Origin of the sequence: Synechococcus sp. PCC 7335 (assembly GCF_000155595.1) — a bacterium.
Classification (GTDB): Bacteria; Cyanobacteriota; Cyanobacteriia; order Phormidesmidales; family Phormidesmidaceae; genus Phormidesmis.
Genome location: NZ_DS989904.1, coordinates 1,849,204 through 2,043,154, shown reverse-complemented (window position 1 = coordinate 2,043,154; position 193,951 = coordinate 1,849,204). Strand labels below are relative to the sequence as shown.

Below are 193,951 nucleotides of genomic sequence, written 5' to 3'. Positions count from 1 at the left end.
GGCTTTCTGTTGCAACTGCGATGGGGCCAATGATGACAACCCTCTCCAACCACCCAGAAAAAGGAATGCTAGGCTCACACATGTTCTTTCGAATGTGGCCGTTAGAAACCTGTATGGTTTCCTACTGGCGTTCGTTCGAAGATTTGACGCGCTTTGCCCGCAATGATAGCGATCCACACTGGCAGTCTTGGCAGCAATTCAGGAAGGAAGTGGGTGATGACGGCAGCGTCGGCATTTGGCACGAAACCTACAAAATAGATCCTGCCGATTGTGAATGCATCTACGGCAATATGCCTGCTTATGGACTTGCCGCCGCAACAGAGCATATTCCAATTTCCGAAAAGACTCGCAGCGCCGCGCAGCGGATAGCAACTTCTACCTAACGTATCCAAACAATAGTACGCCTTGGAGGACAGTGATATGAGTACTAAAAACGAGCTGAGAACATTCTCCTCAGAAGATGTACAGCAGATCCTAACAATTGCAATGAGACGAGATATGTCTTCAGAAGCACAGTTAAATGAGATGGCTAAAGAGCTATCTATCGATGAAGCAACGCTGAATTATGCCGTCGAATCTTGGACCGTGCAAAAAGCGCAGCAGCAGAAAAAGCAGCAGCGCCGTCAGCGATTCTATCGGTTCGAGCTATTGCCGTATTTGTCTACCAACACCTTCCTACTGATCTTGAACGTTTGGATAGCAGGAGCTGTTACCTGGGCTATCTACCCGTTGCTAGGCTGGGGGCTGGCTCTGGCAATAAGGATGACGGGTACGACAATGTGCGGCGGCTGCAGAAACAAAGAGGACAAGCGTAGTACTAGAGTATAAAGCTCGCAGGCAATAACACTTACAGTGTATTCATGTCGTTGCTAGCTATCTACGGCTTAACTATTCAATGACATCAGCCTTCGAGGTCATGAGGATTTGCTGCGCGCAACTGAATGGACAAGACTTGAAGATAGATAAAACAGCGAGAAGCCGACTAAAGGATGAAGCACTTCTAGATGGAAAGGTGTTCTGAGGTGAATGCTACAGAACTGTAGCCCAAGTAAGACAACTAAGCCCATTGAAAGCGAGCGAATTTTGCTAGGAAGTGGAACAAACCACGTTCCTGCCCAGAGCAGCAGAGGCAGTCCGCTGTATCCACGTACTAGCCAGACATGAACATTCCACCAAACCGGATTGTTAAAGTAGGCAACACCAACTGTCATCACCTGAGCTACTAGGCATAGATTAAAGGCAATTGTCATTCCATAGAAAACGTGCTGCTTCCACCCAGTGGGGTCATCACCTGAGTGAAGTAACATCGTTGTGGAATCAATTTCTGTGGTGGTTTTCATATCTCAACTCCCTTCGCTTTCACTTGATCAAAGCTACCTGATACAAAAGAAATCGCCTTCTCGACTACCGCAGGACCCGCTTTCTCAGGAGAACCTGCATCAAAAGGAGGGGCTGGATCGTACTCCATGAGGAGCTGCGCAATCTTTGCAGTATCCTCATCGTAGAGCGCCGCGGCGACAGTAAGGCCAAAGTCGATGCCTGCAGTTACACCACCGCCAGTCATACGGTTGCGGTCTACCACAACTCGCTCTGTGCCAACGGCAACGCCTAGGCTGGCTAATTTCTCTCGTGCCGCCCAGTGAGTTGCCGCGCGATAGCCGTTTAGTAATCCTGCTCTCGCTAGAAATTCGGACCCACCGCACACCGAGGTCACAAACTTAGCGTCTTTGCCCTGCCTCGATAGAAAGTCTAGTATCTCTGCATCATCTACGACTGCGTTTTGGCCCAAGCCACCGCCGATGCAGATAACGTCTAGAGGCGGGCTTTCTGCGAAGGTCGTATCGGGTGTGATGACCATACCGTCATCTGTAGTAATTGGGTTTAGTGTCTTCCAAAGGCGATGAATCTGAACGCCGGGAAGCGAGCTGAACACGGTCTGTGGCCCGATAACGTCGAGGGCGGTCATGCCAGGGTAGAAAACAAGACCGATCGCGTAGCTGGGCATTTCTGGCATGTGCATATATTGCTCCTTGCTGATAATCGTGTTTAGGAACGGTGTAATAGGACTTTTGTCCTGTCCCTATACTAGAAAGAGCAGTTGGCTGGGCAAAGACCTCGATCGAGTACTCTTTGACCAGAGCAAAGGCCAGCGCAATGGCCAGCAGAACAGCTAGAGTAATGGGTAGAGCAATGACCTCCTTGCAGCTTCTATTTGAAGCAATTCAACAGGTTAATGATAGGGCCGAGATGCGATCGCACCTCACACCTGCACTAATGGAGTACTTTGAAGCTAGTCGCGCTGGTATCTTTTTCTTTGACCAGTGGAAGCAGGCCAGTCCTAAACTGCGCAGGGTGCTAGATGTAGCTCTTTCTGTTGATCGCAATCCGCTGGCTGGATACATGACAGAACACCACACGCCAGTCCACGAGGAAATGGTGACTACACCAAAAGCCTGGAAGATTATTTGTCCTCGTCCGGATCATTGGCACGTCATGGTAGGCCCCCTTATTCAAGCAGGACAGATAGTCGGCTCAGTAGGCTGCACTCGCAACAAGACTATGCCTGCCTTCAACGCTCAAGATGTCACGGATCTAAGCGCTATCTGTTTGCATCTATCGGAGCGTACGGCCGTATTACGCTACACGCTACCCCTAAACTCCAAGACCTCCATCCTAGTGAGCGATCAGCTGACGCCGCGTGAGCTAGAGATTGCTAACCTAGTGGCTTTGGGTAGAACTAATGCGGAGATCGGTAGTGAGCTATGGATTACGGAGAATTCTGTTAAGCAGGCGCTAAAGCGAATGTATCGCAAGCTTAAGGTACGATCTCGAACGCAGATGGTGACACAGATCTCTAGAGCACAAAGGAACTCGTAGGAGAATGTTTACGAACCCATCTCTTCTCTACGTCTTAGAACTAGAGCTTCCGTGACATATTACTCCGTGACATATTAGTTAGTGAAGGGTGTCACGCAACGGGGCTAGTTTAGCTGTTCTAGCAGCGTAGGAATCAGCTCGCTCTTCGTCAAAAACAAATGAGAAAATCTCGATTAGCAAAAGCCTACAAAGTTATCACGCTTTAGTAGAAACGGTTCTAGGTCGTGACGTTGTTCTTTCCAGAAGCCACCTTTCTCTATAATTCTCTGACTTTTGAATCTGAGCAAAAGCTATAGTGAGAGCTAAGCGCAAATTGCTGTAGTTTGAAGCTTTAGTCACTATTTCTGATGCGAGATTTTCAACTACCTGGGCGCTCTCCTGCCTATGCTCAAAAGGGGATGGCCGCAACTTCTCATTCACTGGCGACACTAACGGCAGTTGATATGCTGCGATCTGGTGGGAATGCGGTGGATGCAGCGATCACAGCTTCAGCCGTCTTATGTATTGTCGAGCCTCAAGCCACAGGCATCGGTGGCGACTGCTTTGTGCTCTACGCCCCAGCTGATTCTAATCAAGTGATCGCACTCAATGGCTCGGGCAAAGCACCTGCTGCGGCTGAGTTGAGCTGGTTTCTAAATCAGGGGATGAAACAGATATCTCTACAGAGCCCGCATTCGGTGACGGTGCCAGGCGCGGTAGATGCCTGGTGCAAGCTACACAGTGACTATGGCCGCATAGACTTTCCTCAACTGCTTGCGCCTGCGATTAGGCTAGCGACAGAAGGATACACGGTTCATCCTAGAGTGGCCTATGACTGGGCCCATCTGAAGAAAAAGCTACGGGCAACAGATAATGCAGCGCGAATGCTGTTGGTAAACGGAGAAGCCCCTAAAGCAGGCGATCACCATCAGCAGCCAGAACTTGGTCACACTTTGCAGCTAATTGCTGACAATGGGCGAGAGGCCTTCTACACAGGAGAAGTGGCCGAAGATATCGTCGCCTATCTGCAATCGCTAGGCGGACTCCACACCTTAGAAGATTTTGCCGCAGCCCAGGCTGAATACGTCACGCCGATCTCCACGCAGTACAGGGGATACGACGTATTCGAGTGTCCGCCGAATGGCCAGGGACTGACCGCGCTGATTATGTTGAATATTCTCTCGGACTGTTCTTTGACAGACTACGCACCGATGAGCGCTGAGCGACTGCATTTGGAATGCGAGGCAGCAAAACTGGCTTATGGGGTGCGCGATCGCTACGTAGCCGATCCAGCTCAAGCCGATATTCCTCTAGAGTGGCTCCTATCTAAAGAGTATGCCGCTGAGCTACGAGCCAAGATCAGTATAGATAGCGTCATGCCGCCGTTAGAAGAGTCAGATTTTCCAACGCATCCCGACACAGTTTATCTGTGCGTTGTAGATGAGGACGGGAACGCGGTGAGCTTTATCAACTCTGTTTTTCACGGGTTTGGCAGTGGGCTGGTGAGTCCAAAGACAGGAGTGGTGTTGCAGAACCGAGGGGCAGGGTTTGTACTAGAAGAAGGTCACCGAAATGCGATCGCGCCCTACAAACGCCCGCTGCACACCATTATCCCTGGCATGCTCAAAAAAGCAGGTCGCACTATCATGCCCTTTGGCGTCATGGGCGGAGCGTATCAACCCACTGGTCATGCCCACTTCCTGACCAACCTGTTGGACTATCGCATGGATATACAGTCAGCACTAGACTTCCCGCGAGTCTTCCACGATGGCAAAACGTGTGAAATTGAACGTGGCATTCCAACTATAGTCACAGACAAACTTACCCAGCTTGGACACAAAGTTGTTCCCACCGTTCTACCTCACGGCGGCGGACAAGCCATCTGGATCGACGAATCGGGTGGTCTAGTCGGCGGATCTGACCCACGCAAAGACGGCTGTGCGCTGGGCTATGAGTAATTCAGGCTGCCTTTGCCTAGGCGAGTACTGCACTTCGCAGTATCAACTATGATTCAAGAAACAACGATACAAATTGTCTGCAATGGAATTTCTGCTTGCTTCCGCACTACTTATCGTAACGCCCGTTAATATCTCTCAAGAAGATTCGCCGCCATCACTTCCACCCGTTCAGGTACCGATAGACGTTCTAGAGCAAGGAACTGATACTGATCAAATGCCTGTGACTTGCGCGCCTGGGCAGTTTCCGTCTGCTTTTGCTGATGTCTTTCCTACGGATTGGGCGTACCAGGCCGTGATTCGGCTGTCTAGTTGGCCTGTCGAATGCTTTGACTTTCCTACTGAGCGCCTTGAGCCTGAAACAGTCGGCTAGTATTACAGACTGCTGAAGCAGTCGGATATTATCAGTGCAGAAAATCATGATTAGTCAGCCTAGACTAGGCTAATACGATTCAGCCTAGTCCCAGTATCTTCGTTGCTAGGCAACTACTGGAAACCTATTTTTACGATCATCAAAGATCGAGCACGTCGATGCCTTGCTTGCGGTAGTAGATACGCAGCTTAATACCTAGCGTTATCTGTTTCATAATCCAGTAGAGCACCGTCAGAATCACAAAAGTAACAAATACCACAGCCGCCGGGCGCCTGGTTGTCAGCGTGTTGAGTGTGATCATCAGTACGCTGGTTGGGTCGGTAGCAATATCCCAGCTATTGAGACGTACAAACCGACCTAGATAGATACCAATAGCGCTTAGTGCATGGATTAAAAGCTCAGAAGGCAGGATGAACCGCTCATTTCCTCTTTTCTTGAGATAGTAGGCTTGGTTGAGAATAGAAAGGACATAAGCCTCGAAGCCTAAGAGAATAGCTACCGTATGCAGAGGAATAAAAACTAAAGCAATCAGCCAGACCTGAATACCGCTACCCCTAGTGCCCTTGATCAGGTGAATGATATCGGTTAGTACGTAGGGTGCATTGGGTAAAAACGCAATAAAGCCAACTAGCCCAAGCCACCACAAAAAAGTCCGAGCGCTCCTAGGTCGATTGAATAGGAAATAGCTCATGCCTATAGAAATAAGCAATAGCGCAATCCACCAAACTACCTTGAGCTGCGCTGAGGTCTCACCAGCCATCAGCGCACTCATCAGCCGCATCTGGGCCCTTACTATTCTAGGTAGCCGAGGTTGAACGCCAACAATACCGACCAAGCTAATTAGGACAACCGAGCCCCAAAGCTTAGCCCTTGATAGCGCTTCTCGCCGAAACAGCACGAAGCTAAGAAACAAGGGAACGAGTGCTAAGAACAAATTCCATAGAATCCAGCCGCTGTAGACGCTTGAAAAGGCAGCGGAGATATCTGTGAAGAGCGATCGCAAAGACATAGAGGAAAAGCATGACTTGTCAGCACCAATCTAACCTGACAAAACTGAACTGCTGCTGAGAAGAGCCAATCCAACATACCTTCTATGGCTTTTCCTGACTTGTACGCCTGCAGTCAGTAGTTCCAAGTATGAACTCGAAGTGATAGGACTATCAAAGCAAAGGAGAGCTTGGAGCAAAAGACATAAAGCTATCACGCCCCAAGCTCTCTGGACAAAGGCTTCTAGTATATCCATTCTCTCAACTAAAAAAAACAACATGTGCTCTCTGGTTTTGTCAGAGTACCGTCGACGCAAGGCCTAAATGCAAAAGCGTTACCCAAAGATGTGAACAAGACTTTCAGTTCAAGTGACTTTCACTCGGTTAAAGCGTTAATCAATTAGCTGGGTTACAAGTTTGCTAGCTAAGAGCTTGGTAAAGCATGGGGTAAGTGTCATGTTCTTCTTGGGCGTAGCCTTTCCTGTAAGTATGCATCCGAGAAACGCTACACTGCTCTTCAATGCCTCACGAGGAAAAGAAGACTGGTAAGAAGCTGTGCCCTATGTCAGCGATGGTATCACTGCAAACTGCTAGCCCTACAGTCAGATTCATCAATGAGTATTACGAAAGCTAACAAGACCTGGCGTCGAAGTCAGAAGCTACGAGATGGCTGAAAGTCTTTTCAGTTCCCACGTTGGAGCAAGGCTTTGAAACGCTCTTCTCACTAATGAACCTGCTTCAAAATGCTACTTTTCAGTTTTCTTCTGCCTAAATTCATTGAAGAGTAATATATCTAGGACAACCATTATCCTGACACGAGTGTCCTAAAGTCGGTGAGTTTATCCCAAATCTGCTGAGGAAATAGCTTAGACTTTGATGCAATAGCCTGATTTCCAGCCCTAACGGAACTGCTTCTTAGACTTGACAGGCTGAGGCCGCATACTTTCCCTACACCGCCCAGTCAAAACCCAAAGATATATAAACAGAATACCGGAAATAACAGCACCCACCGACCATTTCAAAGCATCCGAAAGTAAATCTCGATGTCGCTGGGCCTTGGCTGATTCAAACTGGCTCTTCGCCTGCTGCCTATCCAATGCAAGTTCGCTCAAAACAGTCTCTTTGACCTCGTTTGGCGTTCTGCCCTCAGTCGGCTGACCTTGACTTGCCAAAAAACTGGCGAGTTCGCTAGGCTCAGCCTCATTGAGCCGCTGCTCTATGACAGCAGCTTGTTCCTGTTGCTGAGCGTACTGAGCAGTGGCCTGCTCTACATTGGCGATATTAATTCGATTGGCATTGCTCACCGCAATAGGAATGAGTAATATGAACCCAATTCCCGTGATCAAGGTAGTCCAAGAAAGTACCTTCAGAAAACGTCGTTCGAGGGCTGAGCGCAACATATTTTCTTCATAAAAGATCATTGCTAGCCCGATTAGAGGAACAGCTGACCTTTCGACCAGTTCTCCAAAGCGCTGAAACTCCCAAACGGGGTTTTTGAAGTCAAAAGGGAAGATCATAGCCACCAGGTCTAGCAAAAATAGCAGCAGTAAGCCATACCCAACCAGTCGAATGATTTTAATAGTGGCCGTATGTGGCGCGCTAAGAGATGAATAGCCTATCTGATTATCGCTAGGTGTTACGTGAGAGAATGTTCTAGGATGGCTCATAAGATTAGTTGGCTAGTTATTTCAGTTGGGCTCGCCTTCAGCAGATGGGTATTGAATCAACAACCACACAACACCCATCAGCAGCACGATGCTAGCAATGGAAAAGAGCTGAGAAGTGCTGCCTCCATGCAATGAGTCGAAGGCGGCTGGGCGATTGGTCGCCTTTAGAATTGCTAACAAAGCCACCCTTATGCTGTTTGATAAAAAGGCAATAACGATGCTAATAACAGGCAGCATTACAACCTGACCCAAAGTCCAGCGTCGAGGTAAGCACAGCAGCGCTAACACGGCCATACCTAGTAACCGCGTCATCGCCCGTAGCCCAGAGCATGCCTGGTTTACTTCGACACTTCCACCCGGAAGATGCAGCCAAACGCCATCTAGAACAACATCATACCCTGTATACCAAAGGATGATGTCGGCAAAGCGAGCCGTTAGCGGCGCAGGATTAATCAAAGCAAACATCAAAATCTCAGGAACCCCCAAGACAAATAGAAGCGTCAAAGGTTTCCAATACTTACCAGAACCAGACAGGCCTGCAAGCGTTATCACCGAGCCTATCCCTACCAAGAAGGGGTACAGATAAAGAAAGTCTCCTTTCACTAGTACTCCACTTACTAGAGTGGTCAATAGTATTCCCACACCCAGATACACCCACCCACTTGACGGAGCTCGAGGCGGATCTACTTCCTTACATAGCACGAATGCGGCGGGCCAAAAGATCAGGCTGTTAAACAGTAGATTGGTATCATCAGCTGCCCATGCTAGGCTGACGTGAACAAACGCTAGGCTAGCAGCGATAGACAATATCAAGAACTGACGGCTTTTTGTGAGGGAGATGAATGCTCGCATAGAAATATTATTCCCCTAATTATTCCCCGGAAACATGGTGATATAAGAAAAGCCGTTCAATACACTTACTGAGCGGCTTCCTAGGGTTTGTGGCAGCTTCGACAGTGCATTAGCTATTAGCAGAACTATCAGAGGGTGATAGCTTCTTCCGCATGCCTAGTACTGCACTACCGCCTATTACTGTTGCAAGGATTGTTAGAGGTTCAGGAACCGCAGTACCGTCTGCATAGTTGTAAACCTCAACGCCTCTTAGACGAAAGTTATCGTTGTAGTCCGTTGCTCCAAAATCGAAGCTAATACCGTCGTTGTCCGCGAATGAAACCAGTCCATTTAGTGGCAAGTTGCTGTTAAATAGGGTAGTTCCGTCTACTCGAATAACGGCTTCATCTCGCCTATCTACTAATGTGAAGAAGGCCGAAGAAAGCTGAACGGACCTAGAAAATGCAAGATTCAAGACATCCCGACCGAATGCCCCATCAATCTTACCACCGTCGAAAAGGCCAAAATCTACGCCTAGCCCTTTTTGGGTCTGCGAAACGTAGGCATCTATAGTCCCAAATATGCCAGCATCTGTACTTGCTGTCGCGGTCACAGAGACGTTTCCCTTAGTGAAAACGTAGGACGGTTGATTGCCCCCATTACCTGAGAAATCAAACTTAAAAGAATTGATAGTCGCAGCTTCGGAAGAACTCGCTGCTATTACTGAAAGTGTGACAGCACCAACAGCGGCGGTGGCGGCACGATACAATAATGAACCTAATGAACCAAAAGCCATCTATATATTGCTCCGTGTAACTAATGACTGAGTTTTGAGATATGCACCTTTATCGATCGTTCAGAAGCCCAAGCGGCTCATATGGAACCCATCTTGTTATCTATGTAACCAATACTAAGGCAGATCACACGGTTTCTTTCTAAAGACACGTAGCTTCTTCCTAAAGAATCGGTGAAGGGAACTGTATAATAAAAGGCTATGTGAGCATCCTCGAACTGTTGGTTCCTCGGTCTATAACCTCCGGCTAAACTTAGCTGTATTTTACGGGCTTAACTGACTGTGGTGGTTATCTTTTCTTGTTGCACACCCGCTTCTACGCTATCGGCCTCAGACGGTGGCACCACCTGCCAGAATTTCGATAGATAGGTCTGCCAATTGGCCAAAATCCGCTGAGCTTTCTCACTGTTAGTTCGCTCTGCATGTGCTTCGATTAGCGACTTGAGCTGCTGCTCACCTGCTTTGCTTTGCACTCGCTGAACCTGAACAATCTCGGGATTCACTCGCGTTTGAAAATCACCGGATTCGTCCAGGAAGTAGCCAAGTCCCCCAGTCATTCCCGCACCGACATTGCGTCCAACACCACCCAGCACCACGACCACACCACCAGTCATATATTCGCAGCAGTGATCGCCTGCACCTTCTAATACGGCCACGCCTTTAGAGTTACGAACAGCAAATCGCTCGCCGGCAATTCCGTTAACGTAGAGCGTTCCACCACTAGCACCATATATACAGGTGTTACCGACGATGACGTTCTCTTCTGCCTTATAGGTAGCTTTCTCAAACGGTTTAATGACGATCTCGCCGCCGTTCATGCCTTTACCGACATAGTCGTTAGCCTCGCCAGTAAGGGTCATGGTCATACCTGTAATATTAAAGGCACCAAAGCTTTGACCAACACTACCGTTGAAGTTGAGATTAAGCTTGCCTTTGAATCCAGTGTTGCCATATTGTTTGGCGATCGCACCTGACACTCTTGCGCCTACCGCTCGGTCAGTATTGACCACATCCCAAGCTTTGGTGATTGAAGTATGATTTGCGATTGCATTCGCCACTGCCGCATCCGCTAAGATCTCATCATCGAGCACGTTACCGTTACTATTTACACCACCGTGATCAAGCCAGCCGCGATCGCTCTTCACATCCGGCAGTTTTACTATTGCAGAGAGATCTAGCGCCTTAGTCTTTGCGAGGAAAACATCGTCACGAGGCACAAGTAAATCAGCGCGTCCGATAATCTCGTTAAGCGAGCGGTAGCCTAGCTTAGCCAATAAAGATCGCACTTCTTCAGCAATGAAGTAGAAAAAGTTCACTACTTTGCCTGGAGTTCCAGAAAAGCGCTTTCTCAACGCCTCTTGTTGAGTCGCCACACCGACTGGGCACTGATTGGTATGACAAACGCGAGCCATAATGCAGCCTTCGGCAATCATCGCAATTGAGCCAAAGCCGTATTCTTCTGCGCCCATCAGCGCCCCCATAATCACATCCCAGCCTGTTTTTAGGCCACCGTCTACACGGAGTAAGACGCGATCGCGCAAACCATTTTCCATCAGAGACCGATGCACCTCAGTCAGTCCTAGCTCCCACGGCATCCCCGCGTGCTTAATCGAACTGAGCGGCGACGCTCCTGTGCCACCATCATGGCCAGAAATCTGAATCACATCGGCATTTGCTTTAGCCACACCCGCCGCAATCGTGCCGATACCCACTTCTGCCACCAGCTTCACCGAGACGCCCGCTTTGGGATTGATCTGATGCAAATCAAAAATTAGCTGAGCGAGATCCTCAATCGAATAGATATCGTGATGCGGCGGCGGAGAAATCAGGGTTACACCTGGCTTTGACTTCCGCAGTGAGGCGATATATTCGCTCACCTTCTTGCCCGGTAGCTGCCCGCCTTCACCCGGCTTAGCGCCCTGAGCCATCTTGATTTCGATCTGCTTAGCGCTCATCAGGTACTCAGGCGTGACGCCAAAGCGCCCCGAGGCAACCTGCTTGATGGCAGAAGAAGCCGTATCGCCGTTTTCTAAACCCTTGAGATGAGGCAGCGTGTCAGAAAATCCTTCGCCGTCCACGTCATCTAATATCTTGAATCGAACTGCGTCTTCGCCGCCTTCGCCTGAGTTAGACTTGCCACCGATTCTATTCATAGCGATGCCCAACGTCTCGTGAGCTTCGCGGGATAAAGAGCCTAGTGACATGCCGCCTGTGCAGAACCGCTGCATAATTGATTCAACGGGTTCGACTTCGCTAAGGTCAATCGAGTCGCGATCGCCCGTAAAGTCCAACAGGTCGCGCAGCGCCGCAATCGGTCTACCTTTTAGCTGTTCGCGGTAGATCTCGTAGTGGTCGTACTGCTTCGTCTCCACCGCCTTGTGCAGCAGCTTCGTCATCGCCGGGTTGTTCATGTGATATTCACCCGATGGCCGCGACTGAATGAAGCCCATATTCTCCAGACGTTTGCGCGTCAGCTCAGGAAATGCCTTCTCATGGAACGACATCGTCTCTTGCGCTAGCTCTTCAATTCTCAATCCGCCCAAGCGAGATACACTGCCTCTAAAAGCCAACTCTTTTAGATCTGCACCAATGCCGACGGCCTCAAAGATTTGAGCGCCGCGATAGCTACTCAGCAACGAGATTCCCATCTTCGAGAGAATCTTCAGCAGGCCGTTATCGACCGCTTTTCGATAATTGGCCTGCGCGCCGTTAAGCGTAGAAACCGGCAGCTTGCCGCTCTCCATCTGCTTTTGCGTCTTCTTATCCGCCCACCAGTGACGAACGCTTTCCAAGGTTAGATAAGGACAAATTGCCGTTGCGCCGTAGCCCAGCAGACAGGCGAAATGGTGGGTACTCCAGCACTGTGCGGTGTCCACAATAAGGGAGGTTCTCATCCGCAGGCCGCTAGCAATCAGCGAATGATGCACTGCGCCGACGGCAACCAAAGGCGGAATGTAGGTCTGTTCTGGAGAAAGGGTGGTTTCGTTTTGATCGTTTTGGCTGTCGATGCGATCGCTCAAGATCAACACCTGACTACCCGACTTCACCGCCTCAGCCGCCCGGTCACACAGCACTTTCACAGCCGCTTCTAGTCCAGTAGGGCCACCCTCAATCCGGTAAAGCGTTGAAAGCGAACTCACCTCAAAGCCTGATTCTTTGATTATGGTCAGTTCAGTATCATTGATGACCGGTGACTCCAGCTTCAGAATATTGGCCAGCTCAGGATGCTCCTCTAGCAGATTACCTTGAGCGCCCAACTGCGTCGTCAAAGACATCACCAGCCGCTCGCGTAGCGGGTCAATCGGTGGATTGGTTACTTGAGCAAACCGCTGTTTGAAATAGTCATAGAGCAAATGGGGCTTATCGGAGAGCACCGCTAACGGCGTATCGTTTCCCATACAGAACGTAGGCTCTTTGGCCTGAGCCGCCATATCCTGAATGATCATATCCACATCTTCAGCAGTAAAGCCAAAGGCAGTCTGCTGCGTCAGCAAAGTCTGCGGATCCAACCGCATCTCTTCACTAAATAGCTGAGGAGACACTTCTTGGCGTCGCTCTGCTAACCACTGACCATAAGGTTGAGCCTTAGCAATTCGCTGCTTGATCTCCCAGTTGTGCAGAATCTCGTGACCATCTTCAAAGTTCACAGCCAGCATCTGACCGGGGCCCAGCCTGCCTTTCTCGACAATGTCTTCCACAGGCAGATCGACGACGCCCGCTTCAGATGAAACGACGACATAGCCGTTTTTAGTCACAACATATCTAGCAGGTCTTAGGCCGTTCCTGTCTAGCGTTGCGCCTATCTGCTTACCGTCGCAAAAAACAATCAGCGCTGGGCCATCCCAAGGCTCTTGAATGCTGCTGTAGTACTCGTAGTAGTCAACAATCTCTGGATAGTCGGCCAGCTCAGGCTGGTTCTGATAGGCTTCTGGAACCAGGATAGTCAGCGCTTGAGCCGGCTCCCGGCCCGATCTCACCAACAGCTCCATGGCGTTATCTAGGTTTGCAGAATCACTGTTTTCCGCATTTACCACTGGCTTTAGCAGCGCTAGCTCTTCTCCCCAGATCGGATGAGAAAGCTCTGCCTGCCTAGCGGTCATCCAGTTGATATTGCCAATCAGCGTGTTGATTTCGCCATTGTGACCCAGCAGCCTCATCGGGTGGGCCAGTGGCCACTTGGGTAAGGTGTTAGTGCTAAATCTTCTGTGGTAAACCGCGAAAGCACTTTCGTAGCTTGGGTCTTGTAGGTCTTTGTAGAATTGGCCTAGTACTTCAGAGCGCACCATGCCCTTGTAAACAATGGTGCGCGTAGAGATAGAGCAGACATAGGTTTCTAACAGCGATTGGGCATCAGCCTCGTTCTTTTCTTTAGCAAGCTGAACAATGGCCTTTTCAAAACGGCGGCGGACAAGGAACAGCGATCGCTCTAAGTCATCCCATTCCTGATCGTTAGAGGTCACTACCGCCTGGGCGATCTTCGGCTGAAATTCTTTCGCCAAAGGGCCTAGCTTCTCTGGCTCAACAGGGACTTCTCGCCAGCCGACAAAGGCTAAGCCGGTTGCTTCGACGGCTTCTTGAAATTGTGATCGCGCTACCTCTTCTTCTGCTGTCTGCTGCGGCAAAAACACCATTGCTACCCCAGTTTTTCCAGGCACCAGGGACTCTGTAGCATTTCCTTTGGCCCAACCTTGCAACAACTGCCAAGGAATTGCTGTCATTACGCCAGCACCGTCACCAGAATACTTATCCGCACAGCAACCACCTCTGTGCTCCATACAAGTTAGTGCAGCGAGCGTATCTTCAATCAGCTGATGACTAGCTCTTCCCTGCTGATCGGCAATGAACCCAACCCCGCAGGCATCTCGCTCTTCCACAAGCCAGCTTGGGCCCAAAGGTTCTAATACATCGGTCTGAAAAGTGGTTGGATTAACGATCACGCGCGTACTACCTGCTGATGAAATGAAGAACTGACGGAATGAAGAAGAGTGATAAAAACTAGACAGGAAACGAATAAACCAATGTAGGTATGACGTACGGAGCAGTCACGCGGCTTAGCCAAGTTCTATCTAGCTTTCAAAGCAAAAACTTCCAGGCCAGTTTTGTAATGCTTAAAAGGCCTCATACCGAATTATATAGAAGCATTAAGCGATAGTGAAGTTCACAGGTAACTCTTTTGTCTCCAAAACCTTTGTGCTCTATATAGCAGGAATAACCGCCTGAGCCATCTTGATATCTGTGGAATAATCCCAAGCATCATTGCGCTTCTTGTGTACTTCTACCTTCACAGGGTTTCAATCAGGTGCGAGCTAGACAGTCCGAACACTGGCAAACTAAGCATGTTGTCTAGATCGTCCTCTCGCTAGACTTTTCTGTGTAGGGACACTTATCAGCAGCTTACCAAGATCTTTAGGAGCAGCAGAAGTTCAGTTAAGGTTCAAGTAACTTTCTGAAAAGTTCCTTTTGTTCAGTCTCGGTTTTAGGTAACCCTAAAGAACAGCTTAGATGCTAATGCTTAAACCGCGGTTAGCTCTAGTTACTGAATTTCCGAGCACACCACTAACAGATCGCCTGCGATCGCCCATTGAGCTGATGCACCCAAAGCCATCTAAATTCAACGCTATCTACCGATTTTCGGCCCGGTTTCCGCCCAGCCACAGGCTGCGGTGCTCCGCGAAGCGGGTAGTTTCATTTGGCTTTCTAACGGCAATGGGCTGGGCCGTTGTTACTTCCTTTGGCACTGAGTTTCCTCTCTCTGTGTCTTCTCTATCCGGTCTTTTTGAAGCTAAAACCGTTGGACCACAAGCTACAGAATCGGGTAGGCAGCTATCTCATCTCACTCCTTTTAAGTCTTTTCAACTGTCATCGTTTAGTCCAACTGCCCAAGCCAACATTACTAGAGGACGCTCAGGTAGAAGGCTATCCGGAAACCGGATTAGATTGAATGGCCATACGCTAACCGGTTTTTGGCAGCAAAAAGACGGGCGTATCGGAATTTCTAGCCAGACGATGGCTAGTCTGCTTGGGGTAGAGCTGATGAGTACAACGGTGGCATCACAACAGCCGATCCGCTGGTTTCCCATCGCCCAAGATAGCGTCATCAATCTACCCGCCTGGTGGGACACCACCGATCGCTATCTGGACATCACTAACTTGGCCGTCGCAGGGGGTTGGACCCAGCAAATAGCAGGCAATACCCTACAGCTATCTATGCCGCAGAGCCAAACCACGGGCATCCGGCAAGGGAAACAGCCCTGGGGCGATCGCATCGTTGTCGATCTCTCCGGTCCTGCCAGCTGGCGTGTGGATGCTTCTAGCGGCTATACCATCACTGTTGCGGGCAATCTCTCACAAGATTTGGTCAAATCTTTCAAAGCAAGCCCTGGCAACCTAGTTACCCAACTAGATTTGGCTCCGCTCAACGGCCAAACTGTTCTGAAAATCAAAACTAAGGACGGTGCGTCTCCTCAAATTTGGACGACTGGCAACCCAGCTAGGGTCGTGATTGATATTCGTCGTGATTCTTTAATCGAGCGTGATGTTGCTTGGGCACCAGGGCTTCGCTGGCGGCAGCAATACATCAACGTAAACCAGCACCGCTTTCCGGTGTACATGTTTATCGTTCGACCCAATCCCGACGCGCTCACGCTTAGACCTATTCATGCGGCTTCTAATACAGCTATCGGGATTGAACCGATTGTGACAACTGCAAAACGCGCTCAGGCAATTGGCGCAGTCAATGCTGGCTTTTTTAACCGCAATAATCAGTTGCCTCTAGGGGCAGTCCGCAGCGCTGGGCAGTGGATATCAGGGCCAATCTTAGGCAGAGGTGCAATGGCCTGGAATGATAGCGGCGAGCTAGTGATAGATCGATTTGCGCTGTCTGAATCTGTGACAACAGGTGTGGGTGAAGCTTTCCCTATCCTGGCGGTTAACAGCGGCTATGTAAAAGCGGGTATTGGCCGGTATACCGAAGGCTGGGGCTCAACCTACACGCCGATTGTGGATAACGAAATCATTGTCACCGTTCAGAATCACGAAGTGATTGCTCAAAAGAGCATGGGCAAGGCAGGTTCGAGCAGCGTACCTATTCCTAGAGACGGCGGCTATCTGTTAGCCCTGAGAAGCTATCGGAGCGCTGGGCAAAGCTTTCAGCCGGGTACACCTGTTTTGCTTAGTAGCCAAAGTCAGCCTGCAGTTTTTGAGCAGTATCCCAACATGATCGGCGGTGGGCCCTTATTAGTGCGCGATCGCAATATTGTTCTTAATCCACAGCTTGAAGGGTTTAGCACCAACTTCATACAAGGGGCGGCGCCACGCACAGCCGTCGGTAAAACCTCAGATGGAACTTGGATCATCGCCACTATGCATGATCGAGTAGGTGGAAGAGGTCCTACCCTTACTGAAACCGCTTATATCATGAAGCAGCTCGGCGCAGTCGATGCTCTAAATCTAGACGGCGGTAGTTCTTCTAGCCTATATCTAGGCGGGCAACTCCTTAATCGGCATCCGCGCACCGCGGCAAGAGTCAACAACGGTATTGGGTTATTTCTCTTAGGAGAAAACTAAGCCAAGGAAGGGAGCGGCCAAGAAATGAGCTTTGAGACTAGCTAGATTGGTAGGCTACGGCACGGTTAGTCAAATCAACATTAGTTAACCTCAGCCAAGAAGCGAACTTCAATATCAGTTAATAAGGATAAAGACTTGATAGAGAAGGGGCAATTGTGCCGCCTATCACTTTACGAACCAGGGGAGAGCATTGTTAGAATCAGCGCAAAGCTATGAAACTTTGCGGGATGGCTTCCATGTGCTTTCTAGACCTTTTGTTCGCAGCTTGCATGTAAAAGGTCTGGAGTATTTCGGAGCTCGTCCAGTTAATCTCCAATAGACACCCTGTTCGCAGGACACAGGTCAAGCTCGCAGTTCATAGATGCCTATTCGCAGACGTTCCATTCATACAGATATTAGGAGACCGACAAGATGGTGCAGGTTCAAGAGATTCCACAGATAGACAACTCTTCTAAAGCAAATAGTTTTGAAGGCGTCGCCGCCACCGAGCTACGGCCATGGGGCTCCTTTACTGTGCTAGAAGAAGCGACCGGATACAAAATCAAGCGCATTGAAGTTAAGCCTGGTCACCGCCTAAGCTTACAAATGCACCACCACCGCAGCGAGCATTGGATCGTTGTCTCTGGGACTGCCAAAGTCACTTGCGGCGACAAAGAGACCATGCTCTCAACTAATCAATCTACTTATGTACCGGCTTGCACTACCCACAGACTTGAAAACTCAGGGGTTATCCCTTTGATCTTAATTGAAGTTCAAAACGGTGAGTATTTAGGAGAAGATGACATCACTCGCTATGAAGACGACTATGCTCGTCAGAGCAAATGAAGGTAGTCGTAGAAGATGAACGAAGAACAGCCCTCTACCTCTAACGGATGAGCGAAAGGCTTTCAAAGCTTGTCTTCTAAAACCTAGTAGCACCTAACACTAGGCAACAAAAAAGTAGGGAACCTGTAGGTTCCCTACTTTTTTTGTTCATCAGTTTCTTTGAGTTCTAGCTAGCATCAGTCAGACATAGGGCCGTACAATGATCCTAACGACTCCAGCACCTAAGACCAAAGCTACATGATTCAGCTCACGGCGGCCGCCTGCCAAGAAATAGACCGATTGCGTCGAAGACAGAATCAGCCTGATGCAATTTGCAGATTGGACTTGCAGCCCAGCAGCTGTGCCAAGTGGGCCTATGCATTGAGTTTGGAATCAGCAATAGGTGCACAAGATAATGTCTATAATTTCTCAGGGATACAGTTAGTGGTAGAACGCAGTCTTTTGAGCCATATTCAGGGGCTAGTCATCGACTTCGCCGAAGATCTAATTGGCGGCGCATTCCGCTTCGACAATCCTTGTGCTACCGAGAGCTGTCGCTGTGGCGCTGCGTTTGCGATTCGGCAACGTTCCAGCTAGGCGCTATACAACGCTATACAAACTAACTATCAAATATCGACATAAAATCAGCTAGAATAGTAGGCCCTGATTGACAAGGTGAAAATTTCCTTGATACTATCGGACTCTATGAAAACTTTTTTGCGGAGTTACAACCCCCCGCCTTATGCCTACGATTCAGCAGCTCATTCGCACTGAGCGTTCAAAAGCAACCAAAAAAACCAAATCTCCTGCGCTAAAGAGTTGCCCTCAGCGTCGTGGTGTTTGTACTCGCGTCTATACAACTACGCCGAAGAAGCCTAACTCAGCTTTGAGAAAAGTTGCTAGGGTTCGTCTGACGTCTGGTTTTGAAGTAACGGCTTATATTCCAGGTATTGGCCATAACTTGCAAGAGCACTCTGTAGTTATGATTCGCGGCGGTCGTGTCAAGGACCTTCCTGGCGTTCGCTATCACATCATCCGTGGCACTCTAGATACAGCCGGTGTCAAAGACCGTCGCCAGAGTCGTTCCAAGTATGGTGCTAAGAAACCAAAAGAATAAGCTTTCCTCTTGATGGAGTGTCTCACTATTTACTGTGGGCCTCTTAGGTGTAGTCGGGCTGGATAATGCTGAGATCCGCTTGTATTGATCCTGAAAGGTTCGTTGCGTTCCGCATTAAGTTGATGAGGCTCCATTTGTTCGCAGTCGATACTTAAAATAGCCAAGAATACTCATTCCTCTTTTCGTTAGCTAGGATTAAAACTTCATGTCTCGTCGTTCAGCAGCTCAAAAACGCACCGTTCCTCCAGATTCTGTTTACAACAGTCGCCTTGTTAGCATGATGTCTCGTCGAATCATGCTCAGTGGAAAAAAGTCTGTGGCTAACAAGATCCTCTATGGAGCCTTTAAAATTATTGAAGAGCGTACTGGAAACGACCCACTAGAGACGTTCGAGCAGGCAGTCCGTAATACAACGCCTCTAGTAGAAGTCAAGGCTCGCCGAGTCGGTGGTGCTACTTACCAGGTACCCATGGAAGTTCGTTCTGAGCGAGGTACCGCACTTTCCCTGCGTTGGATTACCCAATTCTCTCGATCCCGTGGCGGTCGGACGATGGCAATGAAGCTGGCAAATGAGCTGATTGATGCGGCTAATGAGACTGGCGGTGCCGTTCGTAAGCGTGAAGAGACTCACCGGATGGCAGAAGCGAATAAAGCGTTTGCCCACTACCGTTATTAAACGCTTTCTATTTTCTATATCTAGGTCTAAAGGTCTAGGTCCCTCTAGCTGTGCCCTATAGGTCGAGGAGGCATAGCTACGAACAGCTGCTGAACCACTAATAACCATTTCGCTGTTCTATAATTATCTAGCTATGGATTTAGCTAGTGATAGACCTGTGGTATTGCATATCTATAGTGAGTATTCACAGCTATTCATAGCAGATCGATCGGAGGTTCGGTGTGGCACGCACTATTTCGCTAAAAGACGTTAGAAACATCGGCATCGCTGCACATATTGACGCAGGTAAGACGACAACGACTGAGAGAATTTTGTTTTACTCAGGTGTGGTCCATAAGATCGGTGAGGTTCACGACGGTAACGCAGTTACTGACTGGATGGAGCAGGAAAAGGAGCGTGGTATCACTATCACCGCCGCGGCTATCTCTACGACCTGGCGCGAGCATCAAATCAACATTATTGACACCCCTGGTCACGTCGATTTCACGATTGAAGTTGAACGTTCTATGCGGGTCTTAGATGGCGTTGTAGCCGTATTTTGTTCAGTTGGTGGCGTACAACCCCAGTCAGAGACGGTTTGGCGACAGGCAGATCGCTATAAAGTCCCCCGAATTGCCTTTGTCAACAAAATGGACCGAACAGGTGCTGATTTCTTCAAGGTTTACGAGCAGGTCAAAGACCGCCTGAAAGCTAAAGCAATCCCTATTCAAATTCCTATTGGTGCTGAGGACCAGTTTAGAGGCGTTGTCGATCTAGTCCAGATGAAGGCTCATATTTATGAGAATGATTTAGGCACTGACATTCAGGTGACAGATATTCCTGAAGAGATGCGATCGCAAGCGGAAGAATACCGTACCCTGCTCGTCGAAGCGATCGCTGAAACAAATGACGATCTGATGGAGCGCTATCTAGAAGGTGAAGAGTTCTCTGCAGACGTGCTAATGAAGGGCATTCGACAGGCCACTATCAAAGATAATCTGGTACCGATGCTTTGTGGATCTGCCTTTAAAAATAAAGGCGTTCAGCTACTGCTTGATGGCGTTGTAGACTATCTACCCTCACCCCCCGAGGTGCCTGCTATCGAAGGCATCTTACCCAATGGTGAAACAGGGGTTAGACCCGCTAGCGATGAAACGCCAGCAGCTGCTTTGGCATTCAAGATCATGGCCGATCCCTATGGTCGGTTGACCTTCATTAGAGTTTACTCAGGTGTACTTAAAAAAGGCAGCTATGTTTACAACGCTACGAAGGATAAAAAGGAGCGAATTTCACGTTTAATTATCCTCAAGGCCGATGAGCGGACCGAGGTAGAAGAGATGAGAGCAGGCGATTTGGGCGCTGCGCTAGGGCTCAAAGATACGTTTACAGGAGATACAATCTGTGATCCTGATGCTCCAATTGTTTTAGAGTCTCTCTATATTCCCGAACCGGTAATCTCAGTTGCAGTAGAGCCGAAAACCAAGCAAGATATGGAAAAGCTCTCAAAGGCACTTCAGTCTTTATCAGAAGAAGATCCTACCTTCAAAGTAAGTATCGATTCTGAAACTAACCAGACTGTGATTGCCGGCATGGGCGAGCTTCACCTAGATATTCTGGTCAATCGGATGCTTAGAGAGTTCAAGGTAGAGGCCAACATCGGCGCACCGCAGGTAGCCTACCGAGAAACTGTGCTAAAGCCTTCGACAGCCGAGTCAAAGTTTATTCGTCAAAGTGGAGGGAAGGGGCAGTACGGTCATGTCGTGATTGAGCTTGAACCTGGAGAGCAAGGCTCTGGGTTTGAGTTTATTAGTAAAATTGTCGGAGGAACCATTCCGCGAGAATTTATCGGACCTGCTGAGCAAGGGATGAAAGAGGCTTGCGGATCTGGTATTCTAGCCGGATATCCATTAATCGATGTCAAGGTCACTTTGGTGGATGGTTCTTATCACGACGTTGACTCCTCGGAGATGGCATTTAAGATTGCTGGCTCCATGGCAGTCAAAGAGGCAGTGATGAAGGCTTCTCCGGTTCTTTTGGAACCCATGATGAAGGTCGAAGTGGAAGCTCCAGAAGATTTCCTTGGAGACGTGATGGGAGATTTAAACTCTCGTCGTGGTCAGATTGAGGGAATGGGCTCGGAGAGCGGCGTGACGAAGGTTACCTCTCGGGTGCCTTTGGCTGAGATGTTCGGTTATGCGACCGATATTCGCTCCAAGACCCAGGGAAGAGGCTCCTTTTCTATGGAGTTCAGCCAGTACGAGGAAGTTCCGCGTAATGTGGCTGAAGCGATCATCGCTAGAAACAAAGGGAACGCATAGTTAGTTTTAGGAACACACAGAGAAATTCATGGCACGCGCAAAATTTGAAAGAAGTAAACCCCACGTTAATATTGGCACAATTGGCCACGTTGACCACGGCAAGACCACGCTAACTGCAGCAATCACAATGGCACTGGCAGCTGGCGGTGGTGCCAAAGCTCAGAAGTATGATGAAATTGACGCGGCTCCTGAAGAGAAAGCGCGTGGTATCACTATCAATACTGCTCACGTTGAGTACGAGACTGAAAATCGTCACTACGCTCACGTAGACTGCCCTGGCCACGCTGACTATGTGAAGAACATGATCACTGGCGCGGCGCAAATGGACGGCGCAATCTTGGTAGTGTCCGCAGCTGATGGCCCTATGCCTCAAACTCGGGAGCACATCCTGCTAGCAGGTCAAGTTGGCGTGCCCAACATTGTTGTATTTTTGAATAAGCAAGACCAGGTAGACGACGAAGAACTACTTGAGCTAGTTGAGCTAGAGGTGCGTGAGCTACTCAGTTCCTACGATTTTCCTGGCGATGATATCCCCATCGCCACCGGTTCCGCGCTGAAAGCCGTTGAGAAGCTGATTGCTGATCCAACGACTGCTCGTGGTTCTGATGAGTGGGTAGATAAGATTCACACTCTAATGGACGAAGTGGATGCCTATATTCCTACCCCGGAGCGCGAGGTTGATAAGCCCTTCTTGATGGCGGTTGAGGACGTTTTCTCGATTACAGGTCGTGGTACGGTGGCCACCGGTCGGATCGAGCGCGGCGTGGTCAAAGTCGGTGAGACTGTCGAGCTAGTGGGTATTCGTGATACGCGCAACACTACTGTGACTGGCGTAGAGATGTTCCAGAAGACGTTGGATTCTGGCATGGCAGGCGACAACGTAGGCGTTCTACTGCGTGGTGTGCAAAAAGAAGACATCGAACGGGGCATGGTGCTAGCTAAGCCAGGTTCGATTACACCTCATACTGAGTTCGAGTCTGAGGTCTATGTATTGAACAAAGAAGAGGGCGGTCGCCATACACCGTTCTTCCCAGGTTATAAGCCGCAGTTCTACGTGCGGACAACTGATGTAACAGGTTCTATTGAAAGCTTTACTGCTGACGATGGCAGTGCTGCTGAAATGGTAATGCCTGGTGATCGCATCAAAATGAATGTAAAGCTCATCAACCCAATCGCGATTGAGCAAGGCATGCGGTTCGCGATTCGTGAAGGTGGCCGAACTGTCGGTGCAGGCGTCGTTTCTAAAATCACCAAGTAACCTAGTCAGCGCATCGCTGTAATATGACTATAGGGACATAGCACGCTATGTCCCTACGATTGTCGTGGGTCAGAATACAATTTTGACCCACGAAAAATAGACTAACTGAACCTAGAAAACTAAACACTAGCGCACACTTCGGCGCTCAATTATCTATGGCCGCTACTATTCAACAGCAGAAGATCCGTATCCGTCTGAAAGCTTTCGACCGCCGACTGCTAGATACTTCTTGTGAAAAGATTGTCGAGACCGCTAACCGCACCAATGCAACCGCTGTTGGCCCTATCCCACTACCAACAAAGCGCAAGATCTACTGCGTTTTAAGATCTCCTCACGTAGATAAGGACTCTCGGGAGCACTTCGAAACCCGTACTCATCGGCGTATTATTGATATCTATCAACCCTCTTCTAGAACGATTGATGCCCTAATGAAGCTAGACTTACCTGCGGGTGTGGATATTGAGGTGAAGCTGTAGCTTCGATAATATTGAAAATATCGAGACGTCGAGTAATTCTCAATTCTGCCTTTTGAGGGCATCTGCATAAGATGCCCTTCTTTTATAGGACACCTACCTCTGCGTGGCGTGCTGTTTGAGCCTACGTTAAACTAGCTGTTAGCCGCACTCAATTTAGTATCCTAGCGGCGCTGTTCTCATTTATACACAATGGATTTTTCCTCCTCAGTTGCCGTCCGAGAATTACCGCTCTTTCCGTTACCTGAGATGGTTCTATTTCCCGGTAGGCGGTTGCCCTTACATATTTTTGAGTTTCGCTATCGGATGCTGATGAACACCATTCTCCAAGGCGATCGCCGTTTTGGTGTACTGATGGTCGATCCGGCGACTGGAGAGATCGCCAAGGTAGGCTGTTGCGCAGAGGTAATTCATTATCAGCGCATGCCAGATGATCGTATGAAGATTATGACCCTAGGGCAACAGCGGTTTCGAGTGCTTGACTATGTACGAGAAACCCCCTATAGAGTTGGTCTGGTTGAATGGATAGAAGATGAGCCAGTAGAAGAGAATTTAGAGCCTTTAGCAGAACAAGTAGATCGACTTCTGCGAGACGTTGTTCACCTATCAGCAAAACTAACCAGCCAAGATATTGATTTTCCAGAAGATGTTCCAGACTTACCCTTAGAGCTTTCCTATTGGGTGGCAAGCACGCTCTATGGCGTCTCTCTAGAGCAGCAGTCTCTGTTAGAGATGCAAAATACGTTAGCTCGCTTAGAGCGTGAAGCTGAGATCCTAACCTCAACTCGCAATAACTTAGCGGCGCGCACAGCACTAAAGGACGTTCTAGAATAGCGACCCATTAAGACTTCTACTACGTCTATCGCACCCCTTATGGCATCTCACGTATGGCATTTCACCAAGTGTGTGTTTGCTCCGACAAAGCTACTTGGGCTGTGCTAACTTTTTTAGATTGTAACTACCAAAGACCTTTAGCTGAGCGGTGTGCAGCTTTAGAACTTCTAAGGCCGTTTGCATCGTCTGAGCTTTAGCATTAGCTTCTACGTCGACAAAGAATATGTAATCACCAAGTGAGCGCTTGGTTGGACGCGATTCAATTCGGCTCATGTTGATATTGAGCGCTGAGAAAAGCTGTAAAGGCTTGAGTAAAGCGCCAGGTTCATTGCTAAGTAAGCTGAAAGCCAGTGAAGTGAACTCTCCTCCAGTCCAAGGCTGTCTGCCTAAAATCCAGAAACGGGTGTAGTTGTCAGTGAAGTCGTTGATCGGATGAGCTAGGACAGGTAGATTGTAGATCTTCGCGCCCCAAGGGGATGCGATCGCGCCCACACTCGGGTCTTCCTTTAGTTTTGGTAAAGGCTCAGCCGTCGAGCTTGCTCTGACCAGATTCACCTTCGGTAAATGCTTTGCTAGCCAATCACGGCATTGTGCCAATGCTTGAGGGTGTGAGTAAACTGTTTGAATATTATCGACGCTGCTTGCCTCTGATATCAGTGCATGTTGTACGGGTAATGTAAACGCCTGTTGTACATGAATATCGTCAACTTCCCAAAGGGTATCAAGCGTAATGGTGACACCACCGCCGATAGAGTTCTCGATCGGTACTACACAGTACTGAGTTTCACCTGCAACCGTGGCATAAATAGCCTGTGCGATAGTGGAATAGGCCTTCAAGGTGGCAGTCTCAGGGGCAAAGTCGTTGGCAAAGGCCATCGCCGCCATCTCCGAGAAAGTACCCGCTGGTCCAAGGTGTGCAATGAAAATCATCTGAAGGAAGTATCGTGGGTAAGTGTGTAAATGTTAGTGTTGACTTGCAGGCTTTTTCGGGCTTCTGTGATTTTTGTCTCATTACTGATAAACCACTAATAAACCATGGTTCGCTTCACTGCTTGTCAGGCAGTTACTATTTCAGTACCGGAGCAGCCGCTTCCTATAGAGACCTATCTAAGTGAACCACAGCGACTAGTCACAGCGCTGGTTGATAAGACACAGGTAGAAGTACTAGGTCCCAACTTGTTCCGGCTCAAGATCCGTCCGTTGAAGTTTGTTGGACTTACCATACAACCTGTGTGTGACATCGAAATTTGGCTAGAAGAACAAACCGTGCGGCTACGCTCAAATCAGTGTCATATTGAAGGATACGAATCATTCAACCAAAAGTTTTCAATGGATATGCAGGGCTACTTAGTCAGCCAATCGACAAGCACAGGTAAAAAGCTGCGCGGTCAGGCTAACCTGCGTGTGAGTGTTGATCTTCCTTCTGTGGCCACGCTGATGCCCCGTCCTATTCTTGTAAGAACAGGTAACGGTCTACTCAACAGTATCTTGATTACACTTAAACAGCGTCTAATGCGTCAGCTGATAACAGACTACTGCAACTGGGCAACGGCTGATGTGACTTCACAGTCGCCAGGCTCTCCCAAACATAGTTTTTCTTGATACTACTTTTAGATCTATCTTTTCCTGGCATTTCTATTTGCTGTTTGGGCAAAATCATCTATTTGCTATGCGGGCAAAATCATTAGAACTCAGCTATTGAAACTCAGTTCTTCAAGCTGGATTCTAAGGACCGACTCCTTAGTGCCCTATCTCCTGATGCCCTATCTTCAAACGCTTTCTGTCGGATGCCTTATGCTGACAGCCTTTAAATGATTGGCGGTGCTGTCTACATATCCCATACCGAGCAATGCCTGCTCGGTGGTTAGCGCTACCGTATCCTTTATTAGATACAAGATCGTAACCAGGATAATGTCGATCCAATCGACTGACTAGATCATCTCTCCAAACTTTTGCCAAGATACTGGCCGCTGCGATCGCCAGCACAGACTGATCGCCTCTGACAATAGTTTCTTGCTCTATTGGTAAATCAAAGATTCGCTGATTACCATCGATGAGGCACTTATCAGGCATCCACGGTAGCTGGAAAATAGCGCGACGCATTGCTAAGAGTGAGGCCTGTAGAATATTTATCCGATCGATTTCGTAGACAGTGGATAGACCAATACCAAAAGCTGTCAGGGATCTAATTTCGACAGCAAGCTGAGTTCTTCTCTTAGCAGAGAGGGCTTTACTATCAGTGACACCCGCTGATACCAAAGAAGCGATCGCACTATCTGGAACAATCACCGCTGCAGCAACTACCGGGCCAAACAAAGCGCCTCTACCCACTTCGTCCACCCCTGCATATCTACCTGAAAAGGCCTCATTCACTAGCAGAAGATCGTCGTCGCCGTCGACGGCGAACTACTTTTACCGGTTCATCTTCTCCCAAGGCTTCTTCCTCTGTCCTTCCTCCATCAGTCGAGTCTCCATCTGCCGCCAGTTGATCAGAGTAGTCCACCTCTAGGCTCTCTTCATCAGCCAAGTGATCAGAAGATTTTAAAACGGGCAGTTCTTTCGTAGTCTCTTCTTTGATAACAGGCTTAGCTGAACGACGACGTTTCCTGACGGATGTACTTTTATCAGATGGGTTGTCATTAGCATCATCGTCGAAAGACTGTCCGCCACCAGAGGTTGCGCTATCGTCTAGCTCATCTCCTATGGTAGCTTGTTCATCAGGTTGTACGATCTCGTCTTGGGCTGAATTGCTCGCACTTATATGGTTTGGCGTTTCAATGACTCGCTTATTAGATCTCGCTGTTTCTGCAGCAGCCTTGGCTTTAGCCAAAAAATCTTCAGCTTCCCCAGGAAGAACGACAGAGACTACTGAATTTTGCTGATTTTCGATTACCTGTTGGCTGTACACCAATGGCGAAAGGCCCATGACAGCGTATACCCTCTGCTCTTCTAGCGGCATTTCTACTGCAACAATTTCCGGTAGGTCCTCCGACTTGCGGCGATCGTTACGAACGCGCTTGTTTCTGCTACCAACCTCTGCATTGGCCGGCTTACCGTTTTGCTCTTCTCGCTGGTCACTTAGCTGAGCTTCTTGTGATCTATCCTGCTGAGCTTCCCGCCCAGTCCGTTCAAGCTCAACTCTTTCTGATCCTCGGCTACTGCCACGTCGTCGTCGGCGTTCATCGCCGTTCCTATCAGCGCCTTTATCAACCGTCACTGGCAGCGGTGAGCCTGAACGACTGAGCCGATTTGAGGAAGCTCCTTCCGCCCCACGACGACGGCGACGACGTCCCCCTCGACCATTCTTATCGTTGTAGCTAGGGTGATTTAAGAGCTCTAGCTCCTGGAATTCAGACTGGGGTGAAGATGAGCTGCTTGATCTAAGCTCGCGCGCAGTGGGGCGATTAGAGAAGCTCTGTGATGGCGAGCTATATCCAGCTGATCTAGGAGAAGAAACACTCTCCAACTGACTACTCTTTTCAGGGTCTTCACCAGGAAGATGAGCTAAATGGCCCAGGCCACCACAGGTGCTACATGGCTGACCAAACAGCTCGTAGATGTTCTGTCCTTGTCGCTTACGAGTAAGTTCGACTAAGCCTAACTCAGTTAGCTGAGAAATTTGCGGACGAGATTTGTCTGCTCTAATGGCCTTACCAAACTGCTCCAACACCTGCATTTTGTCTTTGAGAGAGTCCATGTCGATAAAGTCGACAACGATGACGCCCGCTATATTGCGCAATCTGAGCTGCCGGGCAATTTCAACAGCTGCCTCACAGTTAGTCCACAAGACTGTTTCTCTAGAGGTTGCAGAACGCGTAAAAGAGCCAGAGTTAACATCGATAACAGTCAATGCTTCGGTAGGCTCAATGATGATGTATCCTCCCGAAGGCAGATCGACCCTGGGTTTGAGGGCCTCGCGAATGGCTGCGTTGACTCTGAAGTATTCAAGAACGTGAGTTGGTTCGTTGTGATAGTCAACCAGGACGTTGCTTGGGATGCGTCCATTATTCCAGCTAGTCAGATGCTTCTTAGTTCTTTGCAGACCGCTTTCTGTATCGGTAACGATTCGATTAACATCGTCGTTGTAGCCATCGCGCAATACTTTTTGGATAAAATCATCATCGCGGTTAAGTAAAGAAGGAGGGCGTGTTGCCATCGCTTCTTGCTGAATGTCTTCCCAGCTTCGCTGTAAAGACTCTAAATCTTCGATGATGGCATCTTCTGGAACACCTTCTGCTTCTGTTCTAATTAGCAGTCCCATCCCCGCAGGCTTCACCAAAATGCCTAGGGCTCGCAGGCGATTACGTTCAGCCTCATTACGGATACGACGAGAAAGATTCACTCCTTTTCCATAAGGCATTAGAACCAGATAGCGTCCCGGTAGGGTGACTTTTCCCGTAAGTCTTGGACCTTTGTTTCCCGTCGGCTCCTTCATGATCTGGACAAGCACTTTTTGCTGAGGCGCTAGCAGTTCAGTAATAGAACCTGCCATTCGTTTAAGCTTCAAAGGACCCAAATCAGAAACGTGCATGAAGCCGTTCTTATCACTATCGCCAATATTAATAAAGGCTGCATCAATACTAGGTAGAATATTTTCTACCGTTCCAAGATAAATATCTCCGACCTGATGGCTACCAGTCGCTACGATAATTTCTTGAATTTGATCTTCTGAGAAAACAGCAGCAATACGATGCTGTTCGGCAATCACGATTTGCTTGGACATTCAATATTCCTTTGAAACCTATCAGCGTGTCCTATGGCTTGAGGACTCACACCTGATGGCTGCTTGAGTTGTAAAAAAATAGATCTCTAGAAAGACACGGGTCTTCTAGATTTAGACATGTTTGAAGGCGTGAATAAGACTGTGATACTTGCTTAACTGCGCTCTAGGCTGAAGCAACACTGTCGATATTCAATAAGATACAATGAGAGCTTCCTCTTTCTACAGAAGCGAGCAACTCGGCTGATGGCAGGCCTCTTTAGACTTTATTATAGAGAAGTGTCTGCAACTACGAAAAAGGATGTTTTCAAGGTTATCTCAATGTCTGAACAACGTAATCTCGCTCTAACAAGATATGTGCCCAAACAATGACTACCGACTCGGCCGTAACCTAAAGCATTTTGCTAGCTACAAGCCTGCCCACTATTGAAACTACCCTTTGTCTGCAGCTATTGTGGCTGTATTATAGCGCTCGCGATGCTTTTGTAAGCTTTTGCTATACAAAAAATTAATGTAATTTCGTGAGATAAAAATACGAACTGATGAAAGGCTATGGCGAGAGCTATCCAGGCCACTTGTTTTTTGATAACTTTATACGAAACTTAGCTATCGTAGTTAGCCTATATGATTCGCTACAGTAGCTGTTCACAAATATAGAGCATCTGCTTTCGTAGAGTGACTCTCTACCGCTAAGGTGTGACCTGCCATAGCATTCTGATTCCACTCTACGAAGCCTGCCTGGGGCGGGAAAGCTGTATTTATGAATTTCCAGCAGCTCTAGGCCCCATCAGCAGAGTCAATAGAAGCTTTAATACTTAGCCAGTGATAAGCTCTATGTTCTATAGCTAATCACCCAGGCTACTTCCAAGTGATTAGCGACTACTTCTAGCGACTAAGCAGAGGCAGTGGATAAAGAGCGGCGACGTCTGCCCGGCTGCGCAGAACCATTATCATCGTCAGAACCAGCGCTGATAGTGGGATTACTCGCCACATCAAAGTGCTGAAGCATAAGCACGGTTACTGGGTATTGTTTGGGAAGTTCGCGACGAACAAATCGACGAGTATCTTCTTCTATACGCGATCGCAATCCATCCCAGTTCACCCGAGGACGTTCACCGTTTGAATCGTCTAGAACTTCCTTCCACCGAGTCCGAACTGATTTAGTGACCACCGGAATGATGATGCTTTCCCACTGCGCTTGCGATCGCGTCGTGACAACCCCGCGTAAGTTAATAGTCGGCTCGCCCAGCAGCTTGCCAGTGCCATCTACCGTGGCTGAAACTGTGATGATGCCATCTTCAGCCAACTGCTGACGCTCTTTTAGAACAGTGCGCTCTACAATACCTGTTCGAGAAGCATCTACCAGCTCAATACCAGCAGTGACTTTGCCATCTACACGGATGTTTTCAGGTGTAACTTTAACCACATCGCCGTTGTTCACAATGGCGATATTCTGCGGCTCAACGCCTAGCTGCTGTGCCATCTCAGCGTGCTTAACTAGCATTCTGTGCTCACCATGCACCGGAATGAAAAACTTAGGTCGAGTCAGCGCCAGCATCAGCTTGTGATCTTCCTGGTAACCATGCCCTGATACGTGTAACCCTTTGCCTTTTCCATAGATAACACGCGCCCCTTGCTGCATCAGCTTGTCGATAGTACCGACCACGCTGATAGTATTACCTGGAATAGGATTAGACGAAAAAATAACCGTATCGCCTTGCTCTATGCGGATTTGTCGATGAGAACGATTAGCGATTCTAGTCAAGGCTGCCATCGGTTCGCCCTGTGAGCCAGTGGTAAGAATCATGGTCTGGTCATTTGGACATTGCTTCAGCTGATTCAAAGGCTTGAACAAGCTATCAGGACATTTAATGTAGCCCAAGTTACGAGCATGTGAAATGACGTTTAGCATAGAGCGGCCTACGACAAAGACTGAACGCTTATGCTTTTGAGCAAGTTCTAGCAGCATGCTTACGCGATGCACAGAAGAAGCAAAAGTGGTAACGAACAGACGGCCTTTGGCATCGCTAAATTCCCTATCTAGATTAGGGAATACAGACCGTTCTGAAGGTGTATTACCAGGAATCTCTGCATTGGTAGAGTCGCTAATAAGGCACAGCACGCCTTCTTCGCCGTATTCAGCAATCTTTTGAAAATCAAAGAATTCGCCATCCACAGGCGTATGGTCAACTTTGAAGTCACCGCTGTGAATAATAGTCCCTACTGGCGTCTTGATCGCCATTGTGAAACTATCCGCCATAGAGTGGGTGTTGCGGATGTACTGGGCGCTAAAGTGTTTGCCAAACTGGACAGTATCTCTCGGTCCGACCGTATGAAGTTCGGTGCTATTCAGAACGCCTGCTTCTTCAAGCTTCCCTTGCAAAAGAGCCATTGCTAAACGCGGGCCATGAATAACCGGAATGTTGAACTGCTTGAGATGAAAAGCAATCCCACCGATATGATCCTCATGACCGTGAGTGACAATCATGCCTTTAATTTTGTGTTGGTTCTCCTTTAGATAGGTAATATCTGGAAGCACAATATTGACGCCATGCATGCCCTCTGTCGGAAAAGACAAGCCAGCATCTAGCAAAACAATCTCGTCACCATACTCAAAAACGCAGGTGTTCTTTCCAATCTCGTGTAGTCCACCGAGAGGAATAATCTTCAAGGCGCCGGCACCCTGTCTTTTGCCGGTCTCTTTCGAGCCATTTGACAATCGTGTGTTGGACTTTTGACTACTGATGGTTCTTCTACTCATGTAGTTTCCTTAGGGTGTAATGATAATTTGAATTTCTGAAAGGTTAGCCGTCGGTTTCGTGCTGGGTTGGAGCGAGGTGGCGAAGTTGCTAGCTGATGAAGGGCGATACTAGCTTCTTTGGATAAGTGATTACTTACTAACACCTTGCCGGGTTTGTTCGCATCGACGAGTCTGTTCGCATAGTCAATGTCAATGAAGGTGCCTAGGATTTTTGCTAGGCCAACTAAGCTGTCGTCTGTGTTTGGTTTACTGATTTTGCCTCTTATGGATTTTGCCTATGGGTTAGTTTTACCTGTGGTGAACGTCTTGGATTTCAATTAGCGCTTCAAGACTGATTAGCTTCGGTTTAGGTCTGGCTCGAGTAGTAGTAGTAGTAGTAGTAGTAGTAAAGCATCTGTAGCAAGAGACTGTCGCTGCATAACGTTAGACTCAACAGCCTTGTACAGACATGACTAGGGCAAACTGCCTTCGATAGAAATAGTTTTGATCTGACAATTTTGTTTTCTAGAGTTATCTAGTTTTTCTAATCTCTTGAGAGTCTCAAACTATAGTCTTTGAACCTAACTCACTTCTTCCCCAACTCACTTCTTCATCGACAGCATTACTTTTTGAGTTGTTACATTCAGCTTATTTCGCTATCTACTTCGCTTCTGATAGTTAGACCTATGCAATGGGCTGTAGTAAGCTCATTTGGGTCAAAGTGTCTGCGAGATCTCGACGCAGTTCGGCTGAGCCTGACGAAAGCGGTAAACGACAGTTCCCAATTGCCCAACCTTGCAAATCTAGAGCTACTTTCAATGGAATTGGGCTAGTGGTCGCAAACAACGCCTTGAACAGCGGAAAGAGCTTTAGATGAATAGCAGCTGCTTGACTAACCTGTCCCGATTCAAATGCCTTAACCATTTCTTGCAAGGCATCTCCAACAAGATGACTTGCAACACTCACCACGCCCACAGCACCTACAGAGAGCATTGGCAACGTTAGAGAGTCATCTCCAGAGTAGATTTCAAATTCAGCGGAACTCAGTCGACTGAGCTGACTGACTTGATCAAGGTTCCCACTAGCTTCTTTGATCGCGATGATGTTGGGAAGCTTTGACAGTTTGATAGCTGTTTCGGGGAGCAAATTGCAGCTTGTGCGTCCAGGCACATTGTAGAGCATGATCGGCAGATCAGGGGCCGCTTGGGCGATCGCTTCGAAGTGGCCATACAGGCCCTCCTGTGGTGGCTTGTTGTAGTAGGGAACCACTTGCAATGAACCATCTAGTCCCAGCTTTTCGGCCTTTCGAGTGGCTTCTATCGCTTCTTGCGTACTATTCGAGCCCGTACCTGCTAGTACTTTAGCTCTACTACCCACAGCTTGCTTAACCGTTTGAAACAGAGCGTATTCCTCATCCCAAGTCAGTGAGGGCGACTCGCCAGTTGTTCCACAGACTAAAACCGTATCTGTGCCATGATCTACCAGATGGTTGGCCAGCTTTTCCGTGAGCGGATAGTTGACTTCACCACTGTCATGAAAGGGCGTTACCATCGCGGTTACGACTCTTCCAAAAAAAGGAACTCTTTTGGATGAAGAGGCTAGTGTATCAACTGAGGTATCAGCCATACTTATCATCATTCAATTTACGTACATGTTCACTTAATACCCTAGCTATCTGCTCATCTACTACCTCCAGTCAGATGCAGTCTTTCTTCAAGCTCTACTTAGACTGTACATAGGCAATTCAAACCACTACAGGTGATCGCATCCATTGCTTTGCAACGACTAGCTCTGCTATTTGAACAGCATTTAGCGCCGCTCCTTTGCGAATTTGATCACCACTTAGCCAAAGCTCCAAACCCTGTGGATTAGAAATATCTTGACGGATACGACCGACTAACACATCGTCTACGCCACTAGCATCGATCGGCATAGGAAAGTAGTTAGCCTGCCAGTCTTCTACTAACTTTACCCCGGATGAGGACTGAATAGCTTTTCTAGCCCTTTCAAGATCAAATGGCTGTTCAAACTCTAAGTTAACAGCTTCTGAGTGAGCTCTAAGGACGGGTACCCGAATACAGGTAGCTGAAACTCTAAGTTCAGGCATACTGAAGATCTTGCGTGTTTCATTGACCATCTTCATCTCTTCTTCACAATATCCCTGCTCATTGAGCGGTGTATTGTGCGGAAAAAGATTAAAAGCAAGTGGATAAGGAAAGCTCTCAGTAGGTGGGGTGTCTCCAGCTAGAATCGCCTTGGCTTGCTGCTTTACCTCTTCCATGGCTCTAGCACCTGCACCACTGGCTGATTGGTAGGTAGCAACTACAATACGCCGGATAGCTTGAATTTGGTGGAGAGGCCAGATAGCTACACTCATCAAAATCGTAGTGCAGTTAGGATTAGCAATAATACCCTGATGGGCTGCTGCAGCCTCTGGATTAACTTCTGGAACAACTAACGGAACAGTATCGTCCATCCGAAAGGCACTAGAATTATCAATCATCAATGCACCTGCGTTGACGATATCTTTGGCCCAACGCTTTGAGATAGCACCACCCGCAGAAGCAAGCACAATATCTACACCATCAAAAGCTTCTTTGCTAACCGCTTCGACAGTGATAGCCTCACCTTTAAAGATAACTTGGCGACCTGCTGAACGTGCTGAAGCTAATAGCTTCAATGATTTGATTGGGAAACTACGTTCTTCTAGCAGCTGAAGTAGCTCGCTTCCAACTGCGCCAGTGGCGCCCAGAATAGCAACGTTATAAGAATCAAACAAACCAGGTATTCTCCATTTTCAACTAAGCACATACATATAAGGCCGAATGAGCTTTTTCTAAGGAGTAGTGAGGTGGGCATCCATCAAAAAAGCATACGTATAATACATACATAGGGATAGGGAATATATAGGGAAGCGTAACTGAGCTATATATTTTTAACCCAACTAAAAAACTTACTGCCGGAACTCCGCATACCGAAGACTTAGTAAATCCCTTTCTGACCACTGCCTAGATAGACCAGACTAAACAGACCAAAGCTAAATATCTTTACGATGCAGTTGCATGTGCGGACAGACCTAATAGGCTTAATCTCAAGTCCACTATGAAGCAATGTTCTAACAATATACCTTGAAGGGAAGTGCCTCAGTAGAAATGGTCTGAAGTGCCTCAGTAGAAATGGTCTTCTATTCTGCTAGTCGATTACTATGCCACTTGTTTCAACCCTGCAAAAAAGTTAAGGCCGATAGGTTAGAGAACTGACCGGTCATAAAATCTATTCAAAAAATAAATAAAGTAAATCAGGTTATGATGTCTAACTGCGATGAATAGCCTGCATCTTACCCTGTTCACGTACGTCAGCTATATTGCACCAGTTACATCGCACCAGCTATTTCCATTATCCCCACCCAACGTATTTGTAAATGAAAGTTACCCAGGAAAATCTGCCCGATAGCCAAGTCGGACTAGAAATAGAAGTCCCCGCTGAGCTATCTAAGCAGGGATATGAAAAAGTGCTGCGCGACTATATGAAGTCAGCCAATATTCCTGGGTTTCGAAAAGGCAAAGTCCCTCGTCAAATTTTGATTCAACGAATTGGCGCTGTGCAGCTAAAAGCAGCTGCGCTAGAAGACATGCTCCAGACAGTCATTGAAAAAGCCATTAAGCAAGAAGAAATAGAGGCCTTAGGCAACTATCAACTGCAATCGGATTTTGAATCTCTAGTCAGTAGCTACACCCCTGGTGAGCCTTTTGTTATCAAAGCCTCTGTCGATGTACCGCCGCGAGTGGCTCTAAGTAAATACAAAGATCTTTCTGTGAAAGCCGAAGAAGTTAAACCGAAAGATAGTCGGGTCGATGAAACTATAGAGGGCTACCGTGAAAATCTGGCGACATTAGTTCCTGTCGAAGATAGAACTGCTAAAGAAGGGGATGTAACGGTCGTTGATTTTGTGGGAAAAGCTGCAAATGAATCAGGTGAACTAGAAGAATTTGAGGGGGGAAGCGCTCAAGATTTTCAAGTTGAGATCAAGGAAGGCCGCTTTATTCCTGGCTTTGTAGAGGGCATTGTCGGGATGAAACTAGAGGAGTCTAAGGAAGTAGAAGTCACCTTCCCAGAAGACTATCCTCAAGCAGAGCTGGCGGGCAAACCTGCAACCTTTGAAATCACACTTAAAGAACTCAAGGAAAAGGAGCTGCCTGATTTAGACGATGATTTCGCAGAGGAGGTCAGTGAATTTGAAACGCTCGAAGAATTACGTCAGTCTCTTGAAGAGCGCTATCAGGAAGAGGCGATCGCCACTACTGACAGGAATATTGAGGAAGCCCTTCTAAACGAGCTAGTTAAGCACGTTGAGGCCGAAATCCCTAAGTCTTTGGTCATGCGGGAGGTAGATTTCATTGTTACCCAAACCGTTATGCAGCTTAGCCGTCAGGGCATTGACATCAATCAGTTCTTAACGAAAGAGCTGGTTGATAACATGCGCGAGAGTTCCAAGCCAGAGGCAATCGAGCGCTTACGTCGAACCCTTGCACTCGGTGAGATTGCCAAGCAAGAATCAATTGCGGTGACTGACGAAGAAGTCACTGAGCGGACCGAAGAGATGATGGCTGAAGTAGATGATCCTAGTCAGGTTGATCCAGAGCGGTTGAATCAGGTTGTCAACGAAGATTTGCTAAAAGAAAAAATTCTAGCCTGGTTAAAGGAAAACTCAGAGATTGAATTGGTTCCTGAAGGTTCGCTAGCTCCGGAAGAAACGCCTGAAGACCCTTCAGAATCGGCTGATACTGATGCCGAAAGCGCCTCAGTATCAGCACCAGAAACAGAAGAAATAGATACAGAACCAATCGAAGCTCAAGCTGTAGAGGTTGAGGTAGTAGATGATTAGCTAGGTCAATTATGCTTTAGAGGTAAGATGCTATCCATGTCGAATGTACGATGACTTCGCTAGAGTGTTACCGCGTCTTAACTTCAGTTCTAGTTTAGATGCGGTACATTAGGCCTGTATGCAGGCAGCTGCTCACTTAAAATTTATATGGACAAATCGACTCAATTGTACGGGCTATCAAAACCTCAAGATCTCTACTGGGGAAGCCTCGTAAATAAGACGCCTAGTAAGAAGGCGATCACGGATCAAAGCATCGACCAAATGAAAAGTAACTATAGTCAATCGGCTAACTGTCAACCGGCTAACTTAGGAGCAGGGTTTTCTGGTTTTCATGCGTCCACCCGGAGCATGCTACCGATGGTGGTTGAGCAATCGGGGCGGGGCGAGCGTGCCTTCGATATTTACTCACGATTGCTCAGAGAACGGATCGTTTTTCTCGGAACGCCGGTCATGGATGATATTGCTGATTCGATTGTGGCTCAACTGTTGTTTTTGGACGCTGAAGATCCAGAAAAAGATGTACAGCTCTATATCAACTCTCCGGGTGGTTCGGTAACAGCAGGCATGGCTATCTACGACACCATGCAGCAGATTCGCCCAGATGTTGTAACGATTTGCTTTGGCTTAGCAGCTAGCATGGGTGCGTTTTTACTCTCAGGCGGAGCTAAAGGCAAGCGAATGTCCTTGCCAAGCGCCCGAATCATGATTCACCAGCCTTCAGGTGGCGCCCAGGGGCAATCGGCTGATATTGAAATTCAGGCGCGTGAGATCTTATATCTCAAAAAGCGTTTGAATGAGATGCTAGCTGACCATACAGGTCAAGATATTAGTCGAATTGAGGCAGATACTGAACGTGATTTCTTTATGTCTGCAGAAGAAGCAAAGGAATACGGTTTGATTGATCAAGTCGTTAGTAGGCAAATGCTCTCCGATACTAAGCTGAGCGCAGTAGGATAACGGTTATGTCAAAGTACGACTCCCATTTAAAGTGCTCCTTTTGTGGCAAATCGCAAGAGCAAGTACGTAAGCTGATTGCAGGCCCCGGGGTTTACGTTTGCGATGAGTGCGTAGACCTTTGCAATGAGATTTTGGATGAGGAGTTGTTTGACTCTAATTCGTCTGTTGCTTCGCCCGCTCCTCGCCGGGATCAGTCTCCTGAAAAGCGGCGAAAGTCATCTTCTAGGCTGTCTTTAGGCCAAATTCCGAAACCGCGGGAGATCAAGTCGTATCTAGATGAGCATGTCATCGGTCAAGACGAAGCCAAAAAAGTTCTCTCCGTTGCGGTTTATAACCACTACAAACGTCTAAGCGTTCAGGCGGAAGGGGAAGAAGCTGAAGATGATATTGAACTGCAAAAATCGAATATCTTGCTGATCGGTCCGACTGGGTGCGGTAAAACACTCTTGGCCCAAACGCTAGCAGCCATATTAGAAGTGCCGTTTGCGGTGGCTGATGCGACTACGCTTACCGAAGCGGGCTATGTAGGAGAAGATGTAGAGAACATCTTGCTAAGACTACTGCAGGTCGCAAATCTCGATGTAGAAGAAGCTCAGCGCGGCATCATCTACATTGATGAGATTGATAAGATTGCGCGTAAGAGTGAGAACCCTTCAATCACCCGCGATGTATCGGGAGAGGGGGTTCAACAGGCATTGCTCAAGATGTTGGAAGGTACGGTGGCGAATGTGCCGCCTCAGGGGGGGCGCAAGCATCCTTATCAGGACTGTATTCAGATCGACACGCGCAATATCTTGTTTGTGTGCGGCGGTGCGTTTGTAGGGCTCGACAAGATCGTAGAGCAGCGAATTGGGAAGAAGTCGATGGGCTTCGTGCAACCGGGCAGAGAAATTAACAGTGACGCAAAGTCTTCTTTGACACTGCAAGATCTAGAGCCGGACGATATTGTCAAGTTTGGGATAATTCCTGAGTTTATTGGACGAATTCCAGCGGTTTCGATTGTAGAGCCGCTAGATGAAAAGACGCTAGTGGCTATTTTGACAGAGCCCAAGAATGCGTTGGTAAAGCAGTTTAAAAAACTGATGCGGATGGATGATGTGGAGCTAGAGTTTGAGCCGGACGCGATTCGGGCGATCGCCAAAGAAGCCTTCAACCGCAAAACGGGTGCGCGGGCGCTGCGCAGCATTATTGAAGAAATTATGCTGGATGTGATGTACGAACTGCCCTCACGAGATGACGTCAAGACCTGCACAATCACCCGCGAAATGGTTGAGAATCGCTCCACGGCCGATTTACTGATGCATCCCTCTTCCTTACCAGAACCAGAATCTGCATAGTTATGTCTACATAGTGGGCTTGTCAGAGGTTGTGGCTATTAACTGGTGATTCTTGAAACAGAAAAGGCGAACATTAGCAGGTGAACAGTAGCGATGTCCTACGTCAGCGTCAACGGCGTCGATCATTATTACGAATGGATTTCTACTCAAGACCATCCTGGTAATCACGAAAAGCCAGTGATGGTCTTTTTGCATGGGTGGGCAGGGTCCGCCCGCTATTGGCACTCTACGGCTGAGGCCATCAAAGATAGGTTTGATTGTTTGCTATATGACCAGAGGGGGTTCGGGCGATCACAAGCCCCCTCGCCAGAACACCTGATTGCCAACCCAGAACTAACCACACTAGAAAGCTTTGCCGAAGACCTCAATGCTTTGCTAGACAAATTGAACCTCACAGCGCCTATCTACATAAATGCGCATTCGATGGGCGGCTCCATTGGTCTTTATTTCCTCGATCGATATCCAGAGCGCGTCAGAAAAGCCATCCTCACTTGTAATGGCAGTTTTCCCTATCAAAAATGGGCATTTGAAGCCTTCTATCTATTCGGCGGCTACGTGGTTGCCTTTCGTCCCAAATGGCTTGGCAAAGTTCCTTTTGCGCCCCAAATGTTCATGCAGCGCTTTCTAAAAGGCTCAATTCCGCTAGCGGAAAAGAAAGCTTTTCTAGAAGATTTCATCATGGCCGACGGCCCAACCTCGCTCGGTACGCTAAAAGCTGCCGTCAGCAAGCACGCAACGGAATCGATGCCCCTTGCCTTTTCCTCACTCAAAGTCCCCACGTTAATGGTTTCGGGGGAGTATGACAAAATTACCCCAGCGAAGCTAGGTAAAGAAGCTGCTGAAATGAGCGATCAAATCACATACGTGATGATGCCAAACACAGCTCACTTTCCCATGCTGGAAGATCCAGAAAGCTATCTACAGATCACAAATTCGTTTTTGACCGACACCGAACTTCCCTAAATTGGACTAACTGCTTAGATCCAAGTGCGGCTCGCTACAAGTGCCACTTGCTATAGGTTAGAGAGCCAAATGCTCAATCCAGGCCTAGTTCTCGCTTCAATAGCTCGATTGACTTCTCACCAATATAATTTTCGCAGCGGATGATCTCTGGAGGTCGAATAATATCGTTGCGAGCAGCGAGGAGGGCGTCTTTGATAGCCGGGTAGCTAGCGGTGTCAAGCGCAACGATAGTCTGGGTACTTCGGACGACAGCGCTAAGCTTTTGCTCGTCTTGGGTCTGAGCAGTCATTACGAGGATGTCGTCGCCGCGTAGGCTGTAAGAGAGCACTTCGGCAATACGGATGATACCAGTGCTAAGACTAACAAGACCCAGACAGGTGTCCTTAGGCAGTTTTTTGAGCATCTCGCGTTCTTTAGCGTAGTCGTAGATGTCGATAGGAATGACACGGACGGATTTGGGCGCGGCGATCGCCTCGGCCTCACTAATAAAGTATCGACTGGTCACCACCGTTCCAGACCGAGTCTGAGACAACACTTGGTCAAGCTCTTCTAAGGGCACAAGCTGTACCGGAATCTTCAGCGCTTGTTCTAGCTCTCGCACCATCAATTCGCCGGCACCGTCTTCTTTTTGAATCGTAACCAACACCCTGGCACTACAGCGAAGCCGCCAATCGACCTCGGTCATAAACAGTTCACGGGCCTGGTGCAAAGAACAGCCCTGACGCAAAAGTTCATCTAAGCTATTTTCTACTAGTTCTTGAGCCTTTGGAAACTTTTCAAGTAGCGGTGAACCAGGTTTGACAATTTCGGTAGTCCCTTCAGCGCGAACGTATATGCCCGAACCTGGCATGGCTTCGACAACACCCGCCTCTTCTAGCTGGCGATAAACCTTGCTGATGGTATTACGATGAAGCCCGGTTTGCATAGCCAGTTGGCGGGTGCTAGGTAGGCGATATTCAGGTGGATATTGTCGAGAGGCAATCGCAAACCAAATCTGATCGTAGAGCTGGGTGGATGCAGGTATTTCGCTATCGGTTTGAATATGGAACTGGACCACTATAACGCGCTCCCATGACGGCATCTGTTATTTGTAGCATCTGTCACTTTGGCAGAAACACATGTATCAGCTAAACCTAATTTAGAGCATCAGGCAAAGTGACACGCAAGTGACACGCAGCAGTGCGTTCCTATCTAGCTTTGCGCCGCTAGGGAACACCTACTAAGACAACCTAATGTATCAGGACATCTCTCTATCGACATCTACTCTAGCTTAGAGATTAATCAAGAATTTGCCCTTCACTGCGGACGATGCGACTTTGCAAGGGTATGCTCAACAATTCTTGACGATAGCAAGATAGACCAAGACCTGCGATATATTTGGAAAACCTATTTAATTTGACCTGGGAGATTTCTCCGTTGTTTTCAGCCGAAGATTTCGCAAAAGCTCTAGAGCAGCAAGACTATCAGTTTTCGCGGGGCAGCGTAATTACTGGTAAAGTTGAGACCCACGAATCTGATGGAGCTTATGTGGACATCGGTGGTAAGTCTGCAGCTTTTTTACCGACTAAAGAAGCCTCGATAGACTCTGATATTCTTCTTGAAGAGATTTTACCCATTGGAACAGAGCGAAAATTCTTGATCATTCGAGATCAAGATGCCAATGGACAACTGGTAATTTCTATTCGTGCAATGGAGATAAAAGAGCTATGGGAGCGTCTGCGCGAGCGCCAAGAGAACGGCGATGTGCTAGAGGTCACTATTTCTGGAAGTAATAAAGGCGGCGTTACTGCCGATGTCAGCGGATTGCGTGCATTTATTCCAAGATCTCACTTAGCACGCCGCGTCGAAGATCTCGATACCCTAATGGGCGCAACCATCAATGCCGCTTTCTTAGAGGTCGACGAAGAGAAAAACAAACTATTACTCTCTGAGCGAATAGCTGCTAGAGCAACTGCAATGAGCAGTTTGACAAAAGGCGAGCTAATCGAAGGAACGATTGCATCACTCAAGCCGTTTGGCGCATTTGTCGATTTTGGTGGAGCCTCCGGCTTGCTACATATCAAGCAGATTAGTAAAAGCTATATCTCTGCCTTAGGTGATGTGTTCAAGGTAGGCGATCCGATTAAGGCAGTCGTGCTGAACATCGATGAGCAGAGAGGGCGAATTGCGCTATCGACTCAGGTATTAGAGAAGTATCCAGGAGAGATACTAAAAGATCTATCAACGATGATGGCCGAGGCTGAGGAGCGAGCCAAGAACGCTGCTAAGGTGGTAGCTGATAGTGATCATTAGCTGAGGTGATCATTAAAACAGTAATTGGCTTTAGATACCTATGGGTACTGTTTGGGAGCTGGATTTTTATTCCAGACCAGTTTTAGACGAGCAAAATAAGAAACGTTGGGAGATCTTAATCTGCGAAGGGTTACAGTCGGTGGAGGACGACCCTGCAAACCTGTTTCGCTATAGCAAGTACGTGTCGAATAGCGAGGTGAATTCGGAGACGCTGCAGGCCGCGATTGAAGAGGCGATCGCCCAGTCTGCTTCAGAATCTGCTGACTCGCCTACTAAAGTGCGGTACTTTCGCTATCAGATGCAAAACATGATCAAAAGAGCTTGCGAAGAAGCGGGGTTGCTATCTTATCCCAGCCGCCGAACGCTAGCCTTGCAGCAGTGGCTAGAAGACCGTAAAGTCAACGTCTATCCAAATGAACCCAGATACAAGCCAAGTGCTTCTGCTTCAGTGGCTAAGCCAATCGATGTGGTGAATCCTTTGCCAGATGCCTTGATTGGCCAGCAGTGGGCGCTAGTTACCTTACCTGCGAAAGAGTTTGCTGATATGGGCGATTGGGATGTCGCCTTCAAAGAAGCTTTTCCGCTAGAGATTGCTGGCGTAGAACCTGATACGCCAATCCCAGGATTCATTATCTACTCGAACCGGGCCACGCCCCTAGCAGCCTGGATGTCTGGGTTAGAAATTGCCGGTGTTAGAGCCGGTAAAGAAGAATCCTCGAACTACGTTTCTAAAAATACGGACACTGCTCGGTTGCTGATGGATACCGGGACAATCGAGACTTGGCTGCTAGCAGATTTGGTAACACCAGAGACGCAGGCAGAAGGACTGCGGTTCGAGAACGCAAAAGCAGCAGCAAACAACGTACACTTCATTGCGGTGCAAGATAGCCCAGAATCTGAAACGTTTGCGGGGATGTGGCTGATGCAGACCAAAGCATTTGGGTAGAGGTACCCAGAAGGGATTTAGGTAAATGGCATAGGTTGATTAAATGGCACAGGTAGATACTAAGGGCTGGGGAAGCGCTGTTTTGATGTATGGGATTTTGGGTGCGATCGCCCTACTCATGCTTCTCCCGCTGCTTTGGCTAGTCAGTACCGCTTTCAAAGGTCCCACTGAAAACCTTTTCCAGTTTCCTCCACAGTTCCTCCCAACCTCTCCTACAGTCGACAACTTTATTAGAGTTTGGCAATCCAATCCCTTTGGCCGCTACTTCTTCAACAGCACTCTTATTGCTGTTGTCACCGTTGCTCTCAACCTCCTATTGTGTTCGCTAGCAGCCTATCCACTGGCTCGGTTGAACTTCAAGGGAAGAGAAGTTCTATTTTCCTTAGTCGTTTCCACGATTTTGATCCCCTTTCAAATCGTGATGATTCCGCTCTACATCCTTACCGTGCAGCTAGGACTGACTAATAGCTATATTGGCGCTATCTTTCCTTCAATTGCATCAGCTTTCGGTATCTTCCTAATGCGCCAGGCATTTCAGTCCGTACCCAAAGAGCTAGAAGAAGCCGCTCGTATCGATGGCTGCACTGAGCTTGGCATCTGGTGGCACATCATGATTCCATCTGTGCGACCGGCCTTAGTGACACTCGCAATCTTTGTCTTTATCGGTTCATGGAGTGATTTTCTTTGGCCACTGCTGATTTTGGATCGGCCAGAATATTACACCTTGCCGCTGGGTGTGGCTCGGCTAGCCGGAAGTTTCTCGCTAGACTGGCGATTAATCGCAGCGGGCTCAGTTATCTCGATCGCGCCGATTATCTTGTTCTTCGTTGCGGCGCAGCGCTACATTGTGCCTTCAGAGGCTGGTAGTGGTGTTAAAGGATAATGGTGGTGTCATCAGACAGGCAAGGCACGATGATGTCTCTTACCTTGCCTACCTTTTTTAGAAGAGTCGCTCTACACAATGATAAGGCTCACAAAGGTGGGATCTGTAAAATCGCTAATACTGGTATTCATTACCCTTGCAAGCTCATCGTTGCCGACTGAGATCAATACGTCGTGGCCTTTAGTGGTGAAAGAAAGCTGACCAAACGTCAAAGACCCGATCAGTGCAATCGAGTCTTCGCTAGAGAAATCCATAATCACGTCTGCTGCTCTACCAGTTTCTACCGCAAAAATGTCGTTGCCTGCCCCGCCAAAGAGCGTATCTATGCTCTTGCCACCGACTAATAGATCATCGCCATCACCACCTACGAGCATATCTCGACCCGCATTTCCATAAATTCTGTCGCTGCCTAAGCCACCGTCTAGTAGGTCGTCGCCGAGTCCACCAGATAACAGATCGTCACCGTCACCACCCAAAACTATGTCCATACCTGGGTTGCCGTAGAGTATGTCATCTCCTGCACCACCCACTACCTCGTCTGCGCCACCGCCTGCGAAGATAGCGTCGTTACCACCGCCATTAGCTGTACTCGAATCATCAAAATCGCCAAAGATCTGATCATCGCCAACCTCACCTCTGATGACATCATCGCCCAGACTACCTGTGAGCTGGTCATCTAAGCGATCGCCGGCGAGCGTATCATTGCCGACAGTACCGACAATAGTTTGACCTGTTGCCACAAATTGGCCGAGCCCATCAACCCCTAAGCGAGCATCAAGCACTAGGGGCTGATCGAGTTTGATCTGAATGATTTCGTTGTTGTCTATGATTTCGCCGTTGCGATCGCGTCCAATCGAAAACGGATAATTGTTGTCGTTGGCGACCAAAATGGTATCTTCATCGAGGACCAGAACATCCTCAATCGTGACAAAAGGAAAGTCAAAAGTCGTCTGACCATCGTCATTGAGATCATTCGGATCGGCAATGTTTAATAGATCAACAACAGCTTCTTTTTGAACAAAACCATCTTCATCTAGCGCCGATAAGTTGACCTTGAAAATCTGCTTGAACTCAGCATCATCTCCTTGTTCACCATCTCGCTCAATCACCAAGAACTCAGTAGCGTTGATCGGCGTGAAATCACCGATGGCATGGCTCGGCGCTTCCATCTGATACAAGCCTACCAACCCTTCAAATGTGCTGCTCTCGACATCGAATTCATAGATCCGCACAGAACTATCAGGATCGCCTAGCACAGTGCCTTCTAGCATAGGATAGAGCGTCGTGCGATCAGGGCTAAAGGCCATCCCTTCATACCCACGAGAGCGAGGCAGATTAGACTCCACGTCACCCACTAGTACATCAGGGTGGTCAGGAGAATAGACCAGGTCCGCAGTTAGCTGAGCAACGATATCAGCGCCCGTCTCAGGGAAATCAGTAAAAAAGCCGTCTACACCAATCTGAGTCAGCTGAACAAACTCCTGTTCTGGTGTTTGGGGTGTGCCGTCCGCGTTGAGCGTGAGAAAGCGCTCTTCATTGCGTAGCGTATAGGGATGAACCTGCAAGCCTGCTGCGTGAGCATCGTCTACAAAAGAGCCAATTTCACCCGTGAGCTGAGTCGTAATTTCAGCAACGCCATCACCGTTACCATCAACAGGCGTATCTAACGCTTCGCGCAGAACAAAGTTGTTTTTCCAAGGCCCAGCGCCTTCCGCATACTTTTCGCTGATCAGCTTAAGAAAATCAGCATCATCTAAGTCGCTGTAAACAGTGCTCTCGGATAGCTCATTCTCGACGGCATCCAGAAAGTCTTGACCATAGATAGCTTCTAAATCATTGCCTTCAGCTATGTTGTAGCGAATGTCGAATGGCGCAGAAAACCCATCCTCGACAGGTGCATCAGCCTGTGTGTTGCCATAGAGCTGTACTAGCGGTAGAGCACCAAGACCCTCGGCATCTAGCATGCCCTGAAGTTCGATCAGGTTTTGGAACTCAAAAGACTGGATGAAAATGCGGTTTGGGTCGGTAAATCCAGCTTCTTGTAGCGTCCCAACCAGGGGCTCTTCGAGTGAAAGACCCTGTAAGTCAAAGAAAGTAGGATGTTTAGTTTCTGGGTAGATACCAACCCGTTTACCAGTATCGGCCTCGAACTGCTGCACTAGCTCGATAACTTCTTGGAAAGTCGGAATCTCGAACTGACCGTCAAAAGCAGGATCGCGGAAGTCAAGGGACTGCACCGCCCGCAGTTGCTTGATTTCTTCTAGCGTGAAGTCTTCTGCGAAGTAAGCTGTTAGCTCAACGCCATCCAGAGTCTTGGTGGACATCCGGTCCTCACCAAAGACCTCAGCTACGTTGGTAGTGTCATCAAGAACGGGCTCATGTCGAGCGATCAGCACCCCATCGCTAGTCGTGACTAAATCAGGCTCAACAAAATCAGCTCCCTGCGCCATCGCTAGCTGATAGGCCTCTAGCGTGTGCTCGGGCAGTTCACTGCTCGCACCTCGGTGACCAATTACAATCGGCGCTTGGCCATCAAGCGTGTTGAAGCTAGTGATGTTTGGTGTGGGAATCGGCGCTTCTAGCAGTTTGCCTTCTGCATCAAAATGCAAAACGTAGGGACCAAACTCTTCACCAATCCAAATCTCACCGTTTGCATCAATGACAAAAGATTCAATGTCAAAATCAGCACCTGTTAAGTTGCGCTTAGCTGTATCGCCTTGCTCAATATCAAAAGGAATTAGACCGTTGGGATCGCTCAACTGCACGAAGCTCTGAACGTCTACAGTGCCATCGCCCTCTTCAGACCCTGCAAAGTTTGGATCGACTTGATACAGTCTTTGCAAGTAGTCAGCGCTATTTGTTTTAGACCCAAAGCCATTGTCGGAAAGAAACCAGTACGTGGACCCATCACTGCCTGGAGCAAACTGTACTCCGCTAAATCCTTGTACTGGCGGACCCAGGAAAGGACCAGTACGTCCATTAGCACTAATTCCTTCACCTGTCGGCGGACCTTCCGCAAACGTATCAGCAGGTAGAGACGCAAAGCCCTCTAATTCAGCAACAGAAGCGGCTGAATTAGCTTGTGCAAGGTTTGCCATTATTCACAGAACTCCCAATGTCTATATCTACGGCGTTTCGCCTTTAACGATGGGAGAGTCTCATTTGGAGATTAAGAGGAGGCGATCGCCTCTTTAAGCGAAAACACTTGTTACATTGTGCAAGTCACTCTTAGCAATCGCTCTCAGGCAGATAGTCAGAAATACCAGTTGCTGGTTGCTCCGATCCAGGCGATATACCCTACATCATTCACAGCAAGCCATAGAATGCGCTTGAGCAGATAAGCGTCAGAACAGCGGCACTTACATAAAAGCAAAGGTTGCCTACACCTTGAACCAACGCAGGCAACCTTTGATTATTTAATGATTATTTAACTTCAGCTTATCTAACTACGTATGTGGCTAGTCAGTTATGCTTCATCCAAAGCTGCAATACCAGGCAGTGTCTTACCTTCGAGCAGTTCCAAGCTAGCGCCGCCACCTGTAGAGATGTGACTCATTTTGTCCGCAAGACCTGCTTGCTCAACGGCTGCTACGGAGTCGCCGCCGCCAATGATAGTGATACAGCCCTTGTCAGTAAGGCCAGCTAGCGTAGTGGCAATACCCGTTGTGCCTTTGGCAAATGCTTCCATCTCAAACACGCCCATTGGCCCGTTCCAAATGACGCTTTTGCAGTCAGCCAGCGCGTCCTGGAAAGTCTTTACCGAATCGGGACCGATATCTAGCCCCATCCAGCCGTCGGGAATGTTCTCAACGCTCACGGTCTGAGTATTAGCGTCTGCAGCAAACTTATCAGCCACGATTACGTCGGTTGGCAGTAAGAACTCAACGCCTTTTTCTTTTGCTTTTGCTTCTAGCTTTTTGGCTAGATCTAGCTTGTCTTCTTCTACTAGGGAGCTTCCAACCCCAATACCCCGCGCCTTGAAAAAGGTAAAGATCATACCGCCACCGATAAAGAGCTTATCGACCTTGTCCAATAACGTTTCAATGACACCGATTTTAGAAGAGACCTTAGAGCCCCCTACAATCGCCGCTAAAGGGCGCTGAGGATTATCGACAGTTTCTTGCAAAAACTTCAGCTCTTTTTCGATCAACGAACCAGCTACTGCTGGACTGAGATACTCAGTCACCCCTGCTGTAGACGCATGAGCGCGGTGAGCGGTTCCGAACGCATCATTCACATAAAGATCAGCATTCGCAGCTAACTGCTTCGCAAACTCAGGCTCGTTATTCGTCTCGCCATCATAGAAACGGACATTCTCCAACAGGGCAACATCCCCATCTTTCATCTCGGCAATCTTGGCAGCAACTTCGTCGCCGATGCAGTCGTCACATTTGATCACATCTTGGCCTAGCTTTTCAGAAAGACGCGCAGCTACAGGCGTTAAGCGCATGCTCTCAACGACCTTACCCTTGGGGCGACCGAAGTGGCTGGCCAAGATAACTTTTGCACCCTTGGAAGTAAGGTCTTGGATGGTTGGAAGGGCAGCCCTGATGCGAGTATCGTCAGTAATATTGCCCGCATCATCAAGAGGAACGTTGAAGTCGGCGCGTACTAGCACTCGCTTTCCAGAAACGTCAGATGCAGATAGATCAGCTAGCGCTTTCTTGGCCACAGAAAATACTCTCCTAAAAAATATGTAACGTTTATGTGCATCAACGCTGAAAGCGGGGCAAAGCTTGTCTACTGTTGATACAGTGCGCTTTTGGCGGATGCGTAAGGCTGTAATAAGTGTCTGTTAAGACGGTTTTACGCTTGCTATCTTCATATCGCAGTTAGGGTTCTATGAGCCTTATGCGCTACGAGCGAGTGCGTAAAATTGCCTATGTGTCTATTAGTTTACAGAAGTCTGTGATCTCTTTTGGAAACAAACCTGTAGAAACTTTAGATCCACCCTCCCAGCTTCAATCTCTATGTACAAAACGCTCCTTCTTTCAATCGACTCTAGTCCAAGTGCTAAAAAGGTCTTGCAGACTGCGCTCGATATGGCGCAGCTTTGCGGTTCTAAAGTGGTGGTGCTCTCTGTCGTTGAGCCCCAAGAGCAGAGCGATCCGGCTCATCCTGAGCAGACCTCTACTGAAGCGGTAGCCTCACTGTTAGCTCAAAGCAAAACCGTTTTTGAACAGCGAGGCTTCACCGCTCAAACGGTTGAGCGCGAGGGAAATCCGGCCTTTATTATCTGCGACGTCGCTGACGAGGTCTCTGCTGATCTGATTGTGATGGGCTGTCGAGGGACCGGATTGATCGAAGATGGCGCTGAAGAAAGCGTCAGCAACCGGGTTATCAATCTATCGCCTTGCCCTGTACTAGTCGTTCCATAAACAGTATCGTTGAAGCCTTAAGCTATCTAATCTAGCGATTCTGACAACTCAGCTCTACTATGGCGACTCCGGCAATTCAGTGGTACCCAGGACATATTGCAAAGGCCGAGAAGGCACTGCAAGAGCAGATTAAGCGAGTTGATGTAGTACTAGAAGTGCGCGATGCCAGAATTCCCTTAGCAACGCTGCATCCAGATTTAGATAGGTGGCTGGGGGATAAAAAGCGAGTACTGGTGGTCAATCGGGTAGATATGATTGCGCCTCAGATGCGCGATCGCTGGCAAGCCTGGTTCAAAGCCAATGGGCAGACCGCCTACTACACCAATGCTAATCAGGGAAAAGGCGTTGGACAGATCGCAAAGGCCGCTCAGCAGGCAGGAGCGGCAATGAATCAGCGACGAAAAGATCGAGGTATGCGATCGCGCCCAGTCCGCGCCGTTGTTATTGGCTTTCCTAATGTTGGAAAATCTGCCTTAATCAACCGACTACTCAAGCGCAAAATTGTCGAGAGCGCTCGTAAAGCAGGGATTACCCGGCAGCTTCGCTGGGTCAGGATTTCAGACGAGATCGAACTGCTAGATGCTCCTGGGATCATTCCTGCCCAGCTAACAGACCAAAAAGCCGCCCTCAAGCTTGCTATCTGTGACGATATTGGCGAAGCTGCTTACGATACACAAAGGGTTGCCGCTGCTTTTGTCGAGCTTCTCAAAGAATTAGACCAAGATGAAATCGGTGCAGGGACTGCCAAACTTCCCCTTCGAATGCAGGCGCTTCAGTCTCGTTATGAGCTAGACCCAGCCAACTGCACAGGCGAAACCTACTTGTTCCGACTAGCTGAGCACAAATTTCAAAACAGCCAAGAACGGGCCGCCAGAAAACTATTAACCGAATTTCGCAAAGGCGTACTGGGCAATTTGAGCTTGGAATTACCTCCAGGTACGCAGGCGTAGCCTTCTTTTTGAGTATGCATCCGCGCTTGCTATACACGCTCTAATCCTCTAACAAGCGAGCGTAGTGACACAACTAGCAGCAGGACTAATAACTATATGCTGTACGGCTAGGATACTGATGCAGTAAAGCATATAGCCGAGTGGGGTCATAGGATCTCGGATCGCTACGTGAGCCAGATCGATCGACTGCTTTATGAGTCGTGATTCGGTAGTCTGGGACAGTTGTCCTAGCTAGTAGCCATGCCAAAGATTGATACTGCGCCTCAGTATAGCCGCTGTGTTTGCTGTAACTATTGTTCTGGCCGTCTGGCGGTGTCTCTAAAGAGATATGGTAGGCAAAATTGTTGACAGAGCTCGGAAACCCAGGATTAGTAGTAACTGTCTCCTCGCCAGCGGTTGTCCGAAAGCTAGAATTCCCTGCACCAAAAGCTCGCTGTTCTGGCGGAACAACATAGTAGATTGTGCCATCTAAGCTAATTAGACTGTGATAGCTAACTTGGTCTTCATCACGAGGGTGGTGCCTTGCGAAGAGATTAAGTGCGCTAGATGCAGAGCCCACTGTTTCATGTAGCACTACGATGAAGTCATTGCTAACTGGAGTACCGTTGACATCAACCGTAAAGCGCTCCCCATAGTTACTCGGATCGGCTAGCTGCAAGACTTCCTTTGGTTGATAGCTTGTAGCTGCACTGGTGCTAAGTGAAGCTTGACTAGATGAATTGTCACCTGGAGCCGTCTGCGTGGGCGTCTTTTGAGCATGATTGCTTCGGGAGCGACTACCTGTAGTCGGTTGCCTTACAAGCTTGTTAGCGGCAATCTCGTATTTGGATCCCTCCTCTGTTATCGTATTTTCTGCCCTCGCAGAAAACATAGAAGGATTGTGCGATTGGCTGCTCACTGAACTCGTATCGCTAAGCGATCCAGTCGATACAACTATTAGGACCGTTAGAACAAAAGCCACGGTGCTAGCAGCCCAAACTAACCAAGAACGACGCATAGGGGACTCGCTAGAAAGCAATAATTAAGAAATATTATTCCCCATACTAGCGTCCGGTCAAATGCTCAAGGAGACGGTCTTATCAATTTTGTTTGAAGATCGGCTGATCTTACTTTGGGGCTAGCTAACATCGCTCTGACGAGCTATCGGCTATCGGCAATGTTGCAAGCAGGGAAACTCTAGTCTGTCGCTGCCTGTCATTGTCGTCGAGTTACTCAATTCGGTACTACATACCAGGGAAGTGCTCAATCTCCGCATAGCCATTGAACAGTAGCTGTTTGCCTTTTACATCTAGCTGGTTTACCCGCAAAGACACGCCATCGAGATCAAAGCGCTCTAGATCAACCATCTGATTTAGAACACCGATAAAACCAGGGATCATTGCTTCTGATAGCCATTGAACATCCTCAGGGACATCATCTGGCTCGAACGCTAAGTCTGTAAAAACCACTCGTCTACGGCGCTCTACGGTAACCTTCGCTGACAAACTAATAGGCAGATCGTCACGATTAGGTAGATCTGTTTTGGCAGTGATCTTTACTCGCTGATTCGGCAACAGCTTCATCTGTACATCTCTAAAAGACACCGGATCGCCGCCAGACATACTGGTTGCCTCTTCTGATGTGACATCTCTCAAGTGCTTCTCAACAAGATCTGCCGTAAAGGCTTTATTGATGCCTGCCTCGGTCATAGTGACTGTGGCGATCGCATGCGTAGCCTGCTTCAGTCGAATTTTGCCACCAATCAGCCCAGACATATCAAGCGAGACTGCATCCGTCTCAAACTCCATTGCCTCGGCTTCAAACATTTTTTTGATAACCAACCCTCGGCCCTTCATCTGAAAGCTATCGACAATGCCTTGCAGAATTTTGCTCGCCGGAGCACACCGAATAGAAACATCAACCGATTCACTACGGGTGAACAACTGCTGAATGGCTTGACGAGCCACAGAACTTAGCATGTTCTCGCCAAAGTCCTTGGATGAAGATTGAGAGCCTAGCAGACCGCCTAACATGCTTAAGGTGAGTACCTGCAGAGAAACTTCAGATCTATTTGTAACAAAATATGAACAAGCCTGCCATGGAAATTCAAAGCACTTATCCATATAGAATCTCAAGAATGAGATCGGAGTAGAGAATCTATACTGCAGCGCCACTAAATAGTCTAACAGTCGAGGCAGCTTTAATTTGTCGTCAGTACAGGTAGCTTTTCAGACTTTACGATCACTCTGCTAGTCCAACAGATAGTGACCTTCAATACCTTCTTGAGATTGGACACCTTCTATGGTCCTAGAAGCATCCATAACGAGTATCTATTCGCTATCCGATTCCTTGAGAAGAGATTAAAATCCGCTAGTTTTCTCCGCACATAAAAAAAGTGACTGTATCATATATGTATATGTCAATAACTAGGTTCTCAAGCTGCTAATTAACTCAAGCTGTCAATTAAGTATTTACGCTTTGATGGTTAGCTATCCTACCTAATCAGGTGCAACTTCATTCGCTGAAGATCAATCCGATGAAGATTAATTTATTGAAGCAAAACTAGTTCCAAACAGTATCGAGCATACTATCTCAATCCATCAAAGTGACTGGATCTACAAACGTGAGCGATATTAATAGCTATTAAGAGAAATAGCTAAAGCGAGAGAAATAGTTAAAAAGTCGCAGCTTTGTGGGTTGCATGCGTCAGCATGTTTATAGAGTGTTTTCGTAGGCTACTTTCGTTAGCAATGACATTCGCTAATGATACAGATAGAGCAACTATAGAACTGATTAGAATCATTTCCATAGCTCGATTCTAGCTAGCTTCCTGATTGAGGAATACTATTTAGCACCGATAGCGCAGAGAGATAGACACTATTGGATTTTCTTTTACCAAGCATAAACAGGCCCACCTAGAACAGTACACCAAAGCTAGTAACTTGATCATTCGTCAGGAAATGTGCGTCAGACATGTCAATTGGTCTCTATTTCGCTCTACAAAAGTTGTCATAGAGATTTCTTCACACATGTCGTTCAAATCCATAGAGCTTAACCAAAGCTTGAGCGAGAAATTTATCTGCTAGGTCTAGCCTAAAACGTAATCTCCATAACGCCTATTTATCTCCGCTGTTGTTCTCTATACATTTGCGTTTCTACCACCTATCTACCCGAACAAACATCTGAGTTTACTTCAACTTCAGATAGCTTTAGTTCTAAAGCTTACAGTTTAGTAATCAACCTCACCAAATTAGTAATCATCCTCATCAAAACTATCCGTCCTTATTTCTGGAAAGTAGTACATGTTAAACAGCCATCAAATTCTGGGCCACGATTCCGTATTCACGCCTGAGCAGGTTCTGGAAAATCGAGGCCGCGTTGCTATCTTTATCGATGGCTCGAATCTTTTCTATGCAGCTTTACAGCTAGGTATCGAGATCGACTACACCAAGTTACTGAGCCGGTTAACCTCTGGGTCTCGCTTGTTTCGTTCGTTCTTTTACACAGGCGTGGATCGCTCTAATGAAAAGCAGCAAGGTTTTTTACTTTGGATGCGTCGGAACGGCTATCGAGTCATCGCCAAAGACCTAGTTCAGCTACCTGATGGATCAAAGAAGGCGAACTTAGATGTAGAAATTGCCGTTGATATGATGGCCCTAGTCGGCTGCTATGATACGGCAGTTTTAGTCAGTGGAGACGGAGATTTAGCGTACGCTGTAGATGCTGCTAGCTACAAAGGTGTGCGTGTAGAGGTCGTTAGCCTGAGGGCCATGACAAGTGATAGCTTGATCAATGTCTCTGATCGCTATATCGATTTAGACAGTATCAAGGAAGACATTTGCAAAACGTCTCGCGCAAACAGCAGTAGTAGCAACTATACCTACCGGCCTCTTTCTAGCCTGTCCGTACTTGATGAGGCAGAATCGCGACGTTCTTAAGTTCTATTCCCATAGAGTCAATCATTCGTTGACCTGTAATTGTTGACTGTGTAAGTAGTTTTGAAAAAACTCTGGTATAGAGGGACGCTCGTCATAGCAATAGGCGCTGTCGTACTTTTTGGTTTGCACTCCTATGTGTCTAGAAGCAGCTTGGTAGAGCCTACTTCAAACGAGGCTATTGACGCCGAGCTATCCCTACAAGCAGTGACGTTAGAGCAACCTGACGTAGACGGCAATTTGCTTTGGCGATTAGAAGCTGAGTCGGTTACGTATGTCCCAGAAACTCAAAGAGCGGAACTGCGAACGCTAGAAGGCGAATTTTACGAAGAAGGTCAAAAGGTCTACACCGTAGTTGCTGATGAAGGTGAGGTCCAGCAAAACGGTGATACGCTTTTTCTTCGAGGTAACTTGGTAGCTACTCGCGTAGCAGACAACCTGACACTAGCAGGAGAGCTACTAAAGTGGCAACCAACGCTAGGACTGCTACAGATGGGTAACTTTGAGGATGCAAATTTGTCAGAGGAAACGCGATCGCCTGTCACAGTTTCTGATTCTCAGATTCAGGTGATCGCTCAGTCTTTAGTGGTCAACAATAAAGAAGATCGCGTCACCATGAGCGGCGATGTCGTTGCCAAAAGCAAAGTAGAGCCTTGGTTCACCTTCGCCTCTGAAGCGCTGATCTGGCTGACCGAACAGTCGCTAGTTAAAGCGGAGCAGCCATTGACTGTAGAGCGCTTTGCTACGGGTGATTATAAGACGCTGACAGAACGGCTTGTGGGTCGCTCTGGCATTGCCCAGCTCGATAAAAATATAGTCACAATAGAGCAATCAGCACAGCTAGAGTCTTTGGCTGAAGGGCTAAAGGTTCAAAGTAATCGCGCTGTATGGAATGTACCTGCGCAAACTGTAAACATGGATCAGCCCGTCAATATTGCTCAGCCAGCCCGTCAGCTTACGGCTTCAGCTAATCGGGCGAGCGTAGATCTTGCTGAACAAATTATCTATTTGATCGGCAATGTACGAGCGAACGGCAAAAAGAACGATACTCGTCTGACGGCTGAGCGAGCTACCTGGGTGGTGCCGACACAGCAGGTAGAAGCAGAAGGCAATGTTCGCTATCAGCAAGCCGCTAACCCCAACGCAATGCTGTCTGGGCCTAGAGCCGTTGGCAATATAGAAGATGGGACACTGACCATTATTAGCGATGCTTCAGGTGATGTGATTACAGAGATTGTCCCAGAAGGCTTTTAATCGCTGCAGCTTTAAACTTCTAAAGCGCGTGCTTGTGACTAGAGAAGGCTGTGGCTTACGCTCTCGCGATCGACCGGGTGATTTCGAGAGTGATCGCCAAACTGGTAGGGTGCTTGACCAATCACAATAGAGCTGCGGAGTTCTGGCGGCAAGGTCTGCGCTTTTCCCCACTGCTGTTCAAGCGCAGAGAGAACTTGATCCTGTCTTGATCGCAAAGTATCTAGACCAGATCCGTAATTCATAATTGAAAACCAGACCACGCCTTTAGTTTCAGTCGGAAAAGCACCAGCTAAAGAACTCACCACCGCAAGGCTGCCTGTTTTTACGACTGCGTTTGTCGGCAATTGCCGATCTAGAACCGTGCCACCGTCCGCGCCTGCTATCGGAAAGATATCAGATAGCGTAAATCCACTATCTACCAGCTGCAATTGAATGGACTGTAACATCAGCACCGCGGCTCTAGGCGAAATTCGATTCTCCTCTCCTAGTCCAGAGCCATTGATCAGCTTGACTTCGCCCGGCGGGATCCCTGCTATCGCTTCTACTTTGCGGACTACAGCGCTAGAGCCACCAACCGCATTAGCCATTTGCTCGGCCATCGGATTGTTGCTATATATGTTCATTGCCTTTAGCACTGCCACCATCGGTAACGAATCGTGGCGTAGGAACCAGCCATCGACTGATTCTTTTTGATGAATAGGCGCGACCTCAATACCGCCGCTAATTGCAATAGTCGGTTTAAGTGCTTCTATTGCAGACTTTTTTGCTACCGCAGCTAACTTTTGATAGGCAGTCTCTACCTCGTAGTCCCATTCATCAGCATTTAGCGCCTGTTTTAGCAAAGCCCCTGATGTGCCAGGATCAGTTTCAAAGTTCATATGGAAGGGACCTACGATGATCAGATCGCCTTTAACTTGGCGAATGCCTTGCTGCTGCAGAGCTTTGCCTAGTGCGATCGCCTCTTCCCATACAAAAAGGGGATCGTCATCGCCGACTACCACCAAATCACCGAACAATACTCCATTCTCGACATCGCCGCGCCAGCCAACCCACGTCTCAAACTGGTGGGTCGGTTCCCAAGTTGCCAGCGCAGCCAACGTCGTTGCGATTTTTGTCAGCGAAGCAGCAGGCATAGGAACCGTTCCCAGATTTTCTGCCACCGGATAGTCACCTACCGAGACCCAGATACCTTGCTCTCTAGGCCAGTATCCAGCCGCCGTCAGTCCAGACAGGTAGTTAGCCACAATTGACTTAGCTGCTGGGTCATTGGCGATCGCCGATTTTGCCCAAGTCGATTCCCAGCGAGGGCGGATATCGACAGCACTCAAATTCAAGGGCCTGGCCAGTTTTTGGCCACCCAACAGTCCGCTTAGCAGTCCAGCTAGCACTGCTAAAACTATCATAGGACTCATGTTTGCGTACCCGTTCAGCAAGACAACCCAAAGTTTCTTCAGCAAGCTCTTAGCGCTAGCCACATCTTCAAATCAGCTTCTGCCAAAGATACACTATACCTAATGCCTTTGTGTGCGTTAGAAACCCCTATCTTCGACTCTGATGACTTCAGTCCTGAACACTTCAGTCGCGATCAACCGTCTCATCACTTTTCACTTAGCGCTTGCGTTCTATGGCTAGATCTGAACAAGACCAGATACTTAGACTACTGCCTATCGTAGTCGGGTCAATGGGTGGTACGCTCCTATTTCTTAACCGAGTGACAACGCCTAGTCTAAGCGCTGCCCAATCTCGAGCTGATGCGCTTGGCGTTATTTTGAGTGCAGTGTTGATATTGACCGGGTTATTGTGGCAGCGTATCCAGCCAAAGCCACCTGAGTCCGTCAAACTAGTTGGCCACCAGGGGTTTGAGCTAGTAGAAAATTTGCCAGAGCAGGTCAAAACAGAGCTGGCTTGGGCCTCTCATCTACTGCTGACAAATACTGCCACTCGTAGTGTGCTGGTTTACTACGATGGCCAGGTGCTATTGCGGCGAGGTGTCTTAGGTCCAAAATCGTCAGTCATACCAGGCGCAATTGTAAAGCGAGTACTACAAAAAGGCTCGCCAGTCTATCTAGTGAATTTGGCACTCTATCCAGGACGAGTAGAGTTTGACTATTTACCAGAAAATACTCAGGGATTGATTTGTCAGCCCTTAGAGAATAAGGGCGTTTTGATATTGGGAGCCGATGCGCCTCGAAGCTACACAAAGCAAGACGAGAACTGGATTGAAGGAATCGCTGAAAAGCTAGCCGACACCCTCTTGGATTTACCACAACCAGAGACAGTTTGAGAGGGCTGTCAGAGTGCGAATAAACAGAACTTCAGCCCAAAGTCTTGTCTGATAGAGTCTTATCTGAATCTTGTAAACCCTTTTTTCGAAAGGCCACTTGACAGGCATCTATCTTGACGGGCATCTATTCTGTCGCATCATCGTCTAGGATTCGGACGGCTACTGTTGCGACTCTGAAGTTGTAGTTTGGGCCGTCAATCTCTATAGGTGTACCGACCTTGACAGGTACGGCTAGCACAGGGCCATCCTCAGTAATTTGGGCTTCACCGCCAAGCGTGATCAGCATATCGACTGTGTAATCTAACTCGGGGCGAGGATCTGGAAAAGACTTGACTGTACCATCTGGCTGGGGAACCGCAACACTCCGAGGTAAAGGCTGAACCTGCTTGATGTCAATGCTGCCGTAGGGCTGGTTTCGCACAATAATTTTGGTCGAGGTTGTTTGAGACAAATCAGCTAAAAATTGTTCAGGATTCAGCACAGTCAACCCTCTGACAATGACATCGACCTCAATCTCTTCGGTAACGCTACCGACTTGTGCGACAGATCCACCGGTGCCTGGATAGAAAAATATACCGAAGATGACCATGACGATTGCCAAAGCCGCCCCTAGATCTAAGAGACTTAGTTTGCCGAAAAGTCGCCCTTTGGAATCTAATATTGCCATTGCCTTTCCGCTTACTCCTGCCTACGATTACTTGCTTGACCCATGCACTTGAACCCATTCTTTCGCAGCAGCTTCTCAGCTGTAGCTTTCGTAGAATTGCCAAGAACATGCTCATCGGCTAGCACCGTTACAGAGCAGCAGGCAACTCTTTTTACAGTGGTGAGACCCTGCCTCGTCGCACAGCGCTAGGGAATGATCACCAAGACAAAGGTAATAAAGCATCCTTACTTTGCCATACCGAAGTGGACAAACGCAGAGGTGATATCATCTTTTTTTGAAGTGTCACAGAACACATCCATACCTAGGAGAGAAGTCGTTAAGGTGATTGGGTAAGGATACTAGACAAAATTCACATTTGGAAGTGTTCATTTTCATCGACGGCTATTCTCCATGTTTGAACGATTACACTTGGCACCCTCTCACCTGAGTAGAGCAATCGTAGGAAAGGGTAGAGCAACTGTAGGAAAGACGCTTTATCGACGGGTAGCACTCGGCTTAGCGGGTCTGATGATGGCTATTGGTCTCAATGTGGCCACAGCGCAACCTTCTCAGGCTGGCTGGCTAGACTTGTTCTTCAGTGGGATAAGAGTACTTCAGCTATCAAATCTCTCGGATGCTCAAGAGGTTGATTTAGGTTCAGGTATCAACGCTCAGCTCATCAATGGAAGACAAATCAGGCTACATAAAGATTCATCACTTAATACCTACGTCAACGACATAGGACAGCGTCTAGCAGAAGTGAGCGATCGCCCCAACATTCCCTACACCTTTCAAATTGTTTCAGACAACGCAGTCAACGCGTTTGCAACGATGGGAGGATATGTCTACGTCACCACAGGGCTGATGGCTGAGGCTGATACTGAAGCTGAGCTAGCCAGTGTTATCGGTCACGAGATTGGTCATATTGCCGGTAAGCATGCTGTAAAGCAGATGCGACAGGCCGCCATCACTCAGGGTATTACTGGAGCGCTAGGGGTGAACCGCGATCGCTTAGTCAATATCGGGACACAAATCGCCTTACAGCTACCAGCGAGTCGTAGTGATGAGTATGAGGCCGACAGACATGGTTTCTTCGCGATGGGTAGAGCAGGATACGACCAGTCAGATATGGTTAGCTTCATGCAAAAGCTCATTCGTCAAGGGTCGCCTCCAGAGTTTCTAAGCACTCATCCTAATGCTGCAAATAGAGTCGCTGAACTGCAAGAGTTAGACGAAACGGAAGCCTATGCCGACGCTACTTTTGGAACAAACGAATCTGACTATAGCTACGTTGTCAGCTCTCTTCGATAGGCCTGCATACCCTTAAACGCTAAATCGTCGTCGATTAGAACCCTAGAGGCTATCTCTGGGGTTCTTTGCTTTAGGTATTGATATAGCAAAGGACCGTCGCCACCAGTAATGACGACGACGCCGCTCGGAAACGCTCGCCACCAGTCTTGGATGTAGTCAATACAGGTACTCGTAAGGCTATAGATGATGCCGCTGGCGATCGCACCTTCACTATTGCGCGCCCATCGCTCTGGCAGTTGACGCTCAACAGTGACCTTTGCCGATATCGTCGGCAACAGCGAGCCTAGATCGGCTGTCTGCTGTCCTAAAGCCTTGAGTTGGAGTCCTAGGCCAGGCAAGATTGCACCACCATACACCGAGCCGTCATACGATTTGCTCTGATCTAAGCTACTTACACCAGCAGTCAACGTTAGCGCACTGCCACTATCAATTACCAAAATTGGCCAGTCGAAAGCGTGATTTGCGCCCAGTAGGTTGATAGCTCTGTCGATACCAAGCGTAGGGTAGATGTCGTTTAGAGGAATGCGCGAACGTGATACAAGCTCTAAATTAGGAACTACCTGTTGCCAAAGTTGCGTTTGGCTAGGCACTACAGACCCAACCCACAAATCTATCGGCAGCGTCAGGTCTTGAAGAAGAGAGGGTATCTTCGATTCGCTTACTAAACTATCAATTAGCAGCCGGGCAGCTTGCAGATATGACTTAGCATCTACACGTTCAACCGCTTGCTTGGAAAGATGATGGGTATGCCAGGTTGCTGCTATTGATCCTCTTTCAAAATATGCCCAGTGCAAACGGGTGTTGCCAACTACCAGCGCTAGCCAAGATGAAAGCATGGTTGCAAACCCATATAGCGAGAAGGGTATAGCGAAAAGGACAATTTAAAAAACTAAAGGCCGACCAGCGGGGTCAGCCTTAAATACAACTAGTTAGTACGTTCAACTCAAATCAATAGTCGATCGTTAATATCGTCTCCAAATTGACAACAACAAATCTAGTTCAATGACAAAGAAAATCAAATGGTTACAGTGCTTGTCTGTTCCTAAAATAGGATATCCACTTGGATTTGGCTTGGCTTACAAAAAGTAAGGCTCAACGCCCAGGTTTAATTATGGAACAACACAGCTATTTTGTACTTAATGCGGGTGGAGTTTGGTGGCTTTCTAACTCAATCTAAAAAGAAGTCTTGGTCTTACTCGCTGTCAACAGTACTACTTTTCAAGAGTTAAAATCTTCCTCAAATCCGGACTTAATTTAGTTGTCTTTCTTGTGTCATATACTAGCACCGACCTATAAGCACGCTACCCTATGAATCACAAGTTTACACGGCGATACATAAGTTTTCATTTGGCTAATCATTCGTTTCATTAAGCCGCTGCTGTATCTGCTTTACGGTGTCTACTAGTTTTGGCAGCCGCTTGATAATTGCAGATGACTTGAGAAATGTTTTGTGGGGCATAGCCGGCGATCCCGATACAATCTCGCCAGGCGCAACGTTACTAACGATGCCTGATTGAGCGGATGCTACAGCGCCATCTCCCAGCTTGGCTTTGTTCGCAATCCCTACTTGACCTGCTAGGATGACTCGGCTGCCAATGGTCGTGCCACCTGCCATCCCTACCTGGGCTGCCATTGCGACTGCTTCGCCTACCTGACAGCTATGGGCGATATGGACCATATTGTCGATCTTGGTATTTCTGCCGATTCGGGTCTCGCCTACAGCAGGGCGATCAACCGTAGAGTTACAGCCAATTTCCACGCCTGCTTCTATGACAGTGATACCTGACTGATGCATCTTCTCCCAACCCGTAGCGGTCGGGACAAAACCAAAGCCTTCTGAACCGATGACTGCGCCGCTATGAATCACACAGTTATCACCAATTTGTGTGCGCTCATGCACAACGCAGTTGGCATGCAACACAGTGTCGCGGCCGATCATGGCCCCAGGATAAACAACAGCGCCAGCATGAATGCAGGTGCGATCGCCTAGCTTCACCCCTTCATGAACAACGGCTAAAGGCCCCACTGCCACATCTTCACCCATCTCTACGCCTGGTTCTATAACGGCGCTAGGATGAATGCCCGCGCTTCGACGATAGGGTTGATAGAAGTAGCTAATCGCTCTAGCAAAGACTAGCCGAGGATCTTTGACACTAATCCAGAGAATGTTGCGAGTAGAAGCTTGCGCCTGCATCGTGGGGTCGTTAGGTAAAATCAGTGCCCCTGCTTGAGTTGTACTGAGGCGAGACGCAAACTTTGCGCTTTCCACATAGCTAAGCTTGTCGGCGCCCGCTTCTTCGATGGCAGCTAGTCCGGTGAGGGTGCGCTCACCCGCGCTAGGATCACTATCTAAGCTTGACGTCGTCACCTGATCGCCTAGCGCTGCAACAATCTGACTAAATTTCATGGCTCACTCCTCGCACGCAACGTAGTCTAAATAAACTAACAGGCTAGGCTTCCAAAAAGACGGCGCATTCTACGTGAGCAGTTTGAGGAAAAAAGTCTGCAGGCTGAACTCTCGTCACTCGATAGCCTCCAGTTTCAGACAATACTCGCAAATCGCGCGCTAATGTTGCGGGATTACAGCTCACATACACAATGCGCTTAGGCTTGATCGCCACAATCGATTCTAGAACCGCTAGCTCACATCCTTTACGAGGCGGATCTAGCAACAGAATATCTGGTTTGACATCTAGATCAGGCAGTAGCGCTGCTACATCACCAATTCTGAACCCTACATTTTCAATGCCGTTTAGAGCAGCATTCTCTTGTGCCTGTACCACTGATTCAGTAGACGACTCTAGACCGATACACTGTTTTACCTGTCGCGCTAAAGGTAGCGTAAAGGTACCAACACCGCAGTAAGCATCGACAATAACTTCATCTCCAGTTAGAGCTAGCTCAGTCTGAATCTCATCTAGCAGTCGCTCCGCTTGAGTAGTATTGACCTGGAAGAAGGTTGCAGGTTGAATATGAAACGTTAGGTTGGCAAATTTCTCTTCTAGATAGGATGATCCGGCAATCAAAAATGTTTCTGGGCCAAAAATAGCGTTTGTTTTCTTCCAGTTTAAGTTCACCAGTACACCGACTACCTCTGGATATCTCTCCATCCACTGCTGAGCCTGTTCGTGAATACCTTTGAGCTTGGTCGAGCGGCTAACCAATGTAACCAAGATCTGACCGGTACGGCGACCTATCCTTAACGCTAAGTGCTTGATATGTCCCTTGTGCGATCGCTCGTCGTAGATTTTCCATTCACGAGCCTGAATATCCTTTTTCACTGCCGCTAAGAGCGGATCAAGCCGCTCATCTTGAACCGGACACTGATTTAGGTTGACCAGTCGATGAGATCCTTTCTGATAGTAGCCAGCCTTAACATCCTTCGTCGGTGACAAACCTAGGGGATACGTTGCCTTGTTTCGATACCCCAGCTGCTCCTCGGCAGCAAGAACCGGATCAACGCGCACATTCGAGAGTTTGCCAATTCGAGCTAGCGCATCTACCACTAGGCGGTGCTTCGCGGCTAGTTGCTCTTCATAGTTCACCTGCTGCCACTGACAGCCACCACATTTATCCGCAACGATACAAGCCGGACGGACCCGTTTAGGCGAAGGACTAACTATACCCGCTGGTTTACCAAAACCATGAGTGGGTTTAGCTTTAGTCAGCTTAACGAGCATCTCGTCCCCTGGGGCTGTGTTGGGCACAAACACAACTCGGTCTTCCCATCGACCTACACCATCCCCACTATTACTTAAATCGGTGATAGTAACCTTCAAAGTTTCACCCTGCCGCCACTTTGGCTTCTCGCCAGCGGCTTCCCAGGGATTAGGCGCGGATACTTTGCCTCCAGCACTAGGTTGGGCATTGGGTTTAGATTCGAAAGGAGAGGTTGGAGACATAGCAATTACTTTGGCAACAAATACATTGACAGCGAAAAACTCAAAAGGGTTGGGACGCTCACAGGAGTCGAAAGCTGAAATTGTCAGCCCACTAGTATCGCTTATTGGCAACCTTTAGTAGGCACTACTTGACCACGCCTTAGTTCTAGAGCGCTTGCTTGAGGCCAAATTAAACTTATTCAAACGCCAACGTAATATTTCTTAAACCTATTCTCAGGGAGCTAATAGCGGTGTTTCGCTTTATTTTCAGCGAAAAAAATACCTAAGAAGAGACTATCAATGCTTTTCTTGTTCGCCTAAGAGTCGTTAAACTGTCAATATAAATACAGAGTTATCGCACCCCTAAAAACTATGTCTGTTGTCAGCCAAGTAATCCTTAATGCAGATGACGAGCTGCGCTACCCGACGAGCGGCGAGCTCAAAGGTATTGAAAATTTCTTGAAGACCGGCGATCAGCGGATGCGGATTGCTCAGATCCTAGCGGATAATGAGAAGAAAATCGTGGAGCAAGCTAGCGGAGCTCTTTGGAAGCTACGCCCTGACTTCATTGCTAAAGGTGGCAATGCCTATGGCCAAAAGCAGCGTGCCCTGTGTCTACGTGACTATGGTTGGTATCTGCGGCTAATCACTTACAGCGTTCTCGCTGGCGATAAGGAACCGATTGAAAGTATAGGTTTAATCGGCGTTCGTGAGATGTATAACGCCCTAGATGTGCCTGTACCTGGAATGGTAGAAGCAATCCGTTGCCTGAAGAATGCATCGCTATCATTGATGAATGAGGAAGATGCTGCTGAAGCGACTCCTTACTTCGACTACATCATTCAAGCAATGTCCGCATAGACTTATCAGAAAAAGCAGCCTATCAAAAAGTAGGAACAGGCAACTAATCCTGTTCCTACTTTTTTATTACTTTCACCTCCGAATACACTCCTCTTCGAATACACCCATCGTGTTCGCCGCTTAGCTCTACGCCTTCGCGATAGATAGAACCGTTAATGCATATAGAGCTAAAACGAATCCTTTTGTGAAGTTGATACACTCGTACGCCTACTTAAGCTAGTCTTAGCCCATCAGCTATGTACTGTTTGAGCACCGCTAGCTATGCTTTCTCCCACTTCCCCTTCCTCCGAATTCACCGACTGTCAGCTTGGCAAAGTCGTTAAGTCTAACTCCCACTGCGACTATGTTGTTCAACTCGACACATCTAACGATGTCGATAGTCCGCCACAGATTGAAGACTATGGATTTGGGCAATTTGTAAAGTTTGAGAGTTCGCGCCACTGGGCAGTAGGAATTATCTACGACTCTCAGCTGTTCAACTCGTCTTTTCTAAGCAGCGGACCTAGACTAACGAGTGCCCCAGACCCTGTTTTCACTCCTGATCTGATTCAAGATACCTGTATCCTCCTGAATGTCGCCTTAGTAGGCAGTCTTCAAAAAGGCACTACCAGGACAAACTATGGACTACACGGCATACCACGGGTTGTCATTCCGGCGAACACACCCGTTTCACAAATGAGCATTGATGAGATCCACAATTTCCACCGTTCAGCCGATGGTAGACCTCAGTTCTCTTACTACGGTCACCTGCTACGTTCCGGTGGAGCATTTGCGCCTCAGCTTACCCAGCAAGTACTTAGTGAGCTGATTGCTACAGAACTTTTCTCGGGCGCAGAACAAAAAGCTTTGCAGGTATTACGTAAAGAGATGGCTTGGAAGAGCGCCATGAGTGCTATGCGATCATCCTAAGTAAATGGCCACAACAATAGCTGAGTATTTCTGTAGAAGAGCTGAAGGACTTGTAATATTTTGTTACATCGGTTATGATAGTTATATCGGTTGAGAACACCGCTTTCTTTTTGAAGCGCTCAGCCCATACGTACCTAACTACTCGGAATAATAATGACTACTACTCTACAACAGCGCCAAAGCGCTAGCTTGTGGGAGCAGTTCTGTCAGTGGGTTACCAGCACCGAGAACCGCCTCTATGTAGGTTGGTTCGGCGTGTTGATGATCCCGACTTTGCTTGCTGCCACTGCCTGTTTCGTAATTGCGTTCATCGCAGCCCCTCCCGTCGATATCGACGGTATCCGTGAGCCGGTGGCTGGTTCACTGATGTACGGCAACAACATCATCTCTGGTGCGGTTGTGCCTTCATCTAACGCGATCGGTCTGCACTTCTACCCTATCTGGGAAGCAGCTTCTCTAGATGAGTGGCTCTACAACGGCGGTCCTTACCAGTTGGTTATCTTCCACTTCCTCATCGGCGTCTTCTGCTACATGGGTCGTGAGTGGGAGCTATCCTACCGGTTGGGTATGCGTCCGTGGATCTGTGTTGCTTATTCTGCGCCCGTCGCAGCGGCAACTGCAGTATTCTTAATCTACCCCTTGGGTCAGGGTTCGTTCTCTGACGGCATGCCGTTGGGTATCTCTGGTACCTTCAACTTCATGTTGGTGTTCCAAGCAGAGCACAACATCTTGATGCATCCCTTCCACATGTTGGGTGTAGCGGGTGTATTCGGTGGTTCTTTGTTCAGTGCAATGCACGGTTCCTTGGTAACTTCTTCCTTGGTACGTGAGACTACAGAAACTGAGTCACAGAACTACGGCTACAAGTTCGGACAGGAAGAAGAGACGTACAACATCGTTGCAGCGCACGGCTACTTCGGTCGTCTTATCTTCCAATACGCAAGTTTCAACAACAGCCGTAGCCTCCACTTCCTATTGGGTGCATGGCCAGTCGTTGGCATCTGGTTCACAGCGCTAGGTATTTCTACTATGGCGTTCAACCTGAACGGGTTCAACTTCAACCAGTCGATCATTGACTCACAGGGTCGTGTGATTGGTAGCTGGGCGGATGTATTGAACCGAGCTAACTTGGGTATGGAAGTAATGCACGAGCGCAATGCTCACAACTTCCCGCTCGATTTGGCCGCTGGTGAAGCAGCTCCTGTTGCTTTGACTGCTCCTTCTATCAACGCATAGTCATTTGATTATTCTTTGATAAAGCAACTTCATAGTTGATGAAAAGCCCCCGGTACGGTGTACCGGGGGCTTTTTGGTGTGAGTTGTAGCTACTCTTTCTAAGTATTCATGAAGCGCTCAAAGATACCTATTACAGACTGTTTTACCTGTTGGCGTCGTTGCCAGCTTTTGAAGTCCTTCTGGTAACGATAACCGGACGATTGATACGCCCGTAAGCCATGCAAAGCTAGTCCTATTCCCCATGTCAGGATAAAGAAGGCTGCGAATCCAATGCCACCTGATACTGAAATGTTGAGGAGCAATAAGAAGCTATTGACGACGCCATAACGGATGAGGTGATGTTGAAAGTTTTGCCGTCGCTGCTGGTTGAATATCAGCTGCTGAGCAGAGTCACTCTTAAGAGCTAACCATTCTTTTTCCGCTGACCATAGCGTTTCCGGAGCAATGTTGAGTTCTGCAGCAATTTCAGAAAGCTGTAGGCGAGTAAGTTCGCCAGATTCAGTTTCTTTAGCGATCGCAATTTGCAAGATCTGCTGAGCTTCCTCGCTAGCGTAAAGGTCGGCCATAGTATGAATAGAGACTACTACTGTTCTTTTAGTTATAGACAACTTTATGCCAGTTGCGTAGTAGAGAAAACCAGATGTCAATGGAGCTAGACCATAGAAATCTGGGCCATAGAGGTGATAGCAAGAGCAACCTACACCAGATCCTGGGCTTCTCTGTAGTTTGAGGGTTGTTTAGAGTTTGCGCTCTAGCGTTTCGGTTAGATGCTGTATGGTGATGTCTAACTTCTCGGTGGGCGTAGGTGTAGGTTCAATCGCGGCTTCTTCAGTGCGGCTAAAGCGTGCAAACGTACGGACTACTAAAAAGAGTACAAGGCCAACAACGATAAAATTTATGACTGCGGCCAGAAAAACGCCGTATTTAACTCCGCCTGCGGACAAAAGCGCAATATCATCAACGCCTGCAGATCTTAGTGCAGGTTGCAAGAGTACAGGGGTAATAATGTCTTGCACAAGAGAAGTCACAATAGCGTTGAATGCTGCTCCCAAAACGACCGCAACAGCAAGCTCAACGACATTACCGCGTAGTAGAAATTGCTTAAAATCGTTTGCAAACCTATTAACAGAACTGGTCACTCTCACTCGAGTTTGTCGATTAGCCATACATAAACTCCCAACCCCAATTGACCCCAGTCGTTTTCGATCGTCCCCTCCGCTTGGAGTATATTGATTGTTAAGACGATTATCAGTGCTTTCTCTAAATTCTAAGCACATCATTCTAAGCACATATACAACAAATTTGGGAGAACGCAGTGACCAGGTATGTCTAAGCCGGTGTGTCTAAGCTAGCTAAGTCACTGGAGCTAAAAGATCTTATGACTACTGTTGTCGTTGCCACAGGAAATCCAGGTAAGCTAGCTGAGCTAAAAGACTATCTAAAAGAATTGGATTGGACGCTAGCACTAAAGCCTGAAGAAATTGAAGTGCAAGAAACTGGAGCAACCTTTATTGAGAATGCCAGGTTGAAAGCGTCGGAAGTGGCGATCGCCACCAGTAGCTGGGCAATTGCCGATGATTCTGGGCTATGTGTCGCGGCCTTAGGTGGTGCGCCGGGTGTGTACTCCTCTCGCTATGGAGATAGTGATGCCAGTCGAATCAATCGGGTGCTAAAAGAGCTAGGAGACGAGACCGATAGAAGCGCTGAGTTCGTTTGTGCGATCGCGCTCTCTAAGCCTGATGGCACCATTGTGCTAGAAACACAGGGCCGTTGCCCAGGCTCAATACTAACAGCTGGACAAGGAGCAGCCGGATTTGGATACGATCCGATCTTCTTTGTTACGACTCGAGGCAAAACATTCGCACAGATGAGCGATGCAGAAAAGGAACGATTCAGCCATCGCGGCATTGCATTCGACCAGCTCATGCCCGCATTGAAGCAGCTGAGATTTGAAGAGTACGAGAGCGTCTAGACGCACTTCCAAACGCATAGCTGATAGCAGAAACGACAAAAATCATCCGCCAAAAGAAAACCAACCTCTTCAGTGAGGTTGGCTTTTTGGTCGGACTTTTCCGAAATTGAGCTGCTAGAAGGTATGGCTAGAGCAATGTGGCTAAAGCTAACTAGTACTTAAGATATAGAGATCTAAGACTAGAGGCCTAAGACCAGCAACTCAAATCAGATAATTGAAACTTGATGACTCGAACTTAACTAATGACAAAGAACTCGCTAACAAAATTTTACACGGCGTTGTTTTTGTTCAGTAGGTCTTGAACCTGCCCTAGAGCAGCACGAAAGATGTTAAAGCCAGCCCAGCCTGCGGCGATGAGCAAGGGTGATAGTACAAGCGCGATGCGGATATCCATTTTGCCCTCTCCAAAAAAAAGTTGCTTAAAAGGTTGTAATAATCTTCTCATATAATTTAGCACTTCCTTCCGTCTCACGATGATAAAAACTCAGCAAAGACCGGTTGCCGTTGTCACTGGCGCATCTAGCGGCATTGGGCTAGCGATCGCACAGCATCTGTCAAAAGCAGGGTATGACCTCGCCTTGTGTGCCCGTCGCCATGAGCGCCTTGTCACTCTAGCCAAGAGCCTAGAAGCCAATGGCAGCAAGGTGCTCATCCAAGCAGTTGATCTACGAGACGAAGCTCAAATACTCAGCTTCTTCACTACTATCGACGAGCAATTTGGACGGTTAGATGCCTTGATAAACAATGCTGGACTAGGTCACAAAGAATCTTTGATGACAGGTCGCACCGATGCCTGGAGAGAGATGCTAGAAGTGAATGTGCTAGCACTGTGTATCTGTACTCGTGAGGCGGTGCAGCGGATGAAAGCTGCAGACTCTGGGCATATCGTAAATATCAGCTCTATGTCTGGGCATCGGGTACCTGCGATTACCGGAATCTATTCCGCGACCAAATTTGCTGTTCGATCTTTGAGCGAAACCCTTAGACGAGAGCTGCGGGCCGCGCAAAGCAATATCCGCATCTCCTCGGTGAGTCCTGGTATCGTAGAGACCGAATTTGCCGAGAAGTATCATCAAAGTGCAGAAAAAGCACAGGAGACCTACGGCCAGTTTTCTGTGCTACAGGCAGCCGATATCGCGAAATCGGTCATCTATATCCTTCAGCAGCCCCAGCACGTTGAGGTGAACGATATCCTAATTCGACCTAGCCAGCAGTCTTCATAGACTAAGCTACTTACGCTATTCGATGACTTCTAGCTCATCCTCGTGCAGATGAGCTTTGAATGGGCGCTTGGCACCTTCGACTTCAAAAGAGGCGACGATCTTGTAGTTCGCGCTGATAGGTCGGCCTTCCCAATCAGTCAAGATAGCCGAGATCACACCCTCCATACCTTCTACATTGTGAGGTTGGTTGCGGAACTTAGGATGGTTGAACAGCGTTAGAGGAGCTTTAACGCGAACGCGATCGCCTACTTTCATAAATCGAGAGAATATAAAACGAATCAATCCCCCTATTCTCTCACAACAAGGTTCTAGGCTTCTTGGCATTGACGTCTGTGCAAACGATGCCCTGTGGCTTGTACTTTTGATGGCTTATAGCGGTGGTGCTTATAGCAGATTGGCTTATTCTTCCAGATTGATACCCGGAATGACTTCATCAGGGATAGCATCTTGCTGAGAAAGCGGATCGACAGTGCGCCATAGCAACCAGCCCAGCCCACCTACGACAGCCAAAATAATCAGAGCCAAGAGCCCAGTAATCCAACTGCGAGTCTTAGGCGTCAATGACTCACTTTTGGACACGATAGCTGCCTCGTCATATAAAGGCAAGGGCGTATCGTCGTCATCATCTTCGCCGTATAACAGTGCGCGAGAACCACTCGTCATGCCCGCAGGCGGAATAGGCTTAGTGGTGTGAACCGATTGGCTAGCGTTTGATGGGCTAATACCTGAACTTGGCCCTGAACTAGACAGTGTGTGCGTATGCCCATCGACTAATGCTTTATTTTGTCCCTCTGCTTCATTTTTGGCCTTTTCTTCTACATCAATGCCCTTCTGCTCACGAGTTCCAATTTCTTCTTCAGATTGACTGCTAATAACTTTTACGTTCATCAGTACCACAGCCACGTTGTCATGCCCATTACGCTGATTGGCCAATTCTATCCACGAATCGACTGCTGAATGTAGCGGCACAATTCGCTGCATACTTAGCCCCACGTAATTCGACCACGATTTTTCTACTTGGTCGTTGTCACTTAAACCGTCAGAGCAGAGCAGTAGCACGCCGCTCGATTCAAACAAGAACCGCTGGGTATGAGGCTTTAGCTGTTCGTATTCGCGCATGCCAACAGCTTGACTGAGCGCGTGAGCATCAGGTCGTTGCAGCGCTTCTGTATAAAAGCTATTGCCGGAACTGACTTCTCGACCGGCAATGTCATCATCTACCGTAAGCTGATAGCAGGCGTCAGCAGTCATCCAATAGGCGCGGCTATCACCAATATGAGTGAGATACAGCTCATTGACTTCGGTAGGTCCGTCTGATGTCTCAACCTTCTGCGGTAGCACAAGCGCCATCACCAATGTGGTACCCATTCGCTGACGATCGGCGCACCCCTGCTGGTCGTTTTGACTAACAACTAGGTTATTAGCAACTCTAAGCGCCGCTTCAATCTGGTCAATAACAAGCTGTGGCTCGAGTGGCTTGGTCTGGTTCATCGCTTCTACGAGCAGGCTGCGAAGTTGGAGCTGAAGCGATCGCATCACCTGCTTACTAGCGACTTCTCCACCCTCATGACCCCCTACTCCATCACAGACGATCGCTAGCCGAGGCAATAGTGGTAGATCGGCGGTGTTAGCTCTTTGTAACTCGTTGCGGCTAGGATAACAGGCGTCTTCGTTGTGTCGTCTGGTTGGCCCAGTGCTAGTTGCACCTGCTACCTGAAGCTCTACTGTCTTACCTATCGATTCCTTTAGCAGCTGAGAATTTATTTGCGCCTTGATATCAGTAATATCTGCGTTAGGGGTTCGCAAATCTCTGCAAACGGATTGAAGCAGCGCTCTGACTGAGGGCTTAGCTTCAGGCAAGTAGGTGCTTTCCCAGGCATCTGCAAGCTCTGAAAAGCTGGGCTCAGCTGGATTAGTAGAGAGTCCGATTAGCCGAACGCGCCAAGTTTCAACGCGGATATTCGTTTTTTTGAGTAAGCTAGCGGCTGCGCCAAACTCGCTGAGTGGCTCCCATAGGGAAATCATTTGCCAAAGCCAATAAACTTGACGAAAGCCTGTCGACGTCGGCCAAGCTTTGGCGATCGCAGGCATCAGTTGCCCCTGATGGTTTACTGGCACATTGCTCAATAGCAATACCGCTTCTCCAGACTCCTGATGACAGATACCGTAAATTCCTGGCAAATTCAGCTGATATGGATAAGCCTTTAAGTAGGGCTGCACGAAATTTGGGATTGGATCAGGCACCTTGGGCGGCTGTCCGGGCCTGGTATCTAGCCAAATTGACGGAGCAACAACTTGATATCGACCATCAACTATCTCCCCAATTGGAACTTTGTTGGTGCCATGACCCAACGCCCAGACATACTGTCTGAACTGGGACTTACCGGCTTCGCCATTCGTAGATGCTGGGATTTTTGGTCGGGCTGTTTGAATCACGCTTGCAAAGGGGATTGCCGTTAAATTAGGTACATGGTAGGGGAAAAGGGATTTAGTGAAAATAAATTTGATAGATTACGCTAAAGCTGCCCACTTATGCTTAATTATTGACACGTGCTCAATTAAATATGTGCTCAATTAGTAGAATCTCCTTCCGACTACCTACGCTTAGTCCAACTCCAAGCTAGGCTGTAGAAAATATCCGAACGCACCGCTTAGTAATGACAACTGCGCAAAGTACATGAATCCTGCACTGGTATGGATAGTGATCGGCGTGCTCTTCTGTCTGATGGAAGTTTGGATTCCGTCAGCTTTCCTAGAATCAACCTTTGGCATCAGCGCCTTTGGCGTAGCACTACTATCGCTAGTAGTTACTAGCTTGAACTATCAGATAGTGCTGTGGATGCGTTGAGAAAGGTTACAAACCACACTACTAACGTCATCATGCGAACTTATTAGAGTCTCTGCGCATGCTGTCCTGATCCAGTACCTAGGGTTTGCATTCCGCCAATCCTTTGGCGCGTCGTCTGAGAGAAAAGGCTTGGTATCGTCAACTTGTTTAACGACGGTGATCTGTACCGATTCGCCTGGCTGAAAGGGTAGGTCTTTCAACAGTACGGTGCCATCTGGTGCTAGTTCTGTTTCTAATATGTGACGCTCCATCTGACTTCTTCCATACGCTTCCTACAGTCTATCCGCTATAAACGAACTAATCAGGCAATGAATTAGCGGATGTGGTGGAGGCGGTGATTGCGAATTTGGACGACGGGATAATTAAGCGATCGCACCATCAGTTCATTGTGGGTCGCAACGACAACTGTAATACCACTTTCATTGAGGTCACGCAAAATGTTGAATACCTGACGAGCATTGTCCTCATCTAGATTGCCTGTCGGTTCATCCGCCAATAGCAGCGGCGGTGTGCTCACAACTGCGCGAGCGATGCTAGCTCTCTGTTGCTCTCCACCAGAAAGCTGTGAGGGAAAGCGATCTTCTTTACCCTGAAGCCCAACCATCTGAAGCGTCAACGGTAGGCGACGCTCAATCTCTTTTCGAGAGTAGCCTTGAGCATGAAGTACGAAGGCGACATTTTCAGCAACAGTACGGCGAGAAATCAGCTTGTAGTCTTGAAAAATAACACCGATGCGGCGACGAAGCATCGCTACCTGATTACCTTTGAGCAAACTAACGTTTTGACCATTGATGAGGATCTGGCCAGCAGTCGGACGCTCTTGACCATAAAGAAGTTTTAGCAAGGTTGATTTTCCAGCACCGGATGGACCCGTGATGAATAGAAAACCACCTTTTTGCAACCTTAGATTGATATCAGCTAGAGCGGGGACGCCATTTTCGTAAGCTTTGTAAACCTGTTGTAACGCAATTGCAGCCGGTGGCGGCGGCAGAGTTGCTGCTGGGGCCTGTGGAGTGTGGCGCTGGGCTTGAGGGGTAAGAAGCGAAGTCATGAAGGAATGCCAACAAGGTCAAGGCGGCGAGCCTCAAAAAGACTACGCCAATGCACTAGGCTAAGGGTTCCCCTCGAATCATTAATTGTTGATAGAACCTAAGAGACACAAATCTACATAGGCAATCTAAGCGCCTAAAGGCTAGGTTCTGATACTGCGATCGCCAAACCAGCGAGCGATCAGCTGATCCATTTCGCCGCTAGCTTTGATATCTGAAAGGGCAGTGTTGATATCACGGCGCAAAGGAGAGTTTTGAGGCAAGGCGATCGCACTACCCGTAGGACCTTCTACTGGCATAACTCTCGCTTGAATGTCGGCATAGCGCTTTAGATAATTGTCGGCAAGATTAGCTTCGACAATAGCGCCTGAAATCTCACCGACATCTACGGCGTCGAAAAGTTGGGTAAGGCTGTCGTAATATTCAATGTACAGTCCGGGCAGTTCATCAGTAAGGCGTTGAGCAAAGCGAGCCTGAACGCTACCGTTGTGAACACCGATGGCTTGGTAGCCAAGGTCACGCGATCGCAGATACCCATCAATGGAGACTAGCGTATGCCTAGAGCGATAGTAGATATTGGAAAAATCAACGATTTGCTTGCGGCTACGACTAGGCGCTAACGCAGCCATGGCGATATCTGCTTTGCCTTCAGTTAGCGCTAGCAGCAACTCGTCAAAGGGCAGATCAATCACACTTAGCTGCTTGCCTAGTCTCGCTGCAATCAGTCTTGCTAGGTCGATATCAAACCCAACGATATTAGGTTCTGCTTGAGCGCTGTCGCCTGCATTCTGTTTGCTCACGATCAGCTCGTAGGGCGGATAGTTAGGCGTAGTAGCCATCACGAGTGTGTCGGTATCTATATCAGGGCTTCCCTTCTGAGAACCTTCTGTAACGACTTCTGCAGCCGGATTGGACTGCTCAGCGCTTCGACAGCCAGCACTAACAAACGGTAGAGTAAGGCCAACCAAAAACCAACGTCGCTTCATAGCGCTTTTTCTATCCTAAAGATCTACGCTTTAAAACTGGGAGCTTAGAACTAGGGGCTTAGAGATTTTGTCTTAATGACTTTTGCTCTTTGATTCCGTACCAGAAAGATGACCAGGCAAACTGAGGAAGGGCCACCATACGCCGCCATCGCCATGGCTCTTGATACAATCGATACAGCCACTCTAAATGAATTTTACGCATCCATAGCGGGGCTCTAACTTTGCTTCCAGACCAGATATCATAGCTACCACCGACTCCAATCCAGACCGCATTAGGGCACAAATACCGATGGTCAGCTATCCAAAATTCCTGTCTAGGTACGCCCAATCCCACAAAGATTACATCAGGCTTAACGTCTGCTAGCTGTTGTAAAAAATCTTCATACGCTACGCCTTTGACATAGCCGTGTTGGACGATGGCTATATCTAGCTGTGGGTTGCGCGATCGCCAATACGCTGCTGCCGCTTCTACAACCGCTGGCTTTCCACCATAGAAAGCTACCTTCTGGTGGCTATCTAAGCTGTCAAGCAAATCCGCCGATAGTTCAATCCCTGGATAGCGATAGAGTTCTTGTCTTTTAAACAATCGAAAATACAGCTCGATACCTGAGCCATCTGGCACTACAAGATCGGCTTGCTCTATAAACTTTCTTAAGGACTGATCTTGCTGCGCCTGCATACACATCTCAGCGTTGATCGTAATCACGTGAGCGCCCTTGTTTGCCTGTATCCGATGGCTGAGCCAGCTAACGTATTCTTGACTTTGATGGACAGGTAGGCCCATCACTGAAAGGGCTTTGAGATCTACTTGCTTAGCGCTCACCTAATTAGTTCCCTCTTGGTTCCTAGTAGTCTTAGTTCCTAGTAGTCCGATTCCTCTTCGTATTCCATAACCTTCTTCTTTGGAAGATTAAGCGGTTTGGCTTCGATTAGCTCTTCTTCTTTCTCAGGGCCAGCTGGTTCATCCCACACGTCGCCTGTGATATCAATATCGGCTGGTGGTACGTCTACAATATCTGGTTGAGCTGGGCGCTGCTGCGATCGCATCTCTGGTTGAGCTTCCCTCTGGACCTCTCTTTGAGTTTCTCTTCGAGGAGACGCTTCTTCTTGCCAACGTTGTTCTTCAGGCGGCCTTTCCATCTGCCTTTCAGCTGGCCGCTCTCGCTGCATCTCTCTACGCACTTCGTTTCTCATTCCAGAAGGCAATTGATTAGACGCTGAAGTCGGCATCACATAACCATCACTTAGCCCTCTATCCCAAGCGGGGCTGGCCAAACCTAACCGTTCTAATAAGCCCACACTCAGCTGTACAAGCTTCTCCTCACTTCCCTCAAAAACAATAATCCGATCGGGCCCAGTACTGACAATTTCCTCAACCGGAAGTTCGTAGGTGCTGACCACTTGGTCTGGGATTTGAGGTAGTCCTAAAGAAGCCACCACAACCGTCTCTAGCTTGCCGGTGATCACATCAAATTTGAAACCACGCACTCGGCCCAATACTTCACCCGATTCGGTAATCACCTCGCTGTTGACCATGCTGCTAAAAGAGGCAACGTTAATATCACCATCTAGCACAGTGTCGTCATCGACTAGGATCACATCACCCATCTGCCGAATTTCGCTTAGCAGCATCACCTTCTCGTTATTGGCAATCACCTTCGAGAGTGCATTTTCCTGCAGGCCAACCGCCAAGACTTCTAGCCGATCCATATCGACCCAAAGCTGACTGACAACGCCAAGGCGACGGCCTGTACTTCGAGTGATTACCTGTGTGCCTACGATGTCAGAGCGGAGTCTACTTTGTTCGAAAGTCATGACGTAATCAAAAATGCCTCAAAACGGCAGCGCGGAGCTTGAGGGACTATACCTTATTAGGTGTCTATTGTATCTGACTGATTTCCGTTTGCTGTGGAGGGAATGCCGAATGGAGTTTAGGTTGCCTTGGCTAGGTTGATTCCTAATACCTGAGTATAGGCGCCACGTGCTTGGGTAACCCCAATGGTACGTTCGGCTGATTCGATCATCGGGCGACGTAGACTCACGACAATAAATTGAGCGAGTTTGGCTTGCTGCTGAATCATCTTAGATAGTCGCTCTACGTTGGCACCATCTAGAAACATATCGACTTCGTCGAAGGCGTAGAAAGGGGAAGGACGATAGCGCTGAAGGGCAAAGATAAAGCTAAGGGCGGTTAGGGATTTTTCACCACCGGACATAGAAGCGAGCCGACGAACTTGTTTGCCCTTTGGATGGGCAACGAGCGTAAGACCACCGTTAAAAGGATTGACAGCATCATCTAGCTGAAGGTAACCATCGCCATCGGAAAGTTCGGCAAAGATGGACTGGAAGTTGAGATTGACAGCGTCGAAGGCCTCTTTAAAGGCTTGCTTACGTAATGTGGTAAAGTTTTCGATTCTTAGCAGCAGCTCGGTGCGCTCTTCCTCAAGGGTCGTCAATTTGGCGGTGAGTGCTTCTAGACGCTCTAAGGTTCTCTCGTATTCTTCAAGGGCCAGCATGTTGACGGGCTCTAAGCTTTCTAGCCGACGCTGCAAAGACTTCAGGGATTTGTTCAGCTCTTCTAGAGTGAGTTCTTCGGGGATCTCAGGAAGCGGCTCGGGCAGTTCTAACGCCTGCTGCTCGATTGACTGGTGCAGATCGCGCAGCTGTTGCTGACGTAGGCTCTGGGTTTCTTGAAGTTTTTGTAACTGCCAGTGGTTTTGCTGCTGTTCGTTTTGCTCAATTTTAGATTGACGCTCGATTGTGTCACGGGCCGTCTTCTCTTGCTTGAGTTTGTCATCGAGAATAGCGATCGCACCTTGCGTCTGAGCAATGGTTCCTTGCAAAGTCTGCTGCTGCCGAGCAATTTCCGACTGCTGGTTGATCTGAGCCTGCTGCTGAGTGCGTAAGGCAGCAATTTGGTCTCTGCAGGACTGCAACTTCTCTTGTAGCCTTTGCTGTTGAGTGAGCAAATCTTGCTGTCGTTTCTCTGCGGATCTCAGTCTTTGCTGCTGCTCGTTTAACTGCGTTTCTAAGGCGCGCACCACGCCTTGAGCAGCTTGCCACTCGCCATGCGTTTCGGATTCTTCTAGCGCAGCTAGCGCCTGACGCTTTTCAACTAGCCCCTGTTCTTGAACTGCCAAGGTTTGCTCTAACGCTGCTAATTGGACGTGCGCTTGCGCATAGTCACTCTCGGTTTTTTCTAGCTGAGCTTTAGCCTGAGCGACTCGTTCTGTGATCGCTTGTCGCTGACGCTCTGCTTGAGTCGCCTTGAGCTCATTCTCGCGATACTGCTGACGAGCTTCGATTAGCTCCTTTGATTTTTCTTTAGCTTTAAGCGTGAGCTGGTTCACCTTTTGCTCACAGCGGATCAAGATAGCGTTGATTTCAAAAAGGCGATCACGCAGTGTCTGAGCCTCTTCAGACTCACCCGCCGAGACCGTACCAAAATGCAGCCGCCCGCGTTGACGCAAGCTTCCCCCAGTCATGGCACCGCTAGACTCTAATACTTCACCGCCTAGCGTCACAATCCGATACTTACCCATATTGCGGCGAGCTTCGGCCAGCGTTTCAAACACCACCGTGCTGCCGAACACAAACGCAAACACATCTGCATACTTATCGTCGCAGCAAATCAAATTAACTGCATAGTCCACAAAGCCGTCAGGCCGGTTCCACGGATCTATCGGCTTAAAGTGTGGCACCCGAATCTTATTTAACGGGAGAAAAGTCGCTCGTCCCGCCCGGCGCTGCTTTAACAGATCAATTGCCTTGGCCCCTACTCGGTCATCCTCGACCACCATAAAGCCCATTCGTCCACCCGCTGCAATCTCTAGCGCTAGCTGATAGGTGGCATCTACTTGACCTAGCTCAGCGACAATGCCACACAGCCCTTGCAGGCCACTGCGCTTTAATACCTCAGTTGCCTGCGTTCCTTGAGACTCCTTAATTGCCTGCTCTTGAGCCTCTAACTTATCTAATTCTCGCTGCTTTTCTCTCTGCTCATGCAACAGTCGATTCAACGTCTGTGTCTGCGTTTGCAAATCAGCCTCGATATCCACTACCGCCTGCGCTAGCTGCTGAATGACTGCCTGACTATCTGAAAGCTGACGCTTCTGCCCATTTTCCGATTCCTCTTCCTTACCCGCTTCTTCATTAGCAATCTGCGCTGTTAGCGCCGTCAATGCCTCTCGCTGCTCTGTTCGCTGCGGCTCTAGCCGACTAAGGCGCTCTTGCAGCCGCACCCGCTCTGTTCGCTGCGGCTCTAGCTGATCGAGCAGAGATTCTAGCTGGCGACGCAGATCCCTTTGCTGCTGCATCCAGGCTTGAGATTTACCGGCGATCGCAGCTGTCTCTTCCCGCTTAGCTTCTAGCTGAGTGATCGCTCTATCTCTTTCTGCTTTAATTTGCGCTAGCTCTTCGTCCGTGAGCGATCGCGCTCGCCGGCTCACATCAGTCAGTTCACCTTCTTGGTCTTGAATGGCAGCTTGAGTCGCAGCTAGCTGAGCTGATATATCGCCAGTAGACTTGCCTAACAATTCTGATTGTCTAACAAGCTGTCGAAGCTCTGCCTCTTGTGTAGCAAGCTGAGCTTGCAAAGCCAGATATTCTTCTTCACCTAACGCTTTGACTTTGACATTGAGTGCTGCTAGCTCAGTCGCAGTCGCTTCCATCTTCTCAGTCAAGGCAGCGATCTTCTGCTCAATCGCTTCGCCTGCTCGATGACCCTGATCAATCTGACTCGCTAGCTGTTCGGCCTGCTTTTGGCGCGATCGCCACTGCATTACCCCTTCCCACGTCTGTCTCTCTTGCAGTGTTGCTTTGATTTGCTTGTACTTTTCCGCCTTCTTGCGGTCCTGGTCTAGTCGATCTAGCTGAGCAATCAGCTCCACCTCTACAATCCGAAAGCGCTCTTCTCGTTCCTTAACCACATCTAGCTTTGACTTAGCTTGATTGATCTTGCGATCAAAAGAAGCCACGCCTGCCATCTCATCGATTATCTCCCTGCGCTCGCGGGCATTCATCGAAATGATGCTGGTCACATCGCCTTGGAGCACGACGTTATAGCCTTCCGGGTAGATGCGAAAGCGCTGCAGCTGCTCGTGCAGCTCATTCAGCGTACAAGGATCGCCATTGATGTAATAGTTCGAGGTATAGGTGCCCTGCGCAGTTACTCGCAGCCGCCGGGTAACCTTCCATTCTTGAGGCAGCAAACCTTGAGAGCGACCGTTGCGATCGCCGTTTGCATCCTCTGCGCCGTTACCGCGATGACCATTTGCGGTAGCACCGTTTTTAACAGCACCGTTAGTCCCGCCATTCGTATCGCTAGCTACCACAGCATCTAGCGCTGACTCGCTGGCGGATAAGTCTAGTAGCTGAAAGTCTCCGGCCGTATCAGAGGAATCGGCGTAGTTGGCTACTACATCGACTATCGTTACCTCTGTTGAGGCTGCTTCTATGGCGATGCCTTCTCGATTTTCAGCAGGTGCAGCCTTAGTCACCTCTGAAGTCATTAGCCTGTCAGCAACATCGCTAATATCAAAAGTAACGGTAACAATTGTCTCTACTGTAGAGCGCCGCTTAGCCTGGTTTTGATTCACCAGATCAGGCAACCGCTCCGCTCGCATGCCTCGAGAACTCGCCAATCCCAGACAAAACAGGAGCGAATCTAGGATGTTTGATTTACCAGAGCCATTAGGCCCGGAAATAACTGTAAATCCCGGTAACAGTGGAACATCTGTTGCTCCACCGAAGGACTTGAAATTTGAGAGCTCAACTCTTTTTACGTGCACTCAAGCGGCGCACCAAGCAGTGCGTACGTATGTACCATCAAAAATAGCATTGAATAAGTCGTATTCTTAGCAGAGAATGGCGAAAAGATCATCTCTTTTTACACAATGTCTCAAACAGGGACAGTTATCCTTAGTCGAACAAAACACGTTATACCAGCAGCTATTTCTAGCTAAGTCGTTTGATTTGAACTCTTTTTCAATACCTCAATAGCCTAGGCTATTGAAGATGTTAAGTTGCTTTTTGCATCTTTAGCTTAGGCATCCTTGTAGGGTGTGCTTTTGACGTGTCTTTTCCCAAATTGATTGTGCCAACGCTGCTAACGCCAACTCTACTAGGATTTGATCCAGGACGCGATAAATGTGGAGTGGCTGTAGTGGGGCTAGACAAGGCGCTACACTATCACCAGGTAATTTCGTCACCAAATGTATCGGCGACAATCCAAAATCTGCGAGAGACCTATCCGATTTCCTCAATTGTGATGGGCGATCAGACTAGATCTAAGCAATGGAAAAAGCAGCTCGGCAATCTGCCAAATGCACCGAGGATTGTGCTGATAGACGAGCGGTATAGTTCCTTAGAAGCACGCGATCGCTACTGGGAGATGTATCCCCCAAAAGGCATCACTAAGCTACTGCCTCGAAGCCTACGTAGCATTCCTCGCCCGATTGACGATATCGTTGCCATCCTGCTAGTAGAGCGGTACTTGAATAGACTTTCAGGCGAAGACTAAACTCTCTCCTTACTATCGCTTTGGTCCTGTCGCTGTGGTCACTTAGCTTACGACATAGTGCTTACGACATAGTCGTTGGCGATAACCCTTGTGTTTCGACAAGCTAAGTGACTCGCCATGCACGAATGCATCCGCACATGGCTATACATTTTCAAAGCTCCGCTCGAATTGTAAATGAATAATCTCCACCCGGCTCTAACTGGTAGTCAAACTGCTCTAAAAAGCGGCCTAAAGGCTCTTGGATCAAAGCCCTTCCCAAAGAAGGCTCGACAATTAGCTGGCCCATGCGAAAGCGCCATCGGAAATGCCATTCAAACTCATTTGCACTCACTTCGCCCTCAATCCTGCCGTTCTGCCAAGACTGATGGGTGATTCGGACGTAAGCGGTGGTAGCAGGTAAATGTTGACTCGAACTCACGCGGCTTAGCAATCCTCCATACGGCAAAACCCAACCTTATATAGGTCTAAGACCTTTTCTAGATACTACAGCGCTTCACCTATCAAGCATTTGTACTTACCTTTAATTTCTCTTTCCCTTAATAACTATCAAAAAAAGATTTTGCAAGCGTTCACTGCTGATATCTGCCTTCTCTCTATTCAAGAGATCGCTAAAGACGGTAGCCTATAGGCTGGCCCCTTCGCTCTTTGTGTGAACTTATCGTGCCTAAAGTTGGCATCATCTACAACGACATAAAGCCGATAGCTGCAACAGCCGCCAGAAAGCTTGCTCAGCGCTTGAAACAGCGTAGCTACAAGGTTTGCTTAACGACTGGCATCGCTGGTATCTTGGGCTATTCTCAGCCGGGTAAGCCGGTTTGTCATACCCCCATCGAGAGCCTAGTCCCGCTAGGATTCGACCAAGAGATGGATTTTGCTGTGGTGTTTGGCGGAGATGGGACTGTCCTCTCAGCTTTTCGTCAGATTGCACCCAAAGGCATTCCACTGCTTGCTGTGAACACTGGTCACATGGGTTTTTTGACAGAGATCTATCTCAACCAGCTAAACGATGCGGTTGATCAAGTGATTGCAGGTAATTGCCATCTAGAAGAGCGGGCAATGGTGCTAGTGAATCTATATAGCCAGGGAAATCTGAGCTGGGAAGCACTGTGTCTGAACGAGACAGTCATGCAGCGTCAGCCGCTGACAAGCATGTGCCACTTTGAGGTGCAAGTAGGCCATCATGCCCCTGTCGATGTAGCGGCAGATGGAATCATTATCTCTACACCAACGGGGTCTACAGCCTATTCTCTATCTGCTGGAGGACCGGTAATTGCCCCAGGCGTGTCTGTATTACAGCTCATCCCGATTTGTCCTCATTCGCTGGCCTCTCGGGGGTTAGTTTTTCCAGATCATGAGCCAGTCACAATCACATCGGCAAATCCAGAGACGCTAGTGATGGTTGTCGATGGCAATGCTGGCTGTTATGTAGGACCGTCTGATCAGGTAATTTTGGTGCGATCGCCCTACACTGCTAAGTTTATTCGTTTAAAGCCGCCTGAGTTCTTCCGAGTGCTCAGAGAAAAGCTAGGCTGGGGACTGCCTCATATCGCTAAGCCAACTTCGGTAGAGCTACCCTAAGTGCTAGCCGGATTAACCCTCTTTTCCTTCCTTGCCACTACCACGCTTTTGCTAGCTACCTTCTGTTCTATCTAGCTATTTTTGTCCTATGAGTCTGCCGCCTGCTCTACCTAACTTACCTTCAGATACTTCGACACCTCCGTCCTATCCGTACACAGTGCTAGTGCTCGAAAGCGATGAAACCCTAGCGCATAGAATTAGCGTAGATCTGCATGAGGCAGGCTATACGCCCATTGAGGTCTATAGCATCCGAGCCGGATTAGCCCAGGCGCGAACGGCAAGGCCTGCCCTGATTGTGGTCGCAAGACGACTCAAAGACGAGTCTGGACTTGATTTGTGTCGCCAGTTGCGCAATGAGCAAAACCGCGTGCCAATCTTGCTGATGATGACCCACAACGAGCTAAGCGATCGCGTTGCCTGTCTAGAATCGGGCGCGGATGATTACTTTCTATCGCCGTATCGTAGCGATGATTTTATCAATCTCGTCAATACTTACCTAAAACCAGAAACCACCAGCAGCGAGCAACTTAGATTCGCTGATATGGTTCTAGACGTTAGCCAACGGCAGGTTCTTCGTGGCAATCGCATAATCGAACTGACGATGAAAGAATTTGAGCTGTTGAAATATCTCATGGAACATCCGCGTGAGGTGCTCACTCGCAAGCAGATATTAGAAAGCGTATGGGGCTACGACTTTATCGGTGAGTCAAACGTTATCGAGGTTTACATTCGCTATTTGCGGCTCAAGATGGATGAGGAGGGTGAGAAGCGCCTGATCCAGACGGTGCGTGGTGTAGGTTATGTTTTGAGAGAGACCTAAGGGGTAGTTAGAAGGAGTCGTTAGTAGAGCTAATTAATATGAGTCAAAACGATGGGTACCGAAATCTTCAGCGATCCCAGATTTCACTCAGGCAGCCATATACTCGATGGGCTGTTATCGTTGCCGCGTTTGTCTTGTGTCAAACAGTCTTGGTTAGTTGCTCTATGTCCGATCCAACCCCAAATCAGATAGCTAACGAGACCTCTAGTCCACCCTCGGACGAGCCAGTCATCACACTCAACGGCCCAGGGCAGCTGCTACCGGTCACTGCGATCGCCCAGATACAGGAAGAAACTTTCGAGATAGAAGTGGCTAGAACCTCTGCCGAGCAGTCTTTGGGACTAATGTTTCGATCGGCTTTACCCGACAATAGGGGGATGCTCTTTCCCTTTGATCCCCCCAGGCGAGTGAGCTTTTGGATGAAGGACGTACCAGTAGCGCTGGATATGGTGTTTTTGAAAGAAGGAGAGGTAGTGGCGATCGCACCAGAAGTTCCTCCTTGTCCTGCTTTGCCTTGCCCTTCGTATGGGCCTAATGACCAAATCGTCGATCAAGTATTAGAACTACGTAGCGGTCGTGCTGCCGAAATCGGTCTGCAAGTTGGCGATACCGTTTATATCGAAGCGTTACCGGGCTACAGCCTCTAATAGACCTCGAAGGTAGGCAGAAAAATGTGGACTCGGCATCGGCCAGCTTTCCTTTGCTGGCAGCGACATCCTCTTCACCGATATCAATGAGATACTAGCTACCCTCACGGGTGTAAATACAACCAGCTTAAGCAACACTTAGTTCGTGCTGGTCTAGATAAAGCGCAGGTGCGGAAAGTCTAGAAGGTGCTTTGGCCTCTGAAGAAGGTACGCAAGTGCTGGGTAAAAACTAGGCAAAAGCTAGAAAGTGCGAGCGCAAAATTCTACATCTGCGTAGGAACGCGCTCAGTATCGCTTGCGAGAGTGTTTATTAGAATCTTCTTGACTTCTGGCAATTACGTATAGCAATGCGCGGATGCATACTCAAAGAGAAGGCCGCGCCTACGGCAATCGCTATGCACCCTGCATTGTGCAACAAGGGCTGTAGCCTTTCGTGGTGCAGTAAGCAAAGTGCGCAAGGCTATAGTGATCGAATAGCACGCCGTTCCATACGAAAAACGACACTGGTAGGTTTGCAACAAATAGCCCCTTTTTACCCAACCACTAGCAGGCTACTGTTCAAGAAGCTTTCCTACGTATATCAGTAAAGGCTGTATATCAATAAAGGCGCTGAACTCAATCGAGCCGCCATTTTAACGGCTGAGCGCTAAAGACGACTATTTAGCTACTTCAGGGCCAGCGGTTAGAGCGGTCCGCCTCTAATTCCTCTTTAATTGTCCGTACATATTTCTAAAGAAAATCTTAAGACGTGCTTTAGAGAGAGGTGTTTTTTGTTCGATCTACCGTAGGATTACTGAACTAAACACAAAATCTTTTTTTCTTAATCGAATCTAGGGATCAAGGAAAAGGGATTAATAAACCTTGAATAACCCCGCTTCTACCGATTTATGGTTTCGAGAGACGACACGAAATTAGTTCAGTTCTTGCACGAAGAGCTTGCAATTCCTTCTACCTCTATCAAGCAGGCACTACAGCAGTCCAAACAAGATTCTGCGCCGCTACCAATGGTGCTTTGGCAACAAGGCGTACTTACGCTGCAACAGTTAGAAAGGATATTTGACTGGATGGAGATAGCGTAGGCTAGAGTGAGGTGCTCGCTCTTTGTCTAGATAAACGTTAGTTAAAATCACATTTCTGGATTCAATAAACTAATTGACTTTTCCAAAACGGCGTTCGCGTCGCTGAAAGGCTTTCATTGCTTGGTGAAACTCTGATGTATCGAAATCGGGCCAGAGCGTATCAGTAATGTAAAATTCCGAATAGGCGAGCTGCCATAATAGGAAGTTGCTAATTCGCATCTCACCACTGGTACGAATCAGCAAGTCAGGATCGCTGATATCAGATGTATACAAATGACGGCTAAATAGCGACTCGTCAATATCTTCAGGGTTGAGATGGCCTTGTTTCACTTGGGTCGCGATCGCCCGACAAGCCTGTAAAATTTCCTGCCTCCCGCCGTAGTTTGTCGCCACTGAAAAGCGAATACCATAGTTTTCCTTCGTCAGTGTTACCGCACGGTCAATCTCCTTTTGAAGCGTTTCAGGCAACGCTAGCAAATCGCCGACAAACTCAATGCGAACATTTTCCTCCATCATTTCCTGTAGCTCCTGACGAAGCACTCGCTCGAATAGCGTCATCAGGAAATCGACTTCCTTGGTAGGGCGTCCCCAGTTCTCAGTAGAAAATGCATACGCCGTCAGTGCCTCTACTCCCCAGTCCCGGCAGCAGCGCAACAGCTTTTTGAGCGTATCAACTCCTTTTCGATGGCCCATGATCCTAGGGAGCCCTCTACTTTTAGCCCAGCGACCGTTGCCATCCATGATCACCGCCACATGAGAGGGCATCTGGCCCTGCGCTAAGTCTGTGGGCAGTCGTGAAGAATCTAAGGCTTTAGCCGTCATTTCTTTTCCTGAGGGGTAGGGCTAGGAAGTTTTCGCCTGATCTTGCGCTTAAGAGTATTCAAAAAGCGGATAGCTTTCATACTCAACCGCTTACCGAGGCTGCGAAGCTGCGGTGCAACCGTATCGGCATCAGCAGAGGGAGAAAACTTCTCCATCAACAATTCTTTCAGTTTACTGCTGGTCAGGGGCCGATTTAGCGTTCCTTTCTCAGCGACAGAGATGGAACCCGTTTCTTCAGAAACTACCACACACAGGCACTGCTCCACCCGTTCGGTGATTCCCATTGCTGCACGATGTCGGGTACCTAGCTGTCTAGAGGCATCCCGTTCAGAAATAGGCAAAATCACGCCTGCTGCTAGTATGCGCGAGCCTCGAATCAAGACGGCCCCATCGTGCAACAACGTCGTTGTCTGAAAAATAGTTTGCAGCAGCTCTCTTGAAAGTTCGGCATTAAGTCTGACACCCGGCACTGAAAAGTCGCTTTCTTCAATCGGCTCATCGGTTTCTAGAATCATCAGCGCACCTGTGCGATTTTGAGAAAGCCCTTTCACTGCCTCTACTAGCTCATCAATCACGCTGTTTGCGGTAGAAAGATGGCTTTCTTGTCCGATAAAAAGCTGCGCGACTTCCCCTTTGCCGATGGACTCTAGTAGCCGCCGAAAGTCAGCCACTAACATCACAGCTAGCGAAACAGAGGCGCCTAACAAAATCTTGTCCATGAGGAAGCTCAGCACCCTAAGGCCCACCACTCGGCTGAGTAGTGTGGCTGCCATCAGGAGCATTAGTCCTTGTACCATCCACATCGTACGGCGATCGCGAATCACCGATAGAACCGTGTAGACCAGCACAAAGACTAAAACAATATCAATAAAGGTGATATACAAGAGTCAGACCGATTTCACCGGGTTGTGCTGTTCAATCCTCGTATACTACTGCGCCAGGGGGGTTACTGTGCGGCAGGTCTAAGCATATCTGGTAAACAGTCATGACTCATCAAATCGGCGTAAGTTTCTCGGCGTAAAATTAGATCCGCCTTACCCTGATTGACGAGCACAGCCGCCGGACGAGGCACCCGGTTGTAGTTAGAGGACATGCTGTAGTTATAGGCGCCCGTTGCAGGGATCACTAGAACCTCGCCCGATTCGAGCGTAGGTAGATAAGCCGAGTGAATGACCACATCTCCAGATTCACAGTGTTTTCCGGCTAGCGTGACTGTTTCACTCAAAGGTGCAGACATTTTACTAGCTGCAAGAACACGATACACCGACTGATAGGTAATCGGCCGGGGATTATCAGACATCCCACCATCGACAGAAACATAGCTACGGATGCCTGGGACGCACTTCTGCCCGCCCACTGTATAGGCGGTCACACAGGCCGAGCCAATCAGCGATCGCCCTGGCTCACACAGCAGCTTGGGATAGGGCAAGCCACTAGCTGTACAGGCCGCCGTCATACTTTCACAGACGGTCTTAGCCCACTCGTCGATACTCGGGGGATCATCAGACTCTGTATAGCGAATACCCAGACCGCCACCAATATCAATTTCTTCAATTGAAAGACCGTATTGACGAGCGCTTTGAAACCAGCGCATCATCACATTAGCCAAGTCACGATGGGGCTGCAGCTCAAAGATCTGTGAGCCAATATGAGCATGCAAGCCAATGCAGTTAATGTGCTCTGTTTTGTTCGCGATGAACTCAAAGACTTCTTCTAGCTGATCTGGGTCAAAGCCAAACTTGCTGTCAATATGGCCAGTCTGAATATATTCATGGGTGTGACATTCAATACCTGGGGTCAGACGAACTAAAATTGTGGCTGTTGTCCTAGCGTCTTTGGCGATCTGCTCAAGCGTCTTGAGTTCGTGCCAGTTATCAACCACAATCCGGGCATCGGCATCGAGTCCGAGCTGAAGCTCCTCAATAGATTTGTTGTTGCCATGAAAGTAGAGCATCTTCCCAGTAGCCCCCGCGGCGATCGCAGTGCTAATCTCTCCACCAGAGACCACATCAATAGCAATTCCTTCTTGAAGCGCGATCGCACACACTGCCAAGCAGTTCCAAGCTTTGGAGGCATAGACAATCAGGGACTCGCCCGGATAGTGCTCTTCAAAAGATTGTTTGTACTGCCGGCAGGCCGTCCGTAGCGTTTGTTCATCTAATATATAGAGAGGCGATCCGAACGTTTCGAGCAGCTCTACCACATCGCAGCTACCCACTGTCAGATGGTCTTTATCATTAACGTCTGCAGTTAGAGGTAAGAGGGTTTGATTAGGCGATGTATCAGCAGCAACCTCTAACAGGTATTGCCGGCTAGAAACAGGAAGGTTTGAAGGGGTGGGCACTGCTGAAATCGTGGAGACCATGAGAGAGCAAGAGAAAGTAGAGGCTATCTAATTCAGTGTACAGTTGACGGCTAGGTAGACAAACATTGATTTGGGAAGCGCAATCGCGATTGCTTCACTCCTCAAGCGTGATCCGCTCAAGCACGCTTATTTTTTAGCTTAATTTCTTAGCTTGTATTTTTTAATTGTGGGCTTTAGCGTAGAACATGATCGTAATCGCGGATGAAAGCTTCGTCTATCTCTTTTAACTCAAGGCCTAAATTAGACCCTGTCTTGAGCTGCCTACCTATGGTTGCAGCTGATATCTCAGCTGTCCTTGCCCTTGACCAGCGGTGTCTGGGAGGATTATGGACCCGATCAGGATACGAGCGCGAGCTAGATAGCGAGCACAGCGATTTACTGGTGCTAGTGAAAGCAAGCAGCGTCGAGCCGATCAATTCTCGACTGACTCAAACATCTCCAAAGCTAGTTTCTACAACAGAGCCTGACGATGCTCACACGCCTCAGACGAGTATCCAATCTAACGTCGATGCCCAAATTAGTGCCCAGAGCAATACCTTAATCAATACCCAGATTACTCCTAGCAATCCTAGTAGAAAGGGGCAGCAAGTAGAGCTTTTGGGAGTAGGCTGCCTATGGGCAATTCTTGAAGAAGCACATATTACAACACTGGCTATTGACCCAAAATATCAAGGACAGAAACTAGGACTATGGTTGCTAGCCCAGCTATTACAAAAAGCATATAAACGTGGCTTGACCCGGGCAACCCTAGAAGTTCGAGCAACAAACAAACGGGCTCTATCGCTCTATCAAAAGTTTGACTTCAAAGAAGCAGGTATACGCAAACGCTATTACGCTGATGGAGAGGACGCTTCGATTCTGTGGCGAACTGGACTACAAACTAAAGACTGCTTGGCACAAATAAACCGCTATCAAATGCAGGCAACGGCACAGCTAAGAAAGCAAAACTATCGCTTCTACACAGAAGATTTTCAACTCATCTAAGCTCAGGCTACGTACACCAGTTATCTACTTAGCTCTATAGCCATCCGGTATAAAAAGCGAAAAGCTGCACTAGCGGTCGAACTAACCCGAACAAGGAGAAATAGAATAGGGTTAGCAATGCTCTAATGCGTGGTTACAGCGATGGATAAGGCGTTTGTTCGAGAGACTGCGGCTGTTGATAAAGTTGAGCAGATAGCCGAGCTCAAAGCGTTCATCCGTAAGGAACGAGATGCGCGTCAGGTGAAGAAGGCGCTGGCGGTCAAACTGTTGTACGAAGGGCACGGCTATCAAGGCGTCGTCGATGTTCTGAATGTATCGCTCGGCGCTATCAGCGAATGGAAGCAGTTGTACGAAGCGTCCGGGCTAGCTGGGTTTGTTCCCCAGCACAAGGGCAAGAAGAGCTTTCTAAGTGGTGCTGAGAAAGCAGCGGTGCTGGCTTGGCTAGGTAGCAAACGTATCTGGACGCTCGGCGAGCTAGAGAGTCATCTGGCAGAAGACTACGATGTGGTCTATGCCTCGAAACAGAGCTACTACGACCTGTTCGAGTCAGCGGGTATCACCTGGAAGAAGACAAGCAAAGTCAACCCGAAGGGCGATGCTGAGGCGGTGGCGGCAAAAAAGCCGACATCGAGCGCTGCTTGGCGCACTACCGAGACGAGATAGGGCGTGGGCAGCTCAGAGTGCTGTTCATGGATGAATGTCACCTGATGAGTGCTGACCTGGAAGGCTACGTTTGGGGTACTAGAGGTCAGCGCGTCGAGGTGCCGATTGTGAACGAACGCGACCGGCAAACTTACTACGGTGCGCTCGACTTGCTGAGCAAGCGCGTGTTGTTTGGGGCTTACGGCGCTGGCAACACGGCTAACACCATCGCCTACTTGCGGTACTTACAAGTGCAGTTCCCACAGCAAAGACTACTGTTGCTATGGGATGGGGCGAGCTACCATAGAGCTCATGAGATTCGAGACTTCCTAGCACGGACCAACGACGGCCTACCAGCGTCGCAGTGGCCGATTCACTGCATTCAGTTTGCGCCCAACGACCCGACTCAGAATCCGATTGAAGATGTTTGGCTACAGGCAAAGAACAGTGTGCGACGATTGGCAGGACTGAAGCCATCATTCAAAGGCGTCAAGTTCTTGTTCGAGCAATTCTTGTCGCTGGAAGTCTTCGACTTTCCCAAGATGCACATGTACGGCTCGTTTTCACAAATCATCTAGGATGGCTATATCTAGCGCTGTATGTATCTGTATCACCATGCATCAACGGTTTCACCTATTGAGAATGTCCAAAGCTAAGTGACCGAAGCTATAGATAGGTATTAGCACCTATTAACACGTAGAACTTGCTAGATAGACTCAGCAATCTTCATTGAACCAGCTAGCAGAAATGTCAAATATTTTCTGCTGCATTTGCATCTTTATGTTCAGACAAAAGACACTTCTATTGTTAAGTTTTGAAAACCCCTATTTTCTTTTACGAAAAGAGAGAAATTTTGTACCGAAGTAGTGAACACCGCCCACTCTCTACGATTTTTTGCTGTGCTAGAATCTCCATAACCAGCCCGTAGCAGGTGATGGAAAACCGCCATGTTTGAACGCTTTACAGAAAAGGCCATAAAGGTCATCATGCTCGCTCAAGAAGAGGCCCGTCGCCTCGGTCACAATTTCGTGGGTACTGAGCAAATACTTTTGGGACTCATCGGAGAAGGTACCGGTGTGGCTGCAAAAGTTCTTAAATCCATGGGGGTTAATCTCAAAGACGCTCGCATTGAAGTTGAAAAGATTATTGGCCGCGGCTCTGGATTTGTCGCTGTTGAGATTCCGTTTACGCCTAGAGCTAAGCGTGTTCTCGAGCTATCGCTTGAGGAGGCTAGACAGCTGGGCCACAACTACATAGGAACAGAGCACTTGTTGCTTGGCCTTATTCGTGAAGGGGAAGGCGTTGCTGCTCGCGTTTTGGAAAACCTTGGTGTTGATCTTTCTAAGGTTCGCACTCAAGTCATTCGAATGTTAGGTGAAACCGCTGAAGTCTCTGGTAGCACTAGCAGTCAAGGCAGAACCAAGACACCGACACTAGACGAGTTCGGCGCTAATTTGACTCAGATGGCGGCTGACGGCAAGCTCGATCCAGTTGTAGGACGTCAGAAAGAGATTGAACGCGTTATCCAAATTTTGGGACGTAGAACTAAGAATAATCCTGTGTTAATTGGTGAGCCAGGTGTAGGAAAAACTGCGATCGCAGAGGGTCTTGCCCAGCGCATTGGCAATAATGACATTCCAGACATCCTAGAAGACAAGCGCGTCGTTACGCTCGATATCGGTTTGCTCGTAGCCGGAACGAAGTATCGAGGTGAATTTGAAGAAAGACTTAAGAAGATTATGGAAGAGATTCGCGCCGCTGCGAATGTGATTCTAGTGATCGATGAAGTTCATACCCTAATTGGTGCCGGTGCGGCAGAAGGCGCTATTGATGCGGCCAACATCCTTAAGCCAGCGCTAGCTAGAGGCGAGCTGCAGTGTATTGGCGCTACTACGCTCGATGAATACCGTAAGCATATTGAGCGAGATGCCGCGTTAGAGCGTCGCTTCCAGCCAGTGATGGTCGGTGAACCTAGCGTAGATGAGACCATTGAGATCTTGCATGGATTACGTGATCGCTATGAGCAGCACCACAAGCTAAAGATTCTAGACGATGCGCTAGACGCTGCTGCTAAGCTATCTGATCGCTACATTTCTGATCGTTATTTGCCAGATAAGGCCATCGACTTGATCGACGAGGCGGGCTCTCGCGTTCGCCTATTAAATTCGCAACTGCCACCAGCAGCGAAAGAACTAGACAAAGAGCTACGTCAGGTGCTTAAGGACAAGGACAACGCGGTTCGTTCTCAAGACTTTGATAAAGCTGGCGAATTGCGCGATCGCGAAATGGAAATTAAAACCGAAATTCGCACTATTGCCCAAACCAAAAAGGCTGAAGACGCCGAAGATGCCAAAGCAGACTCTCCAAAAGTCACTGAAGAGGATATCGCTCATATTGTGGCTTCCTGGACTGGCGTTCCAGTCAATAAGCTAACCGAAAGCGAATCTGAAAAGCTGCTGCATATGGAGGATGTTCTACACCAGCGCTTGATTGGTCAAGACGAAGCGGTTAGAGCTATCTCTAGGGCTATTCGCCGGGCCCGCGTCGGTCTAAAGAGTCCAAACCGTCCGATTGCGAGCTTTGTCTTCTCCGGGCCGACTGGAGTGGGTAAAACTGAATTAGCAAAATCACTGGCGACTTACTTCTTCGGTGCAGAAGAGGCAATGATTCGTCTTGATATGTCTGAGTTTATGGAACGTCACACCGTTTCTAAGCTAATTGGTTCGCCGCCGGGCTATGTCGGCTATAACGAAGGGGGTCAGCTTACCGAAGCCGTTCGTCGTCGTCCTTATACTGTTGTGCTCTTTGATGAGATCGAGAAAGCGCACCCAGATGTCTTCAACATGCTGCTGCAGATCTTAGAAGACGGTCGACTGACTGATGCTAAAGGTCGCACAGTAGACTTCAAGAATACGTTACTGATCTTGACCAGTAATATCGGTTCTAAAGTAATCGAGAAAGGGGGGGGTGGTCTCGGTTTTGAGCTGGAAGCTGACCAGGCCGAATCTCAGTACAATCGGATTCGCTCTCTAGTCAACGAGGAACTAAAGCAGTACTTCCGTCCTGAATTCTTGAACCGTCTAGATGAGATCATTGTCTTCCGTCAGCTGACTAAAGACGAGGTCAAAGAGATCTCGGTTATCTTGCTCAAAGAGGTCTTCAGTCGTCTAGAAGAACAGGGCATCACTTTAGAGGTGACCGACAAGTTCAAAGACAGGCTGGTAGAGGAGGGCTACAACCCCAGCTACGGAGCTAGGCCGCTGCGTCGAGCCATTATGAGATTACTAGAAGATAGTTTGGCAGAAGAGATTTTGTCTGGACGCATTCAAGATGGTGATACTGCTGTGGTTGATGTCGGAGAAGACGGTAAGATCGTAGTCAATTCTTCTAAAACAGAGACTCGCGAGCTGATTTCTGCAGCTGACTAAGCGAATTGTTTGAGCCAATTGTTTGGTAGCTAGCTTCGCTAATAGCTAAAGGGGATGCCTAGAAGATATTTTTAGGCATCCTTTTTTTGTCTTCAAGCAGATTATCTTCATAGCGATCGCCCGGTGCATTTGACGATTGCTAAACACTTAGGTCTATATGCACCAACCGTTCCAGCTATTGCGCGTGTGTAGCGCTAGGTAGCGAACGCCATAGTAGTCTATAGATGTAGCTTTGGAAGTACCTACAGCGGCGCTATCGGATCAAAGAAGTCGAATGATATTGAAGAATATCAGAATCAATTCTGAGATCTTCTAAGAAGTTTTGTAAATAGACGTAACGCTGTCTTGCGTTACTCAACAATCGAAATCGATAATCAAAGAAAGCCTTGGAGCGAGCATTTGTTTTGTGGCTTGGCTTAGGAATTTGTAAGACGTAACTGGTGGAGTTGCCATGATTGGTGGGATATTTGAGACGATTGGTAAAACTCTAGGAGTTGGGAAAGAAAAGTATTTTTTAGAGCTCGACGACGCGGCTGAAGAAACGGCAAAAGGTCTCAAGCAGTCTGCGGCCGCAGCAACCAAGACGGCTAAATCTGCTTTGGAGACAGCAAAAGATGCCACTGTAGAAGTTGCAGAAAAAGCGCAGGAGCTAGTGTCTGATACAGTTTCTGATACAGCAGACGAAGCGGTAGATCAGGCGAAGTCTACAGCTAATACCGTCGCTAAAGAAACGGCTGAAGTAGCCGATAAGGCGACAGACCAAGGTAAGAAGGCTGTAGCTAAGGTGAAGCAGACAGCGAACAAGACAGCGGATCAAGGTAAAGCCGCAGCCAAAGATACGGCTGAGACTGCCAAAGCAACTGTTCAGTCAGCGCCATCAGCGGAAGATTTGATTGTCAATGCGATCGCATCGACCATGCCTAAGAAACAAACGGATAATGACGGCAACATTCTAGAAGCGGTTACAAACTTCTCTACCGACTATCTAATGACCCCAAGCCGCGCTAGACGTCGTCGTCCCGGTCCTAGCCTCTCACCCTTTAAAGGCATGGCAAAAGAGGTCAATCCTAGACTCAAAAGCTAACTTAGCGCCAGACTAGCTCAACATCTAGTTCAGCATCAGGTTTGATTAGATTAGCCGCAGGGAGAAAGCTCTTCCTGCGGCCTTTATTTTTCCCGGTCGCTTCGCTGCCTATCGAGTAGCGTATGCCGAGAATGGTTCTCTGATAAATCGGATATAGAGATGCTTGAAAGTAGAGCGTAAGACTCTAGGCGCACCAAAGTCGATTGGCATCATCTTGTCTGGAAGCTTCCAATCATCAATGCTTAGCTCACTGGGTTGATTAGCAAGGAAGTCTATTTCTGAGAGCCGTGGACACAAGCCCAACCGGGTCGATTCTACGATAGTAGGTAGCTGGCTTGGATCGACCCCTAAGACATCAACCATAGCCCGGTCCAACGCAAACACATCATCAGAAGCACCCAAGACGCCTAGTTCTCTAGGTTCGCCCCCGCTTGGCCCATTACCTTCATGTCCGACGATGCCGTCGATGATAGTTAGTTGCGGTGAGATGGCTCGAGCTGTTTCGACCAGCATCGTACCAAATCGCTGGCGGTCTTTCCCAGCTTCCATATGCCACCAGGCTTTCATTTTACCGGGGACGCAACCAAATAAATTTTTCACCCCTAGCGTTACGGTGAGCTGGACATGAGATTTAACTTTAGGTAAGTTGATCACCACATCGGCTTCCATCGCCTCTTTGGAGAGCAAGAAGTTGTCGAAGTCCTGGTTTTCGATAGCGTAGCGCTTGCCGTGCATCTCTACGATGGGCAGGTCGATTTTGTTGGCCCATTCCAGCAGACCGTTGGCTTCGGCCACGCCGCGAGCGCTGCCAAACGCTGGGCTATCGCCGATGAAGGGGTTGCCGCCGACTGCCTGCACCATCTTGGCTACGCAGTACACTATTTCAGGGCGGGTTGTGCATTCTTTGGTAGGACGTGAGCCTGTGAGCATATTGGGCTTGAGCAAAACGCGATCGCCTGGCTTCACGTAGCGTGCCATGCCGCCCATCGGGGCAAGCAACGCCTCTAGCCGCTCAGATAAGGCTTCGACTTCGTAACCCTTGGCGCGAATAAGACTCACTGATGGCATAAGGCTTCCTTTTTTCTGGGCGATCGCATTGAATCAATTGCAGTAATTCTCACATATATCTCTTAATGCTAACCTTTTGGGCCAAGACAAGTGGCACCTGGATCAACGTAGCGCTAGTCCTTCTAGGCACCGGTAGCGGTCTGCTAGTACGCAACCAGCTATCACCAAAGATGAGAGTCGTCATCACTCAAGCAATGGGTCTGACCACTATCTTTATTGGTATCTCTATGGCTCAAGATCTGTCTAAGGCCGAGGTCAGCAGCATCGCAGGCGTCATTCTGGCGCTGATATCACTAGCTATCGGCGGACTATTGGGCGAATGGTGGCAAATAGAGAATCGGCTCACAGGATTAGGAGACTGGCTGAAAACTCGATTCAAAGGAGGTAGCCGCTTTACCGAAGGCTTTGTTGCCTCTAGCCTATTGTTTTGCATTGGGCCGATGACCATTCTAGGTAGTCTAAATAACGGTCTGCTAGGAGACAGCACAATTCTAGTGGTCAAAAGCACTATGGATGGTCTTGTCTCTATTGCCCTTACAGGAACTTACGGCATCGGCGTTGGCTTCTCGATACTACCAATCATTATTTACCAGGGAAGCCTTTCTCTGCTTGCCAGCGCACTAGGACAGCTGATTCCTGATCCGACTACAGCGCCTAGTATCTTCTTACTCACTGGCATCGGCGGCATTATGCTCTTAGGGCTAGGGCTTAACCTACTGGAGTTTAGAAAAATTCATGTGGCTTCTTTTCTACCAGCGCTAGCAGTAGGACCGCTAATTAGCTGGATACTCGTTCGCCTTATGTAGCTTTTTTCGTGGTTGCCGCTGAATATAGCGATGTGAGTCAGTACCAAACTTTGGACCGTAGGCTTGAGTACCGTTCCGCGTAGTGTAGTCTTGAAGCAGCAGATTAAGGGCAAGATTGTCAATAAAAACTAAAAGCTCGGCACCTGATAAGCACCGAGCTTTTACACCTAATTGGTGGCGGGGCATGGATTTGAACCATGGACCTTCGGGTTATGAGCCCGACGAGCTACCAGACTGCTCTACCCCGCGATGGGAACGCTCCCTTGAGCGCTTAACAAGTATAGCTGGTTACTTCCAAAAATTGTGGCACTTTCTCAAAAAGTATTTCAAGTAGTGATCTAGGAAGCATTTTAGAAAGCGGCTGGAACTGTCTAAATCATGGACATTTCGCCGACAACTTCGATGCGGGTGTACTTACCTGGCATCATAAATTTGTCGGAGAGCGTTTCAGAAACGTCGGGTGTAATCCAGCCAAACTGCTTTAGTAGGTAAACAGCAGTAGCGTACTTCGCTCGTTTAGAGCCATCTACGGCTTTGACGGCAATGCCCATGCCTTCCCCAACGCGGCCAATGCACTGAACGCCTTCTGCGCCCGCTTTACTAACTAGCTCGCCTTCTGTGAGCTGCATCAGCTGCGTATCGAAGCCTTCTGGGCCGGCGATCATCTCTGGGTAGCTAGTCATAGCGCGGACGATGCGCTCCATCTCTAAACTATCGCCAGAGGTAAGCTTGGCAAAGAGGGTAGCCATCTGGCTGAGCTGCATCAAATAAGTAGGAACCCCGCAGCTGTCATGAGCGCAGATAAACTCGTCAGCCGGCATGCCTAGAAGTTCAGCAATGCGAGAGGCTACTAGCTTTTGGACAGGATGCGATCGCTGCATATACCCATCCAAAGACCAACCTTTCTGCTTGCATACTGCTAGCATGCCAGCATGCTTACCCGAACAGTTATGGGCTAAAGGGGTTGTCTTATCAGAAGGAACAGGACACTGCAGAGCTGTTGGATCAGCATCACAGCGCCACAGAATATTAAAGACCTGGCGAGTCTGCTCGATGCTGCCGTGGTGCGAGCTACAGATAATCGCTAGATCTTTGTCAGTCAAGTTGAAGTGATCTAGGGTGCCTGTACCCGTCACAGACATGGCCTGAAATGGCTTGAGCGAAGAGCGAATGAACGTACCTAGCTCTGGATCGCCGGCGCTCGCCAGGACGCGGCCCTTAGCATCACAAGCGACTGCATGAACCTTGTGCGTAGATTCGACAATTCCTTCTCTTAGGAGCTGGACTGTTAATAGTGAGGAAGAATGGCGATTCGTCCTATTCATAGGATCTTGTTTCCGTATGTAGACGTTAGGTAGACGGTCGGGGAAAGGAGGATGACGAGTCGTCGCATTCAGGTCATCACAGTCAAGTAATCGCGGTCAAGTGATCCAGTCCAATCAGCCGGGTCAATCACCCAATCCAATCACCCAGTCAAATAAACTGCCAGGTGACGAAACTAAAGGCAAGGATGCCGCACAACGCAGCAAAGGTTTTCTGCAAACGCAGCAAAATCGGCTTGACCTGGTAGTCAGCAATCAGGCGATCGCGGTTAAATATCTCTTCTGGTTTTTCCCATACTTGACCGTCATACCAACCAGATTCTTCGTAGAAAACGGACTGCCCAGAGAGGCGATCGCATACATGATTCCAGCCAATGTATAGCTGGACTAGAGCCAGCACAGGCAAAATCAGCGCCCCTAGAGAAGCGCTAATCATAAATTGAAGCGGCAGCTTAGCAGGTACAAAGCTCACAGCCGCCATCGGGCCAACGACTAACCAGCTCAGTAGCCAAAGGCTGATAATAGGCACTAGATATCCTTGTAGCGATCGCGCTCCCCAACGATAAAACCAGGATTGGCTCATGCTTTCGTACTCCTTGATCGGAATTTGATCAACAGGAACCGGACACCGAGCACTGATGGAACTCTTTTTAATATCGCCGTTCATCGGTTTTACACAAAAGCTCCTTTGAAAGTGTCTTATTTTACTTTTTTGATGACGGTAAGATTCAGCTACTTTCAAAACTAGCAAGGACCTAGCGAAGACTGACTGACACAAATTAACCAATAGGGCTCACTCGTAGAGCCTACTTACTAAGTCAAGCAGCACTAAGTCAAACAACCAAACCTGCCGAATCTAACTACTCACCAAATCTCCACCAACCTAGCTAAGACTATCTGCTTTAGGCTGTCTCACGATCAAGCGCTGAAGTCGGCTGAAACTCAATTCGTTCGGCATGACCCCAAAATGCCTCTAGATCGTAATATTCGCGGTCGCTTGGCATAAAGATATGAACAATGACATCACCGTAGTCTTTAAGAACCCAGCGACCTTCGCTCATGCCTTCAGTGCGAAGCGGCTGTCTGCCAAAGTTATCTTCGATGACCCCTTCTATCGTGTTTGCGATCGCCCGCACCTGCACATTAGAAAAACCTGTAACAATCACGAAGTAATCAGCCAAATAAGAAATGTCACCCGTTTGTAGAATCGTGATATTGCCCGCTTTGCGATCATCTGCTGCTTCTGCGATCATCAGTGCCAACGCTTTCGCATCTTCATCAACCGGCGTCTTAAATTCGCTATCTACACTGGGCAAAACTTCAGTCTCGGGTGTGGCATCGACTGAGGCTGCTAACTCAGGAGCGTCACTGACTATCTTATCGGCCATAACTTTTGGGGAATCACTCAAAAGGTCTTATCCTTCCTTACGATCTGTCTACGCTTCTATTCTACTAAACACCCTATCTATCTATGTCAGGTGCCTTAGCATTAGTTACAAATGCCTAACTGCATAGTTCAAGGCAGGTCTGGGTATTGGGCGGTATTCCACCCGAAAGTAGCCCTTTTTACAAAGGCAATGCACTATAAAATATTCAAGACTATAGACCCGCTACAGAGAAAGACCGTATGACTCGCGCAATCATGGAAACAGACAAAGGGACTATTAACCTTGAGCTGTTCGAGCAGGATGCTCCCAACACCGTTGCTAATTTTGTGAAGCTTTCTAAAGATGGCTTCTATGACGGACTTAATTTTCACCGGGTGATTCCAAATTTCATGATCCAAGGGGGATGCCCCAACGGGACTGGTACAGGCGGTCCTGGCTACAAAATTGACTGTGAGATCAACCCTAACAAGCATGAGGCTGGTAGTCTTTCTATGGCTCATGCTGGCAAGAATACCGGCGGCAGTCAGTTCTTCATTTGCCATGAAGCGCAGGGCCACCTAGATGGCATCCATACCGTCTTTGGCAAGACCGAAGATATGGATGTAGTCAACGCGATCAAAAAAGGCGACAAAATCAAGTCGGTCACTATCGAAGAGTAATCTACGTAGAAAAAAATAGCTCAATCCTTCTTATCCGCCTGGAGAGGTGTACATGCTACATCTCCAGGCGGATTCAGTTTAAAATGATTAGCCCGAACTGATGTTTAATATCAATTTCGATATCAGCTATCTACCATCAATCCATGATTCTTACACCAACCCAGAGCGCTCAGTCTAGCGCAGATAGCTTTTATCACTCACCGGTTGGGAAAAAGATTCTAACTGGCATCACAGGATTGGGCTTAGTCGCCTTCGTGATCGGACATCTGCTTGGCAACCTGACCTTATTTTTTGGCTCATCAGCTTACAATCGGCTCGCTCACTCCATCGAGAGTTTGGGGCCGCTGATTTATCTAGCTGAGTTCGGGCTGCTAGCGTTAGTCAGTGTACATGCTGCGATTGGCATCAGTATCTACCTTGGTAGGCGACGAGCTAGGCAGGTGCACTACGCTGAATATCACAGCGCGGGAGAGCCTAGCCGTCAGACGATAGCTTCTCGAACGATGATTTATTCTGGGCTGTTGCTGGCTGTCTTTCTGGTCTGGCACTTGGCGACATTCAAGTTCGGGCCGGTATACAAGCTACCAGGTTCAACCGATCGCGATTTGGCTCGGCTGGTGTTTGAAACGTTCCACCAGCCGATTTATACAGCCAGCTATGTCGTAATCTTGAGTCTTTTGGGATTGCACTTACGTCACGGCTGTTGGAGCGCACTGCAATCAATTGGTGTAGCAACCAGAACGTGGGTGGTTGTGGCGAGTGGCCTATTAGGAAGTGCGATCGCGCTAGGATTTATCGGCTTGCCGCTCGCCATCTACTTTAGGTGGCTGTAATGCTTCTTGACGCACGAATCCCGTCAGGTCCTCTAGCAGAAAAATGGAACCGTTTCAAAGACCATTCTCGGCTAGTTAATCCGTCGAACAAAGCTAGACATACCATCCTAGTTGTCGGGACCGGACTAGCGGGTGCATCAGCGGCGGCAACCCTAGCAGAACAGGGCTATCAGATTAAAAGCTTTTGCATTCAAGATTCGCCCCGCCGTGCTCATAGCATTGCTGCCCAAGGAGGAATTAACGCCGCCAAGAACTATCCGAATGATGGTGATAGCGTCTGGCGGCTATTCTACGACACGATCAAGGGCGGAGACTATCGGTCACGAGAGGCGAACGTTTATCGGCTGGCGCAAATTAGCAACCAGATTATCGATCAGTGTGCGGCCCAGGGGGTGCCATTTGCAAGGGAATACAGTGGCCTACTAGCTAATCGTTCTTTTGGAGGGGCACAGGTATCTAGAACATTTTATGCTCGCGGACAAACTGGGCAGCAGCTGTTACTTGGCGCCTACAGCGCAATGATGCGGCAGGTAGCAGCCGGACAAATTTCACTATTTCCTCGGCGAGAGCTGTTGGATCTAGTGGTGATCGAAGGTCAAGCCAGAGGAATTGTAGTTCGCAATCTGCTCACAGGTGAGTTTGAGCGCTATGTCGGTGATGCAGTGATACTCGCTACAGGCGGCTATAGCAATGTGTATTACCTATCCACAAATGGCAAAAATTCTAATGTGACAGCGGCCTGGCGATCGCACAAAAGAGGCGCTCTGTTTGCCAACCCCTGCTTTACTCAGATTCACCCAACCTGCATTCCAGTAGCCAGTGAGTTTCAATCCAAACTGACACTAATGAGCGAAAGCTTACGCAACGATGGTCGGATATGGGTGCCGAAGCAGGCAAACGATCAGCGAGCGGCGAAAGCTATTCCAGAGGATGAACGCGACTACTACCTAGAAACGCGCTATCCCACCTTTGGCAACCTAGTGCCTAGAGATGTGGCCTCTCGCAATGCCAAACAAGTAATCGATGAAGGCCGCGGCGTCGGCGCAACCGGTTTGGCTGTGTATCTAGACTTTCGCGATGCGATCGCTCGTGAGGGGAAAGAAGCGATCGCCGCTCGCTATGGCAACCTATTTGAGATGTATCAGCGGATCACCGGTGAAGATCCCTATGACGTACCCATGCGAATCTACCCAGCTGTGCATTACACCATGGGCGGACTGTGGGTGGATTATCACCTGATGACGACAGTTCCAGGCTTGTTTGCTATCGGTGAGGCGAACTTCTCAGATCACGGTGCGAATCGTCTAGGAGCAAGTGCCCTGATGCAGGGACTGGCCGATGGCTACTTCATCATTCCGTACACGCTCAGCGACTACATTGCGACTAATTCTATCGATCCGGTTGAAACTTCTCACGATGCCTTTGCAGAGGCAGAAGCGTCGGCTTATGCTAGGACGCTGAAGCTATTGAGTATTAAGGGCGATAAGACGGTACTGGCGTTTCACCAGGAGCTAGGTCAGCTCTTATGGAACGGGGTAGGGATGAGCCGAAGCCGGGAGGGGTTGAAAGAGACAATTGAGAAAGTGCGATCGCTTAAGGACGAATTCTGGCAAAACCTTCGAGTTCCAGGCAATGCTGATACTTTAAACAAAAATCTTGAATTTGCCGGGCGAGTAGCAGACTTTATAGAACTCGGTGAGCTGATGGCCCACGATGCGCTTGCAAGAGAAGAATCTTGTGGCAGTCATTTTCGAGTTGAGTATCAAACTGCTCAAGGAGAGGCTCAAAGACAAGACCAGCAGTATTCAACCGTCGCTGCCTGGCAATACGAAGGCGATAGGCAGGCCCATACCCTTGTGAGCGAAGATCTAAGCTTTGAGAATGTAAGGCTGATTCAGCGCTCCTACAAGTGAAAACATCTAATTGAAAATAACCCAAACAAAATTGAGCAAACAATCAATCTAAAGACGATGAAAATCAACTTAAAAGTATGGCGCCAAAGCGACCCGCTGGCGGTCGGCGGCTTTGTCAATTACAGCGTAGAAGCGGTTGAGCCGGATCTGTCTTTTTTAGAAATGCTCGATATGCTCAACGAGCAGTTGATAACGCAAGGAGAAGTCCCCATCGAGTTTGACCATGACTGTAGAGAAGGAATCTGTGGTACCTGCGGTATGATGATCAACGGTCGAGCGCATGGGCCTCAAAAGCGAACAGCAGCTTGCCAGCTATACATGCGCCACTTTGACGAGGGTGAAACGGTAACACTAGAACCTTGGAGAGCGACCGCCTTTCCAGTGATCAAAGATTTAGTCGTCGACCGATCGGCTTTTGATCGAATTATGATGGCCGGAGGATACGTCTCTATCAAGACCGGCGCTGCGCCCGATGCCAACGCGGTGCTAGTTGACAAACCCAACGCTGACAAAGCCTTTGACTATGCTACCTGTATCGGCTGTGGCGCCTGTGTGGCAGCCTGTCCAAATGCGTCGGCATCTCTATTTACAGCCGCAAAAATTTCTCATCTAGCGTTACTCGCTCAAGGGAAACCAGAGCGAAAGCAGCGAGTCGTCAAGATGACAAAGCAGATGACGGCAGAGGGCTTTGGGGACTGCTCGAATCATGGTGAGTGTCAGTCGGTATGTCCGCAAGGAATTTCGATTGATGCGATCGCCCAAATGCGCCGAGAATACATTCGCGCTAAGCTACCGTTTGGTTAACGAAAGGACTTTTCTATGCCTAACGAAGTCAAAGAGATCTATACCGACGGTGCCTGCTCAGGAAACCCTGGACCAGGCGGCTGGGGAACACTGATAGAATTCGCTGACGGTCAAAGGCACGAGCTGGGTGGGCGAGATGCCAAGACTACGAACAATCGGATGGAAATGCAGGCGGCGATCGCGGCCCTAGAATTCCTCTCATCTAACAGTATCGATAGTGGCGCCGTCACCCTGCACACTGATAGCGAATATCTCAAAAACGGCATTACCAAATGGATTAAAGGCTGGAAGCGCAAAGGCTGGAAAACCTCCTCAGGCAAGCCTGTTCTCAACAAAGATCTTTGGCAGCAGCTCGATCAGCTCAGTCAAACTTTAACCACCGAACAAATCAACATCGACTGGCGTTACGTACGAGGCCATACAGGTAATCTAGGCAACGAACGCTGTGATGAGATAGCCAGAGCCTACGCCCACTCTCAGCCCATTTCACTAAAACAGGTCAAAAGCGTAGCCACCTCATCAAAATCTCCATCAGCTAGTCAGTCGGTCGGTGTAACGGATGGTGAAAGTGTGACATCTGATACCTCCACTCAGATTTTTCTCACTGAGAAAGATCCATATGGCGCACCAACGCTAACATTTGACGAGAACAATCAGGAAGAACTAGGTGCTATGGCAGTTACAGCCTCCTCCAAAAAGCAAGTTGCTGAAGATCTTTCAGAAACGTCTAGAGTCAACAGAATCAGGAATACATTAGAAACGCTTCAAGTCACCGATGAGCTAGCGAAACAAGGCTATCTTATTACCAGCGCTGAGCTTGCTGATTTGATGGATGTCAATGCTAGCGCTGTTACTAGCCGAGGCGACTATTGGGCTTGGCGAAACTGGAGCGTCTCTCGGATTCGCCGTGAAGGAAACCAAATTCTTTGGCAGCTAGAGCGCATTGACGAATAGTGATTAAACGCACCAGGCAGTCGGTTTGATCACTGCCGGTTTGGTCACTAGGGGATAATCGCGGAATAGTCACCAGTAGATAATTATCAGCCGTCAATAGCAACACCGGTTTGCGCTCAGCTAGCCTGGTGGCCAGCCTAAAGCTCGTCCGCCCAATAGATGTAAATGTAGGTGAAACACGGTCTGTCCACCTTCTTCACCTGTATTGATCACCACCCGATAGCCATTCTCTAGCTTCTGCTCTCTAGCAATATCGCTCACTACAAGCAACAAATGTCCTAACAACGATTTATCTTCTTCTTGGGCTTCTGATAGCTTAGGAATTGGCTTTTTGGGGATAACTAGAATGTGCGTTGGCGCCTGGGGTGCAATATCTCGGAATGCCAAACACTGATCGTCTTCGTAGACGATATCAGCCGGAATCTCTTTGCGAATAATCTTACTGAAGAGAGTATCTTCTGGCATAGGACTAGCTTTCTATTACAGCTAAAGGGTTCTTTAAAATAGCAGCCCTAGCTTATAATACCTGCCGCTTCGCTTCAGATATCTTTAGAAATCAGCATTCATCACTACGCCATAGGAACCCAGCACGCTACCCACACTAAAGGACATTGGCGAGTTGCTACCAGCGCTCAGTTTGCCGCCGTTTTCTAGTAAAGGACCAATCAGCGGCAAGTCAGCAAAATCGAGCGTGCCCTCTTTGGCGGCATCTTCTGCCTGCTGCCGACGGACTTCGACAACCGTATTGATATCTTGGGCGATCGCACTTAGACCGATCTCCAAGCGCTGCGCTTCAAAGTGACTAGACTCTGCCGGTGATAGAGAAACTGCCTCCACGAGTATCGGTTCTGCATGTACCGTCTCTACATCAGCAAATAGTCCAACTAATCCGGTGCTAAAAACACTCAAAGTCAAACGGCCAACAAACGATTGGAAGCGCATAAGAATGAGGAATTGATAAGTAAGTATAGACTACCCCCGCAAGAACACGGAATGTAATGCGGAATTCACCGATTAGTTACCTGAATTCTGTCAAAACTACTGATTGCTACTAAGAAGTCGCCGATAAAATAATCAATGCTCTGTAGAACCGCTCTAAGATCTAGCTGTAGCACCGTAATCGATAGTAGAGAAACACCACCTAACTATAGCCAGATAGACAAGCGAGATATCTGAAAAGCACCCGATGTTTCTAGTTCTCCTACTCGAGCCATTAGCGAGGAAACGGACTCTTCTAGCGGCATAATGAAGGCACCCAAGAACGCTAGTGCTCAAGGCTTCAATTGCCATAGCTTAAGCGGTAGTGAATAAGGTAGCATAGCGAAGCCCGGACCCCTGCGAGCATACTATAGATATCACAAGCCGTCCCATCCAGCTATGGCCAACTCAATCAAAAAGGGTTTTATCCACTGTGCGTTTTTTGCTATGAAGCAAAGCTGGCTAAAAGGTTTGGCAATGCGATTTTTAGAGCGATCGCCCGTTTTAAGATACCAGCTCAGACAGTTGGTACACACGGGGCAGCTTCCTAGCTTGAAGCGGACAAAAACTGAGCTATCACCCCGCGCGTCGAAAGTGTTTCACGATATTCAGCAAGCTATGGAAAAGCACTAGGCTGCCCATGCGCATACTCATCGACTTACAGTCCTGCCAGTCTAAGAGCAAATCTCTAGACATTGGTCGTTATTCCATGTCTTTAGCACTTGCGATCGCCCGCAACGCCGCTAGTCATGAAGTTTGGATTCTACTAAACGACAGATTTCCTCGGTCAGTGCCTGCTATCCGGCAGTGGTTTAACCCTCTAGTACCAAGAGAGCATATTGTTGTTTTCTCAATTCCTCCAGACACCCGTGAAAACAATCCTAAGAAAAACGCCCTCACTAGAGTAAGCGAGCAAGTAAGAGAACTTTTTATTTCTACCCTTCAGCCTGACATTGTTCACATTTCCAATCTATTTGAAGGTTGGGAAGACGATGTTGTTGTCTCTATCAGCAGTTCGGCCAATAGTCTAGTCAATGCACGTACGCCAACGTCTATCACCCTTTACGATCTGCGCCCCCTTACCCAGCCTGAAGTTTATTCACCTAACGAAGCCATTAGGCGCTATTACCGCCGCAAAGTTGAATCCCTAAGAAGAAGTCAACTGCTGCTGACCGTCTCTGAAAGCTTGCGCCGCGAAGCCATCGAGCTGCTGGACATTGCACCGACAAGCGTCATCAATCTTTCAACAGCAGAGGGGCCACAGTTTCATTCACAGATCAAACTACAGACGCCATCCAAAAACATAGATGATTATTGTTATCCAAACGAATACTCTTTATCCACCTGGGATCAGGCCGCAAGGCAAGCTATAGCCGCCTTTGAAAGGGTATCAACCGAAGCTAATACCTATGCCACTAGCGAACAGCTATACGCCCACTTCATAGCAAAACTATCAGATGAGACAGCGCTACAGAATCAAAAAGAAAGTGACCTCAGAATATTAGCAACCTGCATCTCAACAAACTTGGGTATATATGAAAAACAGCTGCTTGTAGATATTTCCCAGCTAGTACTACTCGACGAAAAATCGGGCATTCAAAGGGTCGTTCGCAGCATCTTAGTCCATCTCTTACAGGCTCCGCCGAATGACTACCGTGTCATACCGGTTTATTGGGACGGGTGGCAATATCGCCAAGCAAGAGAATTCATTTCGCAAATGCTACCTAAGTTGGGTTCTAAGCAAACCTCTATACAAATGAATGAAACGACGTCAGATCCTGTCGTTGATGTCAACTGTAATGATATTTTTTTAGGTCTTGACCACAGCGCCCACCTAGCACCAAATACGCAAGAAACGCTACAGCACTTTAGAGACTTAGGCGCAGAGATCTACTTCGTCATTTACGATATTTTGCTGGTACGCCATCCCGAATGGTGGGCTAGAGAATTTAGTACCACCTTTCACCGTTGGTTAAAGATTATCGCTGAAATATCGACCGGCCTAGTATGTATTTCAGAGGCAACTGCTCATGACATCAAAGACTGGCTGCTCCACACGCCACCCCAGCGAGTTGACGCCCTTAGAATAATTTCATTTCATTTGGGTGCAGACATTAGTCAAAGCCTCCCCTCCAAGGGACTCCCTCAAGATGCTGAATTCATACTACAAACCCTACAGTCCGCCCCTAGCCTATTGATCGTGTCTACCCTCGAACCCCGAAAAGGTCATAGCCAGGCCCTAGAAGCGTTCAACTTACTTTGGCAATCCGGATTAAAGATCAATTTAGTGATTGTTGGTAGAGAGGGTTGGCAGGTCAAGCCGTTAATCGCGCAGCTAAACCATCATCCTGAGAAAGATAAACAGCTATTTTGGCTGCAGGGCATCAGTGATGAATACTTAAGCCAAATCTACTTGGCTAGCACTGCGCTGCTTTCGCCGTCAGAAGGAGAAGGGTTCGGCCTGCCGCTCATCGAAGCAGCTCAGCACCATCTACCGATTATCGCGCGTAGCCTACCAGTCTATAAAGAAGTCGCTGGCGACTATGCATTTTACTTTGAAGGCAATCAGCCCGAGCCGCTTGCTGAAGCCATCAAAACATGGCTGAGCCTTTATGACGCAGGGAAAGCGCCTAGTTCCAAAAACATGCCTTATCTTACTTGGGCAGAAAGCACACAGCAGCTAGTAGATGCTATCTTACCGAGCTAGTATTCACCAAGCTAGTAGAAGTTCGACGACGCGGTAGTCTCATGGCCTCTTCGTACGCCTCATGAACAACAGAAGCGGTTGTTGCCCAGTCAAATTTTTTTGCCTGCTGCACGCACTGTACTTGCAGCGATCGTCGATAATAGTCATTATCCATCAAGAGCAGTGCTGAGGTAATACTTGTCTTATCTAACGGCTCAATATAAACCACCGCATCGCCACCAACTTCCGGCAGGCTGGTCGTATTAGACGTAATCGTCGCCGCGCCAGCAGCCATTGCTTCTAACACAGGTAGCCCAAAGCCTTCATAAAGAGAAGGATAGACAAATGCCCAGCAGTGCTTATACAGCCATCTGAGTGCTGCATCGCTAGCATAGCCCAGAATGTGAACCTGATGAGTTAGCCCTAGCTTACTAATGTACTGATCGAGATCAGACTCAAGCCATCCTTGAGGTCCTACCAGGGCTAAGTCTTTCGGGTTCTCACTTGTTGCGAGATATTCTTTGTAAGCGAGCAACAAACGGCGCAAATTCTTTCGAGGCTCTAGGGTACCGACCGCTAATAGAAAAGGACGATCTTCTAGCATGGTTGAAGGAGCCTCTTCTGGCCCGCTCACAGGCAGCCGATTACCTAGATGGCTCACCACCACTCTCTCCGCAGGAACATGAGGAAAGTTCTCTAAAAAACGCTTCTTTGTATAGTGGGAAATCGCAATCACCATATCTGCCATCACTGATGCCAGAAAGGTGCCATTGAAGCACAAATAGCGATTTTCCTCTGTTGTGCATTCTGGCACGTCCACAAAGCTGAGGTCGTAAACAGTGCAAACGAGCCTAGCGTAACGCAGATGTGGGCTCGAAAAGTTGTTGGAATGGACAACATCAGGAGTACCAATCACCTGTTCATCCACGCCTTTCGGACTACGCCAGTAGTTAAAAGAAGCGTCTTTGCTATCTATAAGAAATGGATAATCGGTATTATGGAGACTTATCCTTTCAGCACTGGCTACATGGGTGGGATCCCAATAGGTATCGCCGAAGGCCGGGTATAATAAAAAAGCATCCTGTGTATACTGAGCTAGCAGCTGACGAACTAGCGCATCCGCATAGTAGCCACAGCCTGTTTTTTTTCCACCGGTTTGGCTAATGTCAAATCCAATTTTCATTGCTCAAAATTTTGCTTTCTTAAGTAGATGCGTATTAACGTAGCGATAGGCAGCTAACGCTATCATCCGTAAAATCACTAGTAGTGTAGGCCACGAGACACGCAAGCTACGCCAGCGTAGATAGCCGCGAAACGATTCTGCCAAGAAAGTATTGACTTGCTTAGATTGGAGTATCGGTAGAGGAGAATCTTTACGCACGGACTCAACCTGCTCTGCTGCAACGATCGATGCGTAGGCAAGTACCCATTTCTCTGGTGAGATTGAAAATTTCTCTTTGAGCATCTCGTTGATTTCGTAATGAACGGCCGCTCGCTGTCCTAGCGTTTTGGTATCTCCATAAATACGTGAGCCCGCTAGCATGTCGGAAAGATAGTAGAAGTTGGTATGCTGACCATATCGCAACCACAGCTCATAATCCATACAAAATTGTAGGCTGGCGTTAAGGTTCCCTAACCTTTCTACTAAACGGCGTCTAAAAAAAGTCGCAGGCTGAGAAATAAAACAGGTCTCTTTTAGTCGCTTGTAGTTCCATTTTTCAGTAGGGTATGGCTCGATCACACTGTCTGCCAAATCAATATTATTCGCATTGCCGTAAACCACCTGAATATCAGGATAGGTAGCAAACAACTGGCTTACTTTTTGGAATGCATTCGCGTAGTAGATATCATCGGAATTAATCCAGGCGATGATTTCACCGTTAGTTGCTGCTATGCCTTTGTTAACGGCGTCGGCCTGTCCATCATCGGCCTCACTTACCCATCGTAGTTTGTCCTGATATTGCTTCAGAATATCTACTGTGCTATCGGTACTGCCACCATCACACACCATATAATCTATCGTCACTGCTTCTTGCGCCAAAACACTTTGGATAGTTCGCTCAATAAACTGGCCTTGATTGTATGAAGGCGTAATTACACTAAACGTAAGACTCATAAGTTAGGCATCATAAGTTAGAAGTACGCAACGTGGCAGCTCAAGGCTGATTATTCTACCAGCCATTATTTCTTAGCAATTACGGCTTCGAAAACAGACAAATACTCAGATGTCATCCGCTGCTTCTTAAAGTGCTGAAGCCGGTCTTTCGCCAAAACCTGTAGCCGAGAACAGGCATCCTGATCATGCGCTAACTGGCCCATTGCCTTAGCCACCGCCTCAGGTTTGCGAGGATTAAAGTAGATTACCGCATCGCCACCTACTTCCGGTAGGCTACCGATGTTACTACAGGCTACCGGCTTGTCAAACCAAAAAGCTTCTAGTACTGGAATGCCGAATCCTTCGTATAGAGACGGGAAAATCAACCCTTTTGTCCCCTGCCAAATTGCAATCAGTTCGTCTTGGTTTAAGAACCCCAGAAAATGAATGCGGCCCGAGAGGCCCATCTTATGGACTAGCGATTCCAATGTTTCTTGTGATGACTGCAAGGCCCCAGTAAAGACCAAATCTAGCGCCTGATCTGTAAATTTTTGCTGATAGATTGAGTAGGCCGCAAGCAGTAGTGAATGATTTTTGTGTGGCCAGAAGTTAGCTGGGAAGAACAGATAGCAATCGCGCTGCAGGCCCTGTGAGGCTAAAACTGATTCTACATAGGCATCCGATTTCTTCTCTAACCGCTCATGGATGCAAATAGGAATAGCGGTCAACTTATCAAGGGGTGTATTGAGATGCTTGATGAACGACTGACGCGTGAAGTCAGAAATGCAGATTATTTTTTGAGATTGATAGTTCAGTGCATTGAGAAACCGGGTGCGGTGGGCACGTTCGATGTCGTCAAAAAAGAAGGGCAAATCAAAATGCTGAAAGTCGTAGCCAATCGCGACTAAAGGCAGCCCATGTTCAGCTAGCGTAGGCGCAGAAAACGGACAGAACAAAAGATCTACACGGTGCTTTCCCTGCAATATTCCAGATCTAGTTCGTGCGCTGGTCGTGCGTACTAGCCTATCGAACAGATTGCTCACTGGGTTTTGGGTGTTCAGCACCTTACTAGCCACCTTATCTATAAAGTAAGCCAGCTTAGCTATCACTCTTTTTGCGAAGCGGACAACTCGGCCCTTGAGCTTTGCCGTGGACAACGCAGCACCTGGCTTTGTCTTTCCTCGGAGCGTTGACGATGGCAAAGCCCCTTTCGAGGAAGATTGTGTCCCCCCCCCATAAATCTCACTTTTAAGTTGGCAAACAATATTATCGGACTGATAGTTCTTCAGCTCCTCATAATTCCAAGGCTCAGCAATTAGCAGATACTCAAAATCATCCGTACGATAGCGAGCAAATTCTTGGAGCAGCGTTATTACCAATGTTTTCGCGCCACCGTTCTCTCCACCTCCTCTCAGCGGCGTTAGATCAACTGCAACTCTTATCCTACGCGAGGCACCTATCATGATTTTCCTACTAGCCGCTTCACTACCTTCTTTACCCTGTTAAAAAAAGTCTTTTGTTGCTCTAGTCTTTGCTGCTCTAGCCTTTGGTCTAACCTCTGTTGCACCAACCTTTGTTGCGCTAAGCTTTGCTCTAGCTTTTGTTGTTCTAGTCTTTGCTGCTCTAGCCTTTGGTCTAACCTTTGGTCTAGCCATTGCTGCTGTAGCTTTTGCTGCTGTTGCCTTTGCTGCTCTAGCTTCTGCTGCTGTTGCCTCTGCTGCTCTAGCTTCTGCTGCTGCAGCTTCTGCTGCTGCAGCTTCTGCTGCTCTAGCCATTGCTGCTGTAGCTTTTGCTGCTGTAACTTTTGCTGCTCTAACCATTGCTGCTGTAGCTGCTGCTGCTGTAACTTTTGCTGCTGTAACTTCTGCTGCTGCTCTAGCCGTTGCTGCTCTAGCCGTTGCTCTACCTTCTGCTCCAGCCGTTGCTGCTGTAGCTGTTGTTGCTCTAGCCGCTGCTCTACCTTCTGCTCTAGCCGCTGCTGCTCTAGCCTTTGCTGTTGTAGCTTTTGCTGCTCTAGCTGCTGCTGCTCTAGCCGTTGCGCTAGCTCTTGTTGCGCTAGCCGTTGCTGCTCTAGCTGGTCAGTTAAAATATGAACTTGCTTCAAACGTGCGGTCCTATCCGCATCAGCAATCTCGAGCTTACGCTGGCATTCGAGCTGAATGTCTCGCAAATCTATCATGGACAGCGCCATGCGACCTCCGACAGTCTTTTGTAGGGCAGCAGATCCAGTCTCAACGCTATGTATCACCAGTGGCGTTTTAGCAGCTACCAAAAACATATCGTAATGACTAAAAATAGCAGGCTCAAAATAGAGATGTTTGACATCCAACTGATGCAAAAGCTGTGTCACAGACTGACGACTAAAAAGATACAGGTGCTCTCTGGGCTCTAATAGGCTCAAGAACGGATCGCCTTGGGCGACTAAGGCTTCGTAGCGCATCGTCGATTGAAATTCGGGAGTTTGTATAAGCAAGAATCCACTAGGCTTGAGTAGGGGCAAGCAGCGCTCTATAGTAGCAAGCGGATTACTGAGATGTTCTAGAACATCCATGAGTACAATCACATCCAAGCTCTGAGGCGCAATCTCTAAATCTTCCACCGGCCCCACTAAAATGGGCACCTCAAACGTTTTCCGACCGAATTCTACCACCCAAGGGCTCATTTCTACCCCAGCCACGTCATATCCGGCCTGACTCATCAGAGCCACAAAACTGCCATGACCACAGCCCAGCTCCAGAATTTTATCCGGTGGCAAACTATACTTCAACAGCGCCTTTAGCCAGTGAATATTTCGTTCTTTTAGGTCGCTGCGCGCGCGCGCGTAGATATCGGGATAGCCCAACTCTTGCTGCTGGTGACCTAGCCAGTACTGCTTACCATAAAAGTCTGTCTCATCATCACTCACCGTTTCTTGTGCCATCGGTGGGTCCAAACGCGAGACTAATGTTTCACAGGCAGAGCACTTTGCGTAGTCATCACTAAACACAGATAAATCAGTATTGCCGCACCAACAGTTGAGCATCGGTATTGAGTGATTTTTCCTACGGTTGACTTCAAATAATAGGGCTTTATCGAGCTTTTCAGACGAGCTTTTCAGACCGGCTTTCTGAACTGGAAAACCGCACCGCTACAGTCTTCCCAATCGGTCTCCATGGCGAGCAAACCATCTAGCACCTTACGAAACGCTGCTGGAAACTTAGGATTCTTTGAAAGAAATGGAAAAATCTTGTTACCAATTTCACCTCCGTCTGGACGCTCCACATGCCAGAGCTGATCCATCAACATGAAGATGCCACTGTTGTATTTCGGCACAATTGGAATATGCACATCTAGCTGAAATCCAGCTTGTAAGAACTGCTCTTCCCAAGCCGTGACCGAGAGCGGATTAACCACGTGGTGAAAGTCTAAGAACTTTCGCTTCAAATCTGCTGCGGCTTGATCAAAGCCGGCCATTACCACCAAATTTTCCAGTAGCGCCCACTGCAAGTACCGATCTGTCACTACGCTACACAGAATCTTTCCTCCTGGCTTTAAGCATCGATAAGACTCAGCCAAAACCAGCTGAATATCATCCATATGCTCTAAAGAACAGTTGGCAAAAACATAATCAAAGGTCGCATCAGCCTCAGGAATCTTATGAGCAAGGGTGACATGAACAGCCTGGTAAATGCCACTCTCTTTCCCTCGAGCTGCCGCCCCAGCATCAATATCTACCCCTACAGCATCTTTCACCTTCGGCCACAAAAGATTGAAATATCGACCATTACCACAGCCTAAGTCCAGTACCTTACCCTCGAGTTTAAATCCCCTATATGCGGCATATTCCCACGCTCGCCAGTGGCTTAGCGGCGGAATGTAGGCATAGAGCTGACAAACAGCATCATAGCCAGCTAGTACATCCGACGGTTCTAAGGGCTTCAGTTTGTTTCCTATCATGGCTTCATCATGATCTTTTAGATAGACCACGCTGACGTGGACTCATACTCTAATAACAATAAAGTATCATTGGCAACGGACTTAAACCCGTCGACATGGTGATGATTAAAGTGATTAACCCAGTCACCTGCAATACCCTTGCGCACGAACGTATTGTGTTTAAACGTTTTATCAAAAGATGCTGAGAAGTTTTTTTTACTAAATTTAGCAACGCAGGCTTCTAGCGTGACCAAAGGACGTTCTTCATACCCCATCTGGGCCAACAAATTTCCTAAGCTTTGAACCGGCGCAGCCAAGAAGTCCTCGTACCGAACCGTAATCACCGACTGTTGAAGCCAGGAATTGACATAGCTTGACCACTCAGCAGCCGTCTTTATCACATACTCGTAAAAGTTTGTAGGTAAAGCCGTCCTAATGCCATTGTCTACACAAAACTTCTGATCAAAAAACCATTTAGAGACCGCCACATCTCGACCATCTCGGATCAAATGGATATACGTTGCATCGAAGTTGATAAGGGATGAGTGGGGTAGCTCATGACTTTTCACTACACACTGTGGCGGAATATCTAGTGCATCAGCCTGGCTATACCAGGGGTGAGATGCAATATCAAACAAATCAAACCCTGGCTGAACATAAATATCTCTGTTAGGTAGAGACAGCACCTCACCTAGCATTGACGAAATCCAGGAGCCACCAGATTTGGGAAACTCAGTGACAACGATGGGTTGGTCGGAGTGGTTTGTCAGGTGGGCTGCAGCGGATGAATTCATAAGGTTATTCTCTCATATCCCATTGTTGTCAAAAGCTTGCCATAGCGAGATTCAAACCTTTCTGTTACTAGAGAAGTAAAGTGATTTTTCCAGTCGCCGGCAACGCCCTTGCGCCGATGAGATAGCAGATCTTCTTCTCCATTTTTTCGACCTGCGCTCAGCCGTTTAAATCTGTTTTTTTCTACCACACACTTAATATTCTCGGTAGATATGTTCAAGCCACAATGATCGATTAAAAGACTTTCTAAAATGGTCAGGTCCTGACTCAGCAGATCTTCATACCGAATAATTTGTTCTTCAGAATTTACCCAGGAAGATTGAATATTGGCAGACTTTGGTAGCCATTCATCCATCAAAAATAAAAGGCCCTCTTCTACAGTCAGTGTATTCAACTTGGCGCGCCAAAGCGCTAGCGTACCATCAAGCAGCGGATGGCTATAGCGAATACTAAAATATCCTGAGACTAGGGTATCTCTCAAGTCTCTAACGATTACAAACCTACGACTATTTTTAGGCGTCTCTATAGACAAAAACTGATCTCTAGTTAGATACAGTGTCGGATAAACGCCGCCCGGGCTAAGCGGTTTTTTAAAAAAATGGCTGACGTATAGTTCTGGGGTGACTACTCGCTCAGGGACTAGTGCTCGTAGCATGCCATATATCCACTGAGAGCCAGCTTTCCAATGCGTAATGTGAAATACCGTGGGTTCTGGCGGTTCACCTTTCAAGATACGTTTTGAAGCTCTCACAATTCTCTTCCAGTGGATGATTTTGCAGCCAGTGACTGAGGGAAGTGACTCAAAGCAAGCGTACCAGGTAAATTAGCTACACCATAGTGCGTTAACCGCTCAACCTGATCATGCAGCGCCAGGGTGATCGAAAAAGTACTCACGTCTGTTAGATGACACAGCCGGGTTCGACTCACCGATACCTGCTGGTGAGAAACTTGATCTCTGTTTTGCCAAATATCTATCGGAACTGAGGCTAAGCCTAGATCAAAAGTATAGTCACCGGGCTCCAGATTGAGATCAATTTCCTGTTGGCAGAGTAACTCGTCCCCAGCAGCTAGTTGAGTGGGCACCTCACTATCTAGACGCTGCCAGCTGTTTTTCCCATGCACAATGATTCCGCGCTCGTTTTTTAGCACAAGACCAAAGATGGGGACGTCAAGCGGGCTGTTGAGCACAAATGTGTAGCAGATGATAGCGCGATCGCCCTGTCGAAAAATATTGCAGGGCTGGCCGTCTGCTCGGCACAACGCCACTCCCAAACAGGTCGCTTGCCCATTGCTCGTTTGAGGCGTTTGTGAAATATCTAGCCAGGCCGCTGCTGATATCTTGTGGGCGTAGCGTTTTTTTAAGGGCAAAGGTTCTGCGCTCTTTTCTGGCGATTCATCCGCCTTTGGTTTATTTGCCCCTGCTCCATTTGCCTCTGCTCTATCCACCTTAGCTCCATTCGCTTCTGAAGCCGTCTGAAGGGCAGTGCCATCGGACTGATGCAGCAAGTAGTAAAGCTTAACCGCTTCAGAGGAAGATCCTAAAAACGTCTGAACGCCTTTGTTCAATAAAATTGCCCGCTGACAAAGTTGCTGGACATCACCCATTGAATGTGACACCAACAAGATAGCAGCGCCCTGGCTTCTCAAATATTCGAGCCGAGCGTAGCACTTTTGTCGAAAAAAAACGTCGCCCACAGAGAGCGCTTCGTCAATAATGACAATGTCGGCATCGATATTAGCCTGCACCGCAAAGGCCAGCCGGACAAACATGCCGCTGGAGTAGGTTCTTACAGGCTTGTGAATAAAGTCACCAATGTCCGCGAACGCTAGTATTTTGTCGTAGCGTGATTCTATATCGGCCTGGGTAAGACCTAAAATTCGCCCATTGAAAAAAATATTTTGATGCCCGGTAAAATTAGGGTTGAACCCGCTGCCTAGCTCTAGCAAAGCAGCCACTCTACTGCTAACCATTGTCTCCCCAGTCGTGGGCTGCAGCGTACCAGCAATAATTTGCAGCAGCGTACTTTTTCCGGCCCCATTGCGGCCAATAATGCCAAACGTTTCCCCTTTAAAGACATCTACATTGATATCTTGCAGAGCCCAGAATTCGGGTGTTTTTTGTCGCCCTGGTAAGAAAACCTCTTTCAGGCGATCTACCGGCCTGGGATATTGCTTAAAGACCTTGGAGACGTTCTTTAATGAAATGACAATATCGTCAGCCATAAGGAAAAGAAAACAGCAAGGAAAAAAACAGCCTGTCTACTCTATCGCTACCTACAGCACATCTGCAAACGCAGGACGCAGCTTTTTGTAGCAGCTAAAGCCAGTGACAGATATGATCACAGAGATAGCGGTGGCTACGCCCCATTCAGCCCAGTGGGTGACGCTACCTACTAAAATCGTATCCCGATACATTTGGCTAATAGCCGTAAGCGGGTTAAGCCAAAATACCCACGGGCGCAAGGCGGCTGGCACCATATCCACTGGATAGATCAATGGGGTGGCATAAAACCATAGATTAAGCAGTACGCCCAGCGTTTGCGGAATATCGCGAATAAACACAGTCAGCCCAGCTGCGAAATAGCTCAATCCGGCGGTGATCAAGAGTTGAGGAATCCACGCCAAAGGCAGTAGCAAAACCGTTGGGTGTAGCGTATGACTGACGAAAAAACCCGAGAAGGTAATTAACGCCACCAAGCCAAAGGTACTTTCCAAAAAACTAGACAGCACAGGGACTAGTGGAAGTAAGCTCAAGGGAAATACGACTTTCTTGATCAGGTTAGGCTGCCGCACCAACGAGGTAGAAGCCTGAATCAACCCTCCACTAAAGGCCAACCAAGGGAGGAGTCCTGCAAAGAGCCATAGGCCAAAGACAAAAGAATTATCTGAGGAAATACCTTTCATACTTAGCTTTACTTGAAGCACGATGGCGAAGACATAGGTGTAAATGAGCAGTTGAGCTATCTGCTTGGTCAGCGGCCACAAGTTACCGAGAATAGAACCTTTGTAGCGGGCATTCATATCTCGCTGAACCAGCGTTTTAAGCAAATCTAAGTGAGCCCACTGCTTGCTGGTTAAAGGCAATAAGAATTTCAACTTAGCCAACGGTTGCCAAAACTGACGAGTCGTTTTCATTAGCAGTGTCCTAACGAACCACAGGGCTAAAGCCATAGAAAGCTGAGGCCACAGAAGACAATTATGTTATCGCGCTAGGACCAAAGTCACGAAGTATTTAGGCCAATAAAAATTAAGCCTATGAATCTTGGGCACAGCAAAATTAGATACTATCCTCAAATTCATCTAACCTACTACATTCAGCTGATAAGGCAAAAGAAAACTGGTGTCTGCACTATTAGTCAATCTATCAGTCTTGCTAGCTCGGCCCACCGGGATAAGCGTCTATGCTCGAAATCTGCTGCCGGCATTAAAAGCTTTAGACCCGGTGCTCTTAGCCAGCCGTGCTATCTCAGAGTTTGAGTGCCAAACTATTCCCTATGGAATATCGCCTGGGTTTGGCAACTGGGGACATCTCAAACGCTTGTTTTGGCTACAAAAAGACATTCCTCCCTATGCGCGAGAGTTGGGCGCTCAGCAGGGTGGCAGCTTATTATGGTCACCTTCACCAGAGGCACCGTTGTACACGGACTGTCGCTTCGTGGTTACGGCCCACGACACCATTCCACTCAGATTTTCAAAGGACTTTTCGGCCCCGTTGGTAGGCTATTTTCGACATTACGTTCGCCGTGTGCTAGCCCAGGCAGAGCACGTCTTTTGCAATTCTGTATCAACCGCTCGTGACGTTGCAGAGTTCTATGGCGTGCCTGAGCGTAAGCTCACCTCCATTCCGCTGGCTTATGACAAGAAAAGGTTTCGACCCTATCAAGCGGCCGCTAGGATGCCAGCCAGCCACTATTTTATATATGTAGGTCGGCAGAACACCTACAAAAACCTAGCTAGATTGATATCGGCATTTCACCGGGTGCATCAGGTTCATCCTGACCTCGAGCTATGGCTGGTAGGGCCTAAAGACCGGCGCTATACTCCTGCCCTAGTCGCGCAGACCCAGTTCCTAGCAATAGCCCATCAGGTCCATTTCTTAGACTACGTTGCCGACGATCAGTTGCCAAAGCTTTTGAGCGAGGCGATCGCACTTACCTTTCCCAGCCTGTGGGAAGGCTTTGGACTTCCAGTCTTAGAAGCTATGGCCTGCGGTACCCCGGTCATCACCTCCAACCTGTCCTCCTTGCCTGAAGTTGTTGGCGACGCCGCTCTGTTGATCGATCCGTATAATGTCGATGAGCTGGCCGATGCGATGAAGATCGTGGCCACCGATACTCAGCTCAGACAAAAGCTCAGCCAAGCTGGCTTAGATAGGGCTAAGCACTTTAGCTGGGAAGCCACTGGCCAACAAACTGTCGAAGTGCTGCAACAATTCCTGTAGCTGGTATGGTGGGTTATGCAGTTTTCACGACCTCGTAGGGCCTATGGTAAAAAGAGCGCTGATTACAGGACTTACCGGACAAGATGGTTCCTATCTCGCAGAGCTTCTGTTGGACAAAGGCTATGAGGTTTACGGAATGGTTCGCCGTTCTAGCTCCAGTAGCTTAGAACGCATTAGCCATTTTGCCGATAACGTTCGGATTATTTCCGGCGATCTGCTCGATCAGTTTTCGCTAATGGATGCCATCGATCAAGCTCAGCCCGACGAAGTTTACAATCTGGCCTCTCAGAGCTACGTACCGCTCTCTTGGAGTCAACCCGCTCTCACTGCGGAGTACACCGCTATCGGAGTCTCGAGACTCTTAGAGGCTATCCGTCGAGAGAAGCCTGATACCCGACTCTATCAGGCCTCTAGTAGTGAAGTGTTTGGCCAACCTGACGAATCTCCCCAAACTGAACGTACCGCCTTTCGGCCGCGCAACCCCTATGGTGTGGCTAAAGGCTACGCCCATTGGATGACAATCAACTACCGGCAAAAGTATGACCTGTATGCTTGCTGCGGTATCACCTACACCCACGAATCGCCCAGACGCGGCACAGAATTTGTGTTTCGCAAAATTACACACGGAGCAGCCATGATCAAACTAGGCCTATCCAAAGAACTTAAGCTCGGCAACTTAGATGCTCGTCGGGACTGGTGCCATGCTAAAGATGCTGTTGCGGCTATGTGGCTTATGCTTCAGCAAGAAACCCCGGATGACTACATCATTGCCAGCGGACAGACTCATTCTGTCAAGGATTTAGTCGATTGCGCTTTCTCCTATGTTGGACTCAACTGGAAAGACTATGTCTCTGTCGATCCCACCTTCTATCGGCCCGATGAGCCTGTGCAACTGGTAGGCTCTATCGACGCCATCAGACAAGCGCTTAGATGGCAGCCTCAATACTCTTTTGCTCAACTAGTCGAGTCGATGGTAGAGCACGATCTACAAGAGCTTACCCAGCAACAATCTTAGCTGATAACAAACCGAGACAGAGGAATAGACTACTCTGTAGCCTAGCACCTAGGATGTGTCCCGATTTAGGCAGAGCTACAAACTGTCCCGTAACGTTTTGACGATAAACCGGCTAGTCTCCGGAGAAAGCTCTGGCCACATCGGCAGGCTTAGAACTTGCCTACCTAGCTCATCACTCACTGGGTTTGCTGGATATTGCTTGGCATAGATTGGTAAGCGGTCTTGGGGGAAAGGATAGTAAATCATGCTACCTACGCCTGCATCTGCCAAGGACCGCTGTACGTGATCGCGTTTATCCTCCAGGACTCGAATGGTGTATTGATGGAACACATGACCATCGGTCAACTCTGGAGTGATCACGTTAGCTACGTCCTCTAACAACTGGCTGTACGTTTTGGCAACCTGCCTACGCTGCTGATTCCAGAGGTCAATATAGTTGAGCTTGACTTGTAAGATAGCGGCTTGAATAGCGTCGAGACGCGAGTTGTAGCCCAGCATTTCGTTGCAGTACTTTTGCTTAGATCCATGCATTCTAAGCATCACGGCGAGTTCTGCAAGCCGATCATCATCAGTTGTAATTAGCCCCCCATCACCATAGGCTCCTAAATTCTTAGTTGGAAAGAACGAAAAGGCACCGATGTTGCCAAGACTACCCGTGTGTTTTCCCATCAGTGGCTGACGGATCGTATTATTACAAGTCCCCTCACAGCCGCTGCAATTACCTTTATAAACCGCGCCAAACGACTGAGCACAATCCTCGATGATTTTGAGATTGTGCTTGGCTGCGATCGCCTTGATTTGCGCCATTGCCGCAGGATTGCCATACAAATGCACCGGCATAATTGCCTTGGTCTTTGGCGTGATTGCCGCTTCAATCAGAACAGGATCGATATTGAAGCTACTGGCTTGGATATCAACGAACACTGGTTTGGCCCCAACGTTACTAATCGATTCTGCGGTAGCAAAAAAGCTAAAGCACGTTGTGATCACCTCATCACCGGGCCCAATACCTAAGGCTCTTAGACCAATGATCAAAGCATCCGTACCTGAGTTCACGCCAATGGCATGCTTAACCCCTAGGTATTGGGCAATCTTAGATTCAAAGTTTGCAACTGTCGGTCCGAGGACAAACTGACCCGATTCAAGCACCGCATCGATAGCGGATTGGATTTCTGATTTGATCGCTTGATACTGAGGCTTAAGATCTAAGATTGGAATCTTAATTGAGCTCACGTTGGCTTTTTCTCTCTCGTAGGCAGTCAGATTAGATAGGCGTCAGGGTAATCGCACTACACAAACGACCCGACACAATCGTCAATCATTCGTCTCAAACTCTATCACGCCCACTTGCACTCATCTAAATCGACAACACCCAAATGCATCGCTTACTTCTGAGGCTCGTAAACTTCTGGCAAGACGACTTCTTTCGGTCTAAATCTAACTTGTGAATGCAGCCAGTCTGCAATCATACGAGGACAGTTCTTACGACTCCAGCGCAGCATAAATGGGCGAAATACTGGCTTAGAGTGGCGAGCAATCAGCTTCATGATTCGGTTTAGTGGGCGCGACCGCACCCGTCGATTCACTAGATTCATCGAACCGACATCATACAGACAGTCCACAATCAGCCGCAGCGTCACTTCCTCTCTTAAAAAAAGACTTTCTAACAAGAGCTCTACATCTCGCATGCGATCATCTTCTATCTGCTGTTCACGAACCACAGCAGAAGTTTTTTGCGATTTGAAGAGACTTAGCATAGTCAATTTGCTAAAAGTAATGAAAACCTTATTGCTACCAACTTACCGCCTGAACTCTTAGTCTGGGTCTATCTAAAGAAAAATTCTTGGTGCTTAGGATGCGGTGACCTTGCTAGCGCCACGAAAACAGCTTGAGTAGAATGGAGCGGTGAAGGCCATCTGGCTAAGGGTTGAACACCGGCAACATAAGATAACGCACATTTTCAACGGAACCGTTTTAGGGACGCTGAATAGTTTGCTCCATTTACTTATCTCGCTAAACGCTTTAAAAAATAGATAAAAATTGACTTACCATGTACAATTCTGCTGGAGCATCAGTTTCTTGCACCAATAACAACTTCTCAAAAACATCACAAATGCACAACCCAGCTATTGAGTGAGTTTGAGATAGGCTCTTTTCCACCTCAAACTGATGAATTTTTGTCAGCCACCCAGTTAGCGATGGTTAGGTCTTTATAAGAAATGTCAATGTCAAATCCATCCTTGGAAATTTCCCAGCTTTTCTCTACGCTGCCGGCTCCACATCCAAATTTTTCAAAGGCCTTTGCATTCTCGATACACAAAGCGGGCAGCAGCCTGATGATGAGCTTGCTGACTCAATATTGCAAAGCAATCAACTTTCCGAGTATCAATATCTCCGAAGTGATGTTTAATGAAGGAATTTTTGATCGAGACTGGTTCCAACTGACTGAGTTGAGAGAAGTTATCAATGAAGGCTATTTACATCTAGGATTTCGGGCCCTGCCGGAGATCCTCAATCCCAACTCTGAGCACATGGTAGTGAATCCTCGTGATTACCGTGCTTGTTTGCTGGTAAGAGATCCTCGCGACTGTCTTGTCTCCCAGTATTACTCCATGGGTAGGTCTGAGGATTCAAGTCATGTATCACCTAAGAAAAATACTGAAGCATGGCTTGAATTCTGTCGCAAGCAAGCAACGAATACTATAGATGACTATGCATTAGTCAATTGTGAGTGGCTTTTTACTAAATTCGAAAACTATCTTGCTGTAGTTATTAATAATCCGAATATCCGAGTTTTTAGGTACGAGGATATCTACTTTGACAAGCTAAGCTTTCTAATCGATATGCTGGAATGGTTCTCAATTCCTATTGATCAAACAGTAGTAGAAGCTGTTGCTAAGCAAAATGATATTCGACCTGATGAAGAAGATTGGAGTAAGCATATCCGTAAAGGAACGCCTGGAGATTATAGAGAAAAGCTATCTGCTGAGACGACTTCAAAACTCACAACATATTTTGCAGAGCTGATGGCAAACTATGGCTACTCTTTGGTCAGCTAGCAGAAGAAGCTAGTAGTTCTTCTGCTACGGTTAAGCTAGAAAATGTGGACGTGCTAGCGGAAAAGACTACTAACGCAGTAGCTGTTGGGACAAGATATACACAGGTAAGTCATTCAGCTAAACGGGGTGCTGCGCTTGGCTAGTTAAGTCTCCTTACAAAGACCCACCTGCTTTCGAAATTGCGCTTGAGAGAGGGTAGACGACCAGCGAGTTGCCCTGTAGGAATTTTCCAATTGCCCTTATAAACCACACATGACCACATAAACCAACACATGACCACGTAAACCACGCATGACCGCTTTCCGTATCATGCAATGGTGCGATTGTTGTGATAACTGACTTGTTCTAAATCAGCTACCAACTGTAAGTGTATCGCTTAGGGAGCGCTTTAGGGCAGGAGGAAAGGGCAGGTGTTTACCTCTTCCTTTCCGACGAACTTCAATTGTGACGATCTCTTGGAATTGTAGGGCAAAATAAACCGACAGCGCTCACTGATGAGGAGTTGACACACCATGTTAGCAAGAGTTTGGAGTGCTTCACTCATTGGAATTGATGCGCTTAAAGTGGGTGTGGAAGTCGATCTCTCAGGTGGCTTGCCAGGTGTGGTAGTAGTGGGACTGCCCGATACGGCGGTGCAGGAGTCTCGAGAGCGAGTACGAGCAGCGCTCAAGAATGCTGGCTTCGCGTTTCCAATGCGGAAGGTGGTGATCAACCTAACACCAGCAGATGTCCGCAAAGAAGGCCCGATCTACGATCTACCAATCGCGATTGGAATTTTGGCAGCTTCCGAAACGCTCAAGCAGACCCGCCTAGATGACTATCTGTTTTTAGGTGAAATGTCTTTGGATGGAACCCTTAGGCCAGTAGCAGGTGTGGTAGCGATCGCTGCAGCGGCGAAAAAGGTTGGACTAAAAGGGATTGTTCTTCCTGAAGACAATGCCTATGAAGCGGCCGTTGTTCCTGACTTAGAAGTCTATGGCTTCAAGCACTTAAGTGAAGTGGTGGACTTTCTTAATGGCCCAGAAAATTATCAGCCCATGCGAGTAAGTGAACCTAAGGCGGTGCTGCAATCGCCTATCCCCGCCCTAGATCTCTGTGACATCAAAGGCCAAGCCCAGGCCCGGCGCGCCTTAGAAATCGCTGCTGCCGGAGGCCACAATATTATACTGATTGGTCCCCCTGGAAGCGGCAAGACCATGCTTGCTCAAAGGCTTCCTGGCATTTTGCCACCGCTTACTTTTCCCGAGGCACTCGAAGTCACGCAAATTCATTCTGTTGCAGGCTTACTCAAAGAAAAAGGCCATCTAGTCAACCAGCGACCTTTTCGAACCCCGCATCATTCCGCTTCTGGTCCTTCCTTAGTCGGTGGCGGCAGCTTTCCAAAACCAGGCGAAATTTCTCTAGCTCATCGCGGGGTTCTTTTTCTAGATGAACTCACGGAATTCAAGCGCAGCGTCCTCGAATTTCTACGGCAGCCACTTGAAGACGGCAAAGTCACCATTACTCGTACGCGTCAATCCGTTGAATTCCCCGCTCAGTTTACCCTCGTTTCTAGCACCAACCCTTGCCCCTGTGGCTACTTTGGCGATACAGTTCAGCCCTGCACCTGCACACCTCGCCACCGAGAACAGTATTGGGCCAAGCTGTCAGGTCCGCTGATGGATCGAATTGACTTGCAAGTCATCGTTGGACGCTTGAAGCCAAAGGAGGTCACCAGTCAACCCGAAGGTGAAGATTCGGCAGCCGTCAGAACTCGAGTTGAAGCAGCTCGCAAACAGGCACAAGCTAGGTTCAAAGACTCACCCACGCTGCAGTGTAACGCTGATATGGAAAGTCGCCATATTCGTCAATGGTGTCAGTTCGACGATGCGACTCGTCTGTTAATCGAAGGAGCCGTTCGTAAACTAGGACTTTCTGCTAGAGCGACAGATCGCATTCTCAAAGTAGCTAGAACCATAGCCGACTTGGGAAATGTACCCAAAATAGAATCGCACCACGTAGCAGAGGCCATTCAGTATAGAACTATCGATAGAATGCAGTAATATCTACAGCTTGGTTTCTAATAGCTTGGACCCTCTATATCGAAGGTGCACTTTTCACTTGCTAGAGCCTCATTCTATCAGCCAGAAGTGATGGATCTCGGAACATACTTATCCTCTATCATAGGTAGTCATAGCCTATGGCTATACACAATTTAGAGTTTCAACTTCTGAAGCTCGTAGAGGAGTTATTAACATGTTCGTTAGAAAAGGCATTTTTGGAACGCTCGGCATGCTAGCACTATTTGCGGCTGCTCAGTCACCTGCACAGGCTCAAGCTAATGTTGAAGGTCTGACCGTTGAAAATCTGGCAGTTGAAGATATAGCTGAAAACATCCTGGTCATTGAAGAAACTCAATTTACTGAAGAGACTCAGGCTACTGAAGAGACTCAAGTCACTGAAGATATCCAAGCGACTGAAGAAATTCAAATCACTGAAGAGACCCAATCTGAAGCCGTAGCTCTTCAGTCCACACTAGTAGAAACGGCTCCTGTTGAAACCCAAGCTGCTGCGTTGACCTCCTCTACAGAAGAACCTTTAGAAGCGGAGGAGCCGCTAATAGCCCAGTTTTCTCGTCGCCGTACCAGTGGCGCAGCTAACTCTAGCTTTGTTGGTATTGGTTTAGATATTGGCTATGTGGACGATATCTCTTTTGCAGTTATTAGCAAAATCGCTTTCGCTGACAGGATAGCTGTTCGTCCGTCCGTCTTGATTGGCGATGATGTAGCTTTGCTTGTTCCAGTAACTTACGACTTTAGGCAATACGCACCTGAGGCTGGTGGGTTCCAGTTCATTCCATACGGCGGACTAGGCGCAGCTTATAGCTTTGATGACGACTCTGAGTTAAATCTGCTGCTCTCGGCAGGTGTAGACGTCCCTGTTGCTCGTCAGATCACAGTCAACGCTCAAGCCAACTTGGGGGTCTTTAATGATACTGATTTTGGTGTAACTATTGGTGCTGCCTACAACATCGGTAATCTCTTCTAATACACGAACAGAAATACACACAAGCAGAAATACACACAAGCAGAAACTATCAGCAAGACTAAGTTCGATAGTCTGACTGTTTACCATAGTGACGGAATAGTACCGAAGGATTCTATAGTGTGGTTCCTTCGGTACTTTTGGTTGGCAAGTGATTGGCAAAAGTCCACTTCTTTAGCTATTGGGGAAATTATAAATAGAGTTTCACCTAACAATGACAGGAGCACTGCAGCTATCGAAAATAACGATACATCATCGGATGATCTAGCTAGATTACGCCAAGCCTTTCGAGATATCTGGGGCTATTCGGATTTTCGAGCCCCTCAAGGAGAGATTGCACAGGCGATTTTAGACAAGCAGGACATCATCGTCGTAATACCCACAGGTAGCGGAAAATCAGTCTGTTTCCAACTACCCGCATTAATGCAGTCTGGGGTGACTTTGGTGGTGTCTCCTTTAGTGGCACTGATGGAGAACCAAGTACAAGAGCTTAGAGAGAAGCGACTATCAGCAGCGGCATTGCACAGTGAGTTGGGTAAAAGGGAGCGATCACGCACCCTACAGCTCCTCGCCCAAAATCGACTTCGTCTTCTCTATCTATCGCCTGAAACCCTCTTAAGTAAGCCTGTCTGGGAAATCCTCGTTCAGCCTTTAGTCAAGATTAATGCTTTGGTCCTAGATGAGGCACACTGTCTGACTCAATGGGGAGATAGTTTTCGTCCTGCCTATCGACGTCTGGGTGCAGTTCGTTCAGCGCTACTAGCAGCTAAGCCTAAAGGAGATCAAATCGCGATCGCGACTTTCACTGCCACTGCTGATCCCACTACTCAACAAGCACTACACACCGTTCTTGAGCTACGAAAGCCAAGACTGGTTTGCCTTAATCCCTACCGCAGCAATCTTCAGCTTGGGGTCCAGATAGTTTGGACCCCAAAAGGTCGCAGGCAAGCCTTGCTCAAGTTCGTTCAGCAGCAAAAAAGACAATCAGGATTAATCTATGCGCGCACCAGACGAGGCACTGAGGCGTTAGCTAAGTGGCTGGCGTCAAAAAGATACTCAGTCAAGGCCTATCACGGCGGACTTTCTGCTACGCGGCGCCGGCAAATAGAATCGGAGTGGATTAAAGGGAGTTGTGAGCTCGTAGTCTGTACGTCGGCATTTGGCATGGGTATCAATAAGCCAGACTGTCGGTTTGTTGTTCACTACGAAGTCCCTAGCCTCATCTCTGAATATGTACAGGAAATCGGACGCGGCGGTCGTGATGGTCAGCCAGCTGTCGCCCTTTCACTAGTCAGCGAGCCTTCTGGCTTGTTTGCACCAGAAGATCAGCGGCGGTGGAAATTCTTTGAGCAGAAGGCTCAGCAGATGCGGCAATCCGCACGGCAGATAGTCAAGCAGATACCTAGCTCAGGGAATATTGATAGTGTCCGCAGCCAGTTCAAAGACTGCGATCAAGCACTTGCGCTTCTACATCGGGCGGGGCAGCTACAGTGGAAAGATCCGTTTAACTATCAGATCCTAACGAGTCCCCGAAGACAGATAGAACAAGCTCCCTCACCAACGGCAATCATGCGGCGCTATCTGTTTACGAAACGCTGCCGCTGGCAGATCTTATTAGAAGCATTTGGATTCGCAGACGAGGCCAAGTCTATGCAGTGTGGAAAATGCGATCGCTGTCTAACTAAGAAGTAGCATTAGATAGGTCTCAAAAGAGAAATGCTCACGACATCGCTGGAAGCTGACAAATCTCTTGTTAACCGCGCTTATCAACCACCTTATTAACCCCACTAGGGAGCGACTAGACTGCTTCCGACTACTGGTCTTTATTAGTAAGCAGTAGCGTATCTACATCATTGGTAAGCAGTAACGTATCTGCTACTTCTTCTTCATCAGCAACTGCGCTAGAAAGATCAGGAATGGCGACTGAGATTTCTGATTTAGCAATAGTGGGCATAGAGACTCTTTCGGAAAATCCCCAGGCAAAGAGGCCAAAGATAAGGCTAACCATTACCCATTCTGGAGGAACCCACTCAGGGTTGATAACGCGGACGATTAGACGCAAACCGACAATGGCAACCGTAACAAATCCAGCGTCTTCTAGGTGGACATAAATAGATAGCCAGCGAATGAAAAGCCCAGCCATGAAGCGAAGAGCAATAATACCAATCGTGCCGCCTAGTAGAACAATAAGAACATCTTTAGAGAGGGCGATCGCAGTCGTCACACTATCTAGAGAAAAAGCCAGGTCAGTAAGCGCAATCGTAGGAATCGCTTTCCACAGCGAACTGAATCTTGGCCCAGTATGTTCATCAGCATCATCATCGTCTGCAAGAAAGTGCTGATAGACCAGCCAAAGTAAGTAAACCGCCCCCGCAATCTCAAACTGCCAATATTTAAGTACCCAGCTAGCCGCTAAAATCAGGGATATTCTCAGGATAAAAGCAACGATAAGACCGATGTTGAGTGCTTTTTTTTGAAGGGCAGGCGTCTCAAGCCCTTTGGCGATCGCAGCAAGAGCAATCGCATTATCAGCAGAGAGCACCAGTTCTAAAAGAATTAGGACAGGCAGCAGCAGCAGCGTATCTCCTCCTAAAGTGGGAGACATTTCAAGTAGGCGATCTAACATGTATTTGCTGAAGGAGTCAGTCCTTCAAAAGGCTAAGGACATAAGATTAAGGGCTTATGTCCTTTTTATCAGAGTAAGCGCGATCACTCACCCCTCTTTAGAATAGATCGAAAGCCAAAGTCATGCTGCTTCGGATTGCCGTCTATCATTTAGTTAGAAATAGTTAGAAAGCTTTAGTTAAAAGCGTAGAAGAATTCGTGACTACACTCTTCCAAGCGTTTAGAACTCAATATCCCCAAGGCTCACTGATTGCAGATCTTATCTCTATCTATGACAATCAGTTTGTGGTTCGTGCGAGCGTTTTAATCGAAGGCAAACCCATTGCAACCGGGCTAGCGATGGGACAGTCAGTAGAGGCGGCTGAGGATGGCGCCCGTCAGCGCGCGCTAGCCGTTCTGGGTCTATCAGCAAATGGCCAACGCTCTAACCAATTGAAACCTAATCCTTTTGAGACGACTCAAGAGAAGACGCATAAAAGAGAAACTGCAAAGAACGGCGTGATTGAGTCGTCAGCACCTACGCCGATACCTACGCCAACAAGTCACGAGCAAGAAGGCTTAGCTCTAGAGGTAGAGCCAGAGGCAGCATCGCCTCTAGCAGAGCTAGAAGAAGACCTTGGACCGCCCATCCTGGAGGTTGCAGAAGAACCACTTGCCTCTAGTCAAGAGACGTCTACGCAGACGGTGTCTGCCGCCGCAGTTGCCTTAGAAAACTTTAATACCAGTTCGCTACCAGTCGATCTTTCTGACGTGATTGCTCAGACTGATGTAGAGCTAAGACGATTAGGTTGGACAAGTGCTCAAGGCCGCGATTATCTAGAGAAAACCTATGGTAAGCGATCGCGCCAGCAGCTCACAGACGATGAACTTATGAGCTTTCTGCTATATCTAGAGGAGCAATAAACGCCCCTTAGCCCCGGCAGTTAATCTTGCACAAAACCTAGAAAACTAGCCAATCGCCCGCTTCCCTGAGAAGATATAGCGTTACCAGAACTACGTTTTAGCAACGCTAGTTACTTTATCTAGCTTGTAAGCATTCCCTAGCGCCGATCAGGAAACGCAGTTTTTCGCTGCTATATAAAGCGTTGAGTGAATGCGCTGCATATAGCAAAGTAAGGATAGGATGCATTCTTACTTTATGAGTAGAGTTGCCCGTTGCCCAGTAACGGTATTTAGCCGATGAGCATGACCCAAGCAACGCTACGAAAGCTATAGCAAAGTAACCGACGCTGTTACCGATAGAGTAATCGACGCCACTGCTCATAGACCACAGACTAGACAACAAACTATGAAGATTCCTCCTTCTACTGATTCCACTCCTCGTATAAGACTAAACGCATTGCTTTCCGCTGCAGAAGCTGATGCCTTGCAGAATCTACTAGACAAGCTCACAACAGATGACTTTCATCGATTAGCCGAAGGCGACGAAGAAATTACCATCTACGTAGAAGCAACCAATAAAATTCGTCGCCAGCTCAATGCAGCCGAAGAAATTCCGGTGCTACCGGCCTACGATGATTGAAAGCCCACTAGGCGTTCTTCTCGATCTATCCAACTTCGATCTATCTGACGGCAGACACGCCATTCGGCAGCAGAGAATAGACAGTAAACGCTAGAGAGTAGATTGGGCACGAACTGCAGCTATCTTAGATTTAATCTCGTCCATCTTTTTAACTAGTTCTGCTTGGGTGAGCTCTGACTGCTCGTTAGAGCCTAACCATTTAAGCTGCACTTTTTGAGCGTCGACCTCGGCATCGCCCAGGATTAGACCTAGCACCGCACCGCTACGATCGGCTCGTTTGAACTGCTTACCAAAGGCACTACCACTTAGGTCAACTTCGACCGAATAACCGTTCTGCCGAAGTTGATGAGCAAGTTTTACCGATTGCAGCTCTGCTTTCTTACCCCGTGAGATCAGATAAATATCTAGCAGAGGCTCGGTGGTGTACTGCCCCATCTGCTCTAGTAAGATAACGAGCCGCTCCATACCCATGCCAAAGCCAATAGCCGGAGTGTCTGGGCCACCTAGCTGAGCGACCAATCCGTCGTAGCGGCCGCCTCCACAGACAGTCGCTTGTGCGCCTAGATCAGAAGATTGAATCTCAAAGGCCGTATGGGTGTAGTAGTCTAGGCCGCGGACAAGCCGGGGATTGATTGTAAAGTCAATGCCGATGTTAGTCAGGTGCTGTTGAACGGCATCGAAGTGGCGCCGGGAATCATCAGAGAGAAAGTCGAGCAGACTAGGCGCATCGGTAACGATCTCCTGGGTGCGCTTGTCTTTGCTATCTAGAATGCGAAGGGGATTACGATCCAGGCGATCGCGCGAGTCGGTATCAAGCTCTAGCTTGTAAGGTGTGAAATAGGCGACTAAGGCATCTCTATAGTTGCGGCGATCTTCCCCACTGCCGACAGAGTTTAGATCCAGACTGAGCGCCTTCAAACCAAGGGTGTTGAGAATTTGGGTAGCGATCGCGATAATCTCTACATCCGCCCGCGCATCTCTGCTGCCTAGAATCTCTACATCAAGCTGGTGAAACTGCCGCTGCCGTCCTGCTTGAGGCCGCTCATATCGAAACGCTGGCCCAAGGTGCCACAACCGCTGCACACCACCTTGAGCAAACAGCTTATTTTGAATGAAGGCTCGCACCAATCCAGCAGTGATTTCAGGCCGCAGAGCAATCGAACGGCCACCGCGATCTTCAAAGCTGTACATCTCCTTACCAACCGCATCTGTCGCCTCTCCAATCCCACGAGCAAACAGCTCACTCATCTCAAAGATAGGCGTCCGAATCTCTCTATAGGCCGACTGAGAGAGTACCTGGCGAGCAATACCTTCTATCACCACCCACAAAGGAGATTCTGACGGCAGAATATCACGGGTTCCACGGATGGCCTGAATGCTGCTCATAGTCCTTTAATTCTTCACTTTCGAGTTCTCTACGCTCAGAAAGTTTAACCTCCCAAGGAGTCAGCGCGTCAAATATGTTTGACCGCAAAGCAGCTATCTAGATCACAGAAGTATTTGATACCCGCCTTATAGGACAAAGCTAGGACAAAGCGATTTATGAGACAAAGAGTGAAACCAAGGGAAGGGAAATAGTGATATCTCCCTAGACAGGAGCATCTGGTAGACGGCAGCAGTTCAGCTCGTCGATGCATACTTTGCCAGACTGTAAGGCCCAGCGCACTAAGGCAACTCGATTGCCAGCTGCTGTCTTACTCAGAATGTTGCTCACATGATTGTCGACGGTGCGCTTGCTAATTTCTAGCCGCTGAGAAATTTCTTGGTTGGTTAGTCCTGCTGCTACTAGCTCCACAATCTCTAGCTCCCGCTTAGACAAGTCATGCTGAGCACTTTCTATGACCTCGTCGGTTAAATTTTGACTGTCGATTTCGGGGGCTGGGCTGCCTGTCATAGGGTCCTTGATCTGTAATTATGCTTAGTAACAATTGTAATGAATGAAGTTTGTCACATGTCCGTTTTTTTCAGTCTTAATAGAATATTCTTTTATCCATCGGATATTCGAGGGAAAGACTCATATCGCTTTACCCAAGCCATCAGTACAAGCCTCAAAGCTCCACTACTATCGCTACTCAATCTCTTTGTCGTTCTACTACTAGTAGGCTCAGTAGTGCTTACTTTCCCAAGCAGCAGCCTGTCGGCGCCACTAGTCACTATAGGCGCGGCGGCACAGCCATCCGCAGACAAACTCGATCAGTTTGCTAGAGCCTACGTTCAAATTTTGCAGCTCCTAAGCGATCGCCAATCCGAACTACCCGAAGATGAGACTAGCCCTACCGCTCTAGCAGTCCAGCAGTCTATCGAGACCGATACGATTGAGATCATCCAGGCTAGCGGACTCAAGCTGTCTGAATACATGGAGATTCTAAACGCTGCGAGTCAAGATGAAACCTTACAGCACGAAATCTTTGGTATATCCGCTGAATGATGATCAGTATTCGATTTAGAAAACCTGTGCAAAATATGCACATAGTCTCGCCAACCTAGTACCGTCAACAGAAATACGAGATGGACTCCCGCGCCTATCACTGAGTAACTGACTCTCTATCGGCTTGGCGTTTTCTCTGTTCATTGAGCAAGTTAGAGATCACAGAAGCTGGCTGATGAGGATGGCTCCAAGCAAACGCATGGCGAAAGGCCGCTGCCTGACAGGCCCTTAGTCCATCGAAGCCAATCACATCGTGAGTGAGCAAGTTTTCATATTCAAACGGTAACCGGACATTGTGTAAGCCAGCGTTGTCTGTACAAATGGCAATATCTACACCCGCATCAAAGCAGCGATCGAACACCGTTTTGAGCTGAGCGATTTCTTCTAGAGTGCCGGTTTGCAAGTAGGTCGTTGGACACACTTCTAGACACTGGCCTCTAGCTGCAACATCCTTGAGCAGTTCAGGGTAGTGCAATGGGATTTGAATACCGTGACCGATGCGCTTGAGGTAGGGCAATAGCTCTGGGTAGCAGCCATCTTTGGTTTCATAGAGATGGCCAGTCGTGTTTAGCCCTAGATTTTGAGCATGCGTATACAGGCGTTTGATCTCCTCTAGGTTGTAGGCAGCGTCCCCACCAGCAATGTCTACCCCACAGACATACTCAGGGTATTGAGCAGCTAGCTCTAGCGTGGCGCGGTTGATTTCATAGGGCAGCCTAGAATGCATACAAAGGATTTGCTTAGTCACCACCGGATATTCACTTTGCTGGCTGGCACGGCCGACGACCTCAATAATCTCAGCCATCGCATCGATCCTTTCCACATGGCCTAATCGCTCAGGCGTGCGATAGAACGGTGTGTAGCGCAGCTCTAGATAGGCCAAGTTCTCAAAGATATAGGCACCGCGAATTAACCGATAGATGAAGTAAGGCAGCGCTTCTCTAGTCTGTACGCTTTCAACTAGCGTATGGAGCTTCAGATATTCTTCTAGCGTGTCTTTCGGCTGAGTATAAAACCGTTCGAAGTCGCCGTAGCTATCAAATTGGTCTGAGATGTCTGGTCGGTTACGTTCGAAATAGCGCCATAGCACTCTGGGCACGACAGAGCCGCCTAAATGGCGGTGAAGTTCTGCGTATAAACTCATTGAATAGTCCTCTTAGATATATTTTTAGCTTGGCTGTAACCAGGATCTGGCAACTTGATAGGGCGACTCGTAGATAGATAAGGCGAAGGGTTCATACCAGCTGATGAGTACTGGCGAATGGTCCTAGCGAATGGACTAAGCTAGGTCGATGCTGAGCTGGATCGATACGGCGTTTCAGAGAGGCTGTATGTAAAGTATGGATCCAAGAACTCATCAAAAATTCAAAAAACTTATTTGTTTCTTGTAACGCATAATTACGCGTTTCGTGTAGGGAAACTGTGAAGATCTTCTATAGATAGGATTGATTTTATTGCGATCGCTTGCTTTCCAAATAACTTTCAGCGCTAGAAGTTTCGACACTACTAGAAGTTTCGACAAGACAGTATGTCAACGATTTTTGTTGACACTTCACTCAAAGCTTGGTGATAATTGTTGTTTGGTTGAACTTTAGCAACGTATCTCTTTTGGCTAACGTTATTGTTATTGGCGCTCAATGGGGCGATGAAGGTAAAGGCAAGATCACAGATTTGCTCAGCAAATCAGCAGATGTGGTGGTGCGCTATCAGGGCGGCGTCAACGCTGGCCATACTGTTGTCGTTGACGATCAGACCTTCAAACTGCATTTGATCCCATCGGGTATTCTCTATCCTGATACCGAATGCATCATCGGTAGCGGTACGGTCATTGACCCCAAAGAGCTGATTGCAGAATTAGACAAAGTAGAAGCGCTAAATGTTTCTTCTAAGAATCTATTTATCTCTCAAAGTGCCCATGTGACTATGCCCTACCACCGTCTGATTGATCAGGCGGCGGAAGAACAGCGCGGCAGTAAAAAAATTGGGACGACAAAGCGAGGGATTGGTCCAACCTACGCAGACAAGTCTGAACGTACGGGCATTCGAATGATCGATCTAATGGATGCCAATGGGTTTGCTGAACAGCTCAAATGGACGATTGACGCCAAAAATATCGTGCTAGAGAAGCTCTATGATCTAGAGCCCCTGAACCTAGAGTCAGTATTAGAAGAGTACTTAGGCTATGCAGATCGGTTGCGATCGCACATCACGGACAGTTCTCTAAGGATCTACAATGCCGCTCAGCAAAAGAAGAATATTCTCTTTGAAGGTGCTCAAGGCACGTTACTAGATCTAGATCATGGCACCTATCCCTATGTCACCTCATCTAATCCGGTAGCAGGTGGAGCCTGCATTGGATCAGGGGTGGGGCCGACCGCGATTGATCGCGTCATTGGCGTAGCCAAGGCCTACACGACCCGCGTTGGTGAAGGACCCTTTCCTACTGAGCTAGACGATGAAGTCGGCAGTATGATCTGCGAAGTCGGGGCCGAGTTTGGTACAACCACAGGCCGCCGCCGTCGCTGTGGCTGGTTTGATGGGGTGGTTGGTCGCTATGCCGTTCGGATCAATGGGTTAGATTGTCTGGCCGTAACCAAGCTCGATGTGCTCGATGGTCTAGAAGAAATCAAGGTTTGCGTTGCCTATGAGCTAGATGGCGATCGCTGCACCGATTTACCTAGCAACGCGCAGCAGTTTGCAAGGTGTAAGCCAATCTATGAAACCTTACCCGGCTGGAAGCAGTCCACTGAGCACTGCCGTAGCCTAGAAGATCTGCCAGAGGCTGCTTTAGACTATCTGGAATTTCTAGCCAAGCTGATCGAAGCACCCATTGCGATCGTGTCTTTGGGCGCGAGTCGCGATCAGACCATCATTGTCGAAGATCCTATCCATGGGCCAAAGCGGGCACTACTCAAAGAGCATACCAGTGCCTTTGGCAAAGTCGCCTAAAGTCGCCTAATTTATAGAGTATCTAACAGACGAAGCATGGATGGATCAACACCTGTTCTTGTATCAGCAGTTCTGCTAGAGCTGGAATGCCTGCACGAAAATGGTCTACCCAGATGGAAGTATCAGCGAGAATCAGTAGAAAACAACCTCATGAGATCGCCCACTAATCAGGTACTATAGATCCTCGGGCTTGTCTGGCCTTTGACACCTGCCTTAGCTTTAAACCCATTACAGACTGAACACACCGCCTGAACAAACAGAACTCTCATGGATCTATCAATTGAATGCGCTCAGCGCGCGCCGGAAGACAAGCCCAAAAGACTTCGTAGAGAAGGCACACTACCCGCCGTCCTATACGGACATGATGGGGCCAACTCTCTTCCGTTGAAGCTCAGCAACTACGACGCTGAAGCCCTTTTGCGCAAAGCCTCGGTAAATAAGTCAGTGATTACCGTTAACGTACCTGATGTGCCCTGGAGCGGCAAAGTGATTTTGCGCGAGGTACAAAAGCATCCTTGGAAAAATAAGCTTCACCACCTCAGCTTTTTCTCAATTGCTTCGCAGTCAGAAATTGAAGTTAGTATGCCAATCAACTTCGTTGGGGACGCGGTTGGTGTGACTGACGAAGGCGGTACGCTTGATACCGTGATGACTGAAATCCAGCTAAAGTGTCCACCTGATGCGATCCCTCAGTCGCTAGATGTAGATGTTTCTGAGCTGAAGATCGGCGATGCGCTACATGTCGGTGAAATTAAGTTGCCCAAAGGTACATCCGTGACAGTAGAACCTAGCCTGTTGGTAGTATCAGTGCTAGCACCTCGTACTGCCGCCGCGGTTGAAGCAGCCTCAGGAGAGGTGCCTGAAGCAACGCCGACAGAAACACTCAATGTTGAAGAAGACATCAACACAGCTAATTGAGACTTACGATGAAAGCCTACTCTGTAGGCCAATTCTAAACAGCTTGCTTTTGGAAATTAAGAGGGGTTGGGAGATAAAATTCCTAGCCCCTTTTGTTTGCTATTAGGAGTTGACAGCTTTATCTACCTAACTTGTAGAAACTATTTCTGCCTACTTTTAGAAACTATGCCTGATTCCACTTTACCCACGCTAGTTCAGCAAATGCTCGCGCCGGATTTCTATCAGCATCCGGTGGTTGAACCTATTCGCCTAATGCAGACTCACGTGTCGTATGTGCTGCTGACTGGGGACTATGTCTACAAGTTGAAAAAGCCGGTCAACTTTGGGTTTCTAGACTATTCCACATTAGAGAAACGCAAGCATTTTTGTGAAGAAGAGCTGCGGTTAAATCAGCGAGGTGCGGGGGATTTGTATCTAGAGGTCGTGGCAATTACTGAGGCGGCAGGTAGCCCAGAAATAAGTAGCCCAGAAACGAGTAGAGCACAGATCGATGGCAATGGTGAACCGATCGAATATGCGGTAAAGATGCAACAGTTTCCACAGTCAGCGCTGCTTAGCGAGCAGTTCGCCAGGGGACTGTTGGATGAAGAGAAGGTGCGATCGCTTGCCCAAACCGTCGCTGAGTTTCACAGCCAAACCGCTACTAGCGACCATATCCGCAGCTATGGTACCCCAGCCGCTATTCGTCAGGCATTTGATGAAAACTACGAACAGACCACTGCCTACATTGGCGGCAACGAGATCACCAAACCTCAAACCCAGCAGCAGTTTGACGAAACTAAAGCCTACACAGACAGCTTCTTTGAAACTGAACAAGCCCTTTTTCAAAAGCGGCTAGATGCCGATAAAATACGCGCTTGCCACGGCGATTTGCATCTTGGCAATATCTGCGAATGGGAAGGCAAGATCTTACTCTTTGACTGTATTGAATTCAATGAGCCTTTCCGCTTCGTCGATACGATGTTCGATATTGCCTATATCGTCATGGACTTAGAAGTCGCAGGTCGACACGACCTTAGTCAAGTCTTCTTGAATCAATACGCTGAGGCAACAGGCGACTACGAAGGGCTAGAGATTTTGCCCCTGTATGTCAGTCGTCAGTCCTACGTGCGAGCAAAAGTCACTTCTTTTATGCTGGGCGATCCTTCTGTATCTGAAGCAGATCAAAAGGCCGCTAGCGAGAAAGCGGCTAAGTACTATAAGCTAGCCTGGTCCTATGTAAAAAAAAAAGAGCGGCCATAGTCGCGATGTGTGGGCTATCGGGCTCAGGTAAAAGCACGACAGCTAATCAGCTAGTAAAGCTAGCCAGTGCTATTCGTCTGCGCTCGGATGCGGTGCGTAAACATCTCGCAGGAATTGGCTTGCATGAGAAAGGCAGCGATGAGATCTATACCGCTGCGATGACGAATAAGACATACACTCGGCTCATCGATCTAGGTGTGCAGCTAGCAGCCCGGGGCTATCGGGTGATATTGGATGCAAAGTTTGATAGACAGGCAAAAAGGACAGAGGCGATCGCCAAAGCGGCTGCTCAAGATCTCCCGCTCACTTTCTTGCACTGCACCGCGCCGCCTGAGGTCTTGAAAGCGCGGGTAGAACAGCGGTGTGGCGATATTGCCGACGCGACTGCGACAATCCTAGCAAAGCAGTCTATGGAACCTTTCGACCCAACAGATCCGGTAGTAGTAGTTGATACGACCAAGCCAATCGCTGAGATTCAGCAGCAACTGTGCCGTGTCTTCGATTCACTTTTGGAATGGGATCAGGGCCAGAAAAAAAGCTGATAGAAAAAAGCTGATATATTTGGAGCGCTGACTTTTATAGCGCTTGTCACCTATCTGAATTGCACTTGGCTGAACTTTGCCCTACTGTTCAACCACCTCATAAACAATAAGTGGGACTGGTGGCATATGTAGGCATAGACTTCGCTTTGAGTATGTATCGGCACGCCACCACCCTCTTGCCTTCGCCCAATACAGGATTTGCCGCCGTGATTGATTTGATCATTCCAGCAGCTGTTAGAACCTGGCTGATCTTTCTCATCATCATCTTCTTGTTGGGCTATTCAGTGCCCTTTAGTATTTTATATGGTGCAATCGGTGGCTTAGCCGGTGGCATCGCGACCGGCTGGTGGCAAATGAAGGGAGGAGCGCCAAAGGATCCAGCAGGACTCCCGCCTACCAACAAGCTCAAACGCCCGAACCCAAACGACTCGGGCAATCCATACTTGGAGCTGCCCTTTCTAAAGACTAACAAAGCCAATCGGCGCTATATAGAGCGTCAGAAGCGGGCCCGAGCCCGGCGACAGAGGAAGTAGATCGTCTACCCATGCAGCGCTATTTGCCATTACTCCACAAATTTTATGTTTTTCCTGTCTAAGCTGCTTCCTCTGTTTGTTTATCCTGTGGGGCTTAGTAGCTTGTTGATGATGCTAGGGCTAGTCTGGCTGTGGCGTCATCCTCGGCGGGCCTCGGGCGCGATCGCGCTTGCCTTATTTATCCTTTTCTTCAGCAGCAACCCTATCGTCAGCAACAAACTGCTCAGTTCATTAGAGTGGCGCTACTTTCCACCCGACCCAGTGCCCACAGCCGATGCGATTGTGGTATTGGGTGGAGCGACTGTACCAGCGATCGCACCACGGCCTTGGGTAGAAGTCTCAGAAGCAGGCGATCGCATTCTCTATGCCGCTAGACTTTACAATCAGGGTCGAGCGCCAAAGTTAATCCTCAGCGGCGGCCGGGTGCAGTGGCGTGGCGGCAGTGATGAGTCTGAAGCAGACGATATGAAAGCGTTTGCGATGGCAATGAACGTACCTGAAGCAGACATCATTTTGGAGGAGACTTCACTCAACACCCGGCAAAATGCAGTGAACGTCAAAAAGATTCTAGCCGCGCAATCAATCGACTCTGTGTTGCTAGTCACTTCTGCAGTGCATATGCCCCGCTCTGTCGCCATCTTTCAAAAGCTCGATATTGACGTCATTCCAGCTCCCACAGATTATCTCGTTACAACGCCCTCAGATGAGTCGGGGGAGATTACGATTGAAGGGCGGATTCTGTCTTTGCTACCCCGAGCTGAAGCGACTGGGCGGTTCACAAGGGCGATGAAAGAATATGTAGGGTTTGTAATTTATCGACTTCGAGGCTGGGCATGACCGATAGTATCAAGCCGGATGTCAATCATCTAGGCATCCATCAACGCGCTGTGTTTGAATATTTGGTGCCGCGCTCTGCTGAAGTCAGAGAGGTTAGCGAAGCACTACAGCTACATCAGGCTGCTATTGACTTTCAACGAGAAGCAGCGCATCGACAGGCGTTTGCAGACTATTGTGAATGGTATTACAAGCTAGCTGAGCAGAACCGGGCAGAGGTAGCGTCAATGCAGAATGACGCGAATTCGTTTATGTGGTGGCGCGGCGCAGCTTCACTATGAAAAAGCCGTCCATATGCTGAATGTGGGGCCACACTTTAATCCAGCCTGCTTCAGTAGGTTCGATTCCAAACGAAGGGGGCGGCGCCTCAATCGTCCAACCTGCGTTCTGGGAAAGAAACGTTTTGATCTGGGCTTCGTTTTCTTGTGGATGTAGCGTGCAGGTAGCATAAACCAAGACACCGCCAGGTTTTACCCAGGTTGAAGCGTGCATCAATATCTCTTGCTGCAGAGTGACTAGAGAGTCAACCGAGTCCGGCGTCTGTCGCCAGCGGGCATCCGCATGACGATTCAGCGTACCTAGCCCGGAACATGGAACATCTAGGAGGACGCGATCGCCCTGACCCAAAAAGGTAGGTTGATTGCGGCTATCGCCCATGATCGGACGGACGATCGTAGCGCCAAGACGGTCAATATTTTGCTGAATTTTTTTTGTGCGTGATGAGGTGCGATCGCAGCTCCAGACGGTTCCTTCATTCCTCATCAGCTCTGCAATATGCAGACTTTTTCCTCCCGGCGCAGCACAGGCATCAATAATGACCTCTCCTGGCTGCGGGTCTAATAGATAGCTCACTAGCTGAGCACTGCTATCTTGAACCGCCCACCAGCCTTCTGCATAGCCCGGCAGCTGAGTCACCGCACCCGCGTGTGTGGTCAGTCTGAGCGCGGAGGGAACGCCTTCTATGGGCAGCGCCTCGATACCAGCGTCGGCAAAGAGGGCGATCGCTGCTGATAAAGACTGCCGCTGAAGATTAATCCTTAGCTCTAGATAGGGCGACCGATTGAAATACTCACACAACGCCTCCACCTGATCATCTGGTAGCATAGAGCGCCAAACATCGATAATCCAATCTGGATAGCTATGTAGAATGCCTAAGCGCCGAGTGCGCTCTTCTGGAAGCTTTAGCGGATCAGCAATAACGTTCGCAGCAGGCATCGCTTCACGGGCGTATTGACGCAGCATAGCGTTGACCACACCGCTTAGCTTACCGAGGCGTTGAGACTTTGCTAGCTGTACAGTTGTATCAACAACCGCATGAACGGGCACATGGTCTAGATAGCGGAGCTGATAGAAGCCTAGGCGAAGAATCTGCAGTAGGTCGCGATGTTGTTTTGAAGCAGGGCGCTTGCCGAACTGATCGATTAGCGCATCTAGCGTCCTCCGTCTACGGACGCTGCCATATACTAGTTCAGTAACGAGTCCTTTGTCTTGAGAGCTAAGCTGAATACCCAGTTGAGTGCCGGTCTGGGTACCTTTAAGTTTGCGATCTATAACAACATCAGCAAAAGCGCCCTGGTCAATCGCTCGAAGCGCTTCAAAGGCGATCTGCCTGGCTGTTTTAGGCTTAGCTGTTTTAGACTTAGCTATTTTGGGGGTGACTTTAGGCTCACTCAAACTATTGCCGCTTGCCGCGAACACCACGAGCAGGCATTGCCCTCGCCTCATCGCCACGGCGTCTCTTATCTCGCCATTCAATAGCGGTAAGATACACCACGCCGCCGGTCACGACAATGAGCAATACAAAGGACATCACAGCCAGTACCGTCAGTACTTGATTTTGTGATGCCATGCTTAGAAATTCGCTAATAAAAGCACTCATCTCGCTGTCAATCCTTGTCTATTTCGGGATCTGTTTCCCTGTGTCTTAGCACGCACTTAGTACCAGCAATAGATTCGCTCTTCTGATTCGAGTACTTTGAGCTATGCGCTTTGATTCATGCACTTTAATCCGTGCACTTCAAGGCTGAACGCTTACTAGCTAGCACTGATACTAGAAATCTACTAGAAACCGTTGCGACCCCAAACAACCATAGAAATCGAGAAGGTAAAGCAGGCAAACAAAGAAACCCAGCCAAGTGTCAAGATGTCCATAAATTTAATCTAAGGGAATCAATTCTTCACTTTCCATCATACGGTAAAGCTAGAACCGCTAGGGTAATAAACAGTACGATTCACTAGAGAAGCAAGGATATTAAACGTGACCTCAACAGAAGCTTCGCTTGCCGAAGCGCGGCTAGAGTCGATTAAATCTGGCCTGGTCGGAGCAGGAGTGATCGGCTTGGTTTCAGTAATCACGATGCTTGGCATAGCTACCGCCGATCTGCCTTTACCCATTCCCCACAGTCTTTTGAGTTGGTTAGTGAATTTGGCAGTGGCGATCGCATCAGGATTCTTTTTTGGCGTTACGTATCGTTACATTGTCAGGCAAGATGACAACCTGCACTTGGGCGGCGGAGCGGTAGGGGCATTTGCTTTGGTACGATCGCTTGCCCAGATCGAAGCTACTTGGGACGATAGCTTCAGCTTCATTCCCTGGCTTTTGATCACGGGCGAGAGCTTTTTGTGGTTTGTCGCGGCTCGCTACGCGCTAGATTTTGCGCTTAATCGCCAGTGGATTAAGCCAATTGATTAGGCTGGTGGATTGAGCTGATGGATTGAGCCAGTAGATTGAGCCAGTAGATTGAGCCAGCTATAGCTCAAAAGTATCAATCGCGCCTTCAGTGCGCTGCATAGATAGATCGATGGCAGAAAGAATTTGGTTTCTAGCGCGATCGCTCTCCATACAGGCGACTACGAGCCGAGCAACTCCAGCTCTTGTAATCGATCCAGCTATAGACACGTCGGTGCTCAAAATCTCATGGCCAGTCGCAGGTTCTGATATCAGCCCGCCAGGACGAATCACAGTGTAGTCCAATCCGCTGTTAACCAGATAATCTTCCGCCTGAGCTTTTTCTTTGAGTACAGGGCCGAGGGTATCTAGTACGTTTGGCGGGAGCGCGATCGCACTATCACCACTGCCGATAGAGCTAATCAAGATAAAGCGTTTAGCCTTGGCAGCAGCGTCAATCAAATCTTTGTTGCCAAGATAGTCAGGGCGATCACGAGCCTCCATACCAGGAACGCCACCTATCGTGCTGATCACCACATCAACGTTATGAGGACTCATCGCTGCTTTTACAGCGTCCGCGTCTAAGGCATCTCCAATTTCGGTAGTGATGTTCATCTCTGATAGCGCTTCTTGAGCATCCTGGCTTCTTAGAAGTGCCACCACCTGATGCCCTTTAGCGGTTAACTGCTTAGCAACTTCACGGCCAACCCCTCGGCTGGCTCCAGCTAGAAAAACATGTGACATAGCATTTTGAACTAGAACAACCCTTCAACTATTACATCGAAGCTGCCGGTCTATATCTACGCTCTACAGATAGACCTTTCAGGGAAGATTCGGGTTATCCACACTTCGCTAGCTCCGACCAGGAGGCGTACGAAGTCTGTACAATCTAGGGAAATGAACATCTAATCTCTAGAGCTTCTAATGATTCCAACCGTTATTGAGCAGTCGGGTCGCGGCGAGCGCGCTTTCGACATCTATTCACGCTTGCTCAGAGAGCGCATTATCTTCTTACATGGTCAGGTCACTGCCGACTCGATGAACCTGATCGTTGCTCAGATGCTTTTCCTAGAAGCTGAAGACCCAGAAAAGGATATCTATCTCTATATCAACTCACCTGGTGGTTCTGTCTCTGCGGGCTTGGGCCTATACGACACGATGAATCATATCCGCCCAGACGTGGCCACGATCTGTATGGGCTTAGCAGCTAGTATGGGCGCTTTTCTGCTTAGCGCGGGCGCCAAAGGTAAGCGGATGATTTTGCCCAATGGGCGCGTGATGATTCATCAACCGTCGGGTGGTGCGCAGGGACAGGCGACTGATATTGAGATTCAGGCCAAAGAGATCTTGTATCTAAAGACGATGCTGAACGAGGCGCTAGCTAAGCATACAGGTCAGCCGTTGGAAAAGATTAAAGAAGACACTGAGCGTGACTTCTTTATGTCTCCTCAAGAAGCGATGGAATATGGCTTAGTCGATCAGGTAATCGACCGTCACGCTGTGGGTAGTCGCCCCGAGCCTGTGAATTAGATTACCTGGAAAGATTAGACAGCTTGTAGAGGCTTGTAGAGGCGCTTCTGTAGCAAAGTGTAAAAAGGCGGGTGTAGCAACTGTCGCAAGGATCGGGTGGCTATTGCGCTCGTGGCCTGTGTAAGCTGATGCGAGCACAGCAAAGAGCAAGTGAAGATGAGTCTACCTAGACTTAATTTAGAAGATGACCTGTTAGACCATTACCAGACGGTTGCAGCGGCGATCGCTTTTATCCGACAGCATCAGGCTAAGCAGCCAGATTTATCGGCGGTTGCTCAGCATGTCGGACTAAGTGAGTATCACTTTCAAAAGCTCTTCACTCACTGGGCGGGTATCAGCCCAAAACGGTTTTTACAGTATTTAACGATCGAGCAAGCCAAAGCTAGTATCGCGCGAACAAATAGCCTACTAGAGCTCAGTACAAATCTTGGGCTTTCCGGTCCTAGCCGCCTGCACGATCTGTTTGTTTCTATAGAGGCGATGTCGCCGGGTGAATACAAGAACGGCGGTAAAGGACTAGAGATTCACTATGGTTCGCACGCTACTTTATTTGGACCTGTGGCGATCGCAACCACAAACAGAGGCATTTGTTCGCTCCACTTTCAAGACGGCAGTGAGCTAGATGCGGAAAAGTTACTTAGCAGCACTTGGCCTAGCGCTCGGTTAGTAGAGGACCCGAAGCAGACGCAAGCGCTGTGCGATCGCATCTTTTCGCCAGCGATGGCTCAATCGCATCAGCCTCTAACCCTGCTGGTCAAAGGAACCAACTTTCAGCTTCAGGTTTGGCGAGCATTGTTGCAGATTCCATCAGGGAGTCTGACGACTTACAAAACGATCGCTGAGATGATTGAGCGACCAAAAGCCGTTAGAGCGGTTGGCACTGCCATTGGCAAGAACCCGATCGGCTATCTGATTCCTTGTCACCGTGTCATTCGCGGCTCAGGGGAAGTAGGGGGCTATCGTTGGGGAAGCGATCGCAAGCAGGCTATTTTGGGTTGGGAAGCAGCTCAATCTAATCGCTGAACTAGGGCGAAGTTTAACTGAGCCAGGAAGGAAAACGAATGCGGATTTCAGATGTCCTTGAGCTGCTGTTGCTATCTGCTTTGTGGGGTGGTTCGTTCTTATTTATGCGGATAGCTGCGCCTGTATTAGGTCCAGTTTGGCTGATCGAATGCCGGGTGCTATTAGCTGGCTTAGCGCTACTACCTTTGCTATTACGATCGCCCGCATGGTCGGTGATTCGTCCGAGTCTGGTGCCCTTGTTCATCGTGGGCAGTATCAACTCGGCCTTGCCCTTCCTGTTTCTAGCTTTTGCCTCGCTCTCATTGCCGGCGGGCTATACCTCTATTGTGAACGCGACGACTCCTCTGTTTGGTACGTTGATAGCAGCAACCTGGTTCCAGGAAAAACTAACTATTGCTCGAACTATAGGACTGCTTTTAGGGTTTGCTGGCGTCGTTGTGTTGATTGGACTACAGCCGATGACGATAACGCCCACGATAATCGGCTCGATTGCGGCGGGTCTGATGGCCGCGATGATGTATGCGATCGCAGCTCCCTACACCAAGCGTCACCTTTCAGGCATACCCCCTCTGATTATTGCGCCAGTTAGTCAACTGAGTGCTGCTATAGCACTGCTGCCTTTGTTACCTTTTACAGCGCCCAATGCTATTCCTTCGATCAAGGTGATGCTGGCCGTTCTTGTCCTTGCCCTCTTTTCTACTTCGCTAGCTTATCTGCTGTACTTTCGTCTGATTCAAAATATCGGAGCGTCTAAAGCGCTGACTGTGGCTTATTTAGTTCCCATCTTTGCGGTGCTGTGGGGAACGATCTTCTTACACGAAACCCTTACCGTTGCAATCGTTCTAGGATGCTGTCTAATTTTGTTAGGAACTGCTGTTGCTAATGGACTGCTGTTTTCTTCTCGACACTAGGTGCTACAGCTTGATCGATGAATGGGTTACCTCAAGCAGAATACTTCCATTAGTGAACCCTTACAACTCCTTGTTAGCGTATATGTTTGTTAGCGTACGTATCGCCATCTACTAAACGCAGTTAGCAGATGGCAAAGCACTTAGCTTTATCTATACGAAAGCTGTAGCTCCTGGTGATAGAAAAGCTAAGTGCGAATTGTGATAGGAATTACTGAGACAACGCTGGCCAATTGTCGTCTGCTTTTGCAATAAATCCTGGAATATCTTCCGTCCAGTCAGCTTGTACCTTTTGATTCGCGTTTAAATACAGCTTGTCATCAACGACGCTCCAAGCGTTTGGATCGATTGGAACCAGCGAATTTTTTGCTGCCACTGCCCAGGCGCAAAAGCCCCCATATTCAGGAGCGTACTGCTCAGGATTTTCAGCAAATAGATCGCGGTTTTCCTCACTAGAAAACTGCCAGGTTACGCCTTGCCATTCATGCGTGTAATCAGCACTACCAGGAACATACGCCTCCTCAGTAAAGTAGGCAACCGGGTCAGCACCGCCAATGGCAACACCGTCTTTGGCATAGGTCTTCGTCGTTGAGGCCGTCGTTTCTGTGGTTGGTGAGCCGTCCGCACTGCTCTGTTCTACAGTTGGGCTGCTGGTACAGGCGGTTACCGCGATCGCCAATCCTAGTACGCCTAAGATCAAAGATCTGCTTGTTAGAGGCTTTTTAGCGGAGCGATTAGCTAATTGAGAAGGAATAGGTCTGTTTAAGATCTTCATTTCACCTTGTGTCTTAAGTGACTGATTAAATGTTCTAAAAACAGAATAGAGTTAGCCCACGCCGACAAAATGAATGAACCCTGATAGCCACTTAAATTGCCTGTGAGACAGACATCCTAATTAAAGGAAAGCGAATCAAAGGAGAGCGGTAGAAGTTTCTTAGGCAATCGCTTCTACACGCTAGCTCCAAGACAGCGCTAGCCTCGTCCGTTGAGTCTAAAGCACTGGTAGCGACGGCAGCTACTAGCTATGGCACCTACTAGCTGCGCCATCTACTTAGTCGCGACAGCCCAAGCTTTCTCGGGTAGAGATGCCTGTAACAGGATTGATGCCGTCGGCGCGTTTGCACATCTTCTTCACCTGGAAGCGATCAATGATGGCGTCAGAGAAGTCTGCGCCAGTGATGATAGTATCGCCGAATGAGCTGCTAGTAGCGATCGCCTCTACAAAGATGGCATTGGTCAGATCGGCACCGTCAAACAGCACCCGATCGGCAAACGTCTTCGTAAAATCAGCCCCCTTCAGGTTTGTGCGCAAAAAAGTTGCCTTCGTTAAGATCGTGCCGCTCATATCAGCACCTTCAAAATTAGCATCACGGGCATCAGCCGCTGCAAAAGAAGTGCCTGAGAGATTCTTCCCAGAAAAATCCATATTTGATTGATTTGTCAGCGTGTAATCAACCGTATTGTCTTGAGCAAGAACAGGCGTTGACCAGATAAAAACTATCAATAGCAAACTCGCTAGCTTAAGTAGCGTACTGAGTTTGGGACAAAAACCCACAACAAAGGAAGCTATTTTGTCGAGCGCCTTCAGTTCTCTCTTCATCAGCCCTACCTTCATCACTTACCTACCTTACAAAAGCATAAACTCGACTGGTCGCATATCTTGTGGATCATATCTGAACGGTTTATCGCCCTTACCCATACACCTCACATACACGTGCACTTACATCTATGACACATCCTTCTGCAAAAGCTCAGAGAAGTCCAGATTCTCGGACGCTAGTACCATGACAGTCGCAGGTAAACCCACCACTCGATCTTGAAGAGTCTGATAATACGCCTGATACCCTCCTTCGTGAGGAACCGCTAACCCTAGAAACACCAAATCCGCACTAGCTGAAGAGGTTCGTAAAATTTCTTCAAAAGGTCGATTGTTCGCCAGAATAACCTCAGGCTTAGCACCGATCCTTAAGCTGTTGGTGAGATTCTCTAGATTTACCTCGGCAGCTTCTAGTGCCTCTTCATCACTGACCACCAACTTCAGTCTGATCTCCGCCGAGCGCCACTGCCAGCTAGTGCGCAGTAGATAAGCTAGGATCAACATCAGGCCACCGTTTGACTGCAAACCACCCCACCATACATCGATCCTCTGATCCGCTTGATCAGCGTACATAGGCGGGTGCAATGAGTCGGGTGCGTCCGCTCCTGATTCATCTCGATAGATGACCACGTTACGCTTGGCGCCGTGACAGACTCGAATCGTGTTGCAGTAGCGCTCAATGCTTTCAATATCTGGATCGTCAGAATCACCTAGCAGTACTGTATTAGGAATTAATGGCCCCATGCCATAGGTTTCCAATAGCTGCTTTGTACCAATAAAGGGATCATCGGCGGTGACGATCTTGGCAAAGGCCTGTACACCTCGTTTGTCTAGAAACTCCCTTAAAACAACTTCAGCTTTCTCCTGCTGGGCGATACTGCGTGATCCGCTTGGAATGATACTTGCAACCGTAATTAAGCCGCGGTTGTGGGTGAGGGCTCTCGCCATTTCGATTAGATACCAGCGTTTAGAAGGTGCCCCAGAAAGCACCAGCAGGTGAGGCCGCCAGTTTTTGGGATCAGCATTGTCATCGATATTAAGCAGAGCAGTGCGGACGACGGTCATCCAGATACCCTGGCGCACATCCCCCCAAGTGCTTTCGATTTGCCGTCGCTCTAGCCAAAAGTAGATCAGGCCCACAATCACCAAAGCAGCGATCGTAGCTACGGGATTAATCAAAAACATCACCGCAATGCAGCCGATGGCACCGAGCACCGAAAGTGACCAGTGAACTTTGAAAGTCGGTCGAAAAGAGGGACTCTGCAAAAACCCTTCGAGACCAGCAGCAATGTTTAGCACCATGTAGGTCGTGAGGAAAAACATGGAGAGAACAGGGGCGATCGCATCCAAACTCCCCATCATCACCACCGCTAGCACAATTCCTAGGGTGAACAGTGTTCCTAATCTTGGATCATCTGTGGGTCCATTCCCCTTCCCGAGCCACCGTAGACTGCGAGGCAAAATATTATCGCGAGCCAGTGCTTGTAAGATTCGCGGTGCGCCTAAGATGCTGCCAATCGCACTAGAGAGCGTTGCTCCCCATACGCCTAACACAATCGAATCAATCAAAAGATGACCCCCAATGGCGATCCGCTTCATCACCATCATTTCTGGGTTCAACAACGCATTAGAGGCAGTAGGCGTTCTGCTAACTAATACAAAGGGGATTGCCATATAGATGATGTAGCCGACGATTACCGCAGCGAGCGTTCCTCTTGGAATAGAACGGATAGGGTCTTTGAGATCGCCAGACATATTAACGCCCGACATAATCCCAGTTACCGCCGGGAAAAAGACAGCGAATACAGCCCAAAAGCCTACCCTTTCGATTTTGGCCGCTTCAACTGCATCAGACGGATCGACCGTGACATCATGACCAAAGAAAAGAGCGACTAGAGAAAGGGCGATCGCTGCCATGATCACATACTGGGCTTTAATCGCGATATCAGCCGAAGCCAGTGCCAAGGCGGTGACGAGTACCGTCGTAATTAGCGCCACCACAACGATTGAAACGTTTGGGAAAACATTTTTGACGCTCTCAGCAAAACCGATGGTGTAGAGTGCCACCGAGAGTGCTTGAGCAAAGTAGAGCGGAATGCCAACGGCACCACCCGTCTCGATGCCCAAAGAGCGGCTAATCATGTAATAGGCACCGCCAGCTCGAACGACTTGATCGGTGGCGATCGCGCTAATTGACAGCGCTGTCAAGAACGTAATCGATGTCGCAATCGTGACAATTGCCATCGTTGGATAGAGGCCGACTTGGCCCACGACCCAACCGAAGCGCAAATACATAATCACGCCGAGAATAGTCAAGATCGAAGGCGTAAATACACCGCCAAACGTCCCTAAGCCTATCGCCTCATCTTGTGTATCTAACGTAGAAGGATGGGGTGATTGTAAAGTCATCAGCGTTTCAAAGAAATTTACTGTGGCACCGTTCTACAGTTTAGAAGGGTTTGGCTCATGCCATTGATATTGCCACTATAGCTTTGGCTACTTTGCCCTGAACGCTCTAGACTATGCACTTTTATTAGACAAATCATTAGCCTTTAGAAAGGGTCAGAGTGTGTAGATCGCAAATCTATCTGACACTAGATATCTCTTCTGTATCATTTTTGCTACCTATGTCTGTTTCCAACTCCGCTTCTATCCCTAGCCAGTGGCAGTGTCTACTCCAGAACGTAGGCACTTGGCAAGGCTCTTTTACCCAACTATCACCCCAGGGCGAAATTCTATCTGATACGCCAACAGAAGTAGAGCTATCGCCCTATGACAACGACCAAGCCATGCATCAAGAAGTCCGGCGATACCCAGCTAATGCCCCAGCGCAAATTCAAAAGCTCGACTATCGTACCCTCAACCGGGCAACACGCTTTTTTGAAACGGGCGCATTTTCGCAAGGCTCTATCCAGTGGGGACCTTTTTCTACCTTTGGAGCAGAGCTAGGTCTGATTGCTGGCGATCGCCGACTTCGCCTGGTGCAGCTATTCGATAAGGCCAACGCACTCAAAAGCATTACGCTTATCCGCGAACGGCGCCAAAACTCAACTGCAGGCTCAACTGCAGGTTCAACTGCAGATTCAGCAGAGGTACCAGAACGTCCGCTTCTAACCGTCTCAGAGTTACTTGGCACTTGGCAAGGCAAAGCGGTCACTGAATATGCTGATTTGCGGCCAAGACAGCGTAGCGAGACTCAGCTCACAGTTGAACAGATAGGCCGCACGATTCAGCAAACCATCACTCCTGGTCCCGCTGCCGCTCCGATCACCTCTACAGGAACCATCGAAGGTCAAAAAATTAGCTTCTCTGATGGGTCGCAGCCAGTCCAAGTGCTACTGCTTCCAGATGGCGCTTCCTCGACCTGCCCTAGCCAAATCACGCCGCGCCAGCCTTTGTTCTTAGAAGTTGGCTGGCTACTAGAGCCACAAACTCGGCAACGTTTGATCCGTAGCTATGATGCGTCAGGCGCCTGGATCAGCCTGACGCTGGTAACAGAGAGCAAAATTAGCCCTAGCGATTAACCACTGGATGCTGCCCATAGAAGGGCATGACTGAAGACCAATCAGGACGTAGACCGGCTTGATACTGCCTATGAGCGATCGCACTGACCCCTCTCACCGAACTAGCAATCCCTTCTCCGGCGGCAGTCTGTATCTGAACTAGGGGCCTTTCCCAGAGCGTTAGCCTCTCTATCCACTTTTCTTCAGCGAGCACGCTCTCTTCTAGTACGCTCAACAACTGACCTGTTTCGTCAGGCCGATAGATCGCACCAAACACCTCCCCGCGCTTGGCGGGTATCATCACCGCAATATCTTTAGATATCGTGGCGTCCATCGTGGCGTTCATCGCTAGAGCCGCTAACGTAGACACGCCAAATAGAGGAATCTCTAGCTGCTGTGCCAAGGTCCTAGCTGCCACTACACCAACCCGCGTACCGGTAAAACCACCAGGGCCCTTTGCGACTGCTACAAAACTCAAATTCCGCCAGGTATAAGGCGATATAAAGCGCATCATCTTGACGTGGAGCTGGCTAGAAACCTCACGGCCCAAGTCCCATATTTGATGTCGCCAGATGGCTGTGTCTATGCCTTCGACGCTTTGTAACATCAGTCCAAGCTGGGGACTGGTGGTATGGATGGCAAGGCCAAGCATAGAAAAACTAAAATAGTGTAGGTAGAGCAATGACGCCCTAGAAGGTCAGAGTGAGTAAAAGACCTAATAGAAATAGTCTTTAACCCTACCTTAAACCGCGAAACCCCAAACCGCGAATAAGTCTATCTACGAATGTCAAACTGTAAATTATGCGATCGCACCTGCCCCGAACTCACCGAACATCATCTTGTTCCTCGCCAGCAAACCAAACGTAAGAAAAAGAAAAACCGCGCCGATCTAGGACCCACCATCAGTATCTGTCCGCCCTGCCACAAGCAAATTCACACACTGTTCACAAATAAAGAACTCGCGGCCGGTCTCTATTCAGCTGATCGGTTGCGATCACACCCAGACATGATCAAATTCCTTGCCTGGATCGCCAAACAAGACCCCTACAAAAAAGTCCGCACTCGTCGATAGTGACTACAGCGAGTCTGGCCTAAGTCGAAAGCGCATCATCACCGGTAGATGATCAGAGGCTTCGCCTGCAGCCGCTACCACTTGCGTCTCCACCATCTCAATCGTGTTGGGCGTATAAAAAATATAGTCGAGCTTGTATTCAGGCTGATTGCTAGGAAAGGTTAGATCCTTGATCCAGTCTGACTGAGGGACGGCAGAAACTAGCACTTCAGACGCTAGCATCTCTTTTATAGAAAACTGGGTTTCGCCGTGGTTCGCACCGCTAGCGTCAATAAAAGTACCGCGATTGAGGGCGCTGTTGAAGTCACCAACGAGGATGACCGGATAGGTCTTAGCGTAGTCTTCCGCGAGCGATCGCACGAACTGAGTCTGACTGACCCGAGTCGGCTCATTGAAGGCCTCTAAATGCACGTTGATGACAATCAGCGGCTGAACGCCAAACTGAATCTGCGTAACCTGGGCTAGCCGATCAAGATAAAACGCGTTGTAGTAGAAAGGGTTGTCTGCTACTTTTTCTAAAACAATCCGGCTGTTCTCTTGAATTGGATGGCGGCTGATGGTTGACTGACCCGACAGCATTTTGCCAAAGTGGGCAGCGGGCGGCCAGTAGGGAAACGGAACGTAGTTTTTATCCCAGCCGATGGCGATCGCCCCAAAATCGAGTCCTAGCCCTTGGGCGATCGCCTTTGACTGATCCACGTAGCAAGAGCGCTTCGAGCCAAAGTCAACTTCTTGTAAGGCTACGATATCTGGTTCGAGTTCTTTGAGTGCTCTGATCACCTGCTGCTGATTGGCATCAAAAGCAGCGCATTCTAGCTTGGTTGTTGTATTATTCGTCAGTCCTGAGAGATAGCCTAAGTTGTAGCTGACAATGCTATGAATAGTCTCGCCTGGAACAAATACTGCGCCATCGTTTAGTCCACCGCCTTTTGTGTATACAACGGTGTCCGCATAGTTTTGCTGGCGATGGCCACCAGACGAGCCCCAGAAGTAGAAAAGTGCGATCGCGACTGTCGGTAGCCCTACTGTTAGCCCCAGTAGCTTCAATAAGATCTTCATACGCTCACTAGTTCAACGCTTTCAACGCTTTCGACGCTCTCGCCCCAACGCTTGGCCCACTTCGGCATATTCACTTCAACATATCTTGATAGGAATGCTACCCGGGGGTAACCTACTGTAAACATTTCCCTACCTAAACTACATGTCGCCCCGCAATATAATCTTCTACGGCCTGTTGGTCTTCATTCCTGTCTCTATAGCTGCCCACTTTCTTGGCTGGAGCGATTTGATTATATTTGTCACAGCGGCCTTTGCCATCATTCCGCTAGCAGGCTGGATGGGAACAGCGACCGAAGAGATTGCAGTTGTCCTCGGCCCTTCGCTGGGCGGACTGATGAATGCCACGTTCGGCAACGCCACTGAGCTAATTATTGCGATTTTCGCACTCAGAGCGGGTCTAGTAAACGTGGTCAAATCTAGCATCACCGGCTCTATTATCGGTAATCTTCTGCTGGTGATGGGTTTCTCGATGCTTCTAGGTGGCCTTAAGTTCAAAGAACAAACTTTTCAGCCCACCATTGCCCGCCTAAACGCCTCTTCAATGAACTTGGCGGTGATTGCCGTTTTACTCCCTACTGCTGTCGATTTTACGTCCACAGGCATTGAAGAACCTGTACTTCAGAAGCTCTCTATAGCCGTAGCCGTGGTTCTGATGCTAGTCTACGGCCTTACCTTACTATTCTCTATGAAGACCCACGCTTATCTCTATGACGTGGGGGTTGCAGAAGAAGCTGATGAAGCAGCCAGTAAAGCCGCTGCTGAGACTGTGATGATCGACGGGAATGCGATCGCGGTTGAGCAAAAAGGCACCACTGAACACGCCGAAACGCCGAATCTTAAACTGTGGGTAGGCGTCCTGCTAGCGGCAACTCTAGCCGTTGCCGTCGAATCAGAATTTTTGGTCGGTACGCTAGAAGTCGCTAGTAAACAGCTTGGTCTTTCAGAACTGTTCACGGGCGTCATTATCTTGCCCGTAATTGGCAATGCCGCTGAACATGCCACGGCTGTGACCGTTGCCCTAAAGAATAAAATGGATCTCTCTTTGAACGTAGCGGTAGGCTCTAGCTTGCAGATTGCTCTATTTGTCGGCCCTCTGCTAGTGATCATTGGCGCTTTCATGGGTCAGCCAATGGACCTAGATTTCAACAATTTTGAGCTACTTTCTGTGGTTGTGGCAGTTCTGGTCGCCAACTCAATTAGCGGCGATGGCAAGTCGAATTGGCTTGAAGGAACCTTGCTGCTAGCGACCTATGTAGTCATTGCTTTATCCTTCTACTTTCACCCAGTGATTGAAGGCATCAGCTAATCCTCGCCTGCCTTAAGATCAGCTTTTTGATCTAGTATCCCTACGCTAGATACAAGCCTGGTCTAGGTGCTTTGTCCTCGGCTACGGCTCAGGGAAACTATAAAGTCTAAGAAAGTCCAAGCGGCTATAGACAAACTACGCAACCTCGGCTGGAACCTTCTCTAGCATTAGCTTCGATCTTTTCACCTGCTCAGGAATCTCAATTGGATATTTTCCAGTAAAGCAAGCCGAACAAAAGCTACCTATTGCAACCTGAGTCTCTTCTAGCATGCCCTCCCAACTCAAATACGCCAGAGAATCAGCGCCCAACTGCCGCTCAATTTCCTCAACAGACTTAGTAGCCGCGATCAGCTGATCTTGATTGTCTGTGTCAATACCATAAAAGCAAGGGTGAGTGACTGGCGGCGAAGAGATCCGCATATGGACTTCGGTTGCGCCAGCATCGTAGAGCATTTGCACCAGCTTGCGGCTAGTCGTTCCGCGCACGATTGAATCATCGACGATGAGAATTCGCTTGCCCTCCAACACATCTCGCATCGGGTTTAGCTTCATCCGAATACCGGTTTCACGCATTGCCTGAGTCGGTTGAATAAAAGTACGTCCGACATATCGGTTCTTGATTAGCCCTTCAGCATATGGGATTCCAGATGCTTCTGAATAGCCAATAGCCGCAGGCACACCCGAATCTGGAACAGCCATAATCAGATCCACATCGGCGGGAGATTCTTGGGCAAGTCTTTGGCCAATCCGTTTGCGATAGCTATACAGGCTCTCACCATGGAAGACACTGTCCGGGCGAGCAAAATAAATCATTTCAAACACGCACAGCCTGCGCTCTGCTTGCGCCCACTGCACGGATTTAACACCGCTATCGTCAATCACCAGCATCTCACCGGGATCGACATCTCTTAGATAAGTGGCACCCACAATATCTAGGCCACAGGTTTCTGAAGCAACAACTAGTTTGCCAGGACCGTAGCCTGAGCCGATTTCCTCTGGCACCTTAGAACCGATATAGCCTAGTACTAAAGGCCGAATACCGTGAGGATCGCGCGCGGCGATGATGCCTTCGGGGGTGCCAATCACAAGGCTAAAGGCACCTTCACAGCGTTTAAAGGCTGAGATTGCACCTTCTTCCCAGCTTTTGCCGTCGTTGACGGCTTCTGCTAGCGCGATCGCAATCAGTTCAGAATCAGAGGTGGTGACCAGATCGTGGTTTCGCTCCAACAGAGCCGCCCGTAAGCTATTGACATTCACAATGTTGCCGTTGTGGGCCAAGGCTAGAGCGCCTAGTCTGGTATTGACTACAGCTGGTTGCGCATTAGCCGCATGGCTAGACCCAGTGGTGGAATAGCGCGTGTGTCCTACAGCCCATTCACCGGGCATCTCGTGCAAATCTTTATCTGTAAAAACTTGGGAAACGAGTCCCATGCCTTTCAAAGTGTGAACCTCGCCTTGTTCAAAAGAGGCGATCCCAGCCGACTCTTGACCTCTGTGCTGCAAAGCGTACAGACCGAAGTAAGTCAGTGTGGCCACGTCATTGTTAGGTGCATGAACCCCAAAGACGCCACAGGCTTCCTCTGGTTTATCAGAGCGGCCTACTACCTCTACCTGCCGTACGGTTGCATGATCATCAGGGCTACTTGCAGGCGAATTACCAGAGATAGCAGAATCAGTAAACTGGGACATGCTGGGTTCAAACTCCAATGAAATAGTAGGGCTAACTTCTATCAAAGCGAACCCTACGATTGATTATTTACTTCCTTCTAACAGAGATAGCCGCAAAATAGCTGAGCTGTTGGGTAGAAACGAATAGTAAGTGGCTGAGTAGCGAGCGGTGAGAAAGACCTGCCGGTTGAGCGTCAAAGACAGATTGTTAAAGAGTATTTAATGCCTTTAACATTTCTTTAATCTCACACTCAAATCCTATCACTCTCTGTATAAAAGTCTGATAGGAATCATTACAACTTCCGTACTTTACGTTCAATTTTTTACCTAAGCTTTACCTAAAGCCTTCATACGGTATCGAGCGCGTTAATGATTGCATTGCCCCAATGCTCTTCAATCTCTGCCACCGCCATTGAAATTAATGGAGTGTCTGCCTCCGCCAACCTAATTTCTAAGGTCTCCTCAGTATCACCGACGATGCCGATCTGGTAAGACTCAATGAGATTTTCTTGGCAATACGCTTCCCAGTTAGCCTGATCGGCTGTAGCCACTGAGACTAGAATTCTAGCGCCGCCCTCACCAAAGAGTAGGGTGTCTAGCCTCAGCTCACCGGAGGCTAGGATGATCTTTGCTCCTTTAGCGGCACAGGCGCAAGCTTCTGCAAGCGCGATCGCCAGTCCGCCTTCCGCGCAATCGTGGGCCGAGCGTATCCATCCTTGTCGAATGCCGTGACGGCAGGCCGCTTGAACTACGAGTTCCAAGTCAATATCAACTTTGGGAGGCTTTCCAGCGACTGTCTGATGAATCTGCTTTAAGTATTCAGATCCACCTAGGCTCACCACGCCTTCCCTAGTCTGATCACAGCGGACACCCAGTAGATAGATTAGATCGCCCGCTGACTGCCAGGCTTGACCACACACCTTAGACAGATCTGGAATTAGCCCCACCATGCCGACCACAGGCGTTGGATAGATTGGTTGCGGCTTGCCCTCGCTGTCTAGCGTTTCGTTATACAAAGAGACGTTGCCACCAGTCACAGGCGTAGAGAATTTTCGACAACCTGCTGATAGACCCCGACAAGCTTCAGCTAGCTGCCAGTAGCCGACTGGATTCTCAGGACTACCAAAGTTGAGATTATCTGTAACAGCAATCGGTTCTGCGCCAACGCAGCTTAAATTTCGCGCGGCTTCAGCCACGGCGGCCAATGCGCCTTCATAAGGATCAAGATAGACATAACGAGCGTTGCAATCAACGGTGGCAGCTAGGCCCGTATTCGCTATTGAACCTGGTTGAGCTTCTGTCGGCGGAGCCTCGCCTGTGGGGTATCGTAGTCGAATCACTGCCGCATCTGCGCCACCCGGCATGATTACCGTATTGTTCTGCACTTGATGGTCATACTGTCGGTACACCCACCGCTTAGAGGCGATCGTTGGCGTTGCCAGCAAGTCCAGCAAAACTTGATTCCAGCTTTTGCCACTAATGCCCTCAGCCGTTGCCTTAAATAAACTATCTTCCTGCCAAGCCCATGCCTGACGGGCGTACTCAGGCGGCTGTTCCATCAGCTTGTGCCGATAGATCGGCGTATTATCTGAGAGAGCCTTGGCCGGGATCTCTGCTGCCACCCCCCCCTCAAACAAAATTCTGACTATGGGCTCTTCTATAACAGAACCTGCCACTACCGCCTGCAGGCCCCACCGATGAAAGATATCAATTAGCTCTAGCTCACGGCCTGCATGCGCCACAAATAGCATTCTCTCCTGTGATTCTGAGAGGAGATATTCATAGGGCACCATTCCCGGCTCGCGCTCTGGAATCAGATCTAGATCTAACTCAATACCGACATCCCCATTTGCCGCCATCTCCGCCGTAGAGCAGGTAATTCCCGCTGCGCCCATATCCTGAGCCGCCGCGACCCCACCTGTCTTAAACGCTTCTAGGCAGGCTTCAACCAGAGATTTTTCTAAAAACGGATCGCCCACCTGTACTGCGGGTCGATTTGCCTCTGATTCATCGCTTAGTTCTGCGCTAGCAAAACTCGCCCCACCCATACCGTCGCGCCCGGTCGTAGAGCCGACATAAAGGACGGGATTACCCACACCCACCGCGCCTGACTTGACAATCTCGTCGGTTTCCATCAGGCCAATCGCCATAGCATTCACTAAAGGATTGCCGCTATACGCGCGGTCGAAAGCAACTTCTCCACCGACCGTAGGCACGCCAAAGCAGTTGCCATAGTGGGCAATACCTGACACAACGCCTGTAAAGATCTGCCGAGTACGCGCATCTTCCAAGCTGCCAAACCGCAGAGAATTGAGCGCCGCAATCGGACGCGCCCCCATAGTGAAAATATCGCGCAAGATACCGCCAACCCCTGTTGCAGCGCCCTGAAAAGGTTCGATGGCAGAAGGGTGATTATGAGATTCGATTTTGAAGGCAACCTGCATACCATTGCCAACGTCAATCACGCCTGCATTTTCGCCAGGGCCAACTAGGATGCGATCGCCCTCAGTGGGAAACTGACTCAGCAACGGCCGTGAGTTTTTGTAGCAGCAGTGCTCTGACCACATCACCCCAAACATACCTAGCTCAGCCCGATTGGGATGCCGGCCTAATCGGTTAACAATCTCATCGTACTCATCTGGCTTGAGCCCTTCTGAAGCGATGTCTTCAGGTGAGCAGGCTTCAGGTGAGCGAGCTTCGGACGAATAGGCTTCAGGTGAGCTAGCCGCAGAGGTTGCCATAAGTTCTAACTTTGAAGTGGGGATTGACTGTTGATTGTCAGCTATCAATTCTATCTCTCAAACCTTTTGCTTAAACCTTTTGCCTGCACTCATTCCTACGAATCTTTGTTCAAAGCAGCAATCGGTATATATTGTTACGGGAGTGTTACGAGAGCTTAAACAAAGCTTCTAGTGCAGGCAGTGTTGGCGATCGCTAAATACTCTATTGATTCACCTTGAGGGTTTTCCATGGCGACTTATAACGTCACACTGATCAACGAAGATGAAGGCATCAACGAAACTATCGAAGTTGCTGATGACCAATACATCATCGAAGCGGCTGAAGATGCGGGTATCGACTTGCCTGCTTCTTGCCGAGCCGGATCTTGCTCTAGCTGCACTGGCAAGCTAGTGTCTGGTTCTGTTAATCAAGAAGACCAGGTCTTCCTAGACGACGACCAGATGGAGGCAGGTTTTGTGCTTACTTGCGTGGCCTATGCGACTTCTGACTGCACAATCCAAACTCATCAAGAAGATGCGCTCCTCTAGTCTTTTTGAGTGGGTCCCGGTCAGACTTGTTAATATCGGCATAAGGCACTGGTATAAGAGGAGAGACTTCTCCTTGACTTAAGAAAGCCCTAAGTCACTTGGAAGCAAGCGACTTAGGGCTTTTTGTTGACCGTCAATGTCAATCAAATGCTAATTAGCAGATAAGACACAGTGGTCTCATCGCATTCACAGAAACTTGTGCTTCGATATGATGTATGCTGCGGCTTTTTGAAGAGCTTCAGCCCTCTGTAGTCTATGACTATTTCAGTCACCTTATTCTTCAGTCGCGTTGCCTGGCTTTATCTATGAGTCTTTCTGCCGCCTGCCAAGCCCAACATGCCAAAGAGAATGCGATCACTAGAAAGTGGCTGCTAGTCGGCTTTGTGATCGCGGTAGTCACGCCTATAGGATTACTGCCGTTGCTCAGGTTTGTTTTGCCCGGTACGTCTGAGCCATCGGCGCGAATTTCTATCTCTATAGTCGGGCCAGCAGATTTGCAAGGTGAAATTGTCGAAGCAGCTTCGCCCCCAAAAGAGGTATTTGACTTCATCAATACAGCGGAACCCACTGCCACCCAGCGGCCAACTGATTCAGCCCCCTTAGAATCAGGTTCAGCGATCACGTCCCCCACCGCTATCCGCTCTGCGCCGCTTCCCACTCAGACCAGCGAGTCAAGCTCAAATAGGTCAAGTTCAAATAGGTCAAGTTCAAATAGGTCAAATTCAAACAGTGAGTCAGCCGCCGCCGAAACCTTAGATAGAGCGCCCGCAGATAGAACAGAAGCGCATGCGACTTCAGAGGCCTTAGATAATACAGCCTCTGAGCAGGAAAACGCATCAGGTCGTTTGATAGAAGATGAGGCAATCACAACTGAGTTGAACACGGCTGGAGCCACAGATACCACCGAATCCACCTTTGCTAGAGCCACAGCATCTAGAGCGACTCAATCTCAAGCGCCTACTCAAACCTTGATTCAGCCACAAAGTAGAGGCACACCGACAGCGGCAGTCAGTCAGGCATCAGGCTCGAACATCGCAGCTAGAGGAAGTTCTGCGACTAATCAACCGACCAGTACGACAGAATCCGGGATAGATCGACCGGGTGCTTCAGCGCTAGGTCCCAGTATTGCTAGACGAAGACAAGAACCTATCAGCTGCCGATATTGCGATCCGACGGCACTTTTAGGCGAGACGGCTAGCAGCGGTGCAAGGGTAGAGCCTTCGGTCAGACTAGAATACGACAGCGATGGCAACGTTGTTGGTGCTAGGATAGAGCGCTCAAGCGGTGATGCCAGCGTGGACAGAGCCGCGGTCAATGCTGCGCTTACATTCGCGTTTAATAATCCATCTGGCGAGAGCGGTACGATCGCCGTTGACTTTCAAATTAATGGCGGCAACAGTCAATCACAGCCCAGCACACAGGAGACTAGTCCAGGCGCCAGCCCAGCAACGCCGTCGAACGAACCCACGCGCGTTAACTCCTCAGAGCCAGCCGCAGAACCGACCGTAAAACCGACCGCAGCATCAGCGACAGGGCCAGCCTCCAACCAGCAACTTGTCAACACCCAGCCGCCAGATATCCGAGGCACTGCTGCATCGATGGATGCAACCGCTGGCGCGGCAGATCTCGCTGATATTCCATCGACAAATCTAGAGACCGCGCCGGAATCCTTTGAAGTTACGTCACCCACCACAGAACTGGAGCCTGAACCGACACCGGTTCCCGCAGTTGCCGAGCCGCCCGCGTCTGAGCCGCTTGAATCCGAGCCACCTGCATCCGAGCCGCCTGGCGCTGAAGCGCTTTTATCTGAACCAGATTTCTAGAACGTGCCCTTTCGAGCGATCACGTAGGCCACTCCTCCCAATACTAGTCCCCAGAAGGCTGAACCGATGCCAAACAAAGAGATACCTGACGCGGTGACTAAGAGCGTAATCAGGGCGGCTTCTCTTTCTTTTTCGTTGGAAAGCGCGGTAGCCAAGCCTTTGCTGATAGTTCCAAACAGCGCTAAACCTGCGATCGCAACCACCAACTCCCGCTGCAGCGCCTAAAAAACAAACTGACCGTGGCGCTAAAGATACCCACGATGATGTAGAAGACACCAACTGCGATTGCCGCTACATAGCGCTTCTCAGTATCTTCGTGCACCTCTCTCCCCATCGAAATTGCCGCAAAATTAATCGCAAACGGACATATGGAAGTTTCGTGATTTGTAGTTAATCTACAAAACTACCTTCCTATCTTTGCACAAACTTTTGTCCTGTACTAAGGACTAGATCTTGTTTGCTATGTACTGCGCTGGCTCCCCGTTTGTGCTGGAGATCTTCCTTTTCTTCAAGAGATAGTATCTGTACATAGACAATCTCTTTCTTGTTTTTTCAAGCAATGAAAGATGCGTTTTGTTGAGGATCCTCATATAGGTTTGCATCATATCTGAAGTAGGCTCGTCAATAGTTTTGAACTCAGTATCTACAAAATTCACAAACGAAGCACCAATTCCAAGTTTATCAGTCAGGAACTTTTTCATTCGAGACCTTCTAAGATTGTTGTAGTAAAGCTTTCGTCGAGAATATGAAGGCTTGGCATGACTGCTGTAGTTTTCCTTAGCATATAAGTTCTTGCCATGTATGCGTCTTGTAACAAGTGGTTGATCACAATATGCCTTTCTAGCACCTGCCATTGATGAAGCAAAGATAAGGTACAGATCCGCTTGAATACGCCAGTCCTCTACAAATGGATAGGGAAAAATCTGTTCTAAAAAATTTCTCTTGATGGAGAGCGTTGAAGTAACATTACCGAGATAATGATTGCCATTAGCCCAAGTAGCGAGGATAACAGAGTAGCCTAGGTCCATGCTCTTATTGTAAACGTGATGCACGCTCTCTTTCTGCGGTTGAGCATCTTTGTGTGAGAAGAACAGAAAGTCACAGCCAATCTCTTCATAAGACTGAAGCGCCTTTTCCAAATAACCAGATGAGTAGAAGTCATCAGCATCGAGAAAGAATATGACTTCTCCAGATGAGGATAATAGACCTTGGTGAAAACAGGAAAGCTGACCGCCGTTTTGCTTTAAAACAAGCTTCACAGTCGGATGCGAGGCGTAGTTTTTCTCAAGCAGCTCGACAGATCCATCAGTCGAGCCATCGTCTACAACTACTATCTCGTCAAAACCGACTGTTTGATTCAACGCGCTGTCTACCGCTTCTAAAACGTACGACGCATAGTTGTAATTGTTGATCAGGCATGTGGTTTTCATAGACCGATGTCATCTCACCTAATATACTTTACGACTAGCCAGAAAGCCTGGGACTCAGCAGTAGGTTCTCCGTTGGGAACGTCTGCATCCTCTTTGCAATTGAGCCGATGCAAGAGGATGCTTATACAAGCTCGCATCCGCTAACAACTAAACTGCTAGGAAGGCATCCTCAATAGTAGAGACATCTCCTGCACTCGCAACAGTAATATCTAGCAGATTACCTGTAGGCGTTAGCGCTGGGAACAATCCCTTGATGCGATTATCTGAGACGTACGTAAGCTGCGCCGATGTACTACCGAATGTGACAGTTGTATCCGATATATCACCAAAGCCTGTGCCACCAACCACAAACTCCTTTCCTCCAATTGCAGGTGCCCGCCATGGGAATATGTCATATGCCTGCAATCCTCGAACCGTTAGGTCGTCAGGTAGAGAAACCGTAATTGAGTTGTCGCTAAGATCGACACCGACAATCGCGCCACCAGGACCTGTGACAATATCTAGAGCATCGGTAATCCCGGTGAACGCTTCCTGCTGAACAACAGATAGTCCATCCTCGGATAGCTTGTATCGATGAAGCTCATTATTCCACTGCTGCGCAAGCAAATCACCTTTTAGCTGTCCTTCAAAGGTGGTCGCACGGTATTCTTCAAGGCCGTTAGTAGAAGCGGGTGTGAACGCCAACGGTGCGTTGTAAACGCCCGGAATGCTCTCATCTAGATAGCTATAGTACTGATTGAAGCGATTGTCATACCGGCCAAGGTTACGGTTGGGATGACCATAATAGCCGCCTTCTACAACCAAGTTCAGTTCGTCTGGAACGTCTTCTGTAAAAGGCGCTTCGGTAGTAGCCGATGTAGAAACATTCCCAAGACCTGCGTTTGCTCCATTGTCAGTTGCGTACAGCTTGCCTTGGGTTGTCCACACCAAGTCGAATGGGTTCCTGAGGCCAGCGCCATACAGAGAAACATCCACGCCGGGCGCAACATCTACAATTTCTCCCCATGTCTGGCTATCTTCTGGGTCAAAAGTTAGTCCTGCTGGGGGAACAAAATCGGGTGGGAGAACATACTCTACCGCGCCATTAAAACCAGGCTTTGTAATTTCAGCTTTGATGATAGCAGCGGCAAAAGGTGATTCTGGAATGCCACCAATGTTGTCATTGGGAACTCCTGCATTCGTGTTTCCACCAATAGCAATCAATAAGTCGCCTTGGTCGTCAAATTCGAGGCCATTGACGCCATGGTCGTGGTTAGAGACAGGCAACCCTGTAATTAGAGGGGTCAGCGTACTAAAGTTAGGGCCTGAAAGAATTGATACTTGTCCACTATACGGGGATAGTTCTGTCTCAGGAAAACTGCTGCCGCCGTTAGCGTAAAGCTGGCTATGCGCTACATAGATTTCAGGATTCGTAGCAGTACTAAAGGGGTTGAACGCAATGCCTAGTATGTTGGGATTATCCAGCCCGGTTAGCGTATTAATGACTTGAGTATCGATGACGTTGTAATCATCATCAAAGGTGTAGGCATTGATTTCACCTAAGTAAGTGCCGACGTATAGTCGACCGTCTGGTCCCCAGGTACCGCGTGTTGGCAGTACTGGATTAGCGACTGTCTTTTGAGTGAAGCCGATGATTGGAACATCGTTGTCAGAAATGGTAGTAGAAACGTCGGAAACGGCTAGATTGTTGTAGTTACTGTCCTGACTGCTGACTGTGTGAGCGATTTGGTAAGTTTCTGTACCTTCTTTTAGCTCGTCATCTACAGCGGTAACCAGTACAGTTTGTGCAGTATTCCAGTTAGCGGGTGTAAAGGTCAGCGTGGTTTGATCGGTAACCAATTGCTGGGTATCGGACTGAATCTGAATGACGACATCTGCTGTGGGCTGAGTGTTTAGAACGATTTCGTAAGTATCATTGTTACCAGCTTCTGCAACATTTGTTTCTCGATCAGACTGTCTTAGAATCACCTGAGGACCCACAATCGGAATCACTTCAATTCCAGAGATGATTGATTTGTCAACGGTAGACTCGACCGTTAGATTCAATGCACCATCGGAGACATCGATATCTTGAAAGTTGAGGACGAGGGCTGAATCTTTGCCAGGGAAAAAGGCATTCTTGGATTTTTCGAAGATATCTAGATCGCTAAGAACCGTTTCTCCCTCCAAAATGATGTCGAACAGCCTTTGACCAAAGTCATCGTGGACGATCTCAGCAAAGTGCAGGTTCAGTGCGTAGTTCCCATTATCAACGGGAATGACAAAGTTAGCAGGTGCATTCTTCTTTCTACTGACAGCAGCAGTTTGATAGATTGTGTCGTCTTCTGTTTTGAAGATAGGCGCAATGGTGTCGGTAGTTTTACCTTTGGTTAGGTAATCTCCCCCAGCGACCCATTGATTTCCTAAAGTGTCTATGTAGTTACCGCCACCTGCATTGATACGCAAGGCCTCAGGTTGAGAGGGCTGACCGACAGTAACCTCAAACGAACCGATAGCGCCTGCGGCAACCGAGTTACCGCTAGTATCAGCGACTTCATTAGCGGCAAGAGATACGCTGTAGCTACCAGCATCCGCGTTCTGCCAGCCGCCTGCGGGCGCAGCAAGCTCGTAGGTTGCCTGTCTGATAGCGCCGTTACTGTTGACATCTGCGCTAACGAAGCTGAGTGTCTGTGCCCCGTTCGGTCCAGTGACGACTAGGTCCTGACTATCTAAGGTACTGACATCGACGGCAGCGTTGTCGCTGTACTCGATGACAAACTGCGCTGCATCACTACCATCTATCGGTAGGATCAGTGAGGTCGTCTGCAGACTAGCCGTAGGGGCGGTCGTATCTGGCGTCGGTTCTTCGACGCTGAGAGTGATATCGCCTAGAGAGCCTGCTGCGACAGCGTTGCCGCTAGTATCTACGACTTCACCAGCGACTACTGCGATAGTGTAAGAACCTGAGTCTGTTGTTTCCCAACCACCAGTCGGTGCGGCAATTGAATAGGTAGCTTGTCTAACTGCACCGTCACTGTTCACGTCGGCGCTGACGAACGTGACTGCTTGAACGCCAAACGGACCGACTACCGAGAGGTCTTGAGCGCCTAGGCTGTCTATGTCGACAGCAACGTTGTCGGCATACTCGACCACAAACAGCGCATCGTCACTACTTTGTGCTGGAACTATCAGTGTAGGGGTCTGCAACGCTGCGGTCGGCGCGGTGTCATCAGGCGCAGCCACACCTTTTTGAGTGATGTCGAAGTAGTTGAAGTTGAGTTTGCCATCGGGGAAGGCAACTTTGATCTCCTGTAGCCCTGCTGCCAGGTCGACATCAGTGATAGTAAAGTCTTGGTAGGTTCCCCAGCTGCCGGTAGTCGGTACGGTGATGGTGAAGGTCTGACCTCCAATAGAAACGTCTACATCTCTATCTTTGCTTCTGCCAGAAGCGAGTCGAAGGGTGATCTCGTAGGTCCCTGCTGTAGCGATGTTCACATCGTAGGTAAGGTACTCGCCTGCGGCGATGATGCCGATATTGAAGTCGCCTTCAACATCGCCTGTGACTGCGATGTCAACATCGTCACTGCGGTACTCGCCACCGCCGTTGCCCGCAGTCGTATCGAAGTACTCGACACCGTTTGTACCCGCTTTATAGTCTTCGGCTTCTATCCTTAGGGGCCCATTACCCAGCGTAGGCGGTTCGCTGACGGTGATGTTGAAGCTACCGATGCTGCCAGCAGCGGCTACGTTACCGCTAGTATCAGCGACTTCATTAGCGGCAAGAGATACGCTGTAGCTACCAGCATCCGCGTTCTGCCAGCCGCCTGCGGGCGCAGCAAGCTCGTAGGTTGCCTGTCTGATAGCGCCGTTACTGTTGACATCTGCGCTAACGAAGCTGAGTGTCTGTGCCCCGTTCGGTCCAGTGACGACTAGGTCCTGACTATCTAAGGTACTGACATCGACGGCAGCGTTGTCGCTGTACTCGATGACAAACTGCGCTGCATCACTACCATCTATCGGTAGGATCAGTGAGGTCGTCTGTAGACTAGCCGTAGGGGCGGTCGTATCTATGACTGGAAGAGTCGCATCATGAAGTAGATAGATTGGCTCAGTTACTGGACCAGCTGGTAGTTCGCTGCTGTCGACTGCGTTTGCAACAAATGATATGGGTAGCTCGCTGTCACCCGGAAATGCCGGGATACCGTTAGGAGCGCCAAAATCAAATAGTGATGTGATATCTTGCGATGTACCGTCTAGGAGTACATCAACTGTTTGGAATTGAACTGCATTGTTGGCTGGGAAGGGAGAGCCTACAAACTGGTTCGATAGATCGATCACATTACCGTCGGGATCGGTGTATTCAAAAGGTTGGATAAACCCTTTTGATAGAACAACGCGGACGGTATCACCAGCTTGTCCAGAAACTAACACCTGAATGTTAGATTGAGAATACAGCCCAGAGCCACCTTCTGTAACGCCGTTGACAGTCAGGCTGACTTGCTTATCTAATGCTACTTGAGAAGCAACCGCGACACTCCCTCCTTGAGAACCATCACTAGCAAGCTCTCCAACCGCAGTCGTTCCATCAGTAAATAGTATGTGAACCTTAGAATTGATTAGTTCCGCGCCCGAAACACCTCCAATATCCCAAGACGCTATTCTAGGGTCGGCTCCATTAATGTCAACCGGGTCTTTAGGAAGTCCGATGATTGAGTTGGAGTCCATATCAACGCCGAATTTAATAATTTCGCCGCTGCTGTAGCCACCGTCGATATTGGCATCGAAGGTCAAAAGCATGCCCTTGTAGCCACTACTGCCACCTGTTCCATAGAAAGGGGCTAGCTTATCACCAGCGCTGGGTTCAATAGCGCCTGTGTTCCCAGTACTGCTATATTCCAGGCCACGAGATGCACTGTCTCCAGCTAAACCCACCGGATCGAACACTGTATCCAAGTAAAGAGCCTCTGTGACATCAAAGTAGATAGCCGCGATTCTTTTGCTGCCTGTGTTTTCAACTGTGAATGATTGTGTCCCAAAGCTAGATTTCTGAATACCGCTATCAGGTAGGATACTGATTTTGGCAGAGCCTGTTTGGTTGGGATCTATAGAGTCGACTGGTGTGATTCCGGAAAATGCATCAATCATGTGACTAGGACCGTAGTTACGATTTTCAATATGAGGTGGTGGTGATATTGAGCTCTGTGCAAATCTATTCGGGCACAGAGCTCAATGTCTAAATCAGTGGTTATAGTGACTTCTATGAACCAGCTAGACTGTTCTAGCTGGATGGGTCTTACGTAAGCTAAGCTCGACAACAGCGTCTGTTGATTGAGTCCTCAGCTATTCAGCTATCGAATGTTCGACAGGTTAAGAGAGCTACACATCTGTGACCTTTAAACCCCGCGAATATACTTACAGACATTAAAGGTGATTAAAGTTACGTTTGTGTGAGGCAATGAAAAAGAATTGAAGGAGAAATATTTAGACTCTATTGAGCAAATCTATTGAATACAGACAAAGACATCATTAGAAATAGTGGCAAGCCTCTTTTCCCACACCAGGGCAAACGCATACTTAAGCGAGTAGCACTTGAACGAGGAAGTCATTGTCCCAGCTGGCTTTGAACTGTTTGTTCTTTTTCGAGCCTTTAGAGGGCTCTTTGGCCAGCAGGTCGAGAGCGATCCTTCTCATCACCGTCATAGTCTCTGGCCCATGTCCTGTTTGGATGCGTGAGCCGCCCTTACGAAAAACGGCGTCTAAGCTTCAGTGGGGCTTGTTCTCAATTCCTCATCGTCCGCGGACGATGAAAGCGAAGCGCTTGATGCCACCGTCTAAACTTGTGAGGTAGTAGCGTCATTCTGCGCTTATCGGTTTGCCTTTGATGCGATGTTCTGACTCAATCATGCTGACGCATCTTAGCCCTTCCCAGTACTGTGTCGCTTCGAGATGGTTCACATTAATCCAGTAGCCAGTAGCGCCTAAGTTTAATGCGGCCATGAACCTTATCTCAAAGGCCTTAAGGTCCTTATCTATATGCCCCTCTCTTCCTTCTAGCTGTTATGTCACCCTCTAAGATGCACACCATCTTGAAGCATTCAAGCTTTTGATCTGATGGTAGTGTCTGTTGAACTTATCGCTCTTCAATAACTCTTGGAAAACAATGGCTGGGACGACGTAAATTCGTTGATTGATAACCAATAGCTCATAGCAGGTTTCAGTACTTACAGCGTTTGAATTTCTAAAGTCATTGAATGAAGAAAGATACGACCAACTGGTATTCTACTAAGGTGCAACCTCTATAAAAAGTAAAATGACTTGCTCCACATGCGACTCGCACAATATCTCTAAAAGCGATACTGCACGCCGAGGTAAACAGAGCTACAAGCGTTGAGACTGTAATCAGCAGTTCGTTGAAGACCCAGAGTGGGAACCAAAAGACAGAGTACTCGTACGCTGGTAAACTTGCCGCTGCTCGAGAAGCTGCCGCTGGCAGGTATTGCTAAAGCAACAGGTGTTTCAGAGAGCTGTTTACAACCCTACGTCAACGAGTACTATGCTGAGGTGCCGCAAGGTGCTGGAGTGCGACCGGAAGCCCAGACTAACCTAGCAGTGCATATGGTTGGGCTATAGTCGTTTGTTGATAGCAAAGATAATAATACAGTGGGGATGGCTAGCCCTGGATGATAGATCAAAGAAGTCTCGATCACATTGCGGAACATTCTCGAGACTCGGCATGGCAGTTGTCGCGGTCCTTCCCTGCTGTGTATCGCTGGTGGGCGTATACACAGACTAACAGAGCGCTCACGCACTTTTCTATCCCATTTTCAGAACGTCCCCTAAACAAAAAGCGCTTCCACAAGATTCCCTGAAGTCCCACTCAACCAAATCTTCCGGGCTACTGTACAGTCAGGGGAGTAATGATAGCGTTACTCTCTCTTCGGCACCCTCTTACACTAGAGCCGTTCTGCTTTCCATGGCGTGTCATACCGTCCTTCGAGATGTCGTCAAAGCTGCAAGCGGAGTAGCTCTTTTCTGACTTTATGGTCATAGCGCCTTTGCCGAGCAGCCGCCATGTTGTCTATGCTCTCCTCTAGCCTTTACACTAATGCACTACCAGGCGATGGTGACTGCGCTGGCCCTCCTCAAGCACGCGCTCTTGAAATCTCAATCCAATGACTAGAGTGGTATATAGCATGTAGCCAGGCTCCTGCATCTGTGCGAATATCAGACCGTTGACAACAACAGTAAGCAGCAAGAATTTAGATAGATCGTCTGCACATATGTACACCCATATCGCAGCTAAAATAGAGCCATAAGCGATCAACCCTACTATGCCAAGATCGCCCCACATGCCAGCCCAGCCGAAGAATGGTGAAAACATACTGGATTTGCCGCCAAGCCAGCTTGAAAAGAAAGCGTCCCATACCTCTTGACTGACTGGATGAGAAGTTACTCCTAATGGTTTTAGTAGGCTTTCATACTTGGGGATCATCCATCCGCCTAATCGCTCAACGGTATGACCTGGGCCTAGACCAAACAGCCAATGTAAGAAGTTCTCGTGATAAGACTGAATAATATGGATCGAGGAAAGCTTCAGCAGCCGAGCTTCTCCTTGTGGTCCGTAGATCTCCGGTCTGATCCAGGTTTTAAAGCCTCTAAATGCTTCAAAATTATTTACGCACCATACTAAAATGGCAAGCGAAAGCGCACCGAGCGTACCGTAAATCAAGACCTTCTTGATATCAGCGACTTTTGTCAAAATCAAGATGAGCCAAGCTGCAAAAGAGACGAAGAGTACCTGCTTAGCATCTGCAACTACCAACTGAGTCATCGCGGCGACCAACACACCCATCTTGAAGGTCAATGAAAACTTAGATTGGCTAAAGCAATAGGCAGCAAAAGCAATTGAAACAGAGGCGCCAATCACATGACCGCCGCCGGATAGATAGAACACCCCCTGTATATTATCTTGGAGGATATTCATCTTCGTAGTCTTTAGAAGACCAACTTCTAGTAGTACTTTTTGTAGGAGAGCCAGGCCAATATGAAAAATCGAAATCCGCATAAGCCAGGTCTTTATACTAGCGACGCTGTCGACGCTGAGTGGAATACTCACAAATGCGCACAAGAAAATGTAGGCTTCAACCCATAGCAAGTAGGATAAGGCAATATTGATAAATCCAGCATAGTTAAAAAACGCGCTGGTTATCACAGAAAGTAGAAAGAACAGAAGGCTAAAGAGGAGAACTTGCGCCGATATAATTTGCTTTAGCAGCTTTGTTCGCGACGACACAACAAGATACAGGCTTGCCGCAGGTACAACTGCTAGATGAACGAAGTTTATAGTGGCAGGTGCGCCTGCCGTATCAACTAGTCTTGAAAAGAAAGCAGTCGAAAAGGCTAGTAGAAGTATGAAAGAGCTTTTAATAAGCTGCTGTTTATGTCTGCTCACGGTCTCTCTAAATTGCTCTGTTGATGTAAAAAAGTAGCTAGCAGATCACTATATAGTGTTTCCCACTTTGCTGAAGTACATACATTACGAGCGAAAAGCCTTGTAGCATAACTGACAAAGTGGTTCGTGTGTACCTAATACACGGGGACATATGCATCAGGTACACGCTATAAGTCCCTGCTGCTAGCGCACAAGATACTGTTCGTATATCTCTATTAAACGGATGTAGTTTATATCAGCGGTATATTTAGAGAGGTATTCATCCCTTGATCTCTGTCGCATCTGCAAACTGGAGTAGGTATCACCCATCAAGGTCATGACCTTTTCAGCCAAATCGGACGCGTTACCCGCTTCAAACAGCAAGCCTGTTTCACCAGAGTTCACAATTTCAGCGATCGCACCAATCTCAGAGGCGATCACGGGCGTTCCTTTGGCAAACGCTTCTACCGCTACTCGGCCAAAGGTTTCGTACCACTTAGAAGGAAACACTAAAAACCTGGCGTTACCCATCAGATTGTAGACATCCTCAACGGGTAAACGTCCTAACCACTCTATCCGATCAGACTTCTTGGTAGCAGCTACTACCAGGTCGGTTAACGGACCGTCCCCGACAATTTTTAGATCTATGCTGTATTCTAGCTGTTCCCAGGCCTCTAGCAGCGTATCTAACCCTTTTTCTACCGATAAGCGGCCTACGTAGAGTGCATAGCCACCTTTGCCCTCAGCCACACCCGGATCAGGGCTTACAAAGTTAGACTTCACGTGTATCTTTTCAGCTGGGAACCCGCTTTGTGTGAATTTTCTTTTTGCAAACTCTGTCAAGGCAATATAGCCATCGATTTTACTTTTCCAGGTATTCACCATCCGATGTGCCACGATCATAGCGGCGGTAACCGCACTCGCAGCCTTGCTTTCCCGATAGCAGCTATGCACAATTCCAGGATAGGGAATCGGCTTGCCGACACAGTCTTCACAAACCTGACCGTCTCTAAAAAAGAGCGCGTTCGGACATATCAGCCGATAGTTCCTAAGTGTTTGGATCACGGGAACATTAGCTGACTTGGCTGCGTAGAAAACTGACGGGGAAATCAAAGGGAAAAAGTTTTGTACATGCACAATATCGTATGACGCAGCTGCTAGGAGCTGACCGACCGCTCGATAGGTTTCTTGTGACCAGAGCGTACGAGCAGCTAAATTCGCCGGAGGAATGTCTGCGATGAGATCATTACTGACCTCATAGGTATCCACTGTATGACCACGACTACGTAGCAAGTTCTCCTCGGTCTTGCGAGACTCATCCTCTCCGCCTCGAATCTGATAGCTGTTGTGAACGCTTAGAATCCGCATGGTTATGTACAGTTACTTTCTTGACTTTCTAGGACAGAGGGGGACATATCAACAGGCTGCTGCTCTACGCAGTCGCGATAGAGCTGCGCTAGCTGCTGCGCTTTTGCTTCCCATACGTAGTTCTCCAGCACATGCTGACGCCCAGCCGCACCCATCTGCGCCCTCAGAGGGTGGTCCGTCGCCAGCTTTACCATTGCCTGGCTAAGTGATCGCACCGCCTGCTTCGGGTCTTCCGCAGGTACCAATACACCAGCAGCAGGCGTGACCTGCACCGCAGGCCCGCCTAAATCTAGACAAATAACTGGACGCCCTGCGGCCATGGCTTCTAGACAGACAAATCCACCAGAATCATGGAGACTAGGATGTAATAGGACGTGACATTCAGCGATCTTTTGCAAAGTCTGATCGCGCGGGAGTACTCCCAAGAATTTCACCTGCTTGGCAATGTCCAGTTCGTCAGCAAGTGTTCCTAGGCGATCGCGCTCCGGGCCTTCTCCCAAGATCCAGTACTCACATTCATTCAGTGAATCCGAATGTTGTACAACATCAGCAAACGCCTGCAGGCCCAAATAGATGCCCTTCCAGTGTAAAAGCCTAGCAATTGAAATAAATCGAATGGGCGCAGGTGGAGGGTCCGGCTGCTGAGCGAGCTGATCGATTTCTTCTTGAGAAAGACCTAGCGCAGAAGCAACTTGAACGTTAGCCGCACCTAGCTTCTTCAACCTGGCCGCCGTATCTACAGTAGTTGCTCGAACTAAGAAACTTCGCCTAGCCGTCGCTCTAGTGAAAGGGTCTAGTTCACCTACTTTGTGAGATAAATTTCTTAAAACGTTGTAGACCTTTCCTCGCAGCGAGAAACTCTGCCAGAAAGTGCTAGGAGCCTGCTCTCCGCCGCCAACTGGACCAAAGATGAAAGGCAGCGGCAAAAGAGATAAGAAGCTAGGCGTGGAATAGCGAACGTAGGTAATGTGATGAACTAGATGAATCGGCTGAGTTCTAAGCAGCTCTTTAGCCACTGCATACGCTTCAATTTGCCAAAAGTAGTAGTGCGCAACATTCGCAGGAGGCAGCCACGCGGCCCAGGTAGGTGGGTCGAAGTAGATGAAGTTGAGATTGTCGATCGGCTGCTTGCTTAGCTCAGCTTCTATCGCAGGAGCATTGCTTGCGCGGGTAAAGACATAAAGTTCGTGGTGCTTAGCTAAAGCGCACACAATGTTCCAACCGACGCCCGGCTCTGAGCCAACGTTGGGAGCGCAGGCATAAACAGAGATGAGAACTTTGAGCGAAGGGTATGACTCAACGGGAGGCATTGTAGACATGCTCATAGATGCTAGCGAGTTGGCTGGCGGTATTAGTCCAGGTGAATAATGCGGCTCGGGAAAGACCCGCCGCAGATAGCTGTTGACGCAAGTCGAGATCTTCAATAAGGCGCTCAGTTGCAGAGGCGATCGCCTCCGTATCACTAGGAGCGACCAAGATGGCTGCATCTCCAGCCACCTCAGGAAGAGAGGTCGTATTGGCCGTTACCACTGGCGTCCCACAAGCCATTGCCTCCAGTACGGTCAGTCCAAAACCCTCATACAAAGACGGTGCTACTAGTACATCGGCCGCGCTGTATAGCGTTGGTAATAGCGTACTATCTAGCTTACCAAGGTAAGTAACATGGTCAGTTAGCTGATGAGTCGCTATGAATTCACACTGCTCGCTGGTAAAATTGCTACCCGCTTTCCAAAAATGCACAGGATGCGATCGCTGCTTCAAAACATGCATCGTCTCCAAAATCGCCGAGACGTTCTTACGAGGATTATTTGAGCCAACATTGAGTAGGCAAAAGGTACTCGAGTTCACTCCCTTTGATTCACGAAACGTAGAGACAGCTTCTGCAGACGCAGGAGAGAACTGGTCGCTCACCGCATTAGGAATGGCTGTGACCACTTCTGAATCGAGCTGAAGACTTTCGGTTACGTCTGCGGCTGTATGCTCAGAGACTGTTACGACGTGATTTGCATCTGCCATCTGCTTCACTGACCAGCGCCAGCTATTCAAGCTAATCAAAGGCATAATCGCCAAACCCTGGTACATCTCCGGCTGAACCCAATTGATCAAGTCATGGCAAGTGACGACCGAACGCTTTCCATAGCGCTTCAGGGCAGAGGCTAGATGTCCATCGCTGTGATCAACAATATGAAAAACATCTGCTTCGCAGCTCTTCAAAGATCGCGGATAGTGCCAGTAGCGATCATAGTACTTACTAAGCGAGTTCTGGAGTGCAGAGACTTCACCAGGTATAGGAATCTTAGGGGAAATATCTAAAATTTCCCAATCTGGACGAACTTCCTTGAGCCCATCAACAATGTTGTTGGCATACACCTTCATGCTGATTGAGGACTGTGCGGTACTACGCAAAATAGCGACACGCATATAAATTTCTCATCCTGGCTAGAAAGTATAGTGAAACTGTTCAACATCTTCAGCGAACCAATCGGCAACAATAGCTTTAGTGGCCGAGTCGTAATAATCTTGATAGCTGCCCCGCTTGCTGCTCTTTAGATGAGGTAGGCTTGCGTCGAGATTAAGGCGCTTACATACCTGCTCAAAGTCACTAGATAGTGATTCAAACCGACAGATATAGTCCACTATCATTTCACCAGTCTGGTCCACAACCCACTTTGTTTGTGGCATAAACATTTTAGGTTTGTTGTAGTAGGCTGGATCCTTCTTACCGTAGGAAAGTGTTACCCAGGTCTTGAAGTCGACCTTACCTTCGCCCAGATTGGTTTGGTCGGTTTGTACCCGGTAGTGATAGTGTGAAACGACCTTATCCCAGGGGTTTCTAACGACCGCAAAAGTAAACCGTCGGTTCCACTCTTCGCGACCTATCTCTTCGATTTTCTCAAGCGCTGTCCGATGGATTGTTGGAATATTCAGCGCCTTCGCTACGCTAGTTCCGCCGGTTTTGTTGATATGGATAAACACAAACTTATCCATCCACCGGTGTCGCATGAGCTGCACCCTATTTTTTAAAGGGCGAGGCAAGTTATTTGAAAGGGCTTTCATAGTATATGTTCCTAAGTAGGCCTATAGATAAGCGCTATACAGATTGAGCGCTTGGTTTCGTAGATCGCTTAAAGAATCGGCTCGAAAGTGCTCTCGCAGAATTTCCTTATATCGCTTTCTTTGGTCCGATGGTGCGCAGGTAACGCTCTTTTGCTCACTAAAGCCTAGATCTTTCCAGGAGTTGTTCAGTACTTCAAAGCACTTATCAGCATTTTCCTGAGTGTGCTCAAAAGTCTTAAAATTCGTAGAAAATTTTTGGTTGGTTTGCTGAATAATCTGGCCAAAATCAGAGATAACATCTTCAAACTTAGCAATAACAAATGCCTCTTTGTACTTCAAAAGAGGCTGATAGAAATCAAGATAGCTATTGAGGCACTGTTTGATTGTCAGGTTCTGAGAATAAAGAATATGCGAGATAATCGCATCTTCGGGGTTGCGTACTAAGATCACGCAAGGAATTTTCGCTTTGATTGCGGCAATTACAGGTGATGCTGTGTGTAGATGATGTGAGATACGAACAGAACCCTTGCCTTGGGCCATATCAAAAGCGGTAAAGGCAAACGAATTTCCCGAACGAGGATAGCCTTCGATCACAATCTCGGTATCGTGACGCAACGCTTCAGGCCGATGAAGCACGCCAGGTGGATACTTCCATCGGGTAAGCGGTAGGTACACAGCTGGAACTTTTACCATCAGACGACGGAGTTCATGACGAATCTGAGACGTGGTTCGCTGTAGTGGAGAATGGGCTGCCTCGCCATACAGCTCGACGAGAATAGCTGTATCGTAGTCTTCTGTTAAACGGTTTTTAGTAAGTTTCATAGGTTGGCTGTTCGATTTTCCGATAACTAATCAGGTTAATTAACTGCTTCAATCGGTACTGTTTTCTTCTGAGAAGTTAGCTGCTTCGCCCAGTCTAGAAGCTTCGGCCGATTTTGCGGCACATATAACCAGGTGATAGCTAATTTTGCTAGTGGTAGCGGCATGATAGCTACCCAGACAAACCAAATGCTATAGATCAGACGCTTTTTAATGTTGAAGTCTGAATACTTCCAAAGTGATCGTATTCCCCAGTACATCAGCTTAAAGGAAGTATCTTTTGTTTTTGGATGTTTGCTAGGTCCCAACCGCAGCGAAGAGAGACGACACCACACATAGCCAGGATTACGCTCTTCTAAGTCGTCTGGCAGTGAATAATTCATCTTCTCAGCCTGCTGTTCAATTAGGGCTTGGCTCTGATTGTGATGATGTACGAAACGATGAAATCTATCGCCGCTGACGGTGACTAGCGCCCACTGATTACTCGTATGAATACGGTAAGCCGCTAGTGGCTCATCTATTGCGACTACTTCGCCATAGAAAGGAATAAGCGTGGAAAGATAGTCATCAGATGTCAGCTTATACTTCTCTGGGATAGGAGAGACTTCTGCTAGTGCATGACGGCTAATAGCGTTGCCACTAGTAGAGACACCAGTATATGCGCCTCTATCGAACAGCTCCTTCCATACTTCGCCACTAGCTAGTGGCAGATTGCGTGGCGGATAGCAAGGACCTTGAATCTCACCTTGAGCATCGACAATCTGTAGCCGATAGTGAACTTTGGAGACTGTTGGGTTCCAGACTTCAACAATCTTCTCTAGTGTCTGCTCAAACAGATAATCGTCTGAATCTAGAAAGAGAATGATATCGCCTTTGCTGTGAGCAAACCCATTGTTGAAAGCAGCACCCTGTTTGGCGTTTTCCTGGAAGAGCGGTATGAGGCGATCGCCATAGCTTCTGATAATGTCCCTAGAAGTATCAGTTGATCCATCATCTACGACAATCACCTCGACATTGTCATAGCTCTGATTAAGCGCACTGTCTATAGCATCGCGCAGGAACTTCTCGTAGTTGTAGTTATTGATGATTATGCTAACTAGCGGGGAATGTACCATAGCGAAAATACCTGACAATCAAATACGTGAAAGTGAACCTGCAGCATTCAAAATCTAGAAAATACCATTCATTGACAAGCCTGGTGAAGGAGCGCTTTAGCCGCCTTTCCTGCCGCCTGCCAGTTCAATCGTTCTTTGTACTCCCAGAAAGACGATAGGCACATCTTTTTATAGCGGCTGTAATCAGCAAACAAATCTGCAATATACGTGCAGTAGTCGCCGACGCTTGATTGAGCACCGAATAGCTGACCGTTGATATTAGGTTTTACGATGGTTGGAATACCACCTATATCGGTTGAAAGACAAGGAACGCCAAAGGCATTAGCTTCGCATAGCACAATGGGCGAGCAGTCAGCTAGAGTCGGTAGGACTAAGAAATGAGACTCTCCGATAAGCTGAGAAATTTGTTGCTGGCCCGATGCTGTAAGCTTGCTGATATAGCCCATTGGCTTGACATAATCAGGGAGAGGAGCGTCATCTTCAGGTTGAGTTCCTATTAGCGTCAGCTCTGTTGGTAGGCCGGCCTGATTTAATGCTTTGGCGACCGCCAGCGCTTTATCACCCCCTTTTCTTATCCAGTCCACACCGATAAAAATCAGCTTGCAAGTCGTTGAAGGCCGCGAATCTACCAAACTTTCAACTTCTATAGGTGATAAATTAGATGTTAGGTTAGCTCCGAAAGGAATTACATTAACTTTTTCAGGCTCTGCTCCGTAAAAATTAATAGCGGTATTTGCAGCCCAATCAGAGGAATAAATTGCAAACCGGCATTTTTCTAGCGCTAGTCGCTCCATTTCATGACCGTAGTCTACCGATGACTGACAGAGATTGCTGTATTTTGGATAGAACTCAGCCGTGTTTTGAAACGTTGCATCAGCCCAAAACAGAATAGGCTGCTGACTTTTGAGATAGGCAATTGGGTTGCTCGTTGCACTCAAAATTGCATCGTGAGGAGCAAGCCTTAGCTTTTCGGCAACCTGATTAGCGTATCGTTGTAGAATCGCTGGGTCGGTATCTTTGAAGTAAACTTTACCGCCAATCTGGTGGTAGTGACGCTTCAGCTTACGCAGAGCCTTCATCGACAGGGGGTCTCTTAGCGGTCCCAGGTAGTCAATCGAGACGGACTGTTCTGTCAAAGCTTGAGCGATGTGATAGCCAGTCCCCGACCATTCGGTACCTTTGCCTAGCTGTTGAGCGTTTTTGATTGTCACATAGGCAAGCTTCATCTCAATCTATTTCCCCTTATAGATTTGTGGATCTGTCCCTGTCAAAAGATACGAACAATCCTTCGTATTATCACCACCTTCTGGAGCGACCGCCAAGTCGTAGTCGCATTCTTTCCCAAGCGCTAACATATCTAACGAAAAACATTACAAAAACAAATTGAAACCGCTGCTTTTGCGTTTGAAGCTTTTTATTGTCCCAAACGCGCAGGATACTACGACCCGGTGGAGTGAATGCCATAACAAGGTCTTTAGCGAATCCTTTGGCATTATCTAGATGAGACCATTGAGACTGCGCTGCATCATGTTTTCCCCCTACGATTCGGGTTACCCGCTTGTAGAGTGCGCCGAAGCTGTGGCGAGTAGGATGACAAACATAGGCGTCGTGCGCGTAGACTTGAGGATAGTTAGCTGCAAAAACGCGCTGTCCCCATTCTTTATCGCCACCCGATTTCAAGGTAGTGCTAAATAGCCCAACGTCTTCTATGACCTGCTTGTAGGTAAATAGGTTAGCTGTAAGACCGTAGTGCTGCTCGGCCAAGAACTCAGCTTGGGAAAATCCCATCTCGACACTTTCATATATCTCGACTGCTGTCGGCTTCTCTAGATCTTGAAAAAAAAGGTCGATACGGCCAGCGACCATACCACACCCCTCGGTTGATTCTAAGCAGCTCACACCCGCTCGCAGCCAGTCAGTATCAGGGATGCAGTCAGCATCAGTGAAGGCGATGATCGGCCCTTTTGCTTGTTTGATCCCGGTGTTACGCGCGGCGTATGAACCAGGCTCACGTTCGACCATCAGACTAGCCCATTCGTAGGGTGCAACGATCTGCGCAGGGCTCTCGGTTGAAGCGTTGTCGACTACAATCACCTCGTAGTGAGATTTGGGATAGGTCTGATTGTCCAATGCTTGGAGACAGGTCTGTAATCTATGTGGATCGTTATAGACTGGAATGATAACTGATACAAAAGCTGTTGATACGGCCGTTGATTCTATAGAGTTAGTCATAGCTATAACTTAATCTCCAAATCGGTATGGTAGACGTGTAGAAGCAAGACTGACTCTACGTGCTCGATGTATACAGTGACTCGGTGCCAGGGATAGTTCCGAATATCTCGGTGCAATAGTCTCGCAGAGACTTATCTGCTATTAGCGCTTTGAATTCTGCATCATCAGAAAAGTGTGTCCAGCGCTCTAGCACAGACATTTCAGTAGCTTTCCCTTGAAGGTTAGTCCCATCGAACGAGCTACCACCGCCGTTGGTCATTACATCGTCCACGCCAGAATCGGTAAATTCAAGTCCAAGCGTCTCAGCGAGCTGGCGTCTATAGGCACTATCGTTCACCCACTGATTGTAATTCACTGGAACTTTGACGTTACTTAGGTAGTTCGTTTCGTTTAGGTACTCTTTTGCATAGTCTATCCATAGCTGCGGCAGCGTATGGTGACGAGACTTTACTTTCATAAAGTCTATCGAGCCTGCTGTAGGGTTCTTTCTACGACTAGCTCTGAGTCTGCTAGCGAAAAGGTTGAAAGGATCTCTTAATAAGATCAGATCGTATCGAATTCTGCTTTTACCAAAATAGATATCATGCTTCTTCTCGAAGGCGGGGTCGCACATTTTCTCCATTGGCTGGTCTTCATAGCTGTATACTAGGCAATCTTTGTATGAGAAATCTCCGAGGGCTTCCTTTTTCCACTTTTCAAGGTTGTCAGTTCTCCAGCCGCTAATATCAGGTTTTTTCGCTATGCGGACCTGCTCTTCGTAAACGTCGCGGTATGGATTAACGTTGATCAGTGCGTTGTTGATATAAAAGATCTCGCCCCGCTGCTGCTTTCTAATCCAGTTCATGATTGCGTGATTGCCAGTACGCCTGAGACCTACGACACGAATCTCTTTGTCATTAACGATAGGTGAACTGTCTGAGGATAGCTGTGAAAGGCGAATGCGGTCCTCTAATTGATGCCGAAGCGTGTTGACACCTTTACGAAAGCCAGCACTTATCTTTTTGCTGCTGATTGCTGTACGAAGAAATGACATTTGAAACCCTATAACCCTGATTTAAAGTTGTCCACGGCATAGTTGTATATTTCCAAGTCAGGGCTACAGATCTCTTTAATAGTACCCATCATCTTCTCATTAATGATTTCATTGAGTTTTTTTTCCTTACTAGGCCGCTGATTCAGCGTGTTTATGCGTAGCTTTGTGCCGTAGCGCTGAGCGAACATCTTCTGAAACGTAGCCATGTCGTCTAGAAATCCAATCAGTTGAAACTTATGCAAGTTCTCTTTTGCTCGCTGTACAAAATCAGCATTCATGAAGCTACCCTCTTTGGCAACACCACCTAGGAACTTAGCGTATTCATAGCCTTGCGATCGCCCTAATTCAGAATTAATATAATCATCAAGATCGATCGCAATCTTACGGTAAGAGGACTGCTGTCTGTAGTTGTTATAGAAATAGCTCGATATCCATCTATCAACCGGGTCACGAAGAACCGTAATGAAATCGAATCGACTACCATAGTACTGATGAGCTAAGGTGCTAAATGGAAAGTGCCCAGATAGATAATGGACATGGCCCAAAGACATAAAATAAAATAGAAGTTCTTCTCGTAGCTGCATCACCGCAGAATCATCTACCACATCAGGTGGTAGCTCCTTTCCAAATAAGACTTGAGCTGATTGCCAGGAGGCTGCTGAATTTAGATTTAGAACATTACTAGATTCCCATAGATTCCACTTGACATAGCAGGACTGAAGCGCTCTATTCAGAGAGGTCCCGCCACACTTAGGAATGTGGTGGAAATAAATATTCTTCTTCAAAGGACCCCTAATCAGGTTTCTAGTTTTGATAGAAACATTCTGGAGTTTTTGAGTTTTGATCTGAGGTAGAAGACGAAGCATATTTTGATATGGATGGGAACCGCAATTATAGACCTCTGCTAGCAACGACCTCCTCATAACTTCCTGTTTGAGTGAGCTGTCCGTTGTTTAAGAGGAAAACCTGGTCGCAGTGCTGAATTGTGGACATCCGGTGGGCGATCACAATGACAGTTCTCTCACGGCTCAGTGATTTTATTGACTCTGTGATAAGGGCTTCCGTTTCACTATCTAGTGCAGAGGTAGCTTCGTCCATAATCAAGATATCGCTGCCGTGATAGAGCGCTCTAGCAATACCTACCCTTTGCCGCTGTCCACCAGAGAGCCTTACACCCCGTTCTCCTAGCTCAGCATATATACCCTCTGGAAGGTTCTTGACTACATCTTCGAGCTGGGCCGATCGAATACAATGGTGTATCTTCTCGTAGTCAATCGCCTTATCTGAGACTCCAAGCGCTATATTCTTAACTAGAGAATCATCAATCAGATGGACAGACTGTGGCATGTAGCCGATGAGTTGTCGCCAGTCTGCCAGATTGTTATAGATAGAAACGCCGTCTATCAGAATGTCCCCGCTGCTAGGAGTCAAGATGCCTAACAATACATCTACTAGTGTCGTTTTCCCTGCACCAGATTTACCTATAAATGCGACTGACTGACCTTTTTTTATTTGAATACTAATGTCTGAAAGCGCTTCTTGATAGCTTCCTGGGTAGGAATAAGAGATATGACTGAGTTGAATGCTTTCTGTGAAACTTAAGCCAAATGTTCTTGGGTCTTTTTCGGTAGTTGTTTCTCTATTGCTATGAGCGGCCCTTTCAAGCTCTTGTAGATCGGCGTAAAGCTTGTCGACAACATATCCCTTACTCCGCACATTAATAAGAGAGCTTGCTAGATTGCTAGAGGCTGGGATCAGCCTAACAGCAACTAGAGCGAAGGTTCCTAAAGTCGCAATCATTGAGGAAGCATCTCCTCTAACAAATAGTACCAAGAGGGTAATTCCTACCAGCAGAGCAACAAAAGCCGCCTCTAGTACCATCCTAGGTAAGATCTTGAAGGAGAAATTGTCAGAAGACGCTTTCACATAACGGTTACACTGAGCACTCAGCTGATCATTGAAGTATTGCTCGCAGCCTATTGCTTTAACCTCTTTGATACCACCTAGCGACTCATAGATTATCTTCGCACTATTGCGATTAGAGTTTGAAATTTCTGAACCCCAGCTTCTAATTCTGCTTCGAAAGGTATTGAGTACAAGGAATATAGGCAGAATGAATAATATAGCAACCGCTGTTACCAAGGGATCTGAAATCAGCAGAAGAAGAGACAGAGAGGTGATAACAGATATATTGGCGAGAATAGTTAAGCTAGGAACGAAGACCCCTAAAGAAAGCGCTTTAACATCACTTAAAATAGTATTTATAATATATGAGCTGTCTTTAGATAGATGATAGGTGTAGGGTGCTTTTAGATATAAACGCATCAACTTCTTCGCGAGCTTGGCCTCTTGGGTGAAGCTAAATTTATAGATAAATGATTGTACTCGCCAGTTCATCATTGACTTGAATGCAAAGAATACAATAATTCCAATTCCAAGCCAAAGCAAAAAATCGTTTGGGCTAGATAGATTTAGTTGCTGATATATTCGATTGAGATAGGGCTGTCTTTGAATAGCACTAGGATCACTAACAAAGTAAATGAATGGGCCAATTAGGCCAATGCCAAAAGCTTCTAGTACAGAAACAAAAATGAAGCCAAGAGCAATTAGGAGAAACTTTATTTTACCAATTGAAAGTATATTCGAGATCGCGTTTAGAAAATACCACATAGAAGTAAGCTCTCCTCAAAACCAGTTCATGAGATGTCGGTCCACGACCAATTTTTCCCTAGTTAACTGACTAAAGCGCAGTAACTTTTGTCAGCTTATCAGTACTGGACTGCTCTATATTATTACTTCTTAATCGGCTAGTTATTTTCTTTCTATGTGGTCTCTTCATATGTGAACGCTTTTTATACAGAAAGTTGACATATGCATGTGGGTAGTACATATGTCTAAAAGCTAGAGAATTAGTGTAAAAGCTAGAGGGAAGGTTGGGACATTACTGCTGTCCGGCAAAAGTGCCATGACCATAAAGTCATGAATGACCTATCCCATTTGCGGCTATCACGACATATCAAAGAATAGTAGGACACACCGTGGGAAGCAGAACTACAATTGCAGAGACGGCGGCCGTCGTTTGGTAGGCATTCCCTAGGGCATAAGACGATGCAAGGTCCTAATAACGGCAATAAGCGGTAGGGTTTGCTAGCGATGGATGCGGATACGAGAGAAATTATTAAGTGAGCTATCGGCCACCGTCCACAAGTTTCTGCACAACAGTTGTATCAATCACTACCTCCTATGTACAGACAATGTGCCAAAGTGTACACAGAATACTGTGAAGTCGTAGGCCACGGTGATTCTGAGCAAGCGACTTTCGGTAAATTAAAGATAGTGGCTTGGCTAGCTACATTGAGCGGTCAACATGGAGTGATAATACCTTGTCTTAAAGAGGGCGACTCGTGAGGAAGAAGCCCTTATTACTCAAAGAAGTTGGGCAAGCATACTGGTGCGATATGGAACTTCATTCATAAGTGCAACCGCTCAGTCAGAAAAAAGGTGGATTGTCTGGATCCTAATGTTTTCTCTGCTCTCTACTAGATCGCACTACCAGGTCATTGATAGCATGAATAATACAAACTTGTCCCCTGTATTTATCGTAAGTTCTAGTCGATTAGGCACTACGCTCCTAAGGGATATACTGAACGCGAGTGAACAGATATATATTCCTTCATATATTCTTTACAAAAATGCTTTCTTTGCTAGAGCTTCTCCTTAATATATAGGGAGCGAGTTTATAGGAATCAAAAGGAGTTCTCCAACAAGGACTATAGCCAGGTATAAAATTATTTGTGAAGGCCTCTTGGGATAACGACTGGAATATGAATTAAGTACTGTTATGAGGATATGTGATGACTGTCCAATCCACTCAGTCTACGTCTGCTCTGGAAAAGGTCACTAGAAATTGGAACGATTTTTACAATCGCCTCCGAGGTAGGTACTTAATGAGCAAAGCAATCTTGATTAAGAAGCATAAAGTGATTTATTTCCCTATCCCAAAGGTAGCTTGTACCAGTCTTAAGAAAGCTTGCGCTGACTTGATAGAGATGTCTTCTGATTCAGACATTTCTGTACATGATACGTACTTCCCTGGCATCCAAGATCTTGATGCATTGCAGGGGTATGAAGACTACTTCAAATTTGCTTTTGTACGCAACCCATGGGACCGGCTAGTGTCTTGCTATTGCAATAAGATTAAGTCGGATGCGCATATTAACAATCGCTGGTTTCAAAACGGCGTGAGTGTAGGTTTGGCACACTATGACACTTTTGAAGCCGGTATGTCCTTCGGGGCGTTTGTGAATAGCGTAATTGATATCCCTGAGACCTTAGCAGAAAAGCACTTTAGGTCACAACACACTTTTATTGTGGGCGTAGACGGTAAACTGCTGCCCAACTTTGTCGGCAAGTTTGAGAGCTTGAGTGAGGATTTGGCGCGGATCTGTGATCACCTCAACGTCGAACCTATGGAACTTCCTCATTTACAAAGGTCATTTAGAAGGGACTACCGAAAGTACTATTCTGAAGATCTAAAAGAAGTAGTTGCTACCCGATATGAAAGAGATATTGCATTATTTGGATACGATTTTGAGTAGCTAGAGTGATGGTTCATCGGATTGATATGAGACGATGATTTCGAGCATGCGACATTTTCGGTGGGTAGAGAAAGACAGTGTCCCAACTAGCTACACAGAGCAAGTCAACATAAGAATGGTAATGCCCTACGTCAAAAAGTTGGGCGGTTTATGAGGAAGGCGCTGTCATTCTCAAAGAGGTTGGGCAACCCTATCGAGCGATATAGAACTTCATTCATGGGTATAACCGCTTGGTCAGAAGAAAGAGAGTGGATAGTTCTGACTCCTGATACTTTCTCCACCCTTTACTGAATCGCACTACCAAATCGTTGATAGCATGAATAATACAAACTTGTCCCCTGTATTTATCGTAAGTTCTGGTCGATCAGGCACTACGCTCCTGAGGGCTATACTGAACGCGAGTGAACAGATATATATTCCTCACGAAAGTGACTTCTTCGCTAGGGCCTATCCTTTCTATAAAGATCAAGAAAAGTTCTCTGATGAAGACTATAACCAAATTGTGAAGCTATTTATGAAAGCTTCTCAAGAGAATGGCTGGGGTATGGATAAAGACTATCTGCTGAACTACTTACAAAACGCATCCCCCTCAAGCTTCTCCGAAGTCAATAGAGCTATCTATGATGCCTATATGAAGATAAAAGATCTTCCTAATCTGCAGTGGGGAATCAAGCACCCCGTATTGATTGCCAGCGTGGATAAGATATTTGAAGTTTTTCCGAAATGTAAGATAGTACACATCGTTAGGGATGGCCGAGATGTATGTCTTTCGTACCAAAAAGTTCACAAGGGGAGCCTAAATAAGTTTGGGCCAAAAAGTCCGATAACCTCTGCACTTTATTGGATTGATGGTCTCAAGCGGATAGAAGAAAATGATTGTGAGCAGCTATACGAGCTTCGTTACGAGGACGTACTGGCTCAGTCTAAACATGAATTGAGAGGGCTCTGTGAGTTTTTAGACATCGAATTTACGGAAGATCTGTGTGAGAGATATTCTACTTCAGCCCTTAACAGAAACTTACTGTTATCTCAGCACGAAAATACGATTCACGGAAAGGTGAAAGGTGGCATTGATGCTAGCAATCAGGGAAAGTTCTTGACACAGATGCCAAAGATAGATCGGTTCGTGTTTGAGCTACTGGCAATGCCCTATCTCATAAAATATCGATATTCCATTGAGTTTCCTTTTTTATCGAATTTGGTTTTGGACTCGTTTAGACAAAGTGCTTATACCTTAGCTAGACAGTTTAACAATTGGAGATATAAAAGGCGTGCTGTCAATACTTTTAAGAATCTAGGGTAGATCTACCCTGAGCAGTACTCCGGACAGAATTAGGGGGTTAGAGCCTCATAGTTACACAGTACCGTCATAGTACGTATTCACATGATTTCGGGCTCGTGCCAACTTTCGATTCAACGATAGCGGTGGATAGGCTACATTCATATCGACAATAATGGAGCCCGGTCCAATGGGATAGGATACGTTAAGGACTTTACGTAGAAGGACTTAGAAAGCGTTTAGCAACTTTGTTATTGTGTCTGGCACTGAATATGATACCCAAGGTCCGCTGAGTGCCAAGTGCGATAGCGGTACTTCCACAAGTTCCGTTGCAGTCGCTTTCTAAGATCTTGAACAGGCTCTATACGAAGCTGAAGATAGGACTATCAAGGGTGAGCGATTTGCCTTGCCCCGATCCTACGATACCTACTAGCTCCTCTTGACCCGATGACTTCAGGAAGATACCTAAATGTTGCTTGTTGTCTAAAGGCGATGCACCCAATTGATAATCACTCTTCTTTCCGTGTAGCTGAATGGTATCTTCTTGCGTCAGTCCGCGAATGAGCGCATAGTCTGACAGGCCCATACTGTTGCTATCTCCATCGTCGTAGAAGGCCGTATCAGCATTTCCTAGGACGTACAGGTCTGCCCCTTTACCACCGAGTAGAACGTCTCTCTCGCCTATTCCAGGCATGTCGCTATTCGTATCCACTGCAGTTAGCTGATCTGCACCACCGCGGCCGGATATCTTTTGATTCCCCACCCCACCGTAAAGTTTGTCGGCACGACTAGTTCCTGTGATGACACTGTTATCTAATGTGGCCTTGCCCGAATCGCTTACGTTGGAAGTTGAGTTAGCAATATCATTGATAGATACTGTTTGCGCTTCTACTTCACTTGAAACCGGTTCCTGAACGACTGTGTAGCTAGCAGATACGGTAGACAGCACTTTTCCTTTTCCATTGTTCTCTGAGTAGGCAGTCGCTTCTATAGTGTAGCTACCATTACGAAACGTCTTTCCTTTGAAGTTACCATTCCTATCTCCGAAGATTGCATAAGGTGCAACGTCCTCAATGCGATCGCCCAGATTAGACTCAAACTTCACGCTTTCAACCGCCTTGGCAGACGGGTTGAACCTGTTGATTCGAGCGACCAAATTATACTCTCGAAAGTTAAGTGCGTTTCGATTAATTTCTGTAAGCGCGCCCAAATCCTCAAAGCCTTCTATTGGCTTGCCAGTTGCCACATCAATCAGAGACAGCGTCAGTAAATCCATACTGTCAGATGGTATGACTGGCTTAGGTTCAACGACTGGGTCAGGCTCGACGACTGGCTCAGGCTCAACAACTGGGTCAGGCTCGACGACTGGCTCAGGCTCAACAACTGGGTCAGGCTCGACGACTGGCTCAGGCTCAACAACTGGGTCAGGTTCGACGACTGGCTCAGGCTCAACAACTGGGTCAGGTTCGACGACTGGCTCAGGCTCAACAACTGGGTCAGGTTCAACGACTGGCTCAGGTTCAACGACTGGCTCAGGTTCAAGGTTGTTGACTCCTTGCAAGAATGTCAGCTGATTTTGAAATTCTTTGCGTTTGGGGTACTCTAGCTCGTCTTGACCAATGATTGTAGCTTCAACAAACTCGAGCGGCCGGGCAGACTCGTGGAGAAAAGGACCTGGAAAGTTCTTAGGTAAGAGACTTTGAAGATCACGACCTGCCACTTTGTTGTTAGTCTCAGCTACTAGCGTAGGCCGAATGAACTGTAGCGGATCATCGCTAGGACGCCGACTGCGACTCTTTGACTGCACCATCACTCTGGCTTCAGCAAGAATAGCATCTTCGATTTTGACATTTCTCGTCGGACCTACTTGGACAGCCATGTTACCAATTTTCCAGGCGGTAAAGTCCTTGATAGCGGCATTATCCGAACGGGTAGTAAAGCTTTCTCCTAATTCCAGTCCATTGCCAGTCCAATTGAATCGATAGCCCAAGTTATCGGAAGCATAGGGATCAAACATGATTGTATGAGCCGTATTGTCCTCAAACTGACGGATTGGGGCCTGCTTTAGCGCCTTTCCCTTTTTGTCTGCGGTACCAGAACCGTTGTCTGGTTCAACAAACCAAAATCCTTGACCGCTAACAACACCAGCAGCATGGTTACCGACAAAAGCATTGTCAGGGTTAGTGATCCAAAAAGCAGAAGCTCGCTCTTTGCGGCCAAACCGTGGATTATCTACTCGAAACTCTTGCTGAGTAGAACGAGGCAGCATAGCTAGATTGTTGATGAACTGATTGCCAGTTTCTACGCCATCTTCAATGTAGAAGCTATGGCTCATTGTCTCGTAAGCTACATTGCCTTCGACTAACAAGTTATCTGTTCTATGAACAACAACACCTCGCTGAAAGGTGTTATGAACAGAGGAATTCTTCAAATATGAGCCTTCTGCATCACCTGTGTGGTGGAAATGAACAGGATAGCCACCTAGCTCTCCAGAAAGACCTAATCCAGCAAATTCTACGCCGTCAATTTTGATATCAGAACCAGCCATATATATGGTGTGTCCACCGTAGCCAGTTCGAGTGTAATAGTTAGGGTTCTCACGACTGTTATCAATTCTAGTTTCTCCCTCATCCGACCCGGTGATACTAATGTTGCGTGACAAATTAGTCACCTCACCGCGCATATCGAGCACCTTACCGTTACCCAATGCCTGCTGCTGACCGTAATGCTTGTTCTCCAAAGGGCGATCAAAGAATACAGTTGAGCCTTCGATACGGCTAATGACTCGCTCTTCTACCTCAAACACATCGAAGTCAGTAGGGGCGATCGCAATTGTGTCACCGACCCCCCATCCTTTAGGTGATCCGTTGAGTTTGATGGACCTATCACCCGCATTTGCTGTCGAGTTTAGCTGCATCCAGCTATCGACCTTAGCACCATGCAGCGACAGCTTGCCACCAGGCGCTACAATAACAACTTTGTTATCGATAGGGTTGTCCATATGCTGTGCATGCATTCCTCCCATATGGCCCATATGGCCATCCATTAGTTCTGAAAGAACAACATCAGCATCTCCCGACTTACCAGTTAAGATAATCTCAGCCTTGTGTTCGTGAGGGGCCGTCTCACTTCCTGCTGTCATTTCGCCAAACACAACAATGTTGTCAGCCGTAAGTCTGACATCAGTCTCGCCAAATATTAAGTTGCCATGAATAACTAGATTTCCTAGTTCTGGAGTAGTATCATCAAGAAATACAGAGAGTCCTTTTGGGATAACAACATCTTCCCCAGCCTTAGGTGTTCTTCCCAACCATTCAGATGCCTGCGACCACAGTACAGTTTTCCCTGCGGAATTCGATACGCTGCCATCTGGACTCATACCTTGATAGTTGTTGTGCATTTCCATTACATGGTTACTGGTGTTCATTTTGGTTGAGATCCCTGTGGGTAGTTAGTTTAAAGAAAGACGCCTGCACGAAGTATCGTTATGGTTTGTCAGGAAAAAAGTTAGCTCTAGAAGATAAGACTGAACGGTGGTTGATGCACAAGTTGTTGCATGGAGAGTATGCTAGAAGCGAGAAAAATATTTATCTCTAACGCTCTCTGATGACTTTGTGAACTCAAACACTGCGAGCACTGAAAACTCACAGAAGTTCATTGGTTATCAAGCGACGAGTTTACGTCGCTCCAGCCGTTATTTCTCAAGAGCCATTGAAAAGCACTAACGCGCCGAATCAAAAGGCTCTGGTAAAAGTCATCGACGATTACTCTAATCGTCGGCGCGCAGTATTGAAACTGATTGCAGAAGAGCACAGCGCTAAGACTATTGCTGAAAACTTGTCAGTCCAATAGCTAGATTGGATAGACAGAGCTACTTAGCTCCGTGCGGAACTGAGCTAGCGAAGCCGGAAGGCTTTGAATGCATAGTTTGCAAGCTATTTGCGGTGTAGTAATTCTAATGGCAAGCCAAAGTATGGGGGCTTTTCTATTTCCAGGATGTACGAAGACAAGCGTTTTTTGTAACTGGTGACGCGGGTTGCTACAAGCAAACCAAGATTTTGAAAGGCATATAATTAATGGCTACAGTCAAAGTGCTTTAGTTTAAATCTCTCTAACGCGCTCTGCTAGCAGATGCATTCCTAGTGACAAAGGTCGAGTTAGATTTCTTTCAACCCTGAGTAAACTATCATCATCTAAACGAAAAACATGCTTGATGTCAACTTCAAAATCCTACAAATAAGGACGTCATCATTGTTCCTAATCACTGACCGAGTCTACATCAAGTTTTTCGATAGAAAGTTGACTAAATATGCGTCCGATTCATCCGGATGCGCGTTTCACCTAAGCCAGTGAATATAATCCGAACGATATTTTCTCAATCTACCGAGGACTAGCAGATTGAAAAAGAGCTGTCAACTTCGAAGTGCTGAGCCCTAAAGCTACGAAACAAACTCGAACGCACTGCTCTCAAAACTCAAGTTTTTTTGCTGACTGTCTTTCAACACAGCAATCAACTCATCTTCGCCTGACGTTAGAAATATACCCAGATTATCTTTGCCTCTAACTGTTGTTGCTCCTAGGCGATAATCTGAGGCTACGCCATGTAGCTCAATAATATCTTGTCTTTCGCTAAAGCCACGGATTTCTGCAAAGTCTGCTAGGCCGCTAGTACCAATATCTCCATCGTCGTAGAAAGCGCCTAGAGTATTACCTAGAACATAGCGATCGGCACCTATTCCACCGATCAAGACGTCCTGCTCACCTAAGCCTGGTCTATGAGCACTCTCATCTACTCCTACCAGCCTGTCTTTGCCTCTTCCCCCAACGATCTTTTGGTTGGTACCATCGCCGACTAGCGTATCATTGCCGTCTGTACCAACTATATATAGATTCGAGGAACCTACTACGCCTAAATCAGTGGTTGGGCTGACATTTTCATGCGTAACATCATGGATGGAAGGTGCGTCATCTGGCCGAGGGCTTGAGTGGCGAACCTTGTAATCAACTGTCAGTATAGAAAGCATCTGACCACCACCGTTAGCTTCGCTATAGCCAGTTACCTTCACCTGGTAGTCACCGTCATCTATAACCTGACCAGTAATAGTTCCCTTGCGATCGCCAAACAGCGTATATGGTTTGACGTTTTCAATACGATCACCAGCTGCCGTTTCAAACTTCACACTCTTGATTGCGGAGGAGCTTGGGCGAGCAATAAGACTATAGTCGTCGATTCCTAAAGCGTTAGGGTCTATTTGCGAAACGCGGCTTAGATCCTCATACCCTTGAACAATTTCGCCATTATTCGCATTCACCAGAGCCAACGTGATTAAGCTGCTATCAACAGGAACCGTCGGCTTAAGAGTGACAGGAGGCGATACTGGTTCGGGGGTAGGATCGAGAGGAACGACTGGGTCAGGAGTTGGTGCTACCACCGACTCTATTGGGCCTTGAGGAGATAAATAGGTGTTAAAAAAGTTTTTAGCATCTATTGGATCACCCGTTTCATCGCCTGTCAAAGCATAGAAATGCATTCCAGCATCAGAAGGATCATCTACCTTGCGCTCTGCATTTTGCATGAGCGATCGCACTTCTTGTAGGAGCGGATCTGTTGTATTGTCTAGCCATTGCCATTGAGAACTATTGAATCCGCCATTTTGGTCGATGATAGTCCTAAAAGCAACTTGAGAAAAGTCGCGCTGTAAGTCACTCCATGTACGGGTGCCACCCAAATCGTAATCTTCGTTCGCACTAGAGTGAGAGAGCAGTGTGATGTTGCTGAGATTGCCAGGGTCGGTCAGTTCGAGAGCACGGTAGGTCATTTCCATACGTCCTCCCTCTAGTACCAGAATCTGCTTACCAGAGTTGAAGATATCTACCAGTTTTTGAGTTGTTTCGGCCATATCTTCTTGATAGTCGTAAGTCTCTATACCTAGTGTCTCTGCAAAAGCAGCACCTTCTCGCATAGTCTCAACACGACCGCGAACGTTCGGCTGCCCTACATTGTTGTTGTAGAAGAATGTGGACTTATCTTGTAAATCTGCGGCTCTAATCAACGCAGCTGCTACAGGTAGTCCAGCTATGTCATCTGGGTCTCTATTGTTGCCATCAAAATGTGATACGACCTGATCAAACTGAGAATACAATGCAAAGTCTGTGTTCATGAATTGATTTTCTGATATGTAGAAATAGTTGATGGTCTAGATGCAGTGACGCGGAACAAATATCTTTGAGAAACTGTTCTAGTACAGAGAAACCAGCAAACATCTCACCTGTTACTACAAAAGTTATTCAGCTACAAAAAACGCCTAACGTTACCATTTTTATGTTTGGTGCAGTTGCAGCAAACCTGCACTTAACGAGGCAAAGGCCGCAAGAAAACCCTGTTCCCATAGCGTAGGCACTGAAGTACATTCTGGGAGGTCAGCATGCCGATACGCTATCAAGTCATAAGCTTCTAGCGCCTTCGTTGCCAAGCAAAGGATTGGTAATCTGGACAAAGCCAACACAGGTCGCTACAAACTGTCGCTGCCGCTGTTTCTTGTTATCACTGTGCGTTTTGCTTGTCGGTACGGATACTTTGCTTCGATGCCTTAGAGAAGTTTGCGAGACACCGATATACATGCACCAAAATTACTGACCCAGAATAGGAAACATCAGTTTTCATAAAACAGGAAATGCCGAAAGAGTAAGATTTCGTTAGCAATTGCATACAGTATTAACTGTTGTTGAGCCTGAGGCCTAATCAAGAGTTCCCAATATGAAGCTAATATCAACTCAATGAAATGCTTGATGATTCGGAGCGGCTGATCGAAATCTAAAAGCTAGTGAAGGCTCTACATCTAGATAAAGCTATTCACATACACAAGTGCCAATAGAGCAAGAAATACAGCTCTGTTGCCAGAAAGTGGTTAAGACAGAACAACACTATCACCATTCCCGCGATTGTACAACGACTCTAA

Annotated in this window: 167 protein-coding genes, 1 tRNA gene and 1 pseudogene; 79 read left to right on the top strand and 90 right to left on the bottom strand. The window is 48.1% G+C overall.

Translation table 11 applies throughout. The annotated features are described in order from the left end of the window. Both S7335_RS08940 and S7335_RS08935 read left to right on the top strand, forming a co-directional pair. Nucleotides 1-383, top strand: a 383-nt coding sequence (locus S7335_RS08940; RefSeq protein WP_083785059.1) for a monooxygenase family protein, incomplete at its 5' end; no start/stop codon positions are given. Between the two features lie 37 nt (nucleotides 384-420). Beyond that, nucleotides 421-828, top strand: coding sequence for a 2TM domain-containing protein (locus S7335_RS08935; protein WP_006454204.1), 408 nt, complete (start codon nucleotides 421-423; stop codon nucleotides 826-828). Between the two features lie 86 nt (nucleotides 829-914). On the opposite strand, the gene S7335_RS08930 is transcribed toward S7335_RS08935, so the two are convergent. Beyond that, nucleotides 915-1,340, bottom strand: coding sequence for a DUF6220 domain-containing protein (locus S7335_RS08930; RefSeq protein WP_006456284.1), 426 nt, complete (start codon nucleotides 1,338-1,340; stop codon nucleotides 915-917). Beyond that, entirely contained in the window at nucleotides 1,337-2,014 is a 678-nt protein-coding gene (locus tag S7335_RS08925) for a DJ-1/PfpI family protein (protein ID WP_038015950.1), read from the bottom strand. Before S7335_RS08925 ends, S7335_RS08930 begins: the two co-directional genes overlap by 4 nt. A 140-nt stretch (nucleotides 2,015-2,154) precedes the next feature. On the opposite strand from S7335_RS08925, the gene S7335_RS08920 reads away from it, so the two are divergent. The 3 genes from S7335_RS08920 (at nucleotide 2,155) to S7335_RS08910 (ending at nucleotide 5,184) form a co-directional block, all read left to right on the top strand. After that, nucleotides 2,155-2,877 (top strand): LuxR C-terminal-related transcriptional regulator, encoded by a 723-nt coding sequence (locus tag S7335_RS08920; protein WP_227499974.1) that lies wholly within the window; start codon nucleotides 2,155-2,157, stop codon nucleotides 2,875-2,877. Between the two features lie 347 nt (nucleotides 2,878-3,224). Beyond that, nucleotides 3,225-4,814 (top strand): gamma-glutamyltransferase, encoded by a 1,590-nt coding sequence (gene ggt / locus S7335_RS08915; RefSeq protein ID WP_006455240.1) that lies wholly within the window; start codon nucleotides 3,225-3,227, stop codon nucleotides 4,812-4,814. Between the two features lie 82 nt (nucleotides 4,815-4,896). After that, a complete protein-coding gene (locus S7335_RS08910) occupies nucleotides 4,897-5,184 on the top strand; it encodes a hypothetical protein (RefSeq protein WP_006455927.1) in 288 nt (95 codons plus the stop codon). Between the two features lie 139 nt (nucleotides 5,185-5,323). Here the strand turns inward: S7335_RS08910 and S7335_RS08905 are convergent, their stop codons facing one another. From S7335_RS08905 to gltB, 5 genes are all read right to left on the bottom strand, one after another. Then, the gene (locus S7335_RS08905; RefSeq protein WP_006455229.1) at nucleotides 5,324-6,193 is read right to left on the bottom strand and encodes a DUF1361 domain-containing protein; all 870 of its coding nucleotides are present in this window, start codon (nucleotides 6,191-6,193) and stop codon (nucleotides 5,324-5,326) included. Nucleotides 6,194-7,069: 876 nt separating this feature from the next. Continuing rightward, nucleotides 7,070-7,837, bottom strand: coding sequence for an HpsJ family protein (locus S7335_RS08900; protein ID WP_006457274.1), 768 nt, complete (start codon nucleotides 7,835-7,837; stop codon nucleotides 7,070-7,072). Between the two features lie 21 nt (nucleotides 7,838-7,858). Continuing rightward, a complete protein-coding gene (gene crtA / locus S7335_RS08895; protein WP_038015948.1) occupies nucleotides 7,859-8,689 on the bottom strand; it encodes a cyanoexosortase A in 831 nt (276 codons plus the stop codon). 109 nt (nucleotides 8,690-8,798) lie between these two features. Then, entirely contained in the window at nucleotides 8,799-9,464 is a 666-nt protein-coding gene (locus S7335_RS08890; protein WP_006456825.1) for a PEP-CTERM sorting domain-containing protein, read from the bottom strand. 269 nt (nucleotides 9,465-9,733) lie between these two features. After that, nucleotides 9,734-14,398 carry a glutamate synthase large subunit gene (gene gltB / locus S7335_RS08885; RefSeq protein WP_006455509.1) on the bottom strand — a complete coding sequence of 1,555 codons (4,665 nt, stop codon included), beginning with the start codon at nucleotides 14,396-14,398 and terminating at the stop codon, nucleotides 9,734-9,736. 565 nt (nucleotides 14,399-14,963) lie between these two features. Here gltB and S7335_RS08880 point away from each other — a divergent pair. The 9 genes from S7335_RS08880 (at nucleotide 14,964) to S7335_RS08840 (ending at nucleotide 24,486) form a co-directional block, all read left to right on the top strand. Beyond that, complete coding sequence (locus tag S7335_RS08880; protein ID WP_006456641.1) at nucleotides 14,964-17,027, top strand: phosphodiester glycosidase family protein; 2,064 nt, start codon at nucleotides 14,964-14,966, stop codon at nucleotides 17,025-17,027. Between the two features lie 411 nt (nucleotides 17,028-17,438). Further along, on the top strand, nucleotides 17,439-17,852 hold the full coding sequence (locus S7335_RS08875; RefSeq protein ID WP_006457174.1) for a phosphomannose isomerase type II C-terminal cupin domain: 414 nt from the start codon (nucleotides 17,439-17,441) through the stop codon (nucleotides 17,850-17,852). Nucleotides 17,853-18,089: 237 nt separating this feature from the next. Further along, nucleotides 18,090-18,428, top strand: a complete 339-nt coding sequence (locus S7335_RS08870) for an iron-sulfur cluster assembly accessory protein (protein ID WP_038015945.1) — start codon at nucleotides 18,090-18,092, stop codon at nucleotides 18,426-18,428. Between the two features lie 145 nt (nucleotides 18,429-18,573). Further along, on the top strand, nucleotides 18,574-18,948 hold the full coding sequence (rpsL, locus tag S7335_RS08865) for a 30S ribosomal protein S12 (protein ID WP_006454669.1): 375 nt from the start codon (nucleotides 18,574-18,576) through the stop codon (nucleotides 18,946-18,948). 205 nt (nucleotides 18,949-19,153) lie between these two features. Beyond that, complete coding sequence (rpsG, locus tag S7335_RS08860) at nucleotides 19,154-19,624, top strand: 30S ribosomal protein S7 (protein ID WP_006455099.1); 471 nt, start codon at nucleotides 19,154-19,156, stop codon at nucleotides 19,622-19,624. Nucleotides 19,625-19,845: 221 nt separating this feature from the next. Further along, nucleotides 19,846-21,921: an elongation factor G gene (fusA, locus tag S7335_RS08855; RefSeq protein WP_006455436.1), complete on the top strand. Its 2,076-nt coding sequence runs from the start codon at nucleotides 19,846-19,848 to the stop codon at nucleotides 21,919-21,921. Nucleotides 21,922-21,949: 28 nt separating this feature from the next. After that, on the top strand, nucleotides 21,950-23,179 hold the full coding sequence (gene tuf, locus S7335_RS08850) for an elongation factor Tu (RefSeq protein ID WP_006454131.1): 1,230 nt from the start codon (nucleotides 21,950-21,952) through the stop codon (nucleotides 23,177-23,179). Between the two features lie 155 nt (nucleotides 23,180-23,334). Next, the gene (gene rpsJ / locus S7335_RS08845; protein ID WP_006454161.1) at nucleotides 23,335-23,655 is read left to right on the top strand and encodes a 30S ribosomal protein S10; all 321 of its coding nucleotides are present in this window, start codon (nucleotides 23,335-23,337) and stop codon (nucleotides 23,653-23,655) included. Between the two features lie 189 nt (nucleotides 23,656-23,844). Further along, complete coding sequence (locus tag S7335_RS08840) at nucleotides 23,845-24,486, top strand: LON peptidase substrate-binding domain-containing protein (RefSeq protein WP_006453668.1); 642 nt, start codon at nucleotides 23,845-23,847, stop codon at nucleotides 24,484-24,486. A gap of 90 nt (nucleotides 24,487-24,576) precedes the next feature. Here S7335_RS08840 and pheA read toward each other — a convergent pair whose 3' ends face one another. Then, nucleotides 24,577-25,416, bottom strand: coding sequence for a prephenate dehydratase (gene pheA, locus S7335_RS08835; protein ID WP_038015941.1), 840 nt, complete (start codon nucleotides 25,414-25,416; stop codon nucleotides 24,577-24,579). A gap of 105 nt (nucleotides 25,417-25,521) precedes the next feature. On the opposite strand from pheA, the gene S7335_RS08830 reads away from it, so the two are divergent. Further along, on the top strand, nucleotides 25,522-26,088 hold the full coding sequence (locus S7335_RS08830; RefSeq protein WP_006456460.1) for a DUF1997 domain-containing protein: 567 nt from the start codon (nucleotides 25,522-25,524) through the stop codon (nucleotides 26,086-26,088). A 138-nt stretch (nucleotides 26,089-26,226) separates the two neighbouring features. On the opposite strand, the gene S7335_RS08825 is transcribed toward S7335_RS08830, so the two are convergent. The 5 genes and pseudogenes from S7335_RS08825 to S7335_RS08805 form a co-directional block, all read right to left on the bottom strand. Continuing rightward, nucleotides 26,227-26,859 carry a ribonuclease HII gene (locus tag S7335_RS08825; protein WP_050765818.1) on the bottom strand — a complete coding sequence of 211 codons (633 nt, stop codon included), beginning with the start codon at nucleotides 26,857-26,859 and terminating at the stop codon, nucleotides 26,227-26,229. 1,107 nt (nucleotides 26,860-27,966) lie between these two features. Further along, nucleotides 27,967-29,209: pseudogene (locus S7335_RS29450) on the bottom strand (Rne/Rng family ribonuclease); the annotation flags it as partial. 889 nt (nucleotides 29,210-30,098) lie between these two features. Next, complete coding sequence (locus S7335_RS08815; RefSeq protein ID WP_006454447.1) at nucleotides 30,099-31,967, bottom strand: ribonuclease J; 1,869 nt, start codon at nucleotides 31,965-31,967, stop codon at nucleotides 30,099-30,101. 663 nt (nucleotides 31,968-32,630) lie between these two features. Continuing rightward, complete coding sequence (gene dapA / locus S7335_RS08810) at nucleotides 32,631-33,572, bottom strand: 4-hydroxy-tetrahydrodipicolinate synthase (RefSeq protein WP_006454491.1); 942 nt, start codon at nucleotides 33,570-33,572, stop codon at nucleotides 32,631-32,633. 118 nt (nucleotides 33,573-33,690) lie between these two features. After that, the gene (locus S7335_RS08805; protein ID WP_006453672.1) at nucleotides 33,691-34,725 is read right to left on the bottom strand and encodes an aspartate-semialdehyde dehydrogenase; all 1,035 of its coding nucleotides are present in this window, start codon (nucleotides 34,723-34,725) and stop codon (nucleotides 33,691-33,693) included. Nucleotides 34,726-35,367: 642 nt separating this feature from the next. Between S7335_RS08805 and tig the strand changes: the two genes are divergently transcribed. From tig to S7335_RS08785, 4 genes are all read left to right on the top strand, one after another. Beyond that, nucleotides 35,368-36,831, top strand: coding sequence for a trigger factor (tig, locus tag S7335_RS08800; RefSeq protein ID WP_006456625.1), 1,464 nt, complete (start codon nucleotides 35,368-35,370; stop codon nucleotides 36,829-36,831). A gap of 147 nt (nucleotides 36,832-36,978) precedes the next feature. Then, on the top strand, nucleotides 36,979-37,788 hold the full coding sequence (gene clpP / locus S7335_RS08795; RefSeq protein WP_006453468.1) for an ATP-dependent Clp endopeptidase proteolytic subunit ClpP: 810 nt from the start codon (nucleotides 36,979-36,981) through the stop codon (nucleotides 37,786-37,788). A 5-nt stretch (nucleotides 37,789-37,793) separates the two neighbouring features. Next, the gene (clpX, locus tag S7335_RS08790) at nucleotides 37,794-39,125 is read left to right on the top strand and encodes an ATP-dependent protease ATP-binding subunit ClpX (protein WP_006454134.1); all 1,332 of its coding nucleotides are present in this window, start codon (nucleotides 37,794-37,796) and stop codon (nucleotides 39,123-39,125) included. Between the two features lie 93 nt (nucleotides 39,126-39,218). Next, nucleotides 39,219-40,088, top strand: coding sequence for an alpha/beta fold hydrolase (locus S7335_RS08785; protein ID WP_006453564.1), 870 nt, complete (start codon nucleotides 39,219-39,221; stop codon nucleotides 40,086-40,088). A 73-nt stretch (nucleotides 40,089-40,161) separates the two neighbouring features. Here S7335_RS08785 and S7335_RS08780 read toward each other — a convergent pair whose 3' ends face one another. Further along, nucleotides 40,162-41,145, bottom strand: a complete 984-nt coding sequence (locus S7335_RS08780) for a GntR family transcriptional regulator (RefSeq protein ID WP_006454431.1) — start codon at nucleotides 41,143-41,145, stop codon at nucleotides 40,162-40,164. 320 nt (nucleotides 41,146-41,465) lie between these two features. Between S7335_RS08780 and S7335_RS08775 the strand changes: the two genes are divergently transcribed. The 3 genes from S7335_RS08775 to S7335_RS08765 are packed head-to-tail and all read left to right on the top strand — an operon-like array spanning nucleotide 41,466 to nucleotide 44,209. Further along, nucleotides 41,466-42,380, top strand: a complete 915-nt coding sequence (locus S7335_RS08775; RefSeq protein ID WP_006457126.1) for a S1 RNA-binding domain-containing protein — start codon at nucleotides 41,466-41,468, stop codon at nucleotides 42,378-42,380. Nucleotides 42,381-42,420: 40 nt separating this feature from the next. Beyond that, a complete protein-coding gene (locus S7335_RS08770) occupies nucleotides 42,421-43,326 on the top strand; it encodes a Tab2/Atab2 family RNA-binding protein (RefSeq protein ID WP_006457692.1) in 906 nt (301 codons plus the stop codon). A gap of 43 nt (nucleotides 43,327-43,369) precedes the next feature. Beyond that, complete coding sequence (locus S7335_RS08765) at nucleotides 43,370-44,209, top strand: carbohydrate ABC transporter permease (RefSeq protein WP_006455659.1); 840 nt, start codon at nucleotides 43,370-43,372, stop codon at nucleotides 44,207-44,209. Between the two features lie 71 nt (nucleotides 44,210-44,280). On the opposite strand, the gene S7335_RS08760 is transcribed toward S7335_RS08765, so the two are convergent. Beyond that, a complete protein-coding gene (locus tag S7335_RS08760; RefSeq protein ID WP_006457424.1) occupies nucleotides 44,281-47,307 on the bottom strand; it encodes an esterase-like activity of phytase family protein in 3,027 nt (1,008 codons plus the stop codon). Between the two features lie 368 nt (nucleotides 47,308-47,675). Next, nucleotides 47,676-48,881: a phosphoglycerate kinase gene (pgk, locus tag S7335_RS08755; RefSeq protein ID WP_006456361.1), complete on the bottom strand. Its 1,206-nt coding sequence runs from the start codon at nucleotides 48,879-48,881 to the stop codon at nucleotides 47,676-47,678. Nucleotides 48,882-49,179: 298 nt separating this feature from the next. Here pgk and S7335_RS08750 point away from each other — a divergent pair, with 298 nt between their 5' ends. Beyond that, nucleotides 49,180-49,587 (top strand): universal stress protein, encoded by a 408-nt coding sequence (locus S7335_RS08750; protein ID WP_006453413.1) that lies wholly within the window; start codon nucleotides 49,180-49,182, stop codon nucleotides 49,585-49,587. A 59-nt stretch (nucleotides 49,588-49,646) separates the two neighbouring features. Beyond that, nucleotides 49,647-50,537, top strand: a complete 891-nt coding sequence (ylqF, locus tag S7335_RS08745; RefSeq protein ID WP_006456739.1) for a ribosome biogenesis GTPase YlqF — start codon at nucleotides 49,647-49,649, stop codon at nucleotides 50,535-50,537. 85 nt (nucleotides 50,538-50,622) lie between these two features. Here ylqF and S7335_RS08740 read toward each other — a convergent pair whose 3' ends face one another. Both S7335_RS08740 and S7335_RS08735 read right to left on the bottom strand, forming a co-directional pair. After that, the gene (locus S7335_RS08740; RefSeq protein ID WP_006456091.1) at nucleotides 50,623-51,534 is read right to left on the bottom strand and encodes a peptidoglycan recognition family protein; all 912 of its coding nucleotides are present in this window, start codon (nucleotides 51,532-51,534) and stop codon (nucleotides 50,623-50,625) included. Between the two features lie 226 nt (nucleotides 51,535-51,760). After that, nucleotides 51,761-52,639 (bottom strand): DUF2993 domain-containing protein, encoded by an 879-nt coding sequence (locus tag S7335_RS08735; RefSeq protein WP_006454484.1) that lies wholly within the window; start codon nucleotides 52,637-52,639, stop codon nucleotides 51,761-51,763. A 1,179-nt stretch (nucleotides 52,640-53,818) separates the two neighbouring features. On the opposite strand from S7335_RS08735, the gene S7335_RS08730 reads away from it, so the two are divergent. Further along, entirely contained in the window at nucleotides 53,819-54,454 is a 636-nt protein-coding gene (locus S7335_RS08730; RefSeq protein ID WP_006456660.1) for an NYN domain-containing protein, read from the top strand. A gap of 60 nt (nucleotides 54,455-54,514) precedes the next feature. Continuing rightward, complete coding sequence (gene lptC, locus S7335_RS08725; RefSeq protein ID WP_071776922.1) at nucleotides 54,515-55,705, top strand: LPS export ABC transporter periplasmic protein LptC; 1,191 nt, start codon at nucleotides 54,515-54,517, stop codon at nucleotides 55,703-55,705. A 38-nt stretch (nucleotides 55,706-55,743) separates the two neighbouring features. Here the strand turns inward: lptC and S7335_RS08720 are convergent, their stop codons facing one another. Beyond that, nucleotides 55,744-57,117 carry a D-alanyl-D-alanine carboxypeptidase gene (locus S7335_RS08720; protein WP_227499973.1) on the bottom strand — a complete coding sequence of 458 codons (1,374 nt, stop codon included), beginning with the start codon at nucleotides 57,115-57,117 and terminating at the stop codon, nucleotides 55,744-55,746. Between the two features lie 212 nt (nucleotides 57,118-57,329). On the opposite strand from S7335_RS08720, the gene S7335_RS08715 reads away from it, so the two are divergent. After that, the gene (locus tag S7335_RS08715; RefSeq protein WP_006454513.1) at nucleotides 57,330-57,989 is read left to right on the top strand and encodes a cofactor assembly of complex C subunit B; all 660 of its coding nucleotides are present in this window, start codon (nucleotides 57,330-57,332) and stop codon (nucleotides 57,987-57,989) included. A gap of 124 nt (nucleotides 57,990-58,113) precedes the next feature. Here S7335_RS08715 and S7335_RS08710 read toward each other — a convergent pair whose 3' ends face one another. After that, nucleotides 58,114-58,656, bottom strand: coding sequence for a DUF4330 domain-containing protein (locus S7335_RS08710; RefSeq protein ID WP_038015937.1), 543 nt, complete (start codon nucleotides 58,654-58,656; stop codon nucleotides 58,114-58,116). Nucleotides 58,657-59,046: 390 nt separating this feature from the next. On the opposite strand from S7335_RS08710, the gene S7335_RS08705 reads away from it, so the two are divergent. Next, a complete protein-coding gene (locus S7335_RS08705) occupies nucleotides 59,047-59,946 on the top strand; it encodes a M48 family metallopeptidase (protein ID WP_157620144.1) in 900 nt (299 codons plus the stop codon). Here the strand turns inward: S7335_RS08705 and S7335_RS08700 are convergent. From S7335_RS08700 to rlmD, 3 genes are all read right to left on the bottom strand, one after another. Beyond that, on the bottom strand, nucleotides 59,922-60,782 hold the full coding sequence (locus tag S7335_RS08700; protein ID WP_006454569.1) for a pantothenate kinase: 861 nt from the start codon (nucleotides 60,780-60,782) through the stop codon (nucleotides 59,922-59,924). The two genes, S7335_RS08705 and S7335_RS08700, sit on opposite strands and share 25 nt — an antisense overlap. 515 nt (nucleotides 60,783-61,297) lie before the next feature. Beyond that, nucleotides 61,298-62,353, bottom strand: coding sequence for a UDP-3-O-(3-hydroxymyristoyl)glucosamine N-acyltransferase (gene lpxD / locus S7335_RS08695; RefSeq protein WP_006454577.1), 1,056 nt, complete (start codon nucleotides 62,351-62,353; stop codon nucleotides 61,298-61,300). Nucleotides 62,354-62,396: 43 nt separating this feature from the next. Further along, entirely contained in the window at nucleotides 62,397-63,848 is a 1,452-nt protein-coding gene (gene rlmD, locus S7335_RS08690) for a 23S rRNA (uracil(1939)-C(5))-methyltransferase RlmD (RefSeq protein WP_006455870.1), read from the bottom strand. Nucleotides 63,849-64,199: 351 nt separating this feature from the next. On the opposite strand from rlmD, the gene S7335_RS08685 reads away from it, so the two are divergent. The 3 genes from S7335_RS08685 (at nucleotide 64,200) to psbA (ending at nucleotide 66,833) form a co-directional block, all read left to right on the top strand. Continuing rightward, complete coding sequence (locus S7335_RS08685; RefSeq protein ID WP_006454063.1) at nucleotides 64,200-64,688, top strand: allophycocyanin subunit alpha-B; 489 nt, start codon at nucleotides 64,200-64,202, stop codon at nucleotides 64,686-64,688. A gap of 261 nt (nucleotides 64,689-64,949) precedes the next feature. Further along, a complete protein-coding gene (locus tag S7335_RS08680; protein WP_006457231.1) occupies nucleotides 64,950-65,597 on the top strand; it encodes a hypothetical protein in 648 nt (215 codons plus the stop codon). A 153-nt stretch (nucleotides 65,598-65,750) separates the two neighbouring features. Next, on the top strand, nucleotides 65,751-66,833 hold the full coding sequence (gene psbA, locus S7335_RS08675) for a photosystem II q(b) protein (RefSeq protein ID WP_006453575.1): 1,083 nt from the start codon (nucleotides 65,751-65,753) through the stop codon (nucleotides 66,831-66,833). Between the two features lie 98 nt (nucleotides 66,834-66,931). Here the strand turns inward: psbA and S7335_RS08670 are convergent, their stop codons facing one another. Together S7335_RS08670 and mscL are read right to left on the bottom strand one after the other, a co-directional pair. After that, entirely contained in the window at nucleotides 66,932-67,399 is a 468-nt protein-coding gene (locus tag S7335_RS08670; RefSeq protein WP_006453536.1) for a 2TM domain-containing protein, read from the bottom strand. Between the two features lie 171 nt (nucleotides 67,400-67,570). Further along, nucleotides 67,571-67,999, bottom strand: a complete 429-nt coding sequence (mscL, locus tag S7335_RS08665; protein ID WP_006455087.1) for a large conductance mechanosensitive channel protein MscL — start codon at nucleotides 67,997-67,999, stop codon at nucleotides 67,571-67,573. A gap of 212 nt (nucleotides 68,000-68,211) precedes the next feature. Between mscL and rdgB the strand changes: the two genes are divergently transcribed. After that, a complete protein-coding gene (gene rdgB, locus S7335_RS08660; RefSeq protein WP_006456312.1) occupies nucleotides 68,212-68,805 on the top strand; it encodes an RdgB/HAM1 family non-canonical purine NTP pyrophosphatase in 594 nt (197 codons plus the stop codon). 268 nt (nucleotides 68,806-69,073) lie between these two features. Here rdgB and S7335_RS08655 read toward each other — a convergent pair whose 3' ends face one another. Continuing rightward, a complete protein-coding gene (locus S7335_RS08655) occupies nucleotides 69,074-69,199 on the bottom strand; it encodes a photosystem II protein Y (protein WP_006453493.1) in 126 nt (41 codons plus the stop codon). Between the two features lie 79 nt (nucleotides 69,200-69,278). Between S7335_RS08655 and S7335_RS08650 the strand changes: the two genes are divergently transcribed. Next, nucleotides 69,279-70,028, top strand: coding sequence for an SDR family NAD(P)-dependent oxidoreductase (locus S7335_RS08650; RefSeq protein WP_006455129.1), 750 nt, complete (start codon nucleotides 69,279-69,281; stop codon nucleotides 70,026-70,028). 15 nt (nucleotides 70,029-70,043) lie between these two features. On the opposite strand, the gene S7335_RS08645 is transcribed toward S7335_RS08650, so the two are convergent. Both S7335_RS08645 and S7335_RS08640 read right to left on the bottom strand, forming a co-directional pair. Further along, nucleotides 70,044-70,310 carry a ferredoxin-thioredoxin reductase variable chain gene (locus tag S7335_RS08645; RefSeq protein WP_227499972.1) on the bottom strand — a complete coding sequence of 89 codons (267 nt, stop codon included), beginning with the start codon at nucleotides 70,308-70,310 and terminating at the stop codon, nucleotides 70,044-70,046. 117 nt (nucleotides 70,311-70,427) lie between these two features. Continuing rightward, a complete protein-coding gene (locus S7335_RS08640; protein WP_006456232.1) occupies nucleotides 70,428-72,464 on the bottom strand; it encodes a PP2C family serine/threonine-protein phosphatase in 2,037 nt (678 codons plus the stop codon). 241 nt (nucleotides 72,465-72,705) lie between these two features. On the opposite strand from S7335_RS08640, the gene S7335_RS27740 reads away from it, so the two are divergent. Then, nucleotides 72,706-72,876: an NfeD family protein gene (locus tag S7335_RS27740; protein ID WP_157620140.1), complete on the top strand. Its 171-nt coding sequence runs from the start codon at nucleotides 72,706-72,708 to the stop codon at nucleotides 72,874-72,876. Here the strand turns inward: S7335_RS27740 and S7335_RS27735 are convergent. The 6 genes from S7335_RS27735 to smc form a co-directional block, all read right to left on the bottom strand. Then, entirely contained in the window at nucleotides 72,852-73,127 is a 276-nt protein-coding gene (locus S7335_RS27735) for a hypothetical protein (protein WP_006454978.1), read from the bottom strand. The two genes, S7335_RS27740 and S7335_RS27735, sit on opposite strands and share 25 nt — an antisense overlap. Before the next feature lie 62 nt (nucleotides 73,128-73,189). Continuing rightward, entirely contained in the window at nucleotides 73,190-73,927 is a 738-nt protein-coding gene (gene ftsE / locus S7335_RS08630; protein ID WP_006453508.1) for a cell division ATP-binding protein FtsE, read from the bottom strand. Nucleotides 73,928-74,068: 141 nt separating this feature from the next. Beyond that, entirely contained in the window at nucleotides 74,069-74,911 is an 843-nt protein-coding gene (locus S7335_RS08625; protein WP_006455417.1) for a transporter substrate-binding domain-containing protein, read from the bottom strand. Nucleotides 74,912-74,969: 58 nt separating this feature from the next. After that, nucleotides 74,970-75,734, bottom strand: coding sequence for a WecB/TagA/CpsF family glycosyltransferase (locus tag S7335_RS08620; RefSeq protein ID WP_006456285.1), 765 nt, complete (start codon nucleotides 75,732-75,734; stop codon nucleotides 74,970-74,972). Between the two features lie 38 nt (nucleotides 75,735-75,772). After that, a complete protein-coding gene (locus tag S7335_RS08615) occupies nucleotides 75,773-76,726 on the bottom strand; it encodes a PRC-barrel domain-containing protein (RefSeq protein WP_006453707.1) in 954 nt (317 codons plus the stop codon). 116 nt (nucleotides 76,727-76,842) lie between these two features. Beyond that, nucleotides 76,843-80,700, bottom strand: a complete 3,858-nt coding sequence (gene smc, locus S7335_RS08610; protein ID WP_038015932.1) for a chromosome segregation protein SMC — start codon at nucleotides 80,698-80,700, stop codon at nucleotides 76,843-76,845. 284 nt (nucleotides 80,701-80,984) lie between these two features. On the opposite strand from smc, the gene S7335_RS08605 reads away from it, so the two are divergent. Next, nucleotides 80,985-81,431 carry a pre-16S rRNA-processing nuclease YqgF gene (locus S7335_RS08605; protein WP_006456563.1) on the top strand — a complete coding sequence of 149 codons (447 nt, stop codon included), beginning with the start codon at nucleotides 80,985-80,987 and terminating at the stop codon, nucleotides 81,429-81,431. 151 nt (nucleotides 81,432-81,582) lie between these two features. Here the strand turns inward: S7335_RS08605 and S7335_RS08600 are convergent, their stop codons facing one another. Then, nucleotides 81,583-81,849 (bottom strand): DUF3146 family protein, encoded by a 267-nt coding sequence (locus S7335_RS08600; RefSeq protein WP_038015929.1) that lies wholly within the window; start codon nucleotides 81,847-81,849, stop codon nucleotides 81,583-81,585. Nucleotides 81,850-82,091: 242 nt separating this feature from the next. Between S7335_RS08600 and S7335_RS08595 the strand changes: the two genes are divergently transcribed. The 4 genes from S7335_RS08595 to S7335_RS08580 all read left to right on the top strand — a co-directional run bounded on the left by S7335_RS08595 (nucleotide 82,092) and on the right by S7335_RS08580 (nucleotide 85,555). Further along, nucleotides 82,092-83,009, top strand: a complete 918-nt coding sequence (locus tag S7335_RS08595; RefSeq protein WP_006457566.1) for an NAD(+) kinase — start codon at nucleotides 82,092-82,094, stop codon at nucleotides 83,007-83,009. A gap of 88 nt (nucleotides 83,010-83,097) precedes the next feature. Next, the gene (gene nblR, locus S7335_RS08590) at nucleotides 83,098-83,829 is read left to right on the top strand and encodes a response regulator transcription factor NblR (RefSeq protein ID WP_006455978.1); all 732 of its coding nucleotides are present in this window, start codon (nucleotides 83,098-83,100) and stop codon (nucleotides 83,827-83,829) included. Between the two features lie 164 nt (nucleotides 83,830-83,993). Beyond that, nucleotides 83,994-84,476 carry a DUF192 domain-containing protein gene (locus S7335_RS08585; RefSeq protein ID WP_157620137.1) on the top strand — a complete coding sequence of 161 codons (483 nt, stop codon included), beginning with the start codon at nucleotides 83,994-83,996 and terminating at the stop codon, nucleotides 84,474-84,476. Between the two features lie 887 nt (nucleotides 84,477-85,363). Next, the gene (locus S7335_RS08580; protein ID WP_038015926.1) at nucleotides 85,364-85,555 is read left to right on the top strand and encodes a DUF2949 domain-containing protein; all 192 of its coding nucleotides are present in this window, start codon (nucleotides 85,364-85,366) and stop codon (nucleotides 85,553-85,555) included. Nucleotides 85,556-85,624: 69 nt separating this feature from the next. Here the strand turns inward: S7335_RS08580 and S7335_RS08575 are convergent, their stop codons facing one another. From S7335_RS08575 to lysA, 3 genes are all read right to left on the bottom strand, one after another. After that, complete coding sequence (locus S7335_RS08575) at nucleotides 85,625-86,377, bottom strand: isoprenyl transferase (RefSeq protein WP_006456801.1); 753 nt, start codon at nucleotides 86,375-86,377, stop codon at nucleotides 85,625-85,627. Beyond that, nucleotides 86,374-87,261: a diadenylate cyclase CdaA gene (gene cdaA / locus S7335_RS08570; protein ID WP_006455921.1), complete on the bottom strand. Its 888-nt coding sequence runs from the start codon at nucleotides 87,259-87,261 to the stop codon at nucleotides 86,374-86,376. Before cdaA ends, S7335_RS08575 begins: the two co-directional genes overlap by 4 nt. A 62-nt stretch (nucleotides 87,262-87,323) precedes the next feature. Next, nucleotides 87,324-88,742, bottom strand: a complete 1,419-nt coding sequence (gene lysA / locus S7335_RS08565; RefSeq protein ID WP_006456744.1) for a diaminopimelate decarboxylase — start codon at nucleotides 88,740-88,742, stop codon at nucleotides 87,324-87,326. A 267-nt stretch (nucleotides 88,743-89,009) separates the two neighbouring features. Between lysA and rimI the strand changes: the two genes are divergently transcribed. The 4 genes from rimI (at nucleotide 89,010) to S7335_RS08540 (ending at nucleotide 94,880) form a co-directional block, all read left to right on the top strand. Beyond that, entirely contained in the window at nucleotides 89,010-89,726 is a 717-nt protein-coding gene (rimI, locus tag S7335_RS08560; protein WP_006454612.1) for a ribosomal protein S18-alanine N-acetyltransferase, read from the top strand. A gap of 141 nt (nucleotides 89,727-89,867) precedes the next feature. Continuing rightward, a protein-coding gene (locus S7335_RS29445) for an IS630 family transposase (protein WP_369791677.1) occupies nucleotides 89,868-90,946 on the top strand; the annotation gives its coding sequence in 2 pieces (ribosomal slippage) (nucleotides 89,868-90,339 and nucleotides 90,339-90,946; 1,080 coding nt in all). A 369-nt stretch (nucleotides 90,947-91,315) separates the two neighbouring features. Next, nucleotides 91,316-93,796, top strand: coding sequence for an ATP-dependent Clp protease ATP-binding subunit (locus tag S7335_RS08545; protein ID WP_006454749.1), 2,481 nt, complete (start codon nucleotides 91,316-91,318; stop codon nucleotides 93,794-93,796). Between the two features lie 451 nt (nucleotides 93,797-94,247). Continuing rightward, on the top strand, nucleotides 94,248-94,880 hold the full coding sequence (locus S7335_RS08540) for a hypothetical protein (RefSeq protein ID WP_006456191.1): 633 nt from the start codon (nucleotides 94,248-94,250) through the stop codon (nucleotides 94,878-94,880). A gap of 108 nt (nucleotides 94,881-94,988) precedes the next feature. On the opposite strand, the gene S7335_RS08535 is transcribed toward S7335_RS08540, so the two are convergent. Then, on the bottom strand, nucleotides 94,989-95,948 hold the full coding sequence (locus S7335_RS08535) for a DUF362 domain-containing protein (RefSeq protein WP_006455175.1): 960 nt from the start codon (nucleotides 95,946-95,948) through the stop codon (nucleotides 94,989-94,991). A 65-nt stretch (nucleotides 95,949-96,013) separates the two neighbouring features. On the opposite strand from S7335_RS08535, the gene S7335_RS08530 reads away from it, so the two are divergent. After that, nucleotides 96,014-96,754, top strand: a complete 741-nt coding sequence (locus tag S7335_RS08530) for a DUF554 domain-containing protein (protein ID WP_006454200.1) — start codon at nucleotides 96,014-96,016, stop codon at nucleotides 96,752-96,754. A 172-nt stretch (nucleotides 96,755-96,926) separates the two neighbouring features. On the opposite strand, the gene S7335_RS08525 is transcribed toward S7335_RS08530, so the two are convergent. The 4 genes from S7335_RS08525 to rsfS all read right to left on the bottom strand — a co-directional run bounded on the left by S7335_RS08525 (nucleotide 96,927) and on the right by rsfS (nucleotide 99,464). Next, nucleotides 96,927-97,003: transfer RNA gene (locus tag S7335_RS08525), tRNA-Met, on the bottom strand. A 122-nt stretch (nucleotides 97,004-97,125) separates the two neighbouring features. Further along, on the bottom strand, nucleotides 97,126-98,079 hold the full coding sequence (locus S7335_RS08520) for an asparaginase (RefSeq protein ID WP_006455584.1): 954 nt from the start codon (nucleotides 98,077-98,079) through the stop codon (nucleotides 97,126-97,128). 148 nt (nucleotides 98,080-98,227) lie between these two features. Continuing rightward, nucleotides 98,228-98,743 carry a CGLD27 family protein gene (locus S7335_RS08515; protein ID WP_006453766.1) on the bottom strand — a complete coding sequence of 172 codons (516 nt, stop codon included), beginning with the start codon at nucleotides 98,741-98,743 and terminating at the stop codon, nucleotides 98,228-98,230. A 235-nt stretch (nucleotides 98,744-98,978) separates the two neighbouring features. Then, nucleotides 98,979-99,464 (bottom strand): ribosome silencing factor, encoded by a 486-nt coding sequence (gene rsfS / locus S7335_RS08510; RefSeq protein ID WP_006453637.1) that lies wholly within the window; start codon nucleotides 99,462-99,464, stop codon nucleotides 98,979-98,981. 239 nt (nucleotides 99,465-99,703) lie between these two features. On the opposite strand from rsfS, the gene S7335_RS08505 reads away from it, so the two are divergent. The 5 genes from S7335_RS08505 (at nucleotide 99,704) to rnhA (ending at nucleotide 104,627) form a co-directional block, all read left to right on the top strand. Beyond that, nucleotides 99,704-100,123 carry a peptidylprolyl isomerase gene (locus S7335_RS08505; RefSeq protein WP_006454819.1) on the top strand — a complete coding sequence of 140 codons (420 nt, stop codon included), beginning with the start codon at nucleotides 99,704-99,706 and terminating at the stop codon, nucleotides 100,121-100,123. Nucleotides 100,124-100,266: 143 nt separating this feature from the next. Next, nucleotides 100,267-100,956, top strand: a complete 690-nt coding sequence (locus S7335_RS08500; protein WP_006456678.1) for a succinate dehydrogenase cytochrome b subunit — start codon at nucleotides 100,267-100,269, stop codon at nucleotides 100,954-100,956. Further along, nucleotides 100,956-102,869, top strand: coding sequence for a fumarate reductase/succinate dehydrogenase flavoprotein subunit (locus tag S7335_RS08495; protein WP_006456602.1), 1,914 nt, complete (start codon nucleotides 100,956-100,958; stop codon nucleotides 102,867-102,869). Before S7335_RS08500 ends, S7335_RS08495 begins: the two co-directional genes overlap by 1 nt. A 57-nt stretch (nucleotides 102,870-102,926) precedes the next feature. Then, nucleotides 102,927-103,673: a succinate dehydrogenase/fumarate reductase iron-sulfur subunit gene (locus S7335_RS08490; protein WP_006456473.1), complete on the top strand. Its 747-nt coding sequence runs from the start codon at nucleotides 102,927-102,929 to the stop codon at nucleotides 103,671-103,673. A gap of 15 nt (nucleotides 103,674-103,688) precedes the next feature. Continuing rightward, nucleotides 103,689-104,627 carry a ribonuclease HI gene (gene rnhA, locus S7335_RS08485; RefSeq protein ID WP_006455987.1) on the top strand — a complete coding sequence of 313 codons (939 nt, stop codon included), beginning with the start codon at nucleotides 103,689-103,691 and terminating at the stop codon, nucleotides 104,625-104,627. A 120-nt stretch (nucleotides 104,628-104,747) separates the two neighbouring features. Here the strand turns inward: rnhA and S7335_RS08480 are convergent, their stop codons facing one another. Together S7335_RS08480 and S7335_RS08475 are read right to left on the bottom strand one after the other, a co-directional pair. Continuing rightward, complete coding sequence (locus tag S7335_RS08480; RefSeq protein WP_006455256.1) at nucleotides 104,748-105,092, bottom strand: histidine triad nucleotide-binding protein; 345 nt, start codon at nucleotides 105,090-105,092, stop codon at nucleotides 104,748-104,750. An 84-nt stretch (nucleotides 105,093-105,176) separates the two neighbouring features. Further along, a complete protein-coding gene (locus tag S7335_RS08475) occupies nucleotides 105,177-105,569 on the bottom strand; it encodes a hypothetical protein (protein WP_006455144.1) in 393 nt (130 codons plus the stop codon). A 435-nt stretch (nucleotides 105,570-106,004) separates the two neighbouring features. On the opposite strand from S7335_RS08475, the gene S7335_RS08470 reads away from it, so the two are divergent. Beyond that, nucleotides 106,005-106,238 (top strand): hypothetical protein, encoded by a 234-nt coding sequence (locus tag S7335_RS08470; protein WP_006456596.1) that lies wholly within the window; start codon nucleotides 106,005-106,007, stop codon nucleotides 106,236-106,238. A 76-nt stretch (nucleotides 106,239-106,314) separates the two neighbouring features. Further along, the gene (locus S7335_RS08465) at nucleotides 106,315-108,312 is read left to right on the top strand and encodes a glycosyltransferase (RefSeq protein WP_006456149.1); all 1,998 of its coding nucleotides are present in this window, start codon (nucleotides 106,315-106,317) and stop codon (nucleotides 108,310-108,312) included. Here S7335_RS08465 and S7335_RS08460 read toward each other — a convergent pair. The 9 genes from S7335_RS08460 to S7335_RS08420 all read right to left on the bottom strand — a co-directional run bounded on the left by S7335_RS08460 (nucleotide 108,296) and on the right by S7335_RS08420 (nucleotide 118,228). After that, nucleotides 108,296-109,474 (bottom strand): glycosyltransferase family 1 protein, encoded by a 1,179-nt coding sequence (locus S7335_RS08460; RefSeq protein ID WP_006455811.1) that lies wholly within the window; start codon nucleotides 109,472-109,474, stop codon nucleotides 108,296-108,298. The two genes, S7335_RS08465 and S7335_RS08460, sit on opposite strands and share 17 nt — an antisense overlap. 3 nt (nucleotides 109,475-109,477) lie before the next feature. Next, a complete protein-coding gene (locus S7335_RS08455) occupies nucleotides 109,478-110,407 on the bottom strand; it encodes a glycosyltransferase family 2 protein (protein WP_006457445.1) in 930 nt (309 codons plus the stop codon). Between the two features lie 65 nt (nucleotides 110,408-110,472). Then, nucleotides 110,473-111,849, bottom strand: a complete 1,377-nt coding sequence (locus S7335_RS08450; protein WP_006457485.1) for a glycosyltransferase family 1 protein — start codon at nucleotides 111,847-111,849, stop codon at nucleotides 110,473-110,475. Next, on the bottom strand, nucleotides 111,846-113,408 hold the full coding sequence (locus S7335_RS25850; protein ID WP_006454570.1) for a class I SAM-dependent methyltransferase: 1,563 nt from the start codon (nucleotides 113,406-113,408) through the stop codon (nucleotides 111,846-111,848). Before S7335_RS25850 ends, S7335_RS08450 begins: the two co-directional genes overlap by 4 nt. Before the next feature lie 71 nt (nucleotides 113,409-113,479). After that, nucleotides 113,480-114,322, bottom strand: a complete 843-nt coding sequence (locus S7335_RS25845) for a class I SAM-dependent methyltransferase (protein ID WP_198011361.1) — start codon at nucleotides 114,320-114,322, stop codon at nucleotides 113,480-113,482. A 17-nt stretch (nucleotides 114,323-114,339) separates the two neighbouring features. Continuing rightward, nucleotides 114,340-115,095 (bottom strand): sulfotransferase domain-containing protein, encoded by a 756-nt coding sequence (locus S7335_RS08435; protein ID WP_006455149.1) that lies wholly within the window; start codon nucleotides 115,093-115,095, stop codon nucleotides 114,340-114,342. Then, the gene (locus tag S7335_RS08430) at nucleotides 115,092-115,844 is read right to left on the bottom strand and encodes a sulfotransferase domain-containing protein (RefSeq protein ID WP_006456890.1); all 753 of its coding nucleotides are present in this window, start codon (nucleotides 115,842-115,844) and stop codon (nucleotides 115,092-115,094) included. Before S7335_RS08430 ends, S7335_RS08435 begins: the two co-directional genes overlap by 4 nt. After that, nucleotides 115,841-117,316, bottom strand: a complete 1,476-nt coding sequence (locus tag S7335_RS08425) for an ABC transporter ATP-binding protein (RefSeq protein WP_006453609.1) — start codon at nucleotides 117,314-117,316, stop codon at nucleotides 115,841-115,843. The genes S7335_RS08430 and S7335_RS08425 overlap by 4 nt, the downstream gene beginning before the upstream one ends. 51 nt (nucleotides 117,317-117,367) lie before the next feature. Then, on the bottom strand, nucleotides 117,368-118,228 hold the full coding sequence (locus tag S7335_RS08420; protein ID WP_006453746.1) for an ABC transporter permease: 861 nt from the start codon (nucleotides 118,226-118,228) through the stop codon (nucleotides 117,368-117,370). Nucleotides 118,229-118,433: 205 nt separating this feature from the next. On the opposite strand from S7335_RS08420, the gene S7335_RS08415 reads away from it, so the two are divergent. Beyond that, nucleotides 118,434-119,534, top strand: coding sequence for a glycosyltransferase family 1 protein (locus S7335_RS08415; protein ID WP_006454346.1), 1,101 nt, complete (start codon nucleotides 118,434-118,436; stop codon nucleotides 119,532-119,534). A 43-nt stretch (nucleotides 119,535-119,577) separates the two neighbouring features. Continuing rightward, entirely contained in the window at nucleotides 119,578-120,549 is a 972-nt protein-coding gene (locus tag S7335_RS08410; protein WP_006453461.1) for a GDP-mannose 4,6-dehydratase, read from the top strand. 75 nt (nucleotides 120,550-120,624) lie between these two features. On the opposite strand, the gene S7335_RS08405 is transcribed toward S7335_RS08410, so the two are convergent. Together S7335_RS08405 and S7335_RS08400 are read right to left on the bottom strand one after the other, a co-directional pair. Then, nucleotides 120,625-121,773: a DegT/DnrJ/EryC1/StrS aminotransferase family protein gene (locus tag S7335_RS08405; protein WP_038017604.1), complete on the bottom strand. Its 1,149-nt coding sequence runs from the start codon at nucleotides 121,771-121,773 to the stop codon at nucleotides 120,625-120,627. Between the two features lie 161 nt (nucleotides 121,774-121,934). Next, nucleotides 121,935-122,306 (bottom strand): hypothetical protein, encoded by a 372-nt coding sequence (locus S7335_RS08400; protein ID WP_006456951.1) that lies wholly within the window; start codon nucleotides 122,304-122,306, stop codon nucleotides 121,935-121,937. A gap of 468 nt (nucleotides 122,307-122,774) precedes the next feature. On the opposite strand from S7335_RS08400, the gene S7335_RS08395 reads away from it, so the two are divergent. From S7335_RS08395 to S7335_RS08380, 4 genes are all read left to right on the top strand, one after another. Then, the gene (locus S7335_RS08395) at nucleotides 122,775-123,608 is read left to right on the top strand and encodes a sulfotransferase domain-containing protein (RefSeq protein ID WP_006456666.1); all 834 of its coding nucleotides are present in this window, start codon (nucleotides 122,775-122,777) and stop codon (nucleotides 123,606-123,608) included. 512 nt (nucleotides 123,609-124,120) lie between these two features. Then, nucleotides 124,121-125,650 carry a YifB family Mg chelatase-like AAA ATPase gene (locus tag S7335_RS08390; RefSeq protein WP_006454979.1) on the top strand — a complete coding sequence of 510 codons (1,530 nt, stop codon included), beginning with the start codon at nucleotides 124,121-124,123 and terminating at the stop codon, nucleotides 125,648-125,650. A 193-nt stretch (nucleotides 125,651-125,843) separates the two neighbouring features. After that, a complete protein-coding gene (locus S7335_RS25840; RefSeq protein ID WP_006454605.1) occupies nucleotides 125,844-126,635 on the top strand; it encodes a hypothetical protein in 792 nt (263 codons plus the stop codon). A 231-nt stretch (nucleotides 126,636-126,866) separates the two neighbouring features. Continuing rightward, nucleotides 126,867-128,324 carry a RecQ family ATP-dependent DNA helicase gene (locus tag S7335_RS08380; RefSeq protein WP_038017596.1) on the top strand — a complete coding sequence of 486 codons (1,458 nt, stop codon included), beginning with the start codon at nucleotides 126,867-126,869 and terminating at the stop codon, nucleotides 128,322-128,324. 121 nt (nucleotides 128,325-128,445) lie between these two features. Here S7335_RS08380 and S7335_RS08375 read toward each other — a convergent pair whose 3' ends face one another. Further along, nucleotides 128,446-129,258, bottom strand: coding sequence for a TerC family protein (locus S7335_RS08375; protein ID WP_006455545.1), 813 nt, complete (start codon nucleotides 129,256-129,258; stop codon nucleotides 128,446-128,448). A gap of 197 nt (nucleotides 129,259-129,455) precedes the next feature. On the opposite strand from S7335_RS08375, the gene S7335_RS08370 reads away from it, so the two are divergent. Further along, on the top strand, nucleotides 129,456-130,160 hold the full coding sequence (locus tag S7335_RS08370; RefSeq protein ID WP_006456726.1) for a hypothetical protein: 705 nt from the start codon (nucleotides 129,456-129,458) through the stop codon (nucleotides 130,158-130,160). 385 nt (nucleotides 130,161-130,545) lie between these two features. Then, on the top strand, nucleotides 130,546-130,779 hold the full coding sequence (locus tag S7335_RS08365) for a hypothetical protein (protein WP_038015921.1): 234 nt from the start codon (nucleotides 130,546-130,548) through the stop codon (nucleotides 130,777-130,779). Nucleotides 130,780-130,869: 90 nt separating this feature from the next. On the opposite strand, the gene hisS is transcribed toward S7335_RS08365, so the two are convergent. Both hisS and S7335_RS08355 read right to left on the bottom strand, forming a co-directional pair. Then, nucleotides 130,870-132,165 (bottom strand): histidine--tRNA ligase, encoded by a 1,296-nt coding sequence (gene hisS / locus S7335_RS08360; protein ID WP_006457675.1) that lies wholly within the window; start codon nucleotides 132,163-132,165, stop codon nucleotides 130,870-130,872. A gap of 202 nt (nucleotides 132,166-132,367) precedes the next feature. Further along, on the bottom strand, nucleotides 132,368-132,673 hold the full coding sequence (locus S7335_RS08355; protein ID WP_006453704.1) for a LuxR C-terminal-related transcriptional regulator: 306 nt from the start codon (nucleotides 132,671-132,673) through the stop codon (nucleotides 132,368-132,370). 57 nt (nucleotides 132,674-132,730) lie between these two features. Here S7335_RS08355 and S7335_RS08350 point away from each other — a divergent pair, with 57 nt between their 5' ends. Beyond that, nucleotides 132,731-133,207: a DUF4168 domain-containing protein gene (locus S7335_RS08350; protein ID WP_006456103.1), complete on the top strand. Its 477-nt coding sequence runs from the start codon at nucleotides 132,731-132,733 to the stop codon at nucleotides 133,205-133,207. 97 nt (nucleotides 133,208-133,304) lie between these two features. Here S7335_RS08350 and S7335_RS08345 read toward each other — a convergent pair whose 3' ends face one another. After that, nucleotides 133,305-134,351: a hypothetical protein gene (locus S7335_RS08345; RefSeq protein ID WP_006455591.1), complete on the bottom strand. Its 1,047-nt coding sequence runs from the start codon at nucleotides 134,349-134,351 to the stop codon at nucleotides 133,305-133,307. A 464-nt stretch (nucleotides 134,352-134,815) separates the two neighbouring features. Here S7335_RS08345 and S7335_RS08340 point away from each other — a divergent pair, with 464 nt between their 5' ends. The 7 genes from S7335_RS08340 (at nucleotide 134,816) to S7335_RS08315 (ending at nucleotide 140,506) form a co-directional block, all read left to right on the top strand. Next, nucleotides 134,816-136,156: an adenylosuccinate synthase gene (locus S7335_RS08340; protein WP_006456603.1), complete on the top strand. Its 1,341-nt coding sequence runs from the start codon at nucleotides 134,816-134,818 to the stop codon at nucleotides 136,154-136,156. A 267-nt stretch (nucleotides 136,157-136,423) separates the two neighbouring features. After that, nucleotides 136,424-137,074: a 50S ribosomal protein L25/general stress protein Ctc gene (locus S7335_RS08335; RefSeq protein ID WP_006456732.1), complete on the top strand. Its 651-nt coding sequence runs from the start codon at nucleotides 136,424-136,426 to the stop codon at nucleotides 137,072-137,074. 165 nt (nucleotides 137,075-137,239) lie between these two features. Continuing rightward, nucleotides 137,240-138,316 carry a hypothetical protein gene (locus S7335_RS08330; RefSeq protein WP_006453371.1) on the top strand — a complete coding sequence of 359 codons (1,077 nt, stop codon included), beginning with the start codon at nucleotides 137,240-137,242 and terminating at the stop codon, nucleotides 138,314-138,316. 5 nt (nucleotides 138,317-138,321) lie between these two features. After that, the gene (locus tag S7335_RS28790; protein ID WP_006454141.1) at nucleotides 138,322-138,858 is read left to right on the top strand and encodes an AAA family ATPase; all 537 of its coding nucleotides are present in this window, start codon (nucleotides 138,322-138,324) and stop codon (nucleotides 138,856-138,858) included. Nucleotides 138,859-139,004: 146 nt separating this feature from the next. Then, nucleotides 139,005-139,391, top strand: coding sequence for a hypothetical protein (locus tag S7335_RS08325; RefSeq protein ID WP_227499969.1), 387 nt, complete (start codon nucleotides 139,005-139,007; stop codon nucleotides 139,389-139,391). A 45-nt stretch (nucleotides 139,392-139,436) separates the two neighbouring features. Beyond that, complete coding sequence (locus S7335_RS08320) at nucleotides 139,437-140,228, top strand: YdcF family protein (protein WP_006456050.1); 792 nt, start codon at nucleotides 139,437-139,439, stop codon at nucleotides 140,226-140,228. Then, nucleotides 140,225-140,506 (top strand): hypothetical protein, encoded by a 282-nt coding sequence (locus S7335_RS08315; protein ID WP_157620134.1) that lies wholly within the window; start codon nucleotides 140,225-140,227, stop codon nucleotides 140,504-140,506. The genes S7335_RS08320 and S7335_RS08315 overlap by 4 nt, the downstream gene beginning before the upstream one ends. Here the strand turns inward: S7335_RS08315 and S7335_RS08310 are convergent. From S7335_RS08310 to petN, 3 genes are all read right to left on the bottom strand, one after another. Continuing rightward, nucleotides 140,475-141,926 (bottom strand): 16S rRNA (cytosine(967)-C(5))-methyltransferase, encoded by a 1,452-nt coding sequence (locus S7335_RS08310; RefSeq protein WP_227499968.1) that lies wholly within the window; start codon nucleotides 141,924-141,926, stop codon nucleotides 140,475-140,477. The two genes, S7335_RS08315 and S7335_RS08310, sit on opposite strands and share 32 nt — an antisense overlap. Then, nucleotides 141,901-142,104 (bottom strand): hypothetical protein, encoded by a 204-nt coding sequence (locus S7335_RS08305; RefSeq protein ID WP_006456915.1) that lies wholly within the window; start codon nucleotides 142,102-142,104, stop codon nucleotides 141,901-141,903. Before S7335_RS08305 ends, S7335_RS08310 begins: the two co-directional genes overlap by 26 nt. Nucleotides 142,105-142,286: 182 nt before the next feature. Beyond that, a complete protein-coding gene (petN, locus tag S7335_RS26745) occupies nucleotides 142,287-142,376 on the bottom strand; it encodes a cytochrome b6-f complex subunit PetN (protein ID WP_071776921.1) in 90 nt (29 codons plus the stop codon). A 106-nt stretch (nucleotides 142,377-142,482) separates the two neighbouring features. Here petN and S7335_RS08300 point away from each other — a divergent pair, with 106 nt between their 5' ends. Further along, nucleotides 142,483-142,917: a hypothetical protein gene (locus S7335_RS08300; protein ID WP_006456844.1), complete on the top strand. Its 435-nt coding sequence runs from the start codon at nucleotides 142,483-142,485 to the stop codon at nucleotides 142,915-142,917. Between the two features lie 57 nt (nucleotides 142,918-142,974). Here the strand turns inward: S7335_RS08300 and S7335_RS08295 are convergent, their stop codons facing one another. Further along, nucleotides 142,975-143,637, bottom strand: coding sequence for an SDR family oxidoreductase (locus S7335_RS08295; protein WP_006456377.1), 663 nt, complete (start codon nucleotides 143,635-143,637; stop codon nucleotides 142,975-142,977). 180 nt (nucleotides 143,638-143,817) lie between these two features. Between S7335_RS08295 and clpP (S7335_RS08290) the strand changes: the two genes are divergently transcribed. The 3 genes from clpP (S7335_RS08290) to S7335_RS08280 all read left to right on the top strand — a co-directional run bounded on the left by clpP (S7335_RS08290) (nucleotide 143,818) and on the right by S7335_RS08280 (nucleotide 146,357). Then, nucleotides 143,818-144,423 (top strand): ATP-dependent Clp endopeptidase proteolytic subunit ClpP, encoded by a 606-nt coding sequence (clpP, locus tag S7335_RS08290; protein ID WP_006455354.1) that lies wholly within the window; start codon nucleotides 143,818-143,820, stop codon nucleotides 144,421-144,423. Nucleotides 144,424-144,579: 156 nt separating this feature from the next. Next, nucleotides 144,580-145,446, top strand: coding sequence for a methylated-DNA--[protein]-cysteine S-methyltransferase (locus S7335_RS08285; protein ID WP_006456368.1), 867 nt, complete (start codon nucleotides 144,580-144,582; stop codon nucleotides 145,444-145,446). 38 nt (nucleotides 145,447-145,484) lie between these two features. Further along, nucleotides 145,485-146,357 carry a DMT family transporter gene (locus tag S7335_RS08280; RefSeq protein ID WP_006455638.1) on the top strand — a complete coding sequence of 291 codons (873 nt, stop codon included), beginning with the start codon at nucleotides 145,485-145,487 and terminating at the stop codon, nucleotides 146,355-146,357. 208 nt (nucleotides 146,358-146,565) lie between these two features. On the opposite strand, the gene S7335_RS08275 is transcribed toward S7335_RS08280, so the two are convergent. From S7335_RS08275 to S7335_RS08265, 3 genes are all read right to left on the bottom strand, one after another. Beyond that, entirely contained in the window at nucleotides 146,566-147,129 is a 564-nt protein-coding gene (locus tag S7335_RS08275; RefSeq protein ID WP_006454741.1) for a YHS domain-containing (seleno)protein, read from the bottom strand. A 276-nt stretch (nucleotides 147,130-147,405) separates the two neighbouring features. Beyond that, nucleotides 147,406-147,954, bottom strand: coding sequence for a pentapeptide repeat-containing protein (locus S7335_RS08270; protein WP_157620132.1), 549 nt, complete (start codon nucleotides 147,952-147,954; stop codon nucleotides 147,406-147,408). A gap of 126 nt (nucleotides 147,955-148,080) precedes the next feature. Continuing rightward, nucleotides 148,081-150,360 carry an amino acid permease gene (locus S7335_RS08265; RefSeq protein ID WP_006454805.1) on the bottom strand — a complete coding sequence of 760 codons (2,280 nt, stop codon included), beginning with the start codon at nucleotides 150,358-150,360 and terminating at the stop codon, nucleotides 148,081-148,083. A 218-nt stretch (nucleotides 150,361-150,578) separates the two neighbouring features. Here S7335_RS08265 and S7335_RS08260 point away from each other — a divergent pair, with 218 nt between their 5' ends. Then, the gene (locus S7335_RS08260; protein WP_227499967.1) at nucleotides 150,579-151,475 is read left to right on the top strand and encodes a DUF3598 family protein; all 897 of its coding nucleotides are present in this window, start codon (nucleotides 150,579-150,581) and stop codon (nucleotides 151,473-151,475) included. Here the strand turns inward: S7335_RS08260 and tsaB are convergent. Beyond that, the gene (gene tsaB, locus S7335_RS08255; protein WP_006454909.1) at nucleotides 151,465-152,106 is read right to left on the bottom strand and encodes a tRNA (adenosine(37)-N6)-threonylcarbamoyltransferase complex dimerization subunit type 1 TsaB; all 642 of its coding nucleotides are present in this window, start codon (nucleotides 152,104-152,106) and stop codon (nucleotides 151,465-151,467) included. The genes S7335_RS08260 and tsaB overlap by 11 nt on opposite strands. 132 nt (nucleotides 152,107-152,238) lie before the next feature. Here tsaB and S7335_RS26740 point away from each other — a divergent pair, with 132 nt between their 5' ends. After that, nucleotides 152,239-152,526 (top strand): HNH endonuclease, encoded by a 288-nt coding sequence (locus S7335_RS26740; protein ID WP_006455640.1) that lies wholly within the window; start codon nucleotides 152,239-152,241, stop codon nucleotides 152,524-152,526. Nucleotides 152,527-152,529: 3 nt separating this feature from the next. On the opposite strand, the gene S7335_RS08250 is transcribed toward S7335_RS26740, so the two are convergent. Then, the gene (locus S7335_RS08250; protein WP_006454706.1) at nucleotides 152,530-153,585 is read right to left on the bottom strand and encodes an endonuclease/exonuclease/phosphatase family protein; all 1,056 of its coding nucleotides are present in this window, start codon (nucleotides 153,583-153,585) and stop codon (nucleotides 152,530-152,532) included. 142 nt (nucleotides 153,586-153,727) lie between these two features. Between S7335_RS08250 and cax the strand changes: the two genes are divergently transcribed. Further along, complete coding sequence (gene cax, locus S7335_RS08245; RefSeq protein WP_038015916.1) at nucleotides 153,728-154,891, top strand: calcium/proton exchanger; 1,164 nt, start codon at nucleotides 153,728-153,730, stop codon at nucleotides 154,889-154,891. A gap of 135 nt (nucleotides 154,892-155,026) precedes the next feature. Here the strand turns inward: cax and purF are convergent, their stop codons facing one another. Both purF and purL read right to left on the bottom strand, forming a co-directional pair. Further along, the gene (purF, locus tag S7335_RS08240) at nucleotides 155,027-156,580 is read right to left on the bottom strand and encodes an amidophosphoribosyltransferase (RefSeq protein ID WP_006457219.1); all 1,554 of its coding nucleotides are present in this window, start codon (nucleotides 156,578-156,580) and stop codon (nucleotides 155,027-155,029) included. A 326-nt stretch (nucleotides 156,581-156,906) separates the two neighbouring features. Further along, on the bottom strand, nucleotides 156,907-159,300 hold the full coding sequence (purL, locus tag S7335_RS08235) for a phosphoribosylformylglycinamidine synthase subunit PurL (protein WP_050765814.1): 2,394 nt from the start codon (nucleotides 159,298-159,300) through the stop codon (nucleotides 156,907-156,909). A gap of 228 nt (nucleotides 159,301-159,528) precedes the next feature. Here purL and S7335_RS08230 point away from each other — a divergent pair, with 228 nt between their 5' ends. Continuing rightward, entirely contained in the window at nucleotides 159,529-159,828 is a 300-nt protein-coding gene (locus S7335_RS08230) for a 2Fe-2S iron-sulfur cluster-binding protein (RefSeq protein WP_006456492.1), read from the top strand. Between the two features lie 305 nt (nucleotides 159,829-160,133). Further along, nucleotides 160,134-161,651 carry an energy transducer TonB gene (locus tag S7335_RS08225; protein ID WP_198011360.1) on the top strand — a complete coding sequence of 506 codons (1,518 nt, stop codon included), beginning with the start codon at nucleotides 160,134-160,136 and terminating at the stop codon, nucleotides 161,649-161,651. On the opposite strand, the gene S7335_RS29185 is transcribed toward S7335_RS08225, so the two are convergent. From S7335_RS29185 to S7335_RS27725, 5 genes are all read right to left on the bottom strand, one after another. Next, the gene (locus S7335_RS29185; protein WP_038015912.1) at nucleotides 161,648-161,854 is read right to left on the bottom strand and encodes a benzoate/H(+) symporter BenE family transporter; all 207 of its coding nucleotides are present in this window, start codon (nucleotides 161,852-161,854) and stop codon (nucleotides 161,648-161,650) included. The genes S7335_RS08225 and S7335_RS29185 overlap by 4 nt on opposite strands. Beyond that, nucleotides 161,833-161,985: a benzoate/H(+) symporter BenE family transporter gene (locus S7335_RS29180; RefSeq protein ID WP_255346456.1), complete on the bottom strand. Its 153-nt coding sequence runs from the start codon at nucleotides 161,983-161,985 to the stop codon at nucleotides 161,833-161,835. The genes S7335_RS29185 and S7335_RS29180 overlap by 22 nt, the downstream gene beginning before the upstream one ends. Before the next feature lie 112 nt (nucleotides 161,986-162,097). Then, nucleotides 162,098-163,081: a glycosyltransferase family 2 protein gene (locus S7335_RS08215; protein ID WP_006456469.1), complete on the bottom strand. Its 984-nt coding sequence runs from the start codon at nucleotides 163,079-163,081 to the stop codon at nucleotides 162,098-162,100. A gap of 147 nt (nucleotides 163,082-163,228) precedes the next feature. Next, a complete protein-coding gene (locus tag S7335_RS08210; protein WP_006455832.1) occupies nucleotides 163,229-168,205 on the bottom strand; it encodes a malectin domain-containing carbohydrate-binding protein in 4,977 nt (1,658 codons plus the stop codon). A 708-nt stretch (nucleotides 168,206-168,913) separates the two neighbouring features. Continuing rightward, nucleotides 168,914-169,057 (bottom strand): hypothetical protein, encoded by a 144-nt coding sequence (locus tag S7335_RS27725; protein WP_006457166.1) that lies wholly within the window; start codon nucleotides 169,055-169,057, stop codon nucleotides 168,914-168,916. Nucleotides 169,058-169,483: 426 nt separating this feature from the next. Between S7335_RS27725 and S7335_RS08200 the strand changes: the two genes are divergently transcribed. After that, on the top strand, nucleotides 169,484-169,690 hold the full coding sequence (locus tag S7335_RS08200; protein WP_006456386.1) for a hypothetical protein: 207 nt from the start codon (nucleotides 169,484-169,486) through the stop codon (nucleotides 169,688-169,690). Nucleotides 169,691-170,162: 472 nt separating this feature from the next. Here the strand turns inward: S7335_RS08200 and S7335_RS08195 are convergent, their stop codons facing one another. The 12 genes from S7335_RS08195 to S7335_RS08140 all read right to left on the bottom strand — a co-directional run bounded on the left by S7335_RS08195 (nucleotide 170,163) and on the right by S7335_RS08140 (nucleotide 183,785). Then, on the bottom strand, nucleotides 170,163-171,125 hold the full coding sequence (locus S7335_RS08195) for a hypothetical protein (RefSeq protein WP_157620130.1): 963 nt from the start codon (nucleotides 171,123-171,125) through the stop codon (nucleotides 170,163-170,165). A 570-nt stretch (nucleotides 171,126-171,695) separates the two neighbouring features. Continuing rightward, nucleotides 171,696-172,859, bottom strand: a complete 1,164-nt coding sequence (locus S7335_RS08190) for a glycosyltransferase (RefSeq protein ID WP_006456756.1) — start codon at nucleotides 172,857-172,859, stop codon at nucleotides 171,696-171,698. Nucleotides 172,860-172,861: 2 nt separating this feature from the next. Further along, entirely contained in the window at nucleotides 172,862-174,178 is a 1,317-nt protein-coding gene (locus S7335_RS08185) for a glycosyltransferase family 4 protein (protein WP_227499966.1), read from the bottom strand. After that, nucleotides 174,156-175,280, bottom strand: a complete 1,125-nt coding sequence (locus S7335_RS08180; RefSeq protein ID WP_006456606.1) for a glycosyltransferase family 1 protein — start codon at nucleotides 175,278-175,280, stop codon at nucleotides 174,156-174,158. The genes S7335_RS08185 and S7335_RS08180 overlap by 23 nt, the downstream gene beginning before the upstream one ends. 18 nt (nucleotides 175,281-175,298) lie before the next feature. Next, entirely contained in the window at nucleotides 175,299-175,862 is a 564-nt protein-coding gene (locus S7335_RS08175; RefSeq protein WP_198011359.1) for a sulfotransferase family 2 domain-containing protein, read from the bottom strand. Nucleotides 175,863-175,937: 75 nt separating this feature from the next. Beyond that, entirely contained in the window at nucleotides 175,938-176,738 is an 801-nt protein-coding gene (locus S7335_RS08170) for a hypothetical protein (RefSeq protein ID WP_006454744.1), read from the bottom strand. A gap of 35 nt (nucleotides 176,739-176,773) precedes the next feature. Continuing rightward, complete coding sequence (locus tag S7335_RS08165; RefSeq protein WP_006455850.1) at nucleotides 176,774-177,850, bottom strand: glycosyltransferase; 1,077 nt, start codon at nucleotides 177,848-177,850, stop codon at nucleotides 176,774-176,776. A 68-nt stretch (nucleotides 177,851-177,918) separates the two neighbouring features. After that, on the bottom strand, nucleotides 177,919-179,076 hold the full coding sequence (locus S7335_RS08160) for a glycosyltransferase (protein ID WP_006454139.1): 1,158 nt from the start codon (nucleotides 179,074-179,076) through the stop codon (nucleotides 177,919-177,921). A gap of 70 nt (nucleotides 179,077-179,146) precedes the next feature. Beyond that, entirely contained in the window at nucleotides 179,147-180,082 is a 936-nt protein-coding gene (locus tag S7335_RS08155) for a glycosyltransferase family 2 protein (RefSeq protein WP_006457412.1), read from the bottom strand. 55 nt (nucleotides 180,083-180,137) lie between these two features. Then, nucleotides 180,138-181,115: a hypothetical protein gene (locus S7335_RS08150; RefSeq protein ID WP_006454011.1), complete on the bottom strand. Its 978-nt coding sequence runs from the start codon at nucleotides 181,113-181,115 to the stop codon at nucleotides 180,138-180,140. An 8-nt stretch (nucleotides 181,116-181,123) separates the two neighbouring features. Further along, nucleotides 181,124-181,981 carry a sulfotransferase family 2 domain-containing protein gene (locus S7335_RS08145; RefSeq protein ID WP_006454963.1) on the bottom strand — a complete coding sequence of 286 codons (858 nt, stop codon included), beginning with the start codon at nucleotides 181,979-181,981 and terminating at the stop codon, nucleotides 181,124-181,126. A 25-nt stretch (nucleotides 181,982-182,006) separates the two neighbouring features. Further along, on the bottom strand, nucleotides 182,007-183,785 hold the full coding sequence (locus S7335_RS08140; protein WP_006453828.1) for an ABC transporter ATP-binding protein: 1,779 nt from the start codon (nucleotides 183,783-183,785) through the stop codon (nucleotides 182,007-182,009). A gap of 1,277 nt (nucleotides 183,786-185,062) precedes the next feature. Here S7335_RS08140 and S7335_RS08135 point away from each other — a divergent pair. Both S7335_RS08135 and S7335_RS08130 read left to right on the top strand, forming a co-directional pair. Next, nucleotides 185,063-185,713, top strand: a complete 651-nt coding sequence (locus S7335_RS08135) for a sulfotransferase family 2 domain-containing protein (protein ID WP_006455849.1) — start codon at nucleotides 185,063-185,065, stop codon at nucleotides 185,711-185,713. 316 nt (nucleotides 185,714-186,029) lie between these two features. Further along, complete coding sequence (locus S7335_RS08130) at nucleotides 186,030-187,016, top strand: sulfotransferase (protein WP_006455786.1); 987 nt, start codon at nucleotides 186,030-186,032, stop codon at nucleotides 187,014-187,016. A gap of 337 nt (nucleotides 187,017-187,353) precedes the next feature. Here the strand turns inward: S7335_RS08130 and S7335_RS27255 are convergent, their stop codons facing one another. Continuing rightward, complete coding sequence (locus S7335_RS27255; protein WP_083785054.1) at nucleotides 187,354-190,419, bottom strand: G8 domain-containing protein; 3,066 nt, start codon at nucleotides 190,417-190,419, stop codon at nucleotides 187,354-187,356. Between the two features lie 1,012 nt (nucleotides 190,420-191,431). Continuing rightward, entirely contained in the window at nucleotides 191,432-193,153 is a 1,722-nt protein-coding gene (locus S7335_RS25835) for a calcium-binding protein (protein ID WP_006457013.1), read from the bottom strand. Between the last annotated feature and the right edge of the window lie 798 nt (nucleotides 193,154-193,951).

Excerpts from the sequence above, each read along its gene's own strand:
- S7335_RS08935 (WP_006454204.1), top strand. The coding sequence starts at position 421 with ATGAGTACTAAAAACGAGCTGAGAACATTCTCCTCAGAAGATGTACAG.
- S7335_RS08930 (WP_006456284.1), bottom strand. The coding sequence starts at position 1,340 with ATGAAAACCACCACAGAAATTGATTCCACAACGATGTTACTTCACTCA.
- S7335_RS08925 (WP_038015950.1), bottom strand. The coding sequence starts at position 2,014 with ATGCCAGAAATGCCCAGCTACGCGATCGGTCTTGTTTTCTACCCTGGC.
- S7335_RS08920 (WP_227499974.1), top strand. The coding sequence starts at position 2,155 with ATGGCCAGCAGAACAGCTAGAGTAATGGGTAGAGCAATGACCTCCTTG.
- ggt (WP_006455240.1), top strand. The coding sequence starts at position 3,225 with ATGCGAGATTTTCAACTACCTGGGCGCTCTCCTGCCTATGCTCAAAAG.
- S7335_RS08910 (WP_006455927.1), top strand. The coding sequence starts at position 4,897 with ATGGAATTTCTGCTTGCTTCCGCACTACTTATCGTAACGCCCGTTAAT.
- S7335_RS08905 (WP_006455229.1), bottom strand. The coding sequence starts at position 6,193 with ATGTCTTTGCGATCGCTCTTCACAGATATCTCCGCTGCCTTTTCAAGC.
- S7335_RS08900 (WP_006457274.1), bottom strand. The coding sequence starts at position 7,837 with ATGAGCCATCCTAGAACATTCTCTCACGTAACACCTAGCGATAATCAG.
- crtA (WP_038015948.1), bottom strand. The coding sequence starts at position 8,689 with ATGCGAGCATTCATCTCCCTCACAAAAAGCCGTCAGTTCTTGATATTG.
- S7335_RS08890 (WP_006456825.1), bottom strand. The coding sequence starts at position 9,464 with ATGGCTTTTGGTTCATTAGGTTCATTATTGTATCGTGCCGCCACCGCC.
- S7335_RS08880 (WP_006456641.1), top strand. The coding sequence starts at position 14,964 with ATGCTAATGCTTAAACCGCGGTTAGCTCTAGTTACTGAATTTCCGAGC.
- S7335_RS08875 (WP_006457174.1), top strand. The coding sequence starts at position 17,439 with ATGGTGCAGGTTCAAGAGATTCCACAGATAGACAACTCTTCTAAAGCA.
- S7335_RS08870 (WP_038015945.1), top strand. The coding sequence starts at position 18,090 with ATGATTCAGCTCACGGCGGCCGCCTGCCAAGAAATAGACCGATTGCGT.
- rpsL (WP_006454669.1), top strand. The coding sequence starts at position 18,574 with ATGCCTACGATTCAGCAGCTCATTCGCACTGAGCGTTCAAAAGCAACC.
- rpsG (WP_006455099.1), top strand. The coding sequence starts at position 19,154 with ATGTCTCGTCGTTCAGCAGCTCAAAAACGCACCGTTCCTCCAGATTCT.
- tuf (WP_006454131.1), top strand. The coding sequence starts at position 21,950 with ATGGCACGCGCAAAATTTGAAAGAAGTAAACCCCACGTTAATATTGGC.
- rpsJ (WP_006454161.1), top strand. The coding sequence starts at position 23,335 with ATGGCCGCTACTATTCAACAGCAGAAGATCCGTATCCGTCTGAAAGCT.
- S7335_RS08840 (WP_006453668.1), top strand. The coding sequence starts at position 23,845 with ATGGATTTTTCCTCCTCAGTTGCCGTCCGAGAATTACCGCTCTTTCCG.
- pheA (WP_038015941.1), bottom strand. The coding sequence starts at position 25,416 with ATGATTTTCATTGCACACCTTGGACCAGCGGGTACTTTCTCGGAGATG.
- S7335_RS08830 (WP_006456460.1), top strand. The coding sequence starts at position 25,522 with ATGGTTCGCTTCACTGCTTGTCAGGCAGTTACTATTTCAGTACCGGAG.
- S7335_RS08815 (WP_006454447.1), bottom strand. The coding sequence starts at position 31,967 with ATGAGTAGAAGAACCATCAGTAGTCAAAAGTCCAACACACGATTGTCA.
- dapA (WP_006454491.1), bottom strand. The coding sequence starts at position 33,572 with ATGGCTGATACCTCAGTTGATACACTAGCCTCTTCATCCAAAAGAGTT.
- tig (WP_006456625.1), top strand. The coding sequence starts at position 35,368 with ATGAAAGTTACCCAGGAAAATCTGCCCGATAGCCAAGTCGGACTAGAA.
- clpP (WP_006453468.1), top strand. The coding sequence starts at position 36,979 with ATGGACAAATCGACTCAATTGTACGGGCTATCAAAACCTCAAGATCTC.
- clpX (WP_006454134.1), top strand. The coding sequence starts at position 37,794 with ATGTCAAAGTACGACTCCCATTTAAAGTGCTCCTTTTGTGGCAAATCG.
- S7335_RS08785 (WP_006453564.1), top strand. The coding sequence starts at position 39,219 with ATGTCCTACGTCAGCGTCAACGGCGTCGATCATTATTACGAATGGATT.
- S7335_RS08770 (WP_006457692.1), top strand. The coding sequence starts at position 42,421 with ATGGGTACTGTTTGGGAGCTGGATTTTTATTCCAGACCAGTTTTAGAC.
- S7335_RS08765 (WP_006455659.1), top strand. The coding sequence starts at position 43,370 with ATGGCACAGGTAGATACTAAGGGCTGGGGAAGCGCTGTTTTGATGTAT.
- S7335_RS08760 (WP_006457424.1), bottom strand. The coding sequence starts at position 47,307 with ATGGCAAACCTTGCACAAGCTAATTCAGCCGCTTCTGTTGCTGAATTA.
- S7335_RS08750 (WP_006453413.1), top strand. The coding sequence starts at position 49,180 with ATGTACAAAACGCTCCTTCTTTCAATCGACTCTAGTCCAAGTGCTAAA.
- ylqF (WP_006456739.1), top strand. The coding sequence starts at position 49,647 with ATGGCGACTCCGGCAATTCAGTGGTACCCAGGACATATTGCAAAGGCC.
- S7335_RS08740 (WP_006456091.1), bottom strand. The coding sequence starts at position 51,534 with ATGCGTCGTTCTTGGTTAGTTTGGGCTGCTAGCACCGTGGCTTTTGTT.
- S7335_RS08735 (WP_006454484.1), bottom strand. The coding sequence starts at position 52,639 with ATGGATAAGTGCTTTGAATTTCCATGGCAGGCTTGTTCATATTTTGTT.
- S7335_RS08730 (WP_006456660.1), top strand. The coding sequence starts at position 53,819 with ATGTTAAACAGCCATCAAATTCTGGGCCACGATTCCGTATTCACGCCT.
- S7335_RS08720 (WP_227499973.1), bottom strand. The coding sequence starts at position 57,117 with ATGAGTCCTATGATAGTTTTAGCAGTGCTAGCTGGACTGCTAAGCGGA.
- S7335_RS08715 (WP_006454513.1), top strand. The coding sequence starts at position 57,330 with ATGGCTAGATCTGAACAAGACCAGATACTTAGACTACTGCCTATCGTA.
- S7335_RS08710 (WP_038015937.1), bottom strand. The coding sequence starts at position 58,656 with ATGGCAATATTAGATTCCAAAGGGCGACTTTTCGGCAAACTAAGTCTC.
- S7335_RS08705 (WP_157620144.1), top strand. The coding sequence starts at position 59,047 with ATGTTTGAACGATTACACTTGGCACCCTCTCACCTGAGTAGAGCAATC.
- S7335_RS08700 (WP_006454569.1), bottom strand. The coding sequence starts at position 60,782 with ATGCTTTCATCTTGGCTAGCGCTGGTAGTTGGCAACACCCGTTTGCAC.
- lpxD (WP_006454577.1), bottom strand. The coding sequence starts at position 62,353 with ATGAAATTTAGTCAGATTGTTGCAGCGCTAGGCGATCAGGTGACGACG.
- rlmD (WP_006455870.1), bottom strand. The coding sequence starts at position 63,848 with ATGTCTCCAACCTCTCCTTTCGAATCTAAACCCAATGCCCAACCTAGT.
- S7335_RS08685 (WP_006454063.1), top strand. The coding sequence starts at position 64,200 with ATGTCTGTTGTCAGCCAAGTAATCCTTAATGCAGATGACGAGCTGCGC.
- S7335_RS08680 (WP_006457231.1), top strand. The coding sequence starts at position 64,950 with ATGCTTTCTCCCACTTCCCCTTCCTCCGAATTCACCGACTGTCAGCTT.
- psbA (WP_006453575.1), top strand. The coding sequence starts at position 65,751 with ATGACTACTACTCTACAACAGCGCCAAAGCGCTAGCTTGTGGGAGCAG.
- S7335_RS08670 (WP_006453536.1), bottom strand. The coding sequence starts at position 67,399 with ATGGCCGACCTTTACGCTAGCGAGGAAGCTCAGCAGATCTTGCAAATT.
- mscL (WP_006455087.1), bottom strand. The coding sequence starts at position 67,999 with ATGGCTAATCGACAAACTCGAGTGAGAGTGACCAGTTCTGTTAATAGG.
- rdgB (WP_006456312.1), top strand. The coding sequence starts at position 68,212 with ATGACTACTGTTGTCGTTGCCACAGGAAATCCAGGTAAGCTAGCTGAG.
- S7335_RS08655 (WP_006453493.1), bottom strand. The coding sequence starts at position 69,199 with ATGGATATCCGCATCGCGCTTGTACTATCACCCTTGCTCATCGCCGCA.
- S7335_RS08650 (WP_006455129.1), top strand. The coding sequence starts at position 69,279 with ATGATAAAAACTCAGCAAAGACCGGTTGCCGTTGTCACTGGCGCATCT.
- S7335_RS27740 (WP_157620140.1), top strand. The coding sequence starts at position 72,706 with ATGAATCCTGCACTGGTATGGATAGTGATCGGCGTGCTCTTCTGTCTG.
- S7335_RS27735 (WP_006454978.1), bottom strand. The coding sequence starts at position 73,127 with ATGGAGCGTCACATATTAGAAACAGAACTAGCACCAGATGGCACCGTA.
- ftsE (WP_006453508.1), bottom strand. The coding sequence starts at position 73,927 with ATGACTTCGCTTCTTACCCCTCAAGCCCAGCGCCACACTCCACAGGCC.
- S7335_RS08625 (WP_006455417.1), bottom strand. The coding sequence starts at position 74,911 with ATGAAGCGACGTTGGTTTTTGGTTGGCCTTACTCTACCGTTTGTTAGT.
- S7335_RS08615 (WP_006453707.1), bottom strand. The coding sequence starts at position 76,726 with ATGACTTTCGAACAAAGTAGACTCCGCTCTGACATCGTAGGCACACAG.
- nblR (WP_006455978.1), top strand. The coding sequence starts at position 83,098 with ATGAGTCTGCCGCCTGCTCTACCTAACTTACCTTCAGATACTTCGACA.
- S7335_RS08585 (WP_157620137.1), top strand. The coding sequence starts at position 83,994 with ATGTCCGATCCAACCCCAAATCAGATAGCTAACGAGACCTCTAGTCCA.
- S7335_RS08580 (WP_038015926.1), top strand. The coding sequence starts at position 85,364 with ATGGTTTCGAGAGACGACACGAAATTAGTTCAGTTCTTGCACGAAGAG.
- S7335_RS08575 (WP_006456801.1), bottom strand. The coding sequence starts at position 86,377 with ATGACGGCTAAAGCCTTAGATTCTTCACGACTGCCCACAGACTTAGCG.
- lysA (WP_006456744.1), bottom strand. The coding sequence starts at position 88,742 with ATGGTCTCCACGATTTCAGCAGTGCCCACCCCTTCAAACCTTCCTGTT.
- rimI (WP_006454612.1), top strand. The coding sequence starts at position 89,010 with ATGGTTGCAGCTGATATCTCAGCTGTCCTTGCCCTTGACCAGCGGTGT.
- S7335_RS08545 (WP_006454749.1), top strand. The coding sequence starts at position 91,316 with ATGTTTGAACGCTTTACAGAAAAGGCCATAAAGGTCATCATGCTCGCT.
- S7335_RS08540 (WP_006456191.1), top strand. The coding sequence starts at position 94,248 with ATGATTGGTGGGATATTTGAGACGATTGGTAAAACTCTAGGAGTTGGG.
- S7335_RS08535 (WP_006455175.1), bottom strand. The coding sequence starts at position 95,948 with ATGCCATCAGTGAGTCTTATTCGCGCCAAGGGTTACGAAGTCGAAGCC.
- S7335_RS08530 (WP_006454200.1), top strand. The coding sequence starts at position 96,014 with ATGCTAACCTTTTGGGCCAAGACAAGTGGCACCTGGATCAACGTAGCG.
- S7335_RS08520 (WP_006455584.1), bottom strand. The coding sequence starts at position 98,079 with ATGAATAGGACGAATCGCCATTCTTCCTCACTATTAACAGTCCAGCTC.
- S7335_RS08515 (WP_006453766.1), bottom strand. The coding sequence starts at position 98,743 with ATGAACGGCGATATTAAAAAGAGTTCCATCAGTGCTCGGTGTCCGGTT.
- rsfS (WP_006453637.1), bottom strand. The coding sequence starts at position 99,464 with ATGGCCGATAAGATAGTCAGTGACGCTCCTGAGTTAGCAGCCTCAGTC.
- S7335_RS08505 (WP_006454819.1), top strand. The coding sequence starts at position 99,704 with ATGACTCGCGCAATCATGGAAACAGACAAAGGGACTATTAACCTTGAG.
- S7335_RS08500 (WP_006456678.1), top strand. The coding sequence starts at position 100,267 with ATGATTCTTACACCAACCCAGAGCGCTCAGTCTAGCGCAGATAGCTTT.
- S7335_RS08495 (WP_006456602.1), top strand. The coding sequence starts at position 100,956 with ATGCTTCTTGACGCACGAATCCCGTCAGGTCCTCTAGCAGAAAAATGG.
- S7335_RS08490 (WP_006456473.1), top strand. The coding sequence starts at position 102,927 with ATGAAAATCAACTTAAAAGTATGGCGCCAAAGCGACCCGCTGGCGGTC.
- rnhA (WP_006455987.1), top strand. The coding sequence starts at position 103,689 with ATGCCTAACGAAGTCAAAGAGATCTATACCGACGGTGCCTGCTCAGGA.
- S7335_RS08480 (WP_006455256.1), bottom strand. The coding sequence starts at position 105,092 with ATGCCAGAAGATACTCTCTTCAGTAAGATTATTCGCAAAGAGATTCCG.
- S7335_RS08475 (WP_006455144.1), bottom strand. The coding sequence starts at position 105,569 with ATGCGCTTCCAATCGTTTGTTGGCCGTTTGACTTTGAGTGTTTTTAGC.
- S7335_RS08470 (WP_006456596.1), top strand. The coding sequence starts at position 106,005 with ATGGCCAACTCAATCAAAAAGGGTTTTATCCACTGTGCGTTTTTTGCT.
- S7335_RS08465 (WP_006456149.1), top strand. The coding sequence starts at position 106,315 with ATGTCTTTAGCACTTGCGATCGCCCGCAACGCCGCTAGTCATGAAGTT.
- S7335_RS08460 (WP_006455811.1), bottom strand. The coding sequence starts at position 109,474 with ATGAAAATTGGATTTGACATTAGCCAAACCGGTGGAAAAAAAACAGGC.
- S7335_RS08455 (WP_006457445.1), bottom strand. The coding sequence starts at position 110,407 with ATGAGTCTTACGTTTAGTGTAATTACGCCTTCATACAATCAAGGCCAG.
- S7335_RS08450 (WP_006457485.1), bottom strand. The coding sequence starts at position 111,849 with ATGATAGGTGCCTCGCGTAGGATAAGAGTTGCAGTTGATCTAACGCCG.
- S7335_RS25850 (WP_006454570.1), bottom strand. The coding sequence starts at position 113,408 with ATGCTCAACTGTTGGTGCGGCAATACTGATTTATCTGTGTTTAGTGAT.
- S7335_RS25845 (WP_198011361.1), bottom strand. The coding sequence starts at position 114,322 with ATGATAGGAAACAAACTGAAGCCCTTAGAACCGTCGGATGTACTAGCT.
- S7335_RS08435 (WP_006455149.1), bottom strand. The coding sequence starts at position 115,095 with ATGAATTCATCCGCTGCAGCCCACCTGACAAACCACTCCGACCAACCC.
- S7335_RS08425 (WP_006453609.1), bottom strand. The coding sequence starts at position 117,316 with ATGGCTGACGATATTGTCATTTCATTAAAGAACGTCTCCAAGGTCTTT.
- S7335_RS08420 (WP_006453746.1), bottom strand. The coding sequence starts at position 118,228 with ATGAAAACGACTCGTCAGTTTTGGCAACCGTTGGCTAAGTTGAAATTC.
- S7335_RS08410 (WP_006453461.1), top strand. The coding sequence starts at position 119,578 with ATGGTAAAAAGAGCGCTGATTACAGGACTTACCGGACAAGATGGTTCC.
- S7335_RS08400 (WP_006456951.1), bottom strand. The coding sequence starts at position 122,306 with ATGCTAAGTCTCTTCAAATCGCAAAAAACTTCTGCTGTGGTTCGTGAA.
- S7335_RS08395 (WP_006456666.1), top strand. The coding sequence starts at position 122,775 with ATGTCAAATCCATCCTTGGAAATTTCCCAGCTTTTCTCTACGCTGCCG.
- S7335_RS08390 (WP_006454979.1), top strand. The coding sequence starts at position 124,121 with ATGTTAGCAAGAGTTTGGAGTGCTTCACTCATTGGAATTGATGCGCTT.
- S7335_RS25840 (WP_006454605.1), top strand. The coding sequence starts at position 125,844 with ATGTTCGTTAGAAAAGGCATTTTTGGAACGCTCGGCATGCTAGCACTA.
- S7335_RS08375 (WP_006455545.1), bottom strand. The coding sequence starts at position 129,258 with ATGTTAGATCGCCTACTTGAAATGTCTCCCACTTTAGGAGGAGATACG.
- S7335_RS08365 (WP_038015921.1), top strand. The coding sequence starts at position 130,546 with ATGAAGATTCCTCCTTCTACTGATTCCACTCCTCGTATAAGACTAAAC.
- hisS (WP_006457675.1), bottom strand. The coding sequence starts at position 132,165 with ATGAGCAGCATTCAGGCCATCCGTGGAACCCGTGATATTCTGCCGTCA.
- S7335_RS08355 (WP_006453704.1), bottom strand. The coding sequence starts at position 132,673 with ATGACAGGCAGCCCAGCCCCCGAAATCGACAGTCAAAATTTAACCGAC.
- S7335_RS08350 (WP_006456103.1), top strand. The coding sequence starts at position 132,731 with ATGTCCGTTTTTTTCAGTCTTAATAGAATATTCTTTTATCCATCGGAT.
- S7335_RS08345 (WP_006455591.1), bottom strand. The coding sequence starts at position 134,351 with ATGAGTTTATACGCAGAACTTCACCGCCATTTAGGCGGCTCTGTCGTG.
- S7335_RS08335 (WP_006456732.1), top strand. The coding sequence starts at position 136,424 with ATGGATCTATCAATTGAATGCGCTCAGCGCGCGCCGGAAGACAAGCCC.
- S7335_RS08330 (WP_006453371.1), top strand. The coding sequence starts at position 137,240 with ATGCCTGATTCCACTTTACCCACGCTAGTTCAGCAAATGCTCGCGCCG.
- S7335_RS28790 (WP_006454141.1), top strand. The coding sequence starts at position 138,322 with ATGTGTGGGCTATCGGGCTCAGGTAAAAGCACGACAGCTAATCAGCTA.
- S7335_RS08320 (WP_006456050.1), top strand. The coding sequence starts at position 139,437 with ATGTTTTTCCTGTCTAAGCTGCTTCCTCTGTTTGTTTATCCTGTGGGG.
- S7335_RS08315 (WP_157620134.1), top strand. The coding sequence starts at position 140,225 with ATGACCGATAGTATCAAGCCGGATGTCAATCATCTAGGCATCCATCAA.
- S7335_RS08305 (WP_006456915.1), bottom strand. The coding sequence starts at position 142,104 with ATGAGTGCTTTTATTAGCGAATTTCTAAGCATGGCATCACAAAATCAA.
- petN (WP_071776921.1), bottom strand. The coding sequence starts at position 142,376 with ATGGACATCTTGACACTTGGCTGGGTTTCTTTGTTTGCCTGCTTTACC.
- S7335_RS08295 (WP_006456377.1), bottom strand. The coding sequence starts at position 143,637 with ATGTCACATGTTTTTCTAGCTGGAGCCAGCCGAGGGGTTGGCCGTGAA.
- clpP (WP_006455354.1), top strand. The coding sequence starts at position 143,818 with ATGATTCCAACCGTTATTGAGCAGTCGGGTCGCGGCGAGCGCGCTTTC.
- S7335_RS08285 (WP_006456368.1), top strand. The coding sequence starts at position 144,580 with ATGAGTCTACCTAGACTTAATTTAGAAGATGACCTGTTAGACCATTAC.
- S7335_RS08280 (WP_006455638.1), top strand. The coding sequence starts at position 145,485 with ATGCGGATTTCAGATGTCCTTGAGCTGCTGTTGCTATCTGCTTTGTGG.
- S7335_RS08275 (WP_006454741.1), bottom strand. The coding sequence starts at position 147,129 with ATGAAGATCTTAAACAGACCTATTCCTTCTCAATTAGCTAATCGCTCC.
- S7335_RS08270 (WP_157620132.1), bottom strand. The coding sequence starts at position 147,954 with ATGAAGAGAGAACTGAAGGCGCTCGACAAAATAGCTTCCTTTGTTGTG.
- S7335_RS08265 (WP_006454805.1), bottom strand. The coding sequence starts at position 150,360 with ATGACTTTACAATCACCCCATCCTTCTACGTTAGATACACAAGATGAG.
- S7335_RS08260 (WP_227499967.1), top strand. The coding sequence starts at position 150,579 with ATGTCTGTTTCCAACTCCGCTTCTATCCCTAGCCAGTGGCAGTGTCTA.
- tsaB (WP_006454909.1), bottom strand. The coding sequence starts at position 152,106 with ATGCTTGGCCTTGCCATCCATACCACCAGTCCCCAGCTTGGACTGATG.
- S7335_RS26740 (WP_006455640.1), top strand. The coding sequence starts at position 152,239 with ATGTCAAACTGTAAATTATGCGATCGCACCTGCCCCGAACTCACCGAA.
- S7335_RS08250 (WP_006454706.1), bottom strand. The coding sequence starts at position 153,585 with ATGAAGATCTTATTGAAGCTACTGGGGCTAACAGTAGGGCTACCGACA.
- cax (WP_038015916.1), top strand. The coding sequence starts at position 153,728 with ATGTCGCCCCGCAATATAATCTTCTACGGCCTGTTGGTCTTCATTCCT.
- purF (WP_006457219.1), bottom strand. The coding sequence starts at position 156,580 with ATGTCCCAGTTTACTGATTCTGCTATCTCTGGTAATTCGCCTGCAAGT.
- purL (WP_050765814.1), bottom strand. The coding sequence starts at position 159,300 with ATGGCAACCTCTGCGGCTAGCTCACCTGAAGCCTATTCGTCCGAAGCT.
- S7335_RS08230 (WP_006456492.1), top strand. The coding sequence starts at position 159,529 with ATGGCGACTTATAACGTCACACTGATCAACGAAGATGAAGGCATCAAC.
- S7335_RS08225 (WP_198011360.1), top strand. The coding sequence starts at position 160,134 with ATGAGTCTTTCTGCCGCCTGCCAAGCCCAACATGCCAAAGAGAATGCG.
- S7335_RS29180 (WP_255346456.1), bottom strand. The coding sequence starts at position 161,985 with ATGGGGAGAGAGGTGCACGAAGATACTGAGAAGCGCTATGTAGCGGCA.
- S7335_RS08215 (WP_006456469.1), bottom strand. The coding sequence starts at position 163,081 with ATGAAAACCACATGCCTGATCAACAATTACAACTATGCGTCGTACGTT.
- S7335_RS08210 (WP_006455832.1), bottom strand. The coding sequence starts at position 168,205 with ATGATTGATGCATTTTCCGGAATCACACCAGTCGACTCTATAGATCCC.
- S7335_RS27725 (WP_006457166.1), bottom strand. The coding sequence starts at position 169,057 with ATGGCCGCATTAAACTTAGGCGCTACTGGCTACTGGATTAATGTGAAC.
- S7335_RS08195 (WP_157620130.1), bottom strand. The coding sequence starts at position 171,125 with ATGCGGATTTCGATTTTTCATATTGGCCTGGCTCTCCTACAAAAAGTA.
- S7335_RS08190 (WP_006456756.1), bottom strand. The coding sequence starts at position 172,859 with ATGCGGATTCTAAGCGTTCACAACAGCTATCAGATTCGAGGCGGAGAG.
- S7335_RS08185 (WP_227499966.1), bottom strand. The coding sequence starts at position 174,178 with ATGTCTACAATGCCTCCCGTTGAGTCATACCCTTCGCTCAAAGTTCTC.
- S7335_RS08180 (WP_006456606.1), bottom strand. The coding sequence starts at position 175,280 with ATGCGTGTCGCTATTTTGCGTAGTACCGCACAGTCCTCAATCAGCATG.
- S7335_RS08175 (WP_198011359.1), bottom strand. The coding sequence starts at position 175,862 with ATGCGACACCGGTGGATGGATAAGTTTGTGTTTATCCATATCAACAAA.
- S7335_RS08170 (WP_006454744.1), bottom strand. The coding sequence starts at position 176,738 with ATGAAACTTACTAAAAACCGTTTAACAGAAGACTACGATACAGCTATT.
- S7335_RS08165 (WP_006455850.1), bottom strand. The coding sequence starts at position 177,850 with ATGGTACATTCCCCGCTAGTTAGCATAATCATCAATAACTACAACTAC.
- S7335_RS08160 (WP_006454139.1), bottom strand. The coding sequence starts at position 179,076 with ATGAAGCTTGCCTATGTGACAATCAAAAACGCTCAACAGCTAGGCAAA.
- S7335_RS08155 (WP_006457412.1), bottom strand. The coding sequence starts at position 180,082 with ATGACTAACTCTATAGAATCAACGGCCGTATCAACAGCTTTTGTATCA.
- S7335_RS08150 (WP_006454011.1), bottom strand. The coding sequence starts at position 181,115 with ATGTCATTTCTTCGTACAGCAATCAGCAGCAAAAAGATAAGTGCTGGC.
- S7335_RS08145 (WP_006454963.1), bottom strand. The coding sequence starts at position 181,981 with ATGCTTCGTCTTCTACCTCAGATCAAAACTCAAAAACTCCAGAATGTT.
- S7335_RS08140 (WP_006453828.1), bottom strand. The coding sequence starts at position 183,785 with ATGTGGTATTTTCTAAACGCGATCTCGAATATACTTTCAATTGGTAAA.
- S7335_RS08135 (WP_006455849.1), top strand. The coding sequence starts at position 185,063 with ATGAGCAAAGCAATCTTGATTAAGAAGCATAAAGTGATTTATTTCCCT.
- S7335_RS08130 (WP_006455786.1), top strand. The coding sequence starts at position 186,030 with ATGAATAATACAAACTTGTCCCCTGTATTTATCGTAAGTTCTGGTCGA.
- S7335_RS27255 (WP_083785054.1), bottom strand. The coding sequence starts at position 190,419 with ATGAACACCAGTAACCATGTAATGGAAATGCACAACAACTATCAAGGT.
- S7335_RS25835 (WP_006457013.1), bottom strand. The coding sequence starts at position 193,153 with ATGAACACAGACTTTGCATTGTATTCTCAGTTTGATCAGGTCGTATCA.